The sequence below is a fragment of the Serratia sp. SSNIH1 genome (assembly GCF_002935055.1).
In the GTDB taxonomy this organism is placed as follows: domain Bacteria; phylum Pseudomonadota; class Gammaproteobacteria; order Enterobacterales; family Enterobacteriaceae; genus Serratia; species Serratia nevei.
The window spans coordinates 1,079,540-1,310,225 of record NZ_CP026383.1; the positions used below are offsets into that span (position 1 = coordinate 1,079,540).

Below are 230,686 nucleotides of genomic sequence, written 5' to 3' on the forward strand. Positions count from 1 at the left end.
CCGGCGTTCTACCGCGCCCGCGCCAACGCGCTGTTCATGATCGCCATGCCGGTGACCATGGCGATCGGCTCGTTGGTCTCCGGCTATATCCTGGCGCTGGACGGGGTGATGAACCTGAAGGGCTGGCAGTGGCTGTTCCTGCTGGAAGGCATTCCGTCGGTGCTGCTGGGCGTGGTGGTGTGGTTCTACCTCGACGATACGCCGGCCAAGGCCAAGTGGCTGACCGACGAGGAGAAAGCCAGCCTGCAGGCGATGATGGAGGCCGACAAGCTGCAGCTGGTGCAGCCCAACGGGCCGAGCAGCCACCGCGCGCTGCAACAGCGCAGCCTGTGGCGCGAGATCTGCACGCCGATCGTGCTGATGTATACGCTGGCCTATTTCTGCCTGACCAACACCCTGAGCGCGATCAACATCTGGACGCCGCAGATCCTGCAAAGCTTCAACCAGGGCAGCAGCAACGTGACGATCGGCATTTTGGCGGCGATCCCGCAGATCTGCACCATCGCCGGCATGGTGTGGTGGAGTAAACGATCCGACAGGCTGCAGGAGCGCAAGCATCACACCGCGCTGCCGTACCTGTTCGCCGCCGCCGGCTGGCTGCTGGCGTCCGCCACCGATCACAGCCTGATCCAGTTGCTCGGGATCGTGATGGCCTCGGTCGGCTCCTTTACCGCCATGGCGATCTTCTGGACCACGCCGGATCAGTCGATCAGTCTGGAGGCGCGCGCGGTGGGGATCGCGGTGATCAACGCCACCGGCAACATCGGATCGGCGCTCAGCCCGCTGTTGATCGGCTGGTTCAAGGATCTGACCGGCAGCTTCAACTCCGGGCTGTATTTCGTCTCGGCGCTGTTGATCGTCGGCGCCGTGCTGGTGTGGCGCATCCCGATGAAGGATTCGCGCCCGAGAGCGACGCCTTGATGCGCAAGTGGGCATGATTGCAGGAGGTCATGAGGTGCGGAAAAGTACCGGCTTTATCGCCAACATCGATATTTGCAAAGAGTATGACGCGCGCTACGCCGCCGACGAGGTGCACTACGAAACCTTCGCCGGGTTGGCGGCGTTCTTCGGCCGCGACATGCAGGTGCATTGGCACGACTGCTTCTTCCAGGTGCATTTCCTGGAGACCGGCAAGATAGAGCTGCAGCTCGACGATCAGCACTATTCAGTGCAGGCGCCGCTGTTCATCCTCACGCCGCCGTCGGTGCCGCATGCGTTCTTCACCGAACCGGACAGCGATGGCCACGTGCTGACGGTGCGCCAGGAGCTGATTTGGCCGCTGCTGGAGCGCCTGTATCCCGGCAGCAACCTGGCGCTGGACATGCCGGGCATCTGCCTGTCGCTGGCCGACGCGCCGCAGGAGCTGACGGCGCTCAGCCACTACTGGGCGCTGATCCGCCGTGAGTTCGGGCAGAACCTGGCCGGGCGCGAACAGACGCTGGCGCTGCTGGCGCAGGCGGTGTTCACGCTGCTGCTGCGCAACACCGCGCTGGAAGACAGCGCCAACAGCGGCGTGCGCGGCGAACTGCAGCTGTTTCAGCGGTTCAACAAGATGGTGGACGAGCGTTTTCGCGAGCACCTGCCGGTGCCGGAGTATGCGCAGGCGCTGGGGGTGACCGAATCGCGGCTCAACGACCTGTGCCGGCGCTTCGCCAACCGGCCGCCCAAGCGGCTGATCTTCGATCGGCTGCTGCGCGAGGCCAAACGCATGCTGCTGTTCAGCGCCTGTACGGTGCATGAAACCGCCTACAGCCTCGGCTTCAAGGATCCGGCCTATTTCGCCCGTTTTTTCAATCGGCTGGAAGGCTGTTCCCCCTCGACCTACCGCGCGGCGCAACACGCCCTTTCGTAACCGCGATCACAGTTTGCCGCGAAAGCGGCAAACTGACCTGAAAAGTACCGGCGATTGCCGCAAAAGTCTCTTCTCGAAATCGGCTTTGGCAGCTTCAATTAAGCAACCAAAAGAAAACATTATTTTAACAAATGGCCGATTCCACGGCCTGAAAAATGCCGATGACGAGGAAGACCCGATGAAACCAGAAGACTTTCGTGCCGACAGCAAACGCCCGTTCACCGGCGCTGAATACTTGAAAAGTTTGCAGGACAGCCGCGAAATCTACATTTACGGCGAGCGCGTGAAAGACGTCACCACGCACCCGGCGTTCCGCAACGCGGCGGCATCAGTCGGCCAGCTGTACGACGCGCTGCACGATCCGGCCAGCCAGGATCGCCTGTGCTGGAATACCGACACCGGCAACGGCGGCTATACCCACAAATTCTTCCGCTACGCCCGCAGCCCGGAAGAGATGCGCCAGCAGCGCGATGCCATCGCCGACTGGTCGCGCCAAAGCTACGGCTGGATGGGGCGTACGCCGGACTACAAGGCGGCCTTCGGCTGCGCGCTGGGCGCTTATCCGGAGTTCTACGGCCAGTTCGCCGACAACGCGCGCCACTGGTACAAACGCATTCAGGAAACCGGGCTCTATTTCAACCACGCCATCGTCAACCCGCCGATCGACCGCCACAAGCCGGTCAACGAGGTGAAGGACGTCTACATTCAGGTGGAGAAAGAGACCGACGCCGGCATCATCGTCAGCGGCGCCAAAGTGGTGGCTACCAACTCGGCGTTGACCCACTACAACTTCATTGGCTTCGGTTCGGCGCAGGTGATGGGCGATAACCCGGACTTCGCGCTGATGTTTGTGGCACCGATGGACGCCGAAGGGGTGAAGCTGATTTCGCGCGCCTCCTACGAGCTGGTGGCCGGCGCCACCGGATCGCCGTTCGACTACCCGCTCACCAGCCGCTTCGACGAGAACGACGCGATCCTGATCATGGATCACGTGCTGATCCCCTGGGAAAACGTGCTGATCTACCGCGATTTCGACCGCTGCCGCCGCTGGAGCACCCAGGGCGGTTTCGCCCGGCTGTTCCCGCTGCAGGCCTGCGTGCGCCTGGCGGTGAAGATGGACTTTATCACCGCGCTGCTGCAAAAGAGCCTCTCGTGCACCGGCGTGCTGGAGTTCCGCGGCGTGCAGGCCGATCTGGGCGAAGTGGTGGCCTGGCGCAACCTGTTCTGGTCGCTGAGCGACGCGATGTGCGCTGAAGCCACTAAATGGGAAAACGGCGCCTACCTGCCGGATTCCGCCGCGCTGCAAACCTACCGCGTGATGGCGCCGATGGCCTACACCAAGGTGAAACACATCATCGAGAAGAATGTCACCAGCGGCCTGATCTACCTGCCGTCCAGCGTGCGCGACATGAACAACCCGGAGATCGACAAGTACCTGGCGCGCTACGTGCGCGGATCGGACGGTATGGATCACGTCGAGCGCATCAAGATCCTCAAGCTGATGTGGGATGCGATCGGCAGCGAATTCGGCGGCCGCCACGAGCTGTATGAGATCAACTACGCCGGCAGCCAGGATGAGATCCGCCTGCAGTGCCTGCGCCACGCGCAGGGATCCGGCAACATGGATCGCATGATGCAGATGGTCGACAAGTGTCTGGCCGATTACGATCAGCACGGCTGGAAGGTGCCGCACCTGCGGAACAATGACGATATTAATCAGTTGGATAATCTGCTGAAGTAATTCAGGAGGAGGTTGTATGTCTCAGGAAAATGAACAGCGCCTGCGCTTTCGCGACGCCATGGCCAGCCTGTCGGCGGCGGTGAATATCATCACCACCGACGGCCCGGCGGGGCGCTGCGGCATCACCGCCACGGCGGTGTGCTCGGTAACCGATACGCCGCCGACGCTGCTGGTGTGCATCAACCGCAATAGCGCGATGAACCCGGTGTTTCAGGAAAACCGCAGGCTGTGCGTCAACGTGCTCAACCACGAGCAGGAGCTGATGGCGCGCCACTTCGCCGGCATGACCGGCGTCAGCATGGAAGATCGTTTCCGGCTGGAAGAGTGGCAGCTCGGTGCGTTGGGACAGCCGGTGCTGCGCAATACCCTCGCCAGCCTGGAAGGGGAGATCGAGCAGATCCAGAGCATCGGCACCCACCAGATGTACCTGGTGCAGATCAAGCAGATCGCGCTGAGCGAAGCCGGCAACGGGCTGATCTACTTCAAGCGCAATTTCCATTCGGTGATCCACCCGATGGCGGTGCCGGCCTGAGGCGTTGGGGCGCAGCCCGCTGCGCCCCACGTTTCAACTCTTGTTAGCCGCCAGATCGCTCACCAGACGGTTGACCGGATCGCTCATGTTGGTGAATTTGCTCAGCTCCGAGCGGGTCACCACCACGAACACCCCGACGTTTTTCGCCGGGATCATCGCCATGTAGGTAATGAACCCGCCGCCGCCGCCGGTCTTCTGAATGATGCCCGGCAGCCCGTCCTTCGGCGCCATATACACCCAACCCAACCCCAGCGCATCCGCTTGCCCCGGCACGTCCATGCCCTTCAGCGACACCAGATCGTGACGCTGGAAGTACATGGTTTGCTCGCTGGCGGCGGTGGCTTTGCGCGGGCCGCTGGCGCTGGAGGAGAGGAATTGTTGCATCCAGCGCTGCATGTCGCGCGGGGTGGAGTAGACGCCGCCGCTGCCGGCCGCGGCGGTGGTGTCGCGGCAGGCGCTCGGGCCGGCCGCCGCCACCATCAGGCGCGAGCACTGCTCGGGGCTCGGCGTCAGCGTGGTGTCGACCATGCCGAGCGGCGCGGTGATTTTCTCTTTCAGCAGCGCGTTGTAGGGCTTGCCCGCAGCGCGCGAGAGCGCGTCGGCCAGCAGGTCATACGCCAGGTTGGAGTAGGCGGCGTGTACGCCCGGCGGTACCGTGACGTTGGCATGCGCCAGCCACTGCCAGCGCTGGGCCTTGGTCGGCCAGGTGAACACCGGCGTTTTCGGCGGCTTCTTGCCCGGCTGCTCGCGCGGCAGCGAGCTGGTGTGCGTCGCCAGGTTCAGCAGGGTGATCGGCTGCTCGGCGTTGTAAGCCGGCACATAGGCGCCTTTGGGGGCGTACTTGCGCAGCGGGTCGGTCAGTTTGACCTGGCCTGCCGCCGCCATTTTCACCATCACTTCGCTGGTCATCAGCTTGGTGATCGAAGCGATGCGGATCAGCGAATCCGGGCGCGGGCGCAGGTTGTTGCCGGGTTTGGTATCGCCAAAGCTGCGGTTAACCACCTGATTGCCGTCGATCACCACCAGCGCCATGCCGGTGGCGCCGCTGTTGTAGAAAATATGTTCGGCATACTGGTCGACGATTTGCGAAGCCAGCTGCGGGGGCGCGGCCTGCACGGCCAGCGGCGCGGCGCACAGGCCCAGCGCCAGCAATAAAGCGGAGACAGAATTCTTCAACGGTCGTTATCCATTTAACAATGCAGCGGGGAAAGGGCTCATCCGTCGCCCAGTGTAATGTGCCCGGGCCCCGGCTGCATGTAGAAAAAAGAGCGGTGGCGATAAAATTTTTTCACCGCCGGCGGCCTACTGCGCGCGGGCGAAAATGGCGATCACTTCATCGAGGTGCGCCTTCATCGCCTTGCGGGCGCCGCGCACGTCACGCGCTTCGATCGCCGCCAGGATCGCCCGGTGTTCCAGTTCGGAACGGTGCGGCATGTCGTCCGGCGTATAGTGACGTTGCAGCACGCGGAACATGCTGCCGTAACGGTGGCCGAGCAGGTGGCCGATGATGAACGCATAGGCCGGGTTGCCGCTGGCCTGGGCGATGCGGATGTGGAACAGCCGATCGCCGGGGTGGGTGGCGGAACCGGCGCGGTTATCGCGGCAGTTCTGCTCGTAGGCAGCGCGGATGCCCGCCAGCTCTTCGTCGGTGGCGTGGCGCGCGGCCAGTGCGGCGGTCTCCGGTTCGATCAGCAGACGGGTTTGCAGCAGAGAAAACGGCGGCAGCTCGGCGTTGAAATCCAGCTCGATGTTCAGTTCGTCGTCGATCTCCGCCCACTGGTTGCGGCCGGCCTGGGCCATCACCGGCTCCTGCGACGGCGCCAGCGGCGTTTGCGAGCGCACGATCACCCCGTTGCCGACCTTGACGTCCACCAGGCCGATCACTTCCAGCGCGATAAGCGCCTCGCGCACCGATGCGCGGCTGACCTGCAACTGCTGGGCGAGATCGCGCTCCGAGGGCAGGCGGCTGCCCGGCGGAAATTCGTTATTTTCGATAAGACGTTTGAGCTGGTCAGCTATCTGTCTGTAAATTCTTGGGTTTTCCAGTCGGGTAATCGGCATTTTTGACCTTTGACGATTCGGCGTTCAGTGATTTGGCGCACAATTATGCGACAAGGCGCTTGAGTAATCGTTATTCAAGTGTAAAAAAATGGTTAATTGAAATGCGGTTTCAAGGCTGTTTTATTAACTTCTTCCCCCAACGATAACGCGTAAAGCGTCTTTTGTCATGTTAGAGGCCTGACCTTTAACCGCCTTTAATGGCCTGACCATTGGACCTTTAGGCCGAGGAGTCAAGATGGATCTAACCGGGAAACGCGTACTGATCACCGCCGCCGGGCAAGGGATCGGTTTTACCACCGCCAGGCTGTTCGCCGCCGCCGGCGCCGAGGTGATCGCCAGCGACATCAACCTCGAGCGCCTGCAGGGCTCTGCCGGGATCCGCGCGCTGACGCTGAACGTCACCGATCCGGCCGCCATCGCGGCGGCGGCGGAAGCGATCGGCCCGATCGACGTGCTGTTCAACTGCGCCGGCGTGGTGCACAGCGGATCGATCCTCGATTGCAGCGAAGATCAGTGGGCGTTCGCGCTCGATCTCAACGTCACCGCGATGTACCGCATGATCCGCGCCTTCCTGCCGGGCATGTTGGCGCGCGGCAAAGGCTCGATCATCAACATGTCCTCGGTGGCCTCGAGCGTGAAAGGGGTGCCGAACCGCTTCGCTTACAGCGCCAGCAAGGCGGCGGTGATCGGCCTGACGCGCTCGGTGGCGGCGGACTACGTTACGCAGGGCATCCGCTGCAACGCCATCTGCCCCGGCACGGTGGAGTCGCCGTCGCTGCGCCAGCGCATTGCCGAGCAGGCGCGCGAGCAGGGGCGCAGCGAGCAAGAGGTGTATCAGGCGTTCGTCGCCCGTCAGCCGATCGGGCGCATCGGCACCACCGAGGAAATCGCCCAACTGGCGCTGTATCTGGCCTCTGACGCCAGTTCATACACCACCGGCACGGTGCAGATCATCGACGGCGGCTGGAGCAACTGAAGGAATGGGCCCTCAGGCGGTTGCGCTTGCCATTTTGAGCTTGGGCAGTGCTCGGACTCCTCACGTACTCCGTGTACGCTCCGGGTCCTGCGCGCTGTCCGCACCCAAACTGCCTGCGCTCACGGCACCTGGGGGCCCATTCCTCCCGCATATTTTTTGAGAGAGGACGGCATGAAACTTTTACGTTACGGGCAACCCGGGCAAGAGCGCCCCGGCATGTTGGATACGCAAGGCCACCTGCGCGATTTGTCGCAGCATATCGCCGATGTGGGCGGCGCCGCGTTATTGCCGGCGTCGCTCGCCAAACTGCGCGCGCTGGACAGCGCCACGCTGCCGCTGGTCGAAGGGCAGCCGCGCCTCGGCGCCTGCGTCGGCGGCATCGGCAAGTTTATCTGCATCGGCCTGAACTACGCCGATCACGCAGCGGAGACCGGTGCCGCCATTCCTGAGGAACCGGTGGTGTTCAATAAATGGACCAGCGCGGTGATCGGCCCCCGCGATCGGGTGGAGATCCCGCGCGGCTCGCAGAAAACCGACTGGGAAGTGGAGCTGGGCGTGGTGATCGGCCAGGGCGGGCGCTACATCAGCGAAGCAGACGCGATGCGCCACGTCGCCGGCTACTGCGTGATCAACGACGTCTCCGAACGCGAATATCAAATTGAGCGCGGCGGCACCTGGGACAAGGGCAAAGGCTGCGACACCTTCGGGCCGATCGGCCCCTGGCTGGTGACCGCCGACGAGATCGCCGATCCGCACAGCCTGAACCTGTGGCTGGAGGTGGACGGCAAGCGCTATCAGGATGGCAACACCAGCACCATGATCTTCCGTATTCCGCAGATCGTCAGCTACCTCAGCCGCTTCATGAGCCTGCAGCCGGGCGATGTGATCTCCACTGGCACGCCGCCGGGCGTCGGGATGGGGCAGAAACCGCAGCCTATCTATCTGCGGGCGGGCCAGACGATGCGTCTGGGCATCGAAGGGCTGGGCGAACAGTGCCAGCAAACCGTACAGGCCTAACCGGGAGCGCCGCCATGACCACCATTACCGCACTGCGGGTTGAAGACATTCGTTTCCCCACCTCGTTGGGGCTGGACGGATCCGATGCCATGAATCCGGATCCCGACTATTCCGCCGCCTACGTGATCCTGGAGACCGATCGCGCGGATCTCAGCGGCCACGGGCTGACGTTCACCATCGGCCGCGGCAACGAGATCTGCTGCGCGGCGATCCGCGCGCTGGAGCATCAGATCGTCGGTGAGCGGCTGGAGACGATCGCCGCCGACATGGGCGCCTTCTGGCGGCGCTTCACCAGCGACAGCCAGCTGCGCTGGATCGGGCCGGACAAGGGGGCCATTCACCTGGCGACCGGCGCGGTGGTCAATGCGGTGTGGGATCTGTGGGCCAAATCGGTCGGCAAGCCGGTGTGGCGGCTGGTGGCGGAGATGACGCCGGAGGAACTGGTGCGCTGCATCGACTTCCGTTACATCACCGACTGCATCACGCCGCAGGAAGCGCTGGCGCTGCTGAAACAGCGGGCCGAGGGCAAAGAACGGCGCCTGGTGCGGCTGCTGCAGGAAGGCTATCCCTGCTACACCACCTCCGCCGGCTGGCTGGGGTATCCGGACGACAAGCTGCGCCGCCTGTGCCAGGAAGCGGTCGACGCCGGTTTCTCCTACCTGAAGCTGAAGGTCGGGCGCGATCTGGAAGACGACATTCGCCGGGTGCGCATCGCCCGCGAGGTGATCGGCCCGGATCGCCGGCTGATGATCGACGCCAACCAGGTGTGGGAGGTGGACGAAGCCATTCCGTGGGTGAAGCATCTGGCGTTCGCCAAACCCTGGTTTATCGAAGAGCCGACCAGCCCGGACGACGTGGAAGGCCATCGCCGCATCCGCGAAGGGGTGGCGCCGGTCAAGGTGGCCACCGGTGAGATGTGTCAGAACCGCATCATGTTCAAGCAGTTCATCATGCGCGGCGCGGTAGACGTGGTGCAGATCGACGCCTGCCGCCTCGGCGGCGTCAACGAAGTGCTGGCGGTGATGCTGATGGCGGCCAAATACCAGCTGCCGGTCTGCCCGCACGCCGGCGGCGTCGGGCTGTGCGAATACGTGCAGCACCTGTCGATGATCGACTACCTGTGCATCGCCGGCACCCACGAAGGCCGGGTGATCGAGTACGTCGATCATTTGCATGAACACTTTGTCGATCCCTGCGTGATCAACGGTGCGGCCTACATGCCGCCGAGCCGTCCCGGCTATTCGATCGAGATGCATCCGTCTTCGATCGCGCAGTATCGGTTCCGCGGGTGAGGCGGGAGGATCGCATGCCGCGCATTGACGCTCACCAGCACTACTGGCGCTATCGCCCCCAGCACTATCCGTGGATCGACGAGCGGATGAGCGTGCTGCGGCAGGATTTCGATCCGCCCCGGCTGCGGCCGCTGTTGCAGGAACAGGGGTTCGACGGCGCGCTGGCGGTGCAGGCGCGCCCGAGCGAGGACGAGACGCTGGCCCTGCTGGCGCTGGCTGAACAGTGCGAGTGCGTATGCGGCGTGGTGGGCTGGCTGGATATCGCCGCGCCGCAGCTGGCGCAGCGTCTGGAGGCCTTGCGGCCTTACGGCGCGCTGCGCGGGGTGCGCCATCAGGTGCAGGACGAAGCGGATCCGGCGGCCTGGCTGGCGCGGCCGGAGGTGGAACGCGGCATGCAAACGCTGCAGCGCGCCGGGTATGTGTACGAGATCCTGGTGACGCACCGGCATCTGGCGGCCGCGGCGGCGTTTGCCACCCGCCACGATGAGCACTGGCTGGTGTTGGATCATTTCGGCAAGCCGGACATCGCGCGCGGCGTGCGGCACTGGGCGCAGCAAATCCGGCCGCTGGCGGCGCTGCCGCACGTGGCCTGCAAGCTGTCGGGGTTGATCACCGAGGCACCGGGTGGCCGGTGGCGGGCGGAAGAACTGCTGCCGTTTTTCGACGCCGCGCTGGAGGCGTTCGGCCCGCAGCGGCTGATGTTCGGCTCCGACTGGCCGGTGTGCCTGCTGGCCGGCGACTACCGCCAGGTGGTGCAACTGTGCGAACGGGCGCTGTTGACGCTGGGGGCCGCCGAACAAGCGGCGATTTGGGGCGACACCGCCCGGCGAATTTACGGTTTAACGGAGTCTGGTTATGGATCTGTATCTGCAAGATAAGGTGGTGCTGGTCACTGGCGGTGGTGCCGGCATCGGCGCGGCGATTGCTCATGTGCTGGCCGCAGAAGGCGCGATCCCGGTGCTGGTCACTAACGCCGAGCCGGAAGCGGCGCTGCTGGCCGATTTGCAGCGGCTGCAGCCGCGCACCGAGGTGATCCTCACCGAACTGTGCGACGAGGCGGCCTGCCGCCGCGCGGTCAGCCAGACGCTGGCGGCCTTCGGCCGCATCGACGGGCTGGTGAATAACGCCGGGGTCAACGATGGCGTCGGGCTGGAGGCAGGGCGCGAAGCGTTCGTCGGCTCGCTGGAAAAGAACCTGGTGCACTACTACCTGATGGCACACCTGTGCCAGGCGGCGCTGCAGGAGAGCCGGGGCGCCATCGTCAATATCGCCTCCAAGACCGCGCTCAGCGGCCAGGGCGGCACCAGCGGTTACACTGCCGCCAAGGGCGCGGTGCTGGCGCTGACGCGTGAATGGGCGGTGTCGCTGCGCCATGACGGCGTGCGGGTGAACGCGGTGGTGCCGGCGGAGGTGATCACTCCGCAGTACCAGCGTTGGCTCAACACCTTTGCCGAGCCGCAGCGGCAGATGGAGAAAATCACCGCGCGCATTCCGCTCGGGCAGCGCATGACCACGCCGCAGGAGATCGCTGACACCGTGGCGTTTCTGCTGTCGTCGCGGTCGTCGCACACCACCGGGCAGTGGCTGTCTGTGGACGGCGGCTACCTGCATCTCGATCGGGCGCTGACGTGAGCGGCGCGGCGGCAGGGCGGCGCCGTTTCTGCCAGGCGCTCGATCTGATCGACTCACCGGCGCTGATTGCGGAGTACCAGCAGCATCATCAGCGCATCTGGCCGGGCATCGCCGCGCATTTGCGTGAGCACGGCATTCTGGACATGGAGATTTACCGGTTGGGCACCCGGCTGTTCATGGTCGTGGAGGTCAGCGCCGATTTCGACGCCGCGCGTTTTGACGCCGCCAGCCTGAACAACCCCGAAGTACAGCGATGGGAAGCGCTGATGTGGCACTACCAGGCCGCCACCCCCTGGACGCCGCAGGGCGAAAAATGGGTGGAAATGGCGCGGATATTTTCTCTGCAACAGCAATAACGCCAACATCATCATCGCCAGACGATACGAGGGTATCACCATGCTTGCTGAAAAAAGTGCGGCCTCCGCGCAGCCGGGCGTCGCCGTGACCGCCAATCTGCGCTGGGCCTTTATCCTGGTCACCAGCCTGTTCTTCATGTGGGGGCTGTCCTATGGCCTGCTGGACGTATTAAACAAACATTTTCAGGAGACGTTGCACGTTACCAAGGCGCAGTCGGGTTTGTTGCAGGCGGCCTATTTCGGCGCCTATTTCCTGGTGGCGCTGCCCGCCGGGTACTTTATGGACCGCAAGGGCTATAAGGCGGGCATTCTGGTCGGGCTGTGCCTGTATGCGCTGGGGGCGCTGCTGTTCGTGCCGGCGGCGTCGGCCAACAGCTTCGGCGTGTTCCTGTTCGCGCTGTTCGTTATCGCCAGCGGTTTGGGCTGCCTGGAAACGGCCGCCAACCCGTACGCCACGGTGTTGGGCGACGTGCAGGGCGCCGAACGGCGGCTCAACCTGGCCCAGTCGTTCAACGGCCTCGGGCAGTTTATCGGCCCGTTGATCGGCGGCACGCTGTTCTTCTCTGCCAGCCAGTCCGCCGGCGGCGGCGATCAGAGCGCGGTGAAGATGACCTATGTGGCGATCGCCGTGCTGGTGCTGCTGATCGCGCTGTTGTTCAGCCGCACCCGGCTGCCGGCGATCCGCGAAGAGGAAAAACCGGTGCATGGCATGATAGCGCAGGGATTGTGGCAGCATCCGCATTTCGTCGGCGGGGTTATCACGCAGTTCTTCTACGTGGCGGCGCAGGTGGGCGTAGGGGCGTTTTTCATCAACTACGCCACCGAGCACTGGCGCGAGGTGTCTAACCAGAGCGCCTCTTACCTGCTGTCGATCGCCATGATCTGCTTTATGGTCGGGCGCTTCTTCAGCACCTGGTTGATGGGGCGAGTCAAGCCGGCGACGCTGCTGGCGGCCTATGCGCTGATCAACATCGCGCTGTGCGGCGTGGTGATGCTGAGCGTTGACGGGGTGTCGGTGGTGGCGCTGATCGCGGTGTTCTTCTTTATGTCGATCATGTTCCCGACCATTTTCGCCCTGGGGGTGAAAAACCTCGGTAAACACACCAAGCGCGCCAGTTCCTTTATGATCATGGCGATCGTCGGCGGCGCCATCATGCCGTACTTTATGGGGGCGCTGGCTGACCGTTACAGCACCGCGCTCTCTTATCTGCTGCCGCTGCTGTGCTTCGCGGTGGTGCTGGTCTATGGCCTGCGGCAGCGCCGCGCCTGATTCAACCCGGCGGCGAATCGGCCTTCGCCGCCGTTGTCAGCGCCTGTGGGCGGGTTCGCATCAGGATCGCCAACGCCAGCAGCAGCACGATGCCGGACAGCACGCCGTTTATCGTCAAGCCTCCGGCGTCCACCACCAGCCCGCCCGCCAGTGAACCGCAGGAAATCGCCAGATTAAACAGCGCGATATACAGCGAAGAGGCGACCTCGACCGCATCGGGGGCCGCCTTGAGCATCCATGCCATCAGCGAAACGGAAACGCCGCCGTAGGCGATGCCCCACAGCAGGAGGAAGGCGCTGCCGCTCAGCGGCGCGTGGCCCAGCAGCGGCAGCAGCAGGACGGCGAGCGCCAGCCCGAGGGCGATCAGCGCCAGGGTGCGGCGCAGCCGTTTGGCCGCGGCCTGGCCGGCGATGAAATTCCCGACGATACCGGCGGCGCCGTAGGCGAACAGCAGCGGCCCCACCCAGCGGCCCTCGATGCCGGCGACCGTCTGCAGCAGCGGGCGGACAAAGGTGTAGGCCATAAAGTGGCCGGCGACCAGCAGAAACGTCAGCAGCAGCCCGAGGAGCAGCCGGCGATTCGCACGCTGCGCGGTGAATAAACGCCAGCTCACCGTCTGCGTGACCGGCAGCGGCGGCAGCACGCACAGCAGCAGGAGCAGGGTCAGCGCCGCGAGGACGGCGACGGCCAGAAACGCCATGCGCCAGCCCAGCGCTTCGCCGAGGAATACCCCGAGCGGCACGCCGAACACCGAGGCTGCCGCTACGCCGCTGAAGATGACGGACAGCGCCAATCCTACGGAAGTCGGCGGCACCAGACGTTCCGCCAACCCACCTGCGATGGCCCAGATACCGCCGATGCAAAAGCCCAGCAGGATGCGCGCAGTGAACAGCAGCGCCATGGAGGTGGCGGCGGCGGCCAGCAGGTTGGCGGCGATCAGCAGCAGCAGAAAGGCGATCAGCAGGCTGCGGCGATCCGTGCGCCGGGCACCCAGCACCACCAGCGGGGCGAACAGCGCGGCAAACAGGGCGGGCAGGGAAACCAGTAATCCGGCGCGGCCGATCGTCGCATTCAGGGTACTGACGATCGGAGTCAGCAGCCCGACGGGCAGCATTTCTGCCGTGACGACGGTAAAGGTGGACAGGGCGATAGCGAAAGTCGCCAGCCAGGGTTTTGCGCCGCCGCCGGCGTGTAAGGCACTCATAATGACTCTCCCAACCGATGAAGAGCCTCAGTGTATCCGCGCCAAAATGGCTGATAAACTGGTCTGAATGCGCAACATTGGGGACATATCGTGGCTAATTTACCGTCTATGCCGTTGGATAACCTGACCGACCTGCTGGTGTTCATTCGCGTCGCCGACGCCTGCAGCTTCACGCTGGCGGCCGAGAGGCTGGGCATTTCCCGATCGGCGGCGGGCAAATGCGTGAACCGGTTGGAGGAGCGATTGGCCACCCGGCTGCTGCAGCGCACCACGCGCAGCGTCAGCCTGACCGAAGACGGCGCGGTGTTTTACGAGTATGCGCAGCGCATCCTGTCGCAGGCCGAAGAGGCGGAAACGGCGCTGAATACGCGGCGGCAAACGCCGCGCGGGCGGCTGCGGCTGGATCTGCCGGTCTCGTTGGGGCGATTGCATATCCTGCCGATTCTGCGGGAGTTTTTGGCGCAGTGGCCGGAGGTGGACGCCGACGTCAGCTTCTCCGATGAGTACAGCGATCTGGTGCGCGACGGCATCGACGTGGCTGTCCGCGTCGGCGGCAGCGACGACAGCCGGCTGGTGCGGCGGGTGCTCGCGCCGCATCGCCTGATCACCTGCGCGGCGCCGGATTATCTGGCGCGGCACGGTACGCCTGCAAAACCGGAGGCGCTGGGCGAGCACGAGACGCTGGTCTTCAGCCATCAGGGGCTGCCGGCGCCCTGGCGCTATTTGGTCAACGGCCAACTGCACGAACAGCCGGTGCGCGGCCGGATGCGTTTCAACAACGTCGAGGCCTTGCGGGATGCGGCCGTCGCCGGGGCCGGCCTGTGCCAGGTGGGGGCGTTTCTGGTCGGCGAGCAGATTGCGGCCGGCACGCTGGTGCCGGTGCTGGAGCGCTATTGTCGCCCGGGGCCGCCGATCTGCGCCGTCTATCCCAGCCGACGCCATCTCTCCCCCAAGGTGAAACTGTTCCTGGCGGCGATCGAACGGCGCTGGCAGGGCAGGGCGATTTGGGAAACCGCTTAGCGCGGGCGATTCACGCCCCTTTCAAGGCCAGCGTTCGCCGCATTAAGCGGTAGCCGCCTGCCGCCACCAGCAGCACGATCAGCCCGGCGGTGAGCGTGACGCTGAAGCCGGCCGTTATCCCTATGGCATCGATCGCCAGGCCCGCCAATGCGGCGCCGAGCGCCACGCCTATCCCCAGGCCGGTGACCATCCAGGTCAACCCCTCCGTCAGTCTGGCGGGCGGCACGATGTTTTCAACCAGCCCCATGGCAACGATCATGGTCGGCGCAAAAAACAATCCGGCGACAAACATCGCCGCCGCCAGCGTCAAGACATTGTGCACCCACAGCAGCGGCAGGGTGGTGAAGGCGGTGGCGAATGCCGCGTATAAGAACAGACGAGGCAAGGGGACGGGGATCTTAATTGCGCCGAAAATCAGCCCGGCCAGGCAGGAGCCGAACGCGTAAACCGACAGCACGATGCTGGCGGCGGCCGGCTGCCCTTGCTGCTCGGCGAAGGCCACGCTGATAACGTCCACGGTGCCGACGATGGTACCCAGAGCGATCAGCGCCAGCACCAGGATCTGCATCGACGGCATGGCCAGGATGGCGCGCACCACTTTGGCGACAAGAAAGGTTTATTTTTGGCCGTCGTGCAAGAAATTGACGCCGAGATGGACGCGCGTCTGGCGGCAATTTCCGCCAGCGCGCCCGATGAGTGGGGCGCTTTCGCCGGGCGCTGTCGCGCCTATCTGGCGATGACGATTGAACCGCAAGTGCAGCGCATTTTATTGCGTGACTCACCTTCCGTATTGGGGGCGGAACATCTTCAGGCCAGCAGGTTGCAATGTATCGCCTCCATGACGAATATGCTGCAAAAGTTGATGGAACAGCGGACTATCGCGACGACCGCACCTGAGGTATTGGCGCATTTAATCAATGGCGGCCTGATGGATGCCGCGCTTTGGATCGCGAATCAGCAGGATGAGAAGACTGCGTTGGAGCAGGCATTGGCCGGTTTGACGCTGTTGCTGAACGGCTTGCGGCCAACGGCCGCTTAACCGGACAGGGTATTTATTCCTGCGGCTGCAGCAGGGCGGGCTGGACGTTTTGTGCCAGCTGGATATTGTTGCGGCCGCTGTGCTTTGCCAGATAGAGCGCGGCGTCGGCCGCGCCGATCGCCGATTCGACGTCCAGCTTTTCCAGCGCGGAGATGCCGGCGCTGAGCGTCAGCGTGCCGCTGTGCTGCGGGCTGGCGCCGTGTGGGATGTTCAGTTCCGCCACCCGTTGGCGCACCCGCTCGGCCAGCTGCGCCGCGTAGCCTTCGTGCACGTTGGTCAGCAGCACCAAAAACTCTTCCCCGCCGTAGCGCACCACGATGTCGCGCGAACGCACCGCATCGCGGATGGCGACCGCCACCTGCACCAACGCCCGATCGCCCATGGCGTGGCCGTAGCTGTCGTTATAGACCTTGAAGTGGTCGATATCCAGCAACAGCACGTAATGGTGGCCGGTTTGCGGTTCCAGCAGCATCGTGATCTTATTCTCCAGCCCGCGCCGGTTATAAAGGCCGGTCAGAGGATCGATCATGCTCAAATTATTGAATTTATCTCGCTCGTTATACAGGTTGGCCACCAGCGCGTGAGTAAAGATTTCACTGCGTTTCAACATCAGGTGGTGGATGGAGAAAGCGATAATAGGTAATAGCGTGGTGAATAATATCCGCAGGGTATTATGCATGCCGTCTAAAGCCAGGATTACCATTGCGGAAGGCACGGCGTGTAAACAAAAGGCGGTAAAGTTATCCGTCAGAGAAATAGCGCTGATAAAAAAGATGCTAAACAAACTAATTAATAAAAAATCTTGGTTATTCGGTAGGCAATATTGACTTTTAACGTAAGTATGGGCGGCCCACAGCAGACCGAGCACGCCGGCGAACAGGTTGAGTTTGCACAAGTATTTGCGTGGCGTTTGCAGGGACAATAGCGCCGCTACCAGACAAAATAGCGGTATACATAATAAAGGTAGGGTAAATGCGGGCGTATCCCTAAAAGGGAGCAATAATGTAAATACGGAAGAGGCGGCATTCATTATCAGAAAAAGAAATAATGCCAGGCGCTGCTTGCTGTTCAGTAATTCCTGATAAGAACGGGCGTTCATACGGAGGTCACTCTTTGCAAAGTCGTTCTGTCGAATAATTAAGGTTGAGAAGCATTCCTTTGGCGCGAATATCCACTTGAATTGCATGGTTGAGGATTGTGATTATTATCATGCAAACAGGACTAGGAATTTTCTTATGTCAAATTATCATTTTTTCATGCTGGTGTCATCTGGGTTTGGTCAGCGCAGTGAAAATGATGCGGCGGCCAAAAAAGTGTTATATGATATTGGTTATCATTATCACTTAAAGGGAGTTATCATGCTCACCGCCATGATTGCCGCGTGTGGACTGTGGGGCGTCAGCTGGTGCCTCGGCGATCGCTTGGCCAGCGCCTGGGGGGTTTTGCTGCCGTGCGCGCTGATGCCGCTGCTGGCCTTGATCGATCTGAATATGATGCAGCTGCGCACCCTGATTGTGATAGCGATGCTGGCCACGCTGGTGATGCTGTTCAACAGCCGGCTGCGTCACTATCTTCTGCTGCCTTCCTGCATGGCGCTGGCGGGCGGCCTGGCGGCAATCAGCCTGAACTTCAGCTTCGCGTAAACGCCGGAAACGGCAAAACCACGCTTAGGCGTGTTTATCATCAATGCGTTGGGATTTTTTCGAAGGAACTACCGGAGAGATCATCAATTGGTGCGAAGAGAGGGACTTGAACCCTCACGTCCGTAAGGACACTAACACCTGAAGCTAGCGCGTCTACCAATTCCGCCACCTTCGCACAGTCGATGTTGTTGCTTTGATTTATATTACGTCGCCAGCGTGGTGCGAAGAGAGGGACTTGAACCCTCACGTCCGTAAGAACACTAACACCTGAAGCTAGCGCGTCTACCAATTCCGCCACCTTCGCATCGATGCTGAGTGCAATATAAATCATGTGGTTATTTGGTGCGAAGAGAGGGACTTGAACCCTCACGTCCGTAAGGACACTAACACCTGAAGCTAGCGCGTCTACCAATTCCGCCACCTTCGCGTACCAGAAACATTACCGGAGTAACGTTACCACGGAGGCGAATTCTAGAGATTTTGGCGGGCACGTCAACAGTTATTTCCCCGCTTTGCGGGCGTTTGCTGGAAAAACAGCCATATCACCGCTTTTCTGCTGGTCAAACAGCCAAATCAGCCAATCAATCAACACTCTGACCCGCGGCGCCAGGAAACGGCCGGGCGGATACATGATGTAAATCGGCATCGGCGGAGGCGGCGTTTCCGCCAGCACTTCCACCAGTTCGCCCTGTTCCAGCCAAGGGGCAAGCGAATAGCGCGCCGCCTGAATCAACCCCATGCCGGCACGTGCGCCGGCGATGTAAGCGTCGGCGCCGCTGACGCTCAGCCGGGCGGGGAGTTCGCGCAGTTCCAGCTTGCCGCCGCGGCAGAACTCCAGCGGGTAATCGCGGTTGCTGGCCAGGGAAAAATACCCCACCGCGCGGTGGGGCGCCAGGCTATCGATGTCGAGCGGCGTGCCGTGGGCCTGCAGATAAGCGGGGGAAGCGCAGGTGATCTGCGGCAGCTGGGCGATGCGCCGCGCCACCAGGCTGTCGTCTTCGGTTTCCCAGGCGCGCAGCACGCAGTCCACGCCTTCGCGCAGCAGATCGACGTGGGTGTCGTTGGCACCCAGCGCCAGCGTGATGTCGGGATAGCGCCGGTAGAAGTCGTCCAGCGCCGGAATGACGATCTGGCGCGCCAGCGAATGGGGCATATCGATGCGCACCTTGCCGGACGGCTGCAGCTTATGGTGGCTGAACAGCGTGTCCGCCTCCTCCAGTGCGCCCAGCAACTGCACGCAGCGTTGATAGTAGAGACTGCCTTCGCTGGTCACCTGCACCTGGCGAGTGGTGCGGATCAGCAGGCGCACGCCCAGCCGCTGTTCCAGCCGTTTCAGCGCGTTGCTGACCGTGGCGCGCGGCAGCTGCAGGCGTTCGGCCGCCCGGCTGAAGCTGCCCAGTTCGACGATGCGGGTAAAAATGCGCATGGCTTGAACCTGATCCATGTCCACTCCGTATTGTTGGTGATTTTTGAACAGTGATGTGCAATCTGCATTATTTATCTTTGTCGCGTAAACAACCAGACTTTGCTGCGTTATCCATTCACCGCATGAGGGCAGCACAATGCAACAACGTAAACTCGGTTCCCACGGCCCCGTCGTCTCCGCCCTGGGTTTGGGATGCATGGGCATGAGCGACTTCTACTCCACCGGCGCCGATCGGCAGGAAGCCATCGCTACGCTGCACCGGGCGCTGGAGCTGGGCGTCACGCTGCTCGACACCGCCGACATGTATGGCCCGCACACCAACGAAGAGTTGGTGGGGGAAGCGATCAAGGGCAAGCGGCAACAGGTGTTCCTGGCCACCAAGTTCGGCATCCTGCGCGATCCGGCGGATCCTTCGGCGCGCGGCGTCAGCAGCCGGCCCGAGTATATCCGGCGCTCCGTCGAGGGCAGCCTGCGGCGCTTGGGCGTGGAGGAGATCGATCTTTATTATCAGCACCGGGTCGATCCGCAGGTGCCGATCGAGGACGTCGTCGGCACGATGGCGGATCTGATCCGCGAAGGCAAGATCCGCCATATCGGCCTGAGCGAGGCGTCGGTCGCCACGCTGGAGCGGGCGCACAAGGTACATCCGATCACCGCGCTGCAGACCGAGTATTCGCTGTGGACGCGCGATGCCGAGCAGGGCGTGCTGGCGGCCTGTGAGCGCCTGGGCATCGGCTTTGTGCCTTACAGTCCGTTAGGGCGCGGTTTCCTTACCGGCGCTATCCGGCGGCCGGAGGATCTGGCCGAGGACGATTTCCGCCGCGGCAACCCGCGCTTCCAGGGGGAAAACTTCACCCGCAACCTGGCGCTGGTGGAGAAGGTGGGGGAGCTGGCGGCGCAGAAGGGTGTCAAACCTTCGCAGCTGGCGCTGGCCTGGGTATTGGCGCAGGGGAAACACATCGTGCCGATCCCCGGCACCAAGCGCCGTCGTTACCTGGAAGAGAACGTCGCGGCGGCGGAGATAACGCTGAGCGCGGCTGAGCTGGCGGCGATTGAAGCGGTGTTCCCGCTGAGTGCGGCGGCCGGCGATCGCTACGGCGCGGAGTCGATGACCTACATCAACGGTTAAAAAAAAGCGCGGCCTGCAGGCCGCGCTCTGTCGTTTTCCGCCAACGGCGAATTATTTCTTCTTCGGCGCGCGCGGCGGACGGCCGACGGTCGCCTGGTATACCTTGAAGCGGCCGTTCTGCGCCAGCACTTCGTGGCTGCCGAAGGTGGCGTCCAGAATGTCCGGGTATGGCAGGAAGGCGTTGGCGACAATGCGCAGTTGGCCGCCGATCGGCAGGTGCTTCACCGCGCCGCGGATCAGGGTTTCGGCGGCGGTCAGGCTGGTCTGCAGCCCGTCGTGGAACGGCGGGTTGGAGATGATCATGTCGAAACGGCCAGTGATGTCGGAGTAAACGTTGCTGACGATCACTTCCCCTTCGATGCCGTTGGCGGCCAGCGTCGCGCGACTGGATTCCACCGCGGCGGCGTTGACGTCGCTGAGGGTCAGTTTCACCTTCGGCGACAGCTTGGACATTACCGAGGCCATGACGCCGGCGCCGCAGCCGATGTCCAGCACCTTGCCTTTCATGTGTTTTTCCAGCGTAGACAGCAGCAGCGAGCTGCCGACGTCCAGGCCGTCGCGGCTGAACACGCCCGGCAGCGTTTTCACTTCCAGATCGTGCAGCTGATAGCTGTCCCACCAGTCGTTCAGGTCGAACTCGGTCTGCGCGTCCAGGCGGCCGTGATACAGGCCGCAGCGGCGCGCGCTGTCGATTTTCACCAGCGTGACGTGGCCTTCCAGCGTTGGCTCGGCGCTGCGCACGCCGCTGCGGTTTTCACCGACCACGAACACGTCTACGCCCACCGGCAGCAGCGCCAGGATGTTGCACAGCTGGAATTGCGCTTCCTGCTTGCTCTTCGGCCAGTAGTAAACCAGCGTGTCGCAGTTGGCGACGAAAGCGGGATCGACGGTCAAACCGAACTGCACGTTATCGCCCATCGTCCGGTTCAGTAACTGCCAGTGATGGTATTGCTGAGTGTGGACGCGCACGTCCGCGGCCTCGAATTGGGCCGGCAGGCTGTCCTGCAGGTCGCCGGCAAACAGCACGCGGCGTTCGATAAATTCATCACTGTGGCGCAGCATGACTTCACTGGCGGGGGTTAATGCAGACATCAGATATTGGCTCCTGGAAATGAGACCGGGGATTATAGAGCTTTGTGGCGATATGTTCGACGGGTTTGTTGGCGCGGGGTGCGCGGGTTTGTTAGCATAGCGCGGCGCATGGCAGGCATGGCGCACCACAACGGGTAGGAATCGGCATGGCATCAAAACGCGACTGGCTGTTACAACAACTGGGTATTACGCAGTGGACATTGCGCCGCCCGAGCGTGTTGCAGGGCGAAGTGGCGGTCAGTCTGCCGCCCGAGACGCGCCTGCTGGTGGTGGCGCAGACGCTGCCCGCGCCCGACGATCCGCTGTTTTGCGACGTGCTGCGTAGCCTGGGGCTGACGCCGGCGCAAACCTACAGCCTGACGCCGGAACAGGTGGCGATGCTGCCTGAAGAGACCGCATGCAACAGTTGGCGGCTGGGCGTGACGGAACCGCTCGCGGTCGCCGGCGCGCAGCTACACAGCCCGGCGCTGGCCGAGCTTTCCCAAGACGCGGGGGCCAAACGTGCCCTCTGGCAGCAGATTTGTCATCATGAACACGATTTCTACCCTGACGGCGGCCGACCTGGCCACGGCCTTCAACATTGAGCAAGCCAGCCACGCTTTCCCCTGGACGGAAACCACCTTTGCCAGCAATCAGGGCGATCGCTACCTTAACCTGAAGCTGAGCGCCGATGGGGAGATGGCGGGGTTTGCCATCACGCAGATCGTGCTGGACGAAGCTACGCTGTTCAACATCGCCATTCATCCGCAGCACCAGCGCCGGGGCTTTGGCCGCCTGCTGCTCAACGCGGTGATTGAACAGCTGGAGAGCCGTGGCGTGGTGACGCTGTGGCTGGAGGTGCGCGCCTCCAACCAGGCGGCGATAGCACTGTATGAAGATCTCGGTTTCAACGAGGTCACCGTGCGCCGCAATTATTACCCGAGCGCCCACGGCCGCGAAGACGCGATCGTGATGGCGCTGCCGCTGGGGTAATCCGCCCGGCCGGTAAAAGCATTGATTGTCACCGATTGGCAAATCGGCGAAAATGCCCGGCCGTTATCTTTTATTCACCGCTTTGCCCGGCGCCGCGATCGGCGCGTTCTGATGATGTCGCAGGGCGGACTAACCGTAGAACCTGAAAACCATGTCTCCTAGTGAATTTGCCCGCGAAGTCTCCAAAAGAAGAACTTTCGCCATCATCTCGCACCCCGATGCCGGTAAAACCACCATTACCGAAAAAGTGCTGCTCTTCGGACAGGCGATCCAGACTGCCGGTACGGTAAAAGGCCGTGGCTCCAGCCAGCACGCCAAATCCGACTGGATGGAAATGGAAAAGCAGCGTGGGATCTCGATCACCACCTCCGTGATGCAGTTCCCGTACCGCGACAGCCTGGTTAACCTGCTGGATACCCCGGGGCACGAAGACTTCTCCGAAGATACTTACCGTACCCTGACCGCCGTCGACTGCTGTCTGATGGTGATCGACGCCGCCAAGGGCGTTGAGGATCGTACCCGTAAGCTGATGGAAGTCACCCGTCTGCGCGACACGCCGATCCTGACCTTCATGAACAAACTGGACCGCGACATCCGCGATCCGATGGAAGTGATGGATGAAGTCGAGCGCGAACTGAAGATCGCCTGCTCGCCTATCACCTGGCCGATCGGCTGCGGTAAGCTGTTCAAGGGTGTTTACCACCTGTACAAGGATGAAACCTACCTGTATCAGACCGGTAAAGGCCACACCATCCAGGAAGTGCGCATCGTCAAAGGCCTGGACAACCCGGAGCTGGATGCGGCGGTGGGTGAAGATCTGGCGGCGCAGCTGCGCGATGAGCTGGAGCTGGTGCAAGGCGCTTCCCACGAGTTCGATCAGGAGGCTTTCCTGAGCGGCGAGCTGACCCCGGTGTTCTTCGGTACCGCACTCGGTAACTTCGGCGTGGATCACATGCTGGACGGTCTGGTGGCCTGGGCGCCGGCGCCGATGCCGCGCAAAACCGACACCCGCGAAGTGACGGCGGCGGAAGAGAAATTCACCGGCTTCGTTTTCAAGATCCAGGCCAACATGGATCCGAAACACCGCGACCGTGTGGCCTTCATGCGCGTGGTGTCCGGCCGCTACGAGAAGGGCATGAAGCTGCGCCAGGTGCGCACCGGCAAAGACGTGGTGATCTCCGACGCGCTGACCTTTATGGCCGGCGACCGTTCGCACGTGGAAGAAGCCTACCCGGGCGACATCATCGGCCTGCACAACCACGGCACCATTCAGATCGGCGATACCTTCACCCAGGGTGAAGACATGAAGTTCACCGGTATTCCGAACTTCGCGCCGGAGCTGTTCCGTCGCATTCGCCTGCGCGATCCGCTGAAGCAGAAACAGCTGCTGAAGGGGCTGGTGCAGCTGTCTGAAGAGGGCGCAGTACAGGTGTTCCGTCCGATCGCCAACAACGATCTGATCGTCGGCGCGGTCGGGGTGCTGCAGTTCGACGTGGTGGTGGCGCGTTTGAAGAGCGAGTACAACGTGGAAGCGCTGTACGAATCGGTCAACGTGTCGACCGCGCGCTGGGTCGAGTGCGACGACGTGAAGAAGTTCGAAGAGTTCAAGCGCAAGAACGAGATCAACCTGGCGCTGGACGGCGGGGACAACCTGTCCTACATCGCGCCGACCATGGTGAACCTCAACCTGACGCAGGAACGCTATCCTGACGTGACCTTCCGCAAAACCCGCGAACACTGATCGCTCGGCAGGGCGCCCAGTGCGCCCTGCACGCTTCTCCTATCCTCACTGCGCTAATTAATAAATCTTCCTCATATTTTATCCTGCGAACCGCTATCGCCAGGCGATGTTCGTTCGGCCTGCGTTTTCCGTCTGATGGTCTATCTTTAACGAGATGTCCGCACATTGCTTGAGAGTAAATCACTGTAATACGCTGTTTGTTTGGTGAGTTATTCTGATGTGTTGCCGATAGGAGACAGTCAGTATCTTTAAATATCAATGATATAGCTATATTTCAGTTTTATGTAACTTAGCCTGTCGCCAATAGGCGACAGTTTTTTGGCTAAAAATTCGACTTCTGAATTTTTTTCTTTGATTTTTAAGGTGTTTTTTGAGTTGGCACGGCCGTTGCAATACTCCTGTCGTGAACGCTTAATCGTATAGCGATGATGAAGTATTTACCGAGAAGGCCGCGTGAAGGTGGCCGCAGGGTTCCGGCGCTCTGGCGTCGAGAGCCCCCAACAAAAGGAAGAGATCGATGAAAAAGACCAAATTTGCACACTCGCTGATGGCTGTCGTATTGGGTTCTGTTTTGGTAAGCGGCAGTGCGCTGGCTGAAGACAGTCTGCTCAACAAGGCGTCTAACGCCGCGGATAGTGCCGGTGCCAAAATCGATAGCTCCATGAAAAAAGTTGACGGTTACATGGATGACAGCGCGATAACGGCTAAAGTTAAAAGTGCGTTGGTGGAAGATAAGACCATCAAAAGTTCTGACATTTCGGTGAAAACCGAAAAAGGCACCGTGATCCTGAGCGGGTTCGTCGGCAGCCAGGCGCAGGCGGAGCATGCGGTCGCGGTCGCCGGTAAGGTGGAAGGCGTCAAGACCGTCAGCGACAAGCTGCATGTGAAAGATGAAGCCAACCAGTCGATCAAATCGTATGCCGGCGACACCGCCACCACCAGCGAGCTGAAAGCCAAGCTGTTGGCCGATGACATCGTGCCGTCGCGCAATGTGAAAGTGGAAACCACCGATGGCGTGGTGCAGCTTTCCGGTGAGGTGAAAACGCAGGCGCAGTCTGAACGTGCGGAAAGCATCGCCAAGGCCATCGACGGCGTGAAAAGCGTGAAAAACGACCTGGTGGTCAAGCAGTAACCCCCGCCAGGCGCCCGTAACAAGCAACAACAAGCCGCATCTGCCGGGCCGTGAAGGCGGTCCGGCATGTACCACCAAAAAAAGAAACTGATTTGCCGCCGACGTCCCGTTGTCGGGGCGGTAGGCAGCAGCGAATTTTTCACAATGGTAAGGAGAAGCTTATGTTTCGTTGGGGCATTATCTTTTTAGTTATCGCGCTTATCGCTGCGGCGTTAGGGTTCGGTTCGTTGGCGGGTACTGCTGCCTGGGCGGCTAAAATCGTGTTCGTCGTCGGTATCATCCTGTTCCTGGTCAGCCTGTTCACCGGCCGTCGGCGCCCTTAGCCGGCCGGCATTTTCCCGTAAACTGTAACAAAGCTTAACTCCTTTTCTCACGTCGGGGAGGGCCGGCCATGAACAGCGACATCATCGTCGGGCGCTGGAAACAGCTGAAAGGCCAGGTATGGCAGGCGTGGGCCGAATGGTCCGGCAGCGATTGCGCCTGGCTGGCCGGCAGCAACGATTTCCTCGCCGGCGTACTGCAAGAGGATTACGGAAGAGAGCGAGACGCGGTATCCTCGGAGAAAACGTCTCACTGAGGATGTCAAGTTGGGATACAGAATACCCATCACGCTCGGCAATATAGAACCGCTGGCGTCTAAACCCTTTCGGCCAGGTAAGATGGCGCTGGTCTGCGAAGGCGGCGGCCAGCGCGGCATTTTCACCGCCGGCGTACTGGACGAGTTTCAGCGCGCGAGCTTTAACCCTTTCGATCTGCTGATCGGCACGTCGGCCGGCGCCCAGAATCTGTCCGCCTATATCTGCGGGCAGGTGGGATACGCGCGTCGGGTGATTACCCGTTACACCACCTCGGCCCAGTTCTTCAATCCGCTGCGCTTCGTGCGCGGCGGGCATCTGATCGATCTCGATTGGCTGGTCGATACGGCGGCGGCGCAGATGCCGTTGGCGATGGACGTGGCGGAACAGCACTTTACCGACGGGCGCGAGTTCCTGCTGTGCGCCTGCCGCAGCGATGACTTTGAGCCGACCTACCTGCCGGCGCAGCGCGAACGCTGGCTGCCGGCCATCAAGGCGTCCAGCGCCATTCCCGGCTTCTACCGTCAGGGCGTGGAGTTGGACGGCGTCAGCTATCAGGACGGCGGCATCAGCGATGCGATCCCGGTGGAAGAGGCCTATCGTCGCGGCGCCGACACCATCGTAGTGATCCGCACCGTGCCTTCGCAAATGTACTACACCCCGCAGTGGATGAAGCGTATGGAGCATTGGCTGAGCGACAGCAGCCTGCAACAGATGGTGCGCATCCTGCAGCATCACGAGCAAAGCTATCACCGCATCCAGCGCTTTATCGAAAAGCCGCCGGGCAAGCTGCGCATCTTCGAGATCTTCCCACCGAAGCCGCTGGCCAGCAATGCGCTGGGCAGCCGATTGGGGGCGCTCAATCAGGATTATCACCTGGGGCGCCGCTGCGGCCGCTACTTCCTGGCCACCGTCGGCCAGTGGATGGCGCAGCAGGAGCCCGACGGCATGAAGGTGCGAAAAGCGCTGTCGCGCCGCCTGATCCAGCCGGAGAACGTCAGAATGCCTTCGCCGATCGTGACCGACATCGCCATGCCCACCGAGCGGGCGGCGCAGCCGGAGGCCGCGGTAGCGGCGCCGAAAATCATCCTGCCGGGCGATCTGCCGCCGGGTGAAGGGGGCGCGCTGTGAGTTACGCCTTTACCGATACTCACTGCCATTTCGATTTTCCGCCCTTTACCGGGCATGAGGCCGAGAGCCTGACGCGGGCGGCAAGCGCCGGCGTGCAGCGCATCATCGTCCCGACGGTCACCGCCGATCGCTTTGCCCGGGTGCTGCGGCTGGCGCAGGATCACGCGCCGCTGTTCGCCGCGCTGGGACTGCACCCGCTGTATATCGCGCAGCATCATGAGCCGCAGTTGGACCAGCTGGCGACGCTGCTGGCCGAACGGCCGCGCAAGCTGGTGGCGGTGGGGGAGATCGGACTCGATCTGTATATGGACAACCCGCAGTTCGAGCGCCAGCAAAGCGTGCTGCAGGCCCAGCTGAAGCTGGCGAAACAGCATGACCTGCCGGTGATCCTCCATTCGCGTCGCACCCACGATCAGCTGGCCGCGGCGCTGCGGCGCATGCAGTTGCCGCGTCGCGGCGTGGTGCACGGCTTCGCCGGCAGCCTGTCGCAGGCGCAGGCCTTTATCCGCCTCGGCTATTACATCGGCGTGGGCGGCACCATCACCTATGAGCGGGCGCAGAAAACGCGCGGCGTGATGGCGCAGTTGCCGCTCGAGGCGCTGCTGCTGGAGACCGATGCGCCGGACATGCCGCTGGCCGGCTATCAGGGGCAGCCGAATCGCCCCGAACGCGCCGCCGAGGTGTTTCAAACGCTGTGCGAGCTGCGGCCGGAACCGGCCGACGAGATCGCCGCCCACCTGCAACGCAATACTCAGGCACTGTTCGCCATGCCGGATTGATGGGGTTATAACGTGACCTGCGTCACGTTATAAGATTTTCATTTGCGTCTCGTTGTATACATTTGTGACATAAATCGGTGCGAGGGTGACCTCGCTCAGTATAATCCCCCCCGAAACACTCCAATAGCAGACCTCTCTTCATGAGCAGGGATGTACTTTATTTTTTGCAACAGGGAAACTTTGCATGCAACTCATCATGAGTCTGGTCGGTATGGCGGTGCTGATCGCCATTGCGGTGCTGCTCTCCAGCAACCGCCGGGCCATTAAACTGCGCACCGTCGTGTGGGCGTTCATCATCCAGATCGGCATCGGCGCGCTGGTGCTGTACGTGCCGCTGGGCCGCAGCATCCTCGGCAGTATGTCTAACGGCGTGGCAAACGTTATCGCCTACGGCAATCAGGGCATTTCGTTCATTTTCGGCGGGCTGGTGTCCGACAAGATGTTCGAGGTGTTCGGCGGCGGCGGCTTCGTATTCGCGCTGCGCGTTCTGCCGGTGATCGTGTTCTTCTCCTCGCTGATTGCGGTGCTGTACTACCTCGGCATCATGCAGTTGGTGATCCGCGTTCTGGGCGGCGGCCTGCACAAGCTGCTGGGCACCTCGCGCACTGAATCGCTGTCGGCGACCGCCAACATTTTCGTTGGCCAGACCGAAGCGCCGCTGGTGGTGCGTCCGTATATCGCCACCATGAGCCAGTCAGAGCTGTTCGCCGTGATGTGCGGCGGCCTGGCCTCGGTAGCCGGTTCGGTGCTGGCAGGGTACGCGCAGATGGGCGTGCCGCTGGAATACCTGATCGCCGCGTCCTTCATGGCCGCGCCGGGCGGGCTGCTGTTCGCCAAGCTGATGGTGCCGGAAACCGAGCAGACCCACGATAAAGACGATGCGATGAAGCTGATCGCCGAAGAAGATCGTCCGGCCAACGTGATCGACGCGGCGGCTTCCGGCGCGGCTTCCGGCATGCAGTTGGCGCTGAACGTCGGTGCGATGCTGCTGGCGTTTATCGCGCTGATCGCCTTGCTTAACGGTATTCTCGGCGGTATCGGCGTCTGGTTCGATTATCCGCAGCTGTCGCTTGAACTGATCCTCGGCTGGGTGTTCTCGCCGATCGCCTTCCTGATCGGCGTGCCGTGGAGCGAGGCGATGACCGCCGGTTCGTTTATCGGCCAGAAAATCATCGTCAACGAGTTCGTTGCCTACATGAACTTCGGCGCCTATCTGCGTCCGGACGACGTGGTGGCGGCGGAAGGCCTGCAGGTGCTGTCGGCCCACACCAAGGCGATCATCTCCTTCGCGCTGTGCGGCTTCGCCAACCTCTCCTCGGTGGCGATCCTGCTGGGCGGTCTGGGCAGCATGGCGCCCAACCGTCGCCACGACATCGCGCGTTTCGGTCTGAAGGCCGTGGCGGCGGGCACGCTGTCCAACCTGATGAGCGCCACCATCGCTGGTTTCTTCCTGGCGCTGTAAGCCATCCCGGAGCCCGCGACGGCGCGACCGATCGCGGGACTCCGCCTATACTCTAGCAACGCGGGTGCTTGCCGCACCCGCGATCTTCAGCCGCTTCTTTAGCGAATTTGTGAACGATATCGCGTTATTTTGTGATGCTCTTCACATATAATTCCGGTCTGTTACAGTGCTATTTCATATAGTGTGACGATGAACGCGAATCGCCCTCGGCATCCGTGTTCAAATAGCTATTACTGGCCGGCCGCAAGGCGGGTGGCCATGTGCGGTGAGAAGGATCTCAGTTGCCGCCGCGGGAACGCCGTTCCCCTGCGCTATCTTCATGGAACCAAGTCCGCTCGCCAACACCCAGGTACTCAGTTGGAGAGTTTTATGACCGAATTAACCGCAGCAGCGCAACGTGCGCTGAACCTGATGGATTTAACCACGCTGAATGATGATGACACCGACGAGAAAGTGATCGCCCTCTGTCGTCAGGCCAACAGCCCGGCCGGCCACACGGCGGCCATCTGCATTTACCCGCGTTTTATCCCGGTAGCGCGCAAGGCGCTGCGTGAGCAAGGCACGCCGGATATCCGTATCGCCACCGTGACCAACTTCCCGCATGGCAACGACGATATCGACATCGCGCTGGCGGAAACCCGCGCGGCCATCGCCTATGGCGCGGATGAAGTGGACGTGGTGTTCCCTTACCGCGCGCTGATCGCCGGCAACGAACAGGTCGGCTTCGAGCTGGTGAAACAGTGCAAGCAGGCTTGTCAGGCGGCCAACGTGCTGCTGAAAGTGATCATCGAAACCGGTGAGCTGAAGCAGGCCGACCTGATCCGCAAGGCGTCCGAGATCGCCATCAAGGCCGGGGGCGGACTTTATCAAGACCTCCACCGGCAAGGTGCCGGTCAACGCCACGCTGGAAAGCGCCGAGCTGATGATGTCGGTGATCCGCGATCTGGGCGTGGCGAAGACGGTGGGCTTCAAGCCGGCCGGCGGCGTGCGCACCGCAGAGGATGCGCTGCATTATCTGCAACTTGCCGATCGTATTCTGGGCGAAGGCTGGGCCGACGCGCGGCATTTCCGCTTTGGCGCTTCCAGCCTGCTGGCCAGCTTGCTGACCGCACTGGGCCACCAGACCCAGACCGCCGGCGGCGGCTACTGATCGATTTCGTTGGCGGGCGCCAGGCGCGCCCGTCTGCACCGACTCTCGGCGACACAGGGGGATACCTTGTTCCTGGCTCAAGAAATTATTCGTAAAAAACGCGACGGCCAACCGTTAAGCGAAGCGGAAATCCGCTTTTTCATCAACGGCATTCGCGACAACGTGGTGTCGGAAGGGCAGATCGCCGCGCTGGCGATGACCATTTATTTCCATGACATGAGCATGCCGGAGCGCGTGGCGCTCACCATGGCGATGCGCGATTCCGGCACCGTGCTGGATTGGAAGAGTCTGGCGCTGAACGGCCCGATCGTCGACAAGCATTCGACCGGCGGCGTGGGTGACGTGACCTCGCTGATGCTTGGCCCGATGGTGGCGGCCTGCGGCGGCTATGTGCCGATGATCTCCGGCCGCGGCCTGGGGCATACCGGCGGCACGCTGGACAAGCTGGAAGCTATTCCGGGCTTCAATATTTTCCCGGACGATAACGCCTTCCGCAAAATCATTCAGGATGTCGGCGTGGCGATCATCGGCCAGACAAGCTCGCTGGCACCGGCGGACAAACGTTTCTACGCCACCCGCGACATTACCGCTACCGTGGATTCGATCCCGCTGATCACCGCCTCCATTCTGGCCAAGAAGCTGGCGGAAGGGCTGGATGCGCTGGTGATGGACGTGAAGGTCGGCTCCGGCGCCTTTATGCCGACCTATGCGCTGTCGCAAGACTTGGCGCAGGCGATCGTCGGCGTGGCCAATGGCGCGGGCTGCAAGACCACCGCGCTGCTGACCGACATGAACCAGGTGCTGGCCTCCAGCGCCGGCAACGCGGTGGAAGTGCGCGAAGCGGTGCGCTTCCTGACCGGCGAATACCGTAACCCGCGCCTGCTGGAAGTGACGCTGGCGCTGTGCGTGGAAATGCTGCTGTCCGGCGGCCTGGCGCAAGACGAGGCCGACGCGCGCGCCAAACTGCAGGCGGTGCTGGACAACGGCAAGGCGGCGGAGGTGTTTGGCCGCATGGTGGCGGCGCAGCAGGGGCCGATAGACTTCGTCGAACGCTACGATAGCTATCTGCCGGCGGCAACGCTGAGCAAGCCGGTGTATGCTGAAAAGCCGGGCATCATCAGCGCCATGGATACCCGCGCGCTGGGCATGACGGTGGTTTCGCTGGGCGGCGGCCGTCGCCGGGCGAGCGACGCCATCGACTACAGCGTTGGCCTGACCGAGGTGGCGCGCCTGGGCGATAAAGTGGATGCCCAGCAGCCGTTGGCGATGATCCACGCCAACGATGAAGAGAGCTGGCAGCAGGCGGCCGATGCGGTGCGCAGCGCAATGACGCTGAGCGACAAGGCGCCGGAGGCGACGCCGGTGGTGTATAAGCGCATCACTCAAGCGTGATGACCCTCGTCTTTCAAGCCGTAGCGTTGTTGGCTGCACGCGTGCACCCCAGTCACTTACTTGAGTAAGCTCCTGGGGATACACGCGCTAGCCGCCTAGCTACAACTTGAAATCCATTGGGTATAAATTTAGAGAATAAGGGCGATTGCAGTTTTGCGGTCGCAATAGCGTGAGAACACGCAGGAGAGCACAGATGAAACGCACATTTATTATGGTATTGGACTCCTTCGGCATCGGCGCCAGCGAAGACGCCGAACGTTTTGGCGACCAGGGTTCCGACACCCTGGGCCACATCGCCGAGGTTTGCGCGCGCGGTGAGGCCAACGTGGGCCGCCAGGGGCCGCTGACGCTGCCTAACCTGAGCCGTCTGGGCCTCGGTAAAGCGGCGGAAGAGTCCACCGGCAACTTCCCGCAGGGGCTGGACCGCAACGCCGACATCATCGGCGCTTACGCTTACGCCAGCGAGCTCTCTTCCGGTAAAGACACGCCGTCGGGCCACTGGGAAATCGCCGGCGTGCCGGTGCTGTTCGACTGGGGCTACTTCACGGACGAGCACAACAGCTTCCCGCAGGCACTGCTGGACAAGCTGGTCGAGCGCGCCAAGCTGCCGGGTTACCTGGGCAACTGCCACTCGTCCGGCACCGTGATCCTCGATCAGCTGGGCGAAGAGCACATGAAAACCGGCAAGCCGATTTTCTACACCTCCGCCGACTCAGTGTTCCAGATCGCCTGCCATGAAGAAACCTTCGGCCTGGATCGCCTGTATGAGCTGTGCGAAATCGCGCGTGAAGAGTTGACCGAAGGCGGGTACAACATCGGCCGCGTGATCGCGCGTCCGTTCATCGGCGATAAGCCGGGCCACTTCCAGCGCACCGGTAACCGCCACGATCTGGCGGTAGAGCCGCCGGCACCGACCGTGCTGAAAAAGCTGGTGGACGAGAAGGGCGGTGAAGTGGTGTCGATCGGTAAAATCGCCGACATCTACGCCAACGTCGGCATCACCAAGAAGGTGAAGGCGACCGGCATCGACGCGCTGTTCGACGCGACCCTGATCGAAATGGAAAAGGCCGGCGACAACACCATCGTGTTCACCAACTTCGTGGACTTCGACTCCTCCTATGGCCACCGCCGCGACGTGGCGGGCTACGCCGCCGCGCTGGAGCTGTTCGACCGCCGCCTGCCGGAGCTGCTGAAGCTGGTGAAAGACGAAGACATCATCATCTTCACCGCCGACCACGGCTGCGACCCGACCTGGCCGGGCACTGACCACACCCGCGAGCACATCCCGGTGCTGGTTTACGGCCCGAAAGTGAAGCCGGGCTCGCTGGGCCACCGCGAGACCTTTGCCGACATCGGCCAGACCGTCGCCAATTACTTTGGCCTGTCGCCGATGGATTACGGTAAGAGCATGTTCTAAGCCCTGTCTTTCAAGCCGCAGCGTTGTTAGCTTCATGCGTGAACCCCAGTCACTTACTCAAGTAAGCTCCTGGGGATTCACCCGCTAGCTGCCTAGCTGCAACTCGAAATTCAAGGCTTAGATGTTTGACGTTTTTATTAAATAAGATTTCTAAAGGAAGAAAATTATGGCTACGCCGCACATTAATGCTGAGATGGGTGATTTCGCTGACGTAGTACTGATGCCGGGCGATCCGCTGCGTGCAAAATACATCGCCGAAACCTTCCTGGAAGGCGCGGTGGAAGTGAACAACGTGCGCGGCATGTTGGGCTTCACCGGCACCTACAAAGGCCGCCGCATCTCCGTAATGGGCCACGGCATGGGCATCCCGTCCTGCTCCATCTATGCGCGCGAGCTGATCGCCGAATTCGGCGTGAAGAAGATCATTCGCGTGGGCTCCTGCGGCGCGGTGCGTGACGATATCAAACTGCGTGACGTGGTGATCGGCATGGGCGCGTGCACCGACTCCAAGGTGAACCGTCTGCGCTTCAAGGACAACGACTACGCGGCGATCGCCGACTTCGACATGGTGCGCAACGCGGTCGACGCGGCGGCGGCGCAGGGCATCCCGGCGCGCGTGGGCAACATCTTCTCCGCCGATCTGTTCTACACGCCGGATCCGGACATGTTCCAGGTGATGAAGAAGTACGGCATCCTGGGCGTGGAAATGGAAGCGGCCGGCATCTACGGCGTAGCGGCGGAGCTGTACGAAGAGTTCGGCTGCAAGGCGCTGACCATCTGCACCGTGTCCGACCACATCCTGCGTCACGAAGCGACCACGGCGGCGGAACGCCAGACCACCTTTAACGAAATGATCGTTATCGCGCTGGAATCCGTGCTGCTGGGCGACAAAGCGTAATAAATACCCCGGCGGGCGTCATCATGGCGCCCGCCCGTCAATCTATTCATTCCGCTTGGCCAGTTTTGGCTAACGCTTTACCTTTCTGCCGTTTAACGCTATTACTTCCTCTATCAATCTATTCACCAATCTATTCATCTGATGATCACCGTTGAACAAGTTTTGCGCCATGGGCCGGCTACGGCTCGTCAACTGACAGAAGCGTTAGGCATCAGCCAGCCGACGCTATCGCGCCGTATCCGCGAACTGGCAGGCGCAGTATTGATCCTCGGTAAAGGTAAGGCGACGCGCTATGTATTGCGGCGCGGGATCGGCGGTGAGAGGCAGTTTCCGCTGTATCGGATTGATGAGCGGGGCAAGGCGCACCTGTTTGCCACACTTTGCCCGCTGTATCCTGCCGATAACTGTGCGGTGTGCGATGAGCGCAGCGGAGAGTGGCAGCTCTATGACGGCATGCCATGGTATTTAAACGACCTACGGCCGATTGGCTTTCTCGGGCGAGCCTGGGGAAAAGCAGCGGCGCGCGAGTTGAATTTGCCGGAGGATGTGCGGCGATGGGATGAAGGCCAACGCTTGTTGGCGCTCTGCCGTTATGGCGAAGACATGACCGGCGATCTGCTGCCTGGTGCTGACAGCTATCAGCGCTGGTTAATGCGGGGTACTGCCGTCGCCATCACGGTGGAAGATAAAACCGAGCGTTACGCCGCATTGTCTGTCCAGGCGCTGGCCGGGGAGCTGGTGGGCTCTTCCGCCGGTGGCGAGCAACCCAAATTTGCCGCCTATGCTGAGCTGGCGCCTGGGCGCCGCGCGCATGTGTTGGTGAAGTTCAGCCTGGCGCCGACGCATGTCATTGCACAGCGCTGGAGCGATTTGCTGATCGCCGAGTCGCTGGCGTTGCAGACGGTCGCCGCTGCGGGATTGCCTGCCGCATCGGCGCAAATCCTGTTCGGCGCCGACCGGCAATGCTTTTTAGAGGTAGAGCGCTTTGATCGCATCGGTGAAGAAGGGCGGGTAGCGATGGTGTCGCTGGAGGCGCTGGATGCCGAGTTTAGCGGCCACGCCAACTGGGTCGTGGCCGCCGAGCGGCTATTGCAGCAAGGGGTGATCAATCACTCAGTCTACCAACGGATTGCCCTGTATTGGGCCTTTGGCCGGTTGATCGCCAACAGCGATATGCACCAAGGCAACCTGTCGTTCTTGCGAATAACCCAGCGGCCGGTCATGTTGGCGCCTTTGTATGATATGTTGCCGATGGCTTTTGCGCCGGCAAGCAGCGGTAATCTGCGCCGCGACGCGGTGGAGATCCGTTTGAGCAACGAGGTGAGCGGCGCCGTCTGGCGGCAAGCGGAGCTATTGGCTCTCGAGTTCTGGCGGCGAACGGCGCAACATGACGACATCAGCGAGGCGTTCCGGACGATTGCCGAGCAAATGTTGGTGCAACTGCAGAAGCTGCACGAGCGCATTCAGCGCCTGGCCTGAGTTACCCCTTCTTCGGCGCTTCCTGTTTTGTCTCCGGCGCATCCTCTTCGTCGTCTTCCACCGTATTGCCTTCTGCCAACGGCGTGTTGGCGGTCAACAGGTACGGCGACTGCTGCCAGCGGCTGCGGCGGTGTTGCAGCAGGGTGCGCGCCAGAATGATGCCGATCGCCAGCGCCAGCAGGATCATCAGGCGCAGCAGATTGGTGGTGTTGTCCACCTGCTTGGATTCGGTCGCCAGCACGTGGGTGTCGAGGGTGATGCGGATAAAGCCGATCGGGCCGTCTTTGCCCTGAATGGATTCGACCAACTGGTGGTTGAAGTAGCTGCCGGCGCGTTTGCCGTCGAGCGACAGGCGATCGCGTATACTTATCTGTTCCCCGGCGTGGGAGACCAGCGTGCCGTCCAGCTGATACACGCTGACGTCGAGAATGCGGCTGTGATCGGTGAGCTGCTTGAGGATGGCGTCGATGCGCGGGGTGTTGCCGTCGTCGTCCAGCAGCGGCGCCAGGCTGTAGGCGACCTGTTTGGTCAGCGTCTGCGCCAGTTCTTCAACCTGCTCGGATCGCGCCATTTGGTGACTCAGGCTAAAATAAGAGGCGCCCTGCATCAGCAGCACCAGCAAAGCTAGGCAAATCAGGATAATAGCGGTGCGGTGCAGGCGAAATTTCAGTTTAGCGCGAGCCATGCAGGTTCCTTGGGCATCGGGGACACTTTATGTTGCCAGAACCGCTGGCGATAGGATAGCTTGATGCGTCGTTTTATCATGCAGCGTTTTTGTCCATTCAGGAGTCAATGATGTCAAACAGTCTGACCTATTGCGATCTTCCGGCGGAGATCTCTCAATGGCCGGGTCTTCCCCTTTCGCTCAGCGGCGACGAAGTGATGCCGCTGGACTACCGGGCAGGCAATACCGGGTGGCTGTTATACGGCAGGAAGCTGGACAAGGCGCGCATTACGCAATTCCAACGCAAGCTCGGCGCGGCGATGGTGATCGTCACCGCCTGGGGCGTGGACGACTATCAGGTGGTGCGGTTGGCGGGCACGTTAACGCCGCGCGCCAAGCTGCTGGCGGCGGAGAGCGGGCTGGACGTGGCGCCGCTCGGCAAGATCCCACACCTGCGCACGCCGGGGCTGCTGGTGATGGACATGGATTCGACGGCGATCGAGATCGAGTGCATCGACGAGATCGCCAAGCTGGCGGGCGTCGGCGAGCAGGTGGCGGAAGTCACCGAGCGCGCGATGCGCGGCGAGCTGGACTTTACCGCCAGCCTGCGCCAGCGCGTCGGCACGCTGAAAGGGGCCGACGCCAACATCCTCAAGCAGGTGCGCGACGAGCTGCCGCTGATGCCGGGGCTGACCAGCCTGGTGGGCAAGCTGCAGGCGATGGGCTGGCATGTGGCGATCGCCTCCGGCGGCTTCACCTACTATGCCGAATACCTGCGCAACCGGCTGCGGCTGGTGGCGGCAGCGGCCAATGAGCTGGAGATCCGCGACGGCAAGCTGACCGGCGAAGTGCTGGGGCCGGTGGTGGACGCACAGTTCAAAGCCGACACGCTGCTGCGGCTGGCGGAGAAGCTTGAGATCCCGCTGGCGCAGACCGTGGCCATCGGCGACGGCGCCAACGATTTGAAAATGATGCAGGCGGCGGGGTTGGGTATCGCCTACCACGCCAAACCGAAAGTGTATGAAAAAGCGCAGGTGGCGATCCGGCATGCGGATCTGATGGGCGTGCTGTGTATTCTCACCGGCAGCCTGAAACACGAAGTGCGATAACGAAAGATTGAGGTAAGACGTGGCAAAAGCGGCAAAACGGGCATTTGTGTGCAATGAGTGCGGGGCGGACTATCCGCGTTGGCAGGGGCAGTGCAGCGCCTGTCATGCCTGGAACACCATCACGGAAGTGCGTTTGGCCGCGTCGCCCGCAGCGGCGCGCAACGATCGCCTCAGCGGTTATGCCGGCGACGCCGGCGTCAGCAAGGTACAGAAGCTGTCGGAAATCAGCCTTGAGGCGCTGCCGCGCTTTACCACTGGCTTTCTCGAGTTCGACCGCGTGCTGGGCGGCGGCGTGGTGCCCGGCAGCGCCATTCTGATCGGCGGTAATCCCGGCGCCGGCAAGAGCACCCTGTTGCTGCAGGTGCTGTGCAAACTGTCCGAACAGATGAAAACCCTGTACGTCACCGGCGAGGAGTCGCTGCAGCAGGTGGCGATGCGCGCTCACCGTCTGGGGCTGCCGACCGGCGGCCTGAACATGCTGTCGGAAACCAGCATCGAGCAGATCTGCCTGATCGCCGAGCAGGAACAGCCGAAGCTGATGGTGATCGACTCGATCCAGGTGATGCACATGGCGGACATTCAGTCTTCGCCGGGCAGCGTGGCGCAGGTGCGGGAAACCGCCGCCTATCTGACGCGCTTCGCCAAGACGCGCGGCGTGGCGATCGTCATGGTCGGCCACGTCACCAAAGACGGCTCGCTGGCCGGGCCGAAAGTGCTGGAACACTGTATCGACTGTTCGGTGCTGCTGGATGGCGACGCCGATTCCCGCTTCCGCACTCTGCGCAGCCACAAGAACCGCTTCGGCGCGGTCAACGAGCTGGGCGTGTTTGCCATGACCGAACAGGGGCTGCGCGAAGTCAGCAACCCTTCGGCGATCTTCCTCAGCCGCGGCGATGAAGTCACCTCCGGCAGCTCGGTGATGGTGGTGTGGGAAGGCACCCGGCCGCTGCTGGTGGAGATCCAGGCGCTGGTGGATCACTCGATGATGTCCAACCCGCGCCGCGTGGCGGTGGGCCTGGAGCAGAACCGGTTGGCGATCCTGCTGGCGGTGCTGCACCGGCACGGCGGGCTGCAGATGTCGGATCAGGACGTGTTCGTCAACGTGGTCGGCGGGGTGAAAGTCAGCGAGACCAGCGCCGATCTGGCGCTGCTGATGTCGCTGGTTTCGAGCCTGCGCGATCGGCCGCTGCCGAACGATCTGGTGGTGTTCGGCGAAGTGGGGTTGGCGGGGGAGATTCGCCCGGTGCCGAGCGGCCAGGAGCGCATCTCCGAAGCGGCCAAGCACGGCTTCAAGCGCGCCATCGTGCCGCACGGCAACATGCCGAAGAAGCCGCCGGCCAACATGCAGGTGTTCGGGGTCAAGAAGCTGGCGGACGCGCTGGACGTGCTGGAAGAGTTTTATTAATGTCGCCGACGGCGAGAAAGATATGCTATTTTGTTTAGCATACTAAACGGAGGTGGCCATGCCGCAATTTGATTACCTGAAGACGTCCATTAAGCAAAAGGGCTGTACTTTGCAGCAGGTGGCGGATGCCAGCGGCATGACCAAAGGCTATCTCAGCCAGCTGTTGAACGACAAGATCAAAAGCCCGAGCGCGCAAAAGCTCGAGGCGTTGCACCGTTTTCTCGGGCTGGAGTTCCCGCGTAAAGAGGTTAAAGTCGGCGTGGTGTTTGGTAAATTTTACCCGCTGCACACCGGCCACATCTACCTGATCCAGCGCGCCTGCAGCCAGGTGGACGAGCTGCACGTTATCTTGTGCCATGACGAGCCGCGCGATCGCGAGCTGTTCGAGAACAGTTCGATGTCGCAACAGCCGACGGTCAGCGATCGCCTGCGCTGGCTGCTGCAAACCTTCAAGTACCAGAAAAACATCCATATCCACTCGTTCGACGAGCAGGGCATCGAACCCTATCCGCACGGCTGGAACGTGTGGAGCGACGGCATGAAGGCCTTTATGGAACAGAAGGGCATCGTGCCGAGCTTCATCTATTCCAGCGAAGCGCAGGATGCGCCGCGCTACCGCGAGCATCTGGGCATCGAAACCATTTTGGTCGACCCCGAGCGTTCGTTCATGAACATCAGCGGCAATCAGATCCGCCAGGATCCGTTCCGCTATTGGGACTACATCCCGACCGAGGTGAAGCCGTTCTTCGTGCGCACCGTAGCGATCCTCGGCGGCGAATCGAGCGGCAAGTCGACGTTGGTCAACAAGTTGGCCAACATCTTTAACACCACCAGCGCCTGGGAATATGGCCGCGATTACGTGTTTTCGCACCTGGGCGGCGACGAGATGGCGCTGCAGTATTCCGACTACGACAAAATTGCCCTCGGGCAGGCGCAATACGTGGATTTCGCGGTCAAGTACGCCAACAAGGTGGCGTTTATCGATACCGATTTCGTGACTACGCAGGCGTTTTGCAAAAAGTACGAAGGGCGTGAGCACCCCTTCGTGCAGGCGCTGATCGACGAATACCGTTTCGATCTGGTGATCCTGCTGGAAAACAACACGCCGTGGGTAGCGGACGGTCTGCGCAGCCTCGGCAGCACTGCCGATCGCCTGGCGTTCCAGCGCCTGCTGGAGGAGATGCTGCGCGCTAACAACATCGAGTACGTGCACGTTGAGTCCAGCGATTATGAAGAGCGTTTCCTGCGCTGCGTCGAGCTGGTGCAACAGCTGCTGGCGGCGGACGCCGGCCGGTTGAGCACGCCCGCCCATCGTCACGCGGCAGGCTGAGTAAAATTAGCGTAATGTGCGATCGAGGCGGCAGAAACGCCACTCAGGCGCACATTTAACGGCTTGTTTAAACATGGTTCATTCGACAGCGACTAAGTTAAGATTTTCTTTACAATAACGCTTAGAAGAAGACATGTCTTATCGCTTACTCGCTCTCTGGTTGGTCTGCTATGCCGCAGCCTGGACGCTGCTGACTGTTTATCTCGATCCTACCCTGCCTTACGACGCCGTCGAGGCGCTCAACTGGGGCCTCAATGGCGAGTGGGGTTCACCGAAAAATCCGTGGCTGGTCGGTGCGGCGATGCATCCGGCGATCTGGCTGTCGTGGCTGCCGCTGAACGTTTACTGGTATGGCGGGCACTTCATCGCCATCGCCATCGGCATGTTGGGCGTCTGGCTGTTGGCGCGGCGCCTGAGCGGCAGCACCTCGCTGGCCTGGATGGCGCTGCTGACGCTCAACCTGTCCGGCATCATCAATTTCGACATTATTCCCTACAACGACAACTACCTGTTGGTGATGCTGTGGCCGTGGATGGCGCTGTTCTTCCACCTGGCGATCTCGCGTTCGGCCAACTGGTGGCCGGCCTTCGCGTTGGTGGCCGGTCTGGCGATGATGGCGAAATACTCGACCTTCGCCTTCATCTATTTTGTGGCGCTGTCGACGCTGTTCGTACCGCAGGTCCGTCGCTGCTATCGGCAGCCGCAGTTCTATCTGGCAGTGGCGATCTGGCTGGCGTTGGTGTTGCCGAACGTGTTCTGGCTGTGGAGCCACGACTTTGCCGCCTTCAAATGGGTGGATTCGCAGATCAAGATGCAGCTCAACCTCGACATGCTGCAGTCGCTGCTGCTGGTGTTCTATCCGTCGCTGGTGCTGTGGGCGATCCTGCGGCGCAGCGGGGCGGTGCTGGCCTGGCCATCGGCGTTGCCGATGCGGGTGCTGCTGTGGATCTATCTGTTGCCGCTCGGCATTATCACTTTCTGGTTCTCCTTCAACGTCGGCGGCCGGTTGACCGAGTGGCTGCAGCCGTTCTTCATGCTGGCGCCCGCGCTGCTGGTCGGCTGCGTCCGTCAGCCGCCGGTGCGTTCACTGCGCGCGGCGACCCTCGGGCTGATGTGTGCAGCGCTGGTGGTCTATCTGGGGTATGCCGCGGTGATGCTGGGCAACGTGCGCAACGCCGGCCAGAAAATGGTGGGTATCAAGGCGTTCAGCGCCGGGGTGGAGCGGCAGTGGCAGGAGCGGTATGGCGTCGATCTACGCTACGTCGGCGGCGAATACCTGTCGCAGTGGATGACGGTGTACGCCGGTTCCCGGCCGCAGACCATTACGCGCTGGTCCAATCATACGCGCCCGAATATCTACAACGTCAACATCAGCTATCCGCAGATTGCGCAGCACGGCGTCGCCCTGTTTGGCCGGTTGGGTGAAGACTGCGCGCACAGCGACTTCGGCGGTGAGTTGGCCCACTGGCCGAAGATGCGCCTCGATTGGCAGCAGACGCTGACGTTCCGCGCCGATCCGCATGCCGACGAGCAGACGCTGTGCGTCGGCTTCGTCCGCCCGCAGTAACGGCGGCGCAGGGCGCCGCCGCGATTCAGGCTTAGTAAGCGATAACCAGCTTGCCTTGCATATGGCCGCCGAGCAGCTGTCGATGCGCGGCGGTCAGCGTGTCTACCGTCAACCCGTGCAGGGTTTCGCTCAGCGTGGTGCTCAGCTTGCCCTCGTCCAGCAACTGCGCCATCTGCTGCAGGATGCGCCCCTGTTGCGCGATGTCCGGGGTGGTAAACATGCTGCGGGTGAACATGAATTCCCAATGCAGCGCGGCGCTTTTCAGCTTCAGCGCGTTTTGATCCAACGGCTGCGCATTCTCGACGATGGTGCAGATATGGCCCAGCGGCGCGACCAGCTCGGCCATCGCCGGCCAGTGGCCGTCGGTATCGTTCAGGCACAGGATGTAATCCACCTGCTCGATGCCGTGCTGCGCCAGGTTGCCTTTCAGATCGCGATAGTCCACCACCAGATCGGCGCCGCGTTCACGGCACCAGGCGGCGGATTCCGGCCTTGAGGCGGTGGCGATCACTTTCACCTTGCTGCGCAATGCGGCCAGCGGAATGGCCAGCGAGCCGACTCCGCCGGCGCCGCCGATGATCAACAGCGTCTTGTGCTCCGGCGCATCCTGAATGTTTAGATGTTCGAACAGCGCCTCCCAGGCGGTGAGGGCGGTGAGCGGCAGGGCGGCGGACTCGGCCCAGTTCAGGCTGCGCGGCTTGTGCGCGGCGATGCGTGAGTCGATCAGCTGGTGGCTGCTGTTGCTGCCGGGGCGGGTGATGTCGCCGGCGTACCATACTTCATCGCCGGGCTTGAAGCCGCTGACGCCGCTGCCTACGCCCACCACGATGCCGCTGGCGTCCCAGCCGAGAATGCGCGGCTGCTGCAGGCCGCTTTTCTGCAGACCGGCGTGCACTTTGGTGTCCACCGGGTTGACCGATACGGCTTTCACCTCCACCAGCAGATCGTACTGGCCGGGAACCGGCATCTCCGGTGAAATCTCGATGAAACCGGCGGGGTTCTGCGGGTCTACGGCAATGGCTTTTATCGACATGATTGTACTCCTTTCAAATGATGCCCCCAGTGTAGACCCGCGGCAGTGGGGTGATAAGATGGACAATATCTAACTGAGTGTTCGTTTGAGGTGAACAATGGAATTCAAACAGCTGCAGGACATGGCGCTGTTCGCGCTGGTGGCGGAGTGCGGCAGCTTCACCGCCGCCGCACAGCGCGTGGGATTGCCGAAATCCAGCGTCAGCCAGCGCATCAGCCAGCTCGAACAGACGCTGGGGCTGCGCTTGCTCAACCGCACCACGCGCCAGCTGAACCTGACCTTCGCCGGTGAGCGTTATCTGGAACATTGTCAGGCGATGATGTCCGCCGCCGAACGCGCCGATCTGGCGCTGCAGCGGCTGCGCGATAACCCGAGCGGCCGCCTGCGCATCTCGACGCCCGCCGGGCTGGGGGCGACCCTGGTGGCGCGGCTGGCGGCGGATTTTCAGCGCCAGTACCCGGACGTTTCGCTGGAGGTGTCGGTGTCCGATGCCATGGTGGATCTGGTACAGGAAGGCTTCGACGCCGCGTTGCGCACCGGCAAGCCGCAGGATTCTTCGCTGATCGGTCGCCGTCTCGGGTATGCGCCGCGCTATCTGTTGGCGGCGCCGTCCTATCTGGCGCAGCATCCGCCGATCGAACACCCGCAGCAGCTGCAACAGCATCGCTGCATCGCCCACCGCGCCTGGACGGCCTGGAACCTGCGCTGCGGCGACGACTACTACCGTTGGCAGCTGCCGCTGGCGCACACCACCGACAACCTGCTGTATGCGCGTGAATGCGCTATCGCCGGTGCGGGGATCACGCTGTTGCCGTCGTTTCTCAGCCGCGAGGTGGTGGCGCAGAAGCTGTTGGTGGAAGTCTTGCCGGCGTGGCGCGCGGAGGGCAATGAGCTGTATCTGGTCTACCCGAGCCGCAAGCTGAATTCCCCGGCGTTGGCCTGCTTTATCGATGTGGTGCTGCAGCACCCGGCGTTTGACGACTACGCGCGCGAGCTGGCGCGGGAATAAAAAAAGGCGCCGCATGCGGCGCCTGGGGTATTACTTGGCGATCTTCTTGTACTTGATGCGGTGCGGCTCGAGCGCGTCGGCGCCCAGCGTACGCTTCTTGTACTCTTCGTACTCGGTGAAGTTGCCTTCGAAGAATTCCACCTTGCCCTCGTCCTGGTAGTCCAGGATGTGGGTGGCGATACGGTCGAGGAACCAACGGTCGTGCGAGATCACCATGGCGCAGCCAGGGAATTCCAGCAGGGCGTTTTCCAGCGCGCGCAGGGTTTCGATATCCAGGTCGTTGGTCGGTTCATCGAGCAGCAGCACGTTGCCGCCAACCTGCAGCAGCTTGGCCAGGTGCAGACGGCCACGCTCACCGCCGGACAGCTCGCCCACGCGTTTGCCCTGATCGACGCCCTTGAAGTTGAAGCGGCCGACATAGGCGCGGCTCGGCATCTCGGTGTTGCCGATGCGCATGATGTCCTGCCCGCCGGAGACTTCTTCCCACACGGTTTTCGAGCCGTCCATGCTGTCGCGGAACTGATCGACGGACGCCAGCTTGACGGTATCGCCCAGCACGATGCTGCCGGAGTCGGGCTGTTCCTGACCGGACATCATGCGGAACAGCGTGGATTTACCCGCGCCGTTCGGGCCGATGATGCCGACGATTGCCCCTTTCGGCACCGAGAACGACAGGTCGTCGATCAGCAGGCGGTCGCCGTAGGACTTGCGCAGGTTGCTGACTTCGACCACTTTATCGCCCAGGCGTGCGCCAGGTGGAATGAACAGTTCGTTGGTTTCGTTGCGTTTCTGGTATTCGGTGTTGTTCAGCTCTTCGAAGCGGGCCAAACGGGCCTTGCCTTTGGACTGACGGCCTTTGGCACCCTGACGCACCCACTCCAGCTCTTTCTCGATCGACTTGCGACGAGCGGCTTCGGCGGACGCTTCCTGCGCCAGACGCGCGTCTTTCTGCTCCAGCCAAGAAGAGTAGTTGCCTTCCCATGGAATGCCCTCGCCGCGGTCCAGTTCGAGGATCCAGCCGGCCACGTTATCCAGGAAGTAACGGTCGTGGGTGATCGCCACCACGGTGCCTTCGAAGTCGTGCAGGAAGCGTTCCAGCCAGGCCACGGACTCGGCGTCCAGGTGGTTGGTCGGTTCGTCCAGCAGCAGCATGTCCGGCTTTTCGAGCAGCAGGCGGCACAGCGCTACGCGGCGGCGCTCACCCCCGGACAGGTGGGCGATTTTGGCGTCCCAGTCCGGCAGGCGCAGCGCGTCGGCGGCGCGTTCCAGTTGGGCGTTGAGGTTGTGACCGTCGTGCGCCTGAATGATCTCTTCCAGGCGGCCCTGTTCGGCGGCCAGCTTGTCGAAGTCTGCGCCTTCTTCCGCGTACAGCGCGTACACTTCGTCCAGGCGTTTCAGCGCGCCGACCACTTCCGCCAGCGCTTCTTCCACCGACTCACGCACGGTGTGTTCGAGGTTAAGCTGCGGCTCCTGCGGCAGGTAACCGATCTTGATGCCCGGCTGCGGGCGCGCTTCCCCTTCGATGTCGGTATCGATGCCGGCCATGATGCGCAGCAGGGTGGACTTACCGGCGCCGTTCAGGCCCAGTACGCCGATTTTGGCCCCAGGGAAGAAGCTCAGGGAGATGTTTTTCAAAATATGACGCTTCGGCGGTACGACCTTGCCGACGCGGTGCATGGTATAGACGTATTGAGCCACGTTGCTCTAAGCCTCTCTATATCAGTATTTATAGGATGTCTGGCGGCATGAGTGTAGCCCGTTTCGATCTCGGATCCCAGACATCGCTCAGCGATCGCTAAGTATAACCGTTTATGCGCCGATAAAGGCGCATATTGGTGGCTTATGGCGTGACGACGATCGCGACGCGGCGGTTTTCCGCGCGGCCGCTGGAGGTGCGGTTGTCGGCAACGGGATCGCGCTTGCCCATGCCGCGGGTTTCGATATTGGCGCGTGGAATGCCGACGCTGGCCAGCAGATCGGCCACCGCATCGGCGCGGCGCAGGGAGAGCTGGTCGTTATAGCTGTCTTCGCCGTAGTTGTCGGTATGGCCGTCTAGGCGGAACTTGGTGATGCCGACGCTCAGCAGCGCACGGCCCATCTTCTGCACCGTTTCGGTGCTTTCCGGGTTCAGCTTGCCGATGTTGTTGCCGAACAGCACCTTATCCGACAGGCCGAACTCCCAGCCGTTGTCAGTCAGCTTGAAGCCCTGCGATTGCAGCAGCGCGATCTGCTCGGGCGTCAGGCCCTGCGGCTTGCTCTGGCAGCCGGCGAGCGCCAGCAGGGCGACGAACACCATCGTCAGCAGTGAAAAACGACCTTTAAACAGTTGCTGTATCATAGTCAAAATCCCTAGTTCAAGTGTTATAGCCGGGGCTCTTATTTATGTATAGCCAGCCGCCAGCCTCCGTTATAACGATGCTTTGCCTGATACATCGCATCGTCAGCTTCGTGCAAAAGCCCCTGAGGCGTCGAGGCGTGATCAGGGTACAGCGCAATACCGATACTCAGAGAGGTAATGACCGCCTCGTCGTTCGGCAAAATGACCGGTTGCGTCATGCAGTCGATGATGTTGTCAGCGATCTGCAGGACATCTTCCGTGCCGTGTACCGGCGCCAGCAGCACGGCGAATTCATCCCCGCCCAGACGCGCGACCAGATCGGTCTCGCGCAGTTGCGCGCGAATGCGTCCGGCAATGGTGGTCAGCACCGCATCGCCTGCGGCGTGACCGTAACTGTCGTTCACTTCCTTGAAGCGATCGCCGTCGATAAACAGCACCGCCAATTTTGCCGGCGGCTCAATATCGCCCAGGGCGCGGCTCAGCCGCCCTTCGAAGAAGGCGCGATTCGGCAAGCCGGTCAGGCTGTCGTGCGTCGCCCGGTGGGCCAGCGAGTCGTTCTCCTGCTTCAGGTGGGCCTGCCAGGCCTCCAGTTCGTCGAGCAAGCCGTTGAAATCGTTGCTGAGCTCATGCAGCTCGGCGATCGGCGCCGACGGCACCCGCAGGCCGAAGGTGCGATCGCGGCGCACCGCGTGCGCCACGTTGGCGATGTCGTCCAGCGAACTGACGATGCCGACCAGCATGCGGCGCGACAACACCAGGGCGCACAAGGTACTGAGCACCAGGCAGGCGATCATGCCGACCATGCCGCGCAACAGGAAACGCAGCAGGCTGCCGCCGTTGCCGCTCAGCCAGACCTGGCCGACCTGCTTACCCTCGTGGGTGATGGGCAGGATGACCGGTTCGGGCAGCGCCCAGTGCGCGACGATCTGCTCCAGGCCGTGCAGCGGCCCATCGGTGGGATGGCGCCAGTTGGCCAGCATCTTGCCGTTGTTGTCGAGGATCCGCGCGTCCGATACTTCTTCGTTGGAGGCGATCAGCATCAGCGCCTCGCGTGCGGCGGTGCGGTCTTCAAACACCACGGCGGCCTCGACGGTATAACTGATGGAGCGCGCGATCAGGTGCAGGTTGTGGTTGGCATAGGCGCGCAGTGCAAACAGCGCCACCAGCGTCAAAAAGATGCCGGCGGTGCCGACGGCGATCAGCGCCAGCCCAAGATGTACCCGCTGCAGCACTCGGCCCAGCGTCGGGCGCGCATTGCCGGAGCGGTTTTTACGCAACAGCCTCATAGCGGCGGCGCCTGTTTGCGTGCCAGCTGCAGCACGTTGGGATGGACGCGCACGCCGCTGCGCGCCAGGGCGTCCAGGTTGACCTTGAAGCTGGCCTGATCCCCATCGATCTGCAGGCAAAATGCGCTGCCGGCGGAACATTCGCTATCGTTCTCGCTGATGCTGAGAATGGAGTTGCCGGAAATGCGCTGCATGAAATTTTGTCTCTGCGCGGCGGTGATGTTCCCTAAGTAGATAACATCGCAGCCGGTACTCAGCGTTGGGCTGTCGAACGGCACGCGCTCGGCTTTAATCGGACGCGGGGCGCTGAGCAGGATCGGATCGAACAACCCTTCGGCATACTGGGTGGGTGCGGTCACGCACAACCGGATCGGATTGGGTTCACGCGACCAGCGGGCGTAGCTGATGATGCCGACCACCACGGTCGTCACGGCGTGCGTGCGCTTTTGATAGGGAGCATCGGCGGCGCGCGCAGGCCCGGGCAACGTCAGCAGCACCAACAAAACGATCAGCAACAGGCGACCGATATTCAGGCGTGCGGCATGGAAGCCCGGCACGGGGCTTTTTGCGCAACGCATCGCTATCGCGGTCTTACTTGCCATTTTCACCCGCCATTCCGGCCTGATCCACCGCCCGCAGGCCGTGGCCTGACAAGGAAAAATCCGGCCCGCTTGAAGGGACAATCGTTTTGCTGAAAGCTGTCAGTCGCACTGCCTAATGAACACTATCTAACCCATAATTGGCGCGGATTGTATTATAAGATGTCTTCGTTGGGCGCTTTATGTGCTGTTTTCTCGGAATTATCCTACTTATTTTTGATAGTATAAAAATGCCTACCCGGGTTTGCCACCGCTTTTCTGCAAAGTTGGCGCGTTTGGCCAGCTGTCAGGCGATTTGCGCAACGGCTGCGTCATTTCGAAAATGCAATAATGTGATAGCTAATAATTAAAAAGTATTTTACTTCTCTAATAAGCACCGGGGCGGCTAATAAAAATCCGGTGGCTGGAAATATCCCGCCGGCCTGATTTGTCAGCCAAAGTAAACGTTTTTTACCTGACTCCCGTCATGGCGATACACTTCTTCTTCTACAGTATTGAATGGATAAGCGATTGCGCTGTCTATGGTAGATATCTGCGTCCGGGCCGTGCGCCCGGCTTTATTTTGTCCCGCGGCGCCGTGGCGCGGCGGTCACCGGGGAGCTGGGCGGCTCCTGCGGTATAACCAGTGAGGAAAGAGCGAGGATGGTCAAGGTGGACAAGCGACGGCTGTTGGCGATGGGGCTGTGCCTGACGGCGTTTTCCGGCGCGGCGCTGGCGGATTCTCTGGATGCGCAACGTCAGCGCTACCAGCAGATCAAACAGGCGTGGGACGGCAATCAGATGGACGTGGTGGCGCAGCTGATGCCGACGCTGCGCGATTACCCGCTTTATCCTTACCTGGAATACCGCGAGCTGACGCAGGATCTGAGTCAGGCGGGGTTCTCCGAGGTGAACGACTTTATCAAACGCAACCCGACGCTGCCGCCGGCGAAATCACTGGCGCCGCGCTTCGTCAATGAGCTGGCGCGTCGCGAAGACTGGCGCACCCTGTTGGCCTTCAGCCCGCAAGCGCCCAAACCGGTGGCGGCGCGCTGCAACTATTACTACGCCAAGTGGGCCACCGGCGATCAGCAGGCGGCCTGGAGCGGCGCAGACGAACTGTGGCTGAACGGCAAAACGCTGCCGAGCGCCTGCGATCGGCTGTTCAGCGTCTGGCGCGGCGCGGGCAAGCAGACGCCGCTCGATATTCTGGCGCGCATGAAGCTGGCGCTGAAAGAGGGCAACAGTTCACTGGTCAGCAACCTCTACAGCCAACTGCCGGCCGACTACCAGACCATGGGCAACGCCCTGGTGCGCTTGCAAAACGATCCGACCACCGTGGAAGCCTTCGCCCGCAGCGTGGGGCCGACCGACTTTACCCGCGCCGCCACCGGCATCGCCTTTGAGCGCCTGGCGCGGCAGGATGTGGAAAACGCGCGGGCGATGATCCCGACGCTTGCGCGGCTGCAGAAAATGAGCGACGACGAGCGGCTGGGGCTGGAAGAGGCGGTGGCCTGGCGCCTGATGGGCAGCGATGCCACCTTTGAACAGGCGCAGTGGCGCGATCAGGTGATCCTGCGCAGCCGTTCGCCTTCGCTGCTGGAGCGCCGGGTACGCATGGCGCTGGGCAACGGCGATCGGCAGGGCGTGGCGACCTGGCTGGCGCGCCTGCCGGAAGCGTCGCGCAACAAGGATGAGTGGCGCTACTGGCGCGCCAGTCAACTGATGGACGAAGGGAAACGCGCCGAAGGCGAGGAGATATTGCGTAACCTGATGACCGAACGCGGCTTCTATCCGATGGTGGCGGCGCAGAAGCTGAACGCCACTTATCCGGTGATGGTGGCGGTGGCGGCCAAGCCGCGCGCGTCGCTGACTGACGGGCCGGAAGTCGCCCGGGTGCGCGAGCTGATGTACTGGAATATGGACAACCTGGCCCGCAGCGAGTGGGGCTCCTACGTCGCCAGCCGCAGCCGGCCGGAACAAGAGGCGCTGGCGCGTTACGCCTTTGAACAAAAATGGGCCGATCTGAGCGTGCAGGCGACCATCGTCGGCAAGCTGTGGGATCACCTGGAGGAACGCTTCCCGGTCGCCTGGCCGCAGGAGTTCCGCCGCGCCACCGATGACAAGGGGATCACCACCAGCTATGCGATGGCGATAGCGCGTCAGGAGAGCGCCTGGAATCCGAAGGCACAGTCGCCGGTTGGCGCTTCCGGCCTGATGCAGGTGATGCCGCGCACCGCGCAGCATACGGTGCAGATGTTCAACATTCCCGGCTACGTCGGCCCGAGCCAGCTGTTCGATCCGCAGACCAACATCACCATCGGCACCAGCTATCTGGAGTCGGTCTATCAGCAGTTCGGCCGCAACCGCATCCTGTCGACCGCCGCCTATAACGCCGGGCCGTCGCGGGTGAACACCTGGCTGGGCAACAGCGCAGGGCGGATCGATCCGGTGGCGTTCATCGAAAGCATTCCGTTCTCGGAAACCCGCGGCTACGTCAAGAACGTGCTGGCCTATGACGCGTTTTACCGCTATCTGACGCACCGGCCGGCCAAGGTGCTGACCGACGCCGAGTGGCAGAGACGTTATTGATTTTGACGGCCCTATGGTATGCTGCTGTACTAGTTAAATAGTATGGTGGCTGCCATGACGCAATTATCGTTAAACGACCCCGCTCTTTCAGAACAAGGCAATGAGGATTGGCTGCGCTTCGTCGCGCTGCTGCAGAATTCGTTTGCGCAAGAACTGCATCAACCGCTGCTGCAGCTGATGCTGACGCCGGACGAGCGCACCGCGCTGGGCACTCGGGTGCGGATCATTCAGGAACTGATGCGCGGCGAGATGAGCCAGCGTGAGCTGAAAAATGAACTGGGCGCGGGGATTGCCACCATCACCCGCGGATCGAACAGCCTGAAAGCGGCTTCACCGGCGCTGAAACAGTGGCTTGAGCAGCAGTTGCTGCACGACGCGCCCTAACAGGCTCGGGGTTATTGCTGATAGATGGCGTTGTGGAACGGCACCAGCGCCAGCAGCAGCGCCTGATGATAGACGCTGGTGCGGCTCAGCCGGCCGTCGGTGAAGACGCCGATGGCGCCGCCCTGACGCTTCACCTCGGCGTTGCCGGTGATTGCCGCCATTTCGCTGCCCAATTCGCGACCGTCGCGAATACCTTGTAAGATGACTTCCGGCAGCATCAGGCTCGCCGAGCGGGATTCGCCGCGGATGTGCGGGTTCTCGATGGTCATCCAGGCGAAGGTCATATTCTCTTCAATCCCGGCTTCTACGCCGACCCAAAAATCGGCCTCGGGCCTGACCTGGCGCGCTTCCATGACGCGTTGGCGCGAGCCGGTGCGCGTTTCGTGATTGCCTATCGGCTGCAGCGAGACGCCGCTGGCGACGTCGACGGCTTCAATGCGATAGTGGCCCGCGCCGAAGACGTCGTCGAAGGCCAGTTGAATAGCCTTGATCTTTGCCGGGTTGGTAGTTGCAGCGACAACATGGTACATAACGGGTTTGATATCCTTCTGGCCGATACGCCGGGCAGCGGCAAAAGCGCCGCCGGGCCGGGGATAAACGCAAATTTCACGCAGTATAACGGAAAACAAAAATGTTACAGGTATACCTCGTTCGCCATGGCGAAACGGAATGGAACGCGGCTCGCCGCATCCAGGGTCAGTCCGACAGCCCGTTAACCGCCATGGGTGAACACCAGGCCCGTCTGGTCGCCAGGCGCGTCAGCAAAGAAGGCATTACGCATATCATTACCAGCGATCTGGGGCGCACGCGCCGCACCGCGCAGATCATCGCCGAAGCCTGTGGCTGCGAAGTGATTTGCGATCCGCGTTTGCGTGAGCTGCACATGGGGGTTCTGGAAGAACGCCTGATCGACAGTTTGACGCCGCAGGAAGAGCAGTGGCGCAAACAGATGGTCGATGGTACTCCTGACGGCCGTATCCCTCAAGGCGAATCCATGGAGGAGCTGGGCGAGCGCATGCGCGCCGCGCTGGAGAGCTGCCTGATGCTGCCGGAAGGCAGCAAGCCGCTGCTCGTCAGCCATGGCATCGCGTTGGGGTGTTTGATCAGTACGGTGCTCGGGCTGCCGGCCTATGCGGAACGTCGCCTGCGCTTGCGCAACTGCTCACTGTCGCGCGTCGATCACCAGCAGAGCCCGTGGCTGGCTTCCGGCTGGATCGTGGAAACGGCGGGCGATGTCACGCATCTGGACATGCCCGCGTTGGACGAACTGCAGCGTTAACGTCGAATCGGGATCAGGTAATCGCACTTGATCTCGATAGGCGCCTGATGCGGACGGCGCTCGCCTTTCGGATAGAAGCGCTCGATGTCGTGCCCCTTGCGGCGCGTCAGCTGGAGCGCCGGCAGGCAGGTGCCGTACACCGTCAGGATGAAGTCTTGCAGCCCCTCGGTGGGCCCTTCGTAGCTGAACATCGCAAATTCCCCGCCCGGCAACACCAGCGGCTGGCCTTCCTGTACTTTGTCAGGCACCTGATCCGGCTCCAGCGCCGTGGTGTACAGCACTTCCTGTTCGTCGTCCTTCTCCTGGCTCGGGCGCGAGTGGTGCAGCCCGTACAGCACCGGCGGTAGGGTATCGACGTCACCGAGGAACTGGCGCCAGAACTGCGGGCGCAGTTCGGTGCGCACGGTGGTGATCTGTTCAAGCGTACAGGAGTAGCTTTGGGTCAGGCCAACCAGATGCTTATCCGGCAACGAAACGAATTCCTGCTGCGGCAAGGTGAAGGCCCCCAGACGGATCGGCGGACAGATGCCGAACGCGTTCCAGTCTTCGGCGCGGCGGTACAGCGCCGGCGTTTGCGCAAACTGTTTTTTGAAGGCGCGGGTGAAGGTCTGCTGCGAGTCGAAACGGTATTGCAGGGCGATATCCAAAATCGGCCGGCCGGTCAGACGCAGCGCGACGGCGGCTTTGGACAGCCTCCTTGCCCGGATGTAAGCACCGATGGCGTTACCGGTAATATCTTTGAACATCCGTTGCAGATGCCATTTGGAGTAGCCAGCCTTGGCCGCCACGTTATCCAGCGACAAGGGTTGGTCCAAATGGCTTTCCAGCCAGCTAAGCAGATCACGAATGATACCGGCTTGATCCATAGATCTTCCTCGTAAAGCTTGGGGGTAGGAACCCGAACTGTTGATTCGTCACGCTGGTGCTGCGCTATCAGACCGATCCATGAGCCATTATGCGTTGCACTCTTTGCCTCTGCTGCGCATGCTGCGCCAGAGTTGGATTGGGGTACACCGTAGTGGGCGCAAAGAAATAACGCCGCCGCATCATAGCAATTTTTTTACTCCGCGACTCTCAAAGATTTTCGTCACGCTCTGTGCTAAAACGGACGGTGCGGATCCGTAAAAAACCGATTCCGTGAGCTTAGACATAAATAATGGCGATCGCCGAACCTATTTTTGCGGCAAGGTTATATCGGAGTTAAGTAAATGAAAAAAGGCTGGATATTTTTATTCGGTTTGGTTTGCGCAACCGTTGGCAGCGCGCAGGCGGAGCAGGTAGGTTCCGTTGATACGGTGTTTAAATTGTTGGGGCCAGACCACAAAATCGTGGTGGAAGCGTTCGACGATCCGGATGTTAAAAATGTAACTTGTTATATCAGCCGCGCCAAAACCGGCGGCATCAAAGGCGGCCTGGGGCTGGCGGAAGACACCGCCGACGCGGCCATTTCCTGCCAGCAGGTGGGGCCTATCGAGCTGAGCGACAAGATCAAAAACGGCAAGGCGGAAGGCGATGTGGTGTTCCAGAAACGCACCTCGCTGGTGTTCAAGAAGCTGCAGGTGGTGCGCTTTTACGACGCCAAGCGCAATTCGCTGATTTACCTGAGCTACTCCGACAAGGTGATCGACGGCTCGCCGAAGAACGCGCTGAGCGCGGTGCCGATCATGCCGTGGGCCGAGACGAAATAAAAAAACGGGGTTCAGCATGCTGAACCCCGTTTTCATGACGGCAGGCCGGAATTACTCTTCCAGATCGCCGCAGAAGCGGTAGCCTTCGCCGTGAATGGTGGCGATGATTTCCGGCGTGTCCGGCGTCGATTCGAAGTGTTTGCGAATCCGACGGATAGTGACGTCCACGGTACGGTCATGCGGCTTCAGCTCGCGGCCGGTCATTTTCTTCAGCAGTTCGCCACGGGACTGGATCTTGCCCGGGTTTTCGCAGAAGTGCAGCATGGCGCGGAATTCGCTGCGCGGCAGCTTGTACTGTTCGCCGGCCGGGCTGATCAGCGAGCGGCTGTTGATGTCCAGCTCCCAACCGTTGAACTTGTAGCTCTCGACCAGGCGGCGCTCTTCGCCCAGGCTGCCCAGGTTCATGGTGCGCGACAGCAGGTTGCGTGCGCGGATGGTCAGCTCACGCGGGTTGAACGGCTTGGTGATGTAATCGTCGGCGCCGATTTCCAGGCCGAGGATTTTATCCACTTCGTTATCGCGACCGGTCAGGAACATCAAGGCGACGCTGGCCTGTTCGCGCAGTTCGCGCGCCAACAGCAGGCCGTTTTTGCCTGGCAGGTTGATGTCCATGATGACCAGATTGATATCATTTTCAGACAGGATATTGTGCATCTCTGCACCATCATTGGCTTCATGAACAATGTAGCCTTCCGCCTCGAAAATGCTCTTCAGGGTGTTACGAGTGACTAACTCGTCTTCGACAATCAGAATGTGCGGGGTCTGCATATTTGCTACCTAAAATTGCCAACAAAATAGAAAATCGGAAGTACAGAAGTCTCTGTTTTCTTAGAGGAGGGCAGAGATAGCGCCACGTTCCCTCTCAGCAAATGACTAAAGTACGTAAACTCGTTCTTGATGCACTTTCCATCTCATGTCAACAAGATCGCTAGCCTGGTGGGGATGCTGTTCCCTACAACCCCTTGGGGTGCCAAATCGGCGCATATCCTAACCCCATTAACAGCAATATAACAGCGCGTGCCGAATTCATCACCCAACAAAACTACGCTTTGTTGACATATATCAAATTCAATTGTAGCACGTTAACAGATTTGTGAAAAACACTTACAGAAATGCCAGTTTAAGTCACAGAACCTCAAATTCTGTGAACGATTCAGCATTATCCGGCCCGATAGGATACAATTATTCGCTTATTGATCATCGTCTTGTTTTAACTCATTGATAAATAAATGCAGTAAAACATAAGCACGAATAATGACTATTACGACGGGTTTATTAGCTCAATGAGCCGTTTAATCTTGTTTGTTGCTATTAACGCGTTTATTGTTACGCAATTGTAAATATAAGCGGGCGCTGCGCCACCGTCAAAAACGCAGGCCCGCCTTCGGTGGAAGAGTGATGCAGCTTCATATTGTTTTAGTGGCTCCGGCGCGGCCGGAAAACGTTGGCGCGGCGGCGCGCGCGATGAAAACCATGGGCTTCACGTCGTTGCGCATCGTTGACAGCGAGGCGCACCTGCAGCCGGCGGCGCGCTGGGTGGCACACGGGGCCGGCGAGATCCTCGACGGCGTGCAAACGTTCGCCACGCTGGAACAGGCGCTGGCGGACGTGGATTTCACCGTCGCCACTACCGCCCGCAGCCGCGCGCGTTTTCACTACTACTGCACGCCGCCTGAGCTGCTGGCACAGTTGAGCGAGCGTAAGCAGTGGGTCGGCCAGGCCGCGCTGGTGTTCGGCCGTGAAGATTCCGGCCTGACCAACGAAGAGCTGGCGCTGGCGGATTTGCTGACCGGCGTGCCGATGCAGGCGGACTATCCGTCGCTTAATCTGGGGCAAGCGGTGATGGTGTACTGCTACCAGCTGGCGAGCTTGATGGGCGTCAGCACGCCGAAGGAAACGGCGGCGTCGGAAGGGCAGCTCAAGGCGCTGCGCCGCCGTGCCGATGCCCTGTTGAACGCATTGGAGGTCGGCGACGACCAAAAATTGCGCGACTGGCTGCACCAGCGGCTCGGCGCGCTGCAACAGCGAGATACGGCGATGTTGCATACGTTGCTGCACGACATCGAAAAAAAACTCGCCAAGTGATAGCGGCTTCGTCAAGCGGTTACCCAGAGTGATCCACTATTAAACCGGCTTTAAGTTGTTTTTTTGTTCTGTCATTTTGCTTTTTACTTCCGGTATCGCGCAATGTCGCCGCTGAACGGAAAATAAGCAAAAAAAAGAAATCGTTTGACTTGGGATAGCGATTGCTTTAACCAATAGAGGGGACAGAGTATTTCATGAGACAGACAGACAACATGCGCAATATCAGCCTGAATACCACAATTATTACCACCACCGATACCACAGGTAACGGGGCGGGCTGACGCGCACAGGAAACACAGAAAAAAGCCCGCACCTAATCAGTGCGGGCTTTTTTTTCGGCTTAAATTCGGAGAGATCACACATGCGAGTGCTGAAATTTGGCGGAACCTCGGTGGCGAATGCAGAACGTTTTCTGCGCGTCGCCGACATCATGGAGAGTAACGCGCGTCAGGGACAGGTAGCCACGGTCTTGTCCGCCCCCGCAAAGATCACCAACCATCTGGTGGCGATGATCGACAAAACGGTGGCAGGCCAGGACATTCTGCCGAATATCAGCGACGCCGAGCGGATCTTTGCCGATCTGCTGAGCGGCCTGGCGCAGGCGCTGCCGGGCTTTGAATACGATCGCCTGAAGGGCGTGGTCGATCAGGAGTTCGCGCAGCTCAAGCAGGTGCTGCACGGTGTTTCGCTGCTGGGGCAGTGCCCGGACAGCGTGAACGCGGCTATTATCTGCCGCGGCGAAAAGCTCTCCATCGCCATCATGGAAGGGGTATTCCGCGCCAAGGGCTACCCGGTCACGGTGATCAACCCGGTGGAGAAACTGCTGGCGCAGGGCCACTACCTGGAGTCCACCGTGGACATCGCCGAGTCCACGCTGCGCATCGCCGCGGCGGCGATCCCGGCCGACCATATCGTGCTGATGGCCGGTTTCACCGCCGGTAACGACAAGGGCGAGCTGGTGGTGCTGGGCCGTAACGGCTCCGACTATTCCGCTGCCGTGCTGGCCGCCTGCCTGCGCGCAGACTGTTGCGAGATCTGGACCGACGTCGACGGCGTGTATACCTGCGATCCGCGCACCGTGCCGGACGCCAGGCTGCTGAAATCGATGTCGTACCAGGAGGCGATGGAGCTCTCCTACTTCGGCGCCAAAGTGCTGCACCCTCGCACCATCACGCCGATTGCCCAGTTCCAAATCCCTTGCCTGATTAAAAACACCTCCAACCCGCAGGCCCCCGGCACGCTGATCGGCAAAGACAGCACCGATGACGCGATGCCGGTGAAAGGCATCACCAACCTGAACAACATGGCGATGATCAACGTCTCCGGCCCGGGCATGAAAGGCATGGTCGGCATGGCCGCGCGGGTGTTCGCCGTGATGTCGCGCGCCGGCATTTCGGTGGTGCTGATCACCCAATCCTCTTCCGAATACAGCATCAGCTTCTGCGTGCCGCAGGGCGAACTGCAGCGCGCCCGCCGCGCGCTGGAGGAGGAGTTCTATCTGGAGTTGAAAGACGGCGTGCTGGATCCGCTGGACGTCATGGAACGCCTGGCGATCATCTCGGTGGTCGGCGACGGCATGCGCACCTTGCGTGGTATCTCCGCGCGCTTCTTCTCCGCGCTGGCGCGCGCCAACATCAATATCGTCGCCATCGCCCAGGGCTCTTCCGAGCGTTCAATTTCGGTGGTGGTCAGCAATGATTCCGCCACCACCGGCGTGCGCGTCAGCCACCAGATGCTGTTCAACACCGATCAGGTGATCGAAGTGTTCGTCATCGGCGTCGGCGGCGTCGGCGGGGCGCTGATTGAGCAGATCTACCGCCAGCAGCCGTGGCTGAAGCAAAAACATATCGACCTGCGGGTGTGCGGCATCGCCAACTCGCGCGTGATGCTGACCAACGTGCACGGTATCGCGCTGGACAGCTGGCGCGACGAACTGGCCGGCGCGCAGGAGCCGTTCAATCTCGGCCGCCTGATCCGGCTGGTGAAGGAGTATCACCTGTTGAACCCGGTGATCGTCGACTGTACCTCCAGCCAGGCGGTGGCCGATCAGTATGTGGACTTCCTGGCGGACGGTTTCCACGTGGTGACGCCGAACAAAAAGGCCAACACCTCGTCGATGAACTATTATCAGCAACTACGTGCGGCCGCCGCCGGTTCGCACCGCAAGTTCCTCTATGACACCAACGTCGGCGCCGGTTTACCGGTGATTGAGAACCTGCAAAACCTGCTGAACGCCGGCGATGAGCTGGTGCGCTTCTCCGGCATCCTGTCCGGTTCGCTGTCCTTTATCTTCGGCAAGCTGGACGACGGGCTGTCGCTGTCGGCGGCGACCCTGCAGGCCCGGGCCAACGGCTACACCGAGCCTGATCCGCGTGACGATCTGTCCGGTATGGACGTGGCGCGCAAGCTGCTGATCCTGGCGCGCGAGGCCGGTTACAAGCTGGAGCTGAGCGATATCGAGGTCGAGCCGGTGCTGCCGCCGTCCTTCGACGCATCGGGCGACGTGGATCAGTTCCTGGCGCGGCTGCCGGAGCTGGATAAAGAGTTCGCGCGCAACGTGGCCAACGCCGCCGAGCAAGGCAAGGTGCTGCGCTATGTCGGCCTGATCGACGAAGGGCGCTGCAAGGTGCGCATCGAGGCAGTGGACGGCAACGATCCGTTGTATAAAGTGAAGAACGGCGAGAACGCGCTGGCCTTCTACAGCCGCTACTATCAGCCGCTGCCGCTGGTGCTGCGCGGCTACGGCGCCGGTAACGATGTGACCGCTGCGGGCGTGTTCGCCGATCTGCTGCGCACACTGTCATGGAAGTTGGGAGTTTAATATGGTTAAGGTGTATGCACCGGCCTCGATCGGTAACGTCAGCGTCGGTTTCGATGTGCTGGGCGCGGCGGTTTCGCCGATCGACGGCACGCTGCTGGGCGACTGCGTCAGCGTCGAAGCCGCCGAGACGTTCAGTTTGCAGAATGCCGGGCGCTTCGTCAGCAAGCTGCCGGCAGAGCCGAAAGAGAACATCGTTTATCAATGCTGGGAGCGTTTCTGCCAGGAGATCGGCCGCGAAGTGCCGGTGGCGATGCGGTTGGAAAAGAACATGCCGATCGGATCGGGGCTGGGCTCCAGCGCCTGTTCGGTGGTCGCCGGGTTGATGGCGATGAACGAATTCTGCGATCGGCCGCTGGATAAGACGACGCTGCTCGGCCTGATGGGCGAGCTGGAAGGCCGTATTTCCGGCAGCGTGCATTACGACAACGTGGCGCCTTGCTACCTTGGCGGCCTGCAGCTGATGCTGGAAGAAGAAGGCATCATCAGCCAGGAGGTGCCTTGCTTCGACGATTGGCTGTGGGTCATGGCCTATCCGGGCATCAAGGTCTCCACCGCCGAAGCGCGCGCCATTTTACCCGCGCAATACCGTCGTCAGGATTGCATCAGCCACGGCCGCTATCTGGCCGGCTTTATCCATGCCTGCCACACCCGGCAGCCGCAGCTGGCCGCCAAATTGATGCAGGACGTGATCGCCGAACCGTACCGCACTCGGCTGCTGCCGGGCTTCGCCGAAGCGCGCAAGGCGGCGCAGGAGATCGGCGCGCTGGCCTGCGGCATCTCCGGTTCCGGCCCGACGCTGTTCGCTGTCTGCAACGACGGCGCCACCGCGCAACGCATGGCCGCCTGGCTGCAACAACACTATCTGCAAAACGACGAAGGTTTTGTTCATATTTGCCGTCTGGATACCGCAGGCGCTCGACTACTGGGATAACGCATGAAACTGTACAACCTTAAGGATCACAACGAGCAGGTCAGCTTCGCGCAGGCGATCAAGCAAGGCCTGGGCAAGCAGCAGGGGCTGTTCTTCCCGCTGGAGCTGCCGGAGTTCGAACTGACCGAGATCGACCAGCTCCTGGAGCAGGACTTTGTCACCCGCAGCAGCCGCATTCTGTCGGCCTTTATCGGCGAAGAGGTACCGGAAGCGGCGCTGAAGAAACGCGTGCAGGCCGCCTTTGAGTTCCCGGCGCCGGTGGCGAAAGTGACCGAAGACGTCTCCTGCCTGGAGCTGTTCCACGGCCCGACGCTGGCGTTCAAAGACTTCGGCGGCCGCTTTATGGCGCAGATGCTGGCGGAAGTGGCCGGCGATCAGCCGGTGACCATTTTGACCGCCACCTCCGGCGACACCGGCGCCGCCGTGGCGCACGCCTTCTACGGCCTGAAAAACGTCCGGGTGGTGATCCTCTACCCGCAGGGCAAAATCAGTCCGCTGCAGGAGAAGCTGTTCTGTACCCTGGGCGGCAACATTCACACCGTAGCGATCGACGGCGACTTCGATGCTTGCCAGGCGCTGGTGAAGCAGGCGTTCGACGATCGGGAATTGAAAGACGCGCTGCACCTGAACTCGGCCAACTCGATCAACATCAGCCGCTTGCTGGCGCAGATCTGCTACTACTTCGAAGCGGTGGCGCAGCTGCCGCAGGAAGCGCGCAATCAGCTGGTCATCTCGGTGCCGAGCGGTAACTTCGGCGATCTGACCGCCGGGCTGCTGGCCAAGTCGCTGGGGCTGCCGGTGAAGCGCTTCATCGCCGCCACCAACGCCAACGACACCGTGCCGCGCTTCCTGACCAGCGGCCAGTGGCAGCCGCACGCCACGGTCGCGACGCTGTCCAACGCCATGGACGTCAGCCAGCCAAACAACTGGCCGCGCGTGGAAGAGCTGTTCCGTCGTAAGGTCTGGCAGCTGAAAGCGCTGGGCCACGCGGCGGTCAGCGATGAGACCACCAAGGAAACGATGCGTGAACTGGCCGAGCTGGGTTATATCTCAGAACCGCACGCGGCCATTGCCTATCGCGCGCTGCGCGATCAGCTGCAGGAAGGGGAGTTCGGTCTGTTCCTCGGCACGGCGCATCCGGCCAAGTTTAAAGAGAGCGTAGAAGCGATCCTCGGCCAGGAACTGTCGTTGCCGAAAGCGCTGGCGCTGCGGGCCGATCTGCCGCTGCTGTCGCACACGCTGCCGGCCGGCTTTGCCGAGCTGCGCAAATTCCTGATGGCGCTGCCGGCCTGAAGTTCGGCAGGCTAGAATGCGAAAAGCCGTCTTGCGACGGCTTTTTTTATACCTGTTCCGGGCGTTTGAACACCAGTTCATTGCCCTGCGAGGCGGCTTCGTCGAAGGCGTAGCCTTCCAGGTTGAAGTCCACCAGCTGCTCGCTGCGCGTCAGGCGGTTCTTGATGATAAAGCGGCTCATCAACCCGCGCGCTTTCTTGGCGTAGAAGCTGATGACCTTGTACTTGCCGTTCTTCTCGTCGAGGAAGACCGGTTTGATCAGCGCGCCGTGCAGTTTGGCCGGCTTCACCGCCTTGAAATACTCGTCGGACGCCAGGTTGACCACCACGTCGTCGCCCTGCTGCTCCAGCGCTTCGTTGAGTTTCTGGGTGATCTGATCGCCCCAGAAGCTGTACAGATCTTTGCCTTTCGGGTTTTCCAGCTTGATGCCCATCTCCAGCCGGTACGGCATCATCAGATCGAGCGGGCGCAGCACGCCATACAGACCGGACAGCATACGCAGATGCTGCTGGGCAAAGTCAAAATCGGCCTCGTTGAAATCCTGCGCCTGCAGGCCGGTGTAAACGTCGCCCTTGAACGCCAGCAGCGCCTGACGGGCATTGTCTGGGGTAAATTTCGGCTGCCACTCGCTAAAGCGCGCGGCGTTCAGCCCGGCCAGCTTGTCGCTGATGCTCATCAGGCTGGCGATTTGCGCCGGCGTCAGCTCGCGGCAAATTTTGATAAGCCGCTGAGACTTGTCCAGCAGTTCGGGCTGCGTGAAGCGTTCTGTCGCCAGCGGGCTGTCGTAATCGAGAGTTTTTGCAGGGGAAATAATAACGAGCATGGCCAGATCCTGTTTATCCAAGTGCGGATACTGTAGCAAAAAGCGCGGGAAAAAGGGGCAATCGGTCCAATAGGCCGGGGCGCGCATCGCACGCGCCCCGGAAAACTCAGCGCGGTGGTTGATGACCGTCCCACACGCCCGGCTCCAGCTGCGACTTCAGCTCCGGATAACGGTTGGCGTCGAAGGTCGGCAGCTTACCCAAGCGGCGCTGGCGATGGTAGTCGTCGGCCAGCTTAAGCGCCACCCGTGACAGCAACAGGATCGCCGTCAGATTGGTGATGGCCATCAGCGCCATGGAGGTATCCGCCATTTTCCACACCAGCGGCAGCTCCGCCAGCGCGCCGAACATCACCATGCCCAACGCCACGCAGCGGAAAATGATCAGGCCGCCCGGGTGGTTGTGCTCGAGGAATACCAGGTTGCTCTCGGCATAGGCGTAGTTGGCGATGATCGAGGTAAAGGCGAAGAAGAAGATGGCGATGGCGACGAACGGCGCCCCCCAACTGCCGACGGCGGTCGACAGCGCGCGCTGGGTCAGATCGATGCCGCTGATGCTGTCGGTCGGCTGATCGAGAATGCCGGAGGAGAGGATGATCGCCGCGGTGGCGCTGCAGATGACGATGGTATCGATAAATACCCCGAGCATTTGCACGTAGCCTTGTGAGGCAGGATGCGGAGGATAAGGCGAGGCGGACGCCGCCGCATTGGGCGCCGAGCCCATGCCGGCTTCGTTGGAGAACAGGCCGCGCTGCACGCCCTGGGTCATCGCCTGGGAGATACCGTAACCGACGGCGCCGGCCGCGGCTTCCTGCAGGCCGAAGGCGCTTTTGAAGATCAGCGCCAGGATCGCCGGCATGTGCTCGATGTTATGGCCAATCACCCAGAGGGCCAACAGCAGGTAGGCGCCCGCCATCAGCGGCACCACCAGTTCGGCCACTTTGGCAATGGAGCGAATGCCGCCGAAGATTACCACCCCGCTCAGCACCACCAGGCCGATGCCGACGTGCAGCGGCTGCAAATGGAAGGCGACGGCGGAGGCCTGGGCGATGGAGTTGGCCTGCACGGCGTTGAATACCAGGCCGAACGCGATGATCAGGAAGATGGAAAACAGCACGCCCATCCAGCGCATGCCGAGGCCCTTTTCCATGTAGTAGGCCGGGCCGCCGCGGTAGTTGCCGTTATCGTCTTTGGTTTTGTAGAGCTGCGCCAGCGAGCTTTCCACAAAGGAGGTGGCCATGCCGATAAACGCCACCACCCACATCCAGAAGATGGCGCCGGGGCCGCCGGCGGTCAGGGCGATGGCGACGCCGGTCAGGTTGCCGGTGCCGACGCGCGCCGCCAGCGTGGTACACAGCGCCTGGAAAGAGGAGATGCCGGCGCTGTCGCTTTTATTACTGTTTTTCAACACCGAGAACATGTGGCTGAAGTGGCGGAGCTGGATAAAGCGGGTGCGCAACGTGAAGTAGATGCCGGTGCCGAGCAGCAGATAAATCAGCACCGATCCCCACAAAATATTGTTTATAAAGTTCATCAGGTCCGTCAAGGGATCCCTCCTCTTATCGAAATTTAATGCGCACCTTGCAGCATCCACCGCAGGTGAAAAACATTGGCCTATTTTTTACAAGAGCTTAGCTGGAATTGGTCCGGCGTCAGTCGATTAAGATTTTTCGCAGATTAGCGGACGAATTGCATCAATTTTTTCGAATTTAACATAATTTATTCGGACAATAGCACGTTATTGCCTTTCCATCCGCTCGGTTATGGCGAAAGATATCGGCGTAAACGGTTGCTCGCCCAAGGATAAAACAGATGCTTGCGCGCCGCGGTTTTCCAGCCTTGCACCGGGCTTGGCGCATGTTATTATCAGGGTAGGGCATGGTTGAACAATGCCAAAAGTTCATGCACAAACGATGAGATAATGCCAACATGACCGACAAATTAACTTCCCTGCGCCAGCTGACCACGGTGGTTGCAGATACGGGTGATATCGCGGCAATGAAGCTGTATCAACCGCAGGACGCTACAACCAACCCTTCGCTGATCCTCAATGCAGCCCAAATTCCTGAATACCGCAAACTGATTGACGAAGCCATCGCCTGGGCGCGCGGCCAGAGCAGCGATCGCGAGCAGCAGATCGCCGACGCTGCCGACAAGCTGGCGGTCAACATCGGTCTGGAAATCCTCAAACTGGTTCCGGGCCGCATCTCCACCGAAGTGGATGCGCGTCTGTCTTACGACACCGTCGCCAGCGTGGCCAAGGCCAAGCGCCTGATCAAACTGTACAACGAAGCCGGCATCAGCAACGATCGCATCCTGATCAAACTGGCCTCGACCTGGCAGGGCATCCGCGCGGCGGAGCAGCTGGAGAAAGAAGGCATCAACTGTAACCTGACGCTGCTGTTCTCCTTCGCTCAGGCTCGCGCCTGTGCCGAAGCCGGCGTTTACCTGATCTCGCCGTTCGTCGGCCGTATCCTCGACTGGTACAAAGCCAACGGCGACAAGAAAGAGTTCGCCCCGCACGAAGATCCGGGCGTGATCTCCGTGACCGAAATCTACCAGTACTACAAACAGCACGGTTACAACACCGTGGTGATGGGCGCCAGCTTCCGTAACGTCGGCGAAATCATCGAACTGGCCGGCTGTGACCGCCTGACCATCGCCCCTGCGCTGCTGAAAGAGCTGGCGGAGAGCGAAGGCACGCTGGAGCGCAAACTGTCTTACACCGGTGAAGTGAAGGCGCGTCCTGCCGCACTGACCGAACCTGAGTTCTACTGGCAGCACAACCAGGATCCGATGGCGGTTGAGAAACTGACCGACGGTATCCGCAAGTTCGCCGTAGACCAGGGCAAACTGGAAAAAATGATCGCCGACCTGCTGTAATTCCCGCAGATCGCACAGTAAAAAGGTGGCTCAGGCCACCTTTTTTTATGCCCGACGCTCCCGCCGGCGGGGGAAGCCCTTATACTCTCGGCAATGACAACAGAACGGGAGACGAACCCGTTCGGACCCCATCAGGCTGTAGAGGTGACGCATGGATATTTTACGTATTGGTTTGGTTTCCGTTTCCGATCGCGCTTCCGGCGGCGTTTATCAGGATAAAGGCATCCCGGCGCTGGAAGAGTGGCTGAGCGGCGCGCTGGCGACGCCGTTCAAGCTGGAAACCCGGCTGATCCCCGATGAGCAGACGCAAATTGAACAGACGCTGTGCGAGCTGGTGGACGAAATGGGCTGCCATCTGGTGCTGACCACCGGCGGTACCGGGCCGGCGCGCCGTGATGTCACCCCCGACGCCACGCTGGCGATCGCCGATCGTGTGATGCCCGGCTTCGGCGAGCAAATGCGTCAGATCAGCCTACACTATGTGCCAACGGCAATTCTTTCTCGCCAGGTGGGGGCGATCCGTAAACAGGCGCTGATCATCAACCTGCCCGGCCAACCGAAGTCGATCAAGGAAACGCTGGAAGGGGTAAAGGATGAGCAGGGCAATGCGGTGGTACACGGCATCTTCGCCAGCGTGCCTTATTGCATTCAACTGCTCGACGGGCCTTACGTCGAAACGCACGCCGCGGTGGTAGCAGCATTTCGGCCAAAGAGCGCGCGTCGCGAGATAAACCTCTAAATTTCAGCATTCTGCGAGATCGGCTTCAGTCCGTCTGGTGTGAAAATAATTTGCCGCTATAGTAAGGATTCTTTTACAGAAAGCCTGCGGCTTTTATTTTTACAGCCTTTACCGACGGTGCCTTATGCCTCACGACACTAATCGCCGGCTGAACCGGCAAGACTACAAAACGCTGACGTTGGCCGCGTTGGGCGGCGCGCTGGAGTTTTACGACTTCATCATCTTCGTGTTCTTCGCCGCCGTGGTCGGCGATCTGTTCTTCCCGGCGGACATGCCGGAGTGGCTACGTCTGGTGCAAACCTTCGGCATTTTCGCCGCCGGCTATCTGGCCCGACCGCTGGGCGGCATCGTGATGGCGCACTTCGGCGATCTGGTCGGCCGCAAGAAGATGTTTACCCTGAGCATTCTGCTGATGGCGTTGCCGACGCTGGCGATGGGCCTGCTGCCGACCTACGCCAGCATCGGCATCGCTGCACCGCTGCTGCTGCTGTTGATGCGTGTGCTGCAGGGGGCGGCGATCGGCGGTGAGGTGCCGGGCGCCTGGGTCTTCGTTGCCGAACACGTGCCGCGCCGGCGCATCGGCTTCGCCTGTGGCACGCTGACCGCCGGGCTGACGGTGGGCATCCTGCTGGGCTCGGTGGTGGCGACGGTGATCAACACTACGCTCAGCCCGCAGAGCATTGCCGGCGGCGGTTGGCGCATTCCTTTCCTGTTGGGCGGCATGTTCGGCCTGGTGGCGATGTACCTGCGCCGCTGGCTGCAGGAAACGCCGATCTTCATCGAGATGCAGGTGCGTAAAGCGCTGGCCGAGGAGCTGCCGCTGAAATCGGTGGTGCTCAACCACAAGCGGGAAGTGGTGGTATCGATGCTGCTGACCTGGCTGCTCTCCGCCGGCATCGTGGTGGTGATCCTGATGACCCCGACCTATCTGCAAAAGCAGTTCGGCATTGCGCCGGCCTTGACGCTGCAGGCCAACAGCATCGCCACCATCATGCTGATCGCCGGCTGCATCGTCGCCGGTTTGTCGGCCGATCGCTTCGGCGCCAGCAAAACGCTGGTGGTCGGCAGTGTGCTGCTGGCCGGCTGCAGCTGGCTGTTCTATCAGACGGTGGGCGTACGCCCGGAAATGCTGTTCGCCTGTTATGCGCTGGTGGGGTTCAGCGTAGGCGTGGTGGGAGCCGTGCCGTACGTGATGGTGCGGGCGTTCCCGGCGGAAGTGCGGTTTACCGGCATCTCGTTCTCATATAACGTCTCGTACGCTATTTTTGGCGGTTTAACCCCTATTTTTGTGACGCTGATCATGAAATTGACCCCGTTAGCGCCCGCTTACTACGTGTTGGCGCTGTCGCTCATCGGGCTGCTGCTCGGCTTCTACCTGCATCGCGACCTGAACAGCGAAGCCGGGGAGCGGCGAGCCGATTCCTACAGCTAAAAAAAAGGTTCATCGCGCTTTAGCGTGAACCAATAGAAAACGGCAGTCAGAACGTTTAGGTTTGTATTCGCCAAAACACACCCTAAACCTTCAAAACTGCCGTCACTATGAATGCTAACCTTTGCTCCCTGTTCTGGGAAGGCTTTATCGTCAATTCCTTCTCGCATCCTTCTGCCAACTCCCTGCTTATCCAGCTCCAGCCTGATTCTGCCGTCATGCCCTGTTGCCGGCGCTGTGAACGGCGGGTGCCTGTTGTGCATGATGTTTCCTTCCGCCGAGTGCGTGAACGCCAGCTGCTCGATTGGGTCGTCTGGCTCAACGTCCCCGTCCGGCGCCTGTGTTGCCCCCATTGCGGGGTCACCACCGAAAAAATCAGCTGGTTGCCTGAACGCCAGAGATATACCACGACACTATCCGTATGGGTTGAGTCACTGGTCCGTTTACTGCCGATTAAGCACGTTGCACAACTCACCGGCCTGCACTGGCATACGGTCAAGAATATCGACTACCGGCGTCTGCTGCGGGAACGGACAGAGCCGCAGCGCCATACCCTCCGCCGTCTGGTGATGGATGAGTTCGCCCTGTTCAAAGGACATCGTTATGCCACCGTGGTGATGGATGCGGATACGCAACAAGTGTTGTGGGTGGGCGAAGGCCGCAGCAGAGCGGCCTTCCGCCCCTTCTTCGTCTGGCTGGGCGCTGAAGGCTGTGCCGCTATCCAGTCTGTCGCCATGGATATGAATACGGCGTTAGACCTGGAGGTCAGGCATCACTGCCCGCAGGCGGAAGTGGTCTATGACTTGTTCCATGTGGTGGCAAAGTATGGCCGGGAGGTTATCGACCGGGTCCGCGTCGACCAGGCCAATCAACTCCGTGATAACCCAAAATCGCGTCAGGTCATCAAACGCAGCCGCTGGCTGCTGCTGCGCAACCCCGAAAACCTGCCCGAAGGGCATGAGGTAAAGCTCACGGAGTTGCTGGAGGCGAATCAGCCGTTGAATGTGGTCTGGCTGATGAAAACAGCGCTGAAAGAACTGTGGTACGCCCCGAGTGAACAAGAGGCGCAGAGACGCTGGGTAAGCTGGTACAGGCAGTCTCAGGAAAGCGGAATCAAGGCGTTGCAACACTTCGCCGAGAAACTGAAAGGGTATGCCGGTGGCATCATCGCGAGTGCCAGACACAGGTTGAATACCAGCGTGCTGGAAGGGATGAACAATAAGATAAAAGTGATGAAGCGGATGGCCTATGGATACCGGGATAACGCTTACTTCTTCCTGAAAATCAAAGCAGCGTTCCCCGGTAAAGCGCGATGAACCAAAAAAAAGCCCTGCACTGCAGGGCTTTTTCATCAGGGAAGGGCGATTATGCCGTGACCGGCGAGGCCGCGACGCGGGCCGGAGCCGGCTCGCCAATCGGCAGCACGGTGCGGCCGTATTGCTCGTTGAGCACTTCGGCCATCGCCAGGTAAATGGCGCTGGCGCCGCAGATGATGCCTTCATAGCCAGCGAAGGTCAGCAGTGCGTGATTGCCGGTGATGTTGCCGACGGCCAGCAGGGCGAACAGCAGCGTGAGGCTGGCGAACACGAACTGCAGCACGCGGTTGGCGGCCAGGGTGCCGAAGAACATGAACAGGGTGAAGACGCCCCACAGCGCCAGGTAGATGCCCAGCACGTGCGCCTCGGTGGCCTCAGCCAGGCCCAGACGCGGCAGCAGCAGCAGGCCGACCAGGCTCAGCCAGAAGCTGCCGTAGGCGGTGAAAGCGGTCATGCCGAAGGTGTTGCCCTTCTTGTATTCCAGCAGACCGGCCAGGATCTGGGCCAGGCCACCGAAGAAAATCCCCATGCTGATGATGGCGGAGTTCAGTGGGAAAAAGCCCGCGTTGTGCAGGTTCAGCAAGACGGTGGTCATCCCGAAGCCCATCAGGCCGAGAGGGCCGGGATTCGCCAACTTGTTGGTGTGCATAAGTCCTCTGCGATAACAGAAAATTAACGGAAACAGCGAAGTAAAATAATAAATGGTCTGAATGGCCAAAAAATCGAAGTTTTCCACCAGAGCGCGCGCATCATAATGATCCCCGCAGCCGGAAACAATGATCTGAATGACGATAAAAAAAGAAATTTTTTTCGCCTTGCCCCTTGATGCCGGATTGGATGGCCCCATCTTATTTGCAACCGCAGTTGCTAACCGCGGGTCGCACTGAGATATCGGGCAGTTGAAAAGCAAAAAATCGCCCGCATATAGGTTAGCAACCTGACTGATTATGAATTTTTTAGTGGAGACGTTTAGATGGGTAAAATTATTGGTATCGACCTGGGTACTACCAACTCTTGCGTAGCAATTATGGATGGTGCCAAGGCACGCGTGCTGGAAAACGCCGAGGGCGACCGCACCACTCCTTCTATTATCGCCTATACCCAGGACGGTGAAACTCTGGTTGGCCAGCCGGCTAAGCGTCAGGCAGTGACCAACCCTGAAAACACCCTGTTTGCCATCAAGCGCCTGATCGGTCGCCGCTTCCAGGATGAAGAAGCGCAGCGCGACAAAGCGATCATGCCGTACAAAATCGTCGAAGCCGACAACGGCGACGCCTGGCTGGAAGTGAAAGGCCAGAAAATGGCTCCGCCGCAGATCTCTGCGGAAGTGCTGAAGAAAATGAAGAAAACGGCGGAAGATTACCTGGGCGAACCGGTAACTGAAGCGGTTATCACCGTACCGGCTTACTTCAACGACGCCCAGCGTCAGGCGACCAAAGACGCCGGCCGCATCGCGGGTCTGGAAGTCAAACGCATCATCAACGAACCGACCGCTGCGGCCCTGGCCTACGGTCTGGACAAAGAAGTCGGCAACCGCACCATCGCGGTTTATGACCTGGGCGGCGGTACTTTCGATATCTCCATCATCGAAATCGACGACGTTGACGGCGAAAAAACCTTCGAAGTACTGGCGACCAACGGTGATACCCACCTGGGTGGCGAAGACTTCGACAGCCGTCTGATCAACTACCTGGTGGAAGAGTTCAAGAAAGATCAGGGTATCGATCTGCGCAACGATCCGCTGGCGATGCAGCGTCTGAAAGAAGCCGCTGAGAAAGCGAAGATCGAACTGTCTTCCGCTCAGCAGACCGACGTTAACCTGCCGTACATCACTGCAGACGCGACCGGTCCAAAACACATGAACATCAAAGTGACTCGCGCCAAACTCGAGTCGCTGGTTGAAGATCTGGTGGCGCGCTCTATCGAGCCGCTGAAAGTGGCGCTGAAAGACGCAGGCCTGTCGGTTTCCGACATTCAGGACGTGATCCTGGTGGGCGGCCAGACCCGTATGCCAATGGTGCAGAAGAAAGTCGCAGACTTCTTCGGCAAAGAGCCGCGTAAAGACGTGAACCCGGACGAAGCGGTTGCCGTGGGCGCTGCGGTACAGGGCGGCGTGTTGGCCGGTGATGTGAAGGACGTTCTGCTGCTGGACGTGACCCCGCTGTCGCTGGGTATCGAAACCATGGGCAGCGTGATGACGCCGCTGATCACCAAAAACACCACGATCCCGACCAAGCACAGCCAGGTGTTCTCTACCGCTGAAGACAACCAGTCTGCGGTAACCATCCACGTGCTGCAGGGTGAGCGTAAGCGCGCCAGCGATAACAAATCTCTGGGCCAGTTCAACCTGGACGGCATTCAGGCGGCACCGCGCGGCATGGCGCAGATCGAAGTGACCTTCGATATCGATGCCGACGGCATCCTGCACGTGTCTGCCAAAGACAAGAACACCGGTCGTGAGCAGAAGATCACCATCAAGGCATCTTCTGGCCTGAACGAAGACGAAATCCAGAAAATGGTGCGCGACGCCGAGCTGAACGCTGAAGCCGACCGCAAGTTCGAAGAGCTGGTACAGACACGTAACCAGGCGGATCACCTGATCCACGGCACTCGCAAGCAGCTGGAAGAAGCGGGCGACAAACTGCCGGCGGAAGACAAAACGGCGATCGAAGCGGCGCTGAAAGATCTGGAAGCGGCGGTGAAAGGCGAAGATAAAGCCGAGATCGAAGCGAAGACTCAGGCTCTGGTGCAGGTTTCCGGCAAACTGCTGGAAATGGCCCAGGCGCAGCAGGCTCAGCAGGGTGCTGACGCCGGCGCGGACAACGCGGCGCAGAAAGACGACGACGTGGTTGACGCTGAGTTCGAAGAAGTTAAAGACAAAAAATAATCGCCCTTAAGCGGGCACGGGGCGGCCGAGATGCCGCTCCCGGAAACCAGCACGGGCGTCGAGGCAACTCTGCGCCCGTGCACGCATGTTAAGGGTAAGCGAAAGAATGGCGAAGAAAGACTATTACGAGATTCTCGGCGTCAGCAAGACGGCGGATGAACGTGAGATCAAAAAGGCGTACAAACGTCTGGCGATGAAATACCATCCTGACCGCAACCAGGAACAAGACGCCGAAACCAAGTTTAAAGAAGTTAAAGAAGCTTACGAAGTCCTGACCGACGACCAAAAGCGCGCGGCCTACGACCAGTATGGGCACGCGGCCTTTGAACAGGGCGGCATGGGCGGCGGCGGCTTTGGCGGCGGTGCCGACTTCAGCGATATCTTTGGCGACGTGTTTGGCGACATCTTCGGCGGAGGCCGCCGTCAGCGCGCCAGCCGCGGTTCCGATCTGCGCTATAACATGGAGCTGACCCTCGAGGAAGCGGTACGTGGCGTCACCAAAGAGATCCGCATCCCGACGCTGGAAGAGTGCGACGTCTGCCACGGCAGCGGCGCCAAGCCGGGCAGCTCGCCGGTGACCTGTCCAACCTGTCACGGCCAGGGCCAGGTGCAGATGCGTCAGGGCTTCTTCACCGTGCAGCAGGCGTGTCCGCACTGCCATGGCCGCGGTCAGATCATCAAAGATCCGTGCAACAAGTGCCACGGCCACGGCCGGGTAGAAAAATCCAAAACGCTGTCGGTGAAAATTCCGGCCGGCGTCGATACCGGTGACCGCATCCGCCTGGCGGGTGAAGGCGAAGCCGGCGAGCACGGCGCACCGGCGGGCGATCTGTACGTTCAGGTGCAGGTGAAGGCGCACCCGATCTTCGAGCGCGAAGGCAACAACCTGTACTGTGAAGTGCCGATCAACTTCGCCATGGCGGCGCTGGGCGGTGAGATTGAAGTGCCGACGCTGGACGGCCGGGTGAAACTGAAGGTGCCTTCGGAGACCCAAACCGGCAAACTGTTCCGCATGCGCGGCAAGGGCGTGAAATCGGTGCGTGGCGGCAGCCAGGGTGACCTGCTGTGCCGCGTAGTGGTGGAAACCCCGGTCAATCTGAACGACAAGCAGAAGCAACTGCTGCGCGAGCTGGAAGAGAGCCTGGGTGGCCCGTCCGGTGACAAGAACAGCCCGCGATCGAAGAGCTTCTTCGACGGGGTGAAAAAGTTCTTTGACGACCTGACTCGCTAACCTGCTGTTTCTGCTGGTTTATATTAGAACCCCGGGCGTCTGTCCCGGGGTTTTTATTTGCATGTTGCACCACTAATTCCCTATAAATAATGTGACTTATTCGTGCTTTTGATCGGTTTTATCGAGTTATTTAGCATTTATAAACTTATTTTTTCGAACTAAAACGCCCTCTATACTCACTTCATGACTGTGGTTCGCAGGGCGCTACGCCCTGCACAGATTTGGAGAGACGTATTGTGACCAACATCATTCGTCAATTTTTACGTCAGGAAGCCGCGGGCGGCATCATTCTGATCGCGGCGGCGATCGTCGCCCTGATCATGGCCAACAGCCCGGCGCAGGGGATCTATCAGGCATTCCTTAACCTGCCGGTGATGGTGAAGATTGCTTCGCTGGAGATCGCCAAGCCGCTGCTGCTGTGGATCAACGACGGCCTGATGGCCATCTTCTTCCTGGTGGTGGGGCTCGAGGTCAAGCGCGAGCTGATGCAAGGCTCGCTGTCCGGGCGCGACAAGGCGGTGTTTCCGGCGATCGCCGCGCTGGGCGGCATGCTGGCGCCGGCGCTAATTTATTTGCTGTTCAACGGCGCGGATGACGTCACCCGCCAGGGCTGGGCGATCCCGGCCGCGACCGATATCGCCTTCGCGCTGGGCGTAATGGCGCTGCTGGGCAACCGTGTGCCGACCAGCCTGAAAGTGTTCCTGCTGGCGTTGGCGATCATCGATGACCTGGGCGTGATTATCATCATCGCGCTGTTCTACACCCATGAAGTGTCGATGGTGGCGCTGGGCGTGGCGGCGGCGGCGACGGTGCTGCTGGCGGTGATGAACTGGCGTGGCGTGGGTAAAACCTCGCTGTACATGATGGTCGGCCTGGTGTTGTGGGTAGCTATCCTCAAGTCCGGGGTACACGCGACGCTGGCCGGGGTGATCGTCGGCTTTATGATCCCGCTGAACGTCAAGAAGGGGCCGTCGCCGTCGGAGACGCTGGAACATGAGCTGCACCCTTGGGTCGCGTTTATGATCCTGCCGCTGTTCGCTTTCGCCAACGCCGGGGTCTCTTTGCAGGGCGTATCGCTGGAAGGGTTGACGTCGCTGTTGCCGGTCGGGATTGCGGCCGGGCTGTTTATCGGCAAGCCGCTGGGGATTTTCCTCTTCAGCCTGCTGGCGGTGAAAATGGGCATCGCCCGCTTGCCTGAGGGGATCGGTTTTAAACAGGTGTTTGCCGTTTCGGTGCTCTGTGGTATTGGTTTCACCATGTCGATTTTCATCGCCTCGCTGGCGTTTGGCGATGCGGATGCGGCGCTCAGCACCTATTCCCGCCTGGGGATCCTGTTGGGCTCCACTGCGGCGGCGGTGGCAGGGTATGGGCTGCTGCGTCTGGCGTTGCCGCGGGTGCGTTAATCCTGCGTGTGCCCGATAAGGGCACACAATAAAATGGCTGGTCGGAGCTGTGCGGTATAAAATATGTGCACCTTCGGCCGTTCTTCGTTGGGACTAATGGGGCTATACGTTGTCTGAAGCAGGGAAAGGAAGTTTGTCGCTCGTCAAGGCACACCGTTTGCCGCTGCGAAACGTTGTTAAGGAGAGCCGCTCGTGAGGATGTCGCATATCAACTTTAATCACCTTTACTATTTCTGGCAGGTCTGCAAGGCCGGTTCCGTGGTCGGTGCCGCCGAAGCGTTGTTTTTGACGCCGCAGACCATCACCGGCCAGATCAAAGCGCTGGAGGAGCGGTTGGACGGCAAGCTGTTCAAACGCCAGGGGCGCGGGTTGGTGCCTTCGGAGCTGGGGCAGCTGGTGTTCCGCTATGCCGACAAGATGTTTATGCTCAGCCAGGAAATGCTGGATATCGTCAACTACCGCAAAGAGTCAAACCTGCTGTTCGACGTTGGCGTGGCGGACGCGCTGTCGAAGCGCCTGGTCAGCCAGGTGTTGGAAACGGCGGTAGTGGTGGATAACGAACAGATCCACCTGCGCTGTTTTGAATCGACGCACGAGATGCTGTTGGAGCAGCTCAGCCAGCACAAGCTGGATATGATCCTGTCGGATTGCCCGGTAGACTCCAGCCAGCAGGAAGGGCTGTTCTCGCTGAAGCTGGGCGAGTGCGGCATCAGCTTCTTCTGCCGCCAGCCGGCGCCGGAGCTGCCGTTCCCGGCCTGCCTGGAGCAGCGCAAGCTGCTGATCCCCGGCCGCCGCTCGATGCTGGGGCGCAAGCTGCTCAACTGGTTCAATACGCAGGGCATTCAGGTGGAGATCTTGGGCGAGTTCGACGATGCGGCGCTGATGAAGGCCTTCGGCATGTACCACAATGCGATTTTCGTGGCGCCGACGCTGTATGCGCAGGATACCTACAACGGTGACAACGTGGTGGAGATTGGGCGCATCGACAGCGTGCAGGAGGAGTATTACATCATCTTCGCCGAGCGCATGATCCAGCATCCGGCGGTGCAGCGCGTGTGCAACAAAGACTTTTCGGCGCTGTTTTCCTGCTAGCGGTTCAGTGAACGCAGGGCGTAAAAAAACCGGCCTGAGCCGGTTTTTTTATCAAGCAGATAACGAAATGCTTATTGCATTGCGTTGATGCGTGCAGTCAGGTTTGACTTATGACGCGCTGCTTTGTTTTTGTGGATCAGGCCTTTAGCTGCCTGACGGTCCACCAGTGGCTGCATTACCAGGAATGCAGTTTGTGCTGCTTCTTTGTCGCCAGCTGCGATAGCTGCGTCTACCTTCTTGATGAAGGTACGCACCATTGAGCGACGGCTAGCGTTATGCTTGCGGCGTTTCTCAGACTGTACGGCGCGTTTCTTAGCTGATTTGATATTAGCCAAGGTCCAACTCCCAAATATATTCTATTGAGGACAATTCAAAGGCCGAGGAATATGCCCTTTTAGCCTTCGTTTGTCAATGGATTTGTGCAAATAAGCGCCGTTTGTACAGGCGGCACTCGCTACGTTGTGATGGCGCAGGATTTTACCAGCTTCGCTCTTGGGAATACAGTGTTTCGCGAGAAAATTCGCCAATGTTTTGCCGCGGCGGACGCAAGCCGTTGGCCGCGGTCGAGAATCGGCCCGGCAGCGCCGGATAAACTGCGGCGAAGCCGTTTCACGCGCAGATTATCTCCGGTATGGTATGTCTATTACATAAAGGCACCAATCGCGGGTTAACCTTACCGGCTGTACAAGGTATAATCCGCCGATTTCCACTGTTTTGAGCCAGCTATGGAGCTAATTCGCGGCATTCACAATATCCGGGCGCGCCACCATGGTTGCGTGCTCACCATCGGCAACTTTGACGGCGTACACCGCGGTCATCAGGCGCTGCTGGAGCAGTTGAAGCAACAAGGGAAACGCCTCGGGCTGCCGGTGATGGTCATGATCTTTGAGCCGCAGCCGCTGGAGATGTTCGCCGCAGACAAGGCGCCGGCCCGCTTGACGCGCTTGCGCGACAAGGCCAACTACCTGGCGCAGGCGGGCGTCGACTACCTGCTGTGCGTCAAGTTCGATCCGCGTTTTGCCGCCAACACCGCGCAGGCGTTCGTCGCCGAGCTGCTGGTGGAAAAACTGGGCGTCAAATTCCTGATGGTGGGGGATGATTTTCGCTTTGGCGCCGGGCGTCAGGGCGATTTTTCGCTATTGCAGCAGGCCGGAAAAGAGTACGGCTTCGAGGTGGTCAGCACCCCGACCTTCCGCGAAGGCGAGCGGCGCATCAGCAGCACCGCGATCCGCACCGCACTGAGCGAGGACGATCTGCCGCTGGCGGAGACCCTGCTGGGCCACCCGTACAGCATTTCCGGGCGCGTAGTGCACGGCGACGAGCTGGGCCGCACCATCGGCTTCCCGACCGCCAATTTGCCGCTCAAGCGTCTGGTAGCGCCGGTGAAAGGGGTGTATGCGGTAGAAGTGTACGGCCTGGGGCCGCAGCCGCTGCCGGGCGTGGCCAATATCGGTACGCGCCCGACCGTCGCCGGCGTGCGCCAGCAGCTGGAAGTGCATCTGCTGGATGTCACAATGGATCTTTACGGGCGCCATATTGAGGTGGTGCTCCGCGCAAAATTGCGTAATGAACAACGGTTTGCTTCGCTCGATGCCCTGAAGCAGCAAATCGCCAATGATGTGGTGACGGCCCGGAAGTTCTTCGGGCTACAGACACCGGTTTAATCTCTATAGCCGAAAACGGAACCGAGAATCTAATGAGTGACTACAAGAATACCCTGAACTTGCCGGAAACAGGGTTCCCGATGCGCGGCGATCTCGCCAAGCGCGAGCCTGGCATGCTGCAACGTTGGTATGAACAGGATCTGTACGGGATTATTCGTACTGCCAAAAAGGGCAAAAAAACCTTCATTTTGCATGACGGCCCTCCGTATGCGAACGGCAGCATTCACATTGGTCACTCGGTTAACAAGATTCTCAAAGACATTATCATCAAGTCGAAAGGGATGGCCGGCTTCGACTCGCCTTATGTGCCGGGTTGGGACTGCCACGGCCTGCCTATCGAACTGAAGGTTGAACAGCTGTACGGCAAACCGGGCGAGAAGCTGACGGCGGCCGAGTTTCGCCAGAAGTGCCGCGAGTACGCGGCCGAGCAGGTTGAAGGCCAGAAGAAGGACTTCATCCGCCTGGGCGTGCTGGGCGACTGGGATCGCCCATACCTGACCATGGACTTCAAAACCGAAGCCAACATCATCCGCGCGCTGGGCAAGATCATCAGCAACGGCCACCTGCTGAAAGGCGCCAAGCCGGTTCACTGGTGCACCGACTGCGGATCGTCGCTGGCGGAAGCGGAAGTGGAGTACTACGACAAGACTTCGCCGTCGATCGACGTGAGCTTCCATGCGGCCGACGCGGCTGCCGTGGCGGCCAAGTTCGGCGTGAGCCACTTCAACGGGACTATCTCCCTGGTTATCTGGACCACCACTCCGTGGACCCTGCCGGCCAACCGCGCGATCTCGCTGCACCCGGACTTCACCTATCAGCTGGTGCAGGTTGACGGCCAGTGCCTGATCCTGGCGGCCGAGCTGGTAGAAAGCGTGATGAAACGCGCCGGCATCACCGAATGGACGGTGCTGGGCAGCTGCAAAGGCGCCGATCTGGAGCTGCTGCGCTTCAAACACCCGTTCATGGACTTCGACGTGCCGGCGATCCTCGGCGAGCACGTGACGCTGGACGCCGGTACCGGTGCGGTGCACACCGCGCCAGGCCACGGCCCGGACGACTTCGTGATCGGCCAGAAATACGGCCTGGAAGTGGCCAACCCGGTAGGGCCGAACGGTTGCTACCTGACCGGCACCTACCCGCTGCTGGACGGCAAGTTCGTCTTCAAGGCCAACGATCTGATCGTCGACCTGCTGCGTGAGAAAGGCGCACTGCTGCACGTCGAGAAGTTCCTGCACAGCTATCCGTGCTGCTGGCGCCACAAGACGCCGATCATCTTCCGCGCCACGCCGCAATGGTTCGTCAGCATGGATCAGAAAGGCCTGCGTCAGCAGTCGCTGGAAGAGATCAAAGGCGTGCAGTGGATCCCGGATTGGGGCCAGGCGCGCATCGAAATGATGGTGGCCAACCGCCCGGACTGGTGCATCTCGCGTCAGCGCACCTGGGGCGTGCCGATGTCACTGTTCGTGCACAAAGAAACCGAGCAGCTGCACCCGCGCACCGTTGAGCTGATGGAAGAAGTGGCCAAGCGCGTCGAGCAAGACGGCATTCAGGCCTGGTGGGATCTGGACGCGGCCGACATCCTCGGCGCGGAAGCCGCCGACTACGTGAAAGTGCCGGATACGCTGGACGTGTGGTTCGATTCCGGTTCCACTCACGCTTCGGTGGTCGACGTGCGCCCTGAGTTCCAGGGCCACAGCGCCGACATGTATCTGGAAGGCTCCGACCAACACCGCGGTTGGTTCATGTCATCGCTGATGATCTCCACCGCGATGAAAGGCAAGGCGCCTTATAAAGAAGTGCTGACCCACGGCTTCACCGTCGACGGCCAGGGCCGCAAGATGTCCAAGTCGATCGGTAACACCGTCAGCCCGCAGGACGTGATGAACAAGCTGGGCGGTGACATTCTGCGTCTGTGGGTGGCATCGACCGATTACACCGGCGAAATCGCAGTCTCCGACGAGATCCTCAAGCGTTCCGCTGATTCTTATCGCCGCATCCGCAACACCGCGCGTTTCCTGTTGGCCAACCTGAACGGGTTCGAGCCGAGCACCGACTGCGTGGCGCCGGAAGACATGGTAGTGCTGGATCGCTGGGCGGTCGGCCGTGCGCTGGCGGCGCAGCAGGATATTGAACAGGCTTACGCCAACTACGATTTCCATGAAGTGGTGCAGCGTCTGATGCAGTTCTGCTCGGTCGAGATGGGCTCCTTCTACCTGGATATCATCAAGGATCGTCAGTACACCGCGAAGAGCGACAGCGTCGCCCGCCGCAGCTGCCAGACCGCGCTGTATCACATCGTGGAAGCGCTGGTGCGCTGGATGGCGCCGATCATGTCGTTCACTGCGGACGAGATCTGGGGCTTCATGCCGGGCAAACGCGCGCAGTACGTGTTCACCGAAGAGTGGTACGACGGCCTGTTCGGGCTGGCGGAAGGCGAGCCGATGAACGACGCTTTCTGGGCCGAGCTGCTGAAAGTGCGCGGCGAAGTGAATAAGGTGCTGGAGCAGGCGCGTGCCGACAAGCGCCTCGGCGGTTCGCTGGAAGCGGCGGTAACGCTGTATGCCGACAGCGAGCTGGCGGCGCGCCTGAACAGCCTGCAGGATGAGTTGCGTTTCGTGCTGCTGACCTCTGCGGCAAGCGTTGCGCCATTGGCGGATGCGCCGGCCGACGCGCAGGCTTCCGAGCTGCTGAAAGGGCTGAAGATCGCCTTCAGCACGGCACCGGGTGAGAAGTGCCCGCGCTGCTGGCATTACACCACCGATATCGGCCTGGTGGCGGAACACGCAGACATCTGCGGCCGCTGTGTGAGCAACGTCGCCGGTGACGGCGAGAAGCGTAACTTTGCCTGAGAACTCGCGCCTGATGAGTAAATCAATTTGTTCGACCGGCCTGCGTTGGCTGTGGGTTGTGGTGGCGGTGCTGGCGCTGGATTTTGGCAGCAAGCAGTGGATCCTCGCTAACTTTACGCTGGGCCAGTCCCAGCCGTTGATCCCGTCGTTCAACCTGTTTTACGCGCGCAACTACGGCGCTGCGTTCAGCTTCCTGGCCGACCATGGCGGCTGGCAGCGCTGGTTCTTCGCCGGCATCGCCATCGCCATCGTTGCGGTGCTGCTGGTGATGATGTACCGCAGCACCGCGCAGCAGAAGCTGAACAACATCGCCTACGCCTTTATTATCGGCGGGGCGTTGGGCAATCTGTTCGATCGCCTGTGGCACGGTTTCGTGGTCGATTTCATCGACTTCTACGTCGGTGACTGGCACTACCCGACCTTCAATCTGGCGGACAGCTTCATCTGCGTGGGCGCGGCGATGATCGTGCTGGAAGGTTTCCTGTCGCCGGCGAACAAAGACGCAAAGAGTAAAGGTGAGTAATATGACGGCTCAGGTTATCAGTGACAGCGCGGTGCTGGTTCACTTTACGCTGAAACTGGAAGACGGTTCGACCGCCGAATCCACCCGCAGCAGCGGCAAGCCGGCGCTGTTCCGCCTGGGTGACGGCAGCCTGTCGGCACCGCTGGAAGCGCAGCTGCTTGGCCTGCGCGCGGGCGACAAATGCGCCTTTACCCTGCAGCCGGAAGCGGCGTTCGGCGCGGAGAACCCGGATCTGGTCCAGTTCTTCTCGCGCCGCGACTTCGCGGAAACCGGCGTGCCGGACGTGGGCACCATCATGCTGTTTACCGCCATCGACGGCAGTGAAATGCCGGGCGTGGTGCGCGCGGTGGCGGAAGATTCGATCACCGTCGATTTCAACCATCCGCTGGCGGGCCATCCGGTGACCTTCGATATCGAAGTGCTGGAGATCGATCCGCAGCAGGAGGAGATGCATGCAAATATTGCTGGCTAACCCGCGCGGCTTCTGCGCCGGGGTTGATCGTGCGATCAGCATCGTGGAACGCGCGCTGGAACTGTATGGCGCACCGATCTACGTGCGGCATGAAGTGGTGCACAACCGCTACGTGGTCGACAGCCTGCGTGAGCGCGGCGCGGTGTTTATCGAAGAGATCGCGGAAGTGCCGGACGGCTCTATCCTGATCTTCTCGGCGCACGGCGTTTCTCAGGCGGTGCGTGCCGAAGCCAAGGCGCGCGATCTGACCATGCTGTTCGACGCCACTTGCCCGCTGGTGACCAAGGTGCATATGGAAGTGGCGCGCGCCAGCCGCCGCGGCACCGAAGCGATTCTGATCGGCCACGCCGGGCACCCGGAGGTGGAAGGCACCATGGGCCAGTACAGCAACCCGCAGGGCGGCATGTACCTGGTCGAGTCGCCGGAAGACGTGTGGAAGCTGCAGGTGAAAGATGAAAGCAACCTGTGCTTCATGACGCAGACCACGCTGTCGGTAGATGATACCTCGGACGTGATCGACGCCCTGCGCCAGCGTTTCCCGAGCATTATCGGCCCGCGCAAGGATGACATTTGCTACGCCACCACCAACCGTCAGGAAGCGGTGCGTAACCTGGCCGGCGATGCGGACGTGGTGCTGGTGGTGGGGTCAAAAAACTCCTCCAACTCCAACCGACTGGCGGAACTGGCGCAGCGCGTCGGCAAACCGGCTTATCTTATCGATTCGGCGGCGGATATTCAGGAGAGCTGGCTGAGCGGGGCGCGCCATATCGGCGTTACCGCCGGTGCCTCAGCGCCGGACGTGCTGGTGCAGGAGGTGATCTCTCGCCTGAAAGCGCTGGGCGGTATGGACGTGCATGAAATCAGCGGGCGTGAAGAGAACATCGTGTTCGAAGTGCCGAAAGAGCTGCGCGTGGACGTTCGTCAGATAGACTGACAGGCGCCGGCGGATGACAACGGGGAGCTCAGGCTTCCCGTTTTTTTTGGGCATTCGCATGGCATTGAAAATAAAACTCTGCGCATATTCAAATTTTCTGCTAACTAAAGTCAAATTTATTCTGAGTATTTGAAATAGCGTCGGTGTCATTAATTATATAAGCTGACGAAAAGTCATTAATCAAGGTATCATTAGCCTGCAATCTAAATAAGGCCTGGCGTTGGCAAGGTGATTACAATAATTACAATAACAGGTGTTGCAGATGTTTCTTATTTTATTCCTGCCGAATATGTTCTAAGGCGTTTAATCCTTTCTCCTTTAAATAAAGCTTCATATGCTCCAGCAATCGTCGGACTTTTAATGGCTGAATCTCCCGACGCGGCATAATGGCATAGCAATTTATTTCTGGTAATCGCCAGTCGGGCAATATTTCAATCAGCTCGCCGCTGAGCAACTCACGCTCAACGTTGGCGAAGAAATTGCGAATGATACCCTTGCCGGTCAGCGCCAACTCCTTCATCGCCATACCGCTGTTGGTGAACAAGCGCCCGGTCATGCGCATGCGGTGTTCACTGCCGTCGCGATGGATCAGACGAACAAACTGCGGGTTGCCGAGCGGTGTAAAGGTCACCCAGTGGTGATGCGTCAGCGCCTGCGGCGAATCCGGCACGCCGTGGTGCGCCAGGTAGGCCGGCGAGGCGCACAGCACTTCGCGGCAGCGCGCCAGCCGCGTGGAAACGTAGCTGGAGTCGGCCAGCACGCCACCGCGTATCGCCAGATCGATGCGTTGCGCGATCAGGTCTATCTTTTCATCGTGGATTTCCAGCCGCAGCGTGAGCCGCGGGTGCTCGTCGAGGAAGCTCTGCAGCGCCGGCACCAGATAGTGGGTGGCGAATTCGGTCGAGGTGGCGACGCGCAGTTCACCCACCAGTTCGCCACGCAGCGCGGCGATCCGTTGTTGGCCGCGTTCGGCGGCGTGGATCATCAGCAGGCAATCTTCATAAAAGCACAATCCGGCTTCGGTCAGACTCAATGAACGCGTCGACCGCAACAGTAATTGAATGCCCAGATGTTCCTCCAACTGGCGAATATGTTGGCTCACGGCCGAGGTCGTCATGCCCAATTCTTTTGCCGCCATGCTGAATGCGCCGCAATCGACCACTTTTGAGAAAATGGCCATGCGTTTTAAAATATTGCTCATAGTTTGTTAAGCACAACTTAACCAAGATTGTGAATTATACGGGCTAATAATATAGCACCATCTCTTCTATATTGCCTGAAGCATATAAACGCCGGGCTAATTATTATCACGCAGAGGTTTTTTCTCTTTTTGATAAATCTTATTGCGCTTTTCAATAATACACCCGCGCCGCATCGCAACAGGAGCACATTGTGGACAGCGTTCAGAAAGATGAAATAGCGTTAAAAATCCTACGTGAATTATTGCAATACCGCCGCCGTTTCCCCGGTGGCGACACCTCAATTGCCGAAGAAGAACAGCGGGTCACTCAGGTGCAATTGCCGCGCATTCGGGCATTCATTGAAAACGAGCAGCGCATCGAATTCGTACTGCCGGCCTTTCCGACCAAGTCGCCCAACACCAACAAGGTGATCGGCGCGGTGCCGGACATGGCGGAGCGGCTGTCGCTGATCTTTCTCAATTCGCTGTGCCAGCGTATTCAACTCTATTATCCGCCGGGTGCGCATATCGTTATCTGCTCCGACGGCCACGTGTTCGGCGATCTGATCCGCGTCAGCGACGAAGCGATCAACCACTATCAGCGCGAGATTGAAGGCCTGCTGCATGAAGTGGGCGCGACGCACCTGAGCGTGTTCAACCTCGGCGACGTCAAAGGCCTGGCGGAGCATACCGACGATTACGATCTGCTGCGCCGGCTGTTGGTGGAGGGCTACGCCGAATCGGAAGAGGCGATCAAGCAACAGCTGATGCAGGACGAACAGGGCCTCTCGCTGTACCGCGCCATCACGCGCTTCCTGTATGAAGACAGTCAGCTGCCGGGCTACAGCGGTTCCAACGCCGCGCTGCAGAAGGACGCCAAGCAGCGCGCCTGCGGCGTGATCCAACGCAGCTGGGCCTGGGGCAACCTGCTGGCGCAACATTTCCCGGCAGCGATCCGCCTGTCGATTCACCCGCAGCCGGTCGACAGCTTGAAAATGGGCATCCACATGATGCCGACCAAAGACGACTGGCTGACGCCGTGGCACGGCGTGGCGGCCAACGTGAACGGCCAGTTCGTGCTGATGAAGCGTAAAGATGCGCAGAGCCTGGACGGCGAACTAGTGGAGATCCGCGGCACGCCGAGCCATTACCTGATCGAGCAGCCACAGATGGCCTGAGGCCGTCGCAGGCTTTTGCGCCCGAAATCCTGGCGGGCGCGTTTTTAACGGCACGTTGCCGTGTGAGCAGCACATTCGATGCAAGGAGAATCACCGATGAACAACCAACCGCTTAATTGCCATATCCAACCGAATACCCCGTTCGGCGCGATCCTGACGCCGCAGCATCCGGGGCAAAAGATCGGCGATCTGCCGGTGGCGGCGCTGCGAACGCTGGCGCAGGAACACCACTTGCTGGTGCTGCGCGGATTCGACTCCGGTTTCAACGAGGCGGAAGTCCTGACTCGCTATGCCGAACAGTGGGGCGAAATCATGATGTGGCCGTTCGGTGCGGTGCTGGACGTGAAGGAACATCCGGACGCCAAGGATCATATCTTCGACAGCAGCTACGTCCCGCTGCATTGGGATGGCATGTATAAGCCGACCATCCCCGAGTTCCAGCTGTTCCACTGCGTGGCGGCACCCTCTCAGGACGAAGGCGGATGCACCACCTTCGTCGACACCACGCGGCTGTTGGCCAATGCGGACGAAGCGCTGCTGGATCAGTGGCTGTCGGTCTCGATCACCTACCGCATCAAGCAGGTGGTGCATTACGGCGGTGAAGTCTGTTCGCCGCTGGTGGTGCAGCACCCGAACGGCAGGGGGTTAATCATGCGCTACAATGAACCGCCGACGGAGGGGAAAAAATTCCTCAACCAGCATGCGCTGGAATATCACGGTGTGCCGGAACAGCAGCAGGAACAGTTCCATCACACTTTGCAGCAGCACCTGTACGATCCGCGTCACTATTATGCCCATCAGTGGCAGCAGGGCGACGTGGTGGTGGCGGACAACTTCTCGCTGTTGCACGGCCGTGAGGGTTTTACCGCCCGTTCCGCGCGTCATTTGCAGCGCGTGCATATTCAGAGCAACCCGGTGTGCGCCAATCTGGCGCTGAAGCCGGCCAACGCAGAAGCGTAAAGGAGCATTATGGCAAGGATACTGATGGCGGCGGTCGCCACTCCGGGGCACGTCTACCCGATGTTAGCCATCGCTCGCCACCTGATTGCCCAGGGGCATCAGGTGCGGGTGATGACCGGCGCGCTGTTTCGCGAACGCGCCGAGGCGGCGGGCGCGAACTTCGTGCCGTTCGACGCGCAGGTGGATTTCGACTATCGCCACCTGGAAGAGCACTTCCCGGCGCGCGCCGCGCTGCCGCCGGGTAATGCGCAGATGGCGCTGGCGCTGAAGGATTTCTTCGCCGCACCGATCCCGCTGCTGGATCGGCAGCTGCGTGCGGCCATCGCCGCCGAAAAGACCGATCTGCTGATGGTGGAGAACTGCTTCTACGGCGTGCTGCCGCTGCTGCAGTCCGCCGAGCGGCCGCCGGTCTTCGGTATCGGCGTTACGCCGCTGTCGTATTCTTCGCGCGATGCTATTTTTTATGGCCCGCGTATCCCGCCGGCGCTGCTGCCGAAGGCGTTGACCCGTGAGCAGCTGGTAGATGAAGAAACGCGCGTGCTGCTCGATGAAGTACAGCAGAGCTTCGATACCGCGCTGGTGCAGGCGGGCGGGCGGGCGCTGGATCGCCCGTTCACCGATGCGCTGATCGGCGGCTGCGAGCGTTTCCTGCAGCTGGCTACCACGGCGCTGGAATATGAGCGTGACGACCTGCCGAGCGGCGTGCGCTTCGTCGGCCCGCTGCGCAGCGGCTGCCTGCCGGCGGCGGAAGAGACGCTGTGGGAGGCGGACGACCGCCGGCCGCTGGTAATCGTGTCTCAGGGCACGTTGGCCAATGTCGATTTGCATCAGCTGATCGTGCCGACGCTGCAAGCGCTGGCGCATTTGCCGGTGCGAGTGCTGGCCACGACCGGCGGACGGGCGACGGAAGCGCTGATGGAGGCACTGCCGGGCAATGCCAGAGTGCGGGAGTTTATCTCCTTCGGACGCTGGCTGCCGGAGACGGCGCTGCTGATCACCAACGGCGGTTACGGCTCGATCAACTATGCGCTGGACTGCGGCGTGCCGCTGATCGTCGCCGGCACCGGCGAGGACAAGCTGGAGGCGGCCGCGCGCGTGGTGGCCGCCGGCTGCGGCATCTGCCTGCACACCAGTACGCCGACCGCCGAACAGATCCTGGCGGCGACGATGCGCATTCTGCAACAGCCGATCTATCGGCAACGCGCGGCGCTGGTGCGTGAGGATTATGCCCGCCACGACGCGCTAACGGCGATCGCCAACGAAGTGGCCGCCATTACTGCCTGACCTCGCCGTTCTTCCTTCCTCAGGCGCCGTTTTCGGCGCCTTTTTTCTGCATTTTTTTGCCATGGAAACTGCATGATTATGTACAATCGTCGCAGGCCGCCAAATCGGTTGAATGTTAATCTCACGACAGCATCGCTGATGAGAACGGAGGAATATCATAATTTTCTAATTATGAAATGAATCCTCTGGCGACGCTGAAGCGGGGCGGTTACCCTGAATCGATAGCCTAATGGGATAGGCGTCAAATCAAGAAGAGAGCAAGCATGAGTGATTCACAAATCCGCATTGCGATTGCGGGCGCCGGCGGCCGGATGGGCCGTCAATTGATCCAGGCGGTGCAGCAGGCGGAAGGCGTGGTGTTGGGGGCGGCACTGTCGCGCCCGGGCTCCAGCCTGGTCGGCGTCGACGCCGGCGAACTGGCGGGCATCGGCGCGCTGGGCGTCAAGGTGAGCGACAGTCTGGAGAAGGTGGCGAACGAGTTCGATATTTTGATCGACTTCACCCGCCCGGAAAGCACCCGGGGTTACCTGGATTTTTGCGTGGCGCACCACAAGGCGATGGTGATTGGCACTACCGGCTTCGATGACGCCGGCAAACAGGCGATCCGCGATGCGGCGCAGCATATCGGCATCGTGTTCGCCGCCAACTTCAGCGTCGGCGTCAACCTGGTGTTGAAACTGCTGGAGAAGGCCGCGCAGGTGATGGGCAACTATACCGATATCGAAATCGTTGAGGCGCACCACCGCCACAAAGTGGATGCGCCGTCGGGCACGGCGCTGGCCATGGGCGAAGCGATCGCAGGTGCGCTGGGGCGCGACCTGAAAAGCTGCGCGGTCTATGCGCGCGAAGGCCATACCGGCGAACGCGATCCGAAAAGCATCGGCTTTGCCACTATTCGCGCCGGCGACATCGTCGGCGAGCACACCGCGATGTTCGCCGACATCGGTGAACGGGTGGAAATCACCCATAAGGCCTCCAGCCGGATGACTTTTGCCAGCGGCGCGGTGCGCGCAGCCGCCTGGTTGCATAACCGGGATAAAGGTCTGTTTGATATGCGTGACGTGTTGAATTTGGACCAGTTATAATTGATTTGCATACCATCGTGATGTGGTTGTGTTGGTCATAATGCTATGATAATCGGACAATAATTTTATTGTCCTTTTTTTTAACATGAAAAATGAAGCGTTGGTGTGATTTTATTTTATTGATTGTTATTTGTTGATGTTTACCTTGCTAATCATCCCGTTTTTATCCACCAGATCCCATTTTAGCGTCCTTTGGAGCCCATTCTGGCGCCATTTTTCGTCATTCAGCCTCGCAACCGTTTTCCAGCCCCGGTTTTCTGTGTTTTTATCGCCGCTCAAGCCGCATGAGCGGTGAGAACTGCAAAAATAAAACAAAAAATGGCAGTTTGGGTAGACAAGCCGGGCACTCATCATTAAAATGCGCCCAATTTGCCAAAAATTGGCCTCGCGGACGGTTTTTGCATTGATTTAGATCGCGATATCTGAATTAATATGCAAATATTGTGATTGATTATTCCTTGGAGGGTGTTTTGATAAAGTCAGCGCTATTGGTTCTGGAAGACGGAACCCAATTCCACGGTCGGGCCATCGGGGCAGAGGGAACGGCAGTGGGGGAAGTGGTCTTCAATACGTCGATGACCGGTTATCAAGAAATCCTCACTGATCCTTCCTATTCCCGCCAGATCGTTACTCTTACTTATCCTCATATCGGCAATGTCGGCACCAATGCTTCCGACGAAGAATCCTCCGCAGTACACGCCCAAGGCCTCGTCATTCGTGACCTCCCGCTGATCGCCAGCAACTACCGCAACGAAGAAAGCCTGTCCGACTACCTCAAGCGTCACAACATCGTGGCAATCGCCGATATCGATACCCGTAAATTAACCCGCCTGCTGCGCGAGAAGGGCGCCCAGAACGGCTGCATCATCGCCGCCGACTCGCCGGACGCCGCGCTGGCCCTGGCCAAGGCGCAAGGTTTCCCGGGGTTGAAGGGCATGGATCTGGCGAAAGAGGTCACCACCCAAGAGGCCTACAGCTGGCAGCAAGGCAGCTGGACGCTTGAAGGCGACCTGCCGGAAGCCAAAACCGCCGCGGAACTGCCGTTCCACGTGGTGGCTTACGACTACGGCGCCAAGCGCAACATCCTGCGCATGCTGGTGGATCGCGGCTGCCGTCTGACCGTGGTGCCGGCGCAGACCCCGGCCGACGAGGTGCTGAAAATGAATCCGGACGGCATCTTCCTGTCCAACGGCCCGGGCGACCCGGAGCCGTGCGACTACGCCATCGCTGCCATCAAACAGTTCCTGGAAACCGACATTCCGGTGTTCGGCATCTGCCTGGGCCACCAGCTGCTGGCGCTGGCCAGCGGGGCGAAAACCATGAAGATGAAGCTCGGCCACCACGGCGGCAACCACCCGGTGAAGGATCTGGACAACAACACCGTGATGATCACCGCGCAGAACCATGGCTTCGCCGTCGATGAAAACAACCTGCCGGCGAACCTGCGCGTCACGCACAAATCGCTGTTCGACCATACGGTGCAGGGCATTCACCGCACCGACAAAGCGGCGTTCAGCTTCCAGGGGCACCCGGAAGCCAGCCCAGGCCCGCACGATGCCGCGCCGTTGTTCGATCACTTTATCGAACTGATTGAGACTTACCGTTCTAACGCCAAATAATCAGGAGCAGTAAAAAATGCCAAAACGTACAGACATAAAAAGCATCCTGATCCTCGGCGCTGGCCCGATCGTTATCGGCCAGGCGTGTGAGTTCGACTACTCGGGTGCCCAGGCGTGTAAAGCGCTGCGCGAAGAGGGTTACCGCGTCATTCTGGTCAACTCCAACCCGGCGACCATCATGACCGACCCGGAAATGGCCGATGCGACCTATATCGAGCCGATCCACTGGGAAGTGGTGCGCAAGATCATCGAAAAAGAGCGCCCGGATGCGGTGCTGCCGACCATGGGCGGCCAGACGGCGCTGAACTGCGCGCTGGAGCTGGAGCGTCAGGGCGTGCTGGCCGAGTTCGGCGTTACCATGATCGGCGCGACCGCCGATGCGATCGACAAGGCCGAAGACCGTCGCCGTTTCGACGTGGCGATGAAGAAAATCGGTCTGGACACCGCGCGTTCCGGCATTGCGCACACCATGGAAGAAGCGCTGGCGGTAGCCGCTGACGTCGGTTTCCCGTGCATCATCCGCCCTTCCTTTACCATGGGCGGCACCGGCGGCGGCATCGCCTACAACCGCGAAGAGTTCGAAGAGATCTGTGAACGCGGTCTGGATCTGTCGCCGACCAACGAGCTGCTGATCGATGAATCGTTGATCGGTTGGAAAGAGTACGAGATGGAGGTGGTGCGCGATAAGAACGACAACTGCATCATCGTCTGCTCCATCGAAAACTTCGACGCCATGGGCATCCACACCGGCGATTCGATCACCGTCGCACCGGCCCAGACCCTGACCGACAAGGAATACCAAATCATGCGCAACGCCTCGATGGCGGTGCTGCGTGAGATAGGCGTCGAAACCGGCGGCTCCAACGTGCAGTTCTCGGTCAACCCGAAAACCGGCCGCCTGATCGTTATCGAAATGAACCCGCGCGTGTCGCGCTCTTCGGCGCTGGCGTCGAAAGCCACCGGCTTCCCTATCGCCAAGATCGCCGCCAAGCTGGCGGTGGGCTACACCCTCGATGAGCTGATGAACGACATCACCGGCGGCCGCACCCCGGCATCGTTCGAACCGTCCATCGACTACGTCGTGACCAAGATCCCGCGCTTCAACTTCGAGAAGTTCGCCGGCGCCAACGACCGCCTGACCACCCAGATGAAGTCGGTCGGCGAAGTGATGGCCATCGGCCGCACCCAGCAGGAGTCGCTGCAAAAAGCGCTGCGCGGTCTGGAAGTGGGTGCCACCGGCTTCGACCCGAAAGTAAGCCTGGACGATCCGGAAGCGCTGACCAAGATCCGCCGCGAGCTGAAAGACGCCGGCTCTGACCGCATCTGGTACATCGCCGACGCCTTCCGCGCCGGTCTGTCGGTTGACGGCGTCTTCAACCTGACCAACGTCGACCGCTGGTTCCTGGTGCAGATTGAAGAGCTGGTGCGCCTGGAAGAACAGGTGGCCGAAGCGGGCATCAACGGCCTGAACAAAGCGTTCCTGCGCACCCTGAAACGCAAGGGCTTCGCCGATGCCCGTCTGGCCAAGCTGGCCGGCGTCGCCGAGAGCGAAATTCGCAAGCTGCGCCACAGCCACGGCCTGCATCCGGTGTACAAGCGCGTGGATACCTGCGCGGCGGAATTCGCCACCGACACCGCCTACATGTACTCCACCTATGAAGAAGAGTGCGAGTCCAACCCGACCAACGACCGGCCGAAAGTGATGGTGCTGGGCGGCGGGCCGAACCGTATCGGCCAGGGCATCGAGTTCGACTACTGCTGCGTGCACGCCTCGCTGGCGCTGCGCGAAGACGGCTACGAGACCATCATGGTCAACTGCAACCCGGAAACCGTCTCTACCGACTACGACACCTCCGACCGCCTGTACTTCGAGCCGGTGACGCTGGAAGACGTGCTGGAAATCGTGCGCATCGAGAAGCCGAAGGGCGTGATCGTGCAGTACGGCGGCCAGACCCCGCTGAAGCTGGCGCGCGAGCTGGAAGCCGCGGGCGTGCCGATCATCGGCACCAGCCCGGACGCCATCGACCGTGCCGAAGACCGGGAGCGCTTCCAGCAGGCGGTTAACCGTCTGGGCCTGAAGCAGCCGGCCAACGCCACCGTCACCGCCATCGAGCAGGCAGTGGAGAAGGCGGCGGGCATCGGCTATCCGCTGGTGGTGCGCCCTTCCTACGTGCTGGGCGGCCGGGCGATGGAGATTGTCTATGACGAAACCGACCTGCGCCGTTACTTCCAGACCGCGGTCAGCGTGTCCAACGATGCGCCGGTATTGCTGGACCGCTTCCTGGACGACGCGGTGGAAGTGGACGTCGACGCCATCTGCGACGGCGAACGCGTGCTGATTGGCGGCATCATGGAGCATATCGAGCAGGCGGGCGTGCACTCCGGCGACTCCGCGTGTTCGCTGCCGGCGTACACCCTGAGCCAGGAAATTCAGGACGTGATGCGTCGCCAGGTGGAAAAACTGGCGTTCGAGCTGCAGGTACGCGGCCTGATGAACGTGCAGTTCGCGGTGAAAGACAACGAAGTCTACCTGATTGAAGTGAACCCGCGCGCCGCGCGTACCGTGCCGTTCGTGTCCAAAGCGACCGGCGTGCCGCTGGCTAAAGTGGCCGCGCGCGTGATGGCGGGCAAAACGCTGGTTGAGCAGGGCGTGACCGAAGAAATTATCCCGCCGTACTACTCGGTGAAAGAAGTGGTGCTGCCGTTCAACAAATTCCCGGGCGTCGACCCGATTCTGGGGCCGGAAATGCGCTCTACCGGGGAAGTGATGGGCGTGGGCCGCACCTTCGCGGAAGCCTTCTCCAAAGCGATGCTGGGCAGTAACTCGGGCATGAAAAAGCAGGGCCGCGCGCTGCTGTCGGTGCGTGAAGGCGACAAGGCTCGCGTGGTCGATTTGGCCGCCAGCCTGCTGAAGCAGGGCTTCGAGCTGGACGCCACCCACGGTACCGCGGTGGTGCTGGGCGAAGCGGGCATCAACCCGCGCCTGGTCAACAAGGTGCACGAAGGGCGTCCGCACATTCAGGACCGTATCAAGAACGGCGAGTACACCTACATCGTCAACACCACGGCCGGCCGTCAGGCGATTGAAGACTCCAAGCTGATTCGCCGCAGCGCCCTGCAGTACAAGGTGCACTACGACACCACGCTGAACGGCGGCTTCGCCACCGCGATGGCGCTGAAAGCGGATCCGACCGAGCAGGTCACGTCGGTGCAGGAAATGCACGCGCGCATCGGCAAATAACCGCGCGATAACGCTACGCCAGGGGCGCTGCAGATGCAGCGCCTTTTTTATTCAGCGAATTTGTCGGCTGGCGTTAAAAATTTCCGCTATCAATCAGTGGGCAAACTGTCACCCTGTGTGATTGGTATATGCTTGGTGTATTGGCAAGGAACGAAGGAACGACGATAACAATGATTCTGATAATTTATGCTCACCCGTATCCCCGGCATTCGCATGCCAATCAGCGCCTGCTGCAGGCGGTGAGGGATCTCCCTGAGGTAGAGGTGCGCTCGCTGTATGAGCTGTACCCCGATTTCAATATCGACATCAACGCGGAGCAGCGGGCGCTGGAGCGCGCCGACCTGGTGGTGCTGCAGCATCCGATGCAGTGGTACAGCTTCCCGCCGCTGTTGAAGCTGTGGATCGACAAAGTGCTGGAGCACGGCTGGGCCTACGGCCACGACGGCAACGCGCTGGTGGGTAAAGACTGCCTGTGGGCGGTGACCAGCGGCGGCGACGAGCACCACTTCGAGCTGGGCGACTTTCCCAACTTCGCCGCGCTGGCGCAGCCGCTGCAGGCCACGGCGATTTACTGCGGCATGAACTGGCAGCCTTATTTCGCCCTGCATAACACTTTTACCTGCAACGAACCGGCGCTGCTCGCCGCCGGCGAAGCCTACCGGCAGCGGTTGGTCGACTACCTGATGGAACATGCCGAAGCGGAAACACGGGAGGCCAGCCATGGATAACCACCACATGATGATCGAGGGGCTGATCTACCTCGGCTCCGCCGCGCTGTTTGTGCCGATCGCGGTGCGGCTGGGGCTGGGCTCGGTGCTCGGCTACCTGATTGCCGGCTGCATCATTGGCCCTTGGGGGTTGAAGCTGGTGTCGGACGCCGAGTCGATCCTGACCTTCGCCGAGATCGGCGTGGTGCTGATGCTGTTTATCATCGGCCTGGAGCTGGATCCCAAGCGGCTGTGGACGCTGCGCGCCTCGGTGTTCGGCGGCGGCAGCATTCAGATGGTGGGCTGCGGCCTGGCGCTGAGCGCCTTCTGTTACTTCCTCGGCCTCAACTGGAAGGTGGCGCTGTTGATCGGCCTGACGCTGGCGCTCTCATCCACCGCCATCGCCATGCAGGCGATGAGCGAACGCAACCTGACGCCGTCGCCGATCGGCCGCAGCGCATTTGCGGTGCTGCTGTTCCAGGATATCGCGGCGATCCCGCTGGTGGCGATGATCCCGCTGCTGGCCAGCAGCGGCGCCACCACCACGCTGGGCGCTTTCGTGCTGTCGGCGGCCAAGGTGGTGGGCGCGTTAACGATAGTGGTGCTGCTCGGCCGCTACGTCACCCGCCCGCTGCTGCACTTCGTCGCCCGTTCGGGCATGCGCGAGGTGTTCAGCGCCGTGGCGCTGTTCCTGGTGTTCGGTTTCGGCATCCTGCTGGAGATGGCCGGGCTGTCGATGGCGATGGGGGCGTTCCTCGCCGGGGTGCTGCTGGCGAGCTCGGAATACCGCCACGCGCTGGAGAGCGATATTCAGCCGTTCAAGGGGCTGCTGCTGGGGCTGTTCTTTATCGGCGTCGGCATGTCGATCGATTTCGGCACGCTGTTCCATCACCCGCTGCTGATCGCCTCGCTGCTGCTGGGCTTTATGCTGATCAAGGCGGCGCTGCTGTGGCTGATTGGGCCGCTGCTCGGCGTGCCGAAGCGCCAGCGCGGCCTGTTCGCCATTCTGCTGGGGCAGGGCAGTGAATTCGCCTTCGTGATCTTCAGCGCCGCGCAGCTGGCCGGCGTCCTGCCGGTCGAATGGGCCAAGTCGCTGACGCTGGCGGTGGCGCTGTCGATGGCGGCCACGCCGCTGCTGCTGGTGATTGCCGCGCAGCTGGAGAAAAATGCGCCGAAAGAGGAGCGCCCGGCTGACGTTATCGACGACGAGAATGCCAGCGTGATCATCGCCGGCTTCGGCCGTTTCGGTCAGATCGCCGGCCGCTTGCTGTTGGCCAACGGCGTACACACCGTGGTACTGGATCACGATCCGGACCATATCGAGACGCTGCGCAAATTCGACACCAAGGTGTTCTACGGCGACGCCACGCGCGCCGATTTGCTGGAGGCCGCCGGCGCCGCCCACGCCAAGGTGCTGATTAACGCCATCGACGACGTGGAAGACAGCCTGGCGTTAACCGAGCTGGCCAGGCAGCACTTCCCGCATCTGAAGGTGGTGGCGCGAGCGCGCGACGTCGATCACTGGTATCAGCTACGGCAGCTGGGGGTGGAAAAACCGGAGCGCGAAACCTTTGAAAGCTCGCTGCGTATCGGCCGTGAAACGCTTGAGCTGCTGGGGCTGGACGCCTATGAGGCGCGCGAGAAGGCGGATACGTTCCGCCGCTATAACCTGAAGATGCTGGAAGACACGCTGGAGAATTATCAGGACACCGAGTTCCGCATCGCCAGCCTGCAGCGGGCCAAGGAGATGCTCAGCGCGGCCATCGAGCAGGATCAGAATCGGCTGGCGCGGGTGCAGCAGACCGGCTGGCGCGGCAGTATCGACGGCAAGGCGCCGGAGGATGAAGTGGTGGAAGCCAAAGGATAAGAGTAGGGGCGCCAGATCGGCGCCCCTTTTTTTGCTTAGCTCAGTGCGACCTTGATGCCCAAGGCGATCAGCATACCGCCCAGCAGCTTGTCGACGATCTTCTGGGTCTTTTCCAACCCGCGGCGCACCGGCCCGCTCTGGATCAGGAACACCAGCAGTGGCCACCAGATGACCGACAGGCCGAGAATAATCCCCGCGTACCACAGCTTGTCGCCCAGACCGGAATCGATCTGCAGCACCTGGGTGAATACCGCCAGGAAGAACAGGGTGGCCTTCGGGTTCAGCAGGTTGCACAGGTAGCCTTGCGCAAAGGCGCTCTTCAGACTGACCTGCTGCTGCGGCAGATTGCTGATGTTCATCTTGCCGCCGCCGCGCGACAGCAGCGCCTGGATGCCGATCCACACCAGATAGACCGCCCCGGCGTATTTCAGCAGGTTAAACAGCCACGGCGTGGTGGTGATCACCACCGCCAGCCCGGCGACGCAGTAGGACATGTGAGTGGCGACGCCGCAGATCACGCCGAAGGCGGTCATCATGGCGGCCAGCCGCGGATAACGGGCGGCGTTTTTGATCACCAGGAAAAAATCCGGGCCGGGGGAGAGCATGCCGAGGGCGGCAATGCCGGCGACGAACAGCGAAGTTTCAAGCATGGGGACGTCTCGCGCAAAAGACAGAGTTCTGGCGATAATAACGCCGCTTCCTCTGATGCGCATCAACCCAATGAGGTATTGTTAGGCTCTATGATAATTATTCATCTACCGCCAGCGATGGAGCACCATGCAGCAGACTACCGCCACAGAGAGGCCGGAGCCGCACCGGCAACAGCGTGAAATTACCCGCCTGTGCATTCAATGCGCGCTGCTGCTGTTGCAGCACGGCGCCGAGAGCACGGTGGTGGAACAGCTGTCGACCCGCCTGGGGCTGGCGCTGGGGATGGACAGCGTGGAAAGCTCGATCTCCGCCAATGCGGTGGTGTTGACCACCCTCAGCCACGGCGCCTGTCTGACCACCACCCGCAAGAACGTCGATCGCGGCATCAATATGCAGGTGGTGACCGAAGTGCAGCATATCGTGATCCTCGCCGAGCACCACCTGGCGGATGCGCACGACGTGGCGCGCCGTTTTGACAGGATCCGGCCGTTGCGCTACCCGCGCTGGCTGGTGGTGCTGATGGTGGGGTTGTCCTGCGGGTGCTTCAGCATGCTCAACGGTGGCGGCGCTGACGCCTTCCTGGTGACCTTTATCGCCAGCGGCACGGCGATGCTGGTGCGCCAAATTCTCACCGCCCGCCATATGAATCCGCTGATCAATTTTTGCCTGACGGCGTTTGTTGCTACGTCGATCTCCGGGCTGCTGCTGCGCCTGCCGGCGTTTAAGGACACCTCGAGCGTGGCGATGGCCGCCAGCGTGCTGTTGCTGGTGCCGGGCTTCCCGCTGATCAACGCGGTGGCCGATATGTTCAAGGGGCACGTCAACACCGGGCTGGCGCGCTGGGCGATGGCCAGCCTGCTGACGCTGGCGACCTGCATCGGGGTGGTGATGGCGATGTCGCTGTGGGATCTGCGGGGGTGGTCATGAGTCTGCTGTGGGCCTTGTTGCAGGAGATGTTGTTGGCGGCGGTGCCGGCGCTGGGCTTCGCCATGGTGTTCAACGTGCCGCTGCGCGCGCTGCGTTATTGCGCGTTGCTTGGGGCCATCGGGCGCGGTTCGCGCATGCTGATGATGCACGGCGGCATGAACATCGAGTGGGCTTCGCTGCTGGCGGCGATCCTGATCGGTATCATCGGTATCTACTGGTCGCGCTGGCTGCTGGCGCACCCGAAGGTGTTCACCGTGGCGGCGGTGATCCCGATGTTCCCCGGCATTTCCGCCTATACCGCGATGATAACTGTGGTAGAAATCTCGCATTTGGGCTACAGCGAAGCCTTGATGGAGATCATGATCACCAACTTCCTCAAGGCCAGTTTCATTGTCGGTGCGTTGTCGATCGGCCTGTCGCTGCCGGGCCTGTGGCTGTACCGCAAACGCCCCGGCGTGTGAAATTTCCCGGCGGGAGATCGTTGGTTATTAGATATGCTGATAAGAGCTATCTTATATATTCATCTTGCTTGATTAGCCTATCGACGGCACTCAGGCCTTTACGTATAGTGTCACCAATTTTGCTGCCTACACAGGGTTAAACAATGATTATCAGCCTGATCGCTGCCTTGGCGGCGGATCGCGTTATTGGCATGGAAAACGCCATGCCGTGGCACCTGCCGGCGGACCTTGCGTGGTTTAAACGCAACACGTTGAATAAGCCGGTTATTATGGGCCGCAAGACCTTCGAGTCCATCGGCCGCCCGCTGCCGGGCCGCCACAATATCGTTTTGAGCAGCCGTCCGGGCAGCGAAGCCGGGGTGACCTGGGTGACCTCGATGGATGAAGCGCTGGCCGCCGCCGGCGACGTGGAAGAAGTAATGGTGATCGGCGGTGGGCGCATCTATACCCAGCTGCTGCCGCGCGCCGATCGCCTGTACCTGACGCATATCGACGCCGAGGTCGGCGGCGATACCCACTTCCCGGATTACGAGCCGGACGAGTGGGAAACCACGTTCAGCGAGTTCCACGACGCCGACGATCTGAACTCGCACAGCTACTGCTTCGAGATCCTGCAGCGCCGCTGATTTCAGCGCGTTAGCCAACTCCCCCCGGGGGCGCAAGCAATTGCGCCCCCGGCCTTTTTGCGCCCGTCGTCCGTAACCTTTCCGTCACATTACCTGATTAGTATGAAGCCCAACTCCGAGCGCCCCGGCAACTCTGGTGAATCTTGACCGCGGCGCCATAACTAAAAAGGTAACCACGCTATGACCAAGCAAATTGAGCAATTAGACGCCGACCGCCTGATCGATCCCACTCGCCGCAAACTGCTGCTCGGCAGCGCCGGCGCCGTAGGCCTGGCCGGCTTTCTCGGCGGCGGCATCTGGTCGGTCTCCGCCGAGGCGTTGGCCGAGGATCTGCCGCCTAACAAACTGCTGGGCTTTCAGGGCATCGCCGCCTCTACCGCCGACGAGGTGACCATCGCACCGGGCTACCGTGCGGAGGTGCTGATCTCCTGGGGAGAACCGCTGGTGGATGGCGCACCGGCCTTCGATCCGCAGGGCAACAACAGCGCCGCCGATCAGGAAAAACAGTTCGGCGACAATAACGACGGCATGAGCTTCTTCCCGATCGACGATCGCCACGGCGTGATGGCCATCAATAACGAATACGTCAATGAGCAATACCTGTTCGCCCACGGCGGCACTAAGGCCACCAGCCTGGAAGAGGTGCGTAAATCGCAGGCGGCGCACGGTGTTTCCATCGTGGCGGTAAAGCGCGTCGGCGACGGCCAGCGTTGGGAAGTGGAGCGCCCGTCGCGCTATAACCGCCGCATCACCGCCAACACCGACATGCAGTTCAGCGGCCCGGCCGCCGGGCATCCGCTGCTGCAGACCGCCGCCGATCCGAGCGGGCGCAAGGTGCTGGGCACCTTCGGCAACTGCGCCAACGGCAAGACGCCGTGGGGCACTTACCTGACCTGCGAAGAAAACTTCGATACCTACTTCGGCACCCGTCAGGCCGATTACCCAACCACGCCGGAACAGAAGCGCTACACGCTGAAGGTCAGCGAGCCGGAGCGTAACTGGCCGGACTATGACGAGCGCTTTGACGTGGCGAAGAACCCCAACGAATTCAACCGCCACGGCTGGATCGTGGAGATCGATCCGCTGAATCCGACCTCGACGCCCATCAAGCACACCGCGCTGGGCCGCTTCAAGCATGAAAATGCGGCGGTGACCGTGGCCAAAGATGGCCGTCTGGTGGTGTACATGGGGGACGACGAGCGCGGCGAGCATATCTATAAGTACGTTTCCAAATGCGTGGTCGACGCCGCCAATCCGGCCAACAATCGCACGCTGCTGGACGAGGGAACGCTGTACGTGGCGCAGTTCGACGGCGACGAAGCCGGCACGCCGCTGAAGGGCAAAGGGCGCTGGATTGCGCTCGAGTTCGGCAAGAACGGCCTGACGCCGGAGAACGGCTTCCGCGATGAGGCCGAAGTGCTGATCTTCGCCCGCAAGGCGGCACAGCAGGTCGGGGCCACCAAAATGGATCGTCCGGAGTGGATCGCGGTGAACCCGCATGACGGCCGCGCGTACTGCACGCTGACCAACAACAGCAAGCGCGGTGAGGAAGGGATGCCGCTGAACGCCGCCAACCCGCGGCCGAACAATATCTATGGCCAGATCATTCGCTGGGATGAAGGCGGTGACGCCACCGCCGGCACCTTTGCCTGGGACATGTATGCGCTGTGTGGCAACCCGATTGCCCACCCGGAAGGCGTCAACCGCGGCACGCCGAACATCACGGCGGACAACACGTTCAATAGCCCGGACGGGCTGGGCTTCGATCGCGCCGGCCGCCTGTGGATCCTCACCGACGGCAAGTACAGCAACAAGGGAGATTACGTCGGGCAGGGCAACAACCAGATGCTGGTGGGCGATCCGGTCAGCGGCGAAATTCGCCGTTTCATGGTGGGGCCGAAGTCCTGCGAACTGACCGGCATCACCTTCACTCCGGACTACAAGACGATGTTCGTCAACGTGCAGCATCCGGGAGAAGAGGGCGACTCGCACTTCCCGAACAACAGCCCGCGCCCGCGTTCATCGGTGTTGATGATCACGCGTGAAGATGGCGGGGTGATTGGGGCGTAAAGCGGTAAAGAGAACCAAGGCGGCCCTGGGCCGCCTTTATATTTTCAGGACGCGGCCAGTCTGCCGGCGTGGTCAGGCGCCTCGCCACGGTTGGCGGGCTGCGTGAAGTAACGGCGGTCTTCCCAGCGTAGCATCGTCAGATCGCCGCCCCAGCAACAGCCGGTGTCCAGCCCGATCACGCCTTCCGGCGTGCCCTTGCCTTCCAGCGAGGCCCAGTGACCGAAGACGATGGTGTATTCCGGATCCACCAGGCGCGGCAGCTCGAACCACGGCTTCAGCGGTGCCGGTGCGGTGCCCGGCGCATCTTTGCAGATCATGTCGAGCTGGCCGTTGGGGAAGCAGTAGCGCATGCGCGTGAGCGCATTGGTGCTGAAACGCAGGCGCGCCAGGCCGCTCAGTTCCGGTGTCCAGTTGTTCGGCATGTCGCCGTACATGGCGTCGAGAAACAGCGGGTAGCTGTCGCTGCTCAATACCGCTTCCACTTCGCGCGCGCACATTTTCGCGGTGTCGATATCCCACTGCGGGGTGATGCCGGCGTGCGCCATCACCAGCTTTTGCTCATCGTCCACCTGCAGCACCGGTTGGCGGCGCAGCCAGTTGATCAGCTCGTCGGCGTCCGGCGCTTCCAGCAGCGGGGTGATGCGATCTTTGGGCTTGTTGCGGCTGATGTCGGCGTAGACCGCCAGCAGGTGCAGATCGTGGTTGCCCAGCACCATGCGCACCGCCGGGCCGAGCGAGCGCACGAAGCGCAGCACGTCCAGCGAGGCGGGGCCGCGCGCCACCAGATCGCCGGTCAGCCACAGCCGATCGTGCTCGGGATCGAAAGCAGCCTGAGCCAGCAGCGACTTCAGTTCATCGTAACAGCCGTGAACGTCGCCGATAAGGTATGTCGACATAATTAATGGATCAGCGTTGGAATGGCTAAGCGAAACACGGGAATAGCGGTGCGGAACGGTTGACCCTGATGGTCCACCATTTCGTAATGGCCTTCCATGGTGCCCAGCGGCGTTTCCAGAATCGCGCCGCTGGTATACTGAAACTCTCCGCCGGGCGGAATGACAGGCTGTTCGCCGATCACGCCTTCGCCCTGAACTTCGGTTTGGCGGCCGTTGCTGTTGGTGATCAGCCAGTAACGGCCCAGCAGTTGCACGTCGTTCCGCCCCAGATTACGGATAGTGATGGTATAAGCGAAGACATAACGCTCTTCTTCAGGGATCGACTGTGATTCCACATAGATGCTCTGAACCTGAATACACACGCGGGGCGAATCAATCATGACAACAACTCCTTATTGCTGCGGCGTCGTATTGGCTGACAGCCAGTTCGCCAGCTTGCAGTACTGCGCCACAGAAATATTTTCTGCTCTGAGCGAAGGATCGACGCCCAGCTCCGTCAGCTGTTCCGGCGTGAACAGGTCGCCCAGGCTATTGCGGATGGTTTTCCGCCGCTGGTTGAACGCTTGCGTGGTGATGCGGCTCAGCATGCGCACGTCGCCCACCGGGTTCGGCAGCACGCTGTGCGGCACCAGGCGCACCACGGCGGAATCGACCTTCGGCGGCGGCGCGAACGCGGTCGGCGGCACTTCCAGCACCGGAATGACGTTGCAGTAGTACTGCGCCATCACGGTCAAACGCCCGTAGGCCTTGCTGTTCGGGCCGGCCACCAGACGGTTGACCACCTCTTTTTGCAACATAAAGTGCATGTCGCGGATTGCCTGAGTATAGCTGAAAAGGTGGAACATCAGCGGCGTCGAAATATTGTACGGCAGGTTACCAAATACGCGCAGCGGTTGGCCAGCTTCCTCGGCCAGTTCGGCGAAATTCACCGTCATGGCGTCCTGCTGGTGGATGGTCAGCTTGTCTTTCAGCCGCGGATGGTTCTCCAGCCGGGTGGCCAGATCGCGGTCCAGTTCGATCACCGTCATGCGATCCATGCGTGCGCCGACCGGCTCGGTCAGGGCGCCGAGGCCGGGGCCGATCTCGACCACCGCTTCGCCCGGCTGCGGGTGAATGGCGGAGACAATGCTATCGATGACAAACTGATCGGTTAAAAAGTTTTGTCCAAAGCGTTTGCGGGCAAAGTGCCCTTGGTGGACTCTGTTATTCATTACAATTAATTATCATTTTAATGGCGAGATTCAGGGCCGTTTGGAAACTGCCGACATCGGCGGTGCCGGTGCCGGCCAGTTCCAGAGCGGTACCGTGGTCGACCGAGGTGCGTATGAAAGGCAAACCGAGGGTGATATTCACCGCGCGGCCGAACCCTTGGTATTTTAGCACCGGCAGCCCCTGATCGTGATACATCGCCAGCACCGCATCGGCATCTTGCAGATATTTGGGCTGGAACAGGGTGTCCGCCGGCAGCGGGCCGACAAGATGGATGCCCTCAGCGCGCAGCGCGTCGAGCGCCGGGATGATGGTGTCTATCTCTTCGTGCCCCATATGGCCGCCTTCCCCGGCGTGGGGGTTCAGACCGCAAACGTAAATGTGCGGCCGGGCGATGCCAAATTTGGTTTTCAGATCGTGGTCGAGGATGCGGATGACTTCGAACAGGCTCTGTTGCGTGATGGCGCCCGGCACCGCCAGCAGCGGCAGGTGGGTGGTCGCCAGCGCCACGCGCAGCTCTTCGGTCGCGAGCATCATCACCACGCGATCGCAGCGGCTGCGATCGGCAAAGAATTCGGTATGGCCGATAAACGGCACGCCGGCGTCGTTGATCACGCCCTTGTTCACCGGGCCGGTGATCAGCGCAGCGAATTCGCCGTTCAGACAGCCGTCGCAGGCGCGCGCCAGGGTTTCCACCACGTAGGCGCTGTTGCCGACGTTCAGCTCCCCGGCGGTGACCGGGTGAGCGAGCGGGACCGGCAGCACGGTCAGCGTGCCGGCGCGTTGCGCCTCGGCCGGTTGCTGCGGCTGGTAGTCGCGCAGCGTCAGCGGCAGACCCAAACGCTTGGCGCGCTCAAGCAGCAGGGCCGGATCGGCGCACACCACCAGCTCAACAGGCCAATCCTGTTGCGCCAGCGCTGCCACCAAATCCGGCCCTACCCCGGCGGGTTCGCCGGGGGTAATGACGACGCGTTTATTGCTGTGCATCGCTGCCATCGAGGATCTTCACGTAAGCCTGGGCGCGCTGCTCCTGCATCCAGGTCTGTGCTTCTTCGGCGAACTTACGGTTGAACAGCATGCGGTAAGCGCGATCTTTTTGCGCGGCGTCGGTCTTATCCACCTGGCGGGTATCCAGCAGCTGGATCAGGTGCCAGCCGAAGGAAGAGTGGACCGGGGCGCTGATTTCACCCTTGCTCAGCTTCAGCAACGCATCGCGGAAGGCCGGATCGTAGATGTCCGGAGAAGCCCAGCCCAGATCGCCGCCCTGCATGGCGGAACCCGGATCCTGCGACAGCTGTTTGGCTTCGTCGGCAAACTTGGCGCGGCCGCTCTTGATTGCTTCCGCAACGGATTGCAGCTTGGCGCGCGCCTGATCGTCAGTCAGCACCACCGAAGGTTTCAGCAGGATGTGACGGGCGTGCACTTCGGTAACCGACACCGACTGGCTCGCACCGCGGATGTCGTTCACTTTCAGGATGTGGAAGCCGACGCCGGAGCGGATTGGGCCGACGACGTCGCCTTTCTTGGCGCTCACCAGACGTTCCGCGAACAGGGTCGGGATCTCTTGCAGCTTGCCCCAGCCCATGTTGCCGCCTTTCAGCGCCTGAGAGTCGGCGGAGTAGGTGATCGCCAGCTTGCCGAAGTCGGCGCCGCTGTTGATCTCACCCACCAGGCGTTTGGCCAGCTCTTCGGCTTTGTCGACCTGCTGTTGAGACGGGTTCTCCGGCAGCGGGATCAGAATGTGGCTGATGTTCATTTCGGTGTCGCTGCCGTTCTGCGCGCCCACCTGTTTGGCCAGCGAGTCCACTTCCTGCGGCAGGATGGTGACGCGGCGGCGCACTTCGTTGTTACGCACTTCGGAGATCAGCATCTCTTTGCGGATCTGCGAACGGTAGGTGTTGTAGTTCAACCCTTCATACGACAGGCGGCTGCGCAGCTGATCGACGCTCATCTTGTTTTGCGCGGCGATATTGGCGATCGCTTTATCCAGATCGGCGTCGGACACGGTGATGCCCATTTTCTTGGCCATCTGCAGCTGGATGTTATCCATGATCAGGCGTTCGATGATCTGATGGCGCAGCGTCTTGTCGTCCGGCAGCTGTTGGCCGGCCTGCTGGGCGTTGAGCTTCACCGATTGCAACAGTCCGTTGACGTCGCTTTCGAGTACCACGCCGTTATCCACGACGGCGGCGACTTTATCCACTTCTTGGGGTGCTGCGAACGCGGCATTGGCGCAAACCACCAATCCGAGAATAAGCGTTCTCCAGTTCTTCATACATTTCCCATTATGTAATCCGCAAATGCGGGTGAAAGTTCTCGTTTTCAAAGTGTTGCAAAGCGTCAGAATGCGCGCTGATACGGCAGAATGCCGGAGCGCAGCATTTCTGCGGAGCCGAGACTATGATCGCTGCTCAGGCCGCGCAGTTCGACGTTGAACGAAACTCTGTTGTCGTAAACGCTGGTATTGTTGCTGGCGTTCCATTCGGTAACCTTGCGCTCATAGCCCAGGGTCACTGCCCAGCAGCAGGTGTTGTACTTCAGCCCCACCAGCTGATCGGCGGATTGTTTGGCGCGGGTGTCGTAGTAGTACGCCCCGACCACCGCCCAACGATCGGCGATCGGCCAGCTGCCGGTGATGCCCACCTGCGAAATGCCGTCCTGATAGGCCGGAATCTCATTGGTGTTCAGCGCCGTCTTGATGTATTCCGGGGTGGCGTAACGGTAGTTCAGCTGTACCACGCGCTCGGCGTCCTGGCGATACTCCACCACGCCGTTGCCCAGCGAGACGGTGTTCAGGCGGGTGTCGTACTGCAGGCCGCCGCGCAGGCCCCAACGATCGTCGATTTTCCAATAGGTATCGCCGGCCCAGGCCACGCTGCCGGTATTATCGTTGTTATCGAAGTTCGTCATCTGGTCGCCGGTACGCGAGCGACTGAAGTAGTAGATTTGACCCACGGAAGCGTTAAAACGTTCCACCAGCGCGTCATCATAAATACGGGTGGTCACACCGGTCGAGACGCGGTTCTGCGAAGCGATGCGATCCAGGCCGCTGTAGGTGCGGTCGCGGAACAGGCCGGAGTAGTCGGTCTGCAGCAGCGTGCTGTCGTAGGTGTAGATGTTGCTCTGGTTGCGATACGGCACGTACAGGTACTGAACGCGCGGCTCCAGCGTCTGAGTGGCCCCTTCGGCCCAGATCATCGGCCGTTCGAACACCAGCTTGCCGTCGACCTTGAACTGCGGCAATACGCGGTTGACCGAGTCATCCAACGTCGGTGCCGTTGCACCTTGATTGCGCATACTGTAGTTGGCGGCGAAACCGTTAGGAATATCCTGCTGGTAGTGGGTCGCCATCAGCTTGGCTTCGGTGTTCAGGCTGGCCCAGCCGTTGGTCAGCGGCAGGTTGAGCGTTGGCTCCATATGCAGACGGGTGGCGTCCGGGCTGTACGGGTTGACGCTGGTGAACTTGGCCGCCTGGCCGTAAATATGGAAATCGAACGGGCCGAGGTCGTTTTTGTAGTAGTTCAGGTCCAGCTGCGGCTGCACCTTGTAAGTCTTCGACCAGGTACGATCGGTATTGTCGAAGATCTGGAACTGCTTGGAGCTCAGCGTGGCGTTCCAGTTCTCGTTGGCGTAGCCGAGGCTGAATTTCTGCGTGGCGTAGCCGTCGGTGGTGGAGCCGTACTTGGAGTCCAGGTCGGTGAAGTATTTGTAATCGCTGACCTTGGTGTAATCGACGTTGAAGCGCCACACCTGATCCATGACGCCGTTGTGGTTCCAGTAGAACAGCCAGCGTTTGCTGTCGTCATTGGTTTTGCCGTATTCCTTGTCGTCCGGCAACCAGTCGAACTCCATCAGGCCGAGGCCCGGCTGCACCAGATAGCGGAACTCGGTCTGCCACTGCAGGCCGCGTTTGGACATATAGTGCGGGGTGATGGTGGCGTCGTAGTTCGGCGCGATGTTCCAGTAATACGGCAACATGAACTCGAAGCCGTTGTTGCTGCCGTACTTGGCGTTCGGGATCAGGAAGCCGGAACGGCGCTTGTCGCCGACCGGCAGCTGCAGGTACGGGCTGTAGAACACCGGCACGCCGCCGATGCGGAAGCGAGCGTTCCATACTTCCGCCACCTGCTCTTCGCGATCGTGGATCACTTCGGAACCGACCACGCTCCAGCTGTCGTCGCCCGGCAGACAGGAGGTAAAGGTGCCGTTTTCCAGAATGGTGTAACGGTTGGCGCCGCGCATCTTCATCTTGTCGGCGTCGCCGCGCCCCTGACGGCCGACCATCTGGTAGTCGCCTTCATAGACGTCGGTATCTTTGGTGTTCAGGTTCGACCAGGCCTTCGGGCCTTTCAGTTTGATCTGATTGTCGCTGTAGTGCACGTCGCCGGTGGCGGTGACGGTGCGCACCGGCTCCGTCTGGCCGGGTTTTTGCGTCTGGTTCAGCTCAACTTCTTTGGCGGTCAGGGTGCTGTTGCCCTGCTCGATATGCACATTGCCGCTGAACAGGGCGCTTTTCGGGTAGTCGGCGCGCGAGTCATCGGCATTGATGGTCACCGGTTGGCTGTTCGGATCGCCGCTGACCAAAGGCTTGTCGTAAACGGGAACGCCAAGCATGCATTGCTCGGCCAGATCAGCCAGCGCATGCTGACTGTAGAGTGCCGTCCAAATCATCGTGGCCAGCAGTGTTGGGAAACTTTTTTTCATACGCGGTTTTGGTGTTCCGTCATCAGAGGCGTCGTGTCCGGCAAACGGTCAGAGACTATATTACTCATCTGCGTTGCGCTAGTGCTAAATCCAGCCGTTTACTTGCGTCGTCGTTAGGCGCAAAGATAAATGACAGGTATGATAATCCAAATTCTAGGAAAAATCGCCTGCACCCTTTCCTGAAGCGAAGGGGAGTGGGCGGCTTTCGGCATGATAATTGAGGAGTATATGCAGTATTGGGGAAAACTGCTCGGCGTCATCGTCGCCATCTGGTCTGGCGCGGGATTCTGGGGTGTAGTTCTGGGGCTGATTATCGGTCATATGATCGATACGGCGCGCAGCAACAAGCGCAGCCGGGGGTTTTTCACCGACCAGCAAACGCGGCAAACGCTGTTTTTCCGCACCACTTTTCAGGTGATGGGCCACCTGACCAAATCCAAAGGACGCGTCACCGAGGCGGATATCCAGATCGCCAGCCTGTTCATGGATCGCCTGCAGCTGCACGGCGAAGCGCGCACTGCGGCGCAACAGGCGTTCCGCGAGGGCAAACAGAGCCAGTTCCCGCTGCGTGAGACGCTGCAGCAGTTCCGCAGCATCTGTTTTGGCCGCTTCGATCTGATTCGGATGTTTCTGGAAATTCAGATTCAGGCGGCGTTTGCCGACGGCTCGCTGCACCCGAACGAACGCCAGGTGCTGTACGTCATCGCTGAGGAGCTGGGCATTTCGCGCGCGCAGTTCGACCAGTTCCTCAGCATGATGGAAGGTGGGCGCCAGTTCGGCGGCGGTCAGCAGGGCGGATATTCGCAGGGCGGCTATCAGCAGGCTCAGCGCGGCCCGACGCTCGACGACGCGTGCAAGGTGCTCGGCGTGCGCAGCAGCGACGATGCCGCCACCATCAAACGCGCCTACCGCAAACTGATGAGCGAACACCATCCGGATAAGCTGGTGGCGAAAGGCTTGCCGCCGCAGATGATGGAAATGGCCAAGCAGAAAGCACAGGAGATTCAGGCGGCGTACGACCTGATCAAACGCGAGAAAGGCTTTAAATAACGATACCCGTCATACTTCGAGCTGCAGGTGTGTTGGCTGCCCGCGCTTACCCCGGTCACGTACTTTTTGTACGCTCCCGGGGCTGCGCTTAGTTGCCGCCTTCCTGCAACTCGAATTATTTAGGGTATCCTTGGGTGATGAGCTCAGAAATCCGGCTCGGCGCGAAAGTGCATCGGCGTCTGGAAGGCGGGGTGGGTGATGCGCAGCTCTTGCGCATGCAGCTGCAGCCGCGGCGCCATCGCCTTGGCCTCCGGCGGGGCATAGAAACCGTCGCCGAGGATCGGATGCCCCAGCGCCAGCATGTGCACCCGCAGCTGGTGCGAGCGGCCGGTGATCGGCGTCAGCTTCACGCGGGTGCTGCCGTCGGCGTCGCGCGACAGCACCAGATATTCCGTTTGCGCCGCTTTGCCGGTGTCAAAACACACCTTCTGCAGCGGCCGGTTCGGCCAGTCGCAGATCAGCGGCAAATCCACCAGCCCTTCGTCATGCTCCATATGCCCCCAAACGCGGGCGATATAGGATTTCTTCGGTTCGCGTTCGCGAAACTGGCGCTTCAGCTCACGCTCGGCGGCCTTGTTGAGCGCCACCACGATCACCCCGCTGGTGGCCATGTCCAGCCGGTGCACTGATTCGGCGGCCGGATGATCGGCCTGAATGCGGGTCATCAGGCTGTCTTTGTTTTCCGGCGCGCGGCCGGGCACCGACAGCAAGCCGCTGGGCTTGTTGACCACCATGATGTGTTCATCCTGATACAGGATGTGCAGCGGGTCCTGCGGGGGATTGTAGGGTTCCATCTTGGCTCCGCGATAAGGGCCGAACGGGGAGGCGCTTGCCTCCCCGCGTCGCGCCGGTTACTGGTGGGTGACCACCACCAGACGAATGGCGTCCAGACGCCAGCCGGCTTCATTGAGGTTGGCCAGCACCTGACGGCGGTTGAACTCCAGCGCTTCGACTTCGTCGTCGCGGATGTTCGGGTTGACCGCCTTCAGCGCTTCCAGACGCGCCAGCTCGGCGCTCAGCTTGTCGTCCGCCTCTTGCTTCGCCTGTTCGATAAGCGTGCGCGCCTGCGCTTCCACCAGGCTTTCCGCCTGCTGCAGCATGGCGTGCACGTCTTGCTGCACGGCGTTGACCAGCTTGCTGGAGGTGTGGCGATTGACCGCGTTCAGCTGGCGGTTGAAGCTTTCGAACTCGACCTGCGCCGCCAGGTTGGTGCCCTTGCGATCCATCAGCATGCGGATCGGCGTCGGCGGCAGGAAGCGGGTCAGCTGCAGGTGCTTCGGTGCCTGGGCTTCCACCACGTAGACCAGCTCAACCAGCAGGGTGCCGACCGGCAACGCTTTGTTTTTCAACAGGGACACTGCGCAGCTGCCGGTGTCGCCGGACAGGATCAGATCCAGGCCGTTGCGGATGATCGGGTGCTCCCAGCTGACGAACTGCGCGTCTTCGCGCGACAGCGCCCGATCGCGGTCGAAGGTGACGGTGCAGCCGTCCTGCGGCAGGCCCGGGAAGTCCGGCACCAGCATGTGATCGGACGGCGTCAGCACGATCAGGTTGTCGCTGCGGTCTTCCTGATTGATGCCGACGATGTCGAACAGGTTGAGCGCGAAGCCCACCAGATTGACGTCGTTATCCTGCTCGGCGATGGCGGCAGCCAGCGCCTGGGCTTTGTCGCCGCCGTTGGAGTGCATCTCCAGCAGGCGGTCGCGGCCCTGTTCCAGCTGCGCTTTCAACTGATCGTGCTGCTGGCGGCAGCCGTGGATGAATTCGTCGAAGCCTTCCTGTTCGGTCGGCGCGGCCAGATAGCCGATCAACTGCTCGTAGCAGCTGTCGTAGATGGTGCGGCCGGTCGGGCAGGTGTGTTCGAAGGCATCCAGCCCCTCGTGGAACCAGCGGCCCAGCACCGCCTGCGCGGTGTGCTCCAGGTAAGGCACCATGATTTGGATATCGTGCATCTGGCCGATACGGTCCAAACGGCCGATACGCTGCTCCAGCAGATCCGGGTTGAACGGCAGATCGAACATCACCAGCTGACTGGCGAACTGGAAGTTGCGGCCTTCGGAGCCGATCTCGGAACACAGCAGCACCTGCGCGCCTTCCTCTTCGGAGGCGAAGTAGGCGGCGGCGCGGTCGCGCTCGATGATCGACAGCCCTTCGTGGAACACCGCGGCGCGGATCGCTTCACGCTCGCGCAGCACCTGCTCCAGCTGCAGCGCGGTGTCGGCCTTGGCGCAGATCACCAGCACTTTTTCGTTGCGGTTGGCCAGCAGGTAGTCCAGCAGCCACTCGACGCGCGGGTCGAAGTTCCACCAGGTGGCGTTTTCGCCTTCGAATTCCTGGTAGATCTGCTCCGGATACAGCATGTCGCGCGCGCGCGCTTCGACGGACTTCTTGGCGCCCATGATGCCGGAGACTTTGATCGCGGTCTGATACTGGGTCGGCAACGGTAGCTTGATCTGGTGCAGGTTGCGGTGTGGGAAGCCCTTCACGCCGTTGCGGGTGTTGCGGAACAGCACGCGGCTGGTGCCGTGGCGATCCATCAGCATGGCCACCAGCTCCTGGCGCGCCTGCTCGGCGTTGTCGCCTTCGCTGTTGGCCGCTTTGAGCAGCGGTTCGATGTCCTGCTCGTCGATCAGCTCGCCCAGCAGGTTCAGCTTGTCGTCGGCCAGGCGTTCACCGCTCAGCAGCAGGGTGACGGCGTCGGCCACCGGGCGGTATTTCTGCTGCTCGGCGACGAAATCGCCGTAGTCGTGGAAACGGCTCGGATCGAGCAGACGCAGGCGCGCGAAGTGGCTCTGTTGGCCCAGCTGCTCCGGGGTGGCGGTCAGCAGCAGCACGCCGGGGATATGCTCGGCCAGCTGTTCGATCACCTGATATTCGCGGCTCGGCGCTTCTTCGCTCCAGGCCAGGTGGTGTGCTTCGTCGACCACCAGCAGATCCCACTGGGCGTCCGCCAGCTCTTCCAGGCGCTGCTTGTTGCGGCGCACGAAGTCCAGCGAGCAGATCACCAGCTGTTCGGTTTCGAACGGGTTGCTGCTGTCGAGCTTGGCTTCGGCGTAGCGGCTGTCGTCGAACAGCGAGAAGTAGAGGTTGAAGCGGCGCATCATCTCCACCAGCCACTGGTGCTGCAGCGTTTCCGGCACCACGATCAGCACGCGCTCGGCGCGGCCCGCCAGCAGCTGCTGGTGGATGATCATGCCGGCTTCGATGGTTTTGCCGAGGCCGACTTCGTCCGCCAGCAAGACGCGCGGCGCATGGCGCTGGCCGACTTCATGGGCGATGTGCAACTGGTGCGGGATCAGGCTGGCGCGCATGCCGCGCAGGCCGGCGAACGGCAGGCGATACTGCTCGCTCTGGTATTTGCGTGCGCGGAAACGCAGCGCGAAACGGTCCATGCGGTCGATCTGGCCGGCGAACAGGCGATCCTGCGGTTTGCTGAAGGTCAGCTTGCTGTCCAGCAGGACTTCGCGCATCGCCACGCCGCTTTCCTGGGTGTCCTGGCGGGTGCCGATATAGGTCAACAGACCGTTTTCCTCTTTCACCTCTTCCACCTGCAGCTGCCATCCCTCGTGGCTGCTGACGGTATCGCCCGGGTTGAACATCACGCGGGTGATCGGCGAATCGTTTCTGGCATAGAGGCGGTTTTCACCGGTGGCGGGGAAAAGCAGGGTAATCATGCGCGCGTCCAGCGCCACGACGGTGCCCAGTCCTAATTCGCTTTCCGTGTCGCTGATCCAGCGTTGACCAAGAGTAAAAGGCATATATTGTCGGCTCGATTCTTTGTAAGTAAGTCTTGTTACCGGGCGGGAAGGGCCGCGGCACCTGTACTGAACGTCTGCTAATCCCGGTTTGTTTTAAATTTGACGGGCAATAGCCGTTCACGCCATGCAGACGTCGCGAGACGGCAGGGCTAAGCGTGGTTCAGTTTTGGGAAGGGCGCTATGGTAATGGAAGGCGGCGCGTTCGTCACCTGCAAAACCGGATGATTTTTCTTAACCTGGCGCAATCTCAAAACAGCCCCATCTGCCCGGTGACCAGCGTGGTGAAATCGTCGTGCAAGAAAGGGAGTATAGCGTCTGCCACCGGTTGCAGCTGGCGTTCGAGGTAATGCTGATAGTCGATGGGCGAATGGCGCGTTTCCAGCGGTTCCGGCCCGGCGACGGTCATCACGTAGCTGATCCAGCCGCCGTTCTGATACTGCAGCGGCCGCCCCTGGCTGCGATTGTAGTCGTCGGCGATGCGCGCGGCGCGGGCGTGCGGCGGTACGTTGCGCTGATAGTCGTCGAGCTTTCTGCGCAGGCGCTTGCGGTAGACCAGCTGATCGTCGAAGTCGCCGTTCAGGGTTTTGCCGACGTAGTCGCGCACATAATCCTGGTAGGGCTGCCGTTTGAAGATGCGCTGATAGAGCTGCTGCTGGAACTGCTGCGCCAGCGGCGTCCAGTCGGTGCGCACCGTTTCCAGGCCTTTGTACACCATCTCTTCCTCGCCGCCGGCGCGTGCGATCAGGCCGGCGTAGCGCTTCTTGCTGCCCTGTTCGGCGCCGCGAATGGTCGGCATCAGGAAGCGGGAATAGTGGGTTTCGAACTCCAGCTCCAGCGCGTTCTCCAGCCCGAACTGCTGCTGCAGATGCTGCTGCCACCAGGCGTTGACCCGCTGCACCAGCGCCCGGCCGATCTGCGCCGCCTGCTGCTCGTCATGCGGCTGTTTCAGCCACACGAAGGTGGAGTCGGTATCGCCGTAAATCACCTGATAGCCTTCGGCTTCGATCAGCTCGCGGGTTTGGCGCATGATCTCGTGGCCGCGCAGGGTGATCGACGACGCCAGCCGCGGATCGAAGAAGCGGCAGCCGCTCGATCCCAGCACGCCGTACAGCGCGTTCATGATGATCTTCAACGCCTGCGACAGGGGTTTGTTGTGTTGGCGCTTGGCGGCCTCGCGCCCCTGCCAGATCTGTTCGACGATCGCCGGCAGGCAGTGTTTGCTGCGCGAGAAGCGGGCGTTGCGAAAGCCGGGCACCGAGTCGGCGTCGCTTGGGTGGCGCATGCCTTCCACCAACCCGACCGGATCGATCAGGAAGGTGCGGATGATCGACGGGTACAGGCTTTTATAGTCCAGCACCAGCACCGAGTCGTACAGACCGGGCCGGGAATCCATCACAAAGCCGCCGGGGCTGTGCTCTTCCGGCTGTTCGCCGAGGTTGGGGGCGACAAAGCCCAGGCGGTGCATGCGCGGCATATAGAGGTGGCTGAAGGCCGCCACCGATCCGCCGCTGCGATCGGCCGCCAGCCCGGTGACGGTGGCACGTTCCAGCAGGAAGTTGAGCAGGTCGGCCTTGGCGAAGATGCGCGTCACCAGCTCGCAGTCCTTCAGGTTGTAGCGGGCCAGCGCCGGCTTGTCTTCGGCGAAGCGTCGGTCGATCTCCGCCATGCGCTGATAAGGGTTGTCGATCGCCTTGCCTTCGCCCAACAGCGCCTGCGAAACGTATTCCAGGCTGAAGGAAGGAAAATTCCAGGTGGCGGATTTCAGCGCTTCGATGCCGTCGATAATCAGGCGGCCGGCGGCGGCGGCGAAAAAGTGGTTCTGTTTGAAGCCGTGCTCGCGCCACTCCAGCAGGTTGCCGCCGCGCCCCAGCCGCAGCGGGATCTGGTAGCGTTCGGCGTGCTTTTGCAGCACCCGCAGATCGAACTGCACCAGGTTCCAGCCGATGATGGCGTCGGGATCGTGGCGCTCCAGCCACGCGTTCAACCGTTCCAGCAGCTGGGGGCGGCTGACGCAGTATTCCAGATCGAAATCCAGCGGCGCATCGCCGCCGTTGGCCGGCCCCAGCATGTAGACCTGCCGCTGGCCGCAGCCTTCCAGCGCGATGGAGTAAAGTTCGCCGTGGGCGGTGGTTTCGATATCCAGCGACACCAGCCTGAGCGTCGGGCGGTAGTCCGGCGCCGGCTTCATCTGGCCATTGAGCAACGGCCCATCGCCGTTGCCCTGGCCGTTGAACCACACCGGCGCGGTGATGAAGCGTTCCATCAGGTAGCGCTCGGGCGGGCGAATGTCGGCCTCGTAGAGCGTAACGCCGCCTTCCCGCAGCAGCTTTTCCAGCTTGATGAGCTGACGGTGCTGGCGGCAGTACAGCCCCAGCATCGGGCGGTGATGAAAATCCGTCAGCGCCAGCGGTTTCAGTTCGACTTGCCGTTCTTCGCGCAGCAGCAGTTCCGCGCGCGGCTTTTGTTCGGCGGGGATAAACGCCACCGAGGTTTGCGGCGGCAAGCGCAGTTGACGCGGGCCTGCGTCGGTCGCCAGCCAAAATTCGACCTCGGTGCCGGCGGGCGTGTCGCGCCAGTGGCGAGTGAGCAGGAAACCCTGTTGCAGTGCTGTCATAACCCCTTCGTCTTCCGCCGGGCGGCGTGCGCGACATTCAGCGAGATGTCGGTTTTAGCGCTAATATAGATAAATTATAGTATGGGTTTTTATACAGTAATTGTCCATTGCCGTGCGGCGTTGCCAAATACGCATACAATTCATCGATTGACTCGTCTGCGGCGGCACTGGAAAATCCTTCGCCCCGTTTGGCCGAATAATCCGCAGAGGTGTAATGGAAGCCTATTTACAAGATTTGATCACCCAGTCACTGGCTTTCACCCTGATGGTCGTCCTGCTGGTCGCTTTTCTCGAGTCGCTGGCGCTGGTGGGGCTGCTGCTGCCCGGCACGGTGATGATGGCCAGCATCGGCGCCCTGATCGGCAGCGGCAAGGTGGACTTCTACTACGCCTGGGCGGCGGGGATCGTCGGCTGCCTGCTCGGCGACTGGATCTCCTATTTCGTCGGCCACGCCTTCAAAGGGCCCTTGCACCGCTGGTCGTTCCTGAAGAAGAACAAAGCGCTGCTCGACAAAACCGAACACGCCTTGCACCAGCACAGCATGGCGACCGTTCTGATCGGCCGCTTCGTTGGCCCGACGCGCCCGCTGGTGCCGATGGTGGCCGGCATGCTCGATCTGCCGCCGTACAAGTTTGCTTTGCCGAACATCATCGGCTGCCTGACCTGGCCGCCGGTCTATTTTTTCCCCGGCATCCTGGCGGGCGTGGCGATCGACATTCCCGCCGGCGCCAACAGCGCGATGTTCAAGTGGCTGCTGCTCGCCGCGGCGCTCACCCTCTGGCTGGCGGTGTGGCTGAGCTGGCGCTGGTGGCGTGAGGGCAAGCGCAATGCCGATCGGCTGAGCCGTTGGCTGACGCCGCTGCGGCTGCGCGTGGTGTGCGCCGTGAGTTGGCCGGCGGCGCTGGCGGTCGGTTATCTGCTGAGCCAGCAGCCGCTGATGCCGGTGTATCGGCACCTGTTGTGGCAGGTGCTGTCCGGGCAATCATCATAATGGATAGGGGGCGTCAGCCCCCGTTCGCCTTACTGGAAGAACGCTTCCAGCTGTTCAAATACCCGCACGTCTTCGCTGTGGCGCTTCACCTGCAGCACGTCTTCCAGCTTTTCCACCTGGCTTATCATCTGCTCCAGCCGTTGGTCGTCGGCGACCAGTAGCCAAATGCGGCTCTGCTGGCCGTCCTTCAGCGGCAGACACAGAATGCCTTCGACGTTGAACGCGCGGCGAGCGAACAGCCCGCAAACGTGCGACATGACGCCGGGATGGTTGCGCACGGCCAGCTCCAGAATCACCTGGGGTTTATCTTGTGGTTGCAGCATGGCTTATTCTCCAATCATGTCGATGTTGGCGGCGCCCGGCGGCACCATCGGGAACACTTTTTCGTTGATGTCGATCAGCGCGTGGATCAGGCAGGGGCCCGGGCGTTGGATCGCCTCGGCCAGCGCGGCCTGCGGATCTTCCGCGGCGTTTAAATCGCAGGTATCCAGCCCGAATCCGGCGGCGATCTTCAGGAAATCGGTGCGCTTCGGATAGGCGGCGGCGAAGATGCGCTGCTGGTAGAACAGGGTTTGCTGCTGGTGCACCAGCCCCAGCGCCTGGTTGTTCATCAAAATGATTTTCACGTCCAGATCGTGTTCGACTGCGGTGGCCATTTCCTGAATGTTCATCATCAGGCTGCCGTCGCCGGAGAAGCACAGCACTTTACGCTCGGGCTCCGCCAGCGCCGCGCCGATCGCCGCCGGCAGACCGAAGCCCATGGTGCCCAAACCGCCCGAAGTCAGCCACTGGCGCGGCCGGCTCAGCGGATAGGCCTGCGCCACCCACATCTGATGCTGGCCCACGTCGGTGGTGATGATGGCGCTGTCGTCCACGCAGCGCGCGGCGGCCAGCACCAGGCCGTAATGGCTCAGCGGATCGTCGGCGTTCGGCATGTTGAACGGGAACTCGCGTTTCAGGTCGTTGACGGTGCTCAGCCACGCGCTGCGCGGCTGCGTGTCGATCTGCGGCAGCAGCTGTTGCAGTACCTGGCCGACGTCGGCATGGATCGCCACGTTGGCCTGCTTGACCTTGCCCAGCTCGGCGCGGTCGATATCCACGTGAATGATGGCGGCGTTAGGGCAGAACTGTTCGGTTTTGCCGATTGCCCGATCGTCGAAGCGCGCGCCCAGCACGATCAGCAGATCGGCCTCCTGCAGAATGAAGTTGGTGCTGCGCGCCGCGTGCATGCCCAGCATGCCCAGCGACAGCGGGTGTTCCACCGGCATCGCCCCCAGCGCCATCAGCGTCATGGTGGTAGGCAGACCGGCGCGTTCGGCCAGTTCCAGCGCCTGCCGGTGAGCGTCGGCGCAGATGATGCCGCCGCCCAGGTAGAGGATCGGGCGTTTCGCCTGGTTGATCATCGCGGCGGCCTGCGAAACCAGCGCCGGATCGAAGCTCGGTGCGGCGTCCGGCACGGCGATCGGCGGCAGCTCCTCCAGGGTGATGGTGGCGGTCTGCACGTCTTTCGGCACATCGATCCAGACCGGGCCGGGGCGGCCGGACTCGGCGATGCGGAACGCGTCGCCGATCACCTGTGGCAGTTCGCGGATATCGCGTACCAGATGGTTGTGCTTGGTGATCGGAATGGAAATGCCATAGGTGTCCACCTCCTGGAAGGCGTCGGTGCCGATCATTGAGGAGGGCACCTGACCGGTGATGCACACCAGCGGAATGGAGTCGAGCTTGGCGTCGGCGATGGCGGTGACCAGGTTGGTGGCGCCCGGCCCGCTGGAGGCGATGCACACCGCCGCTTTGCCGTTGGCGCGCGCCATGCCCTGCGCCATAAAGCCCGCGCCCTGTTCGTGGCGCGCCAGCACGTGGTGTATGCGGGTGCTTTGGCTCAGCGCGTCATACAGCGGCAGCGCCGCGCCGCCGGGAATGCCGGCGACGGTGGTGATGCCCTGCCGCTCCAGCAGATGAACGATCAATTGTGCGCCGGTGAAGCTGGTGCCCGGCTGAGGCGTGCCCGAAGTTGCCATGTTCCTGTCCTTTCTCAAGGCCGGTGAGCTTTTTTGGGCAGGGTGCTAAAACAAGAAACCCCGCCCGGTTTGCGCCGGCGGGGTTTGGGAATCGATGCGTTGATTCGGACCCTACGGCGCATTGCCGACGACCACCACCACACGCACGACGACCACCGCGGCTGGTAGCGCGGTAACTAGTAGGGTCGAAGTCAGCGAGGATGCGATCACAGGGAACCTTATCATCAGTAAAAAAAGTCAGGTTTTTATAAAAACACAGGCGCAAAATTCGCACAACAGGTTTATTGCCGCAGCATAAAAAACGCGCGTCAGATCACGCTTTACCCGAAATGCCCAGCACGCGCGCTTCGGGCGCGCTGCCGTCCAGCAGGGCCTGCGTCGGGCCGTCGTAGTAGATGCGCCCGTCGACCACCAGCAGCGTGCGCGGCGCGATGCGCGCGGCGTCGTCGAGGTTGTGCGACACCATCAGCAGCGTCAGGTTGCGCTGTTCGCACACCGTCTGCAGCAGCTGCAGCATCTCGTTGCGCAGCGCCGGATCGAGCGCCGAGAAGGGCTCGTCGAGCAACAGGATCGGCCGTTGGCGAATCAAACAGCGCGCCAGCGCGGCGCGCTGACGCTGACCGCCGGAAAGCTGCGACGGCAGGCGCTCCAGGTGTTCCTCCAGGCCGACCTGACGGGCGATATGCGCCCGCTGTTGGCGCTGCTGTTCAGTCAAGCGCAGACCGGGATCCAACCCCAGCCCGATGTTCTGCGCCACCGTCAGGTGCGCGAACAGGTTGTTCTCCTGAAACAGCATCGACACCGGCCGTTTGGCCGGCGGGGTGGCGGTGTGGTCTTCGTCGTTCAGCAGCAGTCGGCCGCTGGCCGCTGGCAGAAAACCGGCGATCAAACTCAGCAGGGTGCTTTTACCGGCGCCGCTGGGGCCGAGCACCGCGACGCGCTCGCCTGGCTGGATGCGCAGATCAAAGCGCATCGGCAGGTGTTCGTACAGATAGGTCAGTTTTTCAAGCGTCAGCATGGCGCCCCGGTAAGCGTTCGATCAGGGTAAACAGCAGGAAACACAACAGCAGCAACAGCAGCGCGGTCACCGCCCCGTCGTTGCTGCGGTAGGCGCCAATCTGCTGATACAGGTAAAAAGGCAGGGTACGGAAATGCTCGTTGCCAAACAAGGCGACCACGCCGAAATCGCCGATCGACAGCACGCAGGCGAAGGCTAGTGCCTGTGCCAGCGGGCGACGCAGCGCGCGCAGTTCGATCAGCCGCAGCCGTTGCCAGCCGTGGATATCCAGCGACAGGCACAGCGGGTTGTAACGTTCGGCGAGGTCGCGCATCGGGTTCTCCAACACCTTCAGCGCATAGGGCACCGCCATTAGCGCATTGGTGAGGATCACCAACGCATAGGGCGACTGCGGCAGCCCGATCGTATCGCTCAGCAGCAGGAAGAAGCCGGTGGCCAGCACGATGCCCGGCATCGCCAGGATCACCATGCCGCTCAGCTCCAGCGCCTGGCCGCCGCGCAGATGCTGCCGCAGCTTCAGCTCGCGGCTGCTCCACAGCAGCATCATCGTAAGCGCCACGCACAACAGCCCGGCGCCGAGGGCGATGCGCAGCGACGTGAACAGCGCCTGCCACAGCACCGGCTGGCGCAGCACGCTGACGACGGCCTGATTGGCGCCGTCGGCGATCACCGCCAGCAGAGGCGGCAGCAGCAGCAGCAGCGCGGCGGCGATCAGCAGAAAATCGCCGACGCGCCGCCACAGGCTGTCTTCCGGGTTGCGCCAGCGCTGGGCGTGGGTATGGCCCACCGGCAGCGCCTGGCTCAGCCGCTGGCTGATCAACACCAGCCCCAGACAACAGCTTAACTGGATCAGCGCCAGCATGGCGGCACGGCCCAGATCGTAGTCGTAACTCAGCGCCTGGTAGATCGCCAGTTCGATGGTGGTGGCCTGCGGCCCGCCGCCCAGCGACAGCACGGTGGCGAAGCTGGCGAAGCACAGCATGAAGATCAACGCGCCGCTCGGCAATATCTGGCGGCGCAGCGCCGGCCATTCGACGAAGCGGAACTGCTGCCAGCCATTCATGCCCAGCTGGGCGGCCAGCTGGCGCTGCTCCACCGGGATATTCTCCAGCGCCTGCAGCAACAGGCGGGTGGCCAGCGGCAGGTTAAAGAACAGGTGCGCCAGCAGAATGCCCTGCAGGCCGTAGGGCGAGAAGCCATACTCGACGCCCAGCCAGCCGCACAGCGTCGCCAGCCAGCCCTGGCGCCCATAGACGCTGAGCAGGCCGAACACCGCCACCAGCACCGGCAGCACCAGCGTCATGGCGCACAGCCGCAGCAGCAGCTGCCGGCCGGGGAAACGGCGGCGATAGAGCGCGCGCGCCAGCAGAACGGCGGGCAGCACTGAAATCAGCGCCGACAGCAGCGCCTGCCAAAAGGTGAAGCGCACCACGTGCCACAGGTAGCTGTCCTGCCACAGGCCGCGCCAGTCGCTGTCCGGCGCGTGACGCCACAGCGAGCCCATCGCCAGCGCGGCGACCAGCAGGATCACGCCGGCGGCCAGCAGCCCCGGCCAGAGCCAGCGGGGGATCAGCGGCTGACGGCGGTTTGCCATGCCCGGATCCAACCGCCGCGTTGTTTGGCCACCTCTTCGGCGCTGTATTGCAACGCGGTATGCGGCACGTTCATCTGCTCAAAGCCGATGGGTAGTGGGGTGTTGATCACCGGGTACATCCAGTTGCCGGTCGGGATGGTGTTCTGGAAGGCCGGCGTCACCATGAACTGCATGAAGCGCTCCGCCAGCTCAGGCTGTTTGGCGGCCTTCAGCTTGCCCGCCACTTCCACCTGCAGGTAGTGCCCTTCGCTGAACGTGGCGGCGGCGTAGAGATCTTTTTTCTCTTCGATCAGGTGATAGGCGGGAGAGGTGGTGTAGCTGAGCACCAGATCGCCTTCGCCTTTCAGGAACAGGCCGTAGGCTTCGCTCCAGCCTTTGGTGACGGTGACGGTCTTCTTCGCCAGCTGCTGCCAGGCGGCCGGCGCCTTGTCGCCATACACTTTTTGCATCCACAGCAGCAGGCCGAGGCCCGGCGTGCTGGTGCGCGGATCTTCGTAGATCACTTTCCAGTTGCGATCGCTGCTGACCAGCTCCTGCAGGCTTTTTGGCGGGTTCTTCAGTTTTTCTTTGTTGTAGACGAAGGCGAAGTACCCGTAGTCGTAAGGCACGAAGGTCGCGTCCTGCCAGCCGCCCGGCACCGTCAGTTTGGCGGTGTCGACGCCGCTCGGCGCGAACAGGCCGGTTTGCTGCGCCGCCTGCAACAGGTTGTTGTCCAACCCCAGCACCACGTCGGCGGCGCTGTTTTTGCCTTCCATGCGCAGGCGGTTCAGCAGCGAGACGCCGTCCTCCAGCGCGACGAACTTCAGTTCACAGTCGCACTCGGCTTCGAAGGCTTTTTTCACCGCCGGGCCTGGGCCCCAGTCGGCGGCGAAGGAATCGTAGGTGTAAACCGTCAGCGTCGGCTTGGCGAACACCGGCGCGGCACACAGCAGCAATAAGCAGGGCAGATATGTTTTGACCACGTTGCACTCCTGAAAAATAAGGGGGCAAGGGCATCTGAGGGGGCGAGGCGGCGTCGCCGGTTCGCTGGGCTCAAATCCCTCCGCCGGTATTGACCGGATCAGGTTCGACGGGTGTGCTCTCAGCGGAAAATCGGGCTTATCACGCGGCCCGACTTACCGCACCCCGTTGAGACGGCGCTATTGTAAAGATTAACCGCCCCGGGCGAAAGGCGCTTATGCCTCCGGCGGGGCAAACCAGGCGGACTTGAAGTCGAACCAGCCGAGGGTGTTCATCCGCACGCCGCGCATGCTGCGCTGGCCGTGCAGTTGCAGCCAGTGGTGGAACAGCGGGTGCAGCTGGTGGTTGCTGACCAGACGCTGGCAGAACTCGGCCAGCGGCAAACGGTTGGCGCGCCACAGCGCCGCGTCCTGCGCCAGATCTTCGTTCATGCAATGCTGCATCAGCGGCAGTTCGTACAGCGTGGCGAACAGCGAAAACTCCAGCGGTAGATAGAAGTTGGCGCTGCCGAGCCACAGATCGCTGCGCGCGGCGCCCTGGTGCCAGGTGGCGTAATCCACGCTTTGCACGATCAGGCGGATGCCGTGCTGCGCCAGCAGCGGTTCGATCGCCTGGCGAATGGCGTGAAACTCCGAATGTTCATTGAAGTGGGTCATCGTCAGTTCGGTCAGGCCCGCGGGCTTGGGCTGTTGCGCCAGCGTGCGGTTGTGGTGCCAGCGCGGCAGCAGGCCGTACGCCGGCGACCAATAGCGCTGGTAGAGCGGCCCGGCGTGGCTCAGCAGCGAAATGGGGTTGATCAATTCGCACAGCCAACTGCGAATGGCGGGGTCGGCGGCCAGCGGAGAACGCTGATCGAACAGCAGGAAATAGCAGCCCTCTTCCAGCCGGCTTTCCAGCTCGCTGTTGCCGGTTTCATCGCCCTGCAGCTGCACGCCGGAGTGCACCAGCTCTTCGGAAAACTCCGGCAGCACCCAGATGTTCACCTCGTCGATCAGCGCCCGGTAGCCAAAATAGTCGTCGAAGGCGTGGATCTTCATCTGGCTGGGATGGTTGCGCACCATGCGGTAGGGGCCGGTGCCGACCGGATGGCGGGCGAAATCCGGCAGTTCACGCCATTCGCGCGGCAGGATCATGGCCTGCACGCTGCCCAGCAGCCAGGGCAGCCAGTGATCGGGGCTGCGCAGCTGTACGTCGATAACGAACGGCGTCGGCGAGGTGATGCTCTCGATATGCGAGAACAGCGGTTGCGAGGTCAGTCGCGAAAGGGAAGTGATGACGTCCGCCATCTCCAGCTCACGGCCATGATGAAAATGGATCGCCGGGCGCAGGTAAAACCGCCAGTGCAGCGGCGTCAGCGCCTGCCAATGGTGAGACAGATCGGACTCGAGTTCCCCGTTTTCCTCATTTATGCGCGTCAGGCCGTTGAAGATCTGCCGCGCCAAATGGGTCTCCGAACGCCGCAGCGCCGAGCCGGGCAGCAGGTTGTACAGCTGCCGGTAGTAGAGTACCCGCAGGATGTGTTTCCCCTGGCGGAAGCTGCGCCCCAGCTGCGACAGCAGCATCTGGCGCACCACGTTTTTGTCGCCCACCAGCTGCACCAACTGATCGATGCGGTCCTGTTCCAGCAGCTCCTCGGCCCGCTGTTGCTGCAGCGCCAGGCCGGTGTAGTGGAAGGTTAACCGCGAACGCTTGCCGCGCCCCGACTCCGCCTGCCAGGTGAGCCAACCCTCCCGCTGCATGGCGCTCAGCAGGGAGCGCACGTGGCGCCGCGAGCAGCTCAGCACCTCCGCCAGCGCCTGCAGCGTGGTGTCGGTCGTTTCACCGTGGCAACGTTGCCACAGACGGATGAACTGCTGCTGCAATCGGGACGTGGACATAAAAGAGGAACGCTCCTGCCTCAACTCGTCAATTTTTCTTTCCCTATATTACGCCGATAATTTTCATCAATGAAAGGGGAGGGCGTAATCATGAAAGCTTTCTTATCCAGACAGTTCTATCAACGCTACTTCAGCGCGGTGCGCCGCCAGCGCGCCGACTGGCTGAGCGTGGTGCCCGAACAGGCGCGGCTGGCGATGCTGGCGCACCTGACCCAGTGGGATATCAAAGAGATGACCGATAAGCAGTATCGCGAGCACCTGTAAGGGCGGCGGCAACAAGTTTCTGAGTAATGGTGCTGTTTCACCAGCCAGTGGGGCGACCCACTGGTTTTTTTATGCGTGGTCATGGCGATATGCTTGCATTTTTCTCGCCGTGGCCTAAGGTTCATTCTTCTGCTTTGAGGTCAGGGAAGACGATATGCAACGCCTGAGCCGGTTGTCACTGCGCATCAACCCCATCTTTGCCGCATTCCTGCTGATCGCTTTTCTCTCCGGCATTGCCGGCGCGTTGCTGACGCCGACGCTCAGCCTGTTTTTGACCACCGAGGTCAAGGTGCGGCCGCTGTGGGTCGGCCTGTTTTACACCGCCAACGCCGTGGCCGGCATCGTGGTCAGTTTTCTGCTCGCCAAACGTTCTGACACCCGCGGCGACCGGCGCAGGCTGATCCTGCTGTGCTGCCTGATGGCGGTCGGCAACTGCCTGCTGTTCGCTTTTAACCGCGACTACCTGACGCTGATCACCGCCGGGGTGTTGATGGCGGCGATCGCCAACACCGCCATGCCGCAGATCTTCGCGCTGGCGCGGGAATACGCCGACAGCGAGGCGCGTGAAGTCGTGATGTTCAGCTCGGTGATGCGCGCCCAGCTTTCGCTGGCCTGGGTGATCGGCCCGCCGCTGTCGTTTGCGTTGGCGCTGAACTACGGCTTTACCGTGATGTTCCTGATCGCCGCCGCCACCTTCGCGGTCTGCGTGCTGCTGGTAGGATTCATGCTGCCTTCGGTGCCGCGTGCGGTGGATGACGAAGGGTTGCGGGAAGGCGCTTCCGCGCCGATTGCGCCCGCCAGTGCCTGGCGAAATCGCGACGTGCGCTGGCTATTCATCGCCTCAATGCTGATGTGGACCTGCAACACCCTGTACATCATCGACATGCCGCTGTATATCACCGCCGATCTCGGCCTGCCGGAAGGGCTGGCCGGGGTGCTGATGGGCACCGCCGCCGGGCTGGAGATACCGGCAATGCTGCTGGCCGGTTATTACGTCAAACGCTTCGGCAAGCGCAACATGATGCTGCTGGCGGTGGCGGCGGGCGTGCTGTTTTATCTCGGGCTGATAGTGCTGGCGGCCAAGCCGGCCCTGATCGCGCTGCAGCTGCTCAACGCGGTGTTTATCGGCATCGTCGCCGGTATCGGCATGCTCTATTTTCAAGATTTGATGCCGGGCCGACCGGGCGCCGCCACCACGCTGTTCACCAACAGTATCTCGACCGGGGTGATCCTGGCCGGGGTGCTGCAGGGTGCGCTGGTGGAGAACTTCGGTCATGGCTCGGTGTATTGGATGGCGGCGCTGTTGGCGCTGGCGGCGCTCTGGATGAGCGCCAAAGTGCGTGAAGTGTGAGGTCAAACGGCGGCATTCTTGATGCAAGTCATTGAGAAGGCTGAAACGGACGCCCAAGCTGAAGGCATATGGAGCGCGATCGTTGCGCCTACGCCCGTCTCGCTATTGAGATGCCGCCTTGTTGTTTAGAACAGTGGGAACGTTATGGATAAACTCACACCGCTCAAACCGCTTCCTTCCCTGTGCGCCCTCGGCGCCACGCTGATTATCTGGTTCCTCATTCCCGTGCCGGAGGGCGTTGCGCCCAACGCCTGGCAGTTGCTGGCGCTGTTTATCGGCACCATCATCGCCATCATCGGCAAGGCGATGCCGATCGGCGCGGTCTCGGTGATCGCCATCGCCCTGGTGGCGGTGACCGGCGTCACTAACCCCGGCAAGCCGGGCGCCGCGCTGGACGACGCGCTCAGCGGCTTTTCCAACCAGCTGATCTGGCTGATCGGTTTTTCGATCATGATCTCCCTCAGCCTGAACAAAACCGGGCTGGGCGCGCGCATCGGCTACTACTTCATTTCGCTGTTCGGCAAAAAAACGCTGGGCATCGCCTATGCGCTGACGCTGGCGGAAACCACGCTGGCGCCGGTGACGCCGAGCAACACCGCACGCGGCGGGGGGATCATTCACCCGATCATGAAGTCGATCGCCGACAGCTTCGGTTCCAAACCCGAGCTCAATACCTCCGGTAAGATCGGTCGCTATCTGTCGCTGGTGAACTACAACATCAACCCGGTCACTTCGGCGATGTTTATCACCGCCACCGCGCCTAACCCGCTGATCGTCAGCCTGATTGCCAAAGGCACCCACGGCAGCTTCGAACTGTCCTGGTCGATGTGGGCGGTCGCCGCGCTGGTGCCGGGGCTGTGCTCGCTGATCGTGATGCCGTTGGTCATTTATCTGCTGTATCCGCCGGAGGTGAAAAGTACCCCGGACGCGCCGCGCTTCGCGCGCGAAAAACTGCAGGCGCTGGGGCCGGTGACGCTGCCGGAGAAAATCACCCTCGGGGTGTTCGCGCTACTGCTGGTGCTGTGGGCCGGCATCCCGGCGATGATCTTCGGCCCGGCGCTGGCGGTCAATCCCACCACCGCGGCGCTGATCGGCCTGGCGGTGCTGTTGGCCACCGGCGTGCTGAGCTGGGAGGATGTGCTCAAGCATAAAGGTGCCTGGGACACCGTGGTGTGGTTCTCGGCGCTGGTGATGATGGCCAGCTTCCTCGGCAAGCTGGGGCTGATCGGCTGGCTGTCGCAAACCGTGGGCAACGGCATCGACCATATGGGCATGAGCTGGGTGGGCGGCACGATCTTGCTGACCCTCATCTATTTGTATTCTCACTATTTCTTCGCCAGCACCACCGCGCACGTGACGGCGATGTTCGCCGCCTTCTTCGCCGCCGGCATCGCGCTCGGCGCGCCACCGGCGCTGCTGGGCCTGATCCTGGCGTTCTCTTCCTCGTTGATGATGTCGCTGACGCATTACGGCACCGGCACCGCGCCGATCATCTTCGGCTCCGGCTACGTGACGCTGGGGGAATGGTGGAAAGCCGGGCTGGTGATGAGCGTGGTTAACCTGCTGATTTGGATGTTGATCGGCGGGGCGTGGTGGAAGCTACTGGGCTACTGGTGAGGAAAAAATTCACCCGCCGAGCGGCGGGTGAAGGGGATTAATTCAGAAACGCCGGCTGCTGCGCTTCGTAGCGGGAGATGTCCGCCTCGTGCTGCAGCGTCAGGCCGATGCTGTCCAGCCCGTTGATCATGCAGTGGCGGCGGAAGCTGTCGATTTCGAACGGATAGCTTTTTCCGCCGGCGTTGACCGTCTGGTTCTCCAGATCGACCACGAACTCCGCCCCCTCGTTGGCGCCGACCAGGTTGAACAGTTCATCCACCTGCTGCTCGCTCAGCGTCACCGGCAACAGCTGGTTATTGAACGAGTTGCCGTAGAAGATATCGGCGAAGCTTGGCGCGATCACCACTTTGAACCCGTAATCGGTCAGCGCCCAGGGCGCGTGTTCGCGCGAGGAACCGCAGCCGAAGTTCTCGCGCGCCAACAGGATACTCGCGCCTTTATAGCGCGGTTTATTCAGCACGAACTCCGGGTTCGGCTGTTGGCCGGCGTCGTCGAGGAAGCGCCAATCGTTGAACAGGTGCTGGCCGAAGCCGGTACGGGTTACCTTCTGCAAAAACTGCTTGGGAATAATGGCGTCGGTGTCGACGTTGGCCGCATCCAAAGGCACCACTAAGCCGGTATGTTGAGTAAATTTAGCCACGTTAGCCCCTTAGTGAATATCACGGATGTCGGCGAAGTGACCGGCGACGGCGGCCGCGGCGGCCATCGCCGGGCTGACCAGGTGGGTGCGCCCACCGCGGCCCTGACGCCCTTCGAAGTTACGGTTGCTGGTGGATGCGCAGCGCTCGCCCGGATTCAGGCGGTCGTTGTTCATCGCCAGGCACATCGAACAACCCGGCAAACGCCATTCGAAACCGGCTTCGATAAAGATTTTGTCCAACCCTTCGGCTTCCGCCTGGGCCTTCACCGGGCCGGATCCCGGCACCACGATGGCCTGCACGCCGCTGGCGACCTTGCGCCCCTTGGCGATCGCCGCCGCCGCGCGCAGATCTTCGATGCGTGAGTTGGTGCAAGAGCCGATGAACACTTTATCGATCGGCACGTCGGTTAATTTGATGCCCGGTTTCAAATCCATGTAGGCCAAGGCTTTTTCCGCAGAGGCGCGCTCGACCGGATCGCTGAACGATTCCGGTGCCGGGATCGCCTGATTGACGGCGATCACCTGGCCGGGGTTGGTGCCCCAGGTGACCTGCGGCGCGATCTCTTCGGCGTGCAGCGTCACTACGGTATCGAATTGGGCGTCGGCGTCGGACTTCAGCGTGCGCCAATAGGCGACCGCCTGCTCCCAGTTTTCGCCGGTTGGTGCGAACTGGCGCCCTTTCAGGTAGGCGAAGGTGGTGTCGTCCGGTGCGACCAACCCGGCCTTGGCGCCCATTTCGATCGCCATGTTGCACAGGGTCATGCGGCCTTCCATGCTCAACGCTTCGATTGCCTTGCCGCAGAACTCCACCACGTGGCCGGTGCCGCCGGCGCTGCCGGTTTTGCCGATCACCGCCAGCACGATATCTTTGGCGGTAATGCCCTCGGCGGCGTCGCCGGTGACTTCAATCTTCATGGTCTTGGCGCGGCCCTGCTTCAGGGTCTGGGTCGCCAGCACGTGTTCTACCTCGGAGGTGCCGATGCCGAACGCCAGCGAGCCGAAAGCGCCGTGGGTGGCGGTGTGCGAGTCGCCGCAGACGATGGTCATGCCCGGCAGCGTCATGCCTTGCTCAGGCCCGATCACGTGTACGATGCCCTGGAACGGGTGATTCAGGTCATACAGCGAAACGCCGAATTCCGCGCAGTTCTTGATCAGCTCCTGCATCTGGATACGCGCCATTTCGCCGCTGGCGTTGATGTCTTTGGTCTGGGTCGACACGTTGTGGTCCATGGTGGCGAAGGTTTTGCCGGGCTGGCGCACCTTGCGGCCCATGGCGCGCAGGCCGTCGAACGCCTGCGGCGAAGTGACTTCGTGCACCAGGTGACGGTCGATATACAGCAACGGCGTTTCGTTCGGCGCTTCGTGCACCACGTGGGCGTCGTACAGCTTCTGGTATAAGGTCTTGGCCATGTTATGCCCCCTGAGCTACAAAGCGAGCGATGATGTCGCCCATTTCATCGGTGCTGACGGCTTTGCCGTCACCGGCCAGATCGGCGGTGCGGTAGCCCTGTTCCAACGCCTGGTTGATGGCGCGCTCCACGGCGTCGGCCGTTTCATCGGCGCCCAGGCTGTAACGCAGCAGCAGGGTGGCGGACAGAATCTGCGCAATCGGGTTGGCGATGCCTTTGCCTGCAATATCCGGCGCGGAACCGCCCGCCGGTTCGTACAGGCCGAAGCCTTGCTCGTTCAGGCTGGCGGACGGCAACATGCCCATCGAGCCGGTGAGCATCGCGCATTCGTCGGACAGGATGTCGCCGAACAGGTTGGAGCACAGCAGCACGTCGAACTGGGACGGATCCTTGATCAGCTGCATGGTGGCGTTGTCGATATACATGTGCGACAGCGACACGTCCGGGTAATCCTTGGCGACCTGATTGACCACCTCACGCCACAGGATGGAACTCTGCAGCACGTTGGCCTTGTCGATCGACGTCACCTTGTGGCGGCGCTTGCGGGCGGATTCGAAGGCGATGCGCGCGATGCGTTCAATCTCGAAACGGTGATACACCTCGGTATCGAAAGCGCGCTCCTGCATGCCCTGGCCTTCGCGGCCCTTCGGCTGGCCGAAGTAGATGCCGCCGGTCAGTTCGCGCACGCACAGAATGTCGAAGCCGCGGGCGGCGATGTCGGCGCGCAGCGGGCAGAATGCCTCCAGCCCTTGATACAGGCGCGCAGGGCGCAGGTTGCTGAACAGTTTGAAGTGCTTGCGCAGCGGCAACAGCGCGCCGCGTTCCGGCTGCTCGGCCGGCGGCAGGTGTTCCCATTTCGGGCCGCCTACCGATCCGAACAGGATGGCGTCGGCCTGCTCGCAGCCGGCGACGGTCGCCGGCGGCAACGGGCTGCCGTGGCGATCGATGGCGATGCCGCCGACGTCGTACTCGGCGGTGGTGATGCGAATGTCAAAGCGTTGACGCACCGCGTCCAACACTTTGCGCGCCTGAGCCATTACTTCCGGGCCGATGCCGTCTCCGGGCAAGACGGCAATGTGATAAGTCTTCGTCATGTTCACACCGTTTCCTGATTATTTTGATGTTTGTTTTGCTGCAGGCGCTGCTTTTCTTTTTCTACCTGCTGTGAGCGCCAAATATTGTTCAACACGTGCACCATCGCCTTGGCGGAGGATTCGACGATGTCGGTCGCCAGACCTACGCCGTGGAAGCGGCGGCCGTTGTATGAGACCACGATATCCACCTGGCCCAGCGCGTCGCGGCCATGGCCCTTGGCGGTCAGCTGGTATTTCACCAGCTCGATCGGGTAGTCGGTGATGCGATTCATTGCCTGATAAACCGCATCGACCGGGCCATTGCCGGTGGCGGCCTCGGCTTTCTCTTCGCCGCCGCAGATCAGTTTCACCGAGGCGGTGGCCATGATGCTGCTGCCGGACTGCACGCTGAAGTAGCCCAGGCTGAAGTGCTCCGGCTCTTCCTGCTGTTTATTGATGAAGGCGAGCGCCTCCAGGTCATAGTCGAACACCTGGCCCTTTTTGTCGGCCAGCTTCAGGAAGGCGGCGTACAGGGTATCCAGGTTGTAGTCCTGCTCCTGGTAACCCATCTCTTCCATGCGGTGTTTCACCGCCGCACGGCCGGAGCGGGAGGTCAGGTTCAACTGCACGTCCTTCAGGCCGATCGACTGCGGGGTCATGATTTCGTAGTTTTCGCGGTTCTTCAGCACGCCGTCCTGGTGAATGCCGGAGGAGTGGGCGAAGGCGTTGGAGCCGACGATCGCCTTGTTGGCCGGGATCGGCATGTTGCACAGCTGGCTGACGATCTGGCTGGTGCGGAAGATTTCCTGATGATTGATGTTGGTGTGCACGTTCATGATGTCCTGGCGCACTTTAATCGCCATGATCACCTCTTCCAACGAACAGTTGCCGGCGCGCTCACCGATGCCGTTCAGGGTGCCTTCCACCTGACGGGCGCCGGCCTGTACCGCGGCGATGGAGTTGCCGACCGCCATGCCCAAATCGTCGTGGCAGTGTACGGAGATGATGGCTTTGTCGATGTTCGGCACGCGGTCATACAAGGTGGTGATGATGCCGCCGAACTGGTTCGGCGTGGTGTAGCCGACGGTGTCCGGGATATTGATGGTGGTGGCGCCGGCATTGATGGCGGCTTCGACCACGCGGCACAGATTGTCGATCGGTGTGCGGCCGGCGTCTTCACAGGAGAACTCTACGTCGTCGGTATAGTTGCGGGCACGTTTGACCGAGCGCACCGCCATCTCCAACACTTCGTCGAACGAGCGTTTCAGCTTCGATTCAATGTGCAGGGTCGAGGTGGCCAGGAACACGTGGATGCGGAACGCTTCGGCGACGCGCAACGCTTCTGCGGCCACGTCGATGTCTTTGTCTACGCAGCGGGCCAGGCCGCAGACGCGGCTGTTCTTGATCTGGCGCGCGATGGTTTGCACCGACTCGAAGTCGCCCGGCGAAGAGACCGGGAAGCCGACCTCCATCACGTCAACGCCCATTCTCTCCAGCGCCAGCGCAATCTGAATCTTCTCTTTTACGCTCAGGCTGGCCTGCAATGCCTGTTCGCCATCACGCAGCGTGGTATCGAAAATAATGACTTGTTGGCTCATCGGTGCATTCCTTATCGTGTTGATTTCACGCTAAGCGGGCAAAAAAAAACCCGCGCAGTAGCGCGGGTTTCTTATGGGTGATCGGCTGAGTCAGCTCCGAACTTCGTCCACAGGCATACCGCGCAAACAAGATGCGTTAAGTAGTAGGCCTAGTAGACGGTGAGTACGGATCATAAGGGTTCAGCTTCTCTTAAATGGGGTGTCTGCCTAATTTGATACGTGATTGCCCTGGCGATGTCAACACCTGATTGAATGCGGGGACAATGCATCGGCGAATCGGCCGAACAGAGGATCATGCGGCAAAAAAACGACGCCCTAGAGAAAAAACGGGGCCAGTTTGCGTGCTGCTTAGCATAAACGAATCAGATATATACTGCGCTAATTGCTTCTGGATTTCGTTGCGTTAAGATTTGTGATGAAAAAAATAAGAGGAATTAATCACGGGGGGGGCAATAAAATAACATTTTTAATACAAATGATTTAAATTGAATTCATATGATTAATTGATTGTTTTAGTCATAATATAACAAAATAATGCGTTTTTACACAAAGTGAGCGGTGTTTTTAGATGGTTTGATTGCTTATGATGTGTTTTTATAGTTTGTCTCATACTGTGCGGTTAGGTTGTTTAATTGTCTTAATCATTGTTGATACCTAATTATTAGTACCACCCAGGTGGCATTCTTCCTGCTGACGGGAGAAGCTGCTGACATGTATTCCACATACGACTTATATCGTGACGATAACACGAGGTTTTTTATCGGCTGATGGCGGTAATGGCAGGATTTGTCGTGCAAAGATAAGGCAATGCGGCGTTTCATTGTTTGTCGAGCACAAGGATTAGATTATCTACACAGGATTTAGTGGAGTGAAATATGGCTGAATATGATTCAGAAATCGCCATGGTCAAAGAGCCGGCGGACATTCATTTGCGCAGCGTCGATCTTAATTTGCTGACGGTGTTTGACGCCGTGATGCAAATGCAAAATATTACGCGAGCCGCTAATTCGTTAGGGATGTCGCAGCCGGCGGTGAGCAACGCGGTGGCGCGCCTGAAGGTGATGTTCAACGATGAGCTGTTCGTGCGTTGCGGGCGCGGGATCCAGCCCACCATGCGGGCCAGGCAGCTTTTTGGGCCGGTGCGGCAAGCGCTGCAGCTGGTGCAAAATGAGTTGCCGGGCGCCGAGTTCGAACCGCTGACCAGCACGCGAGCGTTCTCCCTGTCGCTGTGCAGCCCGCTCGATTTGCGTCTGGGCGCCGCGATAATCAATCACGTCAAACAGATCGCGCCGCAGCTTAACCTGCAAATAAAGTCGTACATCAACAATAATATTGAGCATCAATTGCGTTATCAGGACGTCGAGTTTGTCATCGGCTACAGCCGTTTCGAATCGGCGGAGTTTCGCAGCCTGGCGATGTTCGACGACGAATTAGTGCTGGCGGTTGCGCAGGTGCATCCGAGAATAGGTGAGGAGGTGACGCCGAATCACATGCTGGCCGAGCAGCACGCCGTGGTTTCCCTGGAGAGTTTTGGATCGTTCAGTAAACCTTTTTATTTAGAGGAGCCGATGCTGCGCGCCGTGACGCAACAGTGCACGGATCTCTACAGCGTGTTGAATATGGTGTCGCAAACGGAAATGGTGGCGATTGCGCCCGCTTGGTTGGTGCGACAGCAGACGGAAGCGTTGAAAATAAAGGCGGTTCCTTTATGTGGTAACGAGAATAAAGCCACCTGCTATCTCTCCTGGCATGAATCCTCCGAGCGGGATAAAGGCCACCAGTGGATGAAATCCGTCCTGATTGAGGCGGGTAACCCAAAGTAAAGTGATAAAGAATGGGAGCCACATAAAGATAATATTCAACTGAGTGTTTTTTTCTCATGATAAAAACTAAGAACTATCTGTGTTTTTATTAAGATGTTTCTTGGTTTTACGGCGATAAAATAACTTATTTTCAGAGTGAGTTTGTTCGTTCAGCAAAAATAATTAATATAAATTAATATTCTGATTTTTACTTTCCGGCTGGTATTTTAAACTAACTCGATGCGGCGGCCCGGATGGGCCGCGTTTTATAGCCATCAGCAAACCTTTTCCTCCCCATTTTGTCCAACCAATGAAAGTGCGGAAGTCGGACTGAGTTTTGGCTCACACTTCTACGCTGAAATCGCTTTTCCCCCTGCCTGAGACTAGGTAGACTGCGCAGAAAAAAGTAAACACGTGTAAGCTGAGATGAGGGGCCGTAAGGCGTCGTTCCGGCTTAACTGTTTGATTCATTTCAGGCTTAGAGCACTATGATCACTAATCTGCTGCAATACCATTTGATCCATCGTATACAGCATCAAATCACCCACCGAGCCGATCGCACAGCTTTTCGCCAATGGTCGCCCAACGGCGAGTTGCAGCTGACTTGGGGAGAGGCCGCCACTCGTATTGATCGCATTGCCGCCGGGTTGCTGGGGCTGGGCGTCGAAGTGCAAGAACGCATCGGTATTTTCGCCAATAACACAATGGCCTGGGCGTTGACCGATCTCGCTATCCTTCACCTGCGTGGCATCAGCGTACCGCTCTATTCCACCAATACGCCGGCACAGGCGGCGTTCGTCACCAACGACGCCGACATCCGTATACTGTTCGTCGGCGAGCAGGCGCAGCTTGACGCCGCCATCGCGCTGCGCGGCGTCTGCCCGCAGCTGCGCCATATTGTCGTCTTCGACGAGGGGGCCGATCTGCGCGGCTGCGAGATCGCACAGCATCTGAGCGCCTTCGAGCGCGCTGCCGATCCGGCGGCTTTTGTCGCTCAACGTCAGCAGCGTATTGAAGAGTGCGACCTGCAGGATCTCTTCACCCTGATCTATACCTCGGGCACTACCGGCGAGCCGAAAGGGGTGATGCTGGACTACCGCAACCTGGCGGCGCAGCTCTACCTGCATGATGAAAGGCTGACGGTCGGCGAAGAAGATGTGTCGCTCAGCTTCCTGCCGCTGTCGCATGTTTTTGAGCGGGCCTGGAGCTTCTTTGTGATGCATTCCGGCGCGCAGAACGTTTTCCTGCCGAACACCGACTGGGTGCGGGAAGCGATGGGGCAGGTCCGCCCGACGCTGATGTGTGCGGTGCCGCGTTTCTACGAGAAGATTTTCAGCGCGGTGCAGGAAAAAGTGGCGCGCGCCCCTTGGCTGCGTCGTGCGTTGTTCCACTGGGCGATCGTCTGCGGCGAGCGCAAATTCCTGCAGGAGCGCGCCGGCAAACCGTTGGGTAAAGTGTTCGACTTCACCCACCGCTGGGCCGATAAGCTGGTGTTGAGCAAGCTGCGCGGTATCCTCGGCGGCCGGGTGCGCTTTTTGCCGGCGGCGGGCGCCAAGCTGGACGATAATGTGATCCTGTTTTTCCAGGCGATGGGCGTCAACATCAAGTACGGTTACGGCATGACCGAAACCTGTGCGACCGTCTCCTGCTGGGAAGAGGGGCATTTCCGCTTCGGATCTATCGGTAAACCGCTACCGGAGGTCGAGGTGCGCATTGGCGAGGAAAATGAAATCCAGGTGCGCGGGCCGATCGTGATGCGCGGCTATTTCAACAAACCGTTGGAAACCGCCGCGACCTTTACCGAGGACGGCTGGCTGAAAACCGGCGATGCCGGGGCGATCGATGAAGAGGGCAACCTGTTCATCACCGAACGCCTGAAGGATTTGATGAAAACCTCCGGCGGCAAATATATCGCGCCGCAGATGCTGGAAGGCACGCTGGCGCAGGATCGCTTTATCGAGCAAGTGGCGATCATCGCCGATGCGCGTAAATTCGTTTCCGCGCTGATCGTGCCGTGCTTTGAGTCGCTGGAAGAGTACGCGAAGTCAGTGAACCTGAAATACCAGGATCGCCTGGAACTGCTGCGCAACGGCGAAATCCTCGAGATGTTCGAAAAGCGCCTGCGCGAGATGCAAAAGGAGCTGGCGCGCTTCGAACAGGTGAAGAAGTTCACGCTGCTGCCGGCGGCCTTTTCGATGGAGCTGGGGGAGTTGACGCCAACGCTGAAGCTGCGCCGTAAAGTGATCCTGCAGCGCTATCAGCGTGAAATCGACTCGATGTACCAGGAACAGGCCTGACGCCGCCGCCGGGCCATGTGCCCGGCCAAAAAAACGGCATATCCTTCACCTGATTTAGTTCTGTAATTTCCCCCCTGTTCGAAACAATGCCTAGCCTGACAACCCCGAGGCTAGCGCATTGTTTTTATAAAGCCGCGATCTCCAGCCGCTTGGCAATAACCCCGCTACCGTTAAGCCATTTTGCCGTTTGCCTGCCCCATATTCTGACGTTATGTTAATTCGATAGCGACAACCCATAAAAACTTTGGGGCATTGCCCCGCAGCAGGCGCTACGTTCCGGTGCCAGAGAAGAATAAGCAAGCCTGGAGGCAAACCCATGGAGATGTTGTCAGGAGCCGAGATGGTCGTCCGATCGTTGATCGATCAGGGCGTTAAGCATGTATTCGGCTACCCCGGCGGGGCGGTGCTCGATATCTACGACGCCCTGCATACGGTAGGAGGGATCGATCATATTCTGGTGCGCCACGAGCAGGGGGCGGTGCACATGGCCGACGGCTACGCGCGCGCCACCGGTGAAGTGGGCGTGGTGCTGGTGACCTCCGGCCCCGGCGCCACCAACGCCATTACCGGCATCGCCACCGCCTACATGGACTCGATCCCGATGGTGGTGCTGTCGGGGCAGGTGCCCAGCTCGCTGATCGGCTACGACGCCTTCCAGGAGTGCGATATGGTGGGGATTTCTCGCCCGGTGGTGAAGCACAGCTTCCTGGTAAAACGCACCGAAGACATTCCGGCGGTGTTGAAGAAGGCGTTCTACCTGGCTTCCAGCGGCCGCCCCGGCCCGGTGGTGATCGATCTGCCGAAAGATATCGTCGGCCCGGCGGTGCGGATGCCTTATGCCTACCCGCAGGACGTGAGCATGCGTTCTTATAACCCGACGGTGCAGGGCCACCGCGGGCAGATCAAACGTGCGTTGCAAACCATTCTGGCGGCCAAAAAGCCGGTGATGTACGTCGGCGGCGGCGCGATCAACGCCGGTTGCGAGGCCGAACTGTTGGCGTTGGCGGAGCAGCTGAACCTGCCGGTGACCAGCAGCCTGATGGGATTGGGCGCTTTCCCCGGCACCCATCGCCAGAGCGTCGGCATGCTCGGCATGCACGGCACCTATGAAGCCAACAAAACCATGCACCATGCCGACGTGATCTTCGCCGTCGGCGTGCGCTTCGACGATCGCACCACCAATAACCTCGCTAAATACTGCCCGGACGCCACCGTGCTGCACATCGATATCGATCCGACTTCGATCTCCAAAACGGTGGACGCCGATATTCCGATCGTCGGCGATGCCAGGCAGGTGTTGGTTCAGATGCTGGAGCTGCTGGTGCAGGACGAGAAAGCGCAGGATCACGACGCGCTGCGCGACTGGTGGCAGTCCATCGAGCAGTGGCGTGCCCGCGACTGTCTGGGTTACGACAAGCACAGCGGCACCATCAAACCGCAGGCGGTGATCGAAACTCTGCACCGCCTGACCAAAGGCGACGCCTATGTCACCTCGGACGTGGGCCAGCACCAGATGTTCGCCGCGCTCTATTATCCGTTCGACAAACCGCGCCGCTGGATCAACTCCGGCGGCCTCGGCACCATGGGCTTCGGTTTGCCGGCGGCATTGGGCGTCAAGCTGGCGCTGCCGGAGGAAACCGTGGTGTGCGTGACCGGCGACGGCAGCATTCAGATGAACATTCAGGAGCTGTCCACCGCGCTGCAATATAACCTGCCGGTGGTGGTGGTGAACCTCAACAACCGCTATCTGGGTATGGTGAAGCAGTGGCAGGACATGATTTATTCCGGCCGTCACTCGCAGTCCTACATGGATTCGCTGCCGGACTTCGTCAAGCTGGCCGAGGCTTACGGCCATGTCGGCATCGCCATCCGCACGCCGGATGAGCTGGAAAGCAAGCTGGCGCAGGCGCTGGCGGAAAAAGAGCGGCTGGTGTTCGTCGACGTGACCGTCGATGAAACTGAACATGTTTACCCGATGCAGATCCGTGGCGGAAGCATGGACGAAATGTGGCTTAGCAAAACGGAGAGGACCTGATCATGCGTCGTATTTTATCTGTCTTGCTGGAAAACGAATCCGGCGCTTTGTCGCGCGTGGTCGGGCTGTTCTCCCAGCGCGGTTATAACATCGAGAGCCTGACGGTGGCACCGACCGACGATCCGACGCTGTCGCGCATGACTATCCAGACCGTCGGTGACGAGAAAGTGCTGGAGCAGATTGAGAAACAGCTGCACAAGCTGGTGGACGTGCTGCGCGTCAGCGAGCTGGTGCAGGGGGCACACGTCGAGCGCGAGATCATGCTGGTGAAGCTGCAGGCCAGCGGCTACGGCCGTGAAGAGGTGAAGCGCTGCGCCGACATTTTCCGCGGCCAGATCGTCGATGTGACGGCGACGCTGTACACGGTACAGCTGGCCGGCACCAGCGACAAGCTCGACGCCTTCCTGAGTGCGGTGCGTGAAGTGGCGGAGATCGTGGAAGTGGCCCGTTCCGGCGTGGTTGGCGTGTCGCGCGGCGACAAAATCATGCGCTGAGCGCGGTCTGGCGGTGAATAATCGGGGGCGCGGCGTGGCTGCGCCCTTTGTTTTTCGGTATTTTTTGCCCGATTGCTGGCACCTTTCGGCAAAAGCGGTTGCTAGGCAGTGTTTTCTGCTGTTAGATCGCAGAGGCTGGATTGAATAACCGTACGGGATGTCATGGTTAATCCGAGCACAGCCTTCACTTCTATTTTCAGCGTCATTAAGGGGTTAATGTGAAACTGGATGAAATCGCGCGTCTCGCGGGCGTTTCGCGCACGACGGCCAGTTACGTCATCAACGGCAAGGCGAAGCAGTATCGTGTCAGCGATAAAACCGTCGAGAAAGTGATGGCCGTGGTCAGGGAGCATAACTATCACCCGAATGCCGTCGCGGCGGGGCTGCGCGCCGGGCGTACCCGTTCTATCGGTCTGGTGATCCCGGATCTGGAAAATACCAGCTATACCCGCATCGCCAACTACCTGGAACGCCAGGCGCGCCAGCGTGGTTACCAATTGCTGATCGCCTGTTCCGAAGATCAGCCGGACAACGAAATGCGCTGTATCGAGCACCTGCTGCAGCGCCAGGTGGACGCCATCATCGTCTCCACCGCCTTGCCGCCGGAGCATCCTTTCTATCAACGCTGGGCCAACGATCCGCTGCCGATCATCGCGCTGGACCGCGCGCTGGATCGCGAGCATTTCATCAGCGTCGTCGGGGCCGATCAGGAAGACGCCTTTGCGCTGGCGCAGGAGCTGCGCACCTTCCCGGCTGAATCGGTGCTGTATCTGGGCGCCTTGCCGGAGCTTTCGGTGAGCTTCCTGCGTGAGCAGGGCTTCCGTCAGGCATGGCAAGAAGATCCCCGCCACGTCGATTATCTGTACGCCAACAGCTATGAACGTGAAGCCGCCGGCGCGCTGTTTGCCGAATGGCTGAAAACGCACCCGATGCCGCAAGCGCTGTTCACCACTTCGTTCTCGCTGTTGCAGGGCGTGATGGACGTGACGCTGAAGCAACGTGGCCGTTTGCCGACCGATCTGGCGATTGCCACCTTCGGCGACCATGAACTGTTGGATTTCCTCGAGTGCCCGGTGCTCGCGGTGGCTCAGCGCCATCGTGACGTAGCCGAACGCGTGTTGGAGCTGGTGTTGGCCAGCCTGGACGAACCGCGTAAACCCAAACCGGGTTTGACGCGTATCCGCCGCAATCTGTTCCGCCGCGGCAGCCTGAGCCGCAAATAGTCCGCTCTACAGGAGCCCGCTTTGCCGGGCTCCTGGTTTAGACGTAGCCCGCCACCCGGAACAGCCGCCGGCAATATTCCAGGAAATAGCCATACACCACACCCATCGCCATGGAGACCAGCGCATTGCTGGTGACCGCCGCCAGCATTTGTTGGCCGTCGGCGCCTACGCTCCACAGAATGGCGGCATAAACCGGCGATTGGAAGCTGACGTAGGCCAGCAGGTCGGCGAGGTTGCGCAGCACGAACTGGCCGCGCGGACAGCGGCGCGCCGTGCGGATAAACAGATCGCGATAGCGGCCGTAAGGCCAGGCGATCAGGATGTTGACCGGGATCGACAGCAGGCGCGAAGAGAGGGATTGCTGGAAGCTCATGCCGGAGATCAACACTTCTATCGCCATGCCGGCGATAAAGCAGTACACCACCAGTGCGAACGTATCGGCAGCGGCGCTACGCCAGTGAGCGGCGGGCGAAAGCATGTGTTATCTCCCTTTGGTTGGAATTCTGTTAAATTATTAATTATCGGTTGTTAAAACTGTTTTTTTGCTTTTTATATAGTGTACTAATCTGCATTGTGTTTTTTAACTAGATTTATATTTTTATTTTTAACATTTGTTCGGTTTTTGTCCCGCAGAACCGGGAGAGAGGAGAGGGTAGAGAGATTAAAATCGGCGATTTAAAATAAATTCATTAAAAACATGGTGTTGCGATTTTTGGCTTCGAGTGGGGATTTTTTTCGGCAAAAATTGTGGAAATAAAGGTGTAAGAAAATGAAACCATAATTGTAAACAGGTATTTTGGGAATAATCTTACCAAATTGATTTAAATCGAAATTACTTCTGCTCGTAATATCCGAACCATTTATTTTTATCGCGGCCGCATCACGGCCGTGCAAATTGAAGTAAAATAGCGCCCGGTTTTACGGTGAATAACGATTGAGCGTTATTAACTCAAGGAGTTATGGCCTTATTCCGCGATCGGTTCGCCCAACGCCGAGCCTTGGCGGGCGCGGCTCGCCAGCGGTTACCGCACTGAGATTGCCGAGCTGAAAAATGAGACATGGCTTGCAGAAGGAAGTAATGAGTTAATTAATCGCCAGTTCGTCAGGTTTTTAATCAGATTCTTTCCGCTTAGAAAATTCTCTCCGTTTATCATGGTGTTAATTTTTAATCGTCGAACAATCAGAGTTTCTTTCGCGAGTCAGCTCCCAAAATGACCAGAGAAATATTGCCAAAGCGCTGGCGCTCTGGCTTGACAAGGTTTTCATACCCTCCGTAAACTCCATTGTGTGGGAATTTGTGGGGTAAAGTGGTGAAAACGGTCACTAAGGGGTAGCTCAGGAATGTTCCGTGGAGCGACGATGGTCAACCTCGACAGCAAAGGGCGGCTTGCCGTACCTACCCGATATCGGGAATTGCTCAACGAGGAATCGCAAGGCCAAATGGTCTGTACCATTGACCTCCATCAGCCCTGCCTGCTGCTTTATCCTTTGCCCGAATGGGAAATTATTGAACAAAAATTATCACGTCTGTCGAGCATGAATCCCGCCGAGCGCCGCGTTCAGCGCCTGCTGCTGGGGCATGCCAGTGAGTGTCAGATGGATAGTGCCGGTCGTTTGCTGTTAGCCAATACGCTGCGGCAACACGCCGGGCTCACGAAAGAAGTGATGCTGGTCGGTCAGTTCAACAAGTTTGAACTGTGGGATGAACAGACCTGGTATCAACAAGTCAAGGATGATATTGACGCTGAACAGTCGACTCAGGAACCGTTGTCTGAGCGGCTACAGGACTTGTCGCTATAAGCATGTTGGAAAACTATAAACACACCACCGTCCTGCTGGACGAAGCCGTCAACGGCCTCAACATCCGCAGCAGCGGCATATATATCGACGGTACTTTTGGTCGCGGTGGCCATTCTCGTCTGATTCTGTCCCAGCTGGGGCCGGAAGGGCGCTTGCTGGCGATTGACCGTGACCCTCAGGCGATTGCAGCCGCCAAATCTATTGAAGATCCTCGTTTTACCATCGTACACGGCCCATTCTCCGAGTTGTCGCACTATGTGCGGGAACGTGAATTGGTGGGCAAGATCGACGGCGTTCTGCTCGATCTGGGCGTTTCTTCGCCGCAGCTTGACGACGCAGAGCGCGGGTTCTCCTTTATGCGCGACGGTCCGCTGGACATGCGCATGGATCCGTCCACCGGCCTGTCCGCCGCAGAGTGGCTGATGAAGGCCGAAGCGGACGACATCGCCTGGGTGCTGAAAACCTTTGGTGAAGAGCGTTTCGCTAAGCGCATCGCACGCGCCATCGTGGAAAGAAACCGCGTGGAGCCGATGACGCGCACCAAAGAGTTGGCGGATCTGATTGCCGACGCTAGCCCGTTCCGTGAAAAGCACAAGCATCCGGCGACGCGCAGCTTCCAGGCGATTCGTATTTATATCAACAGCGAGCTGGAAGAGATCGAGCGTGCGCTCGACGGCGCGCTGGAAGTGCTGGCCCCACAGGGCCGTTTGTCGATTATCAGCTTCCACTCGCTGGAAGACCGCATCGTCAAACGCTTTATGCGTCACCATAGCCGCGGTGCCCAGGTGCCCGCGGGCATTCCGTTGACCGAAGAGCAACTGCGCAGCATGGGCGGGCGAACGCTGAAAGCGCTGGGCAAAATGATGCCATCGGAAGCGGAAGTGGCGGACAACCCGCGTGCGCGCAGCTCGGTGCTGCGTATTGCTGAGAGGATGCCCGCGTGATCGGCAACGAACGCCACGGTTTGGTCGGGGTCATTGGCGGCGATCTGCTGCGCAACGCCAAGATCCCCATGATTTTACTGATTGCGTCACTGGTCTCCGCGATTTTCGTGGTGACCACCGCGCACCGCACCCGCCTGCTGACCGCCGAGCGCGAACAGCTGGTTCTGGAGCGCGATGCGCTGGATATCGAGTGGCGCAACCTGATTTTAGAAGAGAACGCCCTCGGCGATCACAGCCGGGTTGAACGTATCGCGACAGAAAAACTGCAGATGCAACACGTTGATCCATCGCAGGAAAATATCATCGTTAAACAATGAATGGTTTAACCGGAATAATGACACGGAGTAGAAAGGAAACGCATGAAAGCAGCGCGCCCCGGTAAGTTGAGACGCCAGGAAGATCAGGCCAGCTTTGTCAGCTGGCGTTTTGCGTTGCTGTGCGGCTGCATTTTGCTGGCGATGGTCGGCCTGATGCTGCGCGTTGCGTACCTGCAGGTTATCAATCCCGATCGTCTGGTGAAAGAAGGCGACATGCGTTCGCTGCGCGTGCAGGAAGTGCCGACCGCGCGCGGCATGATCAGCGATCGTGCTGGCCGTCCGTTGGCGGTCAGCGTGCCGGTCAATGCGGTGTGGGCGGATCCGAAAGAGCTGAACGAGCGCGGCGGCATCACGCTGGACAGCCGTTGGAAAGCGCTTTCCGATGCGCTGAACATCCCGCTGGACCAACTCTCCAACCGCATCAACGCCAACCCGAAAGGGCGCTTCGTTTATCTGGCGCGCCAGGTGAACCCGGCGATCGGCGACTACATCCACAAGCTCAAGCTGCCGGGGATCTACCTGCGGCAGGAGTCGCGCCGGTACTACCCGGCGGGGCAGGTAACGTCGCACATCATCGGCGTAACCAACATCGACGGACAAGGTATCGAAGGTGTCGAGAAGAGTTTCGACCGCTGGCTGACCGGGCAACCGGGCGAGAGAACGGTGCGTAAGGACCGCTTCGGCCGGGTGATCGAAGATATCTCCTCCGTCGACAGCCAGGCGGCGCACAACCTGGTACTGAGCGTCGATGAACGGCTGCAGGCGCTGGTGTATCGCGAGCTGAACAACGCCGTGGCGTTCAACAAGGCCGAATCGGGCACTGCGGTGCTGATCGACGTGAACATCGGCGAAGTGCTGGCGATGGCCAACAGCCCGTCTTACAACCCGAACAACATGGCCGGTACGCCGAAAGAGACCATGCGTAACCGTGCTATCACCGATATTTTTGAACCCGGTTCAACCGTGAAGCCGATGGTGGTGATGACCGCGCTGCAAAACGGCGTGGTCAGAGAAAACAGCGTGTTGAACACCATCCCGTACCGCATTCAGGGCCACGAGATCAAAGACGTGGCGCGGTACTCGGAGCTGTCATTGACCGGGATCTTGCAGAAGTCGAGTAACGTCGGTGTTTCAAAGCTGGCGTTAGCGATGCCGTCCTCAGCGTTAGTAGATACTTACTCTCGTTTTGGGCTGGGAAAAGCGACCAATTTGGGGCTGGTCGGAGAAAGCAGTGGCATATACCCAAAAAAACAACGGTGGTCTGACATAGAGAGGGCCACCTTCTCTTTCGGCTACGGGCTGATGGTAACTCCGTTACAGTTGGCGCGAGTCTATGCAACGATCGGCAGCCTGGGCGTGTATCGCCCATTGTCGATCACCAAGGTTGACCCTCCGGTCGCCGGCGAACGCGTTTTCCCTGAACCTCTGGTGCGCACCGTGGTGCACATGATGGAAAGCGTGGCCTTGCCGGGCGGCGGCGGCGTGAAAGCCGCCATCAAGGGATACCGTATCGCCATCAAAACCGGTACCGCGAAAAAAGTGGGCCCGGACGGCAAATACGTCAACCGATACATCGCTTATACCGCCGGCGTCGCGCCGGCAAGTAACCCCCGTTTTGCCCTGGTGGTCGTCATCAACGACCCGCAGGGTGGGAAATACTATGGTGGCGCAATCTCCGCGCCGGTGTTCGGTGCCATCATGGGCGGCGTATTGCGCACCATGAACATCGAGCCTGACGCGTTGCCTACCGGTGACAAAAGCGAATTAGTGATTAACAAGAAAGAGGGTTCAGGTGGCAGATCGTAATTTGCGCGACTTACTCGCCCCGTGGGTGCCGACGGCACCCGGGCGCGCGCTGCGGGAAATGACATTAGACAGCCGTGTGGCGGCTGCCGGGGATCTGTTTGTCGCCGTTGTCGGCCATCAAACGGATGGACGCCGCTATATTCCGCAGGCCATCGCGCAGGGCGTCGCCGCCGTGATCGCCGAAGCTGACGGTCAGGCCGAAGACGGCGCCATCGTTGAAATGCACGGCGTGCCGGTGATCTACCTGAGCCAACTGAACCAGCGCCTTTCCGCGCTGGCCGGGCGTTTTTACCACCAGCCTGGCGAGCGTCTGCGTCTGGTCGGCGTGACCGGCACCAACGGCAAAACCACCACCACCCAACTGCTGGCGCAGTGGAGCCAACTGCTGGGCGAAACCAGCGCGGTGATGGGCACCGTCGGCAACGGCCTACTGGGCCAAGTGTGTCCGACCGAGAATACCACCGGTTCTGCGGTGGATGTTCAACACGTATTAAACGATTTGGCGGAACAGGGCGCGACCTTCGCCGCCATGGAAGTCTCTTCCCACGGTCTGGTGCAACACCGGGTGGCGGCGCTGCCGTTCGCCGCGGCGGTCTTCACCAACCTGAGCCGCGATCATCTGGATTACCACGGTGACATGGCCAATTACGAGGCGGCCAAATGGTCGCTGTTCGCCGCCCACCGCGTGGGGCAGGCGATCATCAACGCCGACGATGAAGTCGGTCTGCGATGGCTAAGCAAGCTGCCGGATGCGGTGGCGGTGACGATGCAGGGCAACCTGCAGCCGGGCGGCCACGGCCGCTGGCTGAAAACCACGGCGGTCGATTATCACGACAACGGCGCCACCGTTCGTTTCAGCTCCAGCTGGGGCGACGGCGAAATCGAAAGCCGCCTGATGGGTGCTTTCAACGTCAGCAACCTGCTGTTGGCCTTGGCGACGTTGCTGTCGCTGGGCTATCCGCTGGAGGCGCTGGTAGAAACCGGCAGCCGCCTGCAGCCGGTCTGCGGCCGCATGGAAGTGTTTAACGCACCGGGCAAACCGACGGTAGTGGTGGATTACGCCCACACGCCGGATGCGCTGGAGAAAGCGCTGGAAGCCGCGCGCCTGCACTGTCAGGGGCAGCTGTGGTGCGTGTTCGGCTGCGGCGGCGATCGCGACAAGGGCAAGCGTCCGCTGATGGGCGGCATCGCCGAGCAGTTCGCCGATCGCGTGGTGATCACCGATGACAACCCGCGTACCGAAGAGCCGCGCACGATTATCAACGATATCCTGACCGGATTGCTGGACGCCGGGCAGGCGCTGGTGATCCACGGCCGCGCCGAAGCGGTAACCAGCGCCATCATGCAGGCGCAGGAACAGGATGTGGTGTTGGTGGCAGGCAAAGGCCACGAAAATTATCAGCTGGTGGGCAACCGCCGCCTGGATTACTCCGACCGCACGACGGTCGCCCGACTGCTGGGGGTGCTGGCATGATCCCTGTCTCTCTTCAGACACTGGCTGAGGTATTGAGCGCTGAACCGATCGGCGCCGATTGCCAAATTGTCGAGGTGACGACAGACACCCGCAAGGTGACCGCCGGTTGCCTGTTTGTGGCGCTGAAAGGCGAGCGTTTCGACGCTCACGACTTTGCGGCGGATGCCGTAGCAGCAGGTGCCGGGGCGCTGCTGGTCAGTAAGCGCTTATTGGTGGACGTGCCGCAGCTGGTGGTGCAAGACACCCGTCTGGCGCTGGGGCAGCTTGGCGCCTGGGTGCGTCAGCAGGTGCCGGCGCGCGTGGTGGCGCTGACCGGTTCCTCGGGCAAGACATCGGTGAAAGAAATGACCGCCGCCATTCTGCGCGAATGCGGCGAAGTGCTGTATACCGCCGGCAACTTCAATAACGACATCGGCGTGCCGCTGACGCTGTTGCGTCTGGAGCCGCAGCATGATTTTGCCGTGATAGAGCTGGGCGCTAACCATATTGGCGAAATCGCTTACACCACCGCATTGACGCGTCCGCAGACCGCTTTGGTGAACAACCTGGCGGCGGCGCACCTGGAAGGCTTCGGCTCGCTGGCCGGCGTCGCGCAGGCGAAAGGTGAAATCTTTACCGGCCTGCCGGCCGACGGGGTGGCGATCATCAACGCCGATAACAACGACTGGCCGCACTGGCAGAGCATGTTGGGCGGCAAAACCGTCTGGCGCTTCTCGCCGCAGGCTGCCGAAGGCGTGGATTTCTTCGCGGATAACGTGCGGGTGAACGGTGCAGGCACGCAGTTCACGCTGCACAGCCCGTTCGGCACCGCCGAGATCGCGCTGCCGCTGCCGGGGCGCCACAACGTGGCCAATGCGCTGGCGGCGACGGCGCTGGCGATGTCGGTGGGCGCCACCCTTGAAGCGGTGCGTCAGGGGCTGAAACAGCTGCAGGCGGTGCCGGGGCGTCTGTTCCCGGTGGCGCTGGCCGAAGGCAAGCTGCTGCTGGACGACAGCTATAACGCCAACGTCGGGTCGATGACCGCGGCGGCGCAGGTGCTGGCAGAGATGCCGGGCTACCGCGTGATGGTGGTCGGCGATATGGCCGAGCTGGGCGCGGAAGCGGAAGAGTGTCACCGTCAGGTGGGCGAAGCCGCCCGTCTGGCCGGCGTCGACAAAGTGATCAGCGTCGGCGGTTTGAGCCGCGTGCTGAGCGAGGCGTCCGGCAACGGCGAACATTATCAAGACAAGACAGCAGTGATCGCGCGCGTGGCGGAATTACTGTCGGAACATGCGGTCATTACCGTGTTAATCAAAGGTTCACGTAGTGCCGCAATGGAGCAGGTAGTACGCGCGTTACAGGAGAAAGCACCATGTTAGTTTGGCTGGCCGAGCATTTGGTCAAGTATTACTCAGGCTTCAACGTCTTTTCTTATCTGACGTTCCGAGCCATTGTCAGCCTGCTGACCGCGCTGTTCCTGTCGTTGTGGATGGGCCCGCGGGTGATCAAGCGCCTGCAAGAAATGTCCTTCGGCCAGGTGGTGCGTAACGACGGCCCCGAGTCGCACTTCAGCAAGCGTGGCACGCCGACCATGGGCGGCATCATGATCCTGACCTCCATCACCATTTCGGTGCTGATGTGGGCCTACCCGTCCAACCCGTATGTCTGGTGCGTGCTGTTCGTGCTGGTGGGTTACGGCATCGTCGGCTTCGTCGACGACTACCGCAAGGTGGTGCGTAAGGACACCAAAGGGCTGATCGCCCGCTGGAAGTATTTCTGGCAGTCGGTGATTGCGCTGATTGTCGCATTCGCCATGTACGCCGTAGGAAAAGACACGCCAGCCACCGAGCTGGTTGTGCCGTTCTTTAAGGACGTGATGCCGCAGCTGGGCCTGCTGTACATCCTGCTGGCCTATTTCGTGATCGTCGGCACCAGCAACGCGGTCAACCTGACCGACGGCCTGGACGGCCTGGCGATTATGCCGACGGTATTCGTGGCGGCCGGCTTCGCGCTGGTGGCCTGGGCGACCGGTAACATGAACTTCGCCAACTACCTGCATATTCCGTATCTGCGTCATGCCGGTGAGTTGGTGATCGTGTGTACCGCCATCGTCGGCGCCGGCCTCGGGTTCCTGTGGTTCAACACTTACCCGGCCCAGGTGTTTATGGGCGACGTCGGTTCGTTGGCGTTGGGCGGCGCGTTGGGTACCATCGCGGTGCTGCTGCGTCAGGAGTTCTTGTTGGTGATCATGGGCGGCGTATTTGTGGTAGAGACGCTGTCGGTGATCCTGCAGGTGGGATCGTTCAAGCTGCGCGGACAACGCATTTTCCGCATGGCGCCGATTCACCACCACTATGAATTGAAAGGCTGGCCGGAGCCGCGCGTTATCGTGCGCTTCTGGATCATTTCGCTGATGCTGGTGCTGATTGGCCTGGCAACGCTGAAGGTGCGTTAATCATGGCAGACTATCAGGGTAGAAAAGTCGTCATCATCGGGTTGGGCCTCACCGGCCTGTCCTGCGTCGATTTCTTTATGGCGCGCGGCGTGACGCCGCGCGTGATGGATACCCGTATCGCGCCGCCAGGCTTGGACAAACTGCCTGAAAGCGTGGAGCGCCATCTGGGCGATCTGAATCAGGACTGGCTGCTGGCGGCGGATCTGATCGTTGCCAGCCCGGGCGTCGCGCTGGCGACCCCGGCATTGAGCGCCGCGGCGGATGCCGGCGTGGAAATCGTCGGCGACGTCGAACTGTTCTGCCGTGAAGCGCAGGCGCCGATCGTGGCGATCACCGGCTCCAACGGTAAAAGCACCGTCACCACCCTGGTGGGCGAGATGGCGAAAGCCGCCGGTTGGGCGGTGGGCGTGGGCGGCAATATCGGCCTGCCGGCGCTGAGCCTGCTGCGTCAGGAATGCCAGCTTTACGTGCTGGAGCTGTCCAGCTTCCAACTGGAAACGACGTATAGCCTGCGGGCGGCGGCGGCGACCATCCTGAACGTGACCGAAGATCATATGGATCGCTATCCGTTCGGCCTGCAGCAGTATCGCGGCGCCAAGCTGCGCGTGTATGAAAACGCCGCCGCGTGCGTGGTGAACGCGGACGATGCGCTGACCATGCCGGTGCGCGGCGCCGACGAGCGCTGCGTCAGCTTCGGCGCCGACGTGGGCGACTATCACCTGAACCGTCAGCAGGGGGAAACCTGGCTGCGGGTGCGCGGTGAGAAAGTGCTGAATACGCGCGAGATGAAACTGACCGGCCGCCACAACTACACCAACGCCCTGGCGGCGCTGGCGTTGGCGGATGCGGTCAATATCCCGCGCGCGTCCAGCCTGAAGGCGCTGACCACCTTCACCGGCCTGGCGCACCGCTTCCAGCTGGCCTGGGAGAACAACGGCGTGCGTTGGATCAACGACTCCAAAGCCACCAACGTCGGCAGCACCGAAGCGGCGCTGAACGGCCTGCAGGTAGACGGCACGCTGCATCTGCTGCTGGGCGGCGACGGCAAGTCCGCCGATTTCTCGCCGCTGGCGCGCTACCTGCAGGGCGATAATGTGCGTCTGTATTGCTTTGGCCGCGACGGCGCCCAGCTGGCACAGCTGCGGCCGGAGGTGGCGACGCTGACCGAGACCATGGAGCAGGCGATGCGCACCATCGCCGGCCGCGTACAGCCCGGCGACATGGTATTGCTGTCGCCGGCCTGCGCCAGCCTCGATCAGTTCCGTAATTTTGAAGTGCGCGGCGATGAGTTCGCCCGCCTGGCGCAGGAGCTTGGCGGATGAAACTACGCTTGCCGAACTTCGGGCTGACAGAACGGCTTAAAGACTGGGTGACCGGCGCGCGCGACAACGATGCGGTCAACATGGTGCTCTACGATCGCACCCTGCTTTGGCTGACCTTCGGGTTGGCGATCATCGGCTTCGTGATGGTGACCTCGGCGTCGATGCCGATCGGCCAGCGCCTGGCGGACGATCCGTTCCTGTTCGCCAAACGCGACGCGCTGTACCTCGGCCTGGCGTTCGGCCTGTCGCTGGTGACGCTGCGCGTCCCGATGGAGATTTGGCAGCGCTACAGCAACGTGATGTTGCTGATGTCGATCGTGATGCTGCTGATCGTGCTGGTGGTGGGGAGTTCGGTGAACGGGGCTTCGCGCTGGATCGCGCTCGGCCCGCTGCGTATTCAGCCGGCAGAGCTGTCCAAGCTGTCGCTGTTTTGCTACCTGGCGAGCTATCTGGTGCGCAAGGTGGAAGAGGTGCGCAGCAACTTCTGGGGCTTCTGCAAGCCGATGGGCGTGATGGTGGTGCTGGCGGTGCTGCTGCTGGCGCAGCCGGACCTCGGTACCGTGGTGGTGCTGTTCATCACCACGCTGGCGATGCTGTTCCTGGCCGGCGCGAAAATGTGGCAGTTCCTGGCGATCATCGGTTCCGGCGTGTTCGCCGTGGTGCTGCTGATCATCGCGGAACCGTACCGTATGCGCCGCGTGACCTCGTTCTGGAACCCGTGGGCCGATCCGTTCGGCAGCGGCTACCAGCTGACCCAGTCGCTGATGGCGTTCGGCCGCGGCGAGTTCTGGGGGCAGGGGCTCGGCAACTCGGTGCAGAAACTGGAGTATTTGCCGGAAGCGCACACCGACTTCATCTTCTCCATTTTGGGTGAAGAACTGGGCTATATCGGTGTGGTTTTAGCCCTGTTAATGGTATTCTTCGTCGCTTTTCGCGCGATGTCCATCGGGCGCCGCGCGCTGGAGATCGACCAACGCTTTTCCGGCTTCCTGGCCTGCGCGATCGGCGTGTGGTTCAGCTTCCAGGCGCTGGTTAACGTCGGCGCCGCCGCGGGCATGCTGCCGACCAAAGGTCTGACGCTGCCGCTGATCAGTTACGGCGGTTCGAGCTTGCTGATTATGTCGACGGCCATCGTGCTGTTGCTGCGAATTGATTATGAAACGCGCCTGACGAAGGCTCAGGCGTTTGTGAAGAGGTAAGGGATGAGCGGGAAACCTAAGCGTTTAATGGTGATGGCAGGCGGTACCGGCGGGCACGTGTTCCCGGGGCTGGCGGTCGCGCATCATCTGATGGCGCAGGGCTGGCAGGTGCGCTGGCTCGGAACCGCAGACCGAATGGAAGCCGATCTGGTGCCGAAGCACGGGATCGAGATTGATTTTATCCGCATCTCCGGCCTGCGCGGCAAAGGCCTGAAGGCCCAGCTGACTGCGCCGCTGCGGATCTGGCAGGCGGTGCGCCAGGCGAAAGCCATCATGCGCAGCTATCAGCCGGACGTGGTGCTGGGGATGGGGGGGTACGTGTCCGGCCCCGGCGGCCTGGCGGCCTGGCAGTGTGGCATCCCGGTGGTGCTGCACGAACAAAACGGCATCGCCGGCTTGACCAACCGCTGGCTGGCGCGCATCGCCGCCAAAGTGATGCAGGCCTTCCCCGGCGCGTTCCCGAACGCCGAGGTGGTGGGCAACCCGGTACGTACCGACGTGTTGGCGCTGCCGTTGCCGGCGGAGCGGTTGCAGGGGCGCGAAGGCCCGATCCGCGTGCTGGTGATTGGCGGAAGTCAGGGCGCGCGCGTGCTGAATCAGACAGTTCCTGAAGTCGCGGCGCGTTTGGGCGATAGAATTACGCTCTGGCATCAGGTTGGCAAGGGCGCGCTGGAAACGGTGCTGCGCGACTACGAAAGGGTAGGGCAGACGCAGCACAAGGTGACCGAGTTCATCGACGACATGGCCGCCGCCTACGCCTGGGCCGACGTGGTGGTCTGCCGCTCCGGCGCGTTGACCGTCAGCGAAATCGCGGCGGCGGGGCTGCCGGCGATCTTCGTGCCGTTCATGCACAAGGACCGTCAGCAGTACTGGAACGCGCGTCCGCTGGAAGAAGCCGGTGCGGCGAAGATTATCGAACAGCCGCAGTTCAACGCCGATGTGGTGGCCGAACTGCTGGCGAGCTGGGATCGCAAGACGCTGCTGGCCATGGCCGAGAAAGCGCGCGCGGTCGCCATTCCGGATGCCACCGAGCGTGTGGCGGCGGAGCTGGTGCGGCTCGCCAAGTAACGAGTGCAGGGGTTCGGTGCGCCGAACCTGAATAAAAGCAATGTGATGTAGGGCCGGGGTACCGGATCCGGATTAGAGAGAGTGATGAATACACAACAACTGGCGAAACTACGTACTATCGTGCCCGAGATGCGTCGCGTCCGGCACATTCACTTTGTCGGCATCGGTGGCGCCGGCATGGGTGGTATCGCCGAAGTGTTGGCAAACGAAGGGTATCAGATCAGCGGCTCCGATCTGGCGCCGAATCCGGTGACCCAGCAGTTGAGCGCGCTCGGGGCGACGATTTACTTCAATCACCGTCCGGAAAACGTGCTGGATGCGAGCGTGGTGGTGGTTTCTACCGCCATCTCCGCCGACAACCCGGAGATCGTCGCCGCCCGTGAAGCGCGTATCCCGGTGATCCGCCGCGCAGAGATGCTGGCGGAGCTGATGCGTTTTCGCCACGGCATCGCTATCGCCGGCACGCACGGCAAAACCACCACCACGGCGATGGTTTCGAGCATTTACGCCGAAGCCCGCCTGGACCCGACCTTCGTTAACGGCGGGCTGGTGAAGGCGGCGGGCACCCACGCACGACTGGGGTCCAGCCGTTATCTGATCGCGGAAGCGGATGAGAGCGATGCGTCGTTCCTGCATCTGCAGCCGATGGTGGCCGTGGTCACCAACATCGAAGCCGACCATATGGATACCTACCAGGGCGACTTCGAGAACCTGAAGCAGACGTTTATCAATTTCTTGCACAACCTGCCGTTCTACGGCCGTGCGGTGATGTGCATCGACGATCCGGTAGTGCGCGAGCTGTTGCCGCGCGTGGGTCGCCATATCACCACCTACGGCTTCAGTGAAGATGCCGACGTGCGCATCGAAGACTACCGGCAGATTGGGCCGCAGGGGCACTTTACCCTGAGCCGTCAGGACAAACCGTTGCTGACGGTGACGCTGAACGCGCCGGGGCGCCACAATGCGTTGAACGCGGCGGCGGCGGTGGCGGTGGCGACCGAAGAAGGCATCGACGACGAAGATATCCTGCGCGCGCTGGCGGGCTTCCAGGGCACCGGGCGTCGCTTCGATTTCCTCGGCGAGTTCCCGCTGGAGCCGGTCAACGGCAAAGCGGGCAGCGCGATGCTGGTGGACGACTACGGCCACCATCCGACCGAGGTGGACGCCACGCTGAAAGCGGCGCGCGCCGGCTGGCCGGACAAGCGTTTGGTGATGATCTTCCAGCCTCACCGTTATACGCGCACCCGCGATCTGTACGACGATTTCGCCAACGTGCTGTCGCAGGTGGATGTGCTGCTGATGCTCGACGTGTACGCCGCCGGCGAAGCGCCGATCCCGGGCGCGGACAGCCGCTCGCTGTGCCGCACCATCCGCAGCCGCGGCAAGCTGGATCCGATCCTGGTTTCCGATGCCGATACCGTGCCGGAAACCCTGGCGCAGCTGCTGCAGGATGAAGACCTGGTGCTGGTGCAAGGCGCCGGCAACGTGGGCAAAATCGCCCGTAAACTGGCTGAGCTGAAGCTGCAGCCGCCGAAGAAAGAGGAGGTGCACCATGGCTGATAAAGTTGCAGTTCTGCTGGGCGGCACCTCCGCTGAACGTGAAGTCTCCCTGCAATCCGGCGCCGCGGTGCTGGCCGGATTGCGCGAAGCCGGTATCGATGCGCACGGCGTCGATACCCGCGATTTCCCGGTGACCCAGCTGAAAGAGCAGGGGTTCACCAAAGTGTTTATCGCGCTGCATGGCCGCGGCGGCGAGGACGGCACCCTGCAGGGGCTGCTGGAGTTCCTCGAACTGCCTTATACCGGCAGCGGCGTGATGGCCTCGGCGCTGACCATGGACAAATGGCGCACCAAGATGGTGTGGCAGTCGATGGGCTTGCCGGTGGCGCCTTACGTGGCGCTGAATCGCCAGCTGTACCTCGGCGGCGAAAAAGCGGCGCTGCTGGCACGCGTGGCGGAGCTCGGCCTGCCGCTGATCGTCAAGCCGAGCCGTGAAGGCTCCAGCGTCGGCATGAGCAAGGTCACCGAAAGCGGCGCGCTGGAAGCCGCGTTGGAAGAGGCCTTCCGCCATGACGACGACGTATTGGTGGAGAAGTGGCTGAGCGGCCCGGAATATACCGTGGCGATGCTGGGCGACCAGGTGCTGCCGTCGATCCGCATCCAGCCGGCCGGCGTGTTTTACGACTACCAGGCCAAGTACATTTCGGACGACACGCAGTACTTCTGCCCGAGCGGTTTGAGCGCCGAGCAGGAAGCCGAGATGGCGGCGTTGGCGCTGCGTGCCTATCGCGGCCTGGACTGCAGCGGCTGGGGCCGCGTCGACGTGATGCAAGACAGCGATGGCAGCTTCTATCTGCTTGAGGTGAACACCTCTCCGGGCATGACCAGTCATAGCCTGGTGCCGATGGCGGCGCGCCAGTTTGGATTAAGCTTCTCGCAGTTGGTGGCGAGAATTTTGGAGTTGGCCGACTGATATGTCGCAAGCTGCCCTGAATGCGCGCGATCGCGAGGTGGATAACGGCCCGCGCCGCAGCAATGGAACCCAGTTGGCGGGAATGATTTTCCTGCTGATGGTGTTGGGAACGGTCGTGTGGAGCGGTTGGGCGGTGCTTGGCTGGATGAAAGACGCCAGTCGCCTGCCGCTCTCAAGGCTGGTGGTGACCGGCGAACGCCACTACACCACCAACGATGATATTCGTCAGGCGATCCTGGCGCTGGGCGCGCCCGGCACCTTTATGACGCAGGATGTGGACGTCATCCAGCAGCAGATCGAACGTCTGCCGTGGATCAAGCAGGCCAGCGTGCGCAAACAATGGCCGGATGAGCTGAAGATCCATCTGGTGGAGTACGTCCCGGTGGCGCGCTGGAACGATTTGCACATGGTGGACGCCGAAGGCAAAGCGTTCAGCGTGCCGGCGGAGCGGGCGGGTAAACAGAAGTTGCCGCTGCTCTACGGGCCGGAAGGGAGCGAGCAGGATGTGCTGGAAGGCTATCGGGCGATGAGCGCCACGTTGGCGGCCAGCAAATATACGCTGAAAATGGCGGCGATGACCGCGCGCCATTCCTGGCAGCTGGCGCTGGACAACGATGTCCGGCTTGAGCTGGGGCGCGATGACCGCAACGGGCGTTTGCAGCGGTTTATCGAGCTTTACCCGGTATTGCAGCAGCAGGGCCAGGCGGAGAGCAAGCGTGTCAGCTATGTCGATCTGCGCTACGAGTCCGGCGCTTCGGTAGGGTGGGCTCCGGTGTTGGTCGATCCGCAGGCGCTTGGCGGTCAGCAAAACAGTAATCAGCAACAGAATCAGGCACAGGCAAAACAACAATGATCAAGTCGACGGACAGAAAACTGGTAGTTGGACTGGAGATCGGTACTGCAAAAGTCTCCGCGTTGGTAGGGGAAGTTCTGCCCGATGGCATGGTCAACATTATCGGGGTGGGCAGCTGCCCGTCTCGCGGCATGGATAAGGGTGGCGTAAACGACCTGGAGTCGGTGGTGAAGTGCGTACAGCGCGCCATCGATCAGGCCGAGCTGATGGCGGACTGCCAGATCTCCTCGGTGTACCTGGCGCTGTCGGGCAAACACATCAGCTGCCAGAACGAAATCGGCATGGTGCCGATCTCGGAAGAGGAAGTGACGCAGGACGACGTGGAGAACGTGGTGCACACCGCCAAATCGGTGCGCGTGCGCGACGAACACCGCATTTTGCACGTGATTCCTCAGGAATACGCCATCGATTATCAGGAAGGCATCAAAAACCCGGTTGGGCTGTCCGGCGTGCGCATGCAGGCCAAGGTGCATCTGATTACCTGCCATAACGATATGGCGAAGAACATCGTCAAGGCCGTGGAACGTTGCGGCCTGAAAGTTGACCAACTTATTTTCGCCGGTCTGGCCGCGAGCTACGCGGTGCTGACCGAAGATGAACGCGAACTCGGCGTTTGCGTGGTGGATATCGGCGGCGGCACCATGGATATGGCGGTGTACACCGGCGGTGCGCTGCGCCACACCAAAGTGATCCCTTACGCCGGGAACGTGGTCACCAGCGATATCGCCTACGCCTTCGGCACGCCGCCGACCGACGCGGAAGCGATTAAAGTTCGACACGGCTGTGCGCTTGGGTCGATTGTTAGCAAGGATGAGAATGTAGAGGTGCCTAGCGTCGGGGGACGTCCTCCGCGCAGTCTGCAAAGACAGACGCTGGCTGAAGTCATTGAGCCACGCTACACCGAACTGTTGAATCTGGTTAACGATGAAATTTTGCAATTGCAGGAGCAACTGCGTCAGCAAGGGGTGAAGCATCATCTGGCAGCCGGTATCGTGCTGACCGGTGGCGCTGCCCAGATTGATGGCCTGGCAGCCTGTGCGCAACGGGTGTTCCACACTCAGGTACGCATCGGCCAACCCTTGAACATCACGGGTCTGACGGATTATGCGCAGGAGCCTTACTACTCGACGGCGGTAGGTCTGCTGCACTATGGAAAAGAGTCTCACCTGAGCGGTGAGACGGAAGTAGAAAAACGCGCCTCGGTGGGCAATTGGTTTAAACGCATCAATAGCTGGCTGAGAAAAGAGTTTTAATGTTTCAACAAAGAGATCATGCTGAGTAATCTTTTTATGATCTCGCAGCGACAGGCACAAAACGGAGAGAAACTATGTTTGAACCAATGGAACTAACCAATGACGCGGTGATTAAAGTCATCGGCGTCGGCGGCGGCGGTGGCAACGCCGTTGAACACATGGTGCGCGAGCGCATCGAAGGTGTTGAATTCTTCGCTGTGAACACGGACGCCCAGGCGCTCCGCAAAACGGCGGTTGGCCAAACCATCCAGATCGGTAGCGGTATTACCAAAGGTCTGGGTGCGGGCGCGAACCCTGAAGTGGGTCGCAATTCAGCGGAAGAAGACCGCGAAGCCCTGCGCGCAGCGCTGGACGGTGCAGACATGGTCTTCATCGCGGCCGGCATGGGCGGCGGCACCGGTACCGGTGCGGCGCCAGTGGTGGCTGAAGTGGCTAAAGATTTGGGTATTCTGACCGTGGCCGTGGTGACCAAGCCTTTCAACTTCGAAGGCAAGAAGCGCATGGCATTCGCGGAGCAGGGTATCGCTGAGCTGTCCAAACATGTGGACTCGCTGATCACTATCCCGAACGATAAGTTGCTGAAAGTTCTGGGTCGCGGCATCTCTCTGCTGGACGCGTTCGGCGCGGCCAACGACGTGCTGAAAGGCGCGGTGCAGGGTATCGCCGAGCTGATCACCCGTCCGGGCCTGATGAACGTCGACTTCGCCGACGTGCGCACCGTGATGTCCGAAATGGGCTACGCGATGATGGGTTCCGGCGTGGCTTGCGGTGAAGACCGTGCCGAAGAAGCGGCCGAAATGGCGATCTCCAGCCCACTGCTGGAAGACATCGACCTGTCCGGCGCGCGCGGCGTGCTGGTCAACATCACCGCCGGCTTCGACCTGCGTCTGGATGAGTTCGAAACCGTGGGTAACACCATCCGTGCGTTCGCGTCCGACAACGCCACCGTGGTTATCGGTACCTCGCTGGATCCGGAAATGAACGACGAACTGCGCGTAACCGTGGTTGCAACCGGTATCGGTATGGACAAACGTCCTGAAATCACCCTGGTGACCAATAAGCAGGCCAGCCAGCCGGTGATGGACCACCGTTATCAGCAGCACGGCATGTCGCCTCTGCCGCAGGAAGTGAAACCTGCCGCCAAGGTGGTCAACGACCAAGCTGCGCAGCCGAATAAAGAGCCCGATTATCTTGATATTCCAGCCTTCCTGCGTAAACAGGCAGACTAAGAATATCCTGAGAATTTGGAATCTCCGCTCTTTGTGCTAAACTGTCCCGCCAGCCATGCTGTATGCTTGGCTGGTAGGATGGATAACATTGCGAGATAAAACGATGATCAAACAAAGGACATTAAAACGTATTGTTCAGGCGACTGGCGTCGGTTTGCATACCGGCAAGAAAGTCACGCTGACAATGCGCCCAGCGCCGGCTAATACCGGGGTCATCTATCGTCGCACTGACTTGAATCCACCGGTTGATTTTCCGGCTGATGCAAAATCCGTGCGTGATACCATGCTCTGTACTTGCCTGGTGAATGAGCATGACGTGCGTATTTCGACCGTTGAGCACCTCAACGCCGCTCTGGCTGGGTTGGGCATCGACAACATCGTCATCGAAGTCGACGCCGCTGAAATCCCAATCATGGACGGCAGCGCCAGTCCGTTCGTGTTCTTGCTGCTGGATGCCGGCATCGAAGAGCTGAACTCGGCGAAGAAATTCCTGCGTCTGAAAGAGACCGTGCGCGTTGAAGATGGCGACAAGTGGGCCGAGCTGTCCCCGCATAACGGGTTCCGCCTGGACTTCACCATCGACTTCAACCACCCGGCTATCGACGCCAGCTCTCAGCGCTATCGTCTTGATTTCTCGGCTGAGTCGTTCGTGCGTCAAATCAGCCGCGCGCGCACCTTCGGGTTTATGCGCGACATCGAATACCTGCAGTCCCGTGGCCTGGCCCTGGGCGGTAGCTTCGACTGCGCCATCGTGGTAGACGACTACCGCGTGCTGAACGAAGACGGCCTGCGTTTCGAAGACGAATTCGTACGTCACAAAATGCTGGACGCCATCGGCGATCTGTTCATGTGCGGCCACAACATCATTGGCGCGTTCACCGCGTACAAGTCTGGCCACGCGCTGAACAACAAACTGCTGCAGGCCGTGCTGGCCAAGCAGGAAGCGTGGGAATACGTGACCTTCCAGGACGAAGCCGAAATGCCGCTGGCATTCAAGGCACCGTCTACCGTATTGGCGTAAGGTCTGCATTCCTCGCCTGCGAATAACGGCAGGCGCATCCCCTGAGAGCCTGAGCATTCAGGCTCGTGATGCCGCTTGATGTTTTGCAGCTGTGTCGCTGATTACTTATCACGACTGGTTGTGTTGGTACCCTCTCCGGCCAATGCAGCCAGCCGTTCCAATATCTTGCGCAGCTTCTCCGGGCTACGGCTCGCCAACCCCCTCAGCTCTTCCGCACTTTCCAGACTCAAATGCCGCATCGGTACGGGTTTTTCCGGCGCTTTTTCGGCGTTTTGCACCTGGTTGTTGCCTTTCGCCATCAAGGCCGGATTAATCCTGATGTCGATCGACGACAATGATGGTAGAATTTGCGCTCGTAGTGCAGACAGCAAAGCGGGTTGTTCGTAGCGCAAGCGCATCATCCAACTGGCATTTGCCGTTTCGAGCACTAAAATACCCTGTCGGAAATTCGCGACGCGGCACCAGGGATGCAGGGGAGCGGGCAACAGGCCCTTCACTGCACGGTTAAGCTTGAGCAGCGCCACCGCGCGTTGCTGGACGTTATGCAGCGGCCCTTTGCTGCCGGCAGACGCGTCGTCGAACAGGACATCTAATAATTGTGGACGGCTATCGCGCATAATGGGCTCCGGCGGATTATAAACTCGTGATCGGTATTCTAAATCGTTGGCGACAATTTGGCAGACGTTATTTCTGGCCCCATCTCCTGTTAGGGATGGTTGCGGCCACGCTTGGCGCGTCTTCCAATTTGCCCGGCGCCCCCGATCAGGCCGCACTGCCGAGCACATCGTCCAGCCTTAACCGGCAAAATTCGGCCAACGGCACCTTCAACAGCCTGGCCCTGCTGCAGGACGCGCACCGTCGCCCTACCTTCAGCGTAGATTACTGGCAGCAACATGCGCTGCGCACCGTCATTCGTCACCTCTCTTTCGCGCTGGCGCCGCAGGCGGTTTATGCGCGGGTGCAGGAGAGCGAAGCCGAAGCCGAACCGCCTTTGCAGGTAGCGCAACTGGCGCTGCTTTCTACCCTCAACGCGCTGCTGACGCACGAGCCGAAGCCGCCGACCATCATTCGCCATACCCACCTTGAGGTGCTGCCAACGCTGGCACGGCACCAGACCGGTCTGTGGGTGGCGCAGGTACAGGGCATTCGCGCCGGGCCTGCCGCGCTCGTCTGACTCCGCCCTCAGGGCACAAAAACCATAAATAATAGCAAGTTGACTGCCGTATTCGGCCGTCATGACAGAGATATCAAACATCATGTTAGTGAAATTATTAACCAAAGTTTTTGGCAGCCGTAACGATCGTACCCTGCGCCGCATGCGCAAAGTGGTTGAGCAGATCAACCGCATGGAACCGGACATGGAAAAATTGTCCGATGACGAGCTGAAAGCGAAAACCAACGAGTTCCGCGCGCGCCTGGAGAAAGGCGAGTCGCTGGAAAGTCTGATCCCGGAAGCCTTCGCCGTGGTGCGTGAAGCGAGCAAGCGCGTGTTCGGCATGCGTCACTTCGATGTGCAGCTGCTGGGCGGCATGGTGCTGAACGACCGCTGCATCGCCGAAATGCGTACCGGTGAAGGTAAGACCCTGACCGCGACGCTGCCGGCCTATCTGAACGCCCTGAGCGGCCGCGGCGTGCACGTCGTGACCGTCAACGACTATCTGGCGCAGCGTGACGCCGAAAACAACCGTCCGCTGTTCGAGTTCCTCGGCCTGAGCATCGGCATCAACCTGCCGGGCATGCCGGCGCCGGCCAAGCGTGAAGCTTACGCCGCTGACATCACCTACGGCACCAACAACGAATACGGTTTCGACTACCTGCGCGACAACATGGCGTTCAGCCCGGAAGAGCGCGTGCAGCGCAAACTGCACTATGCGTTGGTGGATGAGGTGGACTCCATCCTGATCGATGAAGCGCGTACGCCGCTGATCATCTCCGGCCCGGCCGAAGACAGCTCCGAGATGTACATCAAGGTCAACAAGCTGATCCCTAAATTGATCCGCCAGGAAAAAGAAGACTCCGACACCTTCAAGGGTGAAGGGCATTTCTCGGTGGATGAGAAGGCGCGTCAGGTCCACCTGACCGAACGCGGCTTGATCCTGATCGAAGAGATGCTGGTGGAAGCCGGCATCATGGATGAAGGCGAATCGCTGTACTCGCCGACCAACATCATGCTGATGCACCACGTTACCGCCGCGCTGCGCGCCCACGTGCTGTTTACCCGCGACGTTGACTACATCGTGAAAGACGGCGAAGTGATCATCGTCGACGAACACACCGGCCGTACCATGCAGGGCCGCCGTTGGTCCGACGGTCTGCACCAAGCGGTGGAAGCCAAAGAAGGCGTGGAGATCCAGAACGAGAACCAGACGCTGGCTTCGATCACCTTCCAGAACTACTTCCGTCTGTACGAGAAGCTGGCCGGGATGACCGGTACCGCCGATACCGAAGCCTTCGAATTCAGCTCGATCTACAAGCTGGACACCATCGTGGTGCCAACCAACCGTCCGATGATCCGTAAGGACATGCCGGATCTGGTGTACATGACCGAGAAAGAGAAGATCGGCGCCATCATCGAAGACATCCGCGAGCGTACCGCCAAAGGCCAGCCGGTGCTGGTGGGTACCATCTCAATCGAGAAATCCGAAGTGGTTTCCCATGAGCTGACCAAAGCGGGCATCGAGCACAAGGTGCTGAACGCCAAATTCCACGCCATGGAAGCGGATATCGTTGCCCAGGCCGGCCAGAGCGGTGCGGTAACCATCGCCACCAACATGGCGGGCCGTGGTACCGATATCGTGCTGGGTGGCAGCTGGCAGGCCGAAGTGGCGCTGTTGGAAGAGCCGACCGAAGAGCAGATCGAAGCCATCAAAGCGGCCTGGAAAGTGCGCCACGACGCGGTGCTGGCGGCGGGCGGCCTGCATATCATCGGCACCGAGCGCCACGAATCGCGCCGTATCGATAACCAGCTGCGCGGCCGTTCCGGTCGTCAGGGCGATGCCGGTTCATCCCGCTTCTACCTGTCGATGGAAGATGCCCTGATGCGTATCTTCGCTTCGGATCGCGTGTCCGGCATGATGCGTAAACTGGGCATGAAGGAAGGTGAAGCAATTGAGCACCCGTGGGTGACCAAGGCGATCGCCAACGCCCAGCGCAAAGTGGAGAGCCGCAACTTCGACATCCGTAAGCAGCTGCTGGAATACGACGACGTCGCTAACGATCAGCGCCGCGCCATCTACAGCCAGCGTAACGAATTGCTGGACGTGTCCGACGTGAGCGAAACCATCGCCAGCATCCGCGAGGACGTGTTCAAGAGCACCATCGACAACTACATCACGCCGCAGTCGCTGGAAGAAGAGTGGGACATTCAGGGGTTGGAAGAGCGCCTGAAGAACGACTTCGATCTGGAGATGCCGATCGCACAATGGCTGGACAAAGAGCCGGAGCTGCACGAAGAGACGCTGCGCGAACGCATTCTGGAGAACGCCAAAGAGCAGTACCAGCGTAAGGAAGAAGTGGTCGGCAGCGAAATGATGCGCAACTTCGAGAAGGGCGTGATGCTGCAGACTCTGGATTCCCTGTGGAAAGAGCACCTGGCGGCGATGGACTACCTGCGTCAGGGTATTCACCTGCGCGGCTATGCGCAGAAGGATCCTAAGCAGGAGTACAAGCGTGAATCCTTCAACATGTTCGCCACCATGCTGGAATCGCTGAAATATGAAGTGATCAGCGTGCTGAGCAAGGTTCAGGTGCGGATGCCGGAAGAGGTGGAAGCGCTGGAACAGCAGCGCCGTGAAGAGGCCGAGCGCCTGGCGCAGCACCAACAGCTGAGCCACCACGACGAGAACGCGCTGGTGACCGAAGATCCGAACGCGCCAGCGACCGCCGAGCGTAAAGTGGGCCGCAACGATCCGTGCCCATGCGGCTCCGGTAAGAAATACAAGCAGTGCCACGGCCGCCTGCAGTAATGCCGGCTGCGGTTAACCGATAATACCCAGGGGTTCAGCTTGCTGAGCCCCTGTTTTTTGACACCCATCAGGAGGGTGAGATGAAACATCTGAATATCGCCGTGGGCATCATCCGTAATGCGCAACGGGAGATCTTTATTACCCGCCGCGCCGCCGACGCGCACATGGCCGGATTCTGGGAGTTCCCCGGTGGCAAGATCGAACAGGGTGAAACGCCGGAGCAGGCGCTGAGCCGCGAACTGCGGGAAGAGACCGGTATCGAAGCCGAACGCGCCGAACTGTTGGAGGTGGTGGAGCACCGCTTCAGCGATCGCATCGTGACGCTGAATTTTTATCTGGTGGAAGCCTGGGCGGGCGAGCCGTACGGCCGCGAGGGGCAACCGATGCGCTGGGTTAAACAGGCGGAGCTGCGTGAAGACGAGTTCCCGGAAGCCAATGCCGGCATTATTCAGCTGCTGGTGGCGCAGGCGAACGCCGCGCAATAACAAGGTTGGCCTGGCGGGCGCCAGGCCAATCGTGGACGATCAACGATCGTCCATTTCACTCCAGTCTTCGCTTTCCGACAGATCGCTGTTGCTCGGAATACGTTTCTCTTCATCAGCCCACTCGCCAAGATCGATCAGCTGGCAGCGCTTGCTGCAAAACGGCCGGAACGGGCTGACTTCACCCCAAACCACGCCGGTGCCACAGGTTGGGCATTTTACTACGGTCGTCATAACGGTTCCTTACGCCTTCTGTCAGTGCTGGGAAGGCTTTCTTGCACAAGTTCAACAACAGGCCAGTTCGAACGTCAGGCGTTCAGGCACCACGCCATTTTCGCTATCCAGCGGCAGGAAACGAATGGCATAGCGGGTCTTGTGGCCGGAAATCTGCGGATAAAGCTGCGGCGCCAGATGGAGGCGCAGGCGCAGCAGATCTGCCCCTTCGGCGTTGTCCTGGAAAAAGCCGTTCAGGCTAATTTGATTGCGGAACGGCCCCGACTGACGGATCAGATCCAACACCATGATCAGCGCCTGGTTCAGCGGATCCAGCGACTGCAGCCAGGTGGCGACGTCGGCATCGCGATCCTGCTGCGGCGCGTGCATCCACATGTGCAGGGTTGGCAGATCGAAGCTGCAGCAGCCGCCGGGAATGTTCAGCCGCTGGCGCACCAGGCCGATCAGCCGATCTTCGCGCAGCGCCTGGCCGAGGCGCGGCGCCGCCATCAGCGCCGATGAGCGCGACTTCAACTGGCCGCGCAGCTGGTCGATCAGCGCCATATCCACGCCCGGCACATCGGCCCAGGCCAACAGTTTCTGCTGCTGGCGCTCCAGCTCTTTGAGCAGTTCGGTGCGCACTTCGCCGCGCTCCAGCACGTCCAGCAAGTCGGAGACGGTGCGAAAGAAGGTGAGGGCGATGGCGGTTTCACTCAGGGCGCGTTGGCCGTGCAGCTGTTGCAGCAGAAATTCGATGCGTAGCCAGGTGCGCATTTTTTCGTTCAGCGGGTGTTCAAAGAGAACGGTTGGGGAAACATCACTCATGCAGTTTAATCCTGTTGGGGCGCTGTTGCCGCCAGTTCAAGGTAGCGACGATGCAGTGCGGCGACCTGTGGCTCTATCCCCTGAGCGGCGCCGCTGTTGTCAATAATGTCATCCGCCACGGCGAGGCGCTGCCGGCGCGTGGCCTGGGCGGCGAGAATGCTCTGCGCTTGCTCACGGCTGACGCCGTCGCGCGCGATGGTGCGAGCCAGCTGGGTTTCGGCGTCGACGTCGATCACCAGCACCCGATCGGCGCGATCTTGCAGACCGTTTTCCACCAGCAGCGGCACCACCCACAGCGCGTACGGGCTGGTGGCCTGCGCCAGTTGGCGCTGGGTTTCACGGTGTATCAGCGGATGCAGCAGCTGGTTCAGCCAGGTTTTGTCATCGGGATGGCTAAAGATGCGCTGACGCAGCGCAGCGCGGTTCAATGCGCCGTCCGGCAGCAACATTTCATTACCAAATCGCTCGGCGATCGCGGCCAAAGCAGGGGTGCCCGGCTCGACGACCTGACGGGCGATCACGTCGGCATCGACGAGGGTTGCGCCGTGGCGCGCAAAGGCGTTCGCGACGGTCGTCTTGCCGCTGCCTATGCCCCCGGTCAACGCAACAATGTAGGCCATGGTGTTAGGTGCATCCGATGTTCATAAAAAAATAATAGTCGAATCATAAAGCGATCGCGCAGAAGTGCAAGTCGGCAGGCGGCGCTTGCGCATCGGCACCGATCGGACGGCGAGAAAAAGCGCAGCGGCACGGCAAAAATGAGCGGGCAATCACACTGCGGTTATGCAGGTAAATTTGTCGGATTGTAGCGTAAATAAAGGCGAATTCGCAGTCTTGTTCGGCGATTATTAGCGCGTATTATAACGTCACTGGAACTGGCATTAATCTCGCCGCCGTCTTTTTGCGCCACCGGAAAGCCGTCGGGCAGAGATTCGAACATCCTCCTTGCGATCCGTCGCCATTAACCAGGACATCATAAGTCATGCGTATTGAAGAAGATTTGAAGTTGGGCTTTAAAGACGTGTTGATCCGCCCTAAGCGCTCTACGCTGAAAAGCCGCTCCGAGGTTGAACTGGAACGTCAGTTTACCTTCAAGCATTCAGGTTGCAGCTGGTCCGGTGTGCCGATTATCGCCGCCAACATGGACACGGTGGGCACCTTCCGCATGGCAGAGGCCCTGGCTTCTTTCGACGTTCTCACCGCGGTACACAAACATTACAGCGTCGAGCAATGGGCTGACTTCGTGCAGCGCATGCCGGAATCGGTGCTGCGCCACGTGATGGTGTCCACCGGCACTTCCGAAGCCGACTTCGTCAAAATGCAGCAGATCCTGGCCCTGTCTCCGGCGCTGAAATTCATCTGCATCGACGTGGCCAACGGCTACTCTGAACATTTCGTCGACTTCCTGCAGAAAGCGCGCGAAGCCTGCCCGAATCACGTGATCTGCGCCGGCAACGTGGTGACCGGCGAGATGGTGGAAGAGCTTATCCTCTCCGGCGCCGATATCGTTAAGGTCGGCATCGGCCCGGGTTCAGTCTGTACCACCCGCGTGAAGACCGGCGTGGGCTACCCGCAGCTGTCGGCGGTGATCGAATGCGCCGATGCGGCCCACGGGCTGGGCGGCCAAATCGTCAGCGACGGCGGCTGCTCGGTGCCGGGCGACGTTGCCAAAGCCTTCGGCGGCGGTGCTGACTTTGTGATGCTGGGCGGCATGCTGGCCGGCCACGACGAGTGCGAAGGCACCGTGGTGGAAGAGAACGGCGAGAAGTTCATGCTGTTCTACGGCATGAGCTCCGAGTCGGCGATGAAACGCCACGTCGGCGGTGTGGCGGAGTATCGCGCGGCCGAAGGCAAAACCGTCAAGCTGCCGCTGCGTGGCGAGGTGGAGTTTACCGTGCGCGATATCCTCGGCGGCCTGCGTTCCGCCTGCACCTACGTTGGTGCCGAGCGCCTGAAAGAGTTGACCAAGCGCACCACCTTTATCCGCGTGGCGGAGCAGGAAAACCGTGTCTTCGGCAGCAAATAAGCCGCACCTTGCATTCGGGCGCAGCGCACAGCGGCGCCCGCTATCCTCTTTTTTATCCCAGCACGCTGCCCAGTTGAAAAATAGGCAGGTACATGGCGATCACCAAAGCACCGACAATCCCGCCCACCACCAGCATCAGCAGTGGCTCCAGCGTTTGCGCCAGCGTATCGGCCAGCTCGTGCGTCTGCCGTTCGTACCACTGCGCCAATTTATCCAGCAAGGCGTCCAGCGAACCGGATTCTTCGCCCACCCGCACCAGTTGCCGGCACAGCGGCGGAAACAGCGGTTGCAGGCCCAGGGCATGATGAAACGCCTCGCCTTCGGCGATCTGCCGCTGCACCTGCTCCAGCGCCTGTCGGTACAGCAGATGATCCGCCGCCAGTGCCGCCGCGTTCAACCCTTCCACCAGCGTCAGCCCCGCGCGTTGGGTCATGGTCAGAATACGAAAGGTTTGGCTCAGCGCGCCGCCGCTCACCAGCCGGGCGATCAGCGGCAGGCGCAGCAAGGCGGCCTGTTCACGTCGGCGCCATGGCGGGTGTGGATGCAACCAGCGGCAATAGCCGAGCAGCAATGCGCCGAGCAGCAGCGCCAAATAGGGGCCAACGGCGATCAGCAGCGCGGACACCCCCAATAACCCTTGGGTAAACCAGGGCAGCGGGGCATCGAACGACTGATAAACCTTGGCGAATTCCGGCAGCACCATCACCAGCATCAGCACGCTGACCAGCAGCGCCACCGCACAGATGAAGAGGGGATACCGCAGCGCTTTGGTCACTTTGCGGCGCAGCATCAGCTGGGCTTCCTGTTGTTGTGCCAGCTGCAGGCAGCAGCGATCGAGGTTGCCGGTCAGTTCGCCGATGGCGATCAGTTGGCGATAGATAAGTGGAAAAACGCCTGGCTGCGCGGCAAGGGTTTCGGAGAGCGGCTGCCCTTCGCGCACCTGCTCTGCCAACTGGCGCAACAGGCAACGCCAGGCTGCCGAAGGATGCTCTGCCGCCAGCAGCTGCAGCGTATTGACCAGCGGCAACCCGGCCTGCAACAGGGTGGCAAGTTGGCGGGTGAAGTGGATTAAGGGTTCTCCGCGCCACTGGCCGGGCGTGATGCGTTTGCCGTGCCCAATCCGCCAAGGTTGCAGGCCTTGTTCGATCAGTAACCGGCTCACCTGCCGTTTTTCATCGCTCATCAGTTCGCCGCGGCGCAAGGCGCCCTGGGCGTCGAAAGCCTGCCAAAGGAACAGCCGGCGCGCTTTCATGGCGCGGTTACGCCGAGCTGGACGACGTCGATCACGCGGTACAGTTCTTCCAGCGAGGTCGTGCCTTCGCTGGCCAGCGCCAGCCCGGCCTGCAGCAGCGAAAGCTGCCCCTGCTCGCGGGCGACATCCGCCAGCAGGCTGGGCGCGGTGTTCGTCAGCAACGCCGCCTGTATTTCCGGCGTAATGGCCAACAGCTCATACACGCCGATGCGCCCATAGTAGCCGCCGAAGCAATGTTCGCAGCCGTCGGCGCGCCAGGCGATCAGCGGCTCCGGCCAGACCGAGGCAGGAAAATGCGTCGGCTGGCTGTGCGGGTAGCGGCAGTGGCGACACAGCCTGCGCACCAGCCGCTGTGCGATGACCAGCTTCAGGCAGCCGGCGAGCAGGTAGCCGGGGATACCCATGTGCATTAGCCGCGTCAGGGTTTCGCCGGTGGAGTTGGTATGCAGCGTCGACAGCACCAGGTGGCCGGTTTGCGCGGCCTTGACTGCAATCTCGGCGGTTTCCGCATCGCGGATCTCGCCGATCATGATGACATCCGGATCCTGGCGCAGCAGGGCGCGCAGCACCCGGGCGAAACTCAGCTCGGTTTTGGCGTTGATCTGGGTTTGATTGACGCCGAACAGCGGTATCTCGATCGGATCCTCGACGCTGCACAGGTTGCTTTGCGCATCGTTCAACTGGCGCAGACCGCTGTACAGCGTGACCGTCTTGCCGCTGCCGGTCGGGCCGGTCACCAGGATCAAACCTTGCGGGCAGGCCAGCGCCGCCGCGTAGCGCGCCAGATCCGCCCGGCCCATGCCCAGTTGATCCAGCGGCAGCTCCTGCTGCTCACCTTGCTGAACGCGCAGCACCACCTTTTCGCCGTGCAGCGTCGGTAGGGTGGCGATACGCATGGCATAGCGCGCGCTGTCCAGCGTCAGGCTGAGTTGCCCGTCCTGAGGCTGACGGCGCTCGGCGATATCCAACTGGCCGAGGATCTTCAGCCGGGCGATGAGGCGCGCGGCCAGCTGCGGCGGCGGTGAGGCGAGGGTTTGCAGCACGCCGTCGATGCGCAGGCGAATGCGAAAATGCTGCCGAAAGGGCTCGAAGTGGATATCCGAGGCGCGGCGCTGGATGGCCAGACGCAGCGTCTGGTTGATGAACTGCACCACCGGCGCATCGCCGTCGTCGGGGTAGGCGATGTCGGCGGTGTCTTCTTCGGCTGCCAGCGGCGCCGGCAGCGATTCGTGGCGTTGGTTCAGTGCCTGCTCCAGCCTGGCCGCCGGCCAATGTTCCAGATGGATGCGTTTGCCGGTGGCGAAACGCAGCGCCGCCAGCAGCCCCTGCGGCGCTTCTTCGTTGAGCGCGATCGTGAGAGTGGTCGGGTCTTCGTTCAGCGCCAACGCCTGATAGCGCCGGCACAGGGCGTGAACCTCTTCGCTGATTTGCGCGTTCATCGCCGTTACTCCGCCGCGTTGTCGAAGCGGAAGACTTCCTGGCACACCTCAACCAGCGTTGCGTTTTCGCTGCTGCACAGCCGGCTCCAGCGGGTCAGCCCATCGGCGTTCGCTTTGGGGGTTAATGCCACCGCCAGCCCCTGCAGCGTTTGGGTGCCGGTCAGCGTGATCACGCCTTTGGCGACTTTCACCCCGCTGACGTAACGCGACGCGCCGCCGGTGGGAATGCCTTTGCTGCCGGCCTCACAGCCGGTGGGGGCGCCTTCGTCCAGCACGCACAGCTCGACCGCCAGTTTATACGGCGCCATGGTTTGCAGCATGTCGGTCATTGCCGCTTTCTGGATGTAGCGCTGGTAGGCAGGGATGCCGATGGCGCTGAGGATGGCGATGATGGCGATCACCACCATCAGTTCTATCAGGGTAAAGCCGCGTTGCGTTTCCATGCGTTGTTTTCTCCATTGGGGTGTGGAAGACAACGGTAGCGGCTTGCTCGGAGGCTCGGCGAGGGGCTTTTGCGCGTTTCTCGGCGCGCTTCCATCAGTAATGATGTCGTTTGCAGCGGTGAAAAAAACGGTGGGAGGAGGTTCGCAATTTTACGGTAACGCCCCCGACAGCGGCCGGGGGCGAGGGGGATCATTTGAAGCGCATCGACAGATCGAGTGCAGTGATGTGCTTGGTCAGCGCGCCGACCGAAATGTAATCCACGCCGGTCTCGGCAAAGGTGCGCAGCGTCTCGCTGGTGACGTTGCCGGACACCTCCAGCTGGGCGCGGCCCTGGGTTTGGGCGACCGCCTGACGCATCATCTCGACGCTGAAGTTGTCCAGCATGATGATATCGGCACCGGCATCCAGCGCCTGCTGCAGCTCATCGAGCGATTCGACCTCCACTTCCACCGGCACGTCGGCGTGCAGCCAAAAGGCTTTTTCCACCGCGTTCTTGATAGAGCCGGAGGCGATGATGTGGTTTTCCTTGATCAGGAAGGCGTCGGACAGCCCCAGCCGATGGTTGCTGCCCCCCCCGCACAGTACGGCGTATTTCAGCGCGGTGCGCAGGCCGGGCAGGGTCTTGCGGGTATCGAGCAGGCGAGTCCGGGTGCCTTCCAGCAGGGCCACGTAGCGGTTGACCTCGGTCGCCACGCCGGAGAGCGTCTGCACGAAGTTCAGCGCGGTGCGCTCGCCGGTCAGCATCACCCGCGCGGGGCCGCGCAGCCGGCAAAGCGGTTGGTTCGGCGTCAGACGGTCGCCGTCAGCCACCAGCCACTCCACCAGCACCTGGTTGCCCAATTGAATAAAGACCTCATTCAGCCAGCGGCGGCCACAGAATATGCCGGCTTCGCGGGTGATGACGGTGGCTTCGGCCTGCTTGTCCGCCGGTAACAATTGCGCGGTAATATCGCGCCCGGCGTCGACTTCACCCCCCAGGTCTTCGCGCAGCGCCTGGGCGACGGCATAGGGAATATCACTTTCAATTCGTTCAAGAAGCTCGGTGCGGCGACTGTCGGCACTGTAGCGGCGTGGCGGCATGGAAAACTCCGAAATGGACGGTTAGATCGTAGGGGAACATGCTACTCTGTTGCAGGAATAAGTACCACCGCAGAGAGGTGTCTGATGCAGTTGGAAAATGGCTGGATTGTCGGGGTGACGCGAGTGGTGTCGCCGCACTGCGATCGGCGTCCGGATGACGAGCCCCCCTCGCTGCTGGTCATCCACAACATCAGCCTGCCGCCCGGCGAATTCGGCGGCCCCTATATCGACCAGCTGTTTACCGGCACGCTCGATCCCGCGCAGCACCCCTATTTCGCCGAGATCCATCAGCTGCGGGTGTCGGCGCACTGTCTGATCCGCCGCGACGGGGAGATCGTGCAGTATGTGCCCTTCGACCAGCGCGCCTGGCACGCGGGCGTTTCTCTGTATCAGGGGCGCGATCGGTGCAACGATTTCTCCATCGGCATCGAGCTGGAAGGCACCGACCTGTTGCCTTACACCGAGGCGCAATACCGCACGCTGCAGGCGGTCACCGCGCTGCTGGCCGAACATTATCCGCCGCTGGTGGCCAATATCGCCGGGCATTGCGATATCGCCCCCGGCCGCAAGACCGATCCCGGGCCGGCGTTCGATTGGGATCGCTATCTGGCATCTCTGGAACAACGCGACGCGCCCGCCGACGCTATGCTTGAGACAAGAAAAAGGGAGAGGAATCGCTAATGACGCTGTTTACGCTGTTGCTGGTTTTGGCCTGGGAGCGCCTGTTTAAGCTGGGAGAACACTGGCAGTTGGATCACCGTCTCGAAGTGGTGTTTCAGCGGCTGCATCGGGTTTCGCTGGCGCAGACGCTGGCGATGACCGCCGCTTGGATGGTGATCGTCTGGGGCGTTCTGTGGCTGTCTCACGGGTTGTTCTTCGGCGTGGTGACGCTGCTGCTGTGGATCGTCATCGATCTGCTGTGCGTCGGCGCCGGCATCAAGCGCAAACACTACCGCGCCTACCTGAAAGCGGCGCGGCAGGGCGATACTCACGCCAGCGATCAGATGGCGGAAGAGCTGGCGTTGATCCACGGTTTGCCGGTGGACTGCAGCGAAGAGCTGCGCCTGCGCGAGCTGCAAAACGCGCTGCTGTGGATCAACTTCCGCTATTACCTGGCGCCGCTGTTCTGGTTCGTGGTCTTTGGGCCTTACGGGCCGATCGCGTTGGCGGGGTATGCCTTCCTGCGCGCCTATCAAACCTGGCTGGCGCGCCACAATACGCCGCTGGAGCGTTCGCAGTCGGGTATCGATCATCTGCTGAACTGGCTGGACTGGATCCCGGTGCGTTTGGCTGGGGTGGCCTACGCGCTGTTCGGCCACGGCGAGCGTGCGCTGCCGGCCTGGTTCGCCTCGCTGGGGGATCGGCATTCGTCGTCGTATCAGGTGCTGACGCGGCTGGCGCAGTTCTCGCTGGCGCGCGATCCGCATATGGATCCGGTGCAAACGCCGCGGGCGGCGGTGACGCTGGCGCGCAAGGTGACGATGATCATCGTGGTGGTGGTGGCGCTGTTGACCATTTACGGCACGCTGCTTTAAGCGGCTGCGAAAAACAAAACGGGCGCCGAGGCGCCCGTTTTTTTGGCCATTCGGCCGGGATTACAGCTTGGCGAAGCAGCGACGCGCGGCGTCGATGGTGCGCTGAATGTCTTCCTTGCTGTGCGCCACGGACATGAAGCCCGCTTCGAAGGCGGACGGCGCCAGATACACCCCTTCCTCCAGCATCAGGTGGAAGAAACGCTTGAAGCGTTCCACATCGCACTGCATCACGTCCTGATAGCAGGTCACTGTCGGCGCCTCGGTGAAGAACAGGCCGAACATGCCGCCGACGTTGTTGACCACCAGCGGGATATTCTCTTCCTGCGCCGCATGCAGCAGGCCTGCAGCCAGCATTTCGGTCAGTTCGGTCAGCGTCTGGTGTACGCCTACCTGTGATACTTCGGTCAGGCAGGCATAGCCCGCCGCCATGGCGATCGGGTTGCCGGACAGGGTGCCTGCCTGGTAGACCGGGCCGGTCGGCGCCAACGCGTCCATCACGTCGCGGCGGCCGCCGAAGGCGCCCACCGGCATGCCGCCGCCGATGATTTTGCCGAGGCAGGTCAGATCCGGCTCGACGCCGTAATAGGACTGCGCGCCGGCCAGCGCCACGCGGAAACCGGTCATCACTTCATCGATGATCAAGAGCGCGCCGTACTTGTCGCACAATGCGCGCAGGCCCGGCAGGAATTCCGGCAGCGGCGGCACGCAGTTCATGTTGCCGGCAACCGGCTCGACGATGATACAGGCGATCTCGGACGGGTACTGCTCGAAGGCGGCGCGCACCGAATCCAGGTCGTTATAGGTGCAGGTCAGGGTGTGCTTGGCGAAGTCGGCCGGCACGCCCGGTGAGTTCGGCTGGCCGAGGGTCAGCGCGCCGGAACCGGCTTTCACCAGCAGGCAGTCGGCGTGGCCGTGGTAGCAGCCTTCGAACTTGATGATTTTGTCGCGGTTGGTGTAGCCGCGCGCCAGGCGGATGGCGCTCATGGTGGCTTCGGTGCCCGAGTTCACCATACGCACCATATCCATGGTAGGCACCAGTTCGGTGACCAGCTGCGCCATTTTGACTTCCATCTCGGTCGGCGCGCCGAAGCTCAGGCCGCGCTGCGCCGCTTCGATCACCGCGTCGCGGATCGCCGGGTGGTTGTGCCCCAGCACCATCGGCCCCCAGGAACCGACATAGTCGATATAGGCCTTGCCGTCGGCATCGAACAGGTAAGCCCCGTCAGCCCGCTCGATAAACAGCGGCACACCGCCTACGCCGGTGAATGCACGCACCGGAGAGTTCACCCCACCGGGGATCAACTGTTGCGCCTGGGCGTACAGACTTTCGGACTTGCTGTGTAGGCTCATAAATCGGCTCCTGGATTCTCTTTTGAATGATTTGACCGCGCTATTCTAGAGGAGAGCGCCGCGTTATGAAACGATCACAGTCAGATACCATTAACGGCAGCGCCCGCCATCGGGTTGGGGTAGAATAACCGCCTTGCCTATTTGTATTACAAATTACCTGACGAATTACTCGCGATGACGGAATCACAATCACAGCCAGTCGGGACGTTGAGCCCGCGTCTTAGCCGCAGCGATGCGGTGCGTCAGTTTATTCGCCGCGATAAGACCCCGGTGGCGATCCTGGTGATGGCCGCGCTGGTGGGGACGCTGGCCGGTTTGCTCGGCGTGGCCTTCGATAAGGCGGTGGAATGGGTGCAGCAGCAGCGGCTGGCTTCGTTGGCGCAGGTCGCCGACTCCTGGCTCCTGGTGTGGCCGCTGGCGTTTATCCTGTCCGCCGCGCTGGCGGCGCTGGGCTATTACCTGGTGCGGCGCTTTGCGCCTGAGGCGGGCGGCTCGGGCATTCCGGAGATCGAAGGCGCGCTGGAGGAGCTGCGGCCGGTACGCTGGTGGCGCGTGATCCCGGTGAAATTCATCGGTGGCATGGGCACGCTGGGGGCGGGCATGGTGCTGGGGCGCGAAGGCCCCACGGTGCAAATGGGCGGCAACGTCGGGCGCATGGTATTGGACGTGCTGCGCATTCGCGGCGCCGAGGCGCGTCATACGCTGTTGGCGACCGGGGCCGCCGCCGGGCTGTCCGCCGCGTTCAACGCGCCGCTGGCCGGCATCTTGTTCATCATCGAAGAGATGCGGCCGCAGTTCCGCTACAACCTGATCTCGATTAAAGCGGTGTTTATCGGCGTTATTATGTCGAGCGTGGTGTTCCAGCTGTTTAACGGCCAGGGATCGGTGATCGCGGTCGACAAACTTTCTTCGGCGCCCATCAATACCCTGTGGCTCTATCTGGTGCTGGGGGCGATATTCGGTGCGGTGGGCGTGGGATTCAACGCGCTGATCTTCCGCACTCAAGACATGTTTGCGCGCCTGCACGGCGGCAGAATGCGCAATATCTTGCTGATGGGCGGGCTGCTCGGCGGCGTGTGCGGCATTCTGGGGCTGATCCAGCCGGAGGCGGCGGGTGGCGGCTTTGGGCTGATCCCGATCGCCGCGGCGGGCAATTACAGCGTCGGCATGTTGATGTTTATCTTTATCACCCGCATCTTCACTACGCTGCTGTGCTTCGGCTCCGGCGCGCCGGGCGGCATCTTTGCGCCGATGCTGGCGCTGGGCACGCTGTTCGGCACCGCCTTTGGGCTGGCGGGGGCGCATCTGTTCCCGCAGTACGGCATCGAGGCGGGCACCTTCGCCATCGCCGGCATGGGGGCACTGTTCGCCGCCACGGTGCGCGCCCCGCTGACCGGCATCGTGCTGGTACTGGAAATGACCGACAACTACCAACTGATTTTACCGATGATCATCACCTGCCTCGGCGCCACGGTGGTGGCGCAGCTGCTCGGTGGCAAGCCGCTGTATTCGTCGATCCTGGCCCGCACGCTGCAAAGGCAGGAGGCGCAGCTGGCGCGGGAAGCGGCGGAGAAAACAGGTAAGGAAAATACAACAAATGCGGTGAATACTTGAACGCAACACTCAGGTATCGGATAATCGTTAATATTAATCAGGCAGCCATAGTCGCGATCTGATGCTGAACAATGTTGGGAGTAAAGAGTATGAGTGATCAAACGGCACTGCCCCTGCAATTTACCGAGGCAGCAGCAAGCAAGGTTAAGTTCCTGATTGCTGACGAAGAAAATCCGAACCTGAAGTTGCGGGTTTACATTACCGGCGGCGGCTGCAGCGGATTCCAGTACGGCTTCACTTTTGACGACAAGGTCAACGATGGCGACATGACCATCGAGAAGCAGGGCGTGGCGCTGGTGGTTGATCCGATGAGCCTGCAGTATCTGGTCGGCGGCTCGGTGGACTACACCGAAGGGCTGGAAGGGTCGCGCTTCGTGGTGACCAATCCGAATGCCAAAACCACCTGCGGTTGCGGTTCGTCGTTCAGCATCTGAGTTTGCCTGTCAGAATATCAACCCGCTCGCCTTACGGCCGGCGGGTTTTTTTATGCCTACCATTCCACGAGGATCACTTCCGCACCGTTCGCCTGTGCCGATGGGCTGTGGATGATGTTCGGCTGCGCCGTCGCGTGGCTGCATTCGGCCTGTGGGGCGGCGGCCTCGAGGCGCACGGTGCATTGCGGTTCAATGGTCAGGGTAACGCCGATCTGGCCGCTGACGGCATCGGCATACGCGGCGCCACTCAGCAGGGTGCCACAGCAGGCAAGCAGAATTTTTTTCATCATTGCGGGAATAGTCATCCGTAAGCCATCTTGTGATGACTTATCGGCAAAAAGTTAAAAAGTTTTAACAGCGTGGGAAAGGAATTAACCTGCGGATAACAGAATTTTACATCGTCACTACGCTATTTTTCGGTGGAAAATAATACCATCAACCCCGTTAATAGTCTAATAAATCACCAGGCGCGGCGTTGCCAAGCGTCGCCCCGCAGGGCGACGGCTCAGCGTTCGAGAATAAAGGCGGGCAGTTTGAGGTGCCAGCGGATGGCCGCCAGCCGAATGGCCAGGGTGATGATCATGCCCAGCATCATGGCCTGTTGCAGCGGCATGTGGAAGGTGTAAAACGCCGTGGCGTGCACGATGCCGCCGATGATGCAGGCGGTGGCGTAAATTTCGGTGCGCAGGATCATCGGGATCTCGCGCGCCAGCACGTCGCGGATAATGCCGCCGCCGACGCCGGTGATCACTCCCATGCAGATTGCCACCAGCGGGCCGGTGCCGGCCGCGAAGGCCTTGTTGACGCCGATGCCGACGAACACCGCCAGCCCGACGGCGTCCAGCACCGGCAGCACCCACTTCGGCAGACGGCGCGGCTGGCGCACCAGCAGCAGCGTCAAGACGCAGGTGATCATCGCCACCACCAGATCGGTGGGATCCTTGACCCAGAACACCGGGCCGTTGGCCAGCGCCATGTCGCGGATAGTGCCGCCGCCGACCGCTGTGACCACGCCCAATACCAGCACGCCGAAGGGATCCATGCGCAGCTTACCGGCCAGCAGCACGCCGGAGACGGCGAATACCGCCGTGCCGAGAATATCCAACCAGAACACCAGCATCAGCGGATCTCCGCCAATTGGCGGCACAGCTGCTGCGCCGCCAACGCAATGCGCGGCCCGCCGCGGTTGAACCAGTCTTCGTTCAGCGCGATCACCGGCACCTGCAGCTGCGGGGCCCAGAAAGCTTTCACACTGGCGGCTTCTTTCGCGCCCCCGGTGATGACGATGGCCTGCGGCTGGCGCGCCAACACCTGCTCGCGGCTGATCTGCGGCCAAGGGGTGCGGCTGTCGGCGAAGACGTTCTGCCCGCCGCACAGCGCCAGCACCTGGCTCTGCAATGTGGCGCCGGCGCTGGTGAACAGCGGCTGGGTGCCGAACTGCAGCAGCACGCGCCGCGATGGGTTAGCGGCATACTGTTGTTTGAGAGCGGCGAACTGGCGGCGAAGGCCTTCCGCCGCCTGATGCGCCTGCTCCGGGTGCGGGCTGTATTGCGCCAGCTTGTCCAGCAAACCGGCGATCCCTTCGAGGGTGTCGGCGTCCGCATAGAAGATCGGGATGCCGAACGCGGCGAGCTGATCCAGCACGCGCTGCGGATTGCCGCCGCGCCAGGCGAGGATCAGATCCGGCTTGAGCGCCAGCACCCGCTCCAGATTGATGCCCTGCCAGGAGGCCACCTGCTCCAGCTTGGCGGCCTGCGGCGGATAATCGGAATAGGCGCTCGCCGCCACCAGCACATCGCCCATGCCGGCGGCATAGGCGAGTTCGGTCGCGTTGGGCGCCAGGCTGATCACCCGCTGAGCGGCGCCGGCCGGCATGGCCAGCCAGAGCGCCAACAGACAGAGCATCGAGGTGAAGCGCAGCCTCACATCAACCGCGCTTGGCCAGGGTTTGCAGCATGGCGTTGACCATCAGCGTAGACTGCTTGGCCGCTACCACCAGAAACTCGTCGAAGCTCATGTGCGACTCGCTGTCGGCGACGTCGGAAATGGCGCGCACCACCACGAACGGCGTACCGAACAGATGGCAGACGTGGGCGATCGCTGCGGCTTCCATTTCCACGGCGGCGACGCGCGGGAAGGTGGCGCGAATGCGCGCCAGCGGCTCGGCGCCGTTGATGAAGGCGTCACCGCTGCAGATCAGGCCGCGCACCGCGTGCAGATCCAGCTGTTTGATGCAGCCTTCTGCCAGCGCGATCAGCGCGTCGTCGGCGACGAACGCCGCCGGGCAGCCGGCCATCTGGCCCGGCTCGTAGCCGAAGGCGGTGACGTCGGCGTCGTGGTAGCGCACTTCTTCCGACACCACGATATCGCCCACGCGCAGGCTGCTGGCCAGGCCGCCGGCTGAACCGGTGTTGATCACCAGATCCGGGCTGCAGTGTTCCAGCAGCAGGGTGGTGCCCATGGCTGCCGAGACTTTGCCGATGCCGGATTTCAGCAGGGCCACGTCAACGCTGCCGATCTGGCCGGTGTAGATTTCGCAGCCCGCGCGCTGGATGGTTTGACGGTTTTCGATTTGATCGCGCAGCAGGGTGACTTCCTGCTCCATTGCGCCGATGATGCCTACTTTCATAAATAACACTCGCTGATTGGCCGTGAGAATTGCGGCATAGTCTATCATGGCTGTGTATGAGAGATAATGCGTTGCATCCGCTGCCGGGAATTGTTATCACGGGGGCAGGGTGCAACGGCGGAGAAACAGATGTCCGGGATCGACTTCAAGCAAAAAATCAGCTTCCAACGGCCTTTCAGCAAACCGATCGAGGCCGAGGAAGAGTACGACATCGTGCGGCAGTTCGAGAGCGATCGCGGGCGCATCGTCAACTCGGCCGCCATTCGCCGTCTGCAGCAAAAAACCCAGGTGTTTCCGCTGGAGCGCAACGCGGCGGTACGCAGCCGCCTGACGCACTCGATGGAGGTGCAGCAGGTTGGGCGCCACATTGCCAAAGAGATCCTCAACCGCTTCAAACAGGCGGGGAGAATTGATGAGCTCGGCCTGACCCGGCTGCTCGATCCGTTTGAAAGCATCGTGGAAATGGCCTGCCTGATGCACGACATCGGCAATCCGCCGTTCGGTCACTTCGGCGAGTCGGCGATCAACGACTGGTTCGCCCAACGGCTCGATCCCGCCAGCTGCGGCAGCGAGCCGGGCAGCCACGATCGCTGCCAGGTGGCGACGCTGCGCCTGCATGAGGGGGAGAGCGATCTGAACCGGCTGCGCAGCCGGATCCGTCAGGATCTCAGCCACTTCGAGGGCAATGCCCAGGCGATCCGCATGGTGTACAGCCTGCTCAAGCTCAACCTGACCTACGCGCAGGTCGGCTGCATTTTGAAATACACCCGCCCGGCCTACTGGGCGAGCGACATCCCCGCCAGCCACAGTTACCTGATGAAAAAGCCCGGCTACTATCTGGCGGAAGAGGCCTTCGTCGATCGGCTGCGGCGCGAGCTGCACATGGGCGAGTTCGATCGTTTCCCGCTGACCTATATCATGGAGGCCGCCGACGATATCTCGTACTGCGTGGCCGATCTGGAAGACGCGGTGGAGAAGAGCATTTTCACCGTCGAGCAGCTGTATCAGCACCTGATTCAGGAGTGGGGCGAGGTGGTGCCGGGCGATCTGTTCGACAAGACCGTCGCCAGCGCGTTTCGCAAGATCGATCGCGGCGGCGCGCGGCGCAGCGCGGAAGATCAGTTCTTCATGTATCTGCGGGTGTTTACCGTGGCGCGGCTGGTGCCGCACGCGGCGCAGCGCTTTATCGACAATCTGGACGCGGTCTATCAGGGCAGTTTCAATCAGGCGCTGCTGGAGGACTCCAGCCCGGCGTACCGGCTGCTGAAAATATTTAAAAATGTGGCGTTCAAGCACGTGTTCAACCACCCGGAGGTCGAGCAACTCGAGCTGCAAGGCTACCGGGTGATCAGCGGCCTGCTGGACATTTACAGCCCACTGTTGGCGATGTCGCTGGCGGACTTCAGCCAACTGGTGCGCGAGGACAGCCATCGCGCTTACCCGATCGAAACGCGCCTGTTCCACAAGCTGTCCACCAAGCATCGGCTGGCGTATGCGGAGGCGGTAGAGGGGCTGCAGCATTTATCGCCGGAGCAGCAAGCCATTCGGGAATATTATTTCCGCGCGCGTTTATTGCAGGACTATATCAGTGGAATGACCGACCTTTACGCCTATGACGAATATCGTCGATTGATGGCGGCGGAATAATTACGCTGAAGAATAAATTCAGCAATTCCAATTGGTTGGCTGTCTCGAGTTTTGTAAAGACGGACAATATTTGTTTACTATTGCCAATCATCTGTGCCGGAACTTCGGGCTATTAATTAACTCTGAATAAGCACGCAAGACAGCCATTCTTTTTGAACGACTTTATAAGAGACACACAGATGAAAAAAACCGCATTAGTTCTGAGCGCACTGGCATTCAGTATCGGTATGGCGATGGGCCCGGTCACGGCCAGCGCCGCTGAAACCGCCTCATCCAGCACCCAACAGCTGCCGAGCCTGGCGCCGATGCTGGAAAAGGTAATGCCTTCCGTGGTGAGCATTAACGTTGAGGGCAGCACCACGGTCAATACGCCGCGCATGCCGCAGCAGTTCCAACAGTTCTTCGGCGAAGATTCGCCGTTCTGCCAGGACGGCTCGCCGTTCCAGGGCTCGCCGATGTGTCAGGGCGGCGAACAGCCTGGGCCGGATGGCCAGCCGCAAGGCACGCAGCAGAAATTCCAGGCGCTGGGCGCCGGGGTGGTCATCGATGCCGCCAAGGGCTACGTGGTGACCAATAACCACGTGGTGGACAACGCCAACAAGATCCAGGTGCAGCTGAGCGACGGCCGCCGTTTCGACGCCAAGGTGATCGGCAAGGATCCGCGTTCCGATATCGCACTGATCCAGCTGAAAGACTTCAAGAACCTGACGGCGATCAAGATGGCGGATTCCGATCAGCTGCGCGTCGGCGATTACACCGTGGCGATCGGCAACCCGTACGGGCTGGGTGAAACCGCCACTTCAGGTATCGTATCCGCCCTGGGGCGCAGCGGCCTGAACATCGAAAACTACGAAAACTTTATCCAGACCGATGCGGCGATCAACCGCGGTAACTCCGGGGGGGCGCTGGTTAACCTGAACGGTGAGCTGATCGGCATCAACACAGCGATCCTGGCGCCGGACGGCGGTAACATCGGTATCGGCTTTGCCATTCCGAGCAACATGGTGAAAAACCTGACGGCGCAAATGGTCGAATATGGCCAGGTGAAACGCGGCGAGCTGGGCATCATGGGTACCGAGCTGAACTCTGAGCTGGCCAAGGCGATGAAGGTCGACGCGCAGCGCGGGGCCTTCGTCAGCCAGGTGATGCCGAAGTCTTCTGCGGCGAAGGCGGGCATCAAGGCCGGCGACGTGATCGTCACCATGAACGGCAAGGCCATCTCCAGCTTCGCCTCGTTCCGGGCGGAGATCGGCACGCTGCCGGTCGGCAGCAAGATGTCGCTGGGCATTATTCGCGACGGCAAGCCGGTGACGATTGACGTCACGCTGGAGCAAAGCGCGCAGACCCAGGTGGCCTCGGGCAATATCTACACCGGCATCGAAGGCGCCGAGCTGAGCAATACCCAGGTTGGCAACGTGAAGGGCGTCAAGGTCGACAGCGTGAAAGCCGGCAGCGCCGCGGCGCGCATCGGCCTGAAAAAGGGCGACGTGATCCTGGGCGTGAACCAACAGCCGATCCAGAACCTGGGTGAGCTGCGTAAAATCCTCGACAGCAAGCCGTCGGTACTGGCGTTGAATATTCAGCGCGGCGAGAGCCAGCTGTACCTGCTGGCGCAGTGATAGGCGTCAGGCGTTAAAAACAAAGGCACGCTGCGGCGTGCCTTTTTGCGTTATGGCCTGAGGATTCAGGCGGGTTGCGCCAGATGCGCGCGCGCCGCGTGGATCACCAGTTCAATCTCATCCAACAGCTCCAGCCACTCCGGCTCCAGTTCGTCGTTGGTGATGCCCTGACGCAGCTGCCGCTCGAGGTAGAAACACAGCTGCTTGAGGCGCGGCACGCCGCTGTAGCTGCAGCTGCCGTGCAGCTTATGGACCAGATCGAGGATCTCGTCGTCATGCTGGCCGTCGAGCAGTGCCTGTACCCGTTCGCGCACCTGCGGCAGGAAATCGAGCAGCATTTGCAGCAGATCGCGCGCCAGGTCCGGTTTGTTGGCCGCTTGACGCAGTGCCAGCGGCCAGTCGAGCGACAGCGGTGCGTCGTCGGCGATGGCGTTTTCCACGTCGCCGCTGTGGTAGCGCGACAGCACGCGGGTCAGCATTTTCTCGTCGATCGGTTTGGCCAGATAGTCGTCCATCCCGGCCTGCAGCAGGTGCTCGCGCTCGCCGCTGGCGGCATGGGCGGTAACGGCGACGATCGGCGTGGAGTTGTGATGCGGCAGCTGGCGGATCAATTCACTGGCGTGAATACCGTCCATCTTCGGCATCTGAATGTCCATCAGGATCAGATCCAGCACGTTGTCGCGCGCCAGCGCCAGCGCTTCCTCACCGCTCTCGCACAGCAGGGTTTTTTCTACCTGTTCCCCCAGCAGCGTGCCGATCAACTTCAGGTTGGCCGGGTTGTCGTCAACCGCCATCACCGTCAGCGGCAGGCGTTTACGCTCAGGCTGCGCGGTGAGGCGTGCCGGCGCTTCCATCCGGAGCAGCGGGAACAGTCGGGTGCTGGTGATCGGCTTGATCAGACAGCCGAGCGCGCCTTGTTGTTTAAGCAGCTCGGCGTCGATCTGCGCCTGGCACGGCAGCGCCAGAATCACCCGATCGGCCAGCTTCAGCGAGGCCAGCAATTTGTCCTCGTGCTGCGCCATGTTGTCGCGGAACGGGATGGGCACGCCCGCCAGCAGGAAGTCATAGTGGCCTGGCGGCAACTGGCCCAGCGTCGGCGAGTGGGTGATCACCAGCTGCGTGATGCTGAGCATGTTGAGCGTCGCCTGCGCCGCCGTCGGGTTGGACTCGATATAGGCGAGCGTTTTGCCGCTCAGATCCGGCAGGCTCGGCGCCAGCGACAGCATGCCCTCGTTCAGATCCAGCGTGATATGGAACCAGAAGGTCGAGCCGCGGTTCAACTGGCTGTGGAAGCAGATATCGCCCCCCATTTCTTTCACCAGTTTTTGCGTGATCACCAGCCCCAGCCCGGTACCGCCGTGGCGGCGGGAGATGCTGGCGTCCGCCTGACGGAACGCCTGGAACAGCTGCGACTGCTGGCGTTCGGAGATGCCGATGCCGGTGTCGTGGATCTGCACTTCCACTTCCACCCGGCGATCCAGCTGTTTGCGCAGCTCGACGCGAATGTCGATATTGCCGGTTTCGGTGAACTTGATGGCGTTGCCCAGCAGGTTGGTGATGATTTGCTGCAGACGCAGCGAGTCGCCGATCACCTGCTCCGGCACGTCGTTGTGTACATCCAGCGTCAGCTCCAGCCCCTTGTCGTGGGCGCTGGGCGCCAGCAACACCACCACTTCGTCCAGCGTTTCACGCAGGGCAAAAGGAATATGCTCCAGCACCAGCTTGCCGGCTTCCAGCTTGGAGAAGTCCAGCACGTCGTTGATGATGGTCAGCAGGTTGTTGGCCGAGCGTTCGATGGTCTGCAAATAATCGGTCTGGGTCGCGCTCAGATCGGTTTTCAGCATCTGGCGGGTGAAGCCGATCACGCCGTTGAGCGGAGTACGCAGCTCGTGCGACATGTTGGCCAGGAATTCGGACTTGATGCGCGCCGCCTCCTGCGCGCGTTTTTTCGCCAGATCCAGCTCGACGTTCTGGATCTCCATCTGCTCCAGGGTTTCACGCAGATCGGAGGTGGCCTGATCGATGTTCTGCTGCATCTCTTCGTGATAGGCGGTGAGCGACATCGCCATCGAGTTGATGCCGTTCTTCAGCATGTGCAGCTCGCCGAGCATGTAGCCCTCCACGCGGCTGTCGAGCTGGCCGCGGCGGATGCGGTCGACGGTGTTCACCATGTTGCGGATCGGGCCGGTCACGTCGCGCATCAGGCGGTAAGCGAACAGGATGGCGATGCACATGCACAGCAACAGCAGCAGGGTGGAGACGAACACCTCTTTATATTGCTGCAGCCGCACCGACTGCAGATCCAGCTCGATCGCCACATAGCCCAGGTTGTTGTCGGGGTGGCTGCCGCCGTCGGCGGTTTCATCCGGATACTGGCTTTCCGACAGGATCGGCGTGCGCAGGATCAGCGAATCGCCGCGTCGGGTGAGCATCAGCTCGGTGGGCAACGGCACGCCTTTCGGCAGCTGTAGCTGAGCGAAGTTGTGATGATAATTGGAGGTGACGAACAAATTATTCTGCGCATCGAACACGGTGATCGAACGCACGATGTCCGAATGGCGACGGTGCAACAGGCTGACCAGTTGCCTGACCGATTCGCGGCTGCGGAACGTCATGCCGTACTCGCTGGCCACCGCCAGCGGCTCGATGATGCTGGCGCCGGCGTCGACCAATTGCTCCTGCAGCTCGTTATAGCGGTGCACCACGAAGAAGGTGCTGAGCAGCAAACCAATCAGCAAGGTCGGGGCCAGAATCAGGATCATCATGCGCGCACGCAGGCTGTATTTGGTCATGGGATTCCAATGTGGGAGAATTGACAGCTGACACTAGCTTAATGAACCAGCACACAATCGACAAATATGGCGCAATTCTACTCTCCCAAACGCCGCGTGACGACCCGGCAGAGCTCACAAATCTTCACCGTGACGGTGAGCGATCTCGATCCTTTCGGCCAGGGCGTGGCGCGCCACGACGGCAAAGCGGTGTTCGTGCCGGGCGTATTGCCGGGCGAGCAGGCGGAAATCCAGCTGACCGAAGACAAGCGCCACTTCGCCAAAGGCAAGCTCAAACGCCTGCTGAGCCGCAGCCCGCAGCGGGTGGCGCCGCGCTGCCCGCATTTCGGCGTCTGCGGCGGCTGCCAGCAGCAGCATGCGGATGAGGCGCTGCAACAGCAGAGCAAGGCGGCGGCGCTGGTGCGCATGATCGCCCGCGAAACCGGGGTGACCCCGCAGCAGGAACCGGTGATCGCCGGCCCGGAATACGGCTATCGCCGCCGCGCCCGCCTGAGCCTGGCGTGGCAGCCCAAGCCACAGCGCCTGATGATGGGTTTTCGACAGGCGGCCTCCAGCGAGCTGGTGGCGGTGGAGCACTGCCCGGTGCTGCGGCCGGAGCTGGAACAGCTGCTGGCGCCGGTGCGCGCCTGCCTGAGCGGGCTGCAGGCGGTACGGCGGCTGGGGCATGTGGAGCTGGTGCTGGCGGATAATGGACCGCTGCTGGTGCTGCGCCATCTCGACGCGCTGAAAGAGGCGGATCGGCAGGCGCTGTTGGCCTTTGGCGAGCGGGAAAACGTCGCCGTTTATCTGGCGCCGGACAGCGATCGCGTCGAGAAACTGTGCGGTGACACGCCGTATTATCAGGTTGACGGGCTACGCTTAGACTTCAGCCCGCGCGACTTTATTCAGGTCAATGACGCCGTAAACCAACAAATGGTGGCGCAGGCCCTTGAATGGCTCGATATTCAACCCAATGATCGGGTGCTGGACCTGTTCTGCGGCATGGGTAACTTCACCCTGCCGTTGGCGCGCCGGGCCGCTGCGGTGGTGGGCATCGAAGGTGTTGCCACGCTGGTAGCGAATGGGCAATATAATGCACATAAGAATAAGCTGAATAATGCATCGTTCTTCCACGAGAATCTGGAGGACGACGTTGCGCGGCAACCTTGGGCAGCACAAGGGTTTGATAAGGTGATGCTGGATCCCGCCCGTGCCGGTGCGGCCGGGGTGATGTCACACATTGTAAAACTGGCGCCGGCGCGGGTGGTGTATGTTTCCTGTAACCCCACCACGCTGGCTCGCGACAGCAAAGTGCTGTTGAGCGCCGGTTATCGTCTTGCGCGCGTGCGGATGTTGGATATGTTTCCGCACACGGGGCATCTTGAATCAATGGCGCTGTTTATCAACGAGCGCGCGCCAGAGGTCGCTGCAAAGTAGGGAGAAGTTATGGTTGCGGTAAGAAGTGCACATCTGAATACGGCGGGTGAATTCGCTCTCGATGAGTGGATCGCCGGCTTGGGGCTACCTAACCCGCAGTCATGTGAGCGATTGGCCGCAACCTGGCGTTATTGTGAGCAGCAGACCCAGAACCATCCCGACGCCTCGCTGCTGCTGTGGCGCGGTTTGGAGATGGTGGAAATCCTCTCGACGCTGAGCATGGACAACGACAGCATGCGTGCCGCGCTGCTGTTCCCGCTGGTGGACGCCGGCATCGTGCAGGAAGAGACCCTGACCGAAGCGTTCGGCAAGGGCATCGTCGCGCTCGTGCACGGCGTGCGCGACATGGACGCCATTCGCCAACTGAAAGCCACCCAAAACGATTCGATGGCCTCCGAACAGGTCGACAACGTGCGCCGCATGCTGTTGGCGATGGTGGAGGATTTCCGCTGCGTGGTCATCAAGCTGGCGGAGCGCATCGCCCATCTGCGTGAGGTGAAAGACGCGCCGGAAGACGAACGCGTGCTGGCGGCGAAAGAATGTTCCAACATCTATGCCCCGCTGGCCAACCGGCTCGGCATCGGCCAGCTGAAGTGGGAGCTGGAGGATTTCTGCTTCCGCTACCTGCATCCGGAAGAATACAAGCGCATCGCCAAGCTGTTGCATGAGCGCCGCATCGATCGCGAACAGTTCATCGACGATTTCGTCGCCGGGCTGCGCACCGAGATGGCCAGCGAAGGCATTCGGGTGGAGATCTACGGCCGGCCGAAACACATCTACAGCATCTGGCGCAAGATGCAGAAAAAGCACCTGGCGTTTGACGAACTGTTCGACGTGCGCGCGGTGCGCATCGTGGCGGAGCGCCTGCAGGATTGCTATGCGGCGTTGGGCATCGTGCATACCCACTTCCGCCATCTGCCGGACGAGTTCGACGACTACGTCGCCAACCCGAAACCCAACGGCTACCAGTCGATCCACACCGTGGTGCTGGGGCCGCGCGGCAAAACCGTCGAGATTCAGATCCGCACCCGGCAAATGCATGAAGACGCCGAGCTGGGCGTGGCCGCGCACTGGAAGTACAAAGAGGGCGCGGGCGTGACCGTGCGCTCCGGCTACGAAGAACGCATCGCCTGGCTGCGCAAGCTCATCGCCTGGCAGGAAGAGATGGCGGACTCCGGCGAGATGCTCGACGAAGTGCGCAGCCAGGTGTTCGACGATCGGGTCTATGTGTTTACGCCGAAAGGCGACGTGGTGGATCTGCCGGCCGGCTCCACGCCGCTCGATTTCGCTTACCATATTCACAGCGACGTCGGTCACCGCTGTATCGGCGCCAAGATCGGCGGCCGCATCGTGCCGTTTACCTATCAGCTGAAGATGGGCGATCAGATTGAGATCATCACCCAGAAGCAGCCGAACCCGAGTCGCGACTGGCTGAACCCGAACCTGGGCTATGTCACCACCAGCCGCGGGCGCTCGAAGATCCATAACTGGTTCCGCAAGCAGGATCGCGACAAGAACATTCTCGCCGGTCGTCAGATGCTGGACAACGAACTGGAGCATCTCGGCATCAGCCTGAAAGAGGCCGAGAAGCTGCTGATCCCGCGCTACAACATGAACTCGCTGGACGAGGTGTTGGCGGCGATCGGCGGTGGGGACATTCGCCTGAACCAGATGGTGAATTACCTGCAGGGCAAGTTCAACAAGCCGAGCGCCGAAGAGCAGGATCGCGAGGCGCTGCGCCAGCTGGTGCAGCAGAAAGCGCCGCCGCCGGCTCGTAACAAGGACAACGGCCGAGTGGTGGTGGAGGGCGTGGGCAATCTGATGCACCACATCGCCCGCTGTTGCCAGCCGATCCCGGGCGACGACATCGTCGGCTTTATCACCCAGGGGCGCGGTATTTCGATCCACCGTGCGGACTGCGATCAGCTGGTCGATCTGCAATCGCACGCGCCGGAGCGCATCGTTGACGCGGTATGGGGTGAAAGCTACTCCAGCGGTTATTCGCTGGTGGTGCGCGTGATGGCCAACGATCGCAGCGGGCTGCTGCGCGACATTACCACCATTCTGGCCAACGAAAAGGTCAACGTACTGGGCGTCGCCAGCCGCAGCGACACCAAGAAGCAGTTGGCCACCATCGACATGGATATCGAAATCTACAACCAGCAGGTGCTGAGCCGGGTGCTGGCGAAGCTGAACCAGCTGCCGGACGTGATAGACGCCAAGCGTCTGCACGGCAACTAAGCCCACATCGCCTTTCGGGTCGTATCGATAGCGGATGCGGCCCGAAATCCATGAATTCGGCGGGTGCTCCCCTGCACCCCCATGCTTTTTCAGAGATTTTTTATGACCCAATCCACTCCGCTGCAGCGCCTGCTGAACATCATGAAAACGCTGCGCGACCCGCAGATCGGCTGCTCGTGGGACCGCAAGCAAACCTTCGCCACCATTGCGCCTTATACGTTGGAAGAAACTTACGAAGTGCTGGACGCCATCGAGCGGCAGGACTACGCCGATCTGCGCGACGAGCTGGGCGACTTGCTGTTTCAGGTGGTGTTCTACGCCCAGATGGGGCAGGAACAGGGGCTGTTCGATTTCGATGAGGTGTGCACCGCCATCAGCGACAAGCTGGAGCGCCGTCACCCGCACATCTTCGGCGACGCCGAGGGCGGAGACAGCGAAGCCGTGGCGGCGCGCTGGGAGCAGCTGAAGGCCGGTGAGCGCGCCGAGAAAGCGTTGCACTCGGTGCTGGACGACATTCCGCAGGCGCTGCCGGCGTTGATGAAAGCGCACAAGATCCAGAAACGCTGCGCCTCGGTCGGCTTCGACTGGAACACCCTGGGCCCGGTGCTGGACAAAGTGTACGAAGAGATCGACGAAGTGATGCACGAAGCCCGCCAAGCGGTGGTCGACGAGAGCAAGCTGGAAGAGGAGATCGGCGATCTGCTGTTCGCCACGGTGAACCTGTCGCGCCATTTAGGCCACAAGGCGGAGAACGCGCTGCAGGCGGCGAACCGCAAGTTCGAGCGCCGTTTCCGCCAGGTGGAAGCGATCGTCAAGCAAAGCGGGCTGCGGCTTGAAGACGCCACGCTGGAGCAGATGGAAGAGGCCTGGCAGCAGGTGAAGAAATCTGAAATCTGATGCGCTTCCGGCGTTCATGGCGCCGGGGTGAACATGAAGGGCGTTCCGCGCAGACAAAGGAAGGTGGCGTCATGATCAAGAGGCTAATGCTTTTAGCATGTTTTTTCCCCGGTTTCAGCATGGCGTCTCCTCCTGCTGATGTTGGGCGGCTGCGGTATGATGAACGCAGGCTGCCATTAGTCGATGTGCAGATCGATAACCGTTTACACACGCTCATGCTGGATACCGGCAGCGCAGAAGGGATACACCTTTATCAACACGATCTGGAGCGTCTGGTCGCGCAACCGAGTCTGAAGGCGGTGCGGCTGGCGCCTCGGCGGTTGAGAGATCTCTCTGGCGGTGAAAATCAGGTGCCTGCCTGGCGGATTAGTCGGCTGTTTATTGGCTATATCCCGTTTAACGACGTCGAAGTGGTGAGTTTTAAGCCCTGGGGACTCAGCCTGGGAAACGAGCTGCCGGTAAGTGAAGTGATGGGGCTTGGGTTGTTCCGCGATCGAAAGGTGCTGATGGATTTCGAAAACGACCGCTTGCAAATGTTGACTCATCTGCCTTCAGACATTGCAATATGGGCTTCATATCCATTCGAACAGACCGATGAGGGGCTGAGCGTGACGGCCTTCGTTGGCAATAAACCGTTGCGCCTGATTGTTGATACCGGCGCCAGCCATTCTCTTTTGTTTGCCGCAGGCTTGCCGGCTGGCCTCTTGTTTTCCGGCTGTCGTTCCATTGAGCCTGAGGCCGAGAATCTGGATTGCCGAGTGACCAGATTCACCTTGACCGATCGCCGGGGCCGGCATCACAACGATTTGGCCATCGTTACCGAAGGCCCAACGTCTGAGGCGCTGGGTTTTGATGGTCTGCTGGGAATGGGCTTTATGCGGGGTCATCGTGTGATTGTTGATATGCCTGAACGCATGCTCTACATCAGTCGTTAACCCGATGCGCTTCGATCCCAGGCTAATCGGGTTTAGGGAAGCTGAACCGCCGCTACAATGTTGATCGCCGACAAGGTTCACTCAGGCTGAAACGGTTAAGCTTGCGGTCAGGTCACAGGCGCAGGGCTGCCGTCGGCAGCAAAAGGCCAACAAATTGAAATCTAAGGCGTTTTATCGCTCGAGAGGGGCGGTAAAAAGAAAATTTCTCCGCTAACTCTTTGTTTTATCTGAAGGGTTTATGCGGCGCCGGCGGAGTAAACCCTGATGAACACGGGAGGGCGGCCGAGATGATGGACAGCAAAACGATCGTTTGTAGGTCAGGAGAGGTTCGGGTATACTACTTTCCCGTCCTGGTTCTTCCATCGTCTTTAAACCTAAACTCTCAGGTTCAGCATGACAACTAATTATATTTTTGTGACCGGCGGGGTCGTATCCTCTCTGGGTAAAGGCATTGCCGCAGCCTCTCTGGCGGCTATTCTTGAAGCCCGTGGCCTCAACGTTACCATCATGAAACTGGACCCGTACATCAACGTGGATCCGGGCACCATGAGCCCGATTCAGCATGGGGAAGTTTTCGTCACCGAAGACGGCGCAGAAACCGATTTGGATTTGGGTCACTACGAGCGCTTCATCCGCACCAAAATGTCGCGTCGCAACAACTTCACCACTGGCCGCATCTACTCCGACGTGCTGCGTAAAGAACGCCGCGGCGACTATCTGGGTGCGACCGTGCAGGTCATTCCGCACATCACCAACGCGATCAAAGAGCGCATCATCGAAGGTGGCGAAGGCCACGATGTGGTGCTGGTGGAAATCGGCGGCACCGTCGGCGATATCGAATCGCTGCCGTTCCTCGAAGCCATCCGTCAGATGGCGGTAGAAGTGGGCCGTGAGCACACCCTATACATGCACCTGACGCTGGTGCCGTACATGGCGGCGGCCGGCGAAGTGAAAACCAAGCCAACCCAGCATTCCGTAAAAGAACTGCTTTCCATCGGTATTCAGCCGGATGTGCTGATTTGCCGTTCCGATCGCGCGGTTCCTGCTAACGAACGCGCTAAAATCGCGCTTTTCTGCAACGTGCCGGAAAAAGCGGTTATCTCTCTGAAAGACGTTGATTCTATTTATAAAATCCCAGGCCTATTGAAATCTCAGGGGCTGGACGATTATATTTGTAAACGATTCAGCTTGAACGCACCGGAAGCCAACCTGGCCGAATGGGAACAGGTGATCTACGAAGAAGCCAATCCGGGCGGCGAAGTGACCATCGGTATGGTCGGCAAATACGTTGAGCTGCCGGACGCCTACAAGTCGGTGATCGAAGCGCTGAAGCACGGCGGGCTGAAAAACCGTCTGACCGTGAACATCAAGCTGATCGACTCGCAGGACGTGGAAACCCGCGGCGTGGAAGTGCTGAAAGGGCTGGATGCGATCCTGATCCCGGGCGGCTTCGGCTACCGCGGCGTGGAAGGCAAAGTGATGACCGCACGCTATGCGCGCGAGAACAACATTCCTTACCTGGGCATTTGCCTGGGCATGCAGGTGGCGTTGATGGAGTTCGCTCGCAACGTGGCGGGCATGGAAAACGCCAACTCCACCGAGTTTATGCCAGACTGTAAGTACCCGGTGGTGGCGTTGATCACCGAATGGCGCGACGAAGACGGCAACGTCGAAGTGCGCAGCGAAGAAAGCGATTTGGGCGGCACGATGCGCGTAGGTGGCCAACAGTGCAACCTGAGCGACAACAGCCTGGTGCGTCAGCTGTACGGCGAACCGACCATTGTCGAGCGTCACCGTCACCGTTACGAAGTTAACAACATGCTGTTGAAGCAGATCGAAGCCGCAGGGCTGCGTGTCGCCGGTCGTTCCGCCGACAACAAGCTGGTCGAGATCATTGAACTGCCGAATCACCCGTGGTTTGTAGCCTGTCAGTTCCACCCGGAATTTACGTCTACGCCGCGTGATGGGCATCCGCTGTTCGCCGGCTTCGTGAAAGCCGCAGGCGAGCATCAGAAGCGCCAGGTAAAATAAAATATTTGGTAGGCGGCGCGCGGTGAGAACCGCGCGCTGTTTGTCTGGAGTTTTAGTTTAACTTGTACTGAGGAAAACCTAATGTCCAAAATCGTTAAAGTCATCGGTCGTGAAATCATCGACTCCCGCGGTAACCCGACTGTTGAAGCCGAAGTTCATCTGGAAGGCGGTTTCGTAGGCCTGGCTGCTGCGCCGTCAGGTGCTTCTACCGGTTCCCGCGAAGCGCTGGAACTGCGTGACGGTGACAAGTCTCGTTTCCTGGGTAAAGGCGTACTGAAAGCCGTTGCTGCAGTAAACGGTCCGATTGCTCAGGCAGTACTGGGTAAAGATGCCAAAGACCAGGCGAACATCGACAAGATCATGATCGATCTGGACGGCACCGAGAACAAATCCAACTTCGGCGCCAACGCCATTCTGGCGGTTTCCCTGGCAGCAGCGAAAGCGGCCGCAGCCTCTAAAGGCATGCCGCTGTACGAGCACATCGCTGAACTGAACGGCACCCCAGGCAAATTCTCCATGCCACTGCCGATGATGAACATCATCAACGGCGGCGAGCACGCTGACAACAACGTCGACATTCAGGAATTCATGATTCAGCCGGTTGGCGCGAAAACCCTGAAAGAAGCGGTGCGCATCGGTTCTGAAGTATTCCACCACCTGGCGAAAGTCCTGAAAGCCAAAGGCATGAACACCGCCGTGGGCGACGAAGGCGGCTATGCGCCAAACCTGGGTTCCAACGCCGAAGCGCTGGCGGTTATCGCTGAAGCGGTAAAAGCGGCGGGCTACGAGCTGGGCAAAGACGTGACTCTGGCGATGGACTGTGCGGCTTCCGAATTCTACAAAGACGGTAAATACGTGCTGGCCGGCGAAGGCAACAAAGCCTTCACTTCCGAAGAGTTCACTCACTTCCTGGAAGACCTGACCAAACAGTACCCAATCGTGTCTATCGAAGACGGCCTGGATGAATCCGACTGGGCGGGCTTCGCTTACCAGACCAAAGTTCTGGGCGACAAAATCCAGCTGGTGGGCGACGATCTGTTCGTTACCAACACCAAGATCCTGAAAGAAGGCATCGAGAAAGGCATCGCTAACTCCATCCTGATCAAATTCAACCAGATCGGTTCTCTGACCGAAACGCTGGCTGCTATCAAGATGGCGAAAGACGCTGGCTACACCGCGGTGATCTCTCACCGTTCCGGTGAAACCGAAGACGCGACCATCGCCGACCTGGCGGTAGGGACTGCGGCTGGCCAGATCAAAACCGGTTCCATGAGCCGTTCTGACCGCGTTGCCAAATACAACCAACTGATCCGTATCGAAGAAGCGCTGGGTGACCGTGCGCCGTTCAACGGCCTGAAAGAAGTTAAAGGCCAGTAAGTTCGACCGATTCGGTTGCTGAATAAAAACCCGCTGCGGCGGGTTTTTTTATGGCCGGCGTTTGGCCAAAAGCGCAATAAAAAACCCGCCGCAGCGGGTTTTATCAGAAGCGAGCGTTACATCTGCTGCGTTGCCGCGCTCACCGGCGAGCCGCCGCCTTTCTTGCGCACCCACAGCCAGTAAGCCACGGTGAGTAAAGCGATCCACACCAGCCCGACGTACAGCGCGATGCGGCTCTCTTCGAAGTAGCCGAGCAGGCCGATGACAAATGCCATAAAGGCGGTCGCCAATGCCGGCGCCACCGGCCACCACGGCACCGGGAAGCTCAGCTGACGGGTTTCCTCCGGCGACAGCGTGCGGCGCATGACGATCTGCGACAGCAGGATCATCAGCCACACCCAGACGGTGGCGAAGGTGGCGATCGAGGCGATGATCATGAAGACTTTCTCCGGGATCAGGTAGTTGAGCACCACCGCCAGCAGCAGGGCGATCGACATCACCAGCACCGTCATCCACGGCACGCCGCCGGCGGTCAGTTTGGTGAAGCTGCGCGGCGCCTGGCCGTCCTGCGCCATGCCGTACATCATGCGGCCGGCACCGAAGATGTCGCTGTTAATGGCCGAGATAGCGGCGGTGATCACCACCACGTTCAGCACGTTGGCGGCGGAGCTGATGCCGAGGTTGCTGAAGATCTCCACGAACGGGCTGCCGTTCTGGCCGATGCTGTTCCACGGATAGATCGCCATCAGCACCGTCAGCGTCAGCACGTAAAACAGCAGGATGCGCACCGGCACGGCGTTGATCGCTTTCGGCAGCACTTTGGCGGGGTCTTTTGCCTCGCTGGCGGTAATACCGATGATCTCGATGCCGCCGAAGGCGAACATCACCACCGCCAATGACGCGACCACGCCGCCGATGCCGTTAGGCATAAAGCCGCCGTGCTGCCACAGGTTACTGATACCGGTGGCGTGCTGGGTTTGGCCGAAGCCGAACAGCATCACCGCCGCGCCGCCGACGATCATCGCCACGATGGCGGCGACTTTGACCAGCGACAGCCAGAACTCCAGCTCACCGAACACCTTGACGCTGCACAGGTTGAGCGCGCCGATAAACAGAATGATGCTGAGTACCCAGACCCACTGGGCGACCTCCGGGAACCACAGCCCCATATAAATGCCGAAGGCGGTGACGTCCGCCAGGGCGACGATCACCATTTCGAAGGTGTAGGTCCAACCGGTGAGGAACCCGGCCAGCGGGCCGAGATAGTGGCTGGCGTAGTGGCCGAACGAGCCGGAAACCGGCTGGTGCACCGCCATTTCACCCAGCGCGCGCATCACCATGAACACCGCCGCGCCGCCCACCAGGTAGGCCAGCAGCACGGCCGGGCCGGCCAGCTGGATGGCGCCGGCGGAGCCGTAGAACAGGCCGGTGCCGATCGCCGAGCCGAGAGCCATGAAACGGATGTGCCGCGCGTTTAGTCCGCGTCTGAGTTGTGTCGTTTCGTTACGCATGTTGCTTCCCGTTAAGTGTTTGCCGAACAGGCACGCGCTGCCCGCGCCGGGTGGAACGCACCCGGCGGGGCAGAACAAACTGCGTGATTCAGTGTGTGATGATTATGCCTGGCTAGGCAGCAGCGCCGCAGGCAGCAGCGATGTCAGGTGACCGGCCGCCAAGAGTTGGCTGGCGGCTTCAATGTCGGGGGCGAAGAAACGATCCTTGTCGTAGAAACTGACATGCTCGCGCAGCAGACGGCGTGCCTGCTCCAGACCTTCCGAGGTCTTCAGGCCGTTGCGGAAATCCAGGCCCTGGCAGGCAGCCAGCCATTCAACCGCCAGAATGCCGCGCACGTTGTCCGCCATGCTCCACAGGCGACGACCGGCGGCCGGCGCCATGGAAACGTGGTCTTCCTGGTTGGCGGAGGTCGGAATGCTGTCGACGCTCGACGGGTGCGCCAACGCTTTGTTTTCGCTGGCCAGCGCTGCGGCGGTCACCTGGGCGATCATGAAGCCGGAGTTCACGCCGCCGTTCTCCACCAGGAACGGTGGCAGCTGCGACATGTGCTTGTCCATCATCAGCGAGATGCGGCGTTCGGACAGCGAACCGATTTCGGCAAACGCCAGGGCCAGGTTATCGGCGGCCATCGCTACCGGTTCGGCGTGGAAGTTGCCGCCGGACAGCACGTCGCCCTGTTCGGCGAACACCAGCGGGTTATCGGAGACGGCGTTGGCTTCAATTTCCAGCACCTCGGCGGCCTGGCGGATCTGCGTCAGGCAGGCGCCCATTACCTGTGGTTGGCAGCGCAGGGAGTAAGGATCCTGCACTTTTTCACAGTTGCGGTGCGAGTCGGAGACTTCGCTGCGCGCGCCGAGCAGGTGGCGATAGGCGAGGGCGGCGTCGATCTGGCCGCGCTGGCCGCGCACCTCATGGATACGCGCATCGAACGGGCTGCGGGAGCCCAGCGCCGCTTCCACCGTCAGGCTGCCCGCCACGGTCGCGGCGGCGAACAGGTCTTCCGCGTCGAACAGGCCGCGCAGCGCGAAGGCGGCGGAGACCTGGGTGCCGTTCAGCAGCGCCAGGCCCTCTTTTGCCGCCAGCGTCAGCGGTTTCAGGCCGGCTTTAGCCAGCGCTTCGGTCGCCGGCAGCCATTGGCCCTGATGGCGCGCCTGGCCTTCGCCCAGCAGCACCAGGCTCATGTGCGCCAGCGGCGCCAGGTCGCCGGAGGCGCCGACGGAGCCTTTCAGCGGAATATGTGGATAAACTTCGGCGTTGACCAGCGCGATCAGCGCCTGAATGACTTCCAGACGAATGCCGGAGAAGCCGCGCGACAGGCTGTTGATCTTCAGCACCATGATCAGGCGCACCAGGTTGTCGTCGGTCGGCTCGCCCACGCCGGCGGCGTGTGACAGCACGATCGAACGCTGCAGGTTTTCCAGATCGTCGCGGGCGATGCGCGTCGAAGCCAGCAGGCCAAATCCGGTGTTGATGCCGTAAGTGGTGCGGTTTTCTTCAACGATGCGTTCCACGCAGGCCACGCTCTGCTGGATTGGGGCGTAGGCGTTGTCGTCCAGCGTCAGCGTCACCGGGTGTTGATAGACGTCGCGTAGCTGGGCCAGCGTCAGTTTGCCAGGGCGAATAGTCAGCGCTTTCATGCTTTTTCTCCTTGGGTCGCGGCAACCATCGGCAGGTTCAGGCCTTGCTCACGGGCGCAGTCGATAGCGATATCGTAACCGGCGTCGGCGTGACGCATGACCCCGGTAGCCGGGTCATTGTGCAGGACGCGAGCGATGCGCTCGGCGGCCTCGTCGGTGCCGTCGCAGACGATCACCATGCCGGAGTGTTGGGAGAAGCCCATACCGACGCCGCCGCCGTGGTGCAGGGAAACCCAGGTGGCGCCGCTGGCGGTATTCAGTAGCGCGTTCAGCAGCGGCCAGTCGGAAACGGCATCTGAGCCGTCTTTCATCGCTTCGGTTTCACGGTTCGGGCTGGAAACGGAGCCGGAATCCAGGTGGTCGCGGCCGATGACGATCGGGGCGGACAGTTCGCCGCGGCGCACCATCTCGTTGAACGCCAGGCCCAGCTTGGCGCGCTGGCCGAGGCCAACCCAGCAGATGCGCGCCGGCAGGCCCTGGAAGCTGATGCGCTCGCGCGCCATGTCCAGCCAGCGGTGCAGGTGCTCGTCATCCGGGATCAGCTCTTTCACCATGGCGTCGGTTTTGTAGATGTCCTGCGGATCGCCGGACAGCGCCGCCCAGCGGAACGGCCCGATACCGCGGCAGAACAGCGGACGGATGTAGGCCGGCACGAAGCCCGGGAAGTCGAAGGCGTTGTCGACGCCGGTTTCTTTCGCCATCTGGCGAATGTTGTTGCCGTAGTCGAAGGTCGGCACGCCCATCTGCTGGAACGCCAGCATGGCTTTGACGTGATCGGCCATCGATTGTTTGGCGGCGGCGACCACTTTGGCCGGCTCGGTTTGCGCGCGCTGGCGATACTCTTCCCAGCTCCAGCCCTTCGGCAGGTAGCCGTTCAGCGGATCGTGGGCGCTGGTCTGATCGGTGACCATGTCCGGGCGCACGCCGCGGCGAACCAGCTCAGGCAGGATTTCCGCCGCGTTGCCGCACAGGGCGATGGAGATGGCTTTGCCTTCTGAGGTGTATTTTTTGATGCGAGCCAGCGCGTCGTCCAGATCTTTGGCCTGCTCATCGACGTAGCGGGTTTTCAGGCGGAAATCGATGCGGCTCTGCTGACATTCGATGTTCAGCGAGCAGGCGCCCGCCAGCGTCGCGGCCAGCGGCTGCGCGCCGCCCATGCCGCCCAGGCCGGCGGTCAGTACCCAGCGGCCCTGCAGGCTGCCGGCGTAATGCTGGCGGCCCGCTTCGACGAAGGTCTCATAGGTGCCCTGAACGATGCCCTGGCTGCCGATGTAGATCCAGCTGCCGGCGGTCATCTGGCCATACATGGCCAGGCCTTTGGCGTCCAGTTCGTTGAAGTGTTCCCAGGTCGCCCAGTGCGGCACCAGGTTGGAGTTGGCGATCAGCACGCGCGGGGCGTTGCTGTGGGTTTTGAAGACGCCGACCGGCTTGCCGGACTGCACCAGCAGGGTTTCGTCTTCTTCCAGCGTTTTCAGGGTTTCGACGATCTTGTCGTAGCAATCCCAGTCGCGTGCGGCGCGGCCGATGCCGCCGTACACCACCAGCTCGTGTGGGTTCTCCGCAACTTCAGGATCGAGGTTGTTCATCAGCATGCGTAACGGCGCTTCGGTCAGCCAGCTTTTTGCGTTTAATTGTGTGCCGCGTGGCGCGCGTACATCGACATTGCGAACTTTGTTATTTGTAGTCACAGCAGTTTCCTCAAACAGTATCGGTGCAGATTCCATGCCGCGGTGGGGATGAGTACCACGGCATAACAATGCGTAGGGCTTATTAACATATACTTGTATGTACAAGCATATGCAACACTGACCAGTTGCCGTTGAAAAGTGGCATAAGAAAAAGTTATTTTCTTTTTATATCAGGTTGATATGCGGTTTTTTATCGCCGGACTCAGGTACGAAAAGCCGGAGAAAAGTGAGCTGTTCGGCAAAAATGAATTAAAAATGACTCATTTTTGGGCTGCTAGTCACAATATTTTTACAGACTGATTACAGTTGGCGACGGAGGATAAACAAGCCCTATCACCGCGGGAAGAAAGCCCGCCGTGGGCGGGCTTGCCAGGCTCAGGCGGCCGGTTGCAGCATCGGCTTGCGGCTCATCTTGCATACCGTGGCGATGGCGGCGATCAGCGCCGGTACGCACAGGAACATCAGGATGCTCTGCACTTCCCATTGCATCGCCAGCAGTTGGGCGCCCATCATGGTGCCGGCGACGCCGCCGAAGCGGCCGATGCCCTGCATCCAGGCGATGCCGGTGGCGCGGCTGTGGGTGGGGTAGAAGGTGGCCGCCAGCGTTTGCAGCCCGGACTGCGCACCGTTCATGGTGACGCCCATCAGGAAGATGAAGGCGCCCAGCAACACGATCTGCTCGTCTTCGGTCGCCATCGCCACGATCAGCAGGGCGGTGACGACAAAGCCACTCGAGACGACCTTGTGCGCATTCCAGCGATCCATCAGCCAGCCGGCTACCAGGATGCCGAGCGTGCCGCCAAAGGTGAACAGCGAGGTGAGCATCGCCGACTGTTCCAGCTGATAGCCCAGCCCCTGCATCAGGATTGGCATCCAGCTCAGCAACACGTAGTAGATCACCAGCCCCATGAAGTAGGTCACCCACAGCATCAGCGTGCCGAGCAGGTAAGGGCGGCTGAACAGCAGGCCGACGCTGGTCTTGGCCTGCGTCAGCTTCTCTTCGTATAGATAAAAACGCGTCACGCCGTCAAGGCTCTGGCTGACGAAGCGTTGCGCGATGCGCTTGATCTTCGCCGCATCTTGCCCGCGGTTGACCATATATTTGACCGATTCCGGCAGCAGCAGGATCAGCAAGACCGTCAACGCCAGCGGCGCAATGGCGCCGAGCAACAGCACGCTGTGCCAGCCGTAGCTCGGGATCAGCCACGATGAAATGGCACCGCCGCCGGCCGCGCCCAGCGGAAAGCCGCAGTACATGGTGTTGATCGCCAGCGAACGGCAGCGCTGCGGCGCGTATTCGGAGATCAGCGTGATGGCGTTGGGCATCGCCGCTCCCAGCCCGAGGCCGGTGAGGAAACGCCACAGCGTCAGGCTATTGAGCGAGCCGGCGTAGGCGGTGGCCAGGCTCGACAGGCCGAAGAACAGGCAGGAAAACACCAGCACGCGCTTGCGGCCAATGCGATCGGAGATTGGCCCGGCGATCAGCGCGCCGAGCGACAGCCCCAGCAGCGCGGCGCTCAGCACCGGCCCCAGATCCTGTTTGACGATGCCCCAGTCTTTGGCGAGCGAGGGGGCGATATAGCCCATGGCGGCGGTATCGAAACCGTCGATGGCGAGGATCAGGAATCCGAGAATGATCAGGGTCCAGTGAAACAGCGAAAACTTGCTGTCGTCGATGGCCTGCTGAATGTTCAACTCGCTGGTGGAATGAGTCATGGCACCCTCTAAACGCAGATGTAGTCGTGATGGATGGAGCGTGGCCGAAACTGGCGCTCGGCTTGTGTTTGCTTGTATATACATCTGCGCGTCGGCGCTTTATGTCAAATATAATTATCTTATTTGTTAATTGCGTGTTGTTTTCTGTGGGGCAGGTTGCACCGTGGATGAAAGGCCAAAGCCCGACTCACAAATTAAATGAGCGCCATTGGCGGTGGGATATGCTGGCGGCGGCGCGGAGAATAAAATTTAATACAATTTTGGCCGTTTGGTCGGCGGGCCGGAATCTGCGATAATCGCTTTTTACTTTTCCAGATTGAGAAACTGATGCAGTACCCGATCAATGAGATGTTCCAAACCTTGCAGGGCGAAGGCTTTTTCACCGGCGTGCCGGCCATTTTTATCCGCCTGCAGGGCTGCCCGGTAGGGTGCAGTTGGTGCGATACCAAACATACCTGGGAAAAGGAAGCCAATCGGGAAGTCGACCTGCAACGGATCCTGGTCAAAACAGAGGAAAGCGACGCCTGGGGCAATGCCGGCGCCGAGCAGCTGCTGGCGGTGATGCGCCAACAAGGTTACACCGCGCGCCATGTGGTGATCACCGGCGGCGAACCCTGCATCTACGATCTGACGCCGCTGACCGAGCTGTTCGAACAGCATGGCTACGGCTGCCAGATTGAGACCAGCGGCACCCACGACATTCGCTGTTCTGCCAAAACCTGGGTGACGGTTTCGCCAAAGGTGAATATGCGCGGCGGCATGAAGGTATTGGATCAGGCGCTGCGGCGCGCCGATGAGGTGAAGCATCCGGTGGCGCGCGAGCGCGACATCGAGGCGCTGGACGCGCTGCTGGCGACGCTGCAGGACGACAAGGCACGGATTATTGCGCTGCAGCCGATCAGCCAGAAAGAAGAGGCGACCCGCCTGTGCATCGAAACCTGCATCGCGCGCAACTGGCGGCTGTCGATGCAGACCCACAAGTATCTGAACATCGCCTAAAATCAGGGCGCCTTTGCGGCGCCCTTTCTTTTAACCTTTATATACGCATCCCGCAGTACAGGTCTCTTTCACCATCACCGCAGTCAGTTCCGGCAACTGGGGCTTGAGCTGCTGCCAAATCCAGGCGGCGAGCACTTCGCTGGTGGGATTTTCCAATCCTGGAATATCGTTCAGATAATGGTGATCCAACCGCTCCCAGATCGGGGAAAACACAGCCTTGAGCTCGGCGAAATCCATCACCCAACCGGTGTGGGGGTCCACTTCACCGGTCACTTCCAGACGCACCATAAACGAATGCCCATGCAGGCGGCCGCATTTATGGCCCTCCGGCACGTGCGGCAAACGGTGTGCGGCTTCAAACTGAAAATCTTTAAACAGCGTGGTTGCCATTATTACGGCCTCATTGACTCAAAAACCGCCGCATAGTACCGGAAAGCGCGTCTGCTTGCCATTTATACCGTTATGGTCTAGCGCCGCGATAACCGCGCCCGGTTAACACTTTTTTTGTTTGGTGTTTGCGGCACCTATCGGCTGGGGTAATGAGCCGAAATGTTGAACGGTGAAAAAACGATGAAAAAAAGCGCTTTAATTTCATCTGGATAAAAAACTTTGTTTAACGGTTTAAGCGTTATCCCTTACCAGAAAAACAGCTTAGTCATTTTGGTTATGATTTATTGCTATCCCTTATTTAATCGTTGCTATTCTGCTCGGTAACCTTACAAACTCTCCTGATCTTTTCCGCACACCCGACGCAGCGAAGAGACAGCGACTGACACTGGCGCGCGCCTGGCAGGAAAGGCGCTAAGTATAGGAAATAAGTACTGCAATGACGACTCAGGCTCCTCCAACATCTTTGCTCCCGCTGACGCCCGAACAGCTGGCGCGCCTGCAGGCGACGATCGGCGACTATTCGCCGACGCAGCTGGCGTGGCTGTCCGGCTATTTTTGGGGCATGGTCAATCAACAGCCCGGAGCCGTGGCCATTGCGCCTGTCGCCCCTGCGGCTGCCGCCGGCATCACCATCATTTCCGCTTCGCAGACCGGCAATGCGCGCCGCCTGGCGGAGCAGCTGCGCGACGATCTGCTGGCCGCCAATCTGAGCGCCACGCTGATCAGCGCCGGCGACTACAAGTTCAAGCAGATAGCCCAAGAGCGCCTGCTGGTGATCGTCGCCTCCACGCAGGGGGAGGGCGAACCGGCGGAAGAAGCGGTGGCGCTGCATAAATTCCTGTTCTCGAAGAAGGCGCCGAAGCTGAATGATACCGCTTTTGCGGTGTTCGGGCTGGGCGACACCTCTTATGAGAATTTCTGCCAGTCAGGTAAAGATTTCGACGGCAAGCTGGCCGAGCTGGGCGCCGAGCGCCTGGTGGAGCGCGTGGACGCCGACGTGGAGTACCAGGAACTGGCCGCCGCCTGGCGTAAACAGGTGGTATCGGTGCTGAAAGCGCGCGCGCCGGCGGAAAGCGCCGCGCCGGGCGTGTTGGCCAGCGGCGCGGTCGATCTGATCGACAGCAGCCCGTACAGCAAGGAACAGCCGCTCACCGCCCAACTGGCGGTCAATCAGAAAATTACCGGCCGCGCGTCGGATAAAGACGTGCGCCATATCGAGATCGATCTGGGCGACTCCGGCCTGCGCTATCAGCCGGGCGATGCGCTCGGCGTATGGTTCGACAACGATCCTGCGCTGGTGGACGAACTGGTGCAGCTGTTGTGGCTGAAAGGCGACGAGCCGGTCGAGGTGGAAGGGCAAACCCTGCCGCTGGCGCAGGCGCTGCGCAGCCATTTCGAACTGACGCAGAACACCACGCCGATCGTCGATAAATACGCCGCGCTGTCGCGCGACGAAACGCTGATCGGCCTGTTGGCGGATAAAGCCGCGCTGCAGCGCTATGCGCACAACACGCCGATCGTCGACATGGTGCGTCAGGCGCCGGCGGATCTGAGCGCCGAACAGCTGGTCGGCCTGCTGCGCCCGCTGACGCCGCGCCTGTACTCCATCGCCTCTTCGCAGGCGGAGAACGAAAGCGAAGTGCACATCACCGTGGGCGTGGTGCGTTACGATATCGACGGGCGCGCCCGCAGCGGCGGCGCCTCCGGCTTCCTGGCGGATCGCCTGGAGGAAGACGGCGACGTGCGGGTGTTTATCGAACACAACGACAACTTCCGCCTGCCGGCCAATCCGGAAGCGCCGGTGATCATGATCGGTCCGGGCACCGGCATCGCGCCGTTCCGCGCCTTTATGCAGCAGCGCGACGCCGACGGCGCCGGCGGCAAGAACTGGCTGTTCTTCGGCAACCCGCACTTTACCGAAGATTTCCTGTATCAGGTCGAATGGCAGCGCTACGTGAAAGACGGCCTGCTGACCCGCATCGATCTGGCCTGGTCCCGCGACCAACAACATAAAATATACGTACAAGACAAACTGCGCGAACAGGGCGCGGAAGTGTGGCGCTGGATTCAGGAAGGCGCGCACATTTACGTCTGCGGCGATGCCAATCGCATGGCGAAAGACGTGGAAAACACATTACTGGAACTGGTGGCCGAGCACGGTGGCATGGATACCGAGCAGGCGGATGAATTTTTAAGTGAGCTGCGCCTTGAGCGCCGTTATCAGCGAGATGTTTACTGATGAGTGATAAACACCCCGGGCCTTTGGTAGTCGAAGGCAAACTGGCCGATGCGGAGCGCATGAAGAAGGAGAGCCACTTCCTGCGCGGCACCATCGCCGAAGATTTGAACGACGGCCTGACCGGCGGCTTCAACGGCGACAACTTCCTGCTGATCCGTTTTCACGGCATGTATCAGCAGGATGACCGCGATATTCGCGCTGAACGCGCCGAGCAGAAGCTGGAGCCGCGCCACGCCATGATGCTGCGCTGCCGCCTGCCGGGCGGCATCATCAGCCCGCAGCAGTGGCTGGGCATCGACAAGTTCGCGCAGGAGAGCACGCTGTACGGTAGCATTCGCATCACCAACCGCCAGACTTTCCAGTTTCACGGCATTCTGAAAGGCAACGTCAAACCGGTGCACCAGCTGCTGAACCGCCTGGGGCTGGACGCGCTGGCGACCGCCAACGACGTGAACCGTAACGTGCTGTGCACCTCCAACCCGGTGGAGTCCGAGCTGCATCAGGAAGCCTACGAGTGGGCGAAGAAGATCTCCGAACACCTGCTGCCGCGCACCCGCGCCTACGCTGAGGTGTGGCTGGATCAGGAAAAGGTGGCCACTACCGACGAAGAGCCGATTCTAGGGCCGACCTATCTGCCGCGCAAATTCAAAACCACGGTGGTGATCCCGCCGCAGAACGACGTCGATCTGCACGCCAACGACATGAACTTCGTGGCGATCGCCGAAAACGGCAAGCTGGTAGGCTTCAACCTGCTGGTGGGCGGCGGGTTGTCCATCGAGCACGGCAACAAGAAAACTTACGCGCGCCAGGCCAGCGAGTTCGGCTACATTCCGCTCGAACATACGCTGGCGGTCGCGGAGGCCGTGGTGACCACGCAGCGCGACTGGGGCAACCGCACCGATCGCAAGAACGCCAAAACAAAATACACGCTGGAGCGCGTCGGGGTGGACGTTTTCCGCGCCGAAGTGGAAAAGCGCGCCGGCATCACCTTCGCGCCGATCCGGCCGTATGAATTCACCGGCCGCGGCGATCGCATCGGTTGGGTGAAGGGCATCGACGATCGGTGGCACCTGACGCTGTTTATCGAGAACGGCCGCCTGCTGGACTATCCGGGGCGCCCGCTGAAGACCGGCATGGCGGAGATCGCCAAGATCCATAAAGGCGACTTCCGTCTGACGGCGAACCAAAACGTGATCATCGCCGGCGTGCCGGAAAGCGAGAAGGCGAAGATCGAATCCCTGGCGCGCGATCATGGCCTGATCGATGACGAGATCAGCGAGCAACGCAAGAACTCGATGGCCTGCGTATCGTTCCCGACCTGCCCGTTGGCGATGGCGGAGGCCGAGCGCTTCCTGCCGCAGTTCGTCACCAAGGTGGAAGGGATCATGCATCGGCACGGGGTGGGCGACGAGCATATCGTGCTGCGCATCACCGGCTGCCCGAACGGCTGCGGCCGCGCGCTGCTGGCGGAGCTGGGGCTGGTGGGCAAGGCGGTCGGCCGCTATAACCTGCATTTGGGCGGCAACCGCGAAGGCACGCGCATTCCGCGCATGTACCGCGAGAACATCAACGAAGACGAGATCCTGGGCGAGATCGACCTATTGGTGGGGCGCTGGGCGAAGGAGCGCAACGCCGGCGAAGGCTTCGGCGACTTCACCGTTCGCGCGGGCATCGTCAAACCGGTACTGGATCCGGCGCGGGATTTCTGGGAGTGAGACCGGGCGGCCCCTGGGCAGAGGGGCCGTACAGGTAATTTCAAGTAGCAGGAGAGACAACATGGCTGAATTCGTTCTGGCGGCGCTGAACGCGTTGCCCAAATCCGGGCAGGCGCTGGCATTGGCGGTGGTCAACGGCCAACTGGAGACCCTCAGCGCCGAACAACGCGTTGCATGGGCGCTGGAGCATCTGCCCGGCGAGTTCGTACTCTCGTCCAGTTTCGGCATTCAGGCGGCGGTATGTCTGCACCTGGTGACGCGCATCCGGCCGGATATCCCGGTGATCCTGACCGATACTGGTTACCTGTTCCCGGAAACCTACCGCTTTATCGATCAACTGACCGACCAGCTGAAGCTGAATCTGCAGGTGTTCCGCGCCGAACAGTCTCCCGCCTGGCAAGAGGCGCGCTACGGCAAGCTGTGGGAACAGGGCGTGGAAGGGATTGAAAAGTACAACCAGATCAACAAGGTTGAGCCGATGAACCGCGCGCTGGAGACGCTGGGGGCACAGAGCTGGTTCGCCGGCCTGCGGCGCGAGCAGTCCGGCAGCCGCGCCAATCTGCCGGTGCTGGCGGTGCAGCGCGGGGTGTTCAAGATCTTGCCGATCATCGACTGGGACAACCGCAAGATTTACCAGTATCTGACCGAGCACGGGCTGAGCTATCACCCGCTGTGGGAGCAGGGCTACCTGTCGGTAGGCGATACCCACACCACCCAGAAGTGGGAACCGGGTATGAGCGAGGAAGAGACGCGTTTCTTCGGGCTGAAGCGCGAGTGCGGCCTGCACGAAGGCTAAACGAGGCGAATCACACGACAGGGCTCAGCAATGCTGGGCCCTGTTTTTTTGCGGGCTACTTTTTCTTCTGTGCTTTCGGCGGGTGCGCCTGCGCCAGCTCTTTGATCAGCGGCAGCAGGATCTGCACGCTGTCGCGGCTGCGTTTGTCGATCCGCCCCGGCAGGTAGCGATCCAGGTACTGCAGGTTGTCATACTGCGGGCGGTGCCAGGTGATGCCCTGCGGGAAGTGCGGGCTGACGGCGCGCTGCTGGTAGCCGTCCTTGTCGCCCAGCGACCAGTTGGTGGCCTCCACCGACAGCACCGGGATGCCCGCCGCATCGAACACCTCTTGATCGGAGCAGCAGCCGGTGCCCTTCGGATGCTGTGTGCTGCCCGGATTGCTGGCGGCGGCGATGCCGTAGCGATGGGCGATATCCAGCGCGCGATCGCGGGAGCGTTTCGCCATCTGCGGCGGCGTGTTGCGCCCGGCGTTGAAGTACAGACGATCGCCGGTGATCAGGCTGTCGAGGTTGATCACCAGCACGGTGTTGCTTTTCTCTTCCGCGCTCATGCGCTGCAGGTAGTTCTGTGCGCCCAGCGAGCCGAGCTCTTCGGCGCTGGTGGCGACGAAGCGCAAGCCGTAGGCGGTGGGGATGCTCTTCAGGCGCTCCGCCAGTTCCAGCATTACGCCGATGCCGGAGGCGTTGTCGTCGACGCCCTGCAGCGTCAGGCCGCCGAGGTTGTTATCCAGATCTTCGTCGCTCTGCGGCGTGTAGGTGTCGAAGTGGGCGACGATCACTATCTGTTTCGGACTGTCGCCGTTGCGGGCGGCGATCACCGAGCTGGCGGTGACGTTGTTCCAGTTCTTCTTGCCGTCTTTGCTGGTGTAGAGATAGCGCGTGTTGACGCTGCGAATGTCGCTTTGGTAACCCATCTTGCTGAACTGCTGCTTCAGGTAGTCGGCGGTGAGCAATTCGGCCGGGCTGCCCGCCATGCGGCCGGGGAAGTAAGTGGCGATGTGGCGGGTCTGTTCGGCGGCGAAACGGCCCATTGGCGCGTCTTTTGCGGGCTGTGCGGCACAAACGCTGAAGACGCCGCCGAGTGCGAGGGCCAGCAGGCTGGTCTTCAGGTAAAAACGGGAAAACATACCGAAAAATCCTTCTTTGCTATCGGCGCTGCCGATCATTTTTCTGCGGCACCCAGTATGAGACGCCGGGCGGCATTACACAATTTCCCCGTCTCTTAATTTTCGCGCGAATGCGCAAACCGCCGCCGCAGTTATCACCGTTTGCCTCTGGCGTTGCGGCCTATATTCCATAAAGGAACTAATCATTCCTTTTCGTCATTTCAGAGGCTAAATCTCAGCCCGTATAGTCACACTATCTTTCTGTTATATGAAAAGGCTGTTGTGGACTATCTACCAATATTCGCCGATCTGAAACAACGTCCGGTGCTGGTCGTTGGCGGCGGTGACGTGGCTGCGCGCAAAGTCGATCTGCTTCAGCGCGCCGGGGCTGAAATACGGATAGTTGCGCAGTCGCTCTCACCGGAACTGGAACTACAACGTCAGCGAGGGCAACTGCTCTGGCTGGGGAAAACCTTTGACCCGCCGCAGCTGGACGACGTGTTTCTGGCGATCGCCGCCACGGACGACAACGCGCTGAACGCCGCGGTGTTCGCCGAAGCGGATAAACGCCGGGTGTTGGCCAACGTGGTGGACGACCAGCCTCGCTGCTCGTTTATCTTCCCATCGATCATCGATCGCTCGCCGCTGGTGGTGGCCGTATCGTCCAGCGGCCAGGCGCCGGTGCTGGCGCGGTTGCTGCGCGAAAAGCTGGAGGCGCTGCTGCCCGCCAGTTTGGGGCAGATGGCGCAGGTGGCGGGCCGCTGGCGCGGCCAGGTCAAACAGCGGCTGGCCTCGATCGGCGAGCGTCGCCGTTTCTGGGAGAAAACCTTCGGCGGCCGTTTCGCCACGCTGGTGGCCAACGGCCAGACGGCGCAGGCGGAGCGGCAGCTTGAGCAGGATTTGCAAAGCTTCGCCGCAGGCGATGAAGGCGCGCAGGGTGAGATAGCCTTGGTGGGCGCCGGGCCGGGCGACGTGGGGCTGTTGACCCTGCGCGGGCTGCAGGTGATGCAGCAGGCGGACGTGGTGCTGTATGACCATCTGGTCAGCGGCGAGATCCTCGATCTGGTGCGCCGCGACGCCGAGCGCATCTGCGTGGGCAAGCGCGCCGGCGCGCACTCGGTGATCCAGGAAGAGACCAACCGGCTGTTGGTGGAGCTGGCGCAGCAGGGCAAACGCGTGGTGCGCCTCAAGGGCGGCGACCCGTTCATCTTTGGCCGGGGCGGCGAAGAGCTGCAGGTAGCCGCCGCCGCCGGCATTCCGTTCCAGGTGGTGCCGGGCGTCACGGCCGCTGCGGGGGCGACCGCCTACGCCGGCATTCCGCTGACGCACCGCGACCACGCGCAGAGCGTGACCTTTATCACCGGCCACTGCCGCCCCGACGGCGATGGCCTGGACTGGGCCGATCTGGCCCGGGCGCGGCAGACGCTGGCTATCTACATGGGCACCATGAAGGCGGCGGACATCAGCCAACGCCTGATCGCCCACGGCCGCGCTGCCGATACGCCGGTGGCGGTGATCAGTCGCGGCACGCGCGCCGATCAGCAGGTGCAGATCGGCACGCTGGATCAACTGGAACATCTGGCCCAACGGGCGCCGCTGCCGGCGCTGCTGGTGATTGGCGAAGTGGTGGAACTGCATCATCAAATCGCCTGGTTCGGGCATCAATCGCAGACGGAAGGGGCCGCGCGCCCGGCCGTCGTGAATTTGGCATAGGCAAGGCTTTTAAGGACCTGTTATGGACGAAAAACGACTCACTCATTTGCGGCAATTGGAGGCGGAGAGTATCCATATCATCCGTGAAGTCGCCGCTGAATTCGCCAACCCGGTGATGCTTTACTCCATCGGCAAAGACTCTTCCGTGATGCTGCATTTGGCGCGCAAGGCGTTCTTCCCCGGCACGCTGCCGTTCCCGCTGCTGCACGTCGATACCGGCTGGAAGTTCCGCGAAATGTACGAGTTCCGCGATCGCACCGCGAAAGAGTACGGCTTCGAGCTGCTGGTGCATAAAAATCCGGAAGGGGTGGCGATGGGCATCAACCCGTTCGTGCACGGCAGCGCCAAGCATACCGACATCATGAAGACCGAGGGCCTGAAGCAGGCGTTGAACAAGTACGGTTTCGACGCCGCCTTCGGCGGTGCGCGGCGCGACGAGGAGAAATCGCGCGCCAAAGAGCGCATCTATTCGTTCCGCGATCGCTTCCACCGCTGGGATCCGAAAAACCAGCGGCCGGAGCTGTGGCACAACTACAACGGCCAGATCAACAAAGGGGAGAGCATCCGCGTCTTCCCACTGTCGAACTGGACCGAGCTGGACATCTGGCAGTACATCTTCCTGGAAAAGATCGACATCGTGCCGCTGTACCTGGCGAAACCGCGCCCGGTGGTGGAACGCGACGGCATGCTGATGATGGTGGACGACGATCGCATCGATTTGCAGCCGGGCGAAGTGATCAGCCAGCGCATGGTGCGTTTCCGCACCCTGGGGTGCTGGCCACTGACCGGCGCAGTGGATTCGCAGGCGCAAACCCTGCCGGAGATCATCGAAGAGATGCTGGTCTCCACCACCAGTGAACGCCAGGGGCGGATGATCGACCGCGATCAGTCCGGCTCGATGGAGCTGAAAAAGCGTCAAGGGTATTTCTAAGGAGCCGCCGGATGAACAACGCAATCGCACAACAAATCGCTGACCAGGGCGGCGTCGAATCCTACCTGCACGCGCAGCAACACAAGAGCCTGCTGCGCTTTCTGACCTGCGGCAGCGTCGACGACGGCAAAAGCACCCTGATCGGTCGCCTGCTGCACGATACCCGCCAGATCTACGAGGATCAGCTGTCGACGCTGCACAGCGACAGCAAACGCATCGGCACCCAGGGCGAGAAGCTCGATCTGGCGCTGCTGGTGGACGGCCTGCAGGCCGAGCGCGAACAGGGCATCACCATCGACGTGGCCTATCGCTATTTCTCGACCGAAAAACGCAAATTTATCATCGCCGATACCCCAGGGCATGAGCAGTACACCCGCAACATGGCCACCGGCGCCTCCACCTGCGATCTGGCGATCCTGTTGATCGACGCGCGCAAAGGGGTGCTGGACCAGACTCGTCGCCACAGTTTTATCGCAACCCTGCTGGGCATTCGCCATCTGGTGGTGGCGGTGAACAAAATGGATCTGGTGGACTACCAGGAAACGGTGTTCGAGCAGTTCAAACAGGATTACCTGACCTTTGCCCAGCAGCTGCCAGGCGATCTGGATATCAAATTCGTGCCGCTGTCGGCGCTGGACGGCGACAACGTGGCGAGCGAAAGCGCCCATATGCCGTGGTACAGCGGCCCGACGCTGCTGGAAGTGCTGGAGAGCGTTGACGTGGTCAGCGAGCGAGAAAACCAGCCGCTGCGCTTCCCGGTGCAGTACGTCAACCGCCCGAACCTCGATTTTCGCGGCTATGCCGGCACGCTGTCCGCCGGCGTGGTGCGGGTGGGGCAACGGGTCAAAGTGCTGCCTTCCGGCGTGGAGTCCAGCGTGGCGCGCATCGTGACCTTCGACGGCGATCTGCAAGAGGCGGTGCCGGGCGAGGCGATTACGCTGGTGCTGAAGGATGAGGTGGACATCAGCCGCGGCGATCTGCTGGTCGACGCCGGCGAAAGCCTGCAGGCGGCGCAGAGCGCGCTGGTGGACGTGGTATGGATGGCCGAGCAGCCGCTGGTGCCGGGCCAGAGCTACGACATCAAGATCGCCGGTAAAAAGACCCGCGCCCGCGTGGAGAGCATCCGCCATCAGGTGGAGATCAATACGCTGGCGCAGCACCCGGCAGACACGTTGCCGCTTAACGGCATCGGTCTGGTGGAGCTGACCTTCGACGAACCGCTGGTGCTGGGCAGCTATCAGAGCAATCACGACACCGGCGGGCTGATCTTCATCGATCGCATGAGCAACGTCACGGTAGGCGCCGGTCTGGTGCGCGAAACGCTGCAGGCCACCCCGGCGGCGCACGGTGAGTTCAGCGCCTTCGAGCTGGAGCTGAATGCGCTGGTGCGCAAGCACTTCCCGCACTGGGGCGCACGCGATCTGCTCGGTGGTCGATAAGGTGGCCGCCGAACTGAGGGCGACCGGGCCGGACGATGAGAACGTGGTTTGGCATCCGCACGCGGTGACGCGCGCGGATCGCGAAGCGCGCAACGGCCATCGCGGCGTGGTGCTGTGGTTTACCGGGCTGTCCGGCTCGGGCAAATCCACCGTCGCCGGCGCGCTGGAGCAGGCGCTGCACGGGCTCGGCGTCAGCACCTATCTGCTGGACGGCGATAACGTGCGCCACGGCCTGTGCCGCGATCTCGGCTTCTCTGACGAGGATCGGCGCGAGAACATCCGCCGGGTGGGGGAAGTGGCCAAACTGATGGTGGATGCCGGGCTGGTGGTGCTGACCGCGTTCATTTCGCCGCACCGCGCCGAGCGCCAGATGGTGCGCGAAATGCTCGGCGACGATCGCTTTATCGAAGTGTTCGTCGACACGCCGTTGGCGATCTGCGAGGCGCGCGATCCGAAGGGATTGTATAAAAAAGCGCGCGCCGGCGAGCTGCGCAATTTCACCGGTATCGACGCGGTTTACGAGGCGCCGCAGCAGCCGGAAATCCACCTTGATGGCCAACAATTGGTAACAAATTTGATTGCGCAATTGTTAGACGTGTTGCGTGGTCAGGCTATTATCAAACCCTGAATTCAAAAAAAAGCGTGTGGCGTTTTTCGCCATGCGCTTTTTACTCTAAGCCGCCGCAGAGCGAGCCGAATAACCAGGGATCACTATGCAAAATGTCACGCCTATCTTGATCGACTCCAAGCAGTCAAAACAGGAGAGAGAGGAGCCTTCTTATTCTTTCCTGGGCGGCGTCAGCGGCTTTGTTTTCTACTGGCTGGCGTTCGCGTTGCCGTTCCTGGTTTACGGTTCCAACACGCTGTTTTTCCTGCTCTATACCTGGCCGTTCTTCCTGGCGCTGATGCCGCTGTCGGTGCTGATCGGCATCACCCTCAGCATGCTGTTGCGCGGCCGTCTGATCCTGACGCTGCTGCTGACCGGCGCCATCGTGCTGTGCCTGTTCTGGCTGGTGTTCAGCTTCTTGACCGGGTGGTGAGAGAGCGGGCGCCGCTGCCGGCGCCCGAAGGATTGCAAAGCGGTGCCGAAGGTTACAAAACTTTGCTCAGAAACGCCTGTGTGCGCGGATTGGCCGGATGGCTGAAGATCTGCTGCGGCGCACCTTCCTCCTGAATGATCCCCTGATCGATAAACAGCACCCGATCGGCCACCTCGCGGGCAAAGCCCATCTCATGCGTGACCACCACCATGGTCATGCCCTCGTGTGCCAGCGATTTCATCACCGCCAACACTTCGCCCACCAGCTCCGGATCGAGCGCGGAGGTGGGTTCGTCGAACAGCATGATCTTCGGCTCCATCGCCAGCGCGCGGGCGATCGCTACCCGCTGCTGCTGGCCGCCGGATAGGCTGTTGGGGTAGGCGTCTATCTTGTCGAGCAGCCCGACCTTGTGCAGCAGCTGCTCGGCTTGCGCGATGGCTTCGGCGCGCGGCCGTTTCTTCACGCACACCGGTGCCATAATGATGTTTTCCAACACCGTCATGTGCGGGAACAGGTTGAAGCGCTGGAACACCATACCCACGCTTTCACGCATCTTGTTCAGGTCGGTTTTTTGATCGTGGACGGCGAAGCCGTTGACCTCGATCTCGCCGCCGGAGAGCGTTTCCAGCGCGTTGATGCAGCGCAGGAAGGTGCTTTTACCCGAGCCGGAAGGGCCGATGACGCACACCACTTCGTTGGCGGCGATCCGGCAGGAAATGCCGCGCAGCACGTGGCTCTCGCCGAACTGTTTTTGCAGGTTATGTACGCGAATCACTTTTACCGAACCTCTTTTCCATGTGTTGCACTAACAGCGAGAGCAGGAAGGTGATGACCCAATAGACCAGCGAAATGGTCAGGTAGGGCTCCCAATAGGTGGCGTAGGCGCCGGAGACGGTGCGGGCGGCATAGGCCAGATCCGCCAGGCCGATGGCGGAGGCCAGCGACGAATCCTTGACGATGGCGATGGCGTTGTTGCCCAGCGGTGGCAGCATACGGCGGAAGGCCTGCGGCAGGATCACCTGGCGCATGGTCTTGCCGTAGCTCATGCCCAGCGAGCGCGAGGCCTCCATCTGGCCGCGATCGATCGATTGGATCCCGGCGCGGAAGATCTCCGATACATAGGCGCCGGCGTTGAGCGTGATCGCCACTACGCAGGAGAGAAAGGCACCGTAGTCGGCGCGCAGCGCGCGGGCAAAATCGACGCTCATCAGGCCGCTGGTGACCAACAGGCCGTCGCGTGGGTTGATGAACAGCGGTACCAGCGCGAAGTGCACCACCATGATTTGCACGAACAGCGGCGTGCCGCGAAAGGCGCTGATGTAAATGCGCACCGGCCACTGAACGCCGTAATGCAGGATGGGTTTCCAGATGCCGTGCGGCGCCTGCGCCAAACGGCCCAGCCCGAGGATCAATCCCCAGGTGGTGCCGAGCAGTACGCAGATAATGGTGCATTTGATGGTCATCCAGGCGCCTTCCATAAACAGCGGCGCGTATTCCTGGATGATCTCCCAGCGGAAGTTCAAAGGGTATTCCTTCTTGGTAGGCTGAAACGGGGGGCGCCGACGGCCTGGCGGGCGCCGGCGACAGGGCATTATTCCGCCGGCAGCGTCGGTACGTTGCTGTCGAACCAGGTTTGGTAAATCTTGGCGTAGGTGCCGTCGGCGACGATTTTCTTCAGGCCGGCGTTGATCTTGTTACGCAACTCATCGTTGCCTTTGGCGACGGCGATGCCGAAATACTGGCGCTCGAACTTGGCGTCGGGCACCAGCTTGAAGGCTTTCTCAGGGTGGGTTTTGATATAGAACTTGGCCACGCCGACGTCGCCGACCGCCGCGCCGATGCCGTCTTCATACAGCTCCTGCAGCATCAGCGGCGTATTGTCGAAGCGCTTGATGGCGGTGCTGTTTTTGCCCAGTACGTCGGACACCACGATGTCGCCGGTGCTGGAGTTCACCACGCCGACCTTCAGCGCTTTCAGCGCGGCGATGGAGTCTACCGTCGAGTCCTGCGGCACCACGATAGCCTGCTCGGCCGGGAAGTAAGGCGCCGAGAAATCAACCATTTGTTTGCGCTTGTCGGTGATGGTGATGCCGGAAATGATGATGTCGCGATCGCCGGAATTCAACGTGGCGAAGATCCCCTCCCACGGCGTATTGATCAGTTTGATCTGGAAGCCTTCGGCCTTGGCCACCGCTTTGATGATGTCGATGTCGAAACCTTCCAGCTGTTTTTGGCTGTTTTCAAATTCGAACGGCCGATAGGTGCCGCCGGAACCGACGACGTAGGTAGATTCAGCCGCCAACGCGGCGGTGGAGAAGGTGGCGGCCAGGCAGGCGCCGATCAGAACTAAACGTTTTAACATCGCGATCCCCGATAATGAAAGGTTATATATTGGAATTATTTATGCACTAGTAATGCATAAAAATAAGTCTCAATGAATGAAAGTACAAGCCCTGCATAAGGAATATTATTTGTATGGTGTTAAATATTCACTTTTTGCGTTGCGACGGAGTAAGCGATGGGGCAGAAAGCGGGGAGGCAGTGGTTCTTGCTGCATAATAGGTGAAGGGCAGTGTGTGCCTCATTGGAAAACACGTCGTGCGCATCCGGTGTAAGGGGCTTTTTTTGCCGCTTTCGCCGCGGAATTAGGCGGTAAACTCGGTAACCCTTCATCCGTATTCTGAATTTGGCGTTGAAATGCCGCTCTCAGTGTGGAGTCCAACGAAAAGTTGTGGGATGATTGGTCGGTTTTTCAGGGGGCGGAGATGGGAAAACTTACGCTGCTATTGCTGGCATTGCTCGGTTGGTTACAGTATTCACTGTGGCTGGGCAAAAATGGTATTCACGATTACGTGCGAGTCAATGAAGACGTTGCGGTCCAGCAGGGCAACAACGCCAAGTTGAAAGCGCGTAACGATCAGCTGTTTGCCGAAATCGATGATTTGAACGGCGGTCAGGAAGCGATCGAAGAGCGAGCGCGTAATGAGCTGGGTATGATCAAGCCCGGTGAGACTTTCTATCGTCTGGTTCCTGACCAATCCAGACGCAACGCGGCGTCTTCCTCGCAAAATAACGCACAAAAATAACGCATGAATCACTCCGCAGGCACCTTTCCTTCGGTGATTGCCGTCCTGCCCGCTGCCGGTATCGGCAGCCGCATGCAGGCGGAATGCCCGAAGCAATATTTAACCATCGGCCGGCACAGCATCGTCGAGCACGCCATCCACGCCCTGTTGCGTCATCCGCGCATTGAGCGGGTGATCGTGGCGATCGGCCCCGAAGATCGCCAGTTCGAACAGTTGCCGATCGCCCAGGATCCGCGGGTGATCGTCACTGAGGGCGGCAAACAGCGCGCCGATTCGGTGATGGCCGGGCTTAAACTGGCGGGCGATGCGGACTGGGTACTGGTGCACGACGCTGCACGCCCCTGCCTGCACGCCGACGATCTCGAGCGCCTGCTGGCGATCACCGCACACAGCAAGGTCGGCGGCATTCTCGCCGCACCGGTGCGCGACACCATGAAACGCGCCGAACCCGGCAGCGAAACCATCGCTCACACCGTCGAACGCCAGGATCTGTGGCACGCGCTGACGCCGCAGCTGTTTCCGCTGCCGCTGCTCAAGCAGTGCCTGCAGCGCGCGCTGGATGAAGGTGCGAACGTCACCGACGAAGCCTCGGCGCTGGAGCATTGCGGTTATCATCCGCAGCTGATCGCCGGCCGGGCGGACAACATTAAAGTAACGCGGCCGGAGGATTTGGCGCTGGCGGCGTTCTATTTGACTCAGTTGGACAATAAGGAGCGCACCATGCGTATCGGTCACGGTTTTGACGTACATAAATTCGGCGGCGAAGGCCCGTTGGTGATCGGTGGCGTTCGCATCCCTTACGACAAAGGTTTGCTGGCCCACTCCGACGGCGACGTCGCGCTGCATGCCGCGACCGACGCCCTGCTGGGCGCGGCGGCGCTGGGCGATATCGGCAAGCTGTTCCCCGATACCGATCCGGCGTTCAAAGGCGCCGACAGCCGCGAGCTGCTGCGCGAAGCCTGGAAACGCATCCGCGCCAAAGGATACCGCCTCGGCAACCTCGATATCACCATCATCGCTCAGGCGCCGAAAATGGCGCCGCACATCCCGCAGATGCGCGTCTTCCTGGCGGAAGATCTGCAGTGCCATATGGATGACGTCAACGTGAAGGCCACCACCACCGAGCAGCTCGGTTTCACCGGGCGAGGCGAGGGCATCGCCTGCGAAGCGGTCGCCTTGCTGATCAAGGAATAACCGCATGGATATGGCGAATCTGACCTGGCTGCATGGCCGGCCGCAGAGCACCGGGGTGTTGAAAGCCAATCCGGAAGATTTCGTGGTGGTGGAAGACCTGGGCTTTGCGCCGGACGGTGAAGGCGAGCACGTCCTGGTTAACATCCGTAAAAACGGCTGCAATACCCAGTTCGTGGCCGATTACCTGGCGCGCTTCGCCGGTATTCACGCCCGTTCCGTCAGCTATGCCGGCTTGAAGGATCGCCACGCGGTGACCGAGCAGTGGTTCTGCCTGCATATGCCGGGTAAGGACACGCCGGACTTCTCCCGGTTTACGCTGGAAGGCTGCGAGGTGCTCTCGTACGCCCGCCATCTGCGTAAAATGCGCATCGGCAACCTGAAGGGCAACCACTTTACGTTGGTGCTGCGCCAGATTTCCGACCGGCAGGACGTGGAACGCCGCCTGCAGGCCATCGCCGTGCAGGGCGTGCCGAACTACTTCGGCAGCCAGCGTTTCGGCCGCGGCGGCAACAACCTGGTGATGGCGCGCCGCTGGGCGAATGACGAAATTCGCGTCAAAGAGCGCAGCAAGCGCAGTTTCTACCTGTCCGCCAGCCGCAGCGCGTTGTTTAATCAGGTCGCGAGCAGGCGTCTGGCCGACGGCCTGCAGCGCACCGTGCTGGAAGGTGACGCCCTGCAGCTGAGGGGCCGCGGCAGCTGGTTTGTCGCCAAAGCCGATGAGCTGGAGACGCTGCAACAGCGCTTGGATGCCGGCGAGCTGGTTGTCACCGCGGCGTTGCCGGGCGACGGCGAGCCGGGTACTGCCAGCGATGCGTTGGCATTTGAACAACAATGCTTGGCGGAGCAGCCGGAATTGCTTACGCTTTTAAAGCGCGAGCGTGTCGAACCCGCTCGTCGGGCCCTGCTGTTGCAGCCGCAAAATATGCTGTGGAACTGGTGGGATGACGTTACCGTGGAACTGCGCTTCTGGCTGCCGGCAGGCAGCTTCGCCACCAGCGTAGTTCGCGAGATCATGCAGCAGGATGACAGTGATGCGGATATTGCTGAGTAACGATGACGGCGTCAGCGCTCCGGGCATTCAGGTGCTGGCGGCGGCGCTGCGGGAATTCGCCGAGGTGCAGGTCGTGGCGCCGGATCGTAACCGCAGCGGCTCTTCCAATGCTCTGACGCTGGAATCGCCGCTGCGCACGCAGACGCTGGCCAACGGCGATATTGCGGTGCTGCAGGGGACGCCGACCGACTGTGTCTATCTTGGCGTCAACGCACTGATGCACCCGGCACCGGATATCGTGGTCTCCGGCATCAACGCCGGGCCGAATTTGGGCGACGATGTCATCTATTCCGGCACCGTCGCAGCGGCGATGGAGGGCCGGCATCTGGGGCTGCCCGCGTTGGCGGTGTCGTTGAACGGCCACCAGCACTATGCGACCGCCGCTGCCATTACTTGCCGTATCCTGCGCGCGTTGCGGCGTGAGCCGTTGCGTACCGGAAAAATCCTGAATATCAACGTACCGGATCTGCCCCTGGCGGAGATTAAAGGCCTGCGCGTTACCCGCTGCGGCAGCCGCCATCCCGCCGACAAGGTATTCTGCCAGCAGGATCCGCGCGGACAAAATCTCTACTGGATCGGGCCGCCTGGTGATAAATTTGATGTCGGGCCGGATACCGACTTTGCGGCGGTGGAACAAGGCTATGTGGCGATCACGCCGCTGCAGGTGGATTTGACAGCCTACGCGGCGCAGGAAGTCGTGAAAACATGGTTAACCAAGGCAGAGGTTAGCGGGGAATGGTGAACAAGCGTATGCAAACATTGCTGACGCAGCTGCGGCAGCAGGGGATCCGGGACGAAAAGCTGCTGCGGGCGATCGAAGCGGTGCCGCGCGAGCGTTTTGTCGACGAAGCGCTGGATCATAAGGCCTACGAAAACACCGCGCTGCCGATCGGCTCCGGCCAGACCATTTCCCAGCCTTATATGGTGGCGCGGATGACCGAGCTGCTGAATCTGAAGCCCACTTCACGGGTGCTGGAGATCGGCACCGGTTCCGGTTATCAGACCGCTATCCTGGCACATCTGGTGCAACACGTTTGTTCCGTCGAGCGCATCAAGGGGCTACAGTGGCAGGCCAAGCGCCGCCTGAAGCAGCTCGATCTTCATAATGTTTCCACCCGCCACGGCGACGGCTGGCAGGGCTGGGCGTCGCGTGGCCCGTTCGATGCGATCATCGTCACCGCCGCGCCGCCGGAGATCCCGCAGGCGCTGGTGGAACAATTGGACGACGGCGGCATTTTGGTGCTGCCGGTGGGCGAGCAGGCCCAAACCCTCAAACGCATTCAACGCCATGGCAACGAGTTCGTTGTCGATGCGGTGGAAGCGGTGCGCTTTGTCCCGCTGGTGAAAGGCGAATTGGCCTAGCGATTGTCTGATTTTTCGACCGTCTGCAAAATCTGTTGCACTTTCATCACGTCCGGATAAGGTTTTCTCGTTCCAATCAGGCTAATTTTCACTAGAATTGGCCTTTCTACGTAGTTGTCTTATGGTGCGGCAACGCCAATGTGGTTAGCATTGGCGCGCGTTTTGATGCTCCGGCGGGAGATGACCTGGCGTTCAGGGATCGGCCGGCGGCGCCTTTACATCGCAGGGACTGGGAAGTGGCAAAAGCTCGGCTACGATGTAAAGGGTATTTTGGATATATCACTGATATTGCTGTCATGGGGGAAGCATGAGCACGGGAAGCCCAATGATTACGTTACGCCGGGTAGCGGTGTGTACGATGGTAAGTTTGTGGTTGGCGGGTTGTACGAACAATGCCTCGACGTCGGCCCCTATCAGCAGCGTGGGTGGCGGCGGTGCCGTTCCATCCGGCAATAATAATGGCGGGGCGCAGCAGGTCAGCCCCGAGGGCCGTATTGTCTATAACCGCAGTTATAACGCTATCCCTAAAGGGAGCTACAGCGGCGGTGAAACCTATACGGTCAAGCGCGGCGACACGCTGTTTTATATCGCCTGGATCACCGGCAACGATTTCCGCGACCTGGCGCAGCGTAACAATATTCCCGAGCCATACAGCCTGAATGTTGGCCAAACCATTCAGCTTGGTAATGGTTCTGCCAACGGCGGCGGCGGCATGCTGGCGACGACAGACGCGACCAAAGGCGGCGTTCCGAAGCCACCTTCCAGCTCCCAGATCCAGACGGCAACGGTTGATTCTCAATCAACTAACGCGTATTCTGAAAACTCGGGTAAACAGAATGTAGGTAAGATGTTACCTGCAGCAGGTGCCGCAGCGGTTGGGACCGCGACTGCGCCTGTTACCGCACCGGAAGCCGCTCCACCCGTGAGCAGCACCGTCAGCAACAGTTCTCCGGTCAGTACCTGGAGATGGCCGACTGACGGTAAGATTATTGATAACTTTTCCTCATCAGAAGGTGGGAATAAGGGCGTCGATATCGCCGGTTCCCGTGGGCAGCCTATCTTCGCTACCGCCGATGGCCGCGTAGTGTATGCCGGCAACGCTTTACGGGGTTACGGTAATCTAATCATCATCAAACACAATGATGATTACCTGAGCGCCTACGCTCATAACGACACAATGCTGGTCCGGGAACAACAAGAAGTGAAGGCGGGTCAAAAAATAGCCACTATGGGTAGCACCGGTACCAGTTCAGTACGTTTGCATTTTGAAATTCGTTACAAGGGGAAATCCGTAAACCCGCTGCGTTATCTTCCGCAGCGATAGATTGGGCAGAATACGCTGAGATTCTGCTCGCGGTATCACGGGTAGGAGCAGCATATGAGCCAAAATACGCTGAAAGTTAACGAGTTACATGATGATGCGGATTTCGACGAGAATGGAGCTGAGGCTGAGTCGTTTGATGAAAAAGCGCTGGTAGAAGAAGAGGCCAGCGAGAACGATTTAGCGGAAGAAGAGCTGTTGTCTCAAGGCGTTACGCAACGCGTATTGGATGCGACGCAGCTCTATCTGGGTGAGATCGGTTATTCACCTCTGCTGACCGCAGAGGAAGAAGTCTATTTTGCGCGGCGTGCTCTGCGCGGTGACGTGCCGTCCCGCCGCCGCATGATTGAAAGCAACCTGCGGCTGGTGGTGAAAATCGCCCGCCGCTACAGCAACCGCGGTCTGGCGCTGCTGGATCTGATCGAAGAGGGTAACCTCGGTCTGATTCGCGCAGTGGAAAAATTCGACCCGGAACGCGGTTTCCGCTTCTCCACTTACGCAACCTGGTGGATCCGTCAGACGATTGAACGGGCGATCATGAACCAAACCCGTACCATTCGTTTGCCTATCCATATCGTCAAAGAACTGAATGTCTATCTGCGCACCGCACGCGAGCTTTCCCACAAGCTGGATCATGAACCGAGCGCTGAAGAGATTGCCGAGCAACTCGACAAGCCGGTGGATGACGTCAGCCGCATGCTGCGCCTGAATGAACGCATCACCTCGGTGGATACGCCGCTGGGCGGGGATTCGGAGAAAGCGCTGCTGGACATTCTGGCCGACGAGAAGGACAACGGGCCTGAAGACACCACGCAAGACGACGATATGAAGCAAAGCATCGTCAAATGGCTGTTCGAACTGAACGCCAAACAGCGTGAAGTGTTGGCGCGTCGTTTCGGCCTGCTGGGCTATGAAGCGGCGACGCTGGAAGACGTAGGCCGGGAGATTGGCCTGACGCGCGAGCGCGTCCGTCAGATTCAGGTTGAAGGTCTGCGCCGTCTGCGTGAAATTCTGCAGATGCAGGGGCTGAGCATTGAGGCACTGTTCCGCGAATAATGCCGGTTGTTGAACCGCATCAAATAAAAACGGTGAGCATGATGCTCACCGTTTTTTTATGCCCGCGTTTGGCACCAGACTACACCATATTTTTCAGCCGGTAGATCCATTCCAGCGCCTGGCGCGGCGACAGGGAATCCGGATCCAGTGCCTCCAGGGCTTCTACCGCCGGCGAGGTCTCTTCCTGCAGCAGCGTCATCTGGGTGGCATCGACGCTGCCCGAGGCGGTGTGGCTGGAGATAGACTCCAGCTCGCGCAGCTTCTGACGGGCGCGCTTGATGACGTCGCGCGGTACGCCGGCCAGCGCGGCGACCGCCAGGCCATAGCTTTTGCTGGCGGCACCGTCCTGCACGCTGTGCATGAAGGCAATGGTGTCGCCATGTTCGAGCGCGTCCAGGTGCACGTTGACCACGCCTTCCATTTTCTCCGGCAGGGTCGTCAGCTCGAAGTAGTGGGTGGCGAACAGCGTCATCGCCTTGATGCGGTTAGCCAGATTCTCGGCGCAAGCCCAAGCCAGCGACAGGCCGTCGTAGGTGGAGGTGCCGCGGCCGATTTCATCCATCAACACCAGGCTGTGCTCGGTGGCGTTGTGCAGGATGTTGGCGGTTTCGGTCATCTCCACCATGAAGGTAGAGCGGCCGGAAGCCAGATCGTCCGCCGCGCCGACGCGGGTGAAGATGCGATCCACCGGGCCGATGGTGGCCTTGGTGGCCGGCACGTAACTGCCGATGTGCGCCATCAGCACGATCAGCGCCGTTTGCCGCATATAAGTGCTTTTACCGCATATTCGGGCCGGTGATGATCAGCATGCGGCGCTGTGGCGACAGGGTGAGCGGGTTGGAGATAAACGGCTCGCTCAGCACCTGCTCTACCACCGGGTGGCGGCCTTCGGTAATGCGGATCCCCGGCTGTTCACTCATGGTTGGGCAAGCGTAGTTCAGGGTATCGGCGCGCTCGGCCAGATTGGCCAGCACGTCCAGCTCGGCCAGTGCGGCGGCGCTTTGCTGCAGTTCCGCCAGGTGCGGCAGCAGCAGATCAAACAGCTCGTCGTACAGGCTTTTCTCGATCGCCAGCGCCTTACCCTTGGAGGTGAGCACTTTGTCTTCGTACTCTTTCAATTCCGGGATGATGTAGCGCTCGGCATTTTTCAGCGTCTGACGGCGCACATAGTGGATCGGCACCAGGTGGCTTTGGCCGCGGCTGACCTGAATGTAGTAGCCGTGTACGCCGTTAAAACCGACCTTGAGCGTATCCAGCCCCAGCTTTTCACGCTCGCGGATCTCCAGCCGGTCGAGGTAGTCGCTGGCGCCGTCGGCGAGTGCGCGCCACTCGTCCAGCTCGCTGTTGTACCCGGGGGCGATCACGCCGCCGTCGCGTACCAGCACCGGCGGCGATTCAATGACCGCGCGTTCCAGCAGCTCACGCAGCTCGTCGAACTGGCCCACCTGTGACAGCAGCTGCTGCACGTGCGGGGTGTCCACGTCTTGCAGCAGCGCACGGATGTCCGGCAGTTGCTGGAAAGCATGACGCATGCGCGCCAGATCGCGCGGCCGGGCGGTGCGCAGCGCCAGACGCGCCAAAATTCGCTCCTGATCGCCCACCTGACGCAGCGAAGGCTGCAGATCGGTAAACAGCTCCTGCAATGCGCCGATCGCCTGTTGACGAGCGGTGAGAACCTTGATATCGCGGGTCGGCATGTGCAGCCAGCGTTTCAGCATGCGGCTGCCCATCGGCGTGACCGTACGATCGAGGATCGCCGCCAGCGTGTTGTCGCTGCCGCCGGACAGGCTCTGCGTCAGCTCCAGATTGCGGCGGGTCGCGGCGTCCATGATGATGCCGTCCTGCTGGCGCTCCATGGTGAGGCCGCGAATGTGCGGCAGCGAAGTGCGCTGGGTATCTTTGACGTACTGCAACAGGCAGCCGGCGGCGCGCAGCGCCTGGTGAGCCTGCTCGACGCCGAAACCGGTCAAGTCGCGGGTACCGAATTGCAGGTTGAGCTGCTGACGCGCGGTCTCAAGCTCGAATTCCCACAGTGGGCGGCGGCGCAGGCCGTGGCGCTGTTCGATCAGCGCCATTTGTTCGAAGGTTTCCGGGTAGAGCAGCTCGGCCGGATTGGTGCGCTGCAGCTCGGCGGCCATGGTTTCCAGATCCTGCGGCTCGGCGACGCGGAAGCGGCCGGAGCTGACGTCCAGCGTGGCGTAGCCGAAGCCGCGCGCGTCCTGCCAGATCGCCGCCAGCAGGTTGTCCTGACGCTCTTGCAGCAGCGCTTCGTCGGTGATAGTGCCAGGGGTGACGATACGCACCACTTTGCGTTCGACCGGCCCTTTGCTGGTGGCCGGATCGCCGATCTGCTCGCAGATGGCGACGGACTCGCCGAGCTGCACCAGCTTGGCCAGGTAGTTCTCTACCGCGTGGTGCGGCACGCCGGCCATCGGGATCGGTTCACCCGCCGAGGCGCCGCGCTTGGTCAGCGAAATATCCAGCAGTTGGGAAGCACGCTTGGCGTCGTCGTAAAACAGCTCGTAGAAGTCGCCCATGCGGTAGAACAGCAGGATTTCAGGATGCTGGGCCTTGAGGCGCAGGTACTGCTGCATCATCGGTGTGTGGCTAGAGAAGTCCTTATCAATGTCTTCATTCATATTGATTTTACTCATTTTTTAATTCTTTCAAGTGCTCATATGGCCCCAGGTAAAACCCCTTTAAACCCACATAAACCCATAAATTTGTAGCTCACTTGTAGCCCAAGGCGTGATAGATTGGTTGTACTCCTTCTTTGGGCTACAAATGGTGGTGATACTTTGAAAACAACTCTCAACCAGGCTTTTATTATCAAAAAGTTAAGTATTAATGTTAAGCCTGAACTCAGTAGCTCTGGAAAAGTCGTTTTCGAAGCCAACCCTGACCAAAAGCCTTACATAGTTTTTGACGATCATCGAGATTCACCTGTTGGCTTCGGTGTGAAGGTCAGTTTGACGAAAAAAACCTATGTAATCCAGCGAAGAGTAGCCTCGTCAGATCGTAATGTCAGCGAGGGTAAGAAGCCAAGCTCTGTCTTGAAAGTAAAGGTTGGAAATGTGTCTGATTTTCCGAGTATCGATCAAGCCCGTGAGGTAGCTCGACAGTTGGTTCAGACCATGATCGCAACAAAGAGAAATCCCAACAAGATTAAGAGGGAACTCGATCTTGCTGAATTGACCGTGAGTGAAGCTTTTGCCCAATACAGGAGCCACTTACTTGGCAGAACCAAACCCGCTAAACCAAACACTCTCAATGTGTTAGACAAAGCTGAGAATCGGTTGAAAGAATGGCAAAACCTTCGGATAAAAGATCTTACGGGTACTGAAATCCTTAGTAAGTTTGATGAAATTGCTTCAAGAGCAAGAACGGCTGCTGAACAAACTTTCCGATGGGCTAATGTTGCAGTTAAACATGCGATTGAAATTGAAGCTGGCAATGCCCAGACACAACAACGACAACCTTCGCTGTCCTATAATCCTTTTTCAATTTTAAAGGTACAGAAGAAGTTCAGAACGCGATCTGAACTGGAGGATAGCTATCGTGCCAAGGGAGTACGAAACCCATTGTCTCCCAAAGATACCCTGGGACGTTTTCTAACTGCATTACACAATAAGCGAGGTTTTAATCGGTTGGGTTGTGATTATCTGTTGCTAACCGTTCTGATTGGAGCCCGGAAAGAAGAAACCGCTGCACTGTGCTGGCGAGAGACTCTGACAGAAGAGGAAGCCAGAACGACAAGCTACGTCGATCTTGAAAACCGAATGATTCGATTCTACGACACCAAAAACCGTAATGACCATGAGTTGCCAATCTGCGATGCTACAAAGCGAATTCTGGAAGATCGAAGAGATATCGTCAACGATAACGAAAAGCGAGCAGATAAACGCAAATGGGTTTTTCCGGCTCGTTCATCACGAAGTAAGGTTGGACACTATTCCGACAGTAAAAGCCTACGTGAGTATATCTGTCAGGAAGCAGGCATAACGAAGTTGGGTATGCATGATCTGCGCAGAACCTTTGGCCGTGTTGCAGAAGAGCTAACTTCATATGCAGTTGTGAAAAAGTTGCTTAACCACCGCAATACCACCGATCCTACGGAAAGGTATGCTGTGCCAGATAATCAGCGAGTTTTTGAGGCACTTCAAAGGATTGAGTTGCATATGCTAATGACTGCACCTAAATTGTATAATGCACTTTTAGCATCTGCGAAGTATCCGCCATTACCAGAAAGGAAAGAGGGATGAGTGTTGTTGAGACGTTAAGAGAGTTTTCAGAAGTATGGAAGCTTTTTAGTGAGATTCCTGATGACGCGACACTTAATGTTGAGTTGGCATCTCTGTATCTTGGTATTAGTGTAAAATCACTTGCTCGATATAGGCAAAATGGCGGGGGACCAGCATATATCCAGTACCAAGTAGAAAATAGCAAAGCGAGAAACCAGCGAGTAAATTACTTGCTAAAAGATCTTCGAGCGTGGCGTGATAATCATAAGGTCCAAAATACTATGCACGCAGCTCAAATCCGTGGATTAACATTTACGTCATTAACCGATTTATGTGAGCCACATCCATTTTGGCTGTCTAATTTTTCAGGACAAAAAATAATATCTCATGCTTTGACAACCTCTGATGATCTTTTTAGAAAGTTATTGTCAGAGCCTAATGTTGATATAGTCTGGATTTCTGTTGAGCAGGCTATTTTCAAAGAGTGGGAAAATAAAAATGAACGAATTATTTGGCACAATATTTTCATAACAATTCTAAATAATTTGAGCTATGCTTCAGAAGCAGCGCAAGAAAGATATACAATGAATGATGTCTTGGGGAGTTAAATATAAAGACCCTTTTCTGGTTGAGTTAAAATATCAGTATGCAATATTGATTTATTTTCTGTGTGTGATAAGAATCTATAATAGAAGCAATAATTTCTTAGAGATTTAAAAAATAAAAAAGATAAGTAAATACTAAATTAGAAAGAAAAAAAATCACGGTCTTTACTTTTCTATTTTCTCTCATTTTATTCTGGATTGAAATTATTTATAGAGTTTTCTTTTTGTTATTTTGATATATCCATGGCTATTAAATGTTCTCTATTAATTCCTTTTGACACATTAAATTCCAACCAGAAACCATATAATATCTGATATGGTTAAAATAGACACTTGACAATGTTTTATATTGTATTATTTATAGAGTGGTAAATAATTTAATATATAACACTCCTTTTTTAATTAGAGGTATTTAATGATATTCGGAGGGGTAATATGAGAGGGGGATGATAATGAGAAAAGAAATATATAATGAGGATAAATACAAGAGCCAAATACAAAAATATGCTCTATGCTGTGATGATTTTAATGATGGTGTATACAGGAAACCGCGAGAGAAAGCTACCTTAAAGAAATATATAGGATATAACAATAAATATTTTATAAATGGTTTTGTTTTTGATGTGGATCATGAATATGGGGCAATTGCGTGGGATATGGCTGGACTGCCTAAACCAAATGCGATCATACAAAATACAATAAATGGTCATGCTCATTTACTTTATGCTCTAAAAATACCAGTATTAAAAACAAACTCTGCAAAAATAAAACCACTAAGATTAGCTTCTGTTGTGCAGTGTGGATTTACAGAAAGATTAAAAGCAGATAAATCTTACGCTGATATTCTAATGAAGAACCCTCTTAACATCTTTGAATGGAGAACCACGTGGACAGATATTAAAGCGTATGATCTATACTATTTAGCTGATTTTGTTCCTGATGTAATTAGAAAGAATGATAGCAACAAAAGAAATATATATGGATTAGGGCGCAATGTTAATTTATTCGAAGATCTAAGAGTAATTGCATATAAAAATATACTAAAATATCAAGAGAGTAAAAATGAGCATGAATTTTATAATTATTTGTATTTAACGGCTGATATAATTAACAAACAGAGCAACTCTAACAACCCATTATCACATAATGAAATTAGGCAAATTTGCCAAAGCGTTTGTAAGTGGACGTGGAAAAATTTCTCAAAAAAACAGTTTTCAATTATTCAATCTAAACGAGGGATGAATAATGTTGGAAAAATAAAAAATACTGATACCAAAGAAAAATTAGAAAAAGCATTGAGGATATTATTATGATTATAAACGGTAAAAAAATAAAAGCGAAAGATTTAGCGAAATTAGCAGAAGTATCACGTTCAACTGTTATTAAATACTATGGTGTTTCTCGTGAGGATTACTTGAAAGAGGCATCTAAAAAAAGAAGTCTTTCATTTCAGTTGAGATCGTCCGGTTTGAAATGGAAAGAGGTGGCTCAAAAGATGAACACTACACAGCACAGTGCGATTGGGTATTATAGAAGATATTTAGCATCACATAAAACCGAATAATTCTTCTCTCATTAAATAAATAACTTTAGTGTTATGTGCAGCAGATAAAATCTCACTGTGTAATATTTTACGGATGATTAGTGGCTATTGACACTTGTAAAAAATGTGATAATTGTATTAATAATTCAAGGTTTTTATCATAATAGGAAAGGTTAATATGAAAAATACAAAGCTTGATCTTATGGAGAGGTATTTAATTATTCTCGATAAGTTTGTGAGTAAAATATCAGAATCTGGAGTGCCGCAACAAAAAGTCATCGAACAATCATATCTATTTTGTTCTGGCTTTTATATTAAATATAAGCAAGAAATTGAAAAGATAAAATTCTCTAATAGCGATGTTGTTTTGACGTTTCTACTCTATTCATACTATAAATTTATTAATAAGTTAGATGATGATTTAATTGATAAGAGACGTATAAGGAAAATATGCTCTTTGCTTATTAATTTTATTGTCGATAATGGTAGTCAATCAGAGAAGGTCTATGTTCAGGAAAAAAAGAAGTATGATGCTTTCCAGTTACAAAGAGATTTATCAATGAAAAATAAGAGAAAAAAATATGGGTTGTAATGATAGTAAAAGCCTGTAGATTTGATACAGGCTTTTGCTCTATTAGAAGTCTTATCTTTTAGTAGTTTCGTCTTCACACTGTCTTGCGTCTTATTTTTAAGGACTGATTTTCAACCGAGGAGCAGCCAACCAGAGCCAGAAATGTGAATGAGGAGATAATTATTCTTTCTTATATAAATCGACTATCCTTATGATAATGTTTTATTTTTAACTAACTTATAAATAATATTTCTGATTTCGTTATCAAACCTTGAACTTTTTCTTTTCATCCATTGGATGCAGATAAAAGTTGCTGAGCGAGATAGGAGATATGTTAACCACTCATATTTGTGTTCATTGAAAACATACCCATCTTTATATCCTGCAAGTAAAATACAGAAGGCAATGAAAGAAGCTAAGCAAAGCAAAGTGAAAAGGATATAAAAAAGTTTGGGAACAGGCATCACTTTGTAGTGTGATGCCATTGATACATTATTTAATAACATTGTCATGAATGCAGGTATGACAATGAGTTTTCTGCTTAAATTTACTTTATACTCACCTGTATTCTCATTTACGATCAGAGCATCGTAATTTACACTACACCGCTCATATCCACTATATTGGCGCAACTCATATTTATGAATGCGGTGTGAATTCCTGAATGTAATACCGTAGTCAGAAATTTTTGTTTCCTCACCTGAATCATTCCTTACTAAGATCTGTTCATTAAATGATTCGATGACTTCGCCTGAAAAAGTTTCAACAAACTCGTAGGTTTCCCCTAAGAAAACGAATTTAGGAGCAACAGTTTCTGCTTGTTTACTGTTGCTCTTCATAGAGTAAATGCTCATACCGATTCCTTTTAAGTAAATGACGTTCATATTCGATGTATGAAGCAATTCAAGCTTTTGAATGTGCTGAAACTGGGCATAAAAAATCTACTTTTCTCGGTTTTAAATAAATAGCCTAGATAAATCAGTCTGTTATGTCGGTTATTACAAATTTTCATTTTGACTGATTTTGAAAAGAAGGCAAATCACTTGTACCGATCGATTGAGCAATAATGATAGTTATAGGCTATCGTGATTGATTTATCGATCGGTATAAACGATCGATTGTGATGCGCGTTCTATCCATCCAAAGACCGAAAAAGAAAAGTTATGCCTACAATGATGGTGATCGTTTGCGGTGTACCGAGACAGGCTCATCTGTTGTGGCGAGGCATAAAGGGGCTATCTTCGCAATCCTTATGTTGCTGATAATACTAGGGTTTTTTGGGCGTTTAAGTGTTAGTATTTTGATGTTTTTTAGTAGACTAATAACTGCATCAATATAGGGAATTGTTTCTAGCCATCTAAACTTAGGTATTTCTAAGCTTAATTTTGGAGCATCAGTTAACAGCCCTTCGCTATTACTAGGAATTGTCGAGATACATTCTTTGGTATAATCGGTATCGTATCTATCGTCATGAGAAGTTTTACAAAGTGCAAGCATTTCTATCGTGGGATTAACCTCTTCTATTACAATCCCAGAAGGAGGTATCATATCAAGAGTTTCACTGCAAGATGCTTTTAAATTGAAAAGAAAACCGTTGTCGCGATCTGGAATATAATTGATCCTGTTCTGTAGAGCAGACCATGAGTAGGTTTTTCCTAATTGCGATGCTTTGAAAGCCATATTTCCATATTTAAACGAGAAGCCATTCATACGACCAGTAGATGAGATGTTTGGAACAGCTACAATGTTCTTTTCTTTGAGTTGATGTACAAATTCTATAGTCGAAAGATTTTTGACAAGCAAGGTTTCAATGGCTTCCTGGATTATGACTTTAGAACATGGCTTACCAGTTCTTTTTTCCAACATATCCTCACCACGACTTTTTTTATTTTTCGACTTAGATGATTGCGCTCCAATAGCTGATGGCCCTCTAGTTCGGGTTAATTTATAATCTTCTTCCAGTTCTTGGATAATACGTGTACTGATGAGATTTTCATTTTTACCTAAGTAGACTCTGCCATCAATGAGATCAATACGACAGGCGATAATGTGGATATGTTGACCGCTAATATCATCATGTAAAACATAGCATTTTAGATGTGTTTCCGAGAAACCCATACGTGCCATGTAATCATCAGCGATATTAGACCACTGATTATCTGTAAGCGTATCATCTTTTGGTAATCGAAGTGAATTGTGCCACACCGGTTTTACTATATCTTCACGAAGCTTTTTGGCTGTATTAAATTCATCGATTAACTCAGTAGTAGAGCTTCCCAGCATGTTTCCACCGATTACTCTTGGTACAGTTTTATGATGAGATACTGATTTCAAAGCATAGTGAATAATTCCTGAGAAACATTTTCCTCTTTTAATCTTCTGCATTCCCTTCATCAGATATCCTCCAAAGATCAATATTTATGAGATGCAAACGAAGCTCAGAGATTTGACGTCTAACGGCAAAAAGTTCTGTATTTGTCAAACAGCTTCCATCACTCTTGTTATCAAGATGGATATTGAGCTTATTTAGGTTTTGCGATATCTTCCCTAATTCTTTCCAGGCATCGAGATTGATTGGAGGAATGAGGGTGGGGGTTGTGTTCAGAAAGCTCTTTCGAAGCCATTCACCTTTTCTTATGTTTCCTCGTTTTTCATTTAAAAATTGTAATTCCTCTTTATTAAGTCTAACACTAACACAGTGTTGCCTTAGTTTATCTCTATATAAATTAGCGTTATTGGATTTTAACTCAATGTTTTTATTTTTGTAATTGTAGACGCCAGTATTATTTTCAAACATACAAACTCCTTTTTTATTTTTATAAATTTATTATTCTTTATTTGCTGTAATGTCAAGTGGTGTTTATTGATATATGTTTATTTATCAGCATTACTCTTGACATTTTATAATGATCAGATAACTTGTGGGAAATATAATAACAAAGCGGAGGGAATATGAAAAAATATATTTCAGCATTCAATGAGATTGATTTGCTTATGGAAGGGTTATTCGAGAGATTAAATATAGGGATAGGCGAAATTAATGCATATCCAAGTGAAGATATGTTTAGAATTATCGTAAATAAGACAGAAGTTGAGAGTTTGAAATCAATAAATGAGATGTTTGCAAAGAATTATTTTTCGGAAGCTCATAGGCTTATGAGCCAGAATGTGTATATATTTGTGAATTGGTGGTGCGATAATTTAGATTTTATGTCGGTAGATATACCTTCGCTAATTGCTTCAAAAGAAAAAGAATTAATCATTTCAAATGCTGGGAAATTACGTTCTGGAAATTTTGATAAAAAAAGACTATGACCTGCATCTTTCAGTGTAATTTAATAAATGGTTATTTATAGTCTCTTTAAGAAGTGTGTGCGTATTTTTTTTCGACTGAAAGGAGAAAAAACAAGGGAAACTTTAATAAGCGTAGCTTCTTAAAGTTAGCCCTTGCTTATCTTACAAACAATTTGTTGATGGAGATCTTCACGGTTTTTAGCTATAATTGTCTTCCAATGATATGGCATATCACGAAAAGGTGATTTAATGAGTGAAACTAAAAATTTAAAAGAATCGAATAAAACTACTATATATGCAGTTATAACTGTACTCTGCGTTGTTATATTTTTAATTCAGTTAGGCATCGAAGGATATGTTAATATCAAGAATATTTATGCGGGGCTCGGTATCTCTGGAGGGGTATCCGTCATATCGTTGTTATTAGTTAATATCATTCCTCAAAACTTCAAACATATTCTGGTCTTTTGGCGGGTTAAACGAGTATTGCCAGGAAATAGAGTTATTGAACTTTGTCGTAAAGATGAACGTCTGAACATGAATGATTTACAAAACAAATGGCCTGAGCTTTTTCTGCATGATATGCCAGAGCAAGATAGGAATCCCTTTTGGTATAAAAATATTTATAAGAAAACTGATTCAAGTGCTCAGGTGATTGATGCTCATAAAAATTTTCTTTTATTTAGAGATTTATGTAGCGCAACCTTAGTTATGTTTTTATGTGCTGGTTTATTGAAATTTATTTCAATTGATGGCTTGCATATAAAATGGATTGTGCTTGCCTTTCTTTTCATAATGACCTTTATTTTCTCAGTTATTTCAAGACATTATGGTAATAGGATGGTTACAAGTGCAGTGGCTGTCGGTGCTGATAGTTAGTATTTAGTTCTTAGTAATAAGAGTATAGTTTGAAATTATACTCTTATTTTTTAAAAATAGAGATTAATATTGCATTTTGAATGTGAATCTATAACGTATATTCTTTTTCTACTGTAAGTGAGCCGATGTAGTACCCGAGAGATGCGTCATATACTTGTTCATCAATCAAAGAGTCTTTTTCATAGGCTGCATTCGATACGTAAAAATGAACTTTATCATCGATGCATTTCATTGTAATATCACCGGCTCTGTTTTGGGTTATTTTTTGGTATCCGGTATAGTAATTTAAATGTCGAGATGGGGCTTCTCCGATAATAATATATTGAGGATCTAACTTTTTCAGCCATGAATCTGGTATTTTTCCTGACTTTCTACCATGATGTGCTGCAAAAACAATTGTGGTTTTTTCTAAGTGTATGTCATTAGCAATATTTTCCATAAATTCAGTTTCAAGGTCTCCTAACCACATTATGCTGGCACCATTATTGAGGCTATATCTAATTACTGCTGAGGCATTGTTATAACTTTCACCTGTTTCGCAGGCACTTAACGCCTCAATAAAGAAAGGGTTATTTAGTTCAGGCCATAGAACACTTATTCCTGAGCTTGAACGGTTTTCATCACTTTTATTCATCCATTTACGTGTGCATCCCTTAGAAATATAAAAAGCTTTATCACAATCATCACGTAAGGAACAGTATCTCTCAAATGAAACTGTAATATCTTTTTTTA

Annotated in this window: 202 protein-coding genes, 3 tRNA genes, 4 pseudogenes, 1 riboswitch and 1 other annotated feature (2 of these 211 cut by a window edge); of the genes and pseudogenes, 134 read left to right on the forward strand and 75 right to left on the reverse strand. The window is 59.8% G+C overall.

Annotated elements, in window-relative coordinates; all coding sequences use genetic code 11:
• The 4 genes from hpaX to hpaC form a co-directional block, all read left to right on the forward strand.
• A protein-coding gene (hpaX, locus tag C3F38_RS05140) for a 4-hydroxyphenylacetate permease (RefSeq protein ID WP_038878424.1) crosses the window boundary here: on the forward strand, positions 1-921 show its 3' portion. 450 nt of this gene lie to the left of the window's left edge; only the last 921 of its 1,371 coding nucleotides appear in the window; its start codon lies off the left edge, out of view; its stop codon occupies positions 919-921.
• Between the two features lie 34 nt (positions 922-955).
• On the forward strand, positions 956-1,852 hold the full coding sequence (hpaA, locus tag C3F38_RS05145; RefSeq protein ID WP_038878427.1) for a 4-hydroxyphenylacetate catabolism regulatory protein HpaA: 897 nt from the start codon (positions 956-958) through the stop codon (positions 1,850-1,852).
• A 178-nt stretch (positions 1,853-2,030) separates the two neighbouring features.
• Positions 2,031-3,593 (forward strand): 4-hydroxyphenylacetate 3-monooxygenase, oxygenase component, encoded by a 1,563-nt coding sequence (hpaB, locus tag C3F38_RS05150; protein WP_019454961.1) that lies wholly within the window; start codon positions 2,031-2,033, stop codon positions 3,591-3,593.
• Between the two features lie 16 nt (positions 3,594-3,609).
• On the forward strand, positions 3,610-4,125 hold the full coding sequence (hpaC, locus tag C3F38_RS05155; RefSeq protein ID WP_038878431.1) for a 4-hydroxyphenylacetate 3-monooxygenase, reductase component: 516 nt from the start codon (positions 3,610-3,612) through the stop codon (positions 4,123-4,125).
• 33 nt (positions 4,126-4,158) lie between these two features.
• On the opposite strand, the gene ampH is transcribed toward hpaC, so the two are convergent.
• Both ampH and C3F38_RS05165 read right to left on the reverse strand, forming a co-directional pair.
• Complete coding sequence (ampH, locus tag C3F38_RS05160) at positions 4,159-5,301, reverse strand: D-alanyl-D-alanine-carboxypeptidase/endopeptidase AmpH (RefSeq protein ID WP_038878434.1); 1,143 nt, start codon at positions 5,299-5,301, stop codon at positions 4,159-4,161.
• A 126-nt stretch (positions 5,302-5,427) separates the two neighbouring features.
• Positions 5,428-6,186, reverse strand: a complete 759-nt coding sequence (locus C3F38_RS05165; RefSeq protein WP_033636991.1) for a FadR/GntR family transcriptional regulator — start codon at positions 6,184-6,186, stop codon at positions 5,428-5,430.
• A 235-nt stretch (positions 6,187-6,421) separates the two neighbouring features.
• Here C3F38_RS05165 and C3F38_RS05170 point away from each other — a divergent pair, with 235 nt between their 5' ends.
• The 7 genes from C3F38_RS05170 (at position 6,422) to C3F38_RS05205 (ending at position 12,729) form a co-directional block, all read left to right on the forward strand.
• Entirely contained in the window at positions 6,422-7,162 is a 741-nt protein-coding gene (locus tag C3F38_RS05170; protein ID WP_038878437.1) for an SDR family oxidoreductase, read from the forward strand.
• 171 nt (positions 7,163-7,333) lie between these two features.
• Complete coding sequence (locus tag C3F38_RS05180; RefSeq protein ID WP_055317122.1) at positions 7,334-8,179, forward strand: fumarylacetoacetate hydrolase family protein; 846 nt, start codon at positions 7,334-7,336, stop codon at positions 8,177-8,179.
• A 14-nt stretch (positions 8,180-8,193) separates the two neighbouring features.
• Positions 8,194-9,471 carry an L-fuconate dehydratase gene (locus tag C3F38_RS05185; protein WP_055317121.1) on the forward strand — a complete coding sequence of 426 codons (1,278 nt, stop codon included), beginning with the start codon at positions 8,194-8,196 and terminating at the stop codon, positions 9,469-9,471.
• Between the two features lie 14 nt (positions 9,472-9,485).
• Entirely contained in the window at positions 9,486-10,349 is an 864-nt protein-coding gene (locus C3F38_RS05190) for an amidohydrolase (protein ID WP_055317120.1), read from the forward strand.
• Positions 10,327-11,103 (forward strand): SDR family oxidoreductase, encoded by a 777-nt coding sequence (locus C3F38_RS05195; protein WP_055317119.1) that lies wholly within the window; start codon positions 10,327-10,329, stop codon positions 11,101-11,103. Before C3F38_RS05190 ends, C3F38_RS05195 begins: the two co-directional genes overlap by 23 nt.
• Positions 11,100-11,459 (forward strand): L-rhamnose mutarotase, encoded by a 360-nt coding sequence (locus tag C3F38_RS05200; RefSeq protein ID WP_055317118.1) that lies wholly within the window; start codon positions 11,100-11,102, stop codon positions 11,457-11,459. Before C3F38_RS05195 ends, C3F38_RS05200 begins: the two co-directional genes overlap by 4 nt.
• Before the next feature lie 40 nt (positions 11,460-11,499).
• Positions 11,500-12,729, forward strand: a complete 1,230-nt coding sequence (locus C3F38_RS05205) for a sugar MFS transporter (RefSeq protein WP_055317117.1) — start codon at positions 11,500-11,502, stop codon at positions 12,727-12,729.
• 1 nt (position 12,730) lies between these two features.
• Here C3F38_RS05205 and C3F38_RS05210 read toward each other — a convergent pair whose 3' ends face one another.
• A complete protein-coding gene (locus tag C3F38_RS05210) occupies positions 12,731-13,933 on the reverse strand; it encodes an MFS transporter (RefSeq protein WP_047729042.1) in 1,203 nt (400 codons plus the stop codon).
• 108 nt (positions 13,934-14,041) lie between these two features.
• Between C3F38_RS05210 and C3F38_RS05215 the strand changes: the two genes are divergently transcribed.
• Positions 14,042-14,953: a LysR family transcriptional regulator gene (locus tag C3F38_RS05215; protein ID WP_038878460.1), complete on the forward strand. Its 912-nt coding sequence runs from the start codon at positions 14,042-14,044 to the stop codon at positions 14,951-14,953.
• Positions 14,954-14,963: 10 nt separating this feature from the next.
• Here the strand turns inward: C3F38_RS05215 and C3F38_RS05220 are convergent.
• Positions 14,964-15,545, reverse strand: a pseudogene (locus tag C3F38_RS05220) (MFS transporter); the annotation flags it as partial.
• Positions 15,546-15,584: 39 nt separating this feature from the next.
• Here C3F38_RS05220 and C3F38_RS05225 point away from each other — a divergent pair.
• A complete protein-coding gene (locus tag C3F38_RS05225) occupies positions 15,585-15,992 on the forward strand; it encodes a hypothetical protein (protein ID WP_341533158.1) in 408 nt (135 codons plus the stop codon).
• A gap of 13 nt (positions 15,993-16,005) precedes the next feature.
• Here the strand turns inward: C3F38_RS05225 and C3F38_RS05230 are convergent, their stop codons facing one another.
• Complete coding sequence (locus C3F38_RS05230; protein WP_038878463.1) at positions 16,006-17,091, reverse strand: GGDEF domain-containing protein; 1,086 nt, start codon at positions 17,089-17,091, stop codon at positions 16,006-16,008.
• Between the two features lie 259 nt (positions 17,092-17,350).
• Here C3F38_RS05230 and C3F38_RS05235 point away from each other — a divergent pair, with 259 nt between their 5' ends.
• Positions 17,351-17,635: a DUF1435 domain-containing protein gene (locus C3F38_RS05235; protein WP_048233751.1), complete on the forward strand. Its 285-nt coding sequence runs from the start codon at positions 17,351-17,353 to the stop codon at positions 17,633-17,635.
• 88 nt (positions 17,636-17,723) lie between these two features.
• On the opposite strand, the gene C3F38_RS05240 is transcribed toward C3F38_RS05235, so the two are convergent.
• The 4 genes from C3F38_RS05240 to C3F38_RS05255 all read right to left on the reverse strand — a co-directional run bounded on the left by C3F38_RS05240 (position 17,724) and on the right by C3F38_RS05255 (position 19,079).
• A tRNA-Leu gene (locus C3F38_RS05240) sits at positions 17,724-17,810 on the reverse strand.
• 42 nt (positions 17,811-17,852) lie between these two features.
• A tRNA-Leu gene (locus C3F38_RS05245) sits at positions 17,853-17,939 on the reverse strand.
• A gap of 36 nt (positions 17,940-17,975) precedes the next feature.
• A tRNA-Leu gene (locus C3F38_RS05250) sits at positions 17,976-18,062 on the reverse strand.
• A gap of 72 nt (positions 18,063-18,134) precedes the next feature.
• Positions 18,135-19,079, reverse strand: coding sequence for a LysR family transcriptional regulator (locus C3F38_RS05255; RefSeq protein WP_055317758.1), 945 nt, complete (start codon positions 19,077-19,079; stop codon positions 18,135-18,137).
• A gap of 118 nt (positions 19,080-19,197) precedes the next feature.
• Between C3F38_RS05255 and C3F38_RS05260 the strand changes: the two genes are divergently transcribed.
• Positions 19,198-20,190, forward strand: a complete 993-nt coding sequence (locus C3F38_RS05260) for an aldo/keto reductase (RefSeq protein WP_055312695.1) — start codon at positions 19,198-19,200, stop codon at positions 20,188-20,190.
• 51 nt (positions 20,191-20,241) lie between these two features.
• Here C3F38_RS05260 and rsmC read toward each other — a convergent pair whose 3' ends face one another.
• The gene (rsmC, locus tag C3F38_RS05265; protein WP_038878472.1) at positions 20,242-21,282 is read right to left on the reverse strand and encodes a 16S rRNA (guanine(1207)-N(2))-methyltransferase RsmC; all 1,041 of its coding nucleotides are present in this window, start codon (positions 21,280-21,282) and stop codon (positions 20,242-20,244) included.
• 146 nt (positions 21,283-21,428) lie between these two features.
• Here rsmC and C3F38_RS05270 point away from each other — a divergent pair, with 146 nt between their 5' ends.
• The 14 genes and pseudogenes from C3F38_RS05270 (at position 21,429) to yjjJ (ending at position 35,410) form a co-directional block, all read left to right on the forward strand.
• On the forward strand, positions 21,429-21,866 hold the full coding sequence (locus C3F38_RS05270) for a DNA polymerase III subunit psi (RefSeq protein WP_025305206.1): 438 nt from the start codon (positions 21,429-21,431) through the stop codon (positions 21,864-21,866).
• Positions 21,811-22,254, forward strand: a complete 444-nt coding sequence (gene rimI / locus C3F38_RS05275; protein ID WP_038878477.1) for a ribosomal protein S18-alanine N-acetyltransferase — start codon at positions 21,811-21,813, stop codon at positions 22,252-22,254. Before C3F38_RS05270 ends, rimI begins: the two co-directional genes overlap by 56 nt.
• 151 nt (positions 22,255-22,405) lie before the next feature.
• Positions 22,406-23,995 (forward strand): peptide chain release factor 3, encoded by a 1,590-nt coding sequence (gene prfC, locus C3F38_RS05280; protein ID WP_038878480.1) that lies wholly within the window; start codon positions 22,406-22,408, stop codon positions 23,993-23,995.
• 517 nt (positions 23,996-24,512) lie between these two features.
• Positions 24,513-25,127, forward strand: coding sequence for a molecular chaperone OsmY (gene osmY / locus C3F38_RS05285; protein ID WP_038878482.1), 615 nt, complete (start codon positions 24,513-24,515; stop codon positions 25,125-25,127).
• Between the two features lie 161 nt (positions 25,128-25,288).
• A complete protein-coding gene (locus tag C3F38_RS05290) occupies positions 25,289-25,450 on the forward strand; it encodes a DUF1328 domain-containing protein (protein WP_004857650.1) in 162 nt (53 codons plus the stop codon).
• 68 nt (positions 25,451-25,518) lie between these two features.
• A complete protein-coding gene (locus C3F38_RS05295) occupies positions 25,519-25,704 on the forward strand; it encodes a stress response protein (RefSeq protein WP_025305210.1) in 186 nt (61 codons plus the stop codon).
• A 10-nt stretch (positions 25,705-25,714) separates the two neighbouring features.
• Positions 25,715-26,833 carry a patatin family protein gene (locus C3F38_RS05300; RefSeq protein ID WP_038878484.1) on the forward strand — a complete coding sequence of 373 codons (1,119 nt, stop codon included), beginning with the start codon at positions 25,715-25,717 and terminating at the stop codon, positions 26,831-26,833.
• Positions 26,830-27,612 carry a TatD family hydrolase gene (locus C3F38_RS05305; protein WP_038878486.1) on the forward strand — a complete coding sequence of 261 codons (783 nt, stop codon included), beginning with the start codon at positions 26,830-26,832 and terminating at the stop codon, positions 27,610-27,612. Before C3F38_RS05300 ends, C3F38_RS05305 begins: the two co-directional genes overlap by 4 nt.
• Before the next feature lie 184 nt (positions 27,613-27,796).
• Positions 27,797-29,074 (forward strand): NupC/NupG family nucleoside CNT transporter, encoded by a 1,278-nt coding sequence (locus tag C3F38_RS05310; protein WP_055317173.1) that lies wholly within the window; start codon positions 27,797-27,799, stop codon positions 29,072-29,074.
• 369 nt (positions 29,075-29,443) lie between these two features.
• Positions 29,444-30,224: pseudogene (gene deoC, locus C3F38_RS05315) on the forward strand (deoxyribose-phosphate aldolase).
• A gap of 66 nt (positions 30,225-30,290) precedes the next feature.
• Complete coding sequence (gene deoA, locus C3F38_RS05320) at positions 30,291-31,616, forward strand: thymidine phosphorylase (RefSeq protein WP_055317172.1); 1,326 nt, start codon at positions 30,291-30,293, stop codon at positions 31,614-31,616.
• Between the two features lie 193 nt (positions 31,617-31,809).
• Positions 31,810-33,033, forward strand: coding sequence for a phosphopentomutase (deoB, locus tag C3F38_RS05325; RefSeq protein ID WP_038878500.1), 1,224 nt, complete (start codon positions 31,810-31,812; stop codon positions 33,031-33,033).
• 166 nt (positions 33,034-33,199) lie between these two features.
• Positions 33,200-33,931, forward strand: coding sequence for a purine-nucleoside phosphorylase (gene deoD / locus C3F38_RS05330; RefSeq protein ID WP_004933059.1), 732 nt, complete (start codon positions 33,200-33,202; stop codon positions 33,929-33,931).
• Positions 33,932-34,072: 141 nt separating this feature from the next.
• Complete coding sequence (yjjJ, locus tag C3F38_RS05335) at positions 34,073-35,410, forward strand: type II toxin-antitoxin system HipA family toxin YjjJ (protein ID WP_055317171.1); 1,338 nt, start codon at positions 34,073-34,075, stop codon at positions 35,408-35,410.
• A 1-nt stretch (position 35,411) separates the two neighbouring features.
• On the opposite strand, the gene C3F38_RS05340 is transcribed toward yjjJ, so the two are convergent.
• Positions 35,412-36,095 (reverse strand): YtjB family periplasmic protein, encoded by a 684-nt coding sequence (locus C3F38_RS05340; RefSeq protein WP_038878506.1) that lies wholly within the window; start codon positions 36,093-36,095, stop codon positions 35,412-35,414.
• A gap of 110 nt (positions 36,096-36,205) precedes the next feature.
• Between C3F38_RS05340 and serB the strand changes: the two genes are divergently transcribed.
• The 4 genes from serB (at position 36,206) to C3F38_RS05360 (ending at position 41,485) form a co-directional block, all read left to right on the forward strand.
• Positions 36,206-37,183: a phosphoserine phosphatase gene (gene serB, locus C3F38_RS05345; protein ID WP_016929162.1), complete on the forward strand. Its 978-nt coding sequence runs from the start codon at positions 36,206-36,208 to the stop codon at positions 37,181-37,183.
• A gap of 19 nt (positions 37,184-37,202) precedes the next feature.
• On the forward strand, positions 37,203-38,588 hold the full coding sequence (gene radA / locus C3F38_RS05350; RefSeq protein WP_025159617.1) for a DNA repair protein RadA: 1,386 nt from the start codon (positions 37,203-37,205) through the stop codon (positions 38,586-38,588).
• Between the two features lie 58 nt (positions 38,589-38,646).
• A complete protein-coding gene (gene nadR / locus C3F38_RS05355; protein WP_038878512.1) occupies positions 38,647-39,918 on the forward strand; it encodes a multifunctional transcriptional regulator/nicotinamide-nucleotide adenylyltransferase/ribosylnicotinamide kinase NadR in 1,272 nt (423 codons plus the stop codon).
• Between the two features lie 133 nt (positions 39,919-40,051).
• Complete coding sequence (locus C3F38_RS05360) at positions 40,052-41,485, forward strand: glycosyltransferase family 39 protein (RefSeq protein WP_055317170.1); 1,434 nt, start codon at positions 40,052-40,054, stop codon at positions 41,483-41,485.
• A gap of 31 nt (positions 41,486-41,516) precedes the next feature.
• Here C3F38_RS05360 and C3F38_RS05365 read toward each other — a convergent pair whose 3' ends face one another.
• Positions 41,517-42,518, reverse strand: a complete 1,002-nt coding sequence (locus C3F38_RS05365) for a zinc-binding alcohol dehydrogenase family protein (protein ID WP_038878518.1) — start codon at positions 42,516-42,518, stop codon at positions 41,517-41,519.
• A gap of 97 nt (positions 42,519-42,615) precedes the next feature.
• Here C3F38_RS05365 and C3F38_RS05370 point away from each other — a divergent pair, with 97 nt between their 5' ends.
• Positions 42,616-43,527, forward strand: a complete 912-nt coding sequence (locus C3F38_RS05370; RefSeq protein ID WP_055317169.1) for a LysR family transcriptional regulator — start codon at positions 42,616-42,618, stop codon at positions 43,525-43,527.
• Between the two features lie 30 nt (positions 43,528-43,557).
• Here C3F38_RS05370 and ettA read toward each other — a convergent pair whose 3' ends face one another.
• The 4 genes from ettA to C3F38_RS05390 form a co-directional block, all read right to left on the reverse strand.
• Entirely contained in the window at positions 43,558-45,225 is a 1,668-nt protein-coding gene (ettA, locus tag C3F38_RS05375; RefSeq protein WP_025159620.1) for an energy-dependent translational throttle protein EttA, read from the reverse strand.
• Between the two features lie 142 nt (positions 45,226-45,367).
• Positions 45,368-45,865, reverse strand: coding sequence for an OmpA family protein (locus C3F38_RS05380; RefSeq protein ID WP_033649136.1), 498 nt, complete (start codon positions 45,863-45,865; stop codon positions 45,368-45,370).
• Positions 45,866-45,903: 38 nt separating this feature from the next.
• Positions 45,904-47,151: a diguanylate cyclase domain-containing protein gene (locus C3F38_RS05385; protein WP_038878524.1), complete on the reverse strand. Its 1,248-nt coding sequence runs from the start codon at positions 47,149-47,151 to the stop codon at positions 45,904-45,906.
• Positions 47,148-47,753 (reverse strand): YfiR family protein, encoded by a 606-nt coding sequence (locus C3F38_RS05390; RefSeq protein WP_047730795.1) that lies wholly within the window; start codon positions 47,751-47,753, stop codon positions 47,148-47,150. The genes C3F38_RS05385 and C3F38_RS05390 overlap by 4 nt, the downstream gene beginning before the upstream one ends.
• Positions 47,754-48,392: 639 nt before the next feature.
• On the opposite strand from C3F38_RS05390, the gene sltY reads away from it, so the two are divergent.
• Positions 48,393-50,321: a murein transglycosylase gene (gene sltY / locus C3F38_RS05395; protein WP_047729027.1), complete on the forward strand. Its 1,929-nt coding sequence runs from the start codon at positions 48,393-48,395 to the stop codon at positions 50,319-50,321.
• A 54-nt stretch (positions 50,322-50,375) separates the two neighbouring features.
• Entirely contained in the window at positions 50,376-50,705 is a 330-nt protein-coding gene (gene trpR / locus C3F38_RS05400; RefSeq protein WP_016929152.1) for a trp operon repressor, read from the forward strand.
• An 11-nt stretch (positions 50,706-50,716) separates the two neighbouring features.
• Here trpR and yjjX read toward each other — a convergent pair whose 3' ends face one another.
• Positions 50,717-51,235 (reverse strand): inosine/xanthosine triphosphatase, encoded by a 519-nt coding sequence (gene yjjX / locus C3F38_RS05405; protein ID WP_038878532.1) that lies wholly within the window; start codon positions 51,233-51,235, stop codon positions 50,717-50,719.
• Between the two features lie 101 nt (positions 51,236-51,336).
• Here yjjX and gpmB point away from each other — a divergent pair, with 101 nt between their 5' ends.
• Complete coding sequence (gene gpmB, locus C3F38_RS05410; protein WP_038878534.1) at positions 51,337-51,984, forward strand: 2,3-diphosphoglycerate-dependent phosphoglycerate mutase GpmB; 648 nt, start codon at positions 51,337-51,339, stop codon at positions 51,982-51,984.
• Here gpmB and robA read toward each other — a convergent pair.
• On the reverse strand, positions 51,981-52,850 hold the full coding sequence (gene robA, locus C3F38_RS05415; RefSeq protein ID WP_103767449.1) for an MDR efflux pump AcrAB transcriptional activator RobA: 870 nt from the start codon (positions 52,848-52,850) through the stop codon (positions 51,981-51,983). The genes gpmB and robA overlap by 4 nt on opposite strands.
• Positions 52,851-53,192: 342 nt before the next feature.
• Here robA and creA point away from each other — a divergent pair, with 342 nt between their 5' ends.
• Positions 53,193-53,672 (forward strand): protein CreA, encoded by a 480-nt coding sequence (creA, locus tag C3F38_RS05420; RefSeq protein WP_038878540.1) that lies wholly within the window; start codon positions 53,193-53,195, stop codon positions 53,670-53,672.
• A gap of 51 nt (positions 53,673-53,723) precedes the next feature.
• On the opposite strand, the gene arcA is transcribed toward creA, so the two are convergent.
• Positions 53,724-54,440, reverse strand: a complete 717-nt coding sequence (arcA, locus tag C3F38_RS05425) for a two-component system response regulator ArcA (RefSeq protein WP_004933003.1) — start codon at positions 54,438-54,440, stop codon at positions 53,724-53,726.
• A 630-nt stretch (positions 54,441-55,070) separates the two neighbouring features.
• On the opposite strand from arcA, the gene C3F38_RS05430 reads away from it, so the two are divergent.
• The 5 genes from C3F38_RS05430 to thrC all read left to right on the forward strand — a co-directional run bounded on the left by C3F38_RS05430 (position 55,071) and on the right by thrC (position 60,802).
• Complete coding sequence (locus C3F38_RS05430; RefSeq protein WP_038878543.1) at positions 55,071-55,757, forward strand: tRNA/rRNA methyltransferase; 687 nt, start codon at positions 55,071-55,073, stop codon at positions 55,755-55,757.
• Positions 55,758-55,969: 212 nt separating this feature from the next.
• Positions 55,970-56,038, forward strand: coding sequence for a thr operon leader peptide (gene thrL, locus C3F38_RS05435; protein ID WP_071998276.1), 69 nt, complete (start codon positions 55,970-55,972; stop codon positions 56,036-56,038).
• Positions 55,977-56,094, forward strand: a sequence feature (Thr leader region). Its footprint overlaps the gene before it by 62 nt.
• Before the next feature lie 24 nt (positions 56,095-56,118).
• Entirely contained in the window at positions 56,119-58,578 is a 2,460-nt protein-coding gene (thrA, locus tag C3F38_RS05440) for a bifunctional aspartate kinase/homoserine dehydrogenase I (RefSeq protein WP_055317167.1), read from the forward strand.
• A gap of 1 nt (position 58,579) precedes the next feature.
• The gene (thrB, locus tag C3F38_RS05445) at positions 58,580-59,509 is read left to right on the forward strand and encodes a homoserine kinase (protein WP_004932993.1); all 930 of its coding nucleotides are present in this window, start codon (positions 58,580-58,582) and stop codon (positions 59,507-59,509) included.
• 3 nt (positions 59,510-59,512) lie between these two features.
• Complete coding sequence (gene thrC, locus C3F38_RS05450; RefSeq protein WP_038878549.1) at positions 59,513-60,802, forward strand: threonine synthase; 1,290 nt, start codon at positions 59,513-59,515, stop codon at positions 60,800-60,802.
• Between the two features lie 46 nt (positions 60,803-60,848).
• On the opposite strand, the gene yaaA is transcribed toward thrC, so the two are convergent.
• Together yaaA and C3F38_RS05460 are read right to left on the reverse strand one after the other, a co-directional pair.
• Positions 60,849-61,625, reverse strand: a complete 777-nt coding sequence (gene yaaA, locus C3F38_RS05455) for a peroxide stress protein YaaA (protein WP_038878578.1) — start codon at positions 61,623-61,625, stop codon at positions 60,849-60,851.
• 106 nt (positions 61,626-61,731) lie between these two features.
• On the reverse strand, positions 61,732-63,168 hold the full coding sequence (locus tag C3F38_RS05460) for a sodium:alanine symporter family protein (RefSeq protein ID WP_055317166.1): 1,437 nt from the start codon (positions 63,166-63,168) through the stop codon (positions 61,732-61,734).
• A 383-nt stretch (positions 63,169-63,551) separates the two neighbouring features.
• Here C3F38_RS05460 and tal point away from each other — a divergent pair, with 383 nt between their 5' ends.
• From tal to C3F38_RS05475, 3 genes are all read left to right on the forward strand, one after another.
• A complete protein-coding gene (tal, locus tag C3F38_RS05465) occupies positions 63,552-64,505 on the forward strand; it encodes a transaldolase (protein ID WP_047729021.1) in 954 nt (317 codons plus the stop codon).
• 151 nt (positions 64,506-64,656) lie between these two features.
• Entirely contained in the window at positions 64,657-65,244 is a 588-nt protein-coding gene (mog, locus tag C3F38_RS05470) for a molybdopterin adenylyltransferase (protein WP_004932980.1), read from the forward strand.
• 124 nt (positions 65,245-65,368) lie between these two features.
• Positions 65,369-66,676 carry an MFS transporter gene (locus C3F38_RS05475; RefSeq protein WP_103767450.1) on the forward strand — a complete coding sequence of 436 codons (1,308 nt, stop codon included), beginning with the start codon at positions 65,369-65,371 and terminating at the stop codon, positions 66,674-66,676.
• Here C3F38_RS05475 and C3F38_RS26490 read toward each other — a convergent pair.
• Positions 66,673-66,936 carry a hypothetical protein gene (locus tag C3F38_RS26490; protein ID WP_233790583.1) on the reverse strand — a complete coding sequence of 88 codons (264 nt, stop codon included), beginning with the start codon at positions 66,934-66,936 and terminating at the stop codon, positions 66,673-66,675. The two genes, C3F38_RS05475 and C3F38_RS26490, sit on opposite strands and share 4 nt — an antisense overlap.
• On the opposite strand from C3F38_RS26490, the gene C3F38_RS05480 reads away from it, so the two are divergent.
• Entirely contained in the window at positions 66,823-67,989 is a 1,167-nt protein-coding gene (locus C3F38_RS05480) for an ISL3 family transposase (RefSeq protein ID WP_233211751.1), read from the forward strand. The two genes, C3F38_RS26490 and C3F38_RS05480, sit on opposite strands and share 114 nt — an antisense overlap.
• A 49-nt stretch (positions 67,990-68,038) precedes the next feature.
• On the opposite strand, the gene satP is transcribed toward C3F38_RS05480, so the two are convergent.
• Positions 68,039-68,638, reverse strand: a complete 600-nt coding sequence (gene satP, locus C3F38_RS05485; RefSeq protein WP_025301520.1) for an acetate uptake transporter — start codon at positions 68,636-68,638, stop codon at positions 68,039-68,041.
• 324 nt (positions 68,639-68,962) lie between these two features.
• Here satP and dnaK point away from each other — a divergent pair, with 324 nt between their 5' ends.
• The 4 genes from dnaK (at position 68,963) to nhaR (ending at position 74,602) form a co-directional block, all read left to right on the forward strand.
• Positions 68,963-70,876, forward strand: coding sequence for a molecular chaperone DnaK (gene dnaK, locus C3F38_RS05490; protein WP_004932972.1), 1,914 nt, complete (start codon positions 68,963-68,965; stop codon positions 70,874-70,876).
• 106 nt (positions 70,877-70,982) lie between these two features.
• Positions 70,983-72,107 carry a molecular chaperone DnaJ gene (gene dnaJ / locus C3F38_RS05495; protein ID WP_004932969.1) on the forward strand — a complete coding sequence of 375 codons (1,125 nt, stop codon included), beginning with the start codon at positions 70,983-70,985 and terminating at the stop codon, positions 72,105-72,107.
• Between the two features lie 236 nt (positions 72,108-72,343).
• Complete coding sequence (gene nhaA, locus C3F38_RS05500) at positions 72,344-73,510, forward strand: Na+/H+ antiporter NhaA (protein WP_055316105.1); 1,167 nt, start codon at positions 72,344-72,346, stop codon at positions 73,508-73,510.
• Positions 73,511-73,702: 192 nt separating this feature from the next.
• On the forward strand, positions 73,703-74,602 hold the full coding sequence (gene nhaR / locus C3F38_RS05505; RefSeq protein ID WP_104456912.1) for a transcriptional activator NhaR: 900 nt from the start codon (positions 73,703-73,705) through the stop codon (positions 74,600-74,602).
• 71 nt (positions 74,603-74,673) lie between these two features.
• Here nhaR and rpsT read toward each other — a convergent pair whose 3' ends face one another.
• On the reverse strand, positions 74,674-74,937 hold the full coding sequence (gene rpsT, locus C3F38_RS05510) for a 30S ribosomal protein S20 (RefSeq protein WP_033637053.1): 264 nt from the start codon (positions 74,935-74,937) through the stop codon (positions 74,674-74,676).
• A 390-nt stretch (positions 74,938-75,327) separates the two neighbouring features.
• Between rpsT and ribF the strand changes: the two genes are divergently transcribed.
• From ribF to ispH, 5 genes are read left to right on the forward strand one after another with little or no spacing between them, the layout of a single operon-like run.
• The gene (gene ribF, locus C3F38_RS05515; RefSeq protein ID WP_038873358.1) at positions 75,328-76,266 is read left to right on the forward strand and encodes a bifunctional riboflavin kinase/FAD synthetase; all 939 of its coding nucleotides are present in this window, start codon (positions 75,328-75,330) and stop codon (positions 76,264-76,266) included.
• A gap of 32 nt (positions 76,267-76,298) precedes the next feature.
• Positions 76,299-79,115: an isoleucine--tRNA ligase gene (ileS, locus tag C3F38_RS05520; RefSeq protein ID WP_038873361.1), complete on the forward strand. Its 2,817-nt coding sequence runs from the start codon at positions 76,299-76,301 to the stop codon at positions 79,113-79,115.
• A 13-nt stretch (positions 79,116-79,128) separates the two neighbouring features.
• The gene (gene lspA, locus C3F38_RS05525) at positions 79,129-79,638 is read left to right on the forward strand and encodes a signal peptidase II (RefSeq protein ID WP_038873364.1); all 510 of its coding nucleotides are present in this window, start codon (positions 79,129-79,131) and stop codon (positions 79,636-79,638) included.
• Position 79,639: 1 nt separating this feature from the next.
• Entirely contained in the window at positions 79,640-80,110 is a 471-nt protein-coding gene (gene fkpB / locus C3F38_RS05530; protein ID WP_033637057.1) for an FKBP-type peptidyl-prolyl cis-trans isomerase, read from the forward strand.
• Positions 80,091-81,044 carry a 4-hydroxy-3-methylbut-2-enyl diphosphate reductase gene (gene ispH / locus C3F38_RS05535; protein ID WP_038873368.1) on the forward strand — a complete coding sequence of 318 codons (954 nt, stop codon included), beginning with the start codon at positions 80,091-80,093 and terminating at the stop codon, positions 81,042-81,044. Before fkpB ends, ispH begins: the two co-directional genes overlap by 20 nt.
• Positions 81,045-81,318: 274 nt before the next feature.
• On the opposite strand, the gene C3F38_RS05540 is transcribed toward ispH, so the two are convergent.
• Complete coding sequence (locus C3F38_RS05540; RefSeq protein ID WP_048232615.1) at positions 81,319-82,245, reverse strand: LysR family transcriptional regulator; 927 nt, start codon at positions 82,243-82,245, stop codon at positions 81,319-81,321.
• A 191-nt stretch (positions 82,246-82,436) separates the two neighbouring features.
• Here C3F38_RS05540 and pvcA point away from each other — a divergent pair, with 191 nt between their 5' ends.
• The 8 genes from pvcA to kefC all read left to right on the forward strand — a co-directional run bounded on the left by pvcA (position 82,437) and on the right by kefC (position 94,165).
• Positions 82,437-83,402: an L-tyrosine isonitrile synthase gene (gene pvcA / locus C3F38_RS05545; RefSeq protein ID WP_047729009.1), complete on the forward strand. Its 966-nt coding sequence runs from the start codon at positions 82,437-82,439 to the stop codon at positions 83,400-83,402.
• A gap of 96 nt (positions 83,403-83,498) precedes the next feature.
• Complete coding sequence (locus C3F38_RS05550; RefSeq protein WP_047729007.1) at positions 83,499-84,362, forward strand: TauD/TfdA family dioxygenase; 864 nt, start codon at positions 83,499-83,501, stop codon at positions 84,360-84,362.
• A gap of 24 nt (positions 84,363-84,386) precedes the next feature.
• The gene (locus tag C3F38_RS05555) at positions 84,387-85,646 is read left to right on the forward strand and encodes a glycosyltransferase (protein WP_055316104.1); all 1,260 of its coding nucleotides are present in this window, start codon (positions 84,387-84,389) and stop codon (positions 85,644-85,646) included.
• Between the two features lie 263 nt (positions 85,647-85,909).
• Positions 85,910-86,731: a 4-hydroxy-tetrahydrodipicolinate reductase gene (gene dapB / locus C3F38_RS05560; RefSeq protein WP_038873380.1), complete on the forward strand. Its 822-nt coding sequence runs from the start codon at positions 85,910-85,912 to the stop codon at positions 86,729-86,731.
• Between the two features lie 470 nt (positions 86,732-87,201).
• Complete coding sequence (gene carA / locus C3F38_RS05565) at positions 87,202-88,350, forward strand: glutamine-hydrolyzing carbamoyl-phosphate synthase small subunit (protein ID WP_048232622.1); 1,149 nt, start codon at positions 87,202-87,204, stop codon at positions 88,348-88,350.
• Between the two features lie 16 nt (positions 88,351-88,366).
• Positions 88,367-91,591, forward strand: a complete 3,225-nt coding sequence (gene carB / locus C3F38_RS05570) for a carbamoyl-phosphate synthase large subunit (protein ID WP_038873387.1) — start codon at positions 88,367-88,369, stop codon at positions 91,589-91,591.
• A 170-nt stretch (positions 91,592-91,761) separates the two neighbouring features.
• On the forward strand, positions 91,762-92,319 hold the full coding sequence (kefF, locus tag C3F38_RS05575; RefSeq protein WP_038873389.1) for a glutathione-regulated potassium-efflux system oxidoreductase KefF: 558 nt from the start codon (positions 91,762-91,764) through the stop codon (positions 92,317-92,319).
• A complete protein-coding gene (gene kefC / locus C3F38_RS05580; RefSeq protein ID WP_038873391.1) occupies positions 92,312-94,165 on the forward strand; it encodes a glutathione-regulated potassium-efflux system protein KefC in 1,854 nt (617 codons plus the stop codon). The genes kefF and kefC overlap by 8 nt, the downstream gene beginning before the upstream one ends.
• 35 nt (positions 94,166-94,200) lie before the next feature.
• On the opposite strand, the gene C3F38_RS05585 is transcribed toward kefC, so the two are convergent.
• Positions 94,201-94,815: a LysE family translocator gene (locus C3F38_RS05585; RefSeq protein ID WP_038873393.1), complete on the reverse strand. Its 615-nt coding sequence runs from the start codon at positions 94,813-94,815 to the stop codon at positions 94,201-94,203.
• A gap of 127 nt (positions 94,816-94,942) precedes the next feature.
• On the opposite strand from C3F38_RS05585, the gene C3F38_RS05590 reads away from it, so the two are divergent.
• From C3F38_RS05590 to C3F38_RS05605, 4 genes are all read left to right on the forward strand, one after another.
• Positions 94,943-95,743 carry a threonine/serine exporter ThrE family protein gene (locus C3F38_RS05590; protein WP_038873396.1) on the forward strand — a complete coding sequence of 267 codons (801 nt, stop codon included), beginning with the start codon at positions 94,943-94,945 and terminating at the stop codon, positions 95,741-95,743.
• Positions 95,740-96,204, forward strand: coding sequence for a threonine/serine exporter (locus tag C3F38_RS05595; protein WP_055316103.1), 465 nt, complete (start codon positions 95,740-95,742; stop codon positions 96,202-96,204). The genes C3F38_RS05590 and C3F38_RS05595 overlap by 4 nt, the downstream gene beginning before the upstream one ends.
• A 143-nt stretch (positions 96,205-96,347) precedes the next feature.
• A complete protein-coding gene (gene folA, locus C3F38_RS05600; RefSeq protein ID WP_038873402.1) occupies positions 96,348-96,830 on the forward strand; it encodes a type 3 dihydrofolate reductase in 483 nt (160 codons plus the stop codon).
• A 180-nt stretch (positions 96,831-97,010) separates the two neighbouring features.
• A complete protein-coding gene (locus C3F38_RS05605) occupies positions 97,011-98,900 on the forward strand; it encodes a PhoX family phosphatase (RefSeq protein ID WP_055316102.1) in 1,890 nt (629 codons plus the stop codon).
• A gap of 44 nt (positions 98,901-98,944) precedes the next feature.
• Here C3F38_RS05605 and apaH read toward each other — a convergent pair whose 3' ends face one another.
• The 6 genes from apaH to lptD all read right to left on the reverse strand — a co-directional run bounded on the left by apaH (position 98,945) and on the right by lptD (position 105,709).
• On the reverse strand, positions 98,945-99,796 hold the full coding sequence (gene apaH / locus C3F38_RS05610) for a bis(5'-nucleosyl)-tetraphosphatase (symmetrical) ApaH (RefSeq protein WP_103791751.1): 852 nt from the start codon (positions 99,794-99,796) through the stop codon (positions 98,945-98,947).
• Between the two features lie 2 nt (positions 99,797-99,798).
• On the reverse strand, positions 99,799-100,176 hold the full coding sequence (apaG, locus tag C3F38_RS05615) for a Co2+/Mg2+ efflux protein ApaG (protein WP_038873410.1): 378 nt from the start codon (positions 100,174-100,176) through the stop codon (positions 99,799-99,801).
• 12 nt (positions 100,177-100,188) lie between these two features.
• Positions 100,189-101,007 (reverse strand): 16S rRNA (adenine(1518)-N(6)/adenine(1519)-N(6))-dimethyltransferase RsmA, encoded by an 819-nt coding sequence (gene rsmA, locus C3F38_RS05620; RefSeq protein WP_038873412.1) that lies wholly within the window; start codon positions 101,005-101,007, stop codon positions 100,189-100,191.
• Complete coding sequence (pdxA, locus tag C3F38_RS05625; RefSeq protein ID WP_033649277.1) at positions 101,000-101,992, reverse strand: 4-hydroxythreonine-4-phosphate dehydrogenase PdxA; 993 nt, start codon at positions 101,990-101,992, stop codon at positions 101,000-101,002. Before pdxA ends, rsmA begins: the two co-directional genes overlap by 8 nt.
• Complete coding sequence (surA, locus tag C3F38_RS05630) at positions 101,979-103,280, reverse strand: peptidylprolyl isomerase SurA (protein ID WP_048232625.1); 1,302 nt, start codon at positions 103,278-103,280, stop codon at positions 101,979-101,981. Before surA ends, pdxA begins: the two co-directional genes overlap by 14 nt.
• A gap of 65 nt (positions 103,281-103,345) precedes the next feature.
• Entirely contained in the window at positions 103,346-105,709 is a 2,364-nt protein-coding gene (gene lptD, locus C3F38_RS05635) for an LPS assembly protein LptD (RefSeq protein WP_055316101.1), read from the reverse strand.
• Positions 105,710-105,937: 228 nt separating this feature from the next.
• On the opposite strand from lptD, the gene djlA reads away from it, so the two are divergent.
• Entirely contained in the window at positions 105,938-106,759 is an 822-nt protein-coding gene (djlA, locus tag C3F38_RS05640) for a co-chaperone DjlA (protein WP_015376627.1), read from the forward strand.
• A gap of 143 nt (positions 106,760-106,902) precedes the next feature.
• Here the strand turns inward: djlA and rluA are convergent, their stop codons facing one another.
• From rluA to C3F38_RS05655, 3 genes are all read right to left on the reverse strand, one after another.
• Positions 106,903-107,553: a bifunctional tRNA pseudouridine(32) synthase/23S rRNA pseudouridine(746) synthase RluA gene (gene rluA / locus C3F38_RS05645; protein ID WP_004932866.1), complete on the reverse strand. Its 651-nt coding sequence runs from the start codon at positions 107,551-107,553 to the stop codon at positions 106,903-106,905.
• Between the two features lie 57 nt (positions 107,554-107,610).
• Positions 107,611-110,517 carry an RNA polymerase-associated protein RapA gene (gene rapA / locus C3F38_RS05650; RefSeq protein ID WP_047728991.1) on the reverse strand — a complete coding sequence of 969 codons (2,907 nt, stop codon included), beginning with the start codon at positions 110,515-110,517 and terminating at the stop codon, positions 107,611-107,613.
• Between the two features lie 247 nt (positions 110,518-110,764).
• Positions 110,765-113,131: a DNA polymerase II gene (locus tag C3F38_RS05655; RefSeq protein WP_038873423.1), complete on the reverse strand. Its 2,367-nt coding sequence runs from the start codon at positions 113,129-113,131 to the stop codon at positions 110,765-110,767.
• Positions 113,132-113,345: 214 nt separating this feature from the next.
• Here C3F38_RS05655 and C3F38_RS05660 point away from each other — a divergent pair, with 214 nt between their 5' ends.
• Positions 113,346-114,122, forward strand: coding sequence for a DedA family protein (locus C3F38_RS05660; protein WP_055316073.1), 777 nt, complete (start codon positions 113,346-113,348; stop codon positions 114,120-114,122).
• Between the two features lie 29 nt (positions 114,123-114,151).
• On the opposite strand, the gene ilvN (C3F38_RS05665) is transcribed toward C3F38_RS05660, so the two are convergent.
• The 7 genes from ilvN (C3F38_RS05665) to sgrR all read right to left on the reverse strand — a co-directional run bounded on the left by ilvN (C3F38_RS05665) (position 114,152) and on the right by sgrR (position 121,592).
• A complete protein-coding gene (gene ilvN / locus C3F38_RS05665; protein WP_016929110.1) occupies positions 114,152-114,445 on the reverse strand; it encodes an acetolactate synthase small subunit in 294 nt (97 codons plus the stop codon).
• 3 nt (positions 114,446-114,448) lie between these two features.
• Entirely contained in the window at positions 114,449-116,143 is a 1,695-nt protein-coding gene (gene ilvB, locus C3F38_RS05670) for an acetolactate synthase large subunit (protein ID WP_038873428.1), read from the reverse strand.
• 111 nt (positions 116,144-116,254) lie between these two features.
• Positions 116,255-116,368 (reverse strand): ilvB operon leader peptide IvbL, encoded by a 114-nt coding sequence (gene ivbL, locus C3F38_RS05675; protein WP_154747116.1) that lies wholly within the window; start codon positions 116,366-116,368, stop codon positions 116,255-116,257.
• An 88-nt stretch (positions 116,369-116,456) separates the two neighbouring features.
• Entirely contained in the window at positions 116,457-117,161 is a 705-nt protein-coding gene (thiQ, locus tag C3F38_RS05680) for a thiamine ABC transporter ATP-binding protein ThiQ (RefSeq protein ID WP_038873430.1), read from the reverse strand.
• Positions 117,148-118,755, reverse strand: coding sequence for a thiamine/thiamine pyrophosphate ABC transporter permease ThiP (thiP, locus tag C3F38_RS05685; protein ID WP_038873432.1), 1,608 nt, complete (start codon positions 118,753-118,755; stop codon positions 117,148-117,150). The genes thiQ and thiP overlap by 14 nt, the downstream gene beginning before the upstream one ends.
• The gene (gene thiB, locus C3F38_RS05690; RefSeq protein ID WP_047728987.1) at positions 118,731-119,717 is read right to left on the reverse strand and encodes a thiamine ABC transporter substrate binding subunit; all 987 of its coding nucleotides are present in this window, start codon (positions 119,715-119,717) and stop codon (positions 118,731-118,733) included. The genes thiP and thiB overlap by 25 nt, the downstream gene beginning before the upstream one ends.
• Positions 119,718-119,774: 57 nt before the next feature.
• A riboswitch (TPP riboswitch) is annotated at positions 119,775-119,893 on the reverse strand.
• Between the two features lie 37 nt (positions 119,894-119,930).
• Positions 119,931-121,592 carry an HTH-type transcriptional regulator SgrR gene (gene sgrR, locus C3F38_RS05695; protein ID WP_047728985.1) on the reverse strand — a complete coding sequence of 554 codons (1,662 nt, stop codon included), beginning with the start codon at positions 121,590-121,592 and terminating at the stop codon, positions 119,931-119,933.
• 90 nt (positions 121,593-121,682) lie between these two features.
• Here sgrR and sgrT point away from each other — a divergent pair, with 90 nt between their 5' ends.
• From sgrT to C3F38_RS05710, 3 genes are all read left to right on the forward strand, one after another.
• Positions 121,683-121,856: a glucose uptake inhibitor SgrT gene (gene sgrT, locus C3F38_RS05700; RefSeq protein WP_004932838.1), complete on the forward strand. Its 174-nt coding sequence runs from the start codon at positions 121,683-121,685 to the stop codon at positions 121,854-121,856.
• A gap of 154 nt (positions 121,857-122,010) precedes the next feature.
• Positions 122,011-123,207 carry an MFS transporter gene (locus C3F38_RS05705; RefSeq protein ID WP_048232636.1) on the forward strand — a complete coding sequence of 399 codons (1,197 nt, stop codon included), beginning with the start codon at positions 122,011-122,013 and terminating at the stop codon, positions 123,205-123,207.
• 144 nt (positions 123,208-123,351) lie between these two features.
• A complete protein-coding gene (locus C3F38_RS05710) occupies positions 123,352-124,824 on the forward strand; it encodes a DASS family sodium-coupled anion symporter (RefSeq protein WP_055313065.1) in 1,473 nt (490 codons plus the stop codon).
• A gap of 37 nt (positions 124,825-124,861) precedes the next feature.
• Here C3F38_RS05710 and leuD read toward each other — a convergent pair whose 3' ends face one another.
• The 4 genes from leuD to leuA are packed head-to-tail and all read right to left on the reverse strand — an operon-like array spanning position 124,862 to position 129,544.
• Positions 124,862-125,464, reverse strand: coding sequence for a 3-isopropylmalate dehydratase small subunit (gene leuD, locus C3F38_RS05715; RefSeq protein WP_047728978.1), 603 nt, complete (start codon positions 125,462-125,464; stop codon positions 124,862-124,864).
• A 9-nt stretch (positions 125,465-125,473) separates the two neighbouring features.
• Positions 125,474-126,874: a 3-isopropylmalate dehydratase large subunit gene (gene leuC, locus C3F38_RS05720; protein ID WP_048232639.1), complete on the reverse strand. Its 1,401-nt coding sequence runs from the start codon at positions 126,872-126,874 to the stop codon at positions 125,474-125,476.
• A gap of 1 nt (position 126,875) precedes the next feature.
• A complete protein-coding gene (gene leuB / locus C3F38_RS05725) occupies positions 126,876-127,967 on the reverse strand; it encodes a 3-isopropylmalate dehydrogenase (RefSeq protein WP_055316074.1) in 1,092 nt (363 codons plus the stop codon).
• A 2-nt stretch (positions 127,968-127,969) separates the two neighbouring features.
• Positions 127,970-129,544, reverse strand: a complete 1,575-nt coding sequence (gene leuA / locus C3F38_RS05730; RefSeq protein ID WP_055316075.1) for a 2-isopropylmalate synthase — start codon at positions 129,542-129,544, stop codon at positions 127,970-127,972.
• Between the two features lie 875 nt (positions 129,545-130,419).
• Here leuA and leuO point away from each other — a divergent pair.
• The 5 genes from leuO (at position 130,420) to cra (ending at position 137,395) form a co-directional block, all read left to right on the forward strand.
• Entirely contained in the window at positions 130,420-131,367 is a 948-nt protein-coding gene (leuO, locus tag C3F38_RS05735) for a transcriptional regulator LeuO (protein ID WP_047728975.1), read from the forward strand.
• Positions 131,368-131,834: 467 nt separating this feature from the next.
• Entirely contained in the window at positions 131,835-133,643 is a 1,809-nt protein-coding gene (locus C3F38_RS05740; protein ID WP_048232641.1) for a long-chain fatty acid--CoA ligase, read from the forward strand.
• 316 nt (positions 133,644-133,959) lie between these two features.
• Positions 133,960-135,678: an acetolactate synthase 3 large subunit gene (ilvI, locus tag C3F38_RS05745; RefSeq protein ID WP_038873458.1), complete on the forward strand. Its 1,719-nt coding sequence runs from the start codon at positions 133,960-133,962 to the stop codon at positions 135,676-135,678.
• A gap of 2 nt (positions 135,679-135,680) precedes the next feature.
• Positions 135,681-136,172, forward strand: coding sequence for an acetolactate synthase small subunit (gene ilvN, locus C3F38_RS05750; RefSeq protein WP_004932806.1), 492 nt, complete (start codon positions 135,681-135,683; stop codon positions 136,170-136,172).
• 218 nt (positions 136,173-136,390) lie between these two features.
• Positions 136,391-137,395 carry a catabolite repressor/activator gene (gene cra / locus C3F38_RS05755; RefSeq protein WP_004932801.1) on the forward strand — a complete coding sequence of 335 codons (1,005 nt, stop codon included), beginning with the start codon at positions 136,391-136,393 and terminating at the stop codon, positions 137,393-137,395.
• A 37-nt stretch (positions 137,396-137,432) separates the two neighbouring features.
• On the opposite strand, the gene C3F38_RS05760 is transcribed toward cra, so the two are convergent.
• On the reverse strand, positions 137,433-137,873 hold the full coding sequence (locus tag C3F38_RS05760; protein WP_043148147.1) for an L-alanine exporter AlaE: 441 nt from the start codon (positions 137,871-137,873) through the stop codon (positions 137,433-137,435).
• Between the two features lie 863 nt (positions 137,874-138,736).
• Here C3F38_RS05760 and mraZ point away from each other — a divergent pair.
• The 16 genes from mraZ to lpxC all read left to right on the forward strand — a co-directional run bounded on the left by mraZ (position 138,737) and on the right by lpxC (position 156,588).
• Entirely contained in the window at positions 138,737-139,195 is a 459-nt protein-coding gene (gene mraZ / locus C3F38_RS05765; protein WP_025159638.1) for a division/cell wall cluster transcriptional repressor MraZ, read from the forward strand.
• 2 nt (positions 139,196-139,197) lie between these two features.
• The gene (rsmH, locus tag C3F38_RS05770; RefSeq protein ID WP_047728967.1) at positions 139,198-140,139 is read left to right on the forward strand and encodes a 16S rRNA (cytosine(1402)-N(4))-methyltransferase RsmH; all 942 of its coding nucleotides are present in this window, start codon (positions 139,198-139,200) and stop codon (positions 140,137-140,139) included.
• Positions 140,136-140,456: a cell division protein FtsL gene (gene ftsL / locus C3F38_RS05775; RefSeq protein WP_033651674.1), complete on the forward strand. Its 321-nt coding sequence runs from the start codon at positions 140,136-140,138 to the stop codon at positions 140,454-140,456. The genes rsmH and ftsL overlap by 4 nt, the downstream gene beginning before the upstream one ends.
• Before the next feature lie 42 nt (positions 140,457-140,498).
• A complete protein-coding gene (locus C3F38_RS05780) occupies positions 140,499-142,262 on the forward strand; it encodes a peptidoglycan glycosyltransferase FtsI (RefSeq protein ID WP_103791752.1) in 1,764 nt (587 codons plus the stop codon).
• Complete coding sequence (gene murE, locus C3F38_RS05785) at positions 142,249-143,736, forward strand: UDP-N-acetylmuramoyl-L-alanyl-D-glutamate--2,6-diaminopimelate ligase (protein WP_055316076.1); 1,488 nt, start codon at positions 142,249-142,251, stop codon at positions 143,734-143,736. Before C3F38_RS05780 ends, murE begins: the two co-directional genes overlap by 14 nt.
• Positions 143,733-145,094, forward strand: coding sequence for a UDP-N-acetylmuramoyl-tripeptide--D-alanyl-D-alanine ligase (gene murF, locus C3F38_RS05790; RefSeq protein ID WP_055312320.1), 1,362 nt, complete (start codon positions 143,733-143,735; stop codon positions 145,092-145,094). Before murE ends, murF begins: the two co-directional genes overlap by 4 nt.
• Positions 145,088-146,170 (forward strand): phospho-N-acetylmuramoyl-pentapeptide-transferase, encoded by a 1,083-nt coding sequence (mraY, locus tag C3F38_RS05795; RefSeq protein WP_004932782.1) that lies wholly within the window; start codon positions 145,088-145,090, stop codon positions 146,168-146,170. Before murF ends, mraY begins: the two co-directional genes overlap by 7 nt.
• Positions 146,171-146,172: 2 nt before the next feature.
• Positions 146,173-147,492, forward strand: coding sequence for a UDP-N-acetylmuramoyl-L-alanine--D-glutamate ligase (gene murD / locus C3F38_RS05800; RefSeq protein WP_047728956.1), 1,320 nt, complete (start codon positions 146,173-146,175; stop codon positions 147,490-147,492).
• Entirely contained in the window at positions 147,489-148,691 is a 1,203-nt protein-coding gene (gene ftsW, locus C3F38_RS05805; protein WP_038873480.1) for a cell division protein FtsW, read from the forward strand. Before murD ends, ftsW begins: the two co-directional genes overlap by 4 nt.
• A 3-nt stretch (positions 148,692-148,694) precedes the next feature.
• Complete coding sequence (gene murG / locus C3F38_RS05810; protein ID WP_004932773.1) at positions 148,695-149,759, forward strand: undecaprenyldiphospho-muramoylpentapeptide beta-N-acetylglucosaminyltransferase; 1,065 nt, start codon at positions 148,695-148,697, stop codon at positions 149,757-149,759.
• Positions 149,760-149,843: 84 nt separating this feature from the next.
• Positions 149,844-151,319: a UDP-N-acetylmuramate--L-alanine ligase gene (gene murC / locus C3F38_RS05815; protein ID WP_038873483.1), complete on the forward strand. Its 1,476-nt coding sequence runs from the start codon at positions 149,844-149,846 to the stop codon at positions 151,317-151,319.
• A complete protein-coding gene (locus tag C3F38_RS05820; protein ID WP_038873486.1) occupies positions 151,312-152,232 on the forward strand; it encodes a D-alanine--D-alanine ligase in 921 nt (306 codons plus the stop codon). Before murC ends, C3F38_RS05820 begins: the two co-directional genes overlap by 8 nt.
• Position 152,233: 1 nt before the next feature.
• Positions 152,234-153,085 (forward strand): cell division protein FtsQ, encoded by an 852-nt coding sequence (gene ftsQ, locus C3F38_RS05825; protein ID WP_004932761.1) that lies wholly within the window; start codon positions 152,234-152,236, stop codon positions 153,083-153,085.
• Entirely contained in the window at positions 153,082-154,338 is a 1,257-nt protein-coding gene (gene ftsA / locus C3F38_RS05830; RefSeq protein WP_004932758.1) for a cell division protein FtsA, read from the forward strand. The genes ftsQ and ftsA overlap by 4 nt, the downstream gene beginning before the upstream one ends.
• 74 nt (positions 154,339-154,412) lie before the next feature.
• On the forward strand, positions 154,413-155,567 hold the full coding sequence (gene ftsZ, locus C3F38_RS05835; RefSeq protein ID WP_004932757.1) for a cell division protein FtsZ: 1,155 nt from the start codon (positions 154,413-154,415) through the stop codon (positions 155,565-155,567).
• Positions 155,568-155,670: 103 nt separating this feature from the next.
• Positions 155,671-156,588: a UDP-3-O-acyl-N-acetylglucosamine deacetylase gene (lpxC, locus tag C3F38_RS05840; RefSeq protein WP_025159644.1), complete on the forward strand. Its 918-nt coding sequence runs from the start codon at positions 155,671-155,673 to the stop codon at positions 156,586-156,588.
• Between the two features lie 101 nt (positions 156,589-156,689).
• On the opposite strand, the gene C3F38_RS05845 is transcribed toward lpxC, so the two are convergent.
• Positions 156,690-157,205: a DUF721 domain-containing protein gene (locus tag C3F38_RS05845; RefSeq protein WP_046898125.1), complete on the reverse strand. Its 516-nt coding sequence runs from the start codon at positions 157,203-157,205 to the stop codon at positions 156,690-156,692.
• 26 nt (positions 157,206-157,231) lie between these two features.
• Here C3F38_RS05845 and secM point away from each other — a divergent pair, with 26 nt between their 5' ends.
• The 3 genes from secM to mutT all read left to right on the forward strand — a co-directional run bounded on the left by secM (position 157,232) and on the right by mutT (position 161,038).
• A complete protein-coding gene (secM, locus tag C3F38_RS05850) occupies positions 157,232-157,762 on the forward strand; it encodes a secA translation cis-regulator SecM (protein WP_047728949.1) in 531 nt (176 codons plus the stop codon).
• 82 nt (positions 157,763-157,844) lie between these two features.
• On the forward strand, positions 157,845-160,553 hold the full coding sequence (secA, locus tag C3F38_RS05855; RefSeq protein WP_038873493.1) for a preprotein translocase subunit SecA: 2,709 nt from the start codon (positions 157,845-157,847) through the stop codon (positions 160,551-160,553).
• Between the two features lie 80 nt (positions 160,554-160,633).
• Complete coding sequence (mutT, locus tag C3F38_RS05860) at positions 160,634-161,038, forward strand: 8-oxo-dGTP diphosphatase MutT (protein WP_038873496.1); 405 nt, start codon at positions 160,634-160,636, stop codon at positions 161,036-161,038.
• 39 nt (positions 161,039-161,077) lie between these two features.
• Here mutT and yacG read toward each other — a convergent pair whose 3' ends face one another.
• Genes yacG through coaE form a run of 3 tightly spaced genes read right to left on the reverse strand, consistent with a single transcriptional unit; the run spans position 161,078 to position 162,693 of the window.
• On the reverse strand, positions 161,078-161,269 hold the full coding sequence (gene yacG / locus C3F38_RS05865; RefSeq protein ID WP_004932737.1) for a DNA gyrase inhibitor YacG: 192 nt from the start codon (positions 161,267-161,269) through the stop codon (positions 161,078-161,080).
• A gap of 51 nt (positions 161,270-161,320) precedes the next feature.
• On the reverse strand, positions 161,321-162,073 hold the full coding sequence (zapD, locus tag C3F38_RS05870) for a cell division protein ZapD (protein ID WP_038873498.1): 753 nt from the start codon (positions 162,071-162,073) through the stop codon (positions 161,321-161,323).
• Between the two features lie 5 nt (positions 162,074-162,078).
• Positions 162,079-162,693 (reverse strand): dephospho-CoA kinase, encoded by a 615-nt coding sequence (gene coaE / locus C3F38_RS05875; RefSeq protein ID WP_049196041.1) that lies wholly within the window; start codon positions 162,691-162,693, stop codon positions 162,079-162,081.
• Positions 162,694-163,055: 362 nt separating this feature from the next.
• On the opposite strand from coaE, the gene C3F38_RS05880 reads away from it, so the two are divergent.
• On the forward strand, positions 163,056-164,099 hold the full coding sequence (locus C3F38_RS05880) for a GMP reductase (RefSeq protein WP_048232649.1): 1,044 nt from the start codon (positions 163,056-163,058) through the stop codon (positions 164,097-164,099).
• 52 nt (positions 164,100-164,151) lie between these two features.
• On the opposite strand, the gene hofC is transcribed toward C3F38_RS05880, so the two are convergent.
• The 4 genes from hofC to nadC all read right to left on the reverse strand — a co-directional run bounded on the left by hofC (position 164,152) and on the right by nadC (position 168,314).
• Complete coding sequence (gene hofC, locus C3F38_RS05885; protein ID WP_038873508.1) at positions 164,152-165,351, reverse strand: protein transport protein HofC; 1,200 nt, start codon at positions 165,349-165,351, stop codon at positions 164,152-164,154.
• Positions 165,348-166,790, reverse strand: coding sequence for a type II secretion system protein GspE (gspE, locus tag C3F38_RS05890; protein ID WP_038873510.1), 1,443 nt, complete (start codon positions 166,788-166,790; stop codon positions 165,348-165,350). Before gspE ends, hofC begins: the two co-directional genes overlap by 4 nt.
• A gap of 5 nt (positions 166,791-166,795) precedes the next feature.
• A complete protein-coding gene (gene ppdD, locus C3F38_RS05895) occupies positions 166,796-167,233 on the reverse strand; it encodes a prepilin peptidase-dependent pilin (RefSeq protein ID WP_038873512.1) in 438 nt (145 codons plus the stop codon).
• A 190-nt stretch (positions 167,234-167,423) separates the two neighbouring features.
• A complete protein-coding gene (gene nadC / locus C3F38_RS05900) occupies positions 167,424-168,314 on the reverse strand; it encodes a carboxylating nicotinate-nucleotide diphosphorylase (protein WP_038873514.1) in 891 nt (296 codons plus the stop codon).
• Between the two features lie 84 nt (positions 168,315-168,398).
• Between nadC and ampD the strand changes: the two genes are divergently transcribed.
• Together ampD and ampE are read left to right on the forward strand one after the other, a co-directional pair.
• Positions 168,399-168,995: a 1,6-anhydro-N-acetylmuramyl-L-alanine amidase AmpD gene (gene ampD, locus C3F38_RS05905; protein ID WP_038873516.1), complete on the forward strand. Its 597-nt coding sequence runs from the start codon at positions 168,399-168,401 to the stop codon at positions 168,993-168,995.
• On the forward strand, positions 168,995-169,849 hold the full coding sequence (ampE, locus tag C3F38_RS05910) for a beta-lactamase regulator AmpE (RefSeq protein WP_033631795.1): 855 nt from the start codon (positions 168,995-168,997) through the stop codon (positions 169,847-169,849). Before ampD ends, ampE begins: the two co-directional genes overlap by 1 nt.
• Before the next feature lie 60 nt (positions 169,850-169,909).
• On the opposite strand, the gene hemL is transcribed toward ampE, so the two are convergent.
• A complete protein-coding gene (gene hemL, locus C3F38_RS05915; RefSeq protein WP_038873520.1) occupies positions 169,910-171,199 on the reverse strand; it encodes a glutamate-1-semialdehyde 2,1-aminomutase in 1,290 nt (429 codons plus the stop codon).
• A 174-nt stretch (positions 171,200-171,373) separates the two neighbouring features.
• On the opposite strand from hemL, the gene clcA reads away from it, so the two are divergent.
• Both clcA and erpA read left to right on the forward strand, forming a co-directional pair.
• The gene (gene clcA, locus C3F38_RS05920) at positions 171,374-172,813 is read left to right on the forward strand and encodes a H(+)/Cl(-) exchange transporter ClcA (RefSeq protein WP_047728941.1); all 1,440 of its coding nucleotides are present in this window, start codon (positions 171,374-171,376) and stop codon (positions 172,811-172,813) included.
• 89 nt (positions 172,814-172,902) lie between these two features.
• Positions 172,903-173,247, forward strand: coding sequence for an iron-sulfur cluster insertion protein ErpA (gene erpA / locus C3F38_RS05925; RefSeq protein WP_033649222.1), 345 nt, complete (start codon positions 172,903-172,905; stop codon positions 173,245-173,247).
• Between the two features lie 56 nt (positions 173,248-173,303).
• Here the strand turns inward: erpA and C3F38_RS05930 are convergent, their stop codons facing one another.
• The 4 genes from C3F38_RS05930 to mtnN form a co-directional block, all read right to left on the reverse strand.
• Positions 173,304-173,537 (reverse strand): hypothetical protein, encoded by a 234-nt coding sequence (locus C3F38_RS05930; RefSeq protein ID WP_055316077.1) that lies wholly within the window; start codon positions 173,535-173,537, stop codon positions 173,304-173,306.
• Positions 173,538-173,752: 215 nt separating this feature from the next.
• Positions 173,753-174,367: a TRIC cation channel family protein gene (locus tag C3F38_RS05935; protein ID WP_038873529.1), complete on the reverse strand. Its 615-nt coding sequence runs from the start codon at positions 174,365-174,367 to the stop codon at positions 173,753-173,755.
• On the reverse strand, positions 174,367-175,152 hold the full coding sequence (gene btuF / locus C3F38_RS05940) for a vitamin B12 ABC transporter substrate-binding protein BtuF (RefSeq protein WP_038873532.1): 786 nt from the start codon (positions 175,150-175,152) through the stop codon (positions 174,367-174,369). Before btuF ends, C3F38_RS05935 begins: the two co-directional genes overlap by 1 nt.
• Positions 175,153-175,174: 22 nt before the next feature.
• Entirely contained in the window at positions 175,175-175,876 is a 702-nt protein-coding gene (gene mtnN / locus C3F38_RS05945) for a 5'-methylthioadenosine/S-adenosylhomocysteine nucleosidase (RefSeq protein ID WP_038873535.1), read from the reverse strand.
• Positions 175,877-176,005: 129 nt separating this feature from the next.
• Between mtnN and dgt the strand changes: the two genes are divergently transcribed.
• Together dgt and degP are read left to right on the forward strand one after the other, a co-directional pair.
• The gene (dgt, locus tag C3F38_RS05950; protein ID WP_025301593.1) at positions 176,006-177,523 is read left to right on the forward strand and encodes a dGTPase; all 1,518 of its coding nucleotides are present in this window, start codon (positions 176,006-176,008) and stop codon (positions 177,521-177,523) included.
• Between the two features lie 179 nt (positions 177,524-177,702).
• A complete protein-coding gene (degP, locus tag C3F38_RS05955) occupies positions 177,703-179,142 on the forward strand; it encodes a serine endoprotease DegP (protein ID WP_033637134.1) in 1,440 nt (479 codons plus the stop codon).
• Between the two features lie 65 nt (positions 179,143-179,207).
• Here the strand turns inward: degP and barA are convergent, their stop codons facing one another.
• Positions 179,208-181,934, reverse strand: a complete 2,727-nt coding sequence (gene barA / locus C3F38_RS05960) for a two-component sensor histidine kinase BarA (protein WP_038873538.1) — start codon at positions 181,932-181,934, stop codon at positions 179,208-179,210.
• Positions 181,935-182,000: 66 nt separating this feature from the next.
• Between barA and rlmD the strand changes: the two genes are divergently transcribed.
• The 6 genes from rlmD to eno all read left to right on the forward strand — a co-directional run bounded on the left by rlmD (position 182,001) and on the right by eno (position 190,831).
• A complete protein-coding gene (gene rlmD / locus C3F38_RS05965; protein WP_038873541.1) occupies positions 182,001-183,350 on the forward strand; it encodes a 23S rRNA (uracil(1939)-C(5))-methyltransferase RlmD in 1,350 nt (449 codons plus the stop codon).
• A gap of 9 nt (positions 183,351-183,359) precedes the next feature.
• Positions 183,360-185,591 carry a GTP diphosphokinase gene (relA, locus tag C3F38_RS05970; protein WP_038873545.1) on the forward strand — a complete coding sequence of 744 codons (2,232 nt, stop codon included), beginning with the start codon at positions 183,360-183,362 and terminating at the stop codon, positions 185,589-185,591.
• Between the two features lie 102 nt (positions 185,592-185,693).
• Positions 185,694-186,488 (forward strand): nucleoside triphosphate pyrophosphohydrolase, encoded by a 795-nt coding sequence (gene mazG / locus C3F38_RS05975; protein WP_048233755.1) that lies wholly within the window; start codon positions 185,694-185,696, stop codon positions 186,486-186,488.
• Between the two features lie 71 nt (positions 186,489-186,559).
• Positions 186,560-187,423 (forward strand): hypothetical protein, encoded by an 864-nt coding sequence (locus C3F38_RS05980; protein ID WP_038873546.1) that lies wholly within the window; start codon positions 186,560-186,562, stop codon positions 187,421-187,423.
• Between the two features lie 393 nt (positions 187,424-187,816).
• Positions 187,817-189,454, forward strand: coding sequence for a glutamine hydrolyzing CTP synthase (gene pyrG, locus C3F38_RS05985; protein WP_004932674.1), 1,638 nt, complete (start codon positions 187,817-187,819; stop codon positions 189,452-189,454).
• 81 nt (positions 189,455-189,535) lie between these two features.
• Complete coding sequence (eno, locus tag C3F38_RS05990) at positions 189,536-190,831, forward strand: phosphopyruvate hydratase (RefSeq protein WP_038873548.1); 1,296 nt, start codon at positions 189,536-189,538, stop codon at positions 190,829-190,831.
• A 116-nt stretch (positions 190,832-190,947) separates the two neighbouring features.
• On the opposite strand, the gene C3F38_RS05995 is transcribed toward eno, so the two are convergent.
• From C3F38_RS05995 to C3F38_RS06010, 4 genes are all read right to left on the reverse strand, one after another.
• Positions 190,948-192,342 carry an amino acid permease gene (locus C3F38_RS05995; protein WP_038873550.1) on the reverse strand — a complete coding sequence of 465 codons (1,395 nt, stop codon included), beginning with the start codon at positions 192,340-192,342 and terminating at the stop codon, positions 190,948-190,950.
• Between the two features lie 102 nt (positions 192,343-192,444).
• Positions 192,445-193,980: a histidine ammonia-lyase gene (gene hutH / locus C3F38_RS06000; protein WP_019455102.1), complete on the reverse strand. Its 1,536-nt coding sequence runs from the start codon at positions 193,978-193,980 to the stop codon at positions 192,445-192,447.
• Complete coding sequence (gene hutU, locus C3F38_RS06005; RefSeq protein ID WP_055316078.1) at positions 193,977-195,668, reverse strand: urocanate hydratase; 1,692 nt, start codon at positions 195,666-195,668, stop codon at positions 193,977-193,979. Before hutU ends, hutH begins: the two co-directional genes overlap by 4 nt.
• 375 nt (positions 195,669-196,043) lie before the next feature.
• Positions 196,044-197,384 carry an aromatic acid/H+ symport family MFS transporter gene (locus tag C3F38_RS06010; RefSeq protein ID WP_055316079.1) on the reverse strand — a complete coding sequence of 447 codons (1,341 nt, stop codon included), beginning with the start codon at positions 197,382-197,384 and terminating at the stop codon, positions 196,044-196,046.
• 327 nt (positions 197,385-197,711) lie between these two features.
• Here C3F38_RS06010 and queE point away from each other — a divergent pair, with 327 nt between their 5' ends.
• Complete coding sequence (gene queE / locus C3F38_RS06015; protein ID WP_047728915.1) at positions 197,712-198,383, forward strand: 7-carboxy-7-deazaguanine synthase QueE; 672 nt, start codon at positions 197,712-197,714, stop codon at positions 198,381-198,383.
• Between the two features lie 30 nt (positions 198,384-198,413).
• Here the strand turns inward: queE and queD are convergent, their stop codons facing one another.
• Complete coding sequence (queD, locus tag C3F38_RS06020) at positions 198,414-198,773, reverse strand: 6-carboxytetrahydropterin synthase QueD (protein ID WP_004932638.1); 360 nt, start codon at positions 198,771-198,773, stop codon at positions 198,414-198,416.
• A gap of 436 nt (positions 198,774-199,209) precedes the next feature.
• Between queD and cysJ the strand changes: the two genes are divergently transcribed.
• The 3 genes from cysJ to C3F38_RS06035 all read left to right on the forward strand — a co-directional run bounded on the left by cysJ (position 199,210) and on the right by C3F38_RS06035 (position 203,523).
• Positions 199,210-201,012 (forward strand): NADPH-dependent assimilatory sulfite reductase flavoprotein subunit, encoded by a 1,803-nt coding sequence (gene cysJ, locus C3F38_RS06025; protein WP_055316080.1) that lies wholly within the window; start codon positions 199,210-199,212, stop codon positions 201,010-201,012.
• Positions 201,012-202,727, forward strand: a complete 1,716-nt coding sequence (gene cysI, locus C3F38_RS06030; protein WP_048232662.1) for an assimilatory sulfite reductase (NADPH) hemoprotein subunit — start codon at positions 201,012-201,014, stop codon at positions 202,725-202,727. The genes cysJ and cysI overlap by 1 nt, the downstream gene beginning before the upstream one ends.
• A gap of 61 nt (positions 202,728-202,788) precedes the next feature.
• Positions 202,789-203,523, forward strand: coding sequence for a phosphoadenylyl-sulfate reductase (locus tag C3F38_RS06035; protein WP_055316081.1), 735 nt, complete (start codon positions 202,789-202,791; stop codon positions 203,521-203,523).
• Between the two features lie 55 nt (positions 203,524-203,578).
• On the opposite strand, the gene C3F38_RS06040 is transcribed toward C3F38_RS06035, so the two are convergent.
• Entirely contained in the window at positions 203,579-204,649 is a 1,071-nt protein-coding gene (locus C3F38_RS06040; RefSeq protein ID WP_047730792.1) for an aminopeptidase, read from the reverse strand.
• A 261-nt stretch (positions 204,650-204,910) separates the two neighbouring features.
• Between C3F38_RS06040 and cysG the strand changes: the two genes are divergently transcribed.
• The 5 genes from cysG to C3F38_RS06065 all read left to right on the forward strand — a co-directional run bounded on the left by cysG (position 204,911) and on the right by C3F38_RS06065 (position 209,751).
• Positions 204,911-206,341, forward strand: a complete 1,431-nt coding sequence (gene cysG / locus C3F38_RS06045) for a siroheme synthase CysG (protein ID WP_038871905.1) — start codon at positions 204,911-204,913, stop codon at positions 206,339-206,341.
• A gap of 22 nt (positions 206,342-206,363) precedes the next feature.
• Positions 206,364-207,272, forward strand: coding sequence for a sulfate adenylyltransferase subunit CysD (gene cysD, locus C3F38_RS06050; RefSeq protein WP_004932620.1), 909 nt, complete (start codon positions 206,364-206,366; stop codon positions 207,270-207,272).
• 11 nt (positions 207,273-207,283) lie between these two features.
• Positions 207,284-208,711: a sulfate adenylyltransferase subunit CysN gene (gene cysN / locus C3F38_RS06055; protein ID WP_103767489.1), complete on the forward strand. Its 1,428-nt coding sequence runs from the start codon at positions 207,284-207,286 to the stop codon at positions 208,709-208,711.
• The gene (gene cysC / locus C3F38_RS06060) at positions 208,650-209,339 is read left to right on the forward strand and encodes an adenylyl-sulfate kinase (protein WP_077791524.1); all 690 of its coding nucleotides are present in this window, start codon (positions 208,650-208,652) and stop codon (positions 209,337-209,339) included. The genes cysN and cysC overlap by 62 nt, the downstream gene beginning before the upstream one ends.
• 85 nt (positions 209,340-209,424) lie before the next feature.
• On the forward strand, positions 209,425-209,751 hold the full coding sequence (locus C3F38_RS06065) for a DUF3561 family protein (RefSeq protein ID WP_004932611.1): 327 nt from the start codon (positions 209,425-209,427) through the stop codon (positions 209,749-209,751).
• A gap of 52 nt (positions 209,752-209,803) precedes the next feature.
• On the opposite strand, the gene C3F38_RS06070 is transcribed toward C3F38_RS06065, so the two are convergent.
• The 3 genes from C3F38_RS06070 to C3F38_RS06080 all read right to left on the reverse strand — a co-directional run bounded on the left by C3F38_RS06070 (position 209,804) and on the right by C3F38_RS06080 (position 212,113).
• The gene (locus C3F38_RS06070; protein WP_055316083.1) at positions 209,804-210,526 is read right to left on the reverse strand and encodes an amino acid ABC transporter ATP-binding protein; all 723 of its coding nucleotides are present in this window, start codon (positions 210,524-210,526) and stop codon (positions 209,804-209,806) included.
• The gene (locus tag C3F38_RS06075) at positions 210,510-211,229 is read right to left on the reverse strand and encodes an amino acid ABC transporter permease (protein WP_042706788.1); all 720 of its coding nucleotides are present in this window, start codon (positions 211,227-211,229) and stop codon (positions 210,510-210,512) included. Before C3F38_RS06075 ends, C3F38_RS06070 begins: the two co-directional genes overlap by 17 nt.
• A gap of 113 nt (positions 211,230-211,342) precedes the next feature.
• A complete protein-coding gene (locus C3F38_RS06080) occupies positions 211,343-212,113 on the reverse strand; it encodes a basic amino acid ABC transporter substrate-binding protein (protein WP_047728904.1) in 771 nt (256 codons plus the stop codon).
• Between the two features lie 403 nt (positions 212,114-212,516).
• Here C3F38_RS06080 and ftsB point away from each other — a divergent pair, with 403 nt between their 5' ends.
• The 8 genes and pseudogenes from ftsB (at position 212,517) to rpoS (ending at position 218,821) form a co-directional block, all read left to right on the forward strand.
• Entirely contained in the window at positions 212,517-212,837 is a 321-nt protein-coding gene (gene ftsB, locus C3F38_RS06085; protein WP_016929043.1) for a cell division protein FtsB, read from the forward strand.
• A gap of 3 nt (positions 212,838-212,840) precedes the next feature.
• A pseudogene (gene ispD, locus C3F38_RS26350) lies at positions 212,841-213,545 on the forward strand (2-C-methyl-D-erythritol 4-phosphate cytidylyltransferase); the annotation flags it as partial.
• Between the two features lie 12 nt (positions 213,546-213,557).
• Positions 213,558-214,031, forward strand: a complete 474-nt coding sequence (gene ispF, locus C3F38_RS26355) for a 2-C-methyl-D-erythritol 2,4-cyclodiphosphate synthase (protein ID WP_004932594.1) — start codon at positions 213,558-213,560, stop codon at positions 214,029-214,031.
• A 4-nt stretch (positions 214,032-214,035) separates the two neighbouring features.
• Positions 214,036-215,082: a tRNA pseudouridine(13) synthase TruD gene (truD, locus tag C3F38_RS06095; RefSeq protein ID WP_055316084.1), complete on the forward strand. Its 1,047-nt coding sequence runs from the start codon at positions 214,036-214,038 to the stop codon at positions 215,080-215,082.
• Positions 215,063-215,824 carry a 5'/3'-nucleotidase SurE gene (gene surE / locus C3F38_RS06100; protein ID WP_047728900.1) on the forward strand — a complete coding sequence of 254 codons (762 nt, stop codon included), beginning with the start codon at positions 215,063-215,065 and terminating at the stop codon, positions 215,822-215,824. The genes truD and surE overlap by 20 nt, the downstream gene beginning before the upstream one ends.
• A complete protein-coding gene (locus C3F38_RS06105) occupies positions 215,818-216,444 on the forward strand; it encodes a protein-L-isoaspartate(D-aspartate) O-methyltransferase (RefSeq protein WP_047728898.1) in 627 nt (208 codons plus the stop codon). Before surE ends, C3F38_RS06105 begins: the two co-directional genes overlap by 7 nt.
• 325 nt (positions 216,445-216,769) lie before the next feature.
• On the forward strand, positions 216,770-217,768 hold the full coding sequence (gene nlpD / locus C3F38_RS06110) for a murein hydrolase activator NlpD (protein ID WP_038871876.1): 999 nt from the start codon (positions 216,770-216,772) through the stop codon (positions 217,766-217,768).
• A 54-nt stretch (positions 217,769-217,822) separates the two neighbouring features.
• On the forward strand, positions 217,823-218,821 hold the full coding sequence (gene rpoS / locus C3F38_RS06115; protein ID WP_019455119.1) for an RNA polymerase sigma factor RpoS: 999 nt from the start codon (positions 217,823-217,825) through the stop codon (positions 218,819-218,821).
• A 79-nt stretch (positions 218,822-218,900) separates the two neighbouring features.
• Here rpoS and mutS read toward each other — a convergent pair.
• A pseudogene (gene mutS / locus C3F38_RS06120) lies at positions 218,901-221,460 on the reverse strand (DNA mismatch repair protein MutS).
• A gap of 159 nt (positions 221,461-221,619) precedes the next feature.
• Here mutS and C3F38_RS06125 point away from each other — a divergent pair.
• From C3F38_RS06125 to C3F38_RS06145, 5 genes are all read left to right on the forward strand, one after another.
• Positions 221,620-223,083 (forward strand): tyrosine-type recombinase/integrase, encoded by a 1,464-nt coding sequence (locus C3F38_RS06125; RefSeq protein ID WP_049193236.1) that lies wholly within the window; start codon positions 221,620-221,622, stop codon positions 223,081-223,083.
• Positions 223,080-223,670 carry a hypothetical protein gene (locus C3F38_RS06130; protein ID WP_042945971.1) on the forward strand — a complete coding sequence of 197 codons (591 nt, stop codon included), beginning with the start codon at positions 223,080-223,082 and terminating at the stop codon, positions 223,668-223,670. Before C3F38_RS06125 ends, C3F38_RS06130 begins: the two co-directional genes overlap by 4 nt.
• Positions 223,671-224,119: 449 nt before the next feature.
• Complete coding sequence (locus tag C3F38_RS06135) at positions 224,120-224,980, forward strand: replication initiation protein (RefSeq protein WP_047663970.1); 861 nt, start codon at positions 224,120-224,122, stop codon at positions 224,978-224,980.
• Entirely contained in the window at positions 224,977-225,231 is a 255-nt protein-coding gene (locus C3F38_RS06140) for a plasmid replication protein (protein WP_071983132.1), read from the forward strand. Before C3F38_RS06135 ends, C3F38_RS06140 begins: the two co-directional genes overlap by 4 nt.
• Positions 225,232-225,388: 157 nt before the next feature.
• On the forward strand, positions 225,389-225,802 hold the full coding sequence (locus tag C3F38_RS06145) for a hypothetical protein (protein WP_001513941.1): 414 nt from the start codon (positions 225,389-225,391) through the stop codon (positions 225,800-225,802).
• Between the two features lie 188 nt (positions 225,803-225,990).
• On the opposite strand, the gene C3F38_RS06150 is transcribed toward C3F38_RS06145, so the two are convergent.
• From C3F38_RS06150 to C3F38_RS06160, 3 genes are all read right to left on the reverse strand, one after another.
• Positions 225,991-226,635: a hypothetical protein gene (locus C3F38_RS06150; RefSeq protein WP_049193229.1), complete on the reverse strand. Its 645-nt coding sequence runs from the start codon at positions 226,633-226,635 to the stop codon at positions 225,991-225,993.
• Between the two features lie 313 nt (positions 226,636-226,948).
• A complete protein-coding gene (locus C3F38_RS06155; protein ID WP_071934043.1) occupies positions 226,949-228,175 on the reverse strand; it encodes a relaxase/mobilization nuclease domain-containing protein in 1,227 nt (408 codons plus the stop codon).
• Entirely contained in the window at positions 228,153-228,578 is a 426-nt protein-coding gene (locus tag C3F38_RS06160) for a hypothetical protein (protein WP_071983135.1), read from the reverse strand. The genes C3F38_RS06155 and C3F38_RS06160 overlap by 23 nt, the downstream gene beginning before the upstream one ends.
• Positions 228,579-228,733: 155 nt before the next feature.
• Here C3F38_RS06160 and C3F38_RS06165 point away from each other — a divergent pair, with 155 nt between their 5' ends.
• Together C3F38_RS06165 and C3F38_RS06170 are read left to right on the forward strand one after the other, a co-directional pair.
• Complete coding sequence (locus C3F38_RS06165; RefSeq protein ID WP_049193231.1) at positions 228,734-229,096, forward strand: hypothetical protein; 363 nt, start codon at positions 228,734-228,736, stop codon at positions 229,094-229,096.
• 228 nt (positions 229,097-229,324) lie between these two features.
• The gene (locus C3F38_RS06170) at positions 229,325-229,954 is read left to right on the forward strand and encodes a hypothetical protein (protein ID WP_001513936.1); all 630 of its coding nucleotides are present in this window, start codon (positions 229,325-229,327) and stop codon (positions 229,952-229,954) included.
• An 88-nt stretch (positions 229,955-230,042) separates the two neighbouring features.
• On the opposite strand, the gene C3F38_RS06175 is transcribed toward C3F38_RS06170, so the two are convergent.
• Positions 230,043-230,686, reverse strand: partial view of a hypothetical protein gene (locus tag C3F38_RS06175; protein WP_029701605.1) — the 3' portion only. It continues 262 nt past the right edge of the window; 644 of the gene's 906 nt are visible here — the last part of the coding sequence; its start codon lies off the right edge, out of view; its stop codon occupies positions 230,043-230,045.

What these genes read in the sequence shown, in the direction of transcription:
- hpaB (WP_019454961.1), top strand. Translation starts at nt 2,031, where the DNA reads ATGAAACCAGAAGACTTTCGTGCCGACAGCAAACGCCCGTTCACCGGC.
- hpaC (WP_038878431.1), top strand. Translation starts at nt 3,610, where the DNA reads ATGTCTCAGGAAAATGAACAGCGCCTGCGCTTTCGCGACGCCATGGCC.
- C3F38_RS05165 (WP_033636991.1), bottom strand. Translation starts at nt 6,186, where the DNA reads ATGCCGATTACCCGACTGGAAAACCCAAGAATTTACAGACAGATAGCT.
- C3F38_RS05170 (WP_038878437.1), top strand. Translation starts at nt 6,422, where the DNA reads ATGGATCTAACCGGGAAACGCGTACTGATCACCGCCGCCGGGCAAGGG.
- C3F38_RS05180 (WP_055317122.1), top strand. Translation starts at nt 7,334, where the DNA reads ATGAAACTTTTACGTTACGGGCAACCCGGGCAAGAGCGCCCCGGCATG.
- C3F38_RS05185 (WP_055317121.1), top strand. Translation starts at nt 8,194, where the DNA reads ATGACCACCATTACCGCACTGCGGGTTGAAGACATTCGTTTCCCCACC.
- C3F38_RS05190 (WP_055317120.1), top strand. Translation starts at nt 9,486, where the DNA reads ATGCCGCGCATTGACGCTCACCAGCACTACTGGCGCTATCGCCCCCAG.
- C3F38_RS05195 (WP_055317119.1), top strand. Translation starts at nt 10,327, where the DNA reads ATGGATCTGTATCTGCAAGATAAGGTGGTGCTGGTCACTGGCGGTGGT.
- C3F38_RS05205 (WP_055317117.1), top strand. Translation starts at nt 11,500, where the DNA reads ATGCTTGCTGAAAAAAGTGCGGCCTCCGCGCAGCCGGGCGTCGCCGTG.
- C3F38_RS05210 (WP_047729042.1), bottom strand. Translation starts at nt 13,933, where the DNA reads ATGAGTGCCTTACACGCCGGCGGCGGCGCAAAACCCTGGCTGGCGACT.
- C3F38_RS05215 (WP_038878460.1), top strand. Translation starts at nt 14,042, where the DNA reads ATGCCGTTGGATAACCTGACCGACCTGCTGGTGTTCATTCGCGTCGCC.
- C3F38_RS05230 (WP_038878463.1), bottom strand. Translation starts at nt 17,091, where the DNA reads ATGAACGCCCGTTCTTATCAGGAATTACTGAACAGCAAGCAGCGCCTG.
- C3F38_RS05235 (WP_048233751.1), top strand. Translation starts at nt 17,351, where the DNA reads ATGCTCACCGCCATGATTGCCGCGTGTGGACTGTGGGGCGTCAGCTGG.
- C3F38_RS05255 (WP_055317758.1), bottom strand. Translation starts at nt 19,079, where the DNA reads ATGGATCAGGTTCAAGCCATGCGCATTTTTACCCGCATCGTCGAACTG.
- C3F38_RS05260 (WP_055312695.1), top strand. Translation starts at nt 19,198, where the DNA reads ATGCAACAACGTAAACTCGGTTCCCACGGCCCCGTCGTCTCCGCCCTG.
- rsmC (WP_038878472.1), bottom strand. Translation starts at nt 21,282, where the DNA reads ATGTCTGCATTAACCCCCGCCAGTGAAGTCATGCTGCGCCACAGTGAT.
- C3F38_RS05270 (WP_025305206.1), top strand. Translation starts at nt 21,429, where the DNA reads ATGGCATCAAAACGCGACTGGCTGTTACAACAACTGGGTATTACGCAG.
- rimI (WP_038878477.1), top strand. Translation starts at nt 21,811, where the DNA reads ATGAACACGATTTCTACCCTGACGGCGGCCGACCTGGCCACGGCCTTC.
- prfC (WP_038878480.1), top strand. Translation starts at nt 22,406, where the DNA reads ATGTCTCCTAGTGAATTTGCCCGCGAAGTCTCCAAAAGAAGAACTTTC.
- osmY (WP_038878482.1), top strand. Translation starts at nt 24,513, where the DNA reads ATGAAAAAGACCAAATTTGCACACTCGCTGATGGCTGTCGTATTGGGT.
- C3F38_RS05290 (WP_004857650.1), top strand. Translation starts at nt 25,289, where the DNA reads ATGTTTCGTTGGGGCATTATCTTTTTAGTTATCGCGCTTATCGCTGCG.
- C3F38_RS05295 (WP_025305210.1), top strand. Translation starts at nt 25,519, where the DNA reads ATGAACAGCGACATCATCGTCGGGCGCTGGAAACAGCTGAAAGGCCAG.
- C3F38_RS05310 (WP_055317173.1), top strand. Translation starts at nt 27,797, where the DNA reads ATGCAACTCATCATGAGTCTGGTCGGTATGGCGGTGCTGATCGCCATT.
- deoB (WP_038878500.1), top strand. Translation starts at nt 31,810, where the DNA reads ATGAAACGCACATTTATTATGGTATTGGACTCCTTCGGCATCGGCGCC.
- deoD (WP_004933059.1), top strand. Translation starts at nt 33,200, where the DNA reads ATGGCTACGCCGCACATTAATGCTGAGATGGGTGATTTCGCTGACGTA.
- yjjJ (WP_055317171.1), top strand. Translation starts at nt 34,073, where the DNA reads ATGATCACCGTTGAACAAGTTTTGCGCCATGGGCCGGCTACGGCTCGT.
- C3F38_RS05340 (WP_038878506.1), bottom strand. Translation starts at nt 36,095, where the DNA reads ATGGCTCGCGCTAAACTGAAATTTCGCCTGCACCGCACCGCTATTATC.
- serB (WP_016929162.1), top strand. Translation starts at nt 36,206, where the DNA reads ATGTCAAACAGTCTGACCTATTGCGATCTTCCGGCGGAGATCTCTCAA.
- nadR (WP_038878512.1), top strand. Translation starts at nt 38,647, where the DNA reads ATGCCGCAATTTGATTACCTGAAGACGTCCATTAAGCAAAAGGGCTGT.
- C3F38_RS05360 (WP_055317170.1), top strand. Translation starts at nt 40,052, where the DNA reads ATGTCTTATCGCTTACTCGCTCTCTGGTTGGTCTGCTATGCCGCAGCC.
- C3F38_RS05365 (WP_038878518.1), bottom strand. Translation starts at nt 42,518, where the DNA reads ATGTCGATAAAAGCCATTGCCGTAGACCCGCAGAACCCCGCCGGTTTC.
- C3F38_RS05370 (WP_055317169.1), top strand. Translation starts at nt 42,616, where the DNA reads ATGGAATTCAAACAGCTGCAGGACATGGCGCTGTTCGCGCTGGTGGCG.
- C3F38_RS05380 (WP_033649136.1), bottom strand. Translation starts at nt 45,865, where the DNA reads ATGATACAGCAACTGTTTAAAGGTCGTTTTTCACTGCTGACGATGGTG.
- C3F38_RS05385 (WP_038878524.1), bottom strand. Translation starts at nt 47,151, where the DNA reads ATGAGGCTGTTGCGTAAAAACCGCTCCGGCAATGCGCGCCCGACGCTG.
- C3F38_RS05390 (WP_047730795.1), bottom strand. Translation starts at nt 47,753, where the DNA reads ATGGCAAGTAAGACCGCGATAGCGATGCGTTGCGCAAAAAGCCCCGTG.
- sltY (WP_047729027.1), top strand. Translation starts at nt 48,393, where the DNA reads ATGGTCAAGGTGGACAAGCGACGGCTGTTGGCGATGGGGCTGTGCCTG.
- trpR (WP_016929152.1), top strand. Translation starts at nt 50,376, where the DNA reads ATGACGCAATTATCGTTAAACGACCCCGCTCTTTCAGAACAAGGCAAT.
- yjjX (WP_038878532.1), bottom strand. Translation starts at nt 51,235, where the DNA reads ATGTACCATGTTGTCGCTGCAACTACCAACCCGGCAAAGATCAAGGCT.
- gpmB (WP_038878534.1), top strand. Translation starts at nt 51,337, where the DNA reads ATGTTACAGGTATACCTCGTTCGCCATGGCGAAACGGAATGGAACGCG.
- robA (WP_103767449.1), bottom strand. Translation starts at nt 52,850, where the DNA reads ATGGATCAAGCCGGTATCATTCGTGATCTGCTTAGCTGGCTGGAAAGC.
- creA (WP_038878540.1), top strand. Translation starts at nt 53,193, where the DNA reads ATGAAAAAAGGCTGGATATTTTTATTCGGTTTGGTTTGCGCAACCGTT.
- arcA (WP_004933003.1), bottom strand. Translation starts at nt 54,440, where the DNA reads ATGCAGACCCCGCACATTCTGATTGTCGAAGACGAGTTAGTCACTCGT.
- C3F38_RS05430 (WP_038878543.1), top strand. Translation starts at nt 55,071, where the DNA reads ATGCAGCTTCATATTGTTTTAGTGGCTCCGGCGCGGCCGGAAAACGTT.
- thrA (WP_055317167.1), top strand. Translation starts at nt 56,119, where the DNA reads ATGCGAGTGCTGAAATTTGGCGGAACCTCGGTGGCGAATGCAGAACGT.
- thrB (WP_004932993.1), top strand. Translation starts at nt 58,580, where the DNA reads ATGGTTAAGGTGTATGCACCGGCCTCGATCGGTAACGTCAGCGTCGGT.
- thrC (WP_038878549.1), top strand. Translation starts at nt 59,513, where the DNA reads ATGAAACTGTACAACCTTAAGGATCACAACGAGCAGGTCAGCTTCGCG.
- yaaA (WP_038878578.1), bottom strand. Translation starts at nt 61,625, where the DNA reads ATGCTCGTTATTATTTCCCCTGCAAAAACTCTCGATTACGACAGCCCG.
- tal (WP_047729021.1), top strand. Translation starts at nt 63,552, where the DNA reads ATGACCGACAAATTAACTTCCCTGCGCCAGCTGACCACGGTGGTTGCA.
- mog (WP_004932980.1), top strand. Translation starts at nt 64,657, where the DNA reads ATGGATATTTTACGTATTGGTTTGGTTTCCGTTTCCGATCGCGCTTCC.
- C3F38_RS05475 (WP_103767450.1), top strand. Translation starts at nt 65,369, where the DNA reads ATGCCTCACGACACTAATCGCCGGCTGAACCGGCAAGACTACAAAACG.
- C3F38_RS26490 (WP_233790583.1), bottom strand. Translation starts at nt 66,936, where the DNA reads ATGCACAACAGGCACCCGCCGTTCACAGCGCCGGCAACAGGGCATGAC.
- satP (WP_025301520.1), bottom strand. Translation starts at nt 68,638, where the DNA reads ATGCACACCAACAAGTTGGCGAATCCCGGCCCTCTCGGCCTGATGGGC.
- dnaK (WP_004932972.1), top strand. Translation starts at nt 68,963, where the DNA reads ATGGGTAAAATTATTGGTATCGACCTGGGTACTACCAACTCTTGCGTA.
- dnaJ (WP_004932969.1), top strand. Translation starts at nt 70,983, where the DNA reads ATGGCGAAGAAAGACTATTACGAGATTCTCGGCGTCAGCAAGACGGCG.
- ribF (WP_038873358.1), top strand. Translation starts at nt 75,328, where the DNA reads ATGGAGCTAATTCGCGGCATTCACAATATCCGGGCGCGCCACCATGGT.
- ileS (WP_038873361.1), top strand. Translation starts at nt 76,299, where the DNA reads ATGAGTGACTACAAGAATACCCTGAACTTGCCGGAAACAGGGTTCCCG.
- lspA (WP_038873364.1), top strand. Translation starts at nt 79,129, where the DNA reads ATGAGTAAATCAATTTGTTCGACCGGCCTGCGTTGGCTGTGGGTTGTG.
- fkpB (WP_033637057.1), top strand. Translation starts at nt 79,640, where the DNA reads ATGACGGCTCAGGTTATCAGTGACAGCGCGGTGCTGGTTCACTTTACG.
- ispH (WP_038873368.1), top strand. Translation starts at nt 80,091, where the DNA reads ATGCAAATATTGCTGGCTAACCCGCGCGGCTTCTGCGCCGGGGTTGAT.
- C3F38_RS05540 (WP_048232615.1), bottom strand. Translation starts at nt 82,245, where the DNA reads ATGAGCAATATTTTAAAACGCATGGCCATTTTCTCAAAAGTGGTCGAT.
- C3F38_RS05550 (WP_047729007.1), top strand. Translation starts at nt 83,499, where the DNA reads ATGAACAACCAACCGCTTAATTGCCATATCCAACCGAATACCCCGTTC.
- C3F38_RS05555 (WP_055316104.1), top strand. Translation starts at nt 84,387, where the DNA reads ATGGCGGCGGTCGCCACTCCGGGGCACGTCTACCCGATGTTAGCCATC.
- dapB (WP_038873380.1), top strand. Translation starts at nt 85,910, where the DNA reads ATGAGTGATTCACAAATCCGCATTGCGATTGCGGGCGCCGGCGGCCGG.
- carB (WP_038873387.1), top strand. Translation starts at nt 88,367, where the DNA reads ATGCCAAAACGTACAGACATAAAAAGCATCCTGATCCTCGGCGCTGGC.
- kefF (WP_038873389.1), top strand. Translation starts at nt 91,762, where the DNA reads ATGATTCTGATAATTTATGCTCACCCGTATCCCCGGCATTCGCATGCC.
- kefC (WP_038873391.1), top strand. Translation starts at nt 92,312, where the DNA reads ATGGATAACCACCACATGATGATCGAGGGGCTGATCTACCTCGGCTCC.
- C3F38_RS05585 (WP_038873393.1), bottom strand. Translation starts at nt 94,815, where the DNA reads ATGCTTGAAACTTCGCTGTTCGTCGCCGGCATTGCCGCCCTCGGCATG.
- C3F38_RS05590 (WP_038873396.1), top strand. Translation starts at nt 94,943, where the DNA reads ATGCAGCAGACTACCGCCACAGAGAGGCCGGAGCCGCACCGGCAACAG.
- C3F38_RS05595 (WP_055316103.1), top strand. Translation starts at nt 95,740, where the DNA reads ATGAGTCTGCTGTGGGCCTTGTTGCAGGAGATGTTGTTGGCGGCGGTG.
- folA (WP_038873402.1), top strand. Translation starts at nt 96,348, where the DNA reads ATGATTATCAGCCTGATCGCTGCCTTGGCGGCGGATCGCGTTATTGGC.
- C3F38_RS05605 (WP_055316102.1), top strand. Translation starts at nt 97,011, where the DNA reads ATGACCAAGCAAATTGAGCAATTAGACGCCGACCGCCTGATCGATCCC.
- apaH (WP_103791751.1), bottom strand. Translation starts at nt 99,796, where the DNA reads ATGTCGACATACCTTATCGGCGACGTTCACGGCTGTTACGATGAACTG.
- apaG (WP_038873410.1), bottom strand. Translation starts at nt 100,176, where the DNA reads ATGATTGATTCGCCCCGCGTGTGTATTCAGGTTCAGAGCATCTATGTG.
- rsmA (WP_038873412.1), bottom strand. Translation starts at nt 101,007, where the DNA reads ATGAATAACAGAGTCCACCAAGGGCACTTTGCCCGCAAACGCTTTGGA.
- pdxA (WP_033649277.1), bottom strand. Translation starts at nt 101,992, where the DNA reads ATGCACAGCAATAAACGCGTCGTCATTACCCCCGGCGAACCCGCCGGG.
- surA (WP_048232625.1), bottom strand. Translation starts at nt 103,280, where the DNA reads ATGAAGAACTGGAGAACGCTTATTCTCGGATTGGTGGTTTGCGCCAAT.
- lptD (WP_055316101.1), bottom strand. Translation starts at nt 105,709, where the DNA reads ATGAAAAAAAGTTTCCCAACACTGCTGGCCACGATGATTTGGACGGCA.
- djlA (WP_015376627.1), top strand. Translation starts at nt 105,938, where the DNA reads ATGCAGTATTGGGGAAAACTGCTCGGCGTCATCGTCGCCATCTGGTCT.
- rluA (WP_004932866.1), bottom strand. Translation starts at nt 107,553, where the DNA reads ATGGAACCCTACAATCCCCCGCAGGACCCGCTGCACATCCTGTATCAG.
- rapA (WP_047728991.1), bottom strand. Translation starts at nt 110,517, where the DNA reads ATGCCTTTTACTCTTGGTCAACGCTGGATCAGCGACACGGAAAGCGAA.
- C3F38_RS05655 (WP_038873423.1), bottom strand. Translation starts at nt 113,131, where the DNA reads ATGACAGCACTGCAACAGGGTTTCCTGCTCACTCGCCACTGGCGCGAC.
- C3F38_RS05660 (WP_055316073.1), top strand. Translation starts at nt 113,346, where the DNA reads ATGGAAGCCTATTTACAAGATTTGATCACCCAGTCACTGGCTTTCACC.
- ilvN (WP_016929110.1), bottom strand. Translation starts at nt 114,445, where the DNA reads ATGCTGCAACCACAAGATAAACCCCAGGTGATTCTGGAGCTGGCCGTG.
- ilvB (WP_038873428.1), bottom strand. Translation starts at nt 116,143, where the DNA reads ATGGCAACTTCGGGCACGCCTCAGCCGGGCACCAGCTTCACCGGCGCA.
- ivbL (WP_154747116.1), bottom strand. Translation starts at nt 116,368, where the DNA reads ATGATAAGGTTCCCTGTGATCGCATCCTCGCTGACTTCGACCCTACTA.
- thiQ (WP_038873430.1), bottom strand. Translation starts at nt 117,161, where the DNA reads ATGCTGACGCTTGAAAAACTGACCTATCTGTACGAACACCTGCCGATG.
- thiP (WP_038873432.1), bottom strand. Translation starts at nt 118,755, where the DNA reads ATGGCAAACCGCCGTCAGCCGCTGATCCCCCGCTGGCTCTGGCCGGGG.
- sgrR (WP_047728985.1), bottom strand. Translation starts at nt 121,592, where the DNA reads ATGTCCACGTCCCGATTGCAGCAGCAGTTCATCCGTCTGTGGCAACGT.
- sgrT (WP_004932838.1), top strand. Translation starts at nt 121,683, where the DNA reads ATGAAAGCTTTCTTATCCAGACAGTTCTATCAACGCTACTTCAGCGCG.
- C3F38_RS05705 (WP_048232636.1), top strand. Translation starts at nt 122,011, where the DNA reads ATGCAACGCCTGAGCCGGTTGTCACTGCGCATCAACCCCATCTTTGCC.
- C3F38_RS05710 (WP_055313065.1), top strand. Translation starts at nt 123,352, where the DNA reads ATGGATAAACTCACACCGCTCAAACCGCTTCCTTCCCTGTGCGCCCTC.
- leuC (WP_048232639.1), bottom strand. Translation starts at nt 126,874, where the DNA reads ATGGCCAAGACCTTATACCAGAAGCTGTACGACGCCCACGTGGTGCAC.
- leuB (WP_055316074.1), bottom strand. Translation starts at nt 127,967, where the DNA reads ATGACGAAGACTTATCACATTGCCGTCTTGCCCGGAGACGGCATCGGC.
- leuA (WP_055316075.1), bottom strand. Translation starts at nt 129,544, where the DNA reads ATGAGCCAACAAGTCATTATTTTCGATACCACGCTGCGTGATGGCGAA.
- leuO (WP_047728975.1), top strand. Translation starts at nt 130,420, where the DNA reads ATGGCTGAATATGATTCAGAAATCGCCATGGTCAAAGAGCCGGCGGAC.
- C3F38_RS05740 (WP_048232641.1), top strand. Translation starts at nt 131,835, where the DNA reads ATGATCACTAATCTGCTGCAATACCATTTGATCCATCGTATACAGCAT.
- ilvI (WP_038873458.1), top strand. Translation starts at nt 133,960, where the DNA reads ATGGAGATGTTGTCAGGAGCCGAGATGGTCGTCCGATCGTTGATCGAT.
- ilvN (WP_004932806.1), top strand. Translation starts at nt 135,681, where the DNA reads ATGCGTCGTATTTTATCTGTCTTGCTGGAAAACGAATCCGGCGCTTTG.
- C3F38_RS05760 (WP_043148147.1), bottom strand. Translation starts at nt 137,873, where the DNA reads ATGCTTTCGCCCGCCGCTCACTGGCGTAGCGCCGCTGCCGATACGTTC.
- mraZ (WP_025159638.1), top strand. Translation starts at nt 138,737, where the DNA reads ATGTTCCGTGGAGCGACGATGGTCAACCTCGACAGCAAAGGGCGGCTT.
- rsmH (WP_047728967.1), top strand. Translation starts at nt 139,198, where the DNA reads ATGTTGGAAAACTATAAACACACCACCGTCCTGCTGGACGAAGCCGTC.
- C3F38_RS05780 (WP_103791752.1), top strand. Translation starts at nt 140,499, where the DNA reads ATGAAAGCAGCGCGCCCCGGTAAGTTGAGACGCCAGGAAGATCAGGCC.
- murF (WP_055312320.1), top strand. Translation starts at nt 143,733, where the DNA reads ATGATCCCTGTCTCTCTTCAGACACTGGCTGAGGTATTGAGCGCTGAA.
- mraY (WP_004932782.1), top strand. Translation starts at nt 145,088, where the DNA reads ATGTTAGTTTGGCTGGCCGAGCATTTGGTCAAGTATTACTCAGGCTTC.
- murD (WP_047728956.1), top strand. Translation starts at nt 146,173, where the DNA reads ATGGCAGACTATCAGGGTAGAAAAGTCGTCATCATCGGGTTGGGCCTC.
- ftsW (WP_038873480.1), top strand. Translation starts at nt 147,489, where the DNA reads ATGAAACTACGCTTGCCGAACTTCGGGCTGACAGAACGGCTTAAAGAC.
- murG (WP_004932773.1), top strand. Translation starts at nt 148,695, where the DNA reads ATGAGCGGGAAACCTAAGCGTTTAATGGTGATGGCAGGCGGTACCGGC.
- murC (WP_038873483.1), top strand. Translation starts at nt 149,844, where the DNA reads ATGAATACACAACAACTGGCGAAACTACGTACTATCGTGCCCGAGATG.
- C3F38_RS05820 (WP_038873486.1), top strand. Translation starts at nt 151,312, where the DNA reads ATGGCTGATAAAGTTGCAGTTCTGCTGGGCGGCACCTCCGCTGAACGT.
- ftsQ (WP_004932761.1), top strand. Translation starts at nt 152,234, where the DNA reads ATGTCGCAAGCTGCCCTGAATGCGCGCGATCGCGAGGTGGATAACGGC.
- ftsA (WP_004932758.1), top strand. Translation starts at nt 153,082, where the DNA reads ATGATCAAGTCGACGGACAGAAAACTGGTAGTTGGACTGGAGATCGGT.
- ftsZ (WP_004932757.1), top strand. Translation starts at nt 154,413, where the DNA reads ATGTTTGAACCAATGGAACTAACCAATGACGCGGTGATTAAAGTCATC.
- lpxC (WP_025159644.1), top strand. Translation starts at nt 155,671, where the DNA reads ATGATCAAACAAAGGACATTAAAACGTATTGTTCAGGCGACTGGCGTC.
- C3F38_RS05845 (WP_046898125.1), bottom strand. Translation starts at nt 157,205, where the DNA reads ATGCGCGATAGCCGTCCACAATTATTAGATGTCCTGTTCGACGACGCG.
- secA (WP_038873493.1), top strand. Translation starts at nt 157,845, where the DNA reads ATGTTAGTGAAATTATTAACCAAAGTTTTTGGCAGCCGTAACGATCGT.
- mutT (WP_038873496.1), top strand. Translation starts at nt 160,634, where the DNA reads ATGAAACATCTGAATATCGCCGTGGGCATCATCCGTAATGCGCAACGG.
- yacG (WP_004932737.1), bottom strand. Translation starts at nt 161,269, where the DNA reads ATGACGACCGTAGTAAAATGCCCAACCTGTGGCACCGGCGTGGTTTGG.
- zapD (WP_038873498.1), bottom strand. Translation starts at nt 162,073, where the DNA reads ATGAGTGATGTTTCCCCAACCGTTCTCTTTGAACACCCGCTGAACGAA.
- coaE (WP_049196041.1), bottom strand. Translation starts at nt 162,693, where the DNA reads ATGGCCTACATTGTTGCGTTGACCGGGGGCATAGGCAGCGGCAAGACG.
- C3F38_RS05880 (WP_048232649.1), top strand. Translation starts at nt 163,056, where the DNA reads ATGCGTATTGAAGAAGATTTGAAGTTGGGCTTTAAAGACGTGTTGATC.
- hofC (WP_038873508.1), bottom strand. Translation starts at nt 165,351, where the DNA reads ATGAAAGCGCGCCGGCTGTTCCTTTGGCAGGCTTTCGACGCCCAGGGC.
- gspE (WP_038873510.1), bottom strand. Translation starts at nt 166,790, where the DNA reads ATGAACGCGCAAATCAGCGAAGAGGTTCACGCCCTGTGCCGGCGCTAT.
- ppdD (WP_038873512.1), bottom strand. Translation starts at nt 167,233, where the DNA reads ATGGAAACGCAACGCGGCTTTACCCTGATAGAACTGATGGTGGTGATC.
- nadC (WP_038873514.1), bottom strand. Translation starts at nt 168,314, where the DNA reads ATGCCGCCACGCCGCTACAGTGCCGACAGTCGCCGCACCGAGCTTCTT.
- ampD (WP_038873516.1), top strand. Translation starts at nt 168,399, where the DNA reads ATGCAGTTGGAAAATGGCTGGATTGTCGGGGTGACGCGAGTGGTGTCG.
- ampE (WP_033631795.1), top strand. Translation starts at nt 168,995, where the DNA reads ATGACGCTGTTTACGCTGTTGCTGGTTTTGGCCTGGGAGCGCCTGTTT.
- hemL (WP_038873520.1), bottom strand. Translation starts at nt 171,199, where the DNA reads ATGAGCCTACACAGCAAGTCCGAAAGTCTGTACGCCCAGGCGCAACAG.
- clcA (WP_047728941.1), top strand. Translation starts at nt 171,374, where the DNA reads ATGACGGAATCACAATCACAGCCAGTCGGGACGTTGAGCCCGCGTCTT.
- erpA (WP_033649222.1), top strand. Translation starts at nt 172,903, where the DNA reads ATGAGTGATCAAACGGCACTGCCCCTGCAATTTACCGAGGCAGCAGCA.
- C3F38_RS05930 (WP_055316077.1), bottom strand. Translation starts at nt 173,537, where the DNA reads ATGATGAAAAAAATTCTGCTTGCCTGCTGTGGCACCCTGCTGAGTGGC.
- C3F38_RS05935 (WP_038873529.1), bottom strand. Translation starts at nt 174,367, where the DNA reads ATGCTGGTGTTCTGGTTGGATATTCTCGGCACGGCGGTATTCGCCGTC.
- btuF (WP_038873532.1), bottom strand. Translation starts at nt 175,152, where the DNA reads ATGCTCTGTCTGTTGGCGCTCTGGCTGGCCATGCCGGCCGGCGCCGCT.
- mtnN (WP_038873535.1), bottom strand. Translation starts at nt 175,876, where the DNA reads ATGAAAGTAGGCATCATCGGCGCAATGGAGCAGGAAGTCACCCTGCTG.
- dgt (WP_025301593.1), top strand. Translation starts at nt 176,006, where the DNA reads ATGTCCGGGATCGACTTCAAGCAAAAAATCAGCTTCCAACGGCCTTTC.
- degP (WP_033637134.1), top strand. Translation starts at nt 177,703, where the DNA reads ATGAAAAAAACCGCATTAGTTCTGAGCGCACTGGCATTCAGTATCGGT.
- barA (WP_038873538.1), bottom strand. Translation starts at nt 181,934, where the DNA reads ATGACCAAATACAGCCTGCGTGCGCGCATGATGATCCTGATTCTGGCC.
- rlmD (WP_038873541.1), top strand. Translation starts at nt 182,001, where the DNA reads ATGGCGCAATTCTACTCTCCCAAACGCCGCGTGACGACCCGGCAGAGC.
- relA (WP_038873545.1), top strand. Translation starts at nt 183,360, where the DNA reads ATGGTTGCGGTAAGAAGTGCACATCTGAATACGGCGGGTGAATTCGCT.
- mazG (WP_048233755.1), top strand. Translation starts at nt 185,694, where the DNA reads ATGACCCAATCCACTCCGCTGCAGCGCCTGCTGAACATCATGAAAACG.
- C3F38_RS05980 (WP_038873546.1), top strand. Translation starts at nt 186,560, where the DNA reads ATGATCAAGAGGCTAATGCTTTTAGCATGTTTTTTCCCCGGTTTCAGC.
- pyrG (WP_004932674.1), top strand. Translation starts at nt 187,817, where the DNA reads ATGACAACTAATTATATTTTTGTGACCGGCGGGGTCGTATCCTCTCTG.
- eno (WP_038873548.1), top strand. Translation starts at nt 189,536, where the DNA reads ATGTCCAAAATCGTTAAAGTCATCGGTCGTGAAATCATCGACTCCCGC.
- C3F38_RS05995 (WP_038873550.1), bottom strand. Translation starts at nt 192,342, where the DNA reads ATGCGTAACGAAACGACACAACTCAGACGCGGACTAAACGCGCGGCAC.
- hutH (WP_019455102.1), bottom strand. Translation starts at nt 193,980, where the DNA reads ATGAAAGCGCTGACTATTCGCCCTGGCAAACTGACGCTGGCCCAGCTA.
- C3F38_RS06010 (WP_055316079.1), bottom strand. Translation starts at nt 197,384, where the DNA reads ATGACTCATTCCACCAGCGAGTTGAACATTCAGCAGGCCATCGACGAC.
- queE (WP_047728915.1), top strand. Translation starts at nt 197,712, where the DNA reads ATGCAGTACCCGATCAATGAGATGTTCCAAACCTTGCAGGGCGAAGGC.
- queD (WP_004932638.1), bottom strand. Translation starts at nt 198,773, where the DNA reads ATGGCAACCACGCTGTTTAAAGATTTTCAGTTTGAAGCCGCACACCGT.
- cysJ (WP_055316080.1), top strand. Translation starts at nt 199,210, where the DNA reads ATGACGACTCAGGCTCCTCCAACATCTTTGCTCCCGCTGACGCCCGAA.
- cysI (WP_048232662.1), top strand. Translation starts at nt 201,012, where the DNA reads ATGAGTGATAAACACCCCGGGCCTTTGGTAGTCGAAGGCAAACTGGCC.
- C3F38_RS06035 (WP_055316081.1), top strand. Translation starts at nt 202,789, where the DNA reads ATGGCTGAATTCGTTCTGGCGGCGCTGAACGCGTTGCCCAAATCCGGG.
- C3F38_RS06040 (WP_047730792.1), bottom strand. Translation starts at nt 204,649, where the DNA reads ATGTTTTCCCGTTTTTACCTGAAGACCAGCCTGCTGGCCCTCGCACTC.
- cysD (WP_004932620.1), top strand. Translation starts at nt 206,364, where the DNA reads ATGGACGAAAAACGACTCACTCATTTGCGGCAATTGGAGGCGGAGAGT.
- cysN (WP_103767489.1), top strand. Translation starts at nt 207,284, where the DNA reads ATGAACAACGCAATCGCACAACAAATCGCTGACCAGGGCGGCGTCGAA.
- cysC (WP_077791524.1), top strand. Translation starts at nt 208,650, where the DNA reads ATGCGCTGGTGCGCAAGCACTTCCCGCACTGGGGCGCACGCGATCTGC.
- C3F38_RS06065 (WP_004932611.1), top strand. Translation starts at nt 209,425, where the DNA reads ATGCAAAATGTCACGCCTATCTTGATCGACTCCAAGCAGTCAAAACAG.
- C3F38_RS06075 (WP_042706788.1), bottom strand. Translation starts at nt 211,229, where the DNA reads ATGGAAGGCGCCTGGATGACCATCAAATGCACCATTATCTGCGTACTG.
- C3F38_RS06080 (WP_047728904.1), bottom strand. Translation starts at nt 212,113, where the DNA reads ATGTTAAAACGTTTAGTTCTGATCGGCGCCTGCCTGGCCGCCACCTTC.
- ftsB (WP_016929043.1), top strand. Translation starts at nt 212,517, where the DNA reads ATGGGAAAACTTACGCTGCTATTGCTGGCATTGCTCGGTTGGTTACAG.
- ispF (WP_004932594.1), top strand. Translation starts at nt 213,558, where the DNA reads ATGCGTATCGGTCACGGTTTTGACGTACATAAATTCGGCGGCGAAGGC.
- truD (WP_055316084.1), top strand. Translation starts at nt 214,036, where the DNA reads ATGGATATGGCGAATCTGACCTGGCTGCATGGCCGGCCGCAGAGCACC.
- surE (WP_047728900.1), top strand. Translation starts at nt 215,063, where the DNA reads ATGCGGATATTGCTGAGTAACGATGACGGCGTCAGCGCTCCGGGCATT.
- C3F38_RS06105 (WP_047728898.1), top strand. Translation starts at nt 215,818, where the DNA reads ATGGTGAACAAGCGTATGCAAACATTGCTGACGCAGCTGCGGCAGCAG.
- nlpD (WP_038871876.1), top strand. Translation starts at nt 216,770, where the DNA reads ATGATTACGTTACGCCGGGTAGCGGTGTGTACGATGGTAAGTTTGTGG.
- rpoS (WP_019455119.1), top strand. Translation starts at nt 217,823, where the DNA reads ATGAGCCAAAATACGCTGAAAGTTAACGAGTTACATGATGATGCGGAT.
- C3F38_RS06130 (WP_042945971.1), top strand. Translation starts at nt 223,080, where the DNA reads ATGAGTGTTGTTGAGACGTTAAGAGAGTTTTCAGAAGTATGGAAGCTT.
- C3F38_RS06135 (WP_047663970.1), top strand. Translation starts at nt 224,120, where the DNA reads ATGAGAAAAGAAATATATAATGAGGATAAATACAAGAGCCAAATACAA.
- C3F38_RS06140 (WP_071983132.1), top strand. Translation starts at nt 224,977, where the DNA reads ATGATTATAAACGGTAAAAAAATAAAAGCGAAAGATTTAGCGAAATTA.
- C3F38_RS06145 (WP_001513941.1), top strand. Translation starts at nt 225,389, where the DNA reads ATGAAAAATACAAAGCTTGATCTTATGGAGAGGTATTTAATTATTCTC.
- C3F38_RS06150 (WP_049193229.1), bottom strand. Translation starts at nt 226,635, where the DNA reads ATGAGCATTTACTCTATGAAGAGCAACAGTAAACAAGCAGAAACTGTT.
- C3F38_RS06155 (WP_071934043.1), bottom strand. Translation starts at nt 228,175, where the DNA reads ATGAAGGGAATGCAGAAGATTAAAAGAGGAAAATGTTTCTCAGGAATT.
- C3F38_RS06160 (WP_071983135.1), bottom strand. Translation starts at nt 228,578, where the DNA reads ATGTTTGAAAATAATACTGGCGTCTACAATTACAAAAATAAAAACATT.
- C3F38_RS06165 (WP_049193231.1), top strand. Translation starts at nt 228,734, where the DNA reads ATGAAAAAATATATTTCAGCATTCAATGAGATTGATTTGCTTATGGAA.
- C3F38_RS06170 (WP_001513936.1), top strand. Translation starts at nt 229,325, where the DNA reads ATGAGTGAAACTAAAAATTTAAAAGAATCGAATAAAACTACTATATAT.